Genomic DNA, 223,974 nt, shown 5'->3' on the forward strand with positions numbered 1-223,974 from the left:
AGACGTTGAAAATATCCTGCTCAGGCTCATACAGAATGCTGACTATGATATTGAAAGAGCAGAGCGTGGTATAATCTATATAGATGAGATTGACAAGATTGCAAGAAAGTCTGACAATCCTTCTATCACAAGAGATGTTTCAGGCGAAGGTGTTCAGCAGGCACTGCTCAAAATATTGGAAGGGACTATTGCTTCTGTACCACCACAGGGTGGGAGAAAACATCCACATCAGGAATTTATACAGATAGACACAACAAACATCCTGTTTATCTGTGGCGGTGCATTTGAGGGTATTGAGAAGATAATTGAAAAGAGAATTGGTGAAAAGACACTTGGTTTTAATGCAAAGATTGAAAGTAAAAAAGAAAAAAAGATTGGAGATATACTAAGACAGATAATGCCTCAGGACCTTTTAAAGTTTGGAATGATTCCAGAATTTATAGGACGCGTGCCTATAATAGTTACATTGGATGCATTGGATAAAGAGGCTTTAATAAAGATACTGACAGAGCCCAAAAATGCACTTGTAAAGCAGTATCAAAAACTTTTTGCAATGGATGGTGTAGAACTTGAGTTTGAAAAAGATGCTCTTGAGGCTATTGCTGACAAAGCAATTGAACGCAACACTGGTGCAAGAGGTCTTAGAGCTATCATGGAAGAGATTATGCTTGATGTGATGTTTGAGATTCCATCAAATGATAAGATAGAAAAGGTTATTATTACAAAAGCGGCTGTTTTAAAAGAAGATAAACCTATTGTAATAATAAATGAAAACAAGAAAGTTCAGAAAAAGCCGAGACTAAAACAACGTCTTCAGGAAAGAAGAGGAAATGTATCATAACATAAAAATCTGAAAATGTACAATCTGACAATTAGAACAGAAGGCTGGAGAAAACTACCAGCCTTCTTCTTTTTGAATTTTTTCATTTCAAAGAAGGGAATTTTGAGTTTGTATAGAATTAAGTTATTATATAACATTGTTGATAGAGACAATTTTAGTTTTGGACTTTTAAAAAGTCCGGTGATAAGTTTTGTTAAAAGTAAGAGAGTATCAGGAGAGTTTGGAAGAAAAGATTCTTTCACCATATGCGACTCTATCAAAAAATACAAAAGGAAGACAAAGACCTGAACAAAAATGCGATGTGAGAACGGAGTTCCAAAGAGATAGAGATAGAATAATACATTCCAAATCTTTCAGGAGGCTAAAACACAAAACCCAGGTATTTATATCTCCAGAAGGTGACCATTACAGAACAAGGCTTACACACGCTTTGGAGGTTGCACAGATTGCAAGGACAATTGCAAGAGCTCTGAGGCTCAACGAAGATTTAACAGAGGCAATAGCACTTGGTCATGATTTGGGTCACACACCCTTTGGCCATGCAGGTGAGGATATCTTAAACAAGATAACCACAACCGGCTTTTCACACAACGTCCAGAGCCTGCGAGTTGTTGATTTTCTGGAAGGAGAAGATGGACTTAACCTCACGTTTGAGGTCAGGGACGGGATTTTGAATCATGTGTGGGGGAGGATACCTGCCACTTTAGAGGGCAGAGTTGTCCAGTTTGCAGACAGGATTGCATACATCAACCATGACATTGACGATGCAATAAGAGCAGGTATATTGAAGGAAGATGACCTGCCAAAAGACTGTCTCAAAATCTTGGGATTTTCTAAGAGAGAGAGAATTAATACATTAATTAGGGATATAATAAAAAATAGTATGGACAAGCCAGAAATCTCCATGAGCGAAGATGTTTTTTACGCTATGCAAACTTTGCGAAGTTTCATGTTTGAGAATGTGTATATTGGTTCCGAGGCAAAAAAGGATGAAAGCAAAGCTAAATATATTATACAGGCTCTTTATGAGTATTTTATGTCAAACTGTGACGTTTTACCCGATGATGTGAAAAAAAATATCGACAGGTTTGGCAAGGAACAGGCAATAGTAGATTATATAGCTGGAATGACAGACAGATATGCTATGAGAAAATTTTATGAATTATTCTTACCATCACCATGGAACAAGCTTTGATTTTTATTAAAAATGCTAAAAGGTATTAAAAAAAATTTGTCGAAATAAAATTAAATTGGCTTAAAAAACGCGAAGGTGAACGTGATGTGCTGGAAAGAGTTGTAGAACAGGTCCTCAACAAGGTTGACATTGTTGATGTGGTCTCAATGTATGTCCCGCTTAAAAAAGTGGGAGTGAACTTCAGAGCGCTTTGTCCTTTTCATCAAGAGAGGACGCCCTCTTTTTATGTCTCACCGTCAAAGCAAATATTTCACTGTTTTGGCTGTGGAGTTGGGGGCAATGCTATCCATTTTGTTATGCGCATAGAGAATTTGACCTTTACAGAAGCGCTCAAAGTTTTAGCAGAGAAGGCTAAAATTGACGTAGACTTTTCTCAACCTCAGTCAGCAAAAGACAGAGCTTTGGCAAAACAAAAAGAAGAGCTTATTTCTCTTCACCATGACTGTTTTGAATATTTTCAAAGGCAATTGTATCTGAGGGAAAACATAGATGCTGCAAGGTATATTTTGAAAAGGGGTATAAGAAAAGAGACTGCAAAACAGTTCGGACTTGGCTTTTGTCCTGAGAATAACAACTTGTATGAGTTGCTTGCAAAAAAGTATTCCAAAGAGATTATTGATAAAAGTGGAATTTTTATTGAGAGAAATGGAAAGAATTATTGTAGATTCGAAGGAAGGCTGATTTTTCCTATATTCGATACAATGAATAGAGTAATTGGGTTTGGTGGTCGTATAATTGACGACTCCCGAGCACCTAAATACATGAATTCTCCAGATACTCTTATATTTTCAAAATCGAAGGTTTTATATGGTCTTAACATTGCCAAGTCAAGCAAGGAAAAAGACTTTGTGGTTGTGGAAGGGTATATGGATGTCATTTCTCTTCATCAGGAAGGTATAGACAATGTTGTAGGGGTTTTGGGTACAGCCCTGACACAGGATCACAGTTTCCTTCTGCGCAGGTACAAAAATGAGGTCGTTCTTTGCTTAGACAGTGACCAGGCAGGAAAAAATGCGACGTTTAGAAGTGGTGATATACTTTACCAAAATGGGCTTATGGTAAAGGTTATGGAGCTTGAAAATGCAAAAGACCCTGACGAGTATATAAAAAAGTTTGGGAAGGATGCGTTTTTACTAAAGAAACAAAATGCTATGTTCGTAATAGATTTTAAAATAAAGCAGATATCTTCTAATTATGATTTGTCAAAATCTGATCAGAAGATCAGGTTTGTGAGAGAATACTTTGAAAAGATTTTAATGCCAATTTCAAATGAGGTTGAAAGGCAGGAATATATAAAGAAGCTATCCCAGATCACACAAATTGATGAAGATGCAATATTAAAGGAATTTACCAAAAATGAAAATATAAAACTAAAACGCATAGAAAGTATTCAACATTTTAAGCAAGTTCAGCAAAAAAGTAATTTAACTGAAGAAGAGAGAATCAAAAAAAATGATATAGACCTTTTATCTATCTATGTGGAGTGGGCTAACAAGTCAGAAAGCATCAGAAATGCTGTTACCGAGGATGATTTTTGCACCGAAGATATAAAAATACTTTTCAGTTCAATAAAAAACTTAATTAATGAGGGGATGGAAGTGACCTATTCGATGCTTTTGACCTTTGTTGATGATGAAAAAGTATTGTCAGAACTCACAAGCTTTTCTTCGAAAGGATTTGAAACAGAAGAAGCTGCCAAGAGAGCGATAGAAGAGCTAAAAACAAACAATAATAGAATGTTGTGGTTAAGACGTGAGATGTTGGAGGCACAAAAGAGAGGAGATAATGAAAAGGTATTGAAGTTGCAAATGCTAATTAGAAAAATCAAAGACGGAAAGGAGGGAATTTGAGGGATGACAGAGCAGAACATGGAAAATAATGAGGTGAAAAACCTCAATGACCAAAATATAAATAAAGAGACTGGAAGCGAGCAGCAGCAAGAAGTTGAAAAACAATTGCTTGAATCACAGAAAAATGAAAATCAAGAAAAACAGCCTGCTAAAAAAAGCACAGAAAACAAATCGGAAGGCAAGAAGATGAGCGAAGAAAAAAAGACTCTTATAAGAGAAAAGGTCAGAGAACTTATATCTCTTGGTCAGAGCAAAGGGTTTTTGACATATTCAGAAATACAGGAGATTCTTGACAAGGTAGAACTTGATGCAAGCCAAGTTGAAAGTATCTATGATACCTTGGAGAGCATGGGAATTGATGTTGTAGACGACAGAGTATCAGAGGAGGAGCTATTAAAAGACGATTTGGAAAATCTGCCTGAAGGTATTGCTATAGATGACCCTGTCAGGATGTATTTGAAGGAAATTGGCAAGATTCCGCTTTTGACCCCTGAAGAGGAGATTGAACTTGCAAAGAGGATCGAGCAAGGCGATGAAGAGGCTAAAAAGAGGCTTGCTGAGGCAAATTTGAGGCTTGTTGTCAGCATTGCAAAAAGGTATGTGGGAAGAGGTATGCTCTTTTTGGACCTTATCCAGGAAGGTAATCTTGGTCTTTTGAAGGCTGTTGAAAAGTTTGACTACAGAAAAGGGTATAAATTTTCCACATATGCAACGTGGTGGATAAGGCAGGCAATAACAAGGGCAATTGCAGACCAGGCAAGAACTATAAGAATTCCTGTTCACATGGTTGAGACAATTAACAAATTAGTAAGAGTGTCTCGCCAGCTTTTACAAGAAAAGGGAAGAGAGCCAACACCTGAAGAGATTGCAAAAGAGATGAACATGCCAGTTGAAAAAGTGAGAGAGATTCTAAAGATTGCACAAGAGCCGGTGTCACTTGAGACTCCAATTGGTGAAGAGGAAGATAGCCACTTGGGCGACTTTATACCCGATGATGATGCTCTTGCGCCATCTGAAGCTGCTGCATATTCTATGTTAAAAGAGCAGCTATTAGAGGTTTTAGACTCACTTAACGAGCGTGAAAAGAAAGTCTTAAAACTCAGATTTGGCCTTGAAGACGGCAGGGCTCGCACCTTAGAAGAGGTTGGCAAAGAATTCAACGTCACAAGAGAGAGGATCCGCCAAATTGAGGCAAAAGCACTGAGAAAGTTAAGACATCCAAGCAGGAGTAAGAAGCTTAAGGATTTTTTGGAGTAAAAATGAAAGGGGATTACCAGGTAGGCAGATAGTCCCCTTTTTGTTATTTTAACTTGTAATTGGAATTTTAGAACAAATAAGAAAAAATACTAATTCAAAATTGGGAACTAAAAAACATAAAAAAAGTCTGTATATAATTAATAAGGGGCTGACTAAAAACAAAGTTTTAAAATTTTTATATCACAGCATATAGGGAAAGTTCATCAAACAAAAAACTAAATCTTATAATGAAAGGGGCTATCCAATTATTTTTTGGACAGCCCCTCATAATTTGTAAATATTTATTTGTACAATACTGCATCACCTACAAAAGGGTAAATCATACAATTATAATTAGCTGGATTTGCAAAAAATTCAATCTTTAATGTATTACAGCCAACTACATCTAAAGAGACATCTTTTCCTTTTTCACCTTTTGCAATTTCTATCTCATATCTTTTTTCTCCATCTAAATAGATAGTAAATTTGCCACTTGCTCCTACTTCAGAATCATCATCTAAACCCAAAGTCATTTTCAGTTTTTTGTAATCGCCGTTTAATATATACTGAACAAAAGTAAGTCGTCTATTATCATCTGACTGCCAATATGAATATTGGTAAGCATCCCACCAAATATTTTTACGATATGTTTTTCCAAGCAATGTGACCACATCTTGATTTATACCATAACGACCCTGATCGCCCCAAGAATTTCTAACAGATTTATAGGCACTCAACGGCAAATCAGTAAGGAATATACCCCCATTTGGACCCAAATCGGGACCTATAATTAATGCTTTTTGATTATCATTAATTTTCCAAGGAGCTATGTTTTTATTAAAGAAGCAATATAAAATTGAGTCAAGGTGGACAAACCTCATCCCTTTATAGTTTATAAATGGAACTTTGTATTTAAGTGTTACCCCATTTAGGATAATATCTCTTTGATACTCATAAACTGGGCTTGTTCCTGCCTTTTTGCTAAGTTCATTCACCTTTGCTTGAAGATCAGCATTTTCTTTTTTTAACTTGTCATATTGAGTTTTTAGAGAGTTGTAATCTTTCAAAAGTTTTTCGTACATAGTCTTATAATTTGTTGGAGATGACGCAACTGCAACAAAACAAAAAATGACAGCAAATAGGATTATAAATACTGAAATGTGCTTTTTCATTTCCTCAACCTCCCTGAAAGAGTTTTGTTTTTACTATTATATTACATTAATGAAAAACTTAATGTCAACCATATTTTGAAATAAATAAGCTCTTGCATTTATATACGTGAAAAATTATAATTAAATCAAGATAACACCTTAAAAATATATAATTTGTCGAATAATGTCGAATTGTGTCGAATAGTCTTTAAAAAACAATGATGGGAGGTAAAAGTATGCTTTATTGTCCCAAGTGTGGTGCTACAATTGAAAAGGGGCAGAAAGTATGTAGTCAGTGTGGAGAAAGCTTAGAGTCAAAGATTTTGAGTAATTTGCAAAGGACAAAGAGAGAGTTCTTCTTAGAAAAATACTTTGAGGGACAAACAGAAGAATTTAAAGTTCCAAGCATAAAATTTAAATTTGACAGAAAACTTTTGCCGTGGTTTTACGGAATTATAGGTTTCCTGGTGTTTTTAATATTGTTTATAGCGATTGGAAAGTCAATATATTCTCCCCAAAGGCTTGTGGATGAATTCAAGGAAGCTGTTAAAAATAAAGATACAAGAAAGCTTTCCAAAGTACTTGTTCATGAAACAGGTGAACAAATTTCACAAGACAATCTAAAAGCTTTCTTAGAATTGTGTCAGACAAAGCCTGAATACATAGACGGTGTTTTCAAAGCATTAGATGAAGCAATTCAATCAATTTCAAATTCATCCTCAAATGAAAAGAATAAATCTCTAACCGATACTTTATCTGATCTTTTCTCAACTCAAGATTATTCTAATGATTTTCTCTTAAAACTTACAGGCAAGGGCTTGATTTTCTTCACGAAATATAAGATTGCAGCAAAAAATTACTTTTTAAAGGTAAAGTGTGACACTAAGGATGCAAAAATATTCTTGAATGGTAAAAACATTGCTTCAGTTTCAGACCCATCTCAGGAAATTTCAATAGGTCCATTGATTGCTGGTATATACAAGATTAAAGCAGAATACAAAGGTCCGTATTGTACATTAGAGAAGATTGATGAAGAAAAAATTTACAGTACAGATTTTAGTAACTATAACCAATACACTGCTGAACTGTATCTTTATCCTCGCTACGTAGAGGTAAACTCAGATTTTGAGGATGCTGAGATAATTTTGAATGGTAAGCCAACCGGTGTTTTGGTAAAAGATGCGTCTGAATTTGGACCTGTAAGTGACGAAAGTGAGTTTAGTGCAAAAATAAAACTTCCATGGGGTGAAGTGAGAACAACTTCTGTAAAACTTGGCAGCTGGTCAAATAGCATTACAATTCCAAATACACTTTCAAACGATGATACTAATAATTCGACATTCGAAAAGGTTGCTTCTGTTATAAATGATTTTGAAAAGTCTTACAGAACTGCTATGATAGCTCAGGCTCCGAATAAGTTTTTGCATATTTCTGATGAATTAAAACAAATTTTTACCAGCAGAATTGAAGATTTAAAAGCTAATAACCAAAAGTTTACAGGTAAAGTAACAAAAACAGAGTTCAACTTGGGAACGTTAAAATTGTTTAAAAACGAAGATGGAAAAATTACATTAAAAATTACTGCAAAAATTTACTACAAAGATGCAATATATTCCCAAGACGAGACTCCACCACAAGATATTCCTGAAAAAGAAACTGCACAGGTTTACACGCTTGTATGGGATGAAAATGCAAAGAACTTTATTATTGTCGGAATAGAGGCTCCCTGGTTTTATGACTGGCCAGAAGATGGCAAGATTAAAGAATACAAATTAGATGAAGGGAGTGTGTGATTGAAATGATAAAATGTCCGTATTGTAATAGAGAACTTCAAGAAGGTGAGGTTTGTAGTTGTCAAACAAATCAAACGATGGTGAGTCAAACAAATGGCAATGAAGTTACAAGTGGTGAAGTATTGAATAATACTCAAAATGCTGCAAAAGTTAGTAAGGATGTTAAAAGCGAAAATATTGAGCAGACTGTGAATACCGCTGAAGAAAAGAAAAAGGAATCTACTAATACTTCAACCCTAAATGATGTAATTAACTCAGCAGTTCGATATTGTTATCTTACAATAAAATTTGCTTGGGCATTTTTAAAAAATCCCTTCGTTTTTATTTCAAGGGTAATACAGAACAATGACTATAAAGCAGGCATTTTGTTTGCTTTTCTTACTTTTATATTTGTTTCTATTCAAAATCTTGTTTTAGCGGGGAGAGGTATAAAGTTAGTTGAAGATTTTATTGGGATATCCGACCTTTTAAATTCGTATTCATTGTTTAAAACATTTCTTTATAATTTTATAGGTTTGTTTCTTTTATACCTTTTGTATTGCGGCATTGTTAAATTGACATTTGTGATATTAAAAGAAAATATTGATTTTAAGGCTGTATTAGGAGGAATAGGGGTAAGTTTAATTCCTCTTGGATGGGTAGCTATTGTGAATTTAATTTTGCAGTTTATAAGTGTTTGGTTAGTTGTATTATTATGCATATTTGGTTTTCTTATGAATGTTATATTAAATTTTTGGTCTGTTAAGGTTTTACTGAAAGATAAAGAAACTAAGGCACTTTATATTACAGTAGGAGCGTATATTGTGTGTATTATTTTATTAGCAGTGATTGTATTGGCGATGGGCAATGGGATAGCAAGTGCAAGTGGGGGAAATGTTATTAGTATAGGTTCCGATAATATTATTGGAACTTGGTCGGATGATAAAGATACCATCATATTTTATCCAAATGGTACATTTAAAGCCCACTACTATTGGATAGGTGGTGCGTGGGAGATAGAGGGGAATAAATTATATCTTACAGGCACATTGACTGGAAAAGAAGGATATTATTTCAGAATTGAGAGTAACAAATTAATATTAGAACCTATCCCAGGTTCTGGAAGGGCAGAATATGAATTTTATAGAGTTAGATAAATTTAAATTACTTTTTATCAAAATTTAGGAGGTATATTCCAATTATGAAAAAGATCAACACGTTTACAATTTGTATATTTATTTTTTTGTTATTGTCAATCAGTGGATGTTCGGTATTAAAAACAAAAAATGAAAGTGTTAGCAGGGTTAATACTTCGGTTAAGCAAAAAACTGATCAAGCTATTATGTATTCAAACAAAAATAAACCTACTAATAAACCCACGTGGGATGTTGTATTTGAAAGAATATATCAAAATACAGAAAAGTATGAAATAGATGTATTTATACCTAAAATCATTGGTAATGGATTGAAACAAGAAGTTTATGAGAAAATAAATTCTGTTCTTAAAAAATATGCTGAACAACAAATCGAAGATATAAAAAAGATATCTGCTGGGTCAGAAGGTGACTCAGGTTTGTATCCATATACCCTTTATATCAAATATGAATGGGACAAAAGTGTTGAACCTTATGTTTCTTTTTTATTCGAAGAATACTCATATACGGGTGGAGCACATGGTTTGACTCAAATCGAAGGTTTTACCTTTGATCTAAGAACAGGTAACAGTATAAAACTTGTAAACTATTTGAATAATGATCAACAAAAATTAATAAAGAATTATATAAACTTTGCAAGAGCTTTATGTAATGATTTAGATGATCCACCATATGGAGTGTTTAGTGCTCAGGACAATCAGAAAGCCTTTGATGAAGACTTGTTTGAAGATATGGTATTCAAAAATAATGGTCTTTTAATTTGTTTTGAACCATATAAGATTGCATCATATGCAAGAGGAGTAGTAAGATTTTGGTTTGATTTGAAGGAGCTAAAGAACAAGGAAGTAAATACAGAATTTGATTTAAGTAATTATGGCATAATAAAAAAGTTGTTAAGTATGAACTTAAGCGAAATAAGAAAAGAATTTGGTTTACCAGTAGAGATCTATTCTTATGAGGGAGGATTATTATATAAAACTAAAAGTGGGCTTTTATTTAGCTTTGATTTTAATTCGGTAGAAAGATTAGAAGATATGACTAAAGCATATGTTAATAGTTTTAGTGCTGGAGATAATATAAAACTTTTTGGCATTTCCTTGAAAGGTTCTCTCTCAGATTTAGATAAAAAATTAGAAAATATAAAAGAATTAAAAAAATTAGTGAAGGAATTGATGAAGAGTGGGGCAGCTATTTTGTATTATATGAACTCGGTGAAGCTATAGAATTATATATTGAATCCAAAACAAGTGATAAAAACTCAGATGTGAGTTATATATTGGTAAAGAAAAAAAGGTTTTAGAACTAGTTGAACAGAGTTTAATAGTAGGTTGTGTTTGATTGTTGGCATCAAACCAAAAACAATTTAGGGAGGCAAAATAAATGTGGGATAAAATAAAAAGTAAATGATATTACAAATCTAAAACACTCAAGTTTAATGTTAGAAGTGGATAATCGTTATGCAGAGAGGACATTATATGATACCAATACATAAAGAAGAATTATGAGTTATAATTACTTTTCTTTAAGCAAGCATGTAATAATATTGAATTGAAAACCCCGAAGTACCAGAAGAATCTTAGTCAAGCAACTGAGAATACAGATATTCAAATAGGCGACAAAATTCTTTTCAAAGATGATGGAATGAAAGTATATTTTACTTCTTTTGATAATATTGGCTCAATGATAGAAACTTCTGCTACTTTTTTATATTTTTGTATTAAATTTGATGAGTTAAATAAGCATGTGATTTAAAGAGTAAATATCCATTCTTCAAGAGAACTTGGAAAACTTTTGCAGTTAGCTCAAAGATATCAAATTTAACTTTGGACTCTGCGATGTAACTTGTATGTGGAAAGGTGCAGTTTATTATAATATTGGTGCTATAGAATGGACTTTTAACCCTGAAAGATGGAGTTCACGAAGATGCAAACTTTAAAATGTTTAATACTGTTGTTTTTAGAAGAGTTGCAACTGTTTTGAATGTTGAAATAATGAAGACAACACCTGATTAAGTCTATAAAATTTTCAAAAACGAATAATCTGGAGCAATAAATACAGTTACGAGTGATGGTAGTTACGTAGTTGTTGGCTACTCTCAGTCAGAAGATGGTGATATGCGCGGATTGAGCAAAGGTTTAGAAGATGTGATAGCTTGTAATGTATTTAATATCATTCAATAGCTTGTTGAATAAAAATTATTGCCAATAGAGTAATAAAAAGATAATAATTATTGATTCCATTCATAAGCAAAAGAAAATTTTTTGCCTTCTAATTTTCTGAGAAACTGTTCAAACAAAAAAGTAATTAGTATCCAATCGGTATGCCTTTTGTAACTTTTAAATCCTCTTAACCTAATATTCTCAAGGTTATACTCACCTTTCAACTTGCTAAAAAGTTTTTCTATTTTCATCCTGAGTTTATATAACTTCTTACCTTCTTCTGTACCTAAAAATTTTATATTCTCTGCCCTAAATCTATTTTTTACGTTTTCCTCATTTCTCATATTCCTTCTATTTACCCCTGCTACAAATTTTATTTCAAGTCTATTTGCAATATCAAACCATCTGTTACAGTCATATCCTGCATCCGCTAATAATATCTTCGAATTGTAATTCCATGCCCTGTACAAAAGTTCTTCTTGAGTAGAGTCATGTTTGTTTGCTGTAGTTAAAATCCAGAAAAGTGGAATCACTTCTTCTTTCCCTGTACACAAAAGATGTAATTTATATCCTTTGTAAAAACCTATAGTAACATGTATTCCTATCTTTGCTTCTTTGTCTTGCTTTGAACTTCTCAAAGGTGTTGAATCTACTATTGTTATGGATACATCTGGATTAATTTCTGCTATTAACACGTCTCGGATAGCTTGCAATAAATCCTCTTCTATTTTTGCTGCTAATTTTGCTATGTATGAATAATCTGGACTTTTTTCTAATCCTATGCTCTTTTTGAACTCTGTATCTTGATTTATTCTGTATTCTAATTCCCTAAAACTTGCTATTCCTCTTTTGACCTTGTAAACTAAACAAGCTATTATTTGAAACAAACTAAATTTCCTTGGTCTGCCTCTTTTACTGTTTTTCCTTCTTTGGACTGTAGTTTCTGCAATCTTTTTTATTATGCAAAGGAGCTTTAAAAATTTTTCATTTTGTGCTTTAATAATTTTAGACATTTCTTTATTCCCCCTTGTGTGTTGGTTTGGTCTTTACAAATTAAAATTATATCACAAGGGGGATTTTTTTACCCATTACTGTATCTGTCTAATATGGTTATCTCTTTTATTCAACAACCTAATCATTCAAGATATATATTTTAGTACGAAAAGTAAAAGTTATACAAACAGAGAGTAGGACTTTTTTTAAAAATGTGTAGAGCTTTACATCGCTTATCTTGAGCATTTCTACAAAATGCATATAGAACCAAAATACAATAGAGAGGAGGTTTGGAATGGTGTTAAGTTCAAAAAAGTTTAAGTTAAATTTTCTGATCATTACTTTGTTGAGCCTTATTAGTTTAAATGTTTTTTCTGAAGTTTTACATTTCCGAGATAGTACAGCTTTTGCAAGTACTCAAAATTATAAGAAATCTCAAAAATCAAAATTGGTAAGCATTTATGTCAAATATAAAAATGAGCTACTTTCTCAATTTGAACTATTTAATGATAATTGTAAAGTTTACTATTCTTCAAATAAATCAGTAAAATTATCAGTTGCACAAAATTCAAAAATGAATTGTTACATAGTCTCAAACGGACTTTTAATAAAAAAGAATTTAAATTTTACAAGTGCTTCTTCCATACCAGATAAAGTTTGTATCACTCCGAATTCTTCATTAGATAAAGTTGTAAATATACACATATATGATAATTCTAAACCGATTGCTTTTGCTCAGGTATTTATTATTAGCAAAGAAATTTTGAGAGAGATATATATAGGGAAAACAGATAAAAATGGTTATTTACCATTATTAATTACTAAAGGTGAGTATTATTTAAAAATAGGTTATGGTTCAAACGATTGGGATGTAATGGAATATGCATTCGCAAAAATTAAAGTGGATAATAACAAGAATGTAAAATTAGATGTAAGCAAATTTGGAAAAGTTAATTTTAATATGCTATATGCATTTGGTGGAGTGGGGCTAAATGACAAATTATATATCGGATTGAATAGTATGTGGTTAGATGATAAAATAATTTGTCCTATTGGTCGTCAAAGAAGTGTTAAATTTGATATAGGGAACCACGGAAAAGTTTGGATTTTTGCTGGTGATCCTTCGTATTCTGGTATGTATTGTTTAGCATACAAGCCTATAAAAGATTTAATTATTACAAAGCAAACAGAAACAGTGGATATTGACTTAAAAATAGATACTCAAAATATAAAAATTTTAAACACTTATAGATGGAATGAGGAAAAATCACAATGGGGAAGAACAACTTTTTCGAATGTATATGAGGGTGATAAGTTGCGATTAGAAATAGTAATTCCAACAAAATCCTATTACGTTTTAGCAATGACAGGAGTGAATTATTATGATAAAGAGTATGAAAAAAGGTACTTTAGCATTGCTTGCGTTTCTTCAATTATACCTTGTAAAAATTTAACTGCATATATAATTGACAAAAATGGGCAAAGATATAATATAAGTGCTACAATGTCAAATTTATTCAATAATCGGCAAAATACATTTACAGTGTTCTTGGAAGAAATTAAAGGAACTCTAAATTCAAAACTTTATATAGATTTCAATTTTTACCCATATGACTTTGATCGTTTACATCAAACACTTTTTATTCCAATAAATGTTTGTAAACATTAAAATGGATACAAATATAAAAAAGATAGATATTCTTAACTGTAAGAATATCTATCTTATTTTTTTCAATTCACCCACACTACACTTCCGACTGGTACATGATCGTAAATGTATTTAGCATCGTTCATAGGGACTCTGATGCAGCCGTGGCTATTTCTTTTTATTATGGAGTTATCGACGATTTTACCTTCCCGGTTTGTTATAACAGAATGTATCATATAATTACCAGAATACACCAATGCATACATTGCTCCTGCTCTATAGTGTTCATTATAAAATTTATAAACTTTGGCTTTGCTTTTGAAATAACCTCTCAATGTAGGGGTATATTCAGCTCCTGCAGAGCAATCAATTGTTTTGATAAGAAAATATTCATTATTTTCTTTTTTCAACAGATAAATTGATAATCTCCACAAGTCAACCCATATAAAATAATTTGATTTTTCATTTTTTAGTTGTGAATTTACAAATTTTTCAACTTCCTCTTTTGTTAGTGGGTTAAGAAAAACTTTTCTTTGCGGTAAAATGGTCAAATATCTTGAGGGTACCCATAATTCAGAATTTCTATATTTTACAAGATAGATACCATCTACTTCGCTTAATACTTCAATTATCTGATCTTTTGGGATGAGATCTTTGTACTGCAGTTTTGTTTTTGCATAGGTAATATAAGGTTTTATATAGTAAAACATATTCCCATTCTTGGGGAGGGTTTCAGCAAGATAATATTTTGTTCCTTCAACAATTATATAAATTCCAAATTCATCAATACCAAATAGATTTGATGTAAACTTCAATTTGCTTTGAGTTTTTAATGGAAGGCTTTTGAGCATTTTTAAAAATCTAAGGTTGTCAATTCTGAAAAATGTGTTGTCTACTTTAAATTCGTCAAAAGATAAGTTTTCGTTTTTTGATATTCTATTAATAATTTCGTTTACTTCTGTGCTTGAAAGTTTTTTATTTGGATAGATATAAAAACGTTGGTCATAAGGATTGATTTCAGGTATTAATAATCCCAAATCTAATAAACGGAGAATAGATTCTTGAAAGTCTACAGGGGTGAGATATATATCGGCGACAATGTATTTAAATCTTTCGTGATTAACAGGAAAGTCTCTTTTTAATGACATAATGTAATCTTCAACGTATTTGTTCCATCGAGGGTCTGTTTTTACATTTACATTGTATTCTTTTCCTAAGAATGAAGTTTTGAAATTCTGAATTTTAGCAACCTTAAGGATTTTGTCTTCTGAAAAATAACAGTAAACTTGCTCATTGACAGTATAAAGTTGGTTTAACACAATATTCTCAATATCCTGATATGTATTTTGGTATACACTTTGATACACTTTATTTAAAATTGTTGGAGGAAGATTATTTAATTTACCAACGATTGGAAATACTTTTTTTATGTAATCTACTGATAAAGTTTTTGGATTTTCCTTGAGCTCAACCTTGTGCTTTTGTGGATTTTTATTTATGAAATCTCTTACTAATTTCACATAATCATCTTGTGATCGTACTTTGGTATATGGATTCCATACAAGAACATATTTTTTATAACCATCTTTATATATTTTTTCTACTACCACGAAGTTATAATGCAAAAGTGCTATTTCGGTTGGAGTGTTTTTTGTTATAAATCCTTTTCCTGTTTGTTTGTAATATTCCCAACAGGATAATATGTTAGTTTGAACTGGTAATAATCTCTGTTTTAGAGACTCTGCATTTTGTATTGTGCTCCACAGAATATATGCAGCTTGAGCTTTCGTGATAACAGAGTTTTTTTTCAAGTTTGCAGGAAGAACTTTTAATAATTTTGCTTTGTTCCAGGAATCTTGTGAATGATTAATTATCTTGAGATCTACAAAAACCTTTTGAACAAATTCTTCTGCAGTCATATATTTTACTTTTGATACAGCACATAGTGAAATGGTTGAGTTAGATATTGTAAACAAACAGCAGAGCATGAGGACAATTAATTTTGAGTAAGTGTTTTTGCTAAAGTTTAATGGATTTTTTTTCATCGTCGGTGTTATGTACCCCTTTCTTTAAAGTCTTAGTAAATTATTCATAATATATAATATCTAACAGCATGGAAAATTACAATATAGTGCTAATATAAGGTTAATATAATAAGATTGGTTCCTATTTTTTAACCATGTAAACTTTTTGATTTTCTTGACTTTAAAAAGCAGATTATTTTAAAATTATTAAAGCTGCCTATTAAGATTTAAAAGGAGGCTTTTGAAATACAGAGATGCTAACCCAAAGAACTGACATCCGAAACGTTGCTATAATTGCCCATGTTGACCATGGAAAAACAACTTTAGTTGATGCAATGCTAAAACAAAGTGGAGTGTTTCGCGAAAATCAAGTGGTTGAAGAGAGAATATTAGATTCGAACCAGCTGGAAAGAGAAAAAGGAATTACCATAATGGCAAAGAATACTGCCATTATGTACAAAGGCATAAAGATAAATATAATAGACACACCGGGGCATGCAGATTTTGGAAGCGAAGTTGAAAGATCGCTTGTAATGGCTGATGGTGTACTTTTGATTGTGGATGCTTATGAAGGTCCAATGCCACAGACAAAGTTTGTTTTAAGGAAAGCTTTGCAGCTTAAACTCAAGCCAATTGTTGTTATAAATAAAATTGACAGGCCTTTTGCTCGGCCTTATGAGGTTTTGGACAAGGTCTTAGACCTGTTTATTGAGCTTGGAGCAGACGAAGACCAGCTTGATTTTCCATATGTATTTGCATCAGCAAAGGAAGGTATTGCCAAGTTTGATTTAGAAGATGAAAGTCACAATTTAGAGCCACTTTTTGAGATGATTATAAACAATATTCCAGCACCAACAGGTGAAATTGATGGGCCTTTCCAGATGATTGTAACTTCAATTGACTATGACAATTACATTGGTAGAATTGCTATTGGAAAGGTTGTAAGAGGAAAAGTAAAACTCAATCAGCAGGTTGCAGTTTGCACAAAACAAGATGGAGTTTTGCAAAAGACAAGGGTTACAAAGCTGTATAAGTTTGAAGATTTAAAAAGGGTAGAATGTAGCGAGGCAAAGCTTGGTGATATTGTTGCGATTGCTGGAATAGATGGTATTAACATTGGTCAGACTGTTGCAGACGCGGAGAATCCAGAGGCTTTGGAGTTTGTCAAGATTGATGAGCCAACAATCTCCATGATATTTTCAACAAACGACTCACCTTTTGCAGGAAAAGAAGGTGATTATGTAACATCGAGGCATCTGCGAGAGCGTCTTTTTAAGGAGCTTGAGAAAAATGTTGGACTTAAAGTTGAGGAGACAGACTCACCGGATGCATTTAAGGTCTCAGGAAGAGGAGAACTTCATTTGGCAATATTGATTGAAACCATGCGTAGAGAGGGTTATGAGTTTCAGGTTTCAAAACCGCAGGTTATAACAAAGATAATAGATGGTGAAGTTTATGAGCCATATGAATATTTGATAGTAGATGTACCAGAAGAATTTATGGGCACTGTCATGGAAAAATTGGGCCCGCGAAGGGCACAGCTTCAAAATATGACCATTTTAAATGACGGATTTATGCGTCTTGAATTTATTATTCCTGCCAGAGGACTTATAGGTTTTAGATCAGAGTTTTTGACAGATACAAAAGGCAATGGCGTTATGAATCATGTGTTTTATGATTACATGCCATATGCTGGTTATATTCCGGAGAGGAACAGAGGTGCTTTAATAGCTTTTGAAACTGGAGAGGCTGTAACATATGGTCTTTACAATGCCCAGGAGAGAGGAAGACTTTTTATAGGTCCTGGAACTGAAGTATATGAAGGTATGATTGTTGGTGAAAGCTCACGTCCAGAAGATATTGTTGTAAACGTTTGTAAGAAAAAACATCTTACAAACATGCGTTCGGCGACGGCAGATGAAGCTTTGCGTTTGATTCCACCAGTTCAGCTCTCCCTTGAAGAGTGTATAGAATTTTTAGCAGAGGATGAGCTTTTGGAAGTGACACCAAAGAATTTAAGGCTCAGGAAAAAGATTTTAAATCATGAGATGAGAAAGAAGGTAGAGGCAAGAGTGAAGAAAGAAGAAAAGGAGCCTGTTTATTGAAGGCTCTTTTTCTTTTTGAGTTTTAATTGTGGTATAATATGAACATAAAAGTAAAGAAAAGTTTGGGGTAATTGCTGTGAAAAGATTTTGGCAAAAGAGATTTATTAATGCTATATTACTCATCTTTGTTTTAACTTTTTCGCTTGTTTGTGTATATTTAAAACTTCAAAATGAGAAAGTGATTGAAACTGTTGTAGAAATTCCTCAAAATACATCCACAAAAGATGTTGCTATGATTTTGAAGAAAAATGGGATTATAAAAAACCCTTACTTTTTCATGTTTTATGTTAAACTCAATAACTATAAAATAGCAGCAGGAAAATACAAACTTTCGTCTGATATGACATATAAGCAGTTGTGCAAAACTCTTGAAAAAGGTTTTATTCCAAAGACTGCTGTTAGGGTTACTATTCCAGAAGGATATACAGTACGGCAGATTGCTAAAAAACTGCAAAGTCTTGGACTTATAGATGAAAATAAGTTTTTGGAAACTGTGAATAGTTATAACTTTAATTTTAAGTATAAATACACTTCAAAAGAGGTAAAGTACAAGCTTGAAGGATTTTTGTTCCCCGATACATATGAAGTATATCCCGGCACTTCTGAAAAGGATATTATAAAGATGATGCTAAATAGATTTTTAGAAGTGTATGAAAGTATAAAGGATAAAAAGACCACAGATTTAGATGATGTTCAGACAGTTATACTTGCTTCAATTGTTGAAAAAGAGGCAAAAAAAGACAGTGAAAGGGGAGTCATTGCTGGGGTTTTCTTAAACAGGCTAAAAAGAAATACAAAGCTAGAAAGCTGTGCGACAGTAGAATACTTATTGCCTGTTCACAAAGAGGTTCTTTCTTTGCAGGATGTGAGAATAGAATCTCCATATAATACATACCTGAAAAAAGGACTGCCACCTTCTGCTATCTGCAGTCCTGGTAAAAAAAGTCTTCTTGCAGCTTTAGCTCCTGCAAAAACAGATTATCTATTTTTTGTTGCTAAAAAAGATGGAAGTCATATATTTTCAAAGACATTTGAAGACCATTTGAAGGCTCAAAAACAAATAGAAGAAGGGAAAAAATAAAAAATGGATATATCGCAGGACATTTTAAACCAGTTTATAAGAAGTAAGCTTACAAATATGGACCCAAGACTTTCTAAGATTGAAAAGGAGGCTCAAAAGAGAAATATACCAATAGTTTCAAAAGAGGTATCGCGGCTTTTGACAATACTTTCAATGCTCAAAAAACCAAAGAGAATATTGGAGATTGGCACGGCTGTTGGCTTTTCAGCGTTGTCTATGCACATAGGTTTTCCCGAAGCAAAGATTGTTACAATAGAGATGGATTTTGATATGGTCATGGAAGCAAAAAAGAATATAAAAGAATTTGGTGCACAGGACAAGATAGTTGTAATTGGTGGGGAGGCAGAAGAAGTTTTAGAGGCAATTGAAGAAGAGTTTGACATGATATTTTTTGATGCTGCAAAGGCTCAGTACATTGATTATTTCAACCTTACCAGGGAGAAGATGGCTAAAAACTGCCTCCTTGTATGTGACAATGTACTTTTTAAAGGAATGGTTGTTGAAAGAAAGTATCTTAAAAGAAGAATGATAACAATTGCAAAAAGGATGAATAATTTCATAAAAATGATTGAAGATGACCCTGATTTTATAATGACACTTCTTCCTATCAGCGATGGTGTATTGATAGCGATAAAAAAATAGAAGAAAAGGTTGTGGAGGTTTTTGAGAAGATGATAAAAGTAAAAAAACCAGAGCTTGTTGCACCTGCAGGCGATTTGGAAAAGCTCAAAACTGCAATTTTGTACGGCGCAGACAGTGTATATATTGGTGGAAAAGAATTTGGGCTCAGAAAATATGCTGGCAATTTTGATTTTGATGAGATGAAAGAGGGCATTGATTTTGCACACAAATATGGTAAAAAGGTGTATCTTACAGCTAATATATTTGCAAGGAATGAAGATATTAGGAAAATAGATGAATTTTTTGACATTATAAAAGACTTTGAATTTGACGGAATAATTGTGTCCGACCCGGGGATATTCATGAAAGCCAAAAAGCTTGAGATACCAATTCATATAAGCACTCAGGCAAATACAACAAACTATGAGTCTGCTCGTTTTTGGCATCAGCTTGGTGCAAAAAGGATTGTGCTTGCAAGAGAACTCTCTTTAGATGAAATTAGAGAAATAAGAGAGAATATTCCAGAAAGTCTTGAGCTTGAAGCATTTGTTCATGGAGCGGTCTGTATTTCATATTCAGGCAGATGTTTTCTGAGCGCATATATGACATACAGAGACGCAAACAGGGGTGAGTGTGCTCATCCGTGCAGATATAAATATTATGTCATGGAAGAAAAAAGGCCAGGCCAGTATTTTGAGGTTTTTGAAGATGTTGATGGCACATATATTTTTAATTCAAAAGACCTTTGTATGGTAGAACATATTGACAAACTTGTTTTTGCGGGTATCGATGCTTTTAAAATTGAAGGCAGAATGAAAAGCAGCTTTTATGTTGCAACAGTTGTAAGTGTTTACAGAAAAGCAATTGATAAGTTTATAAAAGACCCTGAGCATTTTGAACCAGAACAAGAGTGGTTTGAAGAAATCGCAAAGTGTTCTCATAGAAGTTACACAACCAACTTTTATTTTGGAAAGCCAGGAGCAAATGATTACAGATTTGAGTCAAGCAAATATGTCAGAGAATATGAATTTGTAGGCATTGTCAAGGAGGTTTTGAATGACGGCTGGGCTGTGGTTGAACAAAGGAACAGGTTTTACAAGGGAGATACTGTTGAGGTTATGCTTCCAGATGGTACGTATTTTGTTCAGAAACTAAACAACATATATGACCTTGAAGGGACTCCCTTAGATGTTGTTCCTCATGCACAACAACTTACAAAAATAAAGTTTGACAGACCTGTTGCAGAGTTTGCAATGTTGAGGAAAAAGATTGAAAATTAAAAAATAATGGTGGACATGCAACAAAATGGGGGAATGAGCATAAACTATATGCTGACCTTAAAAAGTGTGGCGGGGTTATTGCCAATGTTTTACATCGAAAATCAAAGTTCATTCCCCCAACCGATGTCTTCTGAAGAGGAAGAAATGTATCTGAACAAGATGTGGGAAGGCTGCAAAGAAGCGCGAAATATTCTCGTTGAAAAAAATTTGCGACTTGTTGCACATATAGCAAAAAAATACACATTTTCATTCCCAAATTTAACAGATGATATCATTTCTGTTGGGACAATTGGCCTTATAAAAGCGATTGAGACTTATTCAAAGGACAAGAGCACAAAGCTTTCCACATATGCAGCAAAATGTATAGAGAACGAGATACTGATGTATCTTAGACAGAACAAAAAATTTTTGTCCCAGCTTTCCCTTGAGAATCCAATTGGCAGCGACAAGGACGGAAATGAAATAACGCTCATGGACGTTTTGCAAAACGACCAGGACGATATAGACGAGCAGGTTGATTTAAAAATCCAGATAAAAAATCTTTTGAAAAAGCTTGACAAAATTTTAAAAGGTCGCGAAAAGAAGATTATTGAACTCAGGTACGGGCTTAAAAATGGCATAGAAAGAACCCAGATGGAGGTTGCAAGCCTGCTTGGTATCTCCCGCTCATATGTCTCACGAATAGAGAAAAAGGCACTTAAAAAACTCTATGGGGAGCTTCAGAATTTAGGTGATGGCATATAAAATGGTCGGGATGACAGGACTCGAACCTGCGACCTCCTGGTCCCGAACCAGGCGCTCTAGCCAAACTGAGCCACATCCCGACCTTTTGCATTATATGTTTTTTAAAATGAAGTTTACAAACCTCTATTTATCATTATATAATAATTTTCAAAAAAATCAATCAAAAAAGGGGAATAAAATTGAGGCTTATAAGAAAAAGATTTTACCCGGAAGAAGAGATAGATATCTCATCTGACCAGATAATTTATCTTGATGATACAGTACTGGTCACCAAGTGGCTGCCAATCAAAAAAAGAGAGGATATCAAATGGGGAGCTTCTTGCATATACTTTGAAAAAGGGGTAAAAATTAGCAAGGTCTATGGACATGATGATAGACTGATTTATACCTATTGTGATATTATTAATACACGGAAAGATAAAGAAAAGATTGTCACAGAAGATCTGCTTGTTGATGTTGTGGTATATCCTGATGGTAGCTACAAGGTAATGGACATAGATGAACTTGTAGTACTTAGAAGAGAGAATAGAATTTCTGAAGAGATTGTTTTGGATGCACTTTACAAACTCAATTTTCTTTTAAATGACATTTATAATGGCTTTGGACTGGACAAGGTAGAAGAGTATCTTAAGAAGAAGGAGTGAAAGTACAGAATGATAATAATTGGTGAAAAAATAAATTCAACAGTAAAAAACGTTGCAGAGGCTATAAAAAATGAAGATTATAATTTCATAGTATCTCTTGCAGAAAAACAGGCAAAAGCCGGTGCTCATTATATAGATGTAAATGCTGGTGCCTTTATTGATCTTGAGGCAGAAATACTAAAAAAGATGGTTCAAAACATTCAAAGTAAAGTTGATACTCCACTTTCAATTGATAGTCCACGACCAGAGGTAATTTCTGAGGTTATGAAGGTCTACAGAGGACAAAGAGCAATTTTTAATTCTGTGATATATGAGCCAAAAATTTTAGATAAAGCTTTGCCCGTAATAAAAGAATATAACATGAAAGTTGTTGCTCTTTTGATGGAAGAAAGTGGTATCCCTGAAGAACCTCAAAACAGACTTGAGATAGCAAAACGACTTGTAGACAGGTTTGACAAAGAAGGAATTTTGATTGAGGATATATTTTTAGACCCTATGGTTCAGCCTGTCTCTGTAGATAAAAGATATGTTGATATTGCACTTGAGACAATCAGGCTTTTGAGAAATGAGTTTGAAAATGTAAATATTATATGTGGACTTTCAAATATATCCTTTGGCTTGCCAAAAAGAAGGTGGATAAACAGGGCATTTTTGCCTATTGCTATTTATTTTGGACTCAACAGTTGCATTGCGGACCCTCTTGATGATGTTTTAATGAAACTCATTTATGCTTCTGAGACTTTATCCGGGCAGGACGAGTTTTGTATGGAATATATAACAAAAGCAAGGGAAGGCTTTTTAGATTAAAAAAGCAAGTAAAAAGGTGAAAAGATGCTAAGGGTTTCGAGAGTGCTTGAGGGCAGCTTAGCTCATAAATGCGGTATCGTAAAAGGAGATATAATTTTGAGCATAAATGGTAATAAAATTAATGATCTTCTTGACTATATGTATTACTCCAAGGATGAAAGTATTGTAATAGAATATATAAGAGACAGCAATATCCAAAAAGTAGGGCTTATAAATAGAAAAGTAAAGCCTCTTGGGATAGAATTTGAATATGAGAATGTAAAAAGGTGCACAAACAAATGCATATTTTGTTTTATTGACCAGCTTCCAAAAGGAATGAGGGATACCTTATATGTCAAAGACGATGACACCGTTCTTTCGGTTTTAAGTGGTAACTATATCACCCTTACCAACCTGACTACAGAAGATTTTGAGAGAATAGTTAAGTTTCACTTGAGCCCTTTGAAAATCTCTGTGCACACAACAGACCCGCAGCTTCGAAAATTTATTCTTAAAAATCCCAAAGCTTCTTTGATTTTAAAGCAGCTTGAATATTTGTCAAGTCACAACATTGAATTTGATGTTCAAATAGTTTTGATGAAAAATATCAATGATAAAGATAATCTTGACAGGACCATATCAAGCCTTGCAAACTTCTATCCAAACCTTCGGTCGATTGCAGTTGTGCCTGTTGGACTTACCAAATATAGGGAGGGGCTTTTTGAGCTTGAGCCTTTTTCAAAAGAGGATGCAAAAGAGGTTCTTTTACAAATCTCAAAATGGCAAAAAGAGTTTGAAAGAAGATTTGGAACCAAACTTGTATTTGCTTCAGATGAGTTTTATGTAAAGGCAGAAGAGAAAATACCTGATTATAGATTTTATGAAGAGTTCAGACAAATTGAAAATGGGGTGGGTCTTCTTGCACTTTTTAAAAAACAGTTTTTAAATAGCTTAAAAAAACTAAAACCAAATGTTAAGTTAAAAAAAAGTGTAACTCTTGTAACATCTGTGGCAGCATATAAGTTTATGAAAGAACTAATTGAAACTTTTAACCAGAAATACCCAAATATAAAGGTTGATATTGTGGCTATTGTCAATAATTTTTTTGGTGAAAATGTCACTGTTGCAGGACTTTTAACAGGCCAGGATATTGTAAGCCAGCTAAAGTGTAAAGAAGTTGGAGATTATGTTTTGGTCCCTGCATGTGCTCTCAATCATGAAAATAGATTTTTAGATGATGTTCATATAGATGATGTTGCCAAAGAGATAAAAAAGCCTGTATATCCTGTGCAAAATCATGGCAGAAAACTTTTGTATTATCTTTTGAAAGGTGGTGAGAAGAATTGAAGCCAACAGTTGCAATAGTTGGAAGACCGAACGTAGGTAAGTCAACCCTTTTTAACAGGCTCATTGGCGAAAGACGGGCAATTGTGGATGATACACCTGGTATTACCCGTGACAGGATAATTGGTGAGGCAGAATGGAGAGGAATTACTTTTAATGTAATTGACACTGGAGGAATTGAACCATACTCTGAAGATATAATATTAAAACAAATGAGAAGACAAGCCCAGTTTGCAATTGACATGTCTGATGTTATTATTTTCATAGTTGATGGAAAGACTGGTCTTACTGATGCAGACAAAGAAGTTGCCAACATGCTCAGAACCTCAAAAAAACCAATTGTTCTTGCTGTGAATAAAATTGATAATATTTCACAGGAGCCTATGATATATGAATTTTATGAACTTGGGCTTTCTGACCCTATAGCTATGTCTGCAGAGCACGGAACAGGAGTAGGAGATGTTTTAGATGCAGTTGTTAATTATCTTGATAATGTGGGAATAAATGAAATAGAAGAAAATACAATAAAGGTGGCGATAATAGGTAAGCCAAATACAGGTAAGTCTTCTTTAGTAAATTATATTCTTGGCGAAGAAAGAGTTATTGTAAGTGATATTCCTGGGACAACCCGCGATGCAATAGACTCTACATTTGAATTTGAAGGCATACCAATAACTTTGATTGATACAGCTGGACTTAGACGAAAAAGTAAGATATATGACAACGTGGAAAGGTATAGCATGCTGAGAACTCTTCAGGCGATAGAAAGAAGTGATATTTGTATAATTTTACTTGATGGTACAGAAGGTGTATCTGAACAGGACGCAAAGGTTGCAGGATATGCTTATGAGGCTGGAAAAGGTTGTATTGTGGCAGTTAATAAATGGGATGCTGTTGAAAAGGATGAAAAAACTGCAGATGAGTACAAAAAGCAAATAGAGGAAAAACTCAGTTTTCTGAAATTTGCACCTGTACTTTTTATTTCGGCAAAGACAGGATTCAGAGTCAAAAAGCTACTTGAAACAGTGTTGTATGTATATGAGAATTACACACGAAGAATAACAACCGGTCAGCTAAACGATGTTTTGGCAGAAGCAACTACAATCTATCAGCCGCCGAGCGACAAAGGAAAACAACTTAAAATCTACTATATGACGCAGGTTGGTGAAAAACCGCCTAAAATAGCTATTTTTGTTAACAGCAAGGACTTATTTCATTTTTCATATCAGAGGTATATTGAAAATTATTTGAGGAAGACATTTGATTTTACTGGGGTTCCAATAATATTTCTTATTAGAGAGAAAGGAGACCAGAACAAATGAAGGCACTCCAGATTTTGATTATCCTTGCAGTGGGTTATTTGCTGGGAAGTGTTCTTCCGGCACTTATAATCAGCAAGATGATAAATGGTATTGATATTAGAAAGTATGGGAGCGGAAATCCTGGGACAACAAATGTTTTAAGAACTCTTGGAATTGGTCCTGCAATTTTGGTTTTTGCAATTGATGTTTTAAAAGGTGTGGTTGCGACCTTGTTTGCAAAGATAGTAATGCCAGATGACATAGTGCTTGGTGTTACTTTGGCTGGATTTGCAGTCATTTGGGGGCATACTTTCCCACTTTATTTCGGATTTAGGGGAGGAAAGGCAGCAGCAACTTCGATAGGGGTTGCACTTGTTGCAACGCCTATCATAACTATTGTTGTGATTGCTTTAGCACTTATTGTTCTTCTACTGAAAAGGTACATGTCTTTGACAGTGATTGTTGGAGCGATTTTATATTTCTTTGCAGTTTTAATATTTGCAAGAGAGTATTGGTTTTTAGCTTTAATTATTTTGGTGGTTATAATTGTAAGACATAGAGAGAATATTAAAAGACTTTTAAATGGCACAGAAAGAAAGGTAGGGGAAAGGGTTAAACTTCAATAAACAAAATGAATTTGTATAGTAAAATAGCTGCTTACTATTCAAAATTTTCATCATTGTTCTTTAATAGAAAAGACATTTTCAGGTTTATTGAAAAAAGTTTTTTAAGTTTTGAAATCAAAAAAGATTGCAAAATATTGGATATAGGGTGTGCGAATGCTAAACTGTTGTTTCTTTTAAAAAGGAGAGGTTTTGAAAAACTTTATGGGATTGATATTTCTTCAGAGATGATAGAGCTTGCTTTCAAGAAAGCTGTTTTAAAAGGTATAAAGCTTTACAATCTGAATTTTTTGAATTTTACGTCCAGAAAGAAGTTTGATGTTGCTCTGTGCACAATGGATGTTACAAATCACATTCCAAACGAGCAGATATTTGATTTTTTTAAAAATGTAACTACCATTTTGAAGAAGAACGGAATACTTATTTTTGATATAAATACCAAAGAATATTTACAAAAGCTTGGCAAGAGGAGATTTGTTGTCAAAAAAATAGAAGATACACTTTTGAGCTGGAAGTTTAGCTTGAATTCAAAATATCTGAAAATAAATTTTTCAGTAAAAGAGAAAAATGGTGAGGTAGCTTCAGAAGATATATACCAGTTTATATATGATGAGGAATTTATTGAAAATATACTAAAAGACTGTGGTTTTGAGATATTGAGGAAAGTGTATGATTATAGGCTGCCCTTTAAAACCAGATTTTTATCAAAAGTGTGCTATGTGTGTAAGAAGATTTGGTGAATAATGATATATCAAAAAAAGAATAATATTCTATGTAAATCATATTTTAAGAAGGTGGACTTGTAAAGATGCGAGGAAGAGTTAAATGGTTCAATCCCGAAAAAGGTTATGGGTTTATAAGTGCTGACAATGGCGAAGATGTATTTGTACACTTCTCTGCTATCAATATGGAGGGATACAAAACACTTGCAGAAGGACAGACAGTTGAGTTTGACATTGTTAAGACAGAAAGAGGAAATCAGGCTATGAATGTAAGGAAAGTAAAATGAGCTTCTGGCAGTTTTGCTGGAAGCTTTTTTGTTTTTGGATTAAAATAAACTTATAAACTTTTAAGTAAGTTGAATTTCGGAGGGAGAATTTATATGGCTGAAATCTTAAGAGCTCTATCAAAGGATAAGAATATAGCAATTTTTATCATGAACTCAACAGATATAGTAGAATATGCACGTAAGATACATAACCTTCCACCTATTCCTGCAGCAGCTTTAGGAAGGTTATTGACAGCAACATCTATGATGGGCATAATGCTAAAAGGTGAGAATCATTCTGTGTCAGTTCAAATATCATGTTCAGGTGTACTTAAAGGCTTGGTTGCCGTTTCCGACTCAAAAGGGAATGTAAAGGGATATGTAAAAAACAAAGATGTGCTCACAGAGATTGATGAAAGAGGAAAGTTAAATGTCAAAGGAGCAATTGGAGAAGGCACTCTCACAGTTATAAAAGATTTAGGATTAAAAGAGCCTTATATAGGTCAAATTGAACTTGTATCAGGTGAGATAGCAGAGGATATAACAAACTATTTTGCTCTGTCAGAACAAATTCCTTCAGCTGTTGCGCTTGGTGTTCTAATTGACATGGATGAAAGTATAAAATCAGCAGGAGGTTTTATTATTCAAGTTTTACCTAATACAGATGAAAAGGTTGTTTTAGAGCTGGAACAGAAGTTGAAAAATTTTTCAAACATCTCATCAGTACTTGAAAATAAGAGCATTGAAGAGATTGTAAAAGAACTTTTTGGCAGAATAGAGTATGAGGTTTTGGCAAGGTATCAACCAGTGTATAAATGTAATTGTTCTAAAGAAAAAGTAGAATCTATAATTCCACTTTTAAAAGACGAAGAAATTTCAGATGACAATATCGAAATTGTATGCAGTTTTTGCCAGAAAAAATACTATTTTTCCAAGGAAGAAGCTTTTAAAATTAAATATGGCGAATAATAAAGAGAAAAATCGAGATTTATTTAGCAATAGTGAGAAGAACCCGAATTTTAAGCTAAAATAGCTGAATATAATAAAAAATTGCCCTAAAAATACTATTGAAAAAACTACTCATCTTAAGTATAATAAAACATGTCGCCGCTGATTGAAGCGGCGGTTGAAAAAAACGGGCGGTTAGCTCAGCTGGGAGAGCACCTGCCTTACAAGCAGGGGGTCGCAGGTTCGAGCCCTGCACTGCCCACCATCTAAAAAGGCCCAGTAGCTCAGTCGGTTAGAGCGCCAGCCTGTCACGCTGGAGGTCGAGGGTTCGAGTCCCTTCTGGGTCGCCATCTAAAAATAAATGTGCCTCGGTAGCTCAGTTGGTAGAGCAGAGGACTGAAAATCCTCGTGTCGGTGGTTCGATTCCGCCCCGAGGCACCATCTTTCAAGATGAGCGGGAATAGCTCAGTTGGTAGAGCGCTACCTTGCCAAGGTAGATGTCGCGGGTTCGAGTCCCGTTTCCCGCTCCAAAATTTTATATAAGAAAAAAATATGGCGCCATAGCCAAGCGGTAAGGCAAGGGTCTGCAAAATCCTGATTCCCCGGTTCAAATCCGGGTGGCGCCTCCAATATATGTGAAAGTTATCGAACCTGCTCAAAAAATGAGCAGGTTTTTGTTTTTCTAAAGAAGGATTTTTGAGCTTTGCGTAGAATAAATATATATTGTACGCTTTTTAAAGGCTGTCAAATTGTTGACAAAAAATTTATTCTAAAGAGGAGGGATTGCAGTGGGAGCCTACATAGCATTAATCTATGGAGTTATTGTATTTGCAATTCTTGTAATCATTGGGCTTGTCAGATTTATCTTTTCTCAAGAAAAAGGCAATGAAAAAATGCAGGAAATTGCTGGTGCAATCAGAGAAGGTGCTATGGCATTTTTAAACAGGCAGTACAAAACTATTGGTATTCTTGCTTTAATTGTTGCTATTATAATCATCATTGCAAACTATTTTGGTAATCTGTCAAAAGGTTCGTCTCAGGCTGCTTCAATTGCTTTTCATATAGGATTTGCATTTATAACAGGTGCACTTTGCTCAGCAATCTCTGGTTATTTGGGAATGTATATTGCTGTGAATTCCAATGTAAGAGCTGCAGCAGGTGCAAGAAAAGGTTTAAATAGAGCTTTGCAGATAGCTCTTCGTGGTGGTGCTGTAACGGGATTAGCTGTAACAGCGCTATCACTTTTGGGTGTTGCAACATTGTTTTTACTCTATGGAGGTGCTTCTGGGAAAGAAAATCTTATAAAAGAGGCACCATCACTGATTGTTGGTTTTGGATTTGGAGCATCATTTGTGGCTCTCTTTGCTCAGCTTGGCGGTGGAATTTATACAAAAGCTGCTGATGTTGGTGCTGACCTTGTGGGCAAAGTAGAAGCGGGAATTCCTGAAGATGATCCAAGAAACCCGGCTGTTGTTGCTGACCTTGTTGGTGACAATGTTGGAGACTGTGCAGGTCGTGGTGCAGACCTTTTTGAGTCAACAGCAGCTGAGAATATAGGTGCTATGATATTAGGTGTTGCACTATATCCGGTGTTTGGTTGGAAAGGAATTTTATTTCCGCTTGTTGCACGTGCTATAGGTATTGTTTCATCTGTTATTGGTCTTTTCTTTGTCAACACAAAAGATGAAAGCAAAGACCCAATGAAGGCTTTGAACAAGGGCTACTTTGTAACAACAATCTTAAACTTGATAGTATTGGTTTTCATAGTAAAAGCAATGCTATCTGGTAAGCTTCCGAATGGACAAGAGGTTAACTGGTGGCTTTTGTATGGCTGTGCAGTTGCGGGAATTATCCTGAGCTATATTTTCGTATGGCTTACAGATTTTTATACATCATACCACTACAGACCTGTTCAAGAAATTGCTAAAGCATCAACAACCGGTCCTGCAACAAATATCATAACAGGTATGTCTGTTGGTATGGAATCGACAGCGTTACCGGTTATATTTATATCAATTGCAATTTATATTGCGTACAAGCTTGGTGAACATGCACTTCCTGGGTTTGCAAACGGAGGACTTTACGGAACAGCAATTGCAACAATGGGTATGCTTTCAACCTGTGCATACATTTTAGCAATGGACACATTTGGACCGATTACAGACAATGCCGGTGGTATCACTGAGATGTCCGGTGCACCTGAAGAGGTAAGAAATGTTACAGACAGGCTTGATGCTTGCGGCAATACTACAAAAGCCCTGACAAAAGGTTATGCAATTGGTTCTGCGGCGCTTGCAACTTTCTTACTTTTCTCTGCTTATCTTGATGAAGTCAAAAAGATACTGGGAAGACCACTTGAGTCTTGGTTCTCTGTTGATATTGGAAAACCTGAAGTATTCATCGGTGCATTTATCGGCGCGATGGTTGTTTACCTCTTCAGCTCAACAGCAATAAGGGCGGTTGGAAGAGCTGCACAGTATGTTATCTTGGAAGTAAGACGTCAATTTAAAGAGATACCTGGCATTATGGAAGGAAGAGCAAAGCCAGATTATGCTAAGTGTGTTGATATTGTTACAAAAGGTGCTTTGAAAGAAATGGTTGTTCCTGGAATGATAGTTGTTATTGCACCGATACTTGTTGGAATTCTTCTTGGAAAAGAAGCAGCAGCAGGATTTTTAATGATAGGTACAATTGCAGGTGTAATTTTGGCACTTTTCCTCAACAACGGCGGTGGTGCATGGGACAATGCTAAGAAGTTTATAGAGCTTGGCAACTACGGTGGTAAGAGGTCTGATGCACACAAGGCAGCAGTTGTTGGCGATACAGTTGGAGATCCTTGCAAAGACACAGCAGGTCCATCCTTGCATGTTCTTGTAAAGCTTATATCGACAATTACTCTTGTATTTGTATCACTCTTTAGATAATGTTAAGCAATAAAATAAAAGCAAAAGGGGAGAAGGGGAACTACAGCCCTTCTCCCTTTTTTGTTTTTGAGAATTAAAGATAGGGACTGAATTTAAGTTTGCTTATACAGAAAATAAATTAAAGTTGTTAAACAATTTTCAAAAATGGTATAATAAAATTAGGAAGTGAATAGGGGGGAGCACAGATGGGTCTGTTTGGATTAGGTGTACCAAAACAGATAAAAGAGCTTGGGCGCGACATCTGTGAACCGCTTGATGTTGAGTACATTGAAGGTCATCCTGATATCAAGTACCAGGGCAGGATGAAACTGCATGTTTGTCAGAATGGTTTTTATCTGATTGACCCATCTAAAAAGCATTTCGGAATTGTCAAGTGGACAGATTTTAAAGACGCTTATCCGAGCAAGACAGGTGACAGGAGAACAGTAATTGCGGCAAAGGACTATAAGATTTACTTACTTGGCATTGAAGAGAGGGTTTGCGAAGTTCTGACAAAGAGGATGGCAAGCTAACAGGAGGCAGAATACATTTTCACGAATCTTTATATGAAAAGAGGGGCTGCTAAAAATGTGCAGCCTCTTTTTTCTTGATAATGAGATTTTTTTACTATAAAATAGAGAAGAGTAGTAAAAAAAGAAAACTTCTATTAAAAGCTAAGGGAGATGATATGAAAGATGATTACAAGAAATGATGTTGAATATGTTGCAAACCTTGCAAGGCTTACTCTGACTGAAGAAGAAACTGAAAAGATGATAAAAGAGCTTGGGGCTATAATTGAGTTTGCAAATAAACTATCTGATCTTGACACCGAAGGTATTGAACCAACCGCACATGTTCTTAATCTTTTCAATGTGTTTAGAAGTGATGAGGTAAAACCTTCATATCCGCGGGAAAAGATTTTACAAAACGCACCTTCACACGATGATGTTTGTATCAAGGTACCAAAGATTGTAGAATAAACATTTATTTGTAAGGAGGCTAAACAAAAGATGCTTTACAAACTAACTGCTCATGAAGCAATTGAACTTATAAAGAAAAAAGAAGTAAAATGCCAAGAGGTTGTTGAAAGTGTCTTTGAGAGAATTAAGCAGGTGGAGGATAAGGTAAAGTCTTATATAACAATCACAGAAGAACAGGCTTTAGAAAATGCAAAAAAGATTGATGAGAAAATTGCGAAAGGTGAGCATGTTGGAGCTTTGTACGGGCTTCCAATCGCTCTTAAAGACAACCTGTGCACAGATGGAATTAGGACTACCTGTGCATCAAAAATTCTTTATAACTTTGTCCCACCTTACGATGCAACAGTTGTGAAAAAGCTGAAGGAAAATCATATGACGCTATTAGGCAAGCTCAATATGGACGAGTTTGCAATGGGGTCATCAACAGAAAACTCTGCTTTTCACACAACTAAAAATCCTTGGGATTTGGAAAGAGTTCCAGGTGGTTCAAGTGGTGGGTCTGCTGCTGCTGTTGCAGCAGATGAAGCATTCTTTACTCTTGGTTCTGATACAGGTGGTTCTATCAGACAGCCAGCTTCCCTTTGTGGAGTTGTTGGTATGAAGCCAACGTATGGAAGAGTTTCGCGATTTGGACTTGTTGCATTTGCATCTTCTCTTGACCAGATAGGACCTTTGACAAAAGATGTTGAGGATTGTGCTTTAGCTATGAATATCATATGTGGACATGACCCATATGATGCAACATCAGCACCAATTGATGTTCCTGACTTTACAAAGGCTCTTAAAAACGATGTAAAAGGGCTCAAGATAGGAGTTCCAAGGGAATATATGGAAAAAGGAGTAAACGATGAGGTAAAAAAAGCTGTTGAGAAAGCACTTGAACTTTTAAAATCTCTTGGTGCACAGTACGAAGAGTTTTCGATACCAATTGTGGAGTACGCTCTTCCAACTTACTATATCATTGCATCGTCTGAGGCAAGCTCAAACTTAGCAAGGTATGATGGAATCAAATATGGGTACAGAACACAGAACTATGACGACCTGATAGATTTGTACAAAAAAACAAGGTCTGAAGGATTTGGTGCAGAAGTAAAAAGAAGGATTATGCTTGGGACATATGCGCTTTCTGCTGGATACTATGATGCATACTACAAAAAAGGATTGCAGGTAAGGACGTTGATTAAGCGGGCATTTGATGAAGCTTTCAAAAAGTATGATGTTATTATCACACCAACGAGCCCAACAACTGCATTCAAAATTGGCGAAAAGGTATCAAATCCGCTTGAGATGTATATGTCAGATATATGTACAGTACCAGTTAACATAGCAGGGCTTCCGGCTATTTCGATACCATGTGGGTTTGATTCAAATAATCTACCCATCGGATTGCAAATTATTGGAAAAGCTTTTGATGAGGAAACAATACTAAGAGTTGCATATACCTATGAACAAAACAGCGGATATAGAAACTTAAAACCTCAGAATTTATAATACAGAACCCTATAAATTGAACAAAAGCATTATTTTAAACAAGAGGTGAAAAAAGAAGATGGAATATGAGGTTGTGATAGGTTTAGAGGTTCATGCCGAGCTTGCAACAAAATCAAAGATATTTTGCAGCTGTACAACAGAGTTTGGCGGTGAACCAAATACTCACTGCTGTCCTATTTGTACTGGTATGCCAGGGGTACTTCCTGTTTTGAACAAAAAGGCGGTTGAATATGTTATAATGGCGGGGCTTGCGACAAACTGCCAAATAGCAAGGTACAGCAAGCAGGATAGAAAAAATTATTTTTATCCGGACCTTCCAAAGGCTTACCAGATTTCACAGTATGACTTGCCGCTCTGTTACAATGGTTATATAGACATTGAGGTAAATGGGCAAAAAAAGAGAATAGGGATAAAGAGAATTCACATTGAGGAAGATGCCGGAAAGCTTCTTCATGACCAGTGGGAAGAAGGAAGTCTTGTTGACTTTAACAGATGTGGTGTGCCTTTGATTGAGATTGTTACAGAACCAGATTTACGTTCCAGCGAAGAGACACGAGTTTTTCTTGAAAAGCTAAAAGCAATTTTGCAATACACAGAGGTCTCTGACTGCAAGATGCAGGAAGGTTCGCTCAGAGTAGATGTTAACCTGTCTGTACGTCCAAAAGGTTCGAAAGAATTCGGTACAAGAACAGAAATGAAAAACTTAAACTCTTTCAGATCTGTTGTAAGAGCTATAGAATATGAAGCAAGAAGACAGATAGAGGTTTTAGAAAGCGGTGGTGTTGTTGTTCAGGAGACAAGGCGCTGGGATGATGCAAAAGGTATAAGTTTATCTATGAGGACAAAAGAAGAAGCACATGACTACAGGTATTTCCCAGAGCCTGACCTTCCACCTATAGTTGTAGACGATAGCTGGATTGAGGAGATTAGAAAGAGAATTCCTGAGCTTCCTGACCAGAAAAAGGAAAGGTATATAAGAGAGTATGGGTTACCAGAATATGATGCCGGCGTTCTGACTTCATCAAAGGCTATAGCAAGCTTTTTTGAAGAGTGCATAAAATATACGCAAAACATAAAGGCTGCAAGCAACTGGATGATGGGAGAGATTATGAGAATCTTAAATGATAAAGGGTTAGAACCTGAGGAAATTGACAATATAAAGATTAAACCAAATCAACTTGCAAGCCTTATTAACCTTGTTGATAACAAGACAATTTCCAACACTATTGCAAAGCAGGTATTTGAAGAGATGTTCGACACAGGCAAAGATCCTGAAGTTATTGTAAAAGAAAAAGGGCTTGTTCAGATAACAGACAGGAATGTAATTTTAGAGGCTGTAAAACAGGCGATAGCAAACAATCCAAAATCAGTAGAAGATTATAAAAATGGCAAAGACAAGGCGTTTGGATTTTTGGTGGGACAGGTTATGAAGATAACAAAAGGCAAAGCAAATCCACAGCTTGTAAATGAAATCTTAAAAGAAGAACTTGAGAAAATCTAAAACTAAAAAAGGGGCTTTCTTCTGATATCAAAAGAAAGCTCCCTCTTTTTTAAATTTTTTGAAAAGGTGAGAATGAAAGTGCAAACCAAAAAGTTTGGAATAGAGGAAGAAATCTTGGATAAGATTATCGAAATTTTTAAAAAATATAAGCAAGTTAAAAAAGCTTGTATCTTTGGTTCAAGAGCAAGAGGAGACTACAAAAGAGGTTCTGATGTAGATATATGTATTTGGCTTGAAGATGATGTTGAAAACCCAATTTACAAGATTGAGGATGAGTTAGAAGAAGTTGATACAATATTATTGTTTGATATTGTTGTGTTCAGTAGTATTACAAAAGAAAGTCTCAAAGACAGTATTATAAAAGAAGGAGTAGTTGTATATGAAAGAGAGAATAGTAGGGAAGCTTGAAAAAATAATATCTCTTGAGCTTTAAAGGTAGCAAATTTGTTGATGAGTTTGTAAAAAAAGGGTAAAATAAAATTGAGCAAATAAGTTTTTAACAAGTAGTCTTTTGAGGAGATGGTAATATGCAAAAGAAAGAAAAAAACCACAATTTTTATATGGCGTTTTGTGATGACAGGTTTAAGATAAACAGGATTTCAGTTACTTTTATAGACAGGTTGGAGAGAGAAAAAAATACTTTAAATGCTCTGTTTCCAATGGTCTTAATAAGAGGGAACAACAAGTACAAGGATATGAAAGAAATAAATAGATATTTGGACAATATGTATGGTGCGACGCTGAGTATTGATGTGGATAAAAAGGGTGACCTGCAAGCAATTTCATTTGCAATAAGCTTTTTAAACGATAGATTTGCAGGTGAGAACCTTTATACAAAAGCGCTACAGTTTTTGTATGATATCATATATGGTCCGATAAAATATGGTGGCGGCTTTGAAGAAGATGCTATTTTGCAAGAGAAGAACAATCTAAAACAGGAGATTGAAAGCAGGATAAACGACAAGGTCCAATATGCAATTGACAGGTGTATAGAGGTGATGTTTGAAGGGCAAAACTATGCTCTTTATGAAAAAGGAAATGTTGATGACTTGCAAACCATCACAAAAGAAAAGCTCTTTTCACAATACCAAGAGGTTGTTACCAAAAAGCCTATGTACGTGTTTGTCTATGGTGACTATGATGAAGAATGGGCAGTTTCAAAAGCATTAGAGGTTTTTGGAGAGGAAAAAAGAGAGAGTATACACAATGATTTTTCTATAAACATTCCGTTTGAAAACACAAGATATGTAACAGAAGAAATAGAAGTAAATCAAGGCAAAATTGCCCTTGGGATAAGAACAAATGTGGATGTGACATCTGAGGATTATTACAAACTTTTGATGCTCAACGGAATTTTAGGAGCATCTCCAAAATCAAAACTTTTTGAAAATGTTCGTGAAAAAGCTTCTTTGTGCTACTACGTATTTTCAAGGATTGACAGATTCAAATCTGTAATGATTATTAGCTCTGGAATTGAGATTGAAAACTATGAAAAGGCTTTAAATCTGATTTTGCAGCAGATAGAGGATATCAAAAATGGGAAGATTGATGATATCGAATATGAAAGTGCAATAAACTATTATAAAACAGCCCTGATGTCTATATATGACAGTCCAAGGGATCTTCTGAGTTTTTATTTAAATCAGGCATTAGTTGGACAAATAATAGAACCCAAGGAAGTCTTTGAAAACCTCAAAAATGTGGATATAGAGGATATAAAAAGGATAGCAAACAGGTTTGAGCTTGATACTGTATATTTTTTGAAAAACAGAGGTGTTGCTAAAGATGGAAAGGATTTATGATGATGCTCTCAATGAAGAGATTTATATAAATTCATATTCAAATGGACTAAAAGCTTTTGTAATAAAAAAGAAAAACTTTAGCAAGGCATTTGCAGGTTTTGCAACAAAATACGGTTCTGTTGATAGTAAATTTGTTCATCCAAAAACAAAAGAGGTTGTTGAGGTTCCAGATGGCATTGCACATTTTTTGGAACACAAATTGTTTGAGGAAGAAGAAGGAAATGTGTTTGACAGATTTGCAAAGTTTGGTGCAATGGCAAATGCATTTACATCGTTCAAGGAAACAGTCTACTATTTTATATCAACTCAAAACTTTTATGAAAATTTTGAGATTCTCTTAGATTTTGTGCAAAATCCGTATTTTACTGATCAGAATGTCGAAAAAGAAAAAGGGATAATTGGTCAGGAGATTAGGATGTACCAAGACAATCCAAACTGGAGGGTTTATTTTAATCTCTTGAATGCACTTTATGTAAACAATCCTGTGAAAATTGACATTGCAGGAACCTTAGAGAGTATTCAAAAAATTACAAAAGATGATTTATATTTGTGTTATAATACATTCTATCATCCAAGCAATATGATAATTGTTGTATGTGGTGATGTAGACCCACAAAAAGTTTTTGATACAATTGAGAGAATGCAAAAAACAAAAGAATATCAAAGTTTGATTGAAAGGATTTATCCTGATGAGCCGGAAAACGTTAATCAAAAAAAGATAGAGACAAGTCTTTCAGTAGCAATGCCAATTTTCTATATAGGATTTAAAGACAATCAAAATGACCTTCCGCCATATGAGATGATAATGAAGGATATCCAAACACAGATAGTGGCTGAGACGCTGTTTGGAAAATCCACAGATTTTTATGAAAAGCTCTATAAAGAAGGGCTTATCAACCAGAACTTTGGTTTTGAGTACAACTGTGAGCCTGAATATTCATTTTTTATGATTGGTGGGGAGAGCAAAGACCCTGAAGAGGTTTACAGAAGAATAATTGAGCACGTTGAGGATGTCAAGAAAAAAGGAATTGACAGGGAAGAGTTTGAGAGAGCAAAAAAGGTTGTGCTGGGAAGCCACTTGAGAAAGTTTGACAATCCTGAAAAACTCTCTGTTGAGTTTATATACAGCTATTTCAAAGGAGTCAATATTTTTGAATATGTTAAGAAAATCACTTCTGTGTCATTTGAAATGTGTGAAGAAAGGCTCAAAGAATTTTTTGATGAGAGCTTGAGCTGTATATCAATTGTATGGCCGGCAGATTGAAAAAAATAAAAGTGTGGAGTAAAAGAAAATGATAGATGATAGCATAGTCTTTCCAGGTCTTGGTTTAAGGTTTGACTTTAGTCCAGTTGCATTTAAGATTTTTGGACTTGAGGTTAGATGGTATGGGATTATAATTGCAATGGGTTTTTTATGTGGTTTTATTGCAAGCACATATTTTGCTAAAAAAGAAGATGTAAACCCAGAGATTTTGCTTGACGTTGCAATAATTGCACTACCTTTTGCTATAATCTTTGCAAGGGCTTATTATGTGATTTTTAATTTTAAAGAGTTCAAGGACAATATTCTAAGTATTTTTGCCATTCGTCAGGGTGGAATTGCAATATACGGGGCTTTAATAGGAGCACTTTTGAGTACGTACATTTATTGCAGGATAAAAAATATAAATTTTTTCAAGATATGTGATGTCGGTGTTCATGGTCTGATATTAGGGCAGGCAATAGGAAGATGGGGTAACTTTGCAAACAGGGAAGCATACGGCTACGAAACAGATCTTCCATGGCGTATGCAGATTTATAGTAGTGAGGCAGGAAAAAGAATAGAGGTTCATCCAACATTTTTGTATGAGTCTTTATGGGATTTTTTAATCTTCTTGCTTTTAATATTTCTCAGAAAATATAAAAAGAAAGAAGGGGATATGTTAGGGTTTTATTTTATATTTTATTCTATCGGAAGGTTTTTCATAGAGGGGTTGAGAACAGACAGTTTAATGATAGGAAATTTCAGAGTATCTCAGATTGTTGCAGCTTTGTGCATTGTCGCTGGAATAATAATTGTGTCAAGAAATAGAAGATTGTTTTTCGACAAAATATAGCAAAAAAACAGCACAATGTATTTTTAGAGTATTTTTGTTGACAAAATACGCATTTGGGTTTATAATTAAAATACAATCTTTGTAAGATGGTGGGAATATGATAACAGAAAAGATAATGAAACTGAGAGAAAAGCTGGATGAACTGATTAACAGCAATGCTGATTATGAGTCAATATATCATGTCAGTACAGAGCTGGACAAGCTTATTTTGGATTATTACAAAGAAAAGAACGAGGTTGTGATTAACAAGTTCATTAAAAAAGAAGGGAATGTATAAAAAACTTTATTTTGACATAAAAGAAGCTGATAGCGGGGGGCAAATTACAACGCTTAAGTTAGCTTTTAGAATACAGAAAAATAGGGCAGGTGAAAATCTGTCCTATTTTTTTTTCGTTTGTTGAAGGATTTTTCAACTTGGTATAGAATATTTTTATAAAGTGGTGCAAAGTGGAGTAAAGTGGTTTTAATGCTGATAGGAGAATACAAGCATGTGGTAGACAGTAAAGGTAGAATAATTCTCCCTTCTAAATTCAGAGAAGAGCTTGGTGAGAGATTTATACTTACAAAAGGTCTTGACAACTGTCTTTTTGGTTATTCTTTAAAAGAGTGGGCTGTGCTTGAGGAAAAGCTCAAGAAACTTCCACTTACAAGCAAAGAAGCACGAACATTTTTGAGATTTTTCTTTGCGGGGGCCTGTGAGTGCGAGGTTGACAAACAGGGAAGAATTCTCATTCCCCAGAACCTCAGAGAGTACGCAGGTATTAAAAAAGAGGTATTTATAATTGGTGTCATGACGAGAATAGAAATATGGAGCGAGGATAACTGGCTCAAAGAAATGACCAATGAGGACCTTTCGGTTGATAGAATAGCACAAAAAATGGAGGAGCTGGGTATATAAGTTTTAGAAGGAGTAGGGGAAAGTTTGATGTATGAACACATGCCGGTACTACTTGAAGAGTCGGTGTTTTTTCTTGTTACAAATCCGGATGGAATTTATGTTGATGCTACTTTTGGACTTGGTGGACACTCAAAAAGAATTCTTGAAAAGCTTTCTAATAAGGGTTTTCTTATTGCCATTGACAGGGATTTGGAAGCAATTGAGCTTGGCAAGAGAAAATTAGAAGTACACAAGAATGTAAAGATTGTGCATTCTTCCTTTTCAAAATTGGATGAGGTGCTGAAAGGTTTAGGAATTGAAAAGATAGACGGAATACTTTTCGACTTTGGAGTTTCCTCTTTGCAGCTTGACAAGCAAGAGAGAGGTTTTTCGTATAATCAAGAGGCGTTTTTGGATATGAGAATGGATACGACATCAAAACTTACAGCATATGATGTTGTTAATTTTTACTCAGAAAAAGATTTAGAAAGAATAATCAGAGAGTATGGCGAAGAAAGGTTTGCAAGGAGGATTGCAAAAGCTATTGTTGAAAGAAGGAGTAAAAAACCTATTGAAACCACAACAGAGCTGAGCAATTTAATTTCTTCTTTGGTGCCAAGGCCAAAGGACGGGTCACACCCTGCACAGAGAACTTTCCAGGCCATCCGAATAGAGGTAAACAGTGAGCTTGACGAGATAAAAATTGCGCTTGAAAAGAGTTTGAGATTTTTGAGATCTGGTGGAAGGATATGCGCAATTTCTTTTCACTCTCTTGAGGACAGAATAGTAAAAGAGTTTTTCAAATTTCACTCTCTTGAGTGTGTCTGTCCGAAAGACATTCCTATCTGCGTATGTGGCAAGAAAAAAGAGCTTAACATCATTACAAAAAAGCCAATAACCCCTTCTAAAGAAGAGATTGAGAAAAACAAAAGAAGTCACAGCGCAAAGCTGAGAGTTGCCGAAAAGGTTTGATTATAAAGGGGGTTTTTAAAATGCCAAGAACAGGTTCAGCAATTTACAATGAGGAGTACTGGGAAGGTTATCAGGCGGAAAGAGAAGAGATTGAACAGGAGATTGCCAGAAAAAATCAGATAAGAAAGCAAATCTTAAAACAAAAAAAGGTTGAAAAGGTGAGGTTTTTAAGGAATGTATTGTTTGTTTGTATATTTTGCAGTATGTCAATAATTATTATGTGCGGTTATGTAAATATTACAATTGAGAGAGCAAAACTTGCTCAGCTTCAGAATGAACTTAAATTGCAAACCGATATCAACAAACAGTTAAAGCTTGAGATAGATGGCAAGTTTACTCTCTCTGAGATAGAAAAGATTGCACAGCAGAAGTATTCAATGACTTATCCTGACTTTTCTCAGGTTGTTTATGTCACTGTTCCTTCAACTGAAGAAAAGAATCAAAAGGTCGCAAAAGAGGAAAAATCGAATTATAATAATAAAGTGTCTTTGATAATAAACTTTATTAAGAAAATCTTTTAATTTTTTTAAGACCCAAGAAGCTGGAGGAAAAAAGACTTGAAAGAAGCGTCTTTAAGGATAAAAAAGAGAATACTTTTTGTTATGGCTGTGTTTTTTTTAAGCTTTGTGTTGTTGGTGGGAAGACTTTTTTATCTTCAGCTAATTAAAGGCGAAGAGCTCAAAAAAAGAGCTTTTTCCCAGTGGACGCGGGAGAGGCTTGTTGCACCTAAAAGAGGAAGCATTGTAGACAGGAACGGCAAGATCTTGGCAATGTCAATTACAGCTGAGACAGTTGTTGCATCTTTGAATCAGATTAAAGACAAAGAATGGACAGCAAAAGTGCTGTCTGGTATTTTGCAGATGGACTATCAAAAGATTTTGAATAAGCTCAATACAAAAGGAGTTTCAGACATCTACATAGCACGCAATATTGACAAAGAGAAGGCAGATAAGATAAGAAAATATGCTCTGCCGGGGATTTACTTAACGGGCGGGACAAAAAGGGTGTATCCAAACGGCAATTTTCTGGCTCAGGTTCTTGGTTTTACAGGGATTGACGACCAAGGACTTTCTGGGCTTGAACTTTATTATGACAAGTATCTTCGCGGCAAGCCTGGCGCTATTTCAGCACAGACTGATGCAAGCGGCAGGGCTGCACCGTTTTCGGAAGAGTTTTTTAAAAAACCTGTTGATGGATATGACCTAATGCTTACAATTGATGAGACAATACAACATTTTGCTGAAAAGTATGCTCAGAAGGCTTTGTATGATAACAAAGCAAAAAGTGTAACCATAATTGTTGAAAAGGTTAAAACAGGCGAGATTCTGGCCATGACATCAAAACCAGATTTTGACCCAAATAAACCGTTTGAGCTTATATACAAAGATAGGTTTCCTGATTTTGATAAGCTTTCTCAAGCAGAGAAAAACAAGATAGTTCAGTCAATGTGGAGAAACAGAGCACTGACAGACACATATGAGCCTGGGTCAACATTTAAGATAGTCACCGCAGCTGCAGGACTTGAAGAAGGGGTTGTAAATGAGAATTCACAGTTTTATTGCAGAGGTTATGTAAAGGTAGCAAACGCAATAATAAAATGCTGGAGATATTATAACCCGCATGGCAGCGAGAATTTTGTTGAGGGTGTTCAAAATTCGTGTAACCCTGTGTTTATAGAGATAGGGCAGAGACTGGGGAAAGAAAAACTTTATAAATATATAAATCTTTTTGGATTTGGACAAAAGACAGGTATAGATCTTCCTGGTGAAGCAAAAGGAATTGTTCAACCAATTGGTAAGGTTGGACCTGTTGAGCTTGCAACAATTTCTTTTGGACAGGGGATTTCAGCAACTCCCATTCAGGTTATCAGCATGATAAATGCAGTTGCAAACGATGGGGTATGGGTCCAGCCTCATGTTGTAAAGACCATATATGATAAGGACAAAAAACTGATCAAGTCTTTTGACAGCCCGCAAAAAAGAAGAGTTTTGGACCAGGACGTTGCAAGAAGGTTAAGAAATATTCTTCAGTCTGTTGTAACGAACGGTACAGGTCATAATGCTTATCTTCTTGGCTATAGAGTTGCAGGTAAAACGGGAACGTCGCAAAAGTATGATAAAACATCTAAAAAGTATATAGCATCATTTGGAGGTTTTGCACCGGCCGACAATCCAGAGGTGTCAGTTCTTGTTATTATAGATGAACCTGACCCTTCACTTTATTATGGAGGGTTAATAGCTGCCCCAGTTGCAAGAGATTTATTAAATGATATACTAAGATATTTAGATATCCAGCCACAGTACACAGCTGAAGAACTAAAACAGATAGAGTTTTATAAAGAATATATAGTGCCAAGTACAATAGGAATGAACATTGAAGATGCGAAAAAGGAAATATACAATAACAAGTTCAATGCTAAGGTCATAGGCAGTGGCGACAAAGTAATTGACCAAGTTCCAAAGGCTGGGTTTATGTTGAAAGAAGGTTCAACAATAATATTGTTTACGCAAGAGATGTCGCAGACAACTGTAGCTGTTCCGAATGTAGTGGGCTTGAGTTCCCAGGATGCACAAAAGGTGCTTTCAAATAGTCTTCTCAACATAAAAGTGAAAGGAATAAAAGGAAAGATTATAAGACAAAATCCGCAGCCAGGTACAAAAGTTCCAATAGGTTCAATTGTTGAGGTTGAAATTGCTGACAAAGAAAATGCGGAATAGAAAGGGTGAAGACTTCTTGAAATTAAAAGATTTAATTGAGAACATTGATGTTTTGGAAACTAATGTTGGAGATTTTGATAAAGATATAACTGATATTGCGTACAATTCAAAGAATGCAAAAGAAGGTTCTGCTTTTGTATGTATAAAAGGCTTCAAGACAGATGGACATGAATATATCGATGAGGCAATCCAAAATGGTGCACGTTTGGTAGTTGTAGATGAGTTTTTTGACACGTCTAAAATTGAAGGGAAGATTGATTATATCAAGACTTCAAATACCAGAAAGGCACTTGCTGTAATGTCTGCAAACTTTTTTGCTCATCCATCAAAAGATTTTTTGCTTATTGGTGTGACAGGTACAAACGGCAAAACTTCAACAACATTTATGATAAAATCTATACTTGAAGCTAATGGACAGAAAGTTGGGTTGATTGGTACAATCAAAAATATGATAGGTAGTAAAGAAATTGAGGCTCAGCATACAACTCCTGAGTCTTATGACCTGCAAAAACTCTTTTGGCAGATGAAAAGTGAGGGTGTTGACAGTGTTGTAATGGAGGTTTCTTCGCACTCTCTTGAGCTTTTTAGAGTATATGCCTGTGATTTTGATGTTGGAGTTTTTACAAACCTGACTCAAGATCATTTAGATTTTCATGGAACAATGGAAAATTATTTTTCAGCAAAATTAAAACTTTTCGGTATGAGCAAGAAAAGAGTAGTAAATGCTGACGACAGTTGGGGAAAAAGGATTATTGAGATGTATCCTGACTGTATAACATATGCCAAGGACAGTGATGCTAACGTTTGCGCACAGAATATTAAACTTTTTGTTAACAAAAACCAGTTTGATCTGTACTATAATAACAAAAAAGAGAATATATTACTTAATATCCCAGGACTTTTTTCAATTTACAATAGCCTTGCTGCTGCGGCGTGTTGCATTCTGCTTGGCATTGAACTTGATACAATAAAAAAAGGACTTGAGGAATTAAAAGCTGTACCGGGCAGATTTGAGATAGTTGAGTCAAACCAAAAGTTTACTGTGGTGATTGACTATGCACACACCCCTGACGGTCTTTTAAATCTTATGAAAACAGTAAATGAAGTTGCAGATGGTAGAAAGGTACTGCTTTTTGGATGCGGGGGAGACAGAGACAGGACAAAAAGACCAATTATGGGCGAGATTGCTGGCAAGATGGCAGATTTTGTGATTGTTACATCTGACAATCCGCGAACAGAAGATCCACTCAAGATAATTGCTGATATCTTGGAAGGGATAAAAAAGACAAATGTTGAGTATGTGGTCATACCCGACAGGTATGAGGCTATTAAATATGCCATAAAGAATGCAAGAGAAAATGATTTTATTGTCCTTGCCGGTAAGGGACATGAGACTTACCAGATTTTAAAAGATAGAACAATACCGTTTGATGAGAGAGAGGTTGTGAAGAATATCTTAAAGGAGCTAAGAGAATGAATCTGTGGCTTTCTGAGATAGCAAAAGCTTTAAACGGAGAGCTTAAAAACTTTTCTGACGATATTCTTGTGAGCAGTTTTTCACTTAATAGTAAAAATATAAGTAAAAATACCCTATTTATTCCTTTAAAAGGAACCAGATTTGATGGGCATGATTTTGTTGAAGAGGCTCTGCAAAACGGTGCAATTTCGTTTATTTCTCATAAAGAAATTGAAAATGTAAGAGTACCTTATGTGAAGGTCAAAGATACACTTGCTGCACTGCAAGGCTTAGCATCTTATGTGAGAGATAAACTAAAAGGACTAACAGTAATTGGAGTTACTGGGAGTGTAGGCAAAACCTCCACAAAAGAGTATATATTCAATGTCTTGAGTTGTAAGTACAAAACTTTCAAAAACCAGGGCAATTTAAACAATCATATAGGGCTTCCATTTTCTATTTTGAACATGCCAGAAGATACACAGGTAGCTGTATTTGAAATGGGTATGAGCAATTTTGGTGAAATTTCCAAACTATCTCAAATTGCAAAACCCAATATAGGAGTTATCACAAATATAGGTGTTGCTCATATTGAGAATTTAAAGTCACGTTACAACATTTTTCTTGCAAAATCTGAGATTCAGGATGGAATGCCGGAAAGTGGGATATTGATTATAAACAACGACAATGACATCTTGAACCTTCACAAAAAAGAACTCAAAAGAAAGGTTGTCACCATTGGGATTGAAAACGAGAGCAATTTCAGGGCGCAAAACGTGCAAAGACATCAGAATGGATTTTCATTTGAAGTGGGTGGCTACACATATTTCATAAAAAGTTTTAATTTTCATGACATTTATAACTCTCTTTTTGCAATTGCGATAGGTACAATTTTAGGAATAGACCGGCAGCTTGTGAAAGAAGCCATCCGCCAAAAGGAGAGGCTAAAAAGAAGATTTGAAGTTATCAAAAAAGGAAGTATTACCATTGTAGATGATACTTACAACGCAAGCACACATTCGATGCTGTCTGCTATAGACAGTATATGTGAGTTTGACGGCAAAAAGATATTAGTGTTGGGCGACATGCTTGAACTTGGTGAGTTTTCTGAAGAGGAACACAGGAAAGTTGGCAGATACATATTGCAAAAGCCGATAGATGTTGTCATATGTACAGGGAAAGACGCGTTTTATATATTCGATGAAGCAAAAAAGAAAGAGGGTTCAAGAGCATATTTTGTTTCAAAAGATGAGTGTTTAGATGTTTTGAAAAGAGAAGTTACAACCAATTCCACAATTCTTTTTAAGGCTTCGCGGGGTATAAAATTGGATGAAATTGTAGATGAATTTCTCAAGGAGAGGTAAAAGATGCTTGACATTGACACAATACTTGCAATAATAATTTCATTTTTGATTGTTTTAATTATCATGCCTTTTGTGATTCCATTTTTAAAATACTTGAAATTTGGTCAGGTTGTGCGAGATGATGGTCCCAAAACACACCACAAGAAAAGCGGTACTCCCACAATGGGTGGGCTTGTTATAGGTTTGAGTATAATCATAACATCGCTCATATTCTACAAAAAGTATCCTGCCATTGGAGCACCGCTGATAGTAACAGTTGCGTTTGGTCTCATAGGTTTTATAGACGATTTCATAAAGGTAGTGTTAAGAAGATCTTTGGGGCTTCGCGCACGTGAAAAGCTGGTACTTCAATTTTTGATCAGCATAACGTTTTTGTATGTCATACAAAAACATTTAGGAAGTGACGTTTACCTGCCGGTTGTAAATAGGTACATTGATTTAAAATGGGCGTATGTTCCTGTGATGTCAGTTTTAATGGTTTTCACTGTTAATGCTGTAAACCTTACAGATGGACTTGACGGTTTAGCAAGCGGTGTGACAATGATAGTTTCTTTGTTTTTAGCTATTATCTCTATATTTTCAAGAAATCATGATATGGCAATATTTAGCGGTGCTATTGTGGGGAGCTGTATGGGTTTTTTGAGGTACAACGCGCATCCAGCTATTGTTTTTATGGGAGACACGGGGTCTCTGATGCTGGGTGGTTCGATATTTGCAATTGCTGTGATGTTAAAACAGCCTGTGCTTGTTTTGGTTGTAGGTGGTCTGTATATCATAGAGGCCCTCTCTGTGATACTTCAAGTTATATATTTTAAGCTCACAAAAAAGAGGATATTTAGGATGGCGCCTTTGCACCATCATTTTGAGCTTTTAGGTTGGGATGAAGCAAAGGTTGTTGTTGTGTTTTGGATATTTACAATTCTGTTTTGCTTGCTTGCCTTGGCAATGATACAGCTGAAAATTTAGGAGTTGGAGGTTTTAAAATTGGATTTAAAAGGGAAAAGTGTCTTGGTGGTAGGCCTTGGCAGAAGCGGATTGGCTTCTGCGAGTTTTTTGAAAAAACAGGGGGCTTTTGTCATAGGTTTTGATGAAAAAGCAGAAGACCAGTTCAAAAAAGAAGATAGAAATTGTGCAGAAGAATCATGTGATGAAATCTATTATTGTGAGATTCCCGATGAGGTGATAGACAAGATTCAGCTTGTTGTTGTAAGTCCTGGAGTGCCGCTTAGCAAAAGAATTGTTGTGCTTGCTCACAAAAAGGGTGTTGAGGTCATTGGTGAGATTGAGCTTGCGTACAGGTTCTGTAAAAGTAAAAATATTGTGGCCATCACCGGTACAAATGGCAAGACAACAACCACAACTCTTGTAGGAGAGATTTTAAAAAAGCAGCATGATGATGTAGTTGTATGTGGTAACATTGGTCTTCCATTTATTGATACTGTAGAAACATCAAGTGAAAATACTATTTTTGTGCTTGAGATATCGAGTTTTCAGCTTGAAACAATTAAGTACTTTAAACCAAAGGTTGGATGTATTCTCAATATCACTCCTGACCATCTAAACAGGCACGCAACAATGGAAAATTATGTAAAAGCAAAGATGAGAATCTTCGAAAATATTGACGAGGCAGGATATACAGTCCTCAACTATGACAATGGCATAACCCGTGACTTGATAGGATTGGCAAAAAGGAATGTAATAGTATTTTCAAAAAATAAGAATCATTTCAAAAATATGGTTTTTGTTGAAGAAAACAAAATCTATTTTACTTTTGGAGGTAAAACACAAGAGGTTATGAAAAAAGATGAGATATTTATTCCAGGAGAACACAATTTAGAAAATGCGCTTGCAGCTATTGCCTGCACTTTGCCGTTTGGGGTAGCAAAAGATACTATTAAGGATGTGTTGAAGACTTTCAAAGGGGTTGAACACAGGATAGAATTTGTGACAGAGATAAATGGTATAAAATTTTATAATGATTCAAAAGGAACAAACACTGATGCGGCTGAAAAGGCAATCAGTGCTTTTGAAAGCCCAATAATTTTAATTGCTGGAGGATATGACAAGGGAGAAAGTTTTGAAAGGTTTGCAGGTTTGATAGCTAAAAAGGTCAAGAAAGTATTTTTGCTCGGTCAGACAAAGCAAAAGATTGCCAACGAACTTGAGAAAATAGGGTATCAAAACTTTGAGTTGGTGTCCAGCTTGAAAGAGGCAGTAGAGAAGAGCTTTGAATATGCAAAGAGCGGTGATGTTGTACTTCTGTCACCTGCATGCGCAAGTTGGGATATGTTTGAAAATTATGAGCAGAGAGGAAAAATGTTTAAAGAATATGTAAATGAGCTTTTGACATAGGGATGTGAATATCAAGGATGGAAAAGAAGATGATTGACTATCCGCTTTTATATATCACTCTTTTACTTTCGCTCATTGGAGTTGTAATGATATTCAGTGCAAGTTATTACTATGCATATTATCACTTTCATGACAGTTATCATTTTTTAAAAAAACAAGTAATAGGTATTCTACTGGGTTTAATAGTTATGTATATAACAAGTCAAATTGATTACAGAGTGTGGAAAAAGTTTGCCATTATGCTTTATATAATAGCTGCAATATCGCTTGTAGCAGTCTTAATTCCAGGTATAGGCAAGCTTGTAAACAACGCACGCAGATGGATTGACATTGGTCCTGTTCAGTTTCAGCCATCAGAGCTTGCAAAGTATGCTCTTGTGATAACTCTTGCTACGTACTTTGACCGTGTTGACAAACCAAAATCGAGATTTAAAGTTTTTGTTATTTCAATGCTTTTAACAGGGCTGTTCTTTGTACTTATATACAAGGAACCAAACATGAGCACTTGCATACTGATACTTGGGATTTCAATGCTCATGCTCTTTGCGTGGGGACTCAATCTTAGCTATTTTGTAACAATGGGTGCTTTAGCTGTGCCGATTTTGTACTACCTGACAACAAAAGAACAGTATAGGGTGGAAAGAATTCAGGCGCTTTTTAACCCATGGGCAGATCCCACAGACAAAGGGTACCAGATAATTCAGTCGCTGTACGCTATTGGTTCTGGTGGACTTTTTGGTATGGGACTTGGTCAGAGTAGGCAAAAACTATTGTACATTCCGGAGCCCCACACAGATTTTATATTTTCAATCTTGTGTGAAGAACTCGGGTTTGTTGGAGCTATATTTGTGATAGTTCTGTTTGTCCTGTTTGTATGGAGAGGGATTGTTATTGCGCTAAATAGTCCTGATAGGTTTGGCACACTTTTAGCGTTTGGTGTCACAAGCATAATAGCGTTGCAGGCAATCTTGAACATTGCTGTTGTAACAGCTTCAGTGCCGGCAACAGGTGTGCCATTACCGTTTATAACATACGGGGGAACTTCAATAGTGTTTCATCTTTTTGGTGTAGGACTTTTGCTGAGCATTTCAAGAAGAATCAAGGTGATAAAATGACACACGAAAGTAAAACATTAATATTTAGCGGTGGCGGGACAGGTGGTCATATTTATCCTGCAATTTCAGTTGCCGATTTTTTGAAAAGATCTGATAAGTACTTTAACATAATCTTCGTTGGAACAAAAGAAGGACTGGAGGCAAAGATTGTACCCGGGGCTGGTTACAAGATAGAGTTTATAGAGGTAAAAGGTCTTAAAAGACAGCTGACGGTAAAAAATGTTGAGGTATTAATAAAGTTTTTAAAAGGGTTTAGGCAGGCTAAGAAGATATTAAAGCGATACAAACCAGCTGCCGTATTTGTAACAGGGGGTTATGTATCACTTCCTGTTGCGTTTGCTGCAAAAAGTCTTGGAATAAAGATTATTTTGCACGAACAGAATGCTTTTCCGGGTCTTGCTAACAGGATAATTTCAAGATTTTGTGACAAGGTTTTGATAAGTTTTGAAGAGAGCAGAAAATACTTCAAAAAAAGCAAAAATATTATTTTGACAGGGAATCCAATCAGGCTTGAGATTTTGAACTACAATCAAAGCCAGGCAAAACGTGAGATTGGAGTTGAAGGTAAGACCACTGTTTTGATAGTAGGTGGAAGCAGAGGTGCAGAAAACCTAAACAGGGCAGCGATAAGACTTGCAAAGTCTTTTGAAGGTAACAAGGATGTACATTTTATCCTTTCGACAGGTGAGAAGAAGTTTGATGATGCAAAGAATTATGCTAAGCAGTTGAATGCGCTGACAAACATAAGTCTGTATCCATATATTATGGAGATGCCAAAATATCTTGCTGCTGCTGACATTGTTGTCTCAAGAGGTGGTGCTATAGCTATTTCTGAGATAACTGCTCTTGGCAAGCCAAGCATTATTGTCCCATCACCGTATGTAGTTAACAATCATCAAGAATACAATGCAAGAGCACTTGAAAGGCAAGGTGCGTGTTTTGTTGTACTTGAAAATGAACTTGAGGAAGATAAGCTTAAAATTTTTTTGGAAAAACTTATATATGATAAAGAGTTGTATACTTCAATGCAGAAAAAAAGCAAAAATCTTGGAAGACCTGATGCAACTGAAAATATAGCGAAAATAATAAGAGAATATATCAAATAAGTTTTGTAACAGCTGCTGGCGCTAAAGAATAAAATAATATGCGACGGTTTGCTGAAAAGTTTGGAAGTAAAAATGCAAAAACTTATCGTATATGGTCCAGCAAAGCTCATGGGAGAAATTGAGGTTGAAGGTGCAAAAAATGCAGTACTTCCCATATTAACAGCTTCTATTTTAGCAGAAAACAAAGTAATTATCACAAATGTACCTGATATTGCTGATGTGAGACACACATTGGAGATTCTTAAGTATCTTGGATGCAAGGTTTTGTTTGAAAATAATACAGTGGTGGTAGATAGTAGCTCAATTAAAAGATTTACCATCCCGCCTGAGTATGCCAAGTTGATGCGCTCAAGTATACTTTTCATGGGAGCACTTTTGAGCAAGTTTAAAAAGGCAGAACTATCTAATCAGCCAGGGGGGTGTGAGATAGGGCAAAGACCGATAGATCTTCACATCTTGGCTTTTAGACAGCTTGGGATAGAAGTATTTGAACATGATAGCAAGATAATGTGCAAATGCAAAAAGGTTAAAAGTAATGGGATATTTTTGCCAATTCCGTCAGTTGGAGCAACAGAGAATATAATTCTTGCCTCCATATTTTGCGATGGTGAAGTAGTGATAAAAAATGCAGCAAAAGAACCTGAGATAGCTGATCTTTGTCATTTTTTGAACAAACTTGGTGCTAAAATTAAAGGTGCAGGTACTCACATAATTAAGATTGAAGGTGTGAAAAAATTAAAAAGTGAAGAAGTGATTCATAAAGTTATTCCTGATAGAATTGTGGCAGGAACTTACCTGTGCGCAGTTGCTGCATGTGGAGAAGAAGTGGTTTTGAGAGGTGTATTTCCAAGACATTTGGATTCGATTTTGCATATTCTCAAAAGTGCGGGGTGTAAAATTAAAGAATCAAAGAATGAGATTTGGATAAAGAAAGAAGGAAGGTTAAAAGGCGGTCAGCGGATAACTACACATTACTACCCTGGTTTTCCCACAGATCTTCAGGCTCCTGTTTGTAGTGCGTTTGTGGTTGCGGATGGGGTTACTATAATCAAGGAGACCATTTTTGAAAACAGGTTTAAACACATTCCAGAACTTATTAAAATGGGTGCTGACATACATGTTGAAAAGGATATTGCAGTAATAAATGGAGTTGAAAAATTGAGAGGTTGTCAGGTCTTTGCTCGCGACTTGAGAGGAGGAGCTGCACTTTTTTTGGCAGGGCTATGCGCAGAAGGAGTAACAGAGGTTTTGGAGGCAGAGTATATTGACAGGGGTTACGAAAAAATAGAGGAGAAATACTCTTGGCTGGGGGCAAAGATTTTAAGAGAAAAAGGTGAGTGAATATTTAAAAATGGGTAGATTAAGTATAAAGATTAGTGTATTATTAATGTTAGGGATCCTTCTTTCTCTTTTTATTTTTAACTTGGATTACTTTGACGTGAAGCATTTTAGTATACATAATTTGCAAAGAGTTAAAAAAAATGATATCATAAAAATAATACAGCAATATCAAACTCAGAATATACTGAGTATAAATACAAAAGAGATTAAGCAAAAACTTTTAGAAAATCCGGAAATAGAGGATGTTAAAATAAAAAGAAAGCTGCCTAACACCCTTGTGATTGATGTTTATGAAAAACAAACAGCGGGTCTTATAAGATACTTAAATTCATATATAGAAATAGACAAAAAAGGGTATGTAATAAGAATAGAAGGGGATTTACGAGAAAATTCGATTATATTTAATGGGCTAAAAGTAACTCAGGTAGCAGTTGGAAAAAGAATTATAACAACAGATGAGTTCTTACTACAAAAAGCAATTGAGGTTTCTCAAAGTCTAAAGAAGTTTAATGCGTTTCATACTTTTAAAGTCAAAGTCATAGAAATCTTATTAAAAAATGTAAACGACATTGAATTGAAGATGGACAAGCTAACTGTAAAGCTTGGAGATGGGTCAGAGATAGATTACAAATTGAAGCTTTTGAAAAGCGTGTACAATAAATTACCAAAAAACATAGAAGGTGTTATAACACTAAACTCAAATGGGATTGCCACGTTCAGTCCAAATACTGGGGAGGACAATTAAAAGAATATGAAGGTAAAGATTAAAAAACCGACGGGTGGACAGGTTGCCATTGCTATTTTGTTATTGGTTCTGGGGATTTTGATGTCCATGCAGATAAAAAGTGTTAGGCAGAGCAACGAACTTAAAAATTTGGAAAAGGCTAGAGCTATTGAGCTTGCAGAACAGATAAATCAGCTGAGGAAGGAAAATGTGAGCCTTCGTCAGCAAGTGTATGATTTGGAGACAAAACTTAAAGAGTATCAAGACTCAGCAGCAAGTATAAGCAAAACAACCGAGCTTTTGAAAGAAGAGCTTGACAAGGTCAAGATTTTAGCAGGGCTTACTGATGTAGAAGGACCTGGTATTATTGTTACCCTTGACGATAGCAAAATTCCTGCCCAGCCAAATGTTGATCCAAACAGTTTTTTGCTACATGATTCTGATATTTTGCAGGTAATAAATGAACTTAGGGCAGCAGGAGCTGAAGCCATAGCAATAAATGACCAGAGAGTGGTTTCAACCACAGAGATAAGATGTGCAGGACCAACTATAAGCATAAATAACACAAGGTATTCTGCCCCGTACATAATAAAGGCAATCGGTGACCCTAAGATTCTTAAAAATTCTCTTGAGATGCGGGGTGGTATCATAGACCTTTTAAAAGAATTTTCTATAGAGGTTAAGATTGAAGAAGCTTCAAAAATTGTCATTCCACGTTATACCGGAAGTTTGAAGTTCAATTACGCAAAGATAAAGAGTGAAGGAAGCTGATGAGAGTATGATAGTGCTTGTAATTGCTCTTTTGGTTGGAATATTAATAGGGCTTTTTATTCCAATAAGTATTCCTCAGGATTATTCATCCTATGTTGCAGTTGGTCTTCTTGCAGCACTTGATTCTATATTTGGAGCTCTAAAATCAAATTTGAAAGGTGATTTCAAGATTGACATATTCATTTCTGGATTTGTGGGTAATACATTAATAGCCATGCTTCTTGCTTATATGGGTGACATGCTTGGTATTCCGCTGTACCAAGCAGCAATTGTGGCTTTTGGTGTTAGAATTTTTCAAAATTTTGGAGAGATGCGCAGAGCAATTTTGCTAAAAAACAAGAGTTTTTCTAAGGAGGAGAAAAACCAATGATTAGTTTTGACACAGAAAAAATGACCATTGCACAATTGAAAGTTGTTGGTGTTGGTGGCGCAGGAAACAATGCGGTCAATAGGATGATTGACGTTGGTGTGTCGGGGGTAGAGTTCATAGCAGTGAACACTGACAAGCAGGCTCTTCAGCGTTCGAAAGCGCATTATAAGATTCAAATAGGTGAGAAGATTACAAAAGGACTTGGAGCGGGAGCAGACCCGGAGATTGGAAGAAAAGCAGCAGAAGAAAGTAAAGAGGATATAGCCCAGGTTTTAAAAGGAGCAGACATGGTATTTATCACAGCGGGAATGGGTGGTGGTACAGGTACGGGTGCCTCACCTGTTGTTGCTGAGATAGCAAAAGAGCTTGGAATACTAACTGTTGCTGTTGTTACAAGACCATTTAAAAGTGAAGGCGCAAAGCGAAGAATTAACGCAGAAAAAGGAATAGAAGAGTTGAAGAAGATTGTAGATACAATAATTATTGTGCCAAACGACAGGCTTTTTATGCTTTCGACAAATAAGAGTCTCAAAATTTCAGATGCATTCAGAATGGCTGATGATGTGCTAAGACAGGGTGTTCAGGGAATTTCTGATATTATCTTGAATGCGGGACTAATAAACGTGGACTTTGCAGATGTCAAGGCTATTATGATGAACAAGGGATATGCGCACATGGGAATAGGCAAGGCAAAAGGCGACGAAAAAGTACTTAAGGCTTTAGAACAGGCAATCAACAGTCCTCTTCTTGAGACGTCAATAAAAGGTGCGAAAGGTGTTCTTGTAAACTACACTGGAAATCCAGAAGAACTTCTGCTTGACGAAATTGAAAGAGCAAACGAGCTTATTTCTTCCGAAGCTGATGAGAATGTTAACTTTATAATGGGCATTGTGTTCAATGAAGAGATGAAGGATGAAGTTCAGGTCACTGTTATTGCAACAGGATTTGACACAACCAATGAAGAACAGTCATCTGTCCAGGCCAACAAAGCTTCGCTGCCAAAGGTCGGCAATCTGCAAAATCTGTTCCAGGACGATGATATATTTGAAATTCCAATATTTTTAAAAAACAAGAAATAAAAAATATACCCCCTTGCTAAAAAGGCAGGGGGCTTATATTTTCTTGAGTTTTAAAATCTTCATTTTAAATATCAAAAAGTAATTTCAATAAGTTCATTTGTTTTATCGAGAACAAAGGTTGTTGTCTTGTTGCTGAAGCTGATTTCATAATCTCCCATATATCCTGATACTTTTACACTACCTTGTTCATCGGTCATTAGATACTGCTGTTCAGTCCACCATTCACCTTTTATAAGCTTGTAAAGCTCGTAGTAGATGGGTTTTATTCTACCATCTTTGGTTATAAAACCAGCAGGTGCGTTGAGCCACTCTCCATCTACAAAATTCCACCATGTGATAGCCTCAACCTTTGGATGTGCAAAAAGTGTTTTGTAATGCAACATAGCCTCCATGGCCTGTCGCTCTTCACCTTCAGGTGTACTTGGCCATTCTTCAACTTTATAGTCATTTAAGTCTTCAATTTCTGGTGGCATAAGGTTGCCTGAGATAATAGTGGTTTCTGTAAAGTGAATAGGTAGGTTAAAACGAGAAAATCTTTCTAATATCTCCTGAGTTTTTTCAACTCCCCAATATCCTTGGTGCATATGAGATTGAATTCCTATTGCATCAATTCTAACTCCTGCTTCAAGAAGTCCTTCAATTAAAATTTCATATGCTACAGAGGTGTTAAAATCGTTTATGAGAAATATTCCACGTGGATTTGCTTCCCTTGCTACAGCAAAAACCTCTCTAACAAGACGTATTCGGCCAAGTTCCTTACATATTCTTGTAATACCATTGTCATACTTATTAAATATGGGCATAATCACAACTTCATTGATCACATCCCAAATATCAATCAAACCTGCATACTCGCTTACTTCTCGCCGAATTCGCTCGAGCTGAGCAGCTAATATCTTTTGATTGTTCATCTCAAGCAGCCACGGAGCTGTGAGAGTGTGCCAGCAAAGCGGGTGACCTTTTACTGTACATCCTTTGGATATAAGCCATTTAGCTGTATTTTTAAGTCTGAGAGTATCAGGTTTACCTTTAACTGGTTCAAATCTTGCCCAATAAAATGGCAGAGTAGCAAAGTTAAAAAGATCCAAAAACTTTTCGAAAATTATTTCGGATTTTTCTTTTTCTTTGCCTTGGAGTTCATTGTTGGCAAAAGGTACTACTGAAAATTCGGCACAGCCAAACAAGAATTTATGTTTTGTCTGTCTTACCACCACCTCTGTATTTTTCAAAGGCGTGCCATCTGACCTTTTAATTTTCAATGTGACTGTACTTTTGCGATGTTCATAATTATTCATGAGTATTTTCCTCCTTTATTTTTTATTGGCATTAAATTACAAAAAATAGTTTGCATTACAAACAATACAGGATTATTATTTCAGTTTTATAATTTTACCACTTTTAATTTCTACAGGTTTATTGTTAACGCTTATCCACACTGAAATAGCAGATGGGTTATAGACAAAATCGCCATTTACTGAAAATTGTAAACTTCGTAGTGCTTTGAGATATCTTACTATTTCGATGTTAGTCGCATACCAAATATCGTCTTTTCCCGCCATCAATTTGCAAAAATTTTCTATTAAATGCCAATTATTTTTTCTTTCAAATTCGAAACTATGTCCCCACACATACATTAACTTTAGTTTTCCTTTATATTCATAATCTAAAAATTTACGTCCAAGTTCCAATAAATTGTCATCATGATGACAAGTTGGAGCCCAGGTTAAAAAGTTTGACGGAATACGAAAATCATGGTGAGATTCTACAGTCCTTGCATATTCAATCCCGAGACTTGGCAAAATATTCACAATTTCTTCATTATATACTCCATAAGGATAAGACATACCTTTAACCGGGTAACCAACTAATGTCTCTAAATTTTTTCTGTCTTCTAAAATTTCTTCAACCACAGCCTCAATTGGAATACAATCCATGAAAGGATGGGTTTTAGTGTGAACAGCAACTTCATGGCCTTCATATAGCTTTGCAACTTCATCCGGTGAAATAAAAGGTTTTTTACCAAGATTTCCTGAATTCAAATGAAAAGTGCCTTTTATTCCATATTCATTAAAAATTTCAACAAGCCTTCTATCGAATATTTGTCCGTCATCATAACTCATAGTCAGTGCTTTTGTTTTGCCAAAAGGAAATAAATCAAACTTTATATCCATTTATTCTCACCCCTGAAATTTTTGCTATATTTCTTCTTCTGTTGTAAACGGAGAGGCTGGCAAGCCTTCTTTATTGTACAGATTTGCTCCTTCTGGATTGTCAGCCCATGCATATCGAACATAAGCAGGATTTGAGATACTTTCGTTCCATACTATAACTTTGTTATCTTCTATGACAGCTTTAGCCCAGGTAAATTTTTTGTCACTTCCAGCAATTGCAAAATGTTTAAGTTCGCCACCTCCTTTTGCAATAAGACCACTGCCAACTTCTGAAAATTCAATAATTACCTTATTACCTTCAATCTTTGCAGACTTATAAAGTGGACCAGAAGCAACAAGATTTTCTTCGCCATATGCAATTTTTCGGGCAAGTAGGGCAAGCCTTTCTCCCACATCTTTTTTGTTAGAGGGATGCAGGTCATTCCATTCTCCTAAGTCAATGGTAACAGCCATGCCTGTATTTGGAACGGCGAGTGTCTTTCGCTGCTGTTCTCTGAGTTCAGCCCACTTACTCTCTGATGGTTGGGACTTTGCCTCCATAAAGTTTGCCAATTGTACGTACAGGAAAGGGAAGTCACCCTGTCCCCACTTTTGCCTCCAATCGGATATTAACGCACAGAACTTCTTATGATATCCTTTAGGGTTATCAGTGTTTGATTCACCCTGATACCATATAACACCTTTAATACTAAATTTTAAAAGCGGTGCAATCATGCCATTGAACAATCCTGCAGGTTTGTACTCGAAGAAAGTCATAGATGGTAGAGGCTTTTCAGCTACTGCACCGACTCTGTATTTCCACTCGCCTTCTAGGCTGATTTGGTAATCTTCAGTGAAAAGTTTGTAAGGCTTGCCTTTGACAAACTCTCCGTTACCATCGTTACTTATAACTCTTATGGCTATTACATTTTCACCTGGTTTAAGTAGGTGCGCAGGGACCTCGTATTTTCTTGGAGGATAGCGATAAGAAGTTGAACCTACAAGAGTACCGTTAATATAAGTGTGATCACTGTCAACTATTGTACCCATATAAAGCTTTGCGGGTTTGCCGACCATAGAAGCAGGTACAGTTACTTTTTTCCTAAACCATACCACTCCTTTCAAAGAGTCTAACCCCATTTCTTTCCAAGAAGCTGGGAGTTTAACAGTTTGCCAGTCCGAGTCATCGTAGTTAGGATCAAACCATGCAGGCTCACCTTTTTTCATACCTTTATCCTCTTTGTTTAGTTTTTCATACCAGGCATTTATCTCGGCTTCTTCCTTTTTCTTTATGCTTTCTATATAGCCGTCAACCTTGAGCTGTTCAAGTATTTTCAAATTTTCAGGAAATTGTTGTAAGGCATCTTCGCTAAGCCATGCTTCTATCGGAGTTCCACCAACGCATGCTTTAATCAAGCCTATGGGCACATGGTACTTTTCAAATAATGCCTTGGCAAAAAAGTATCCCACAGCCGAAAACCGAAGAATGGTATCTTTAGTAACTGGTTCCCAGCTACCTTCTTCCAAATCTTCTTGTGGTCCTTTGAAGTCATACCTGTCAGGCACAGTGAACTGTCTTATGAAAGGATTGTCGCAATTAGCTATCTCCTCTTCATAAATATCTTTTACTCTTTCCATGGGCAAAACCATATTCGATTGACCAGAACAAACCCACACATCTCCTATTAGTATGTTGTTTATAGTGATGCTTTTTTGAAATGTTTCTATTACCATAAAATAAGGTCCGCCTGCTTGCAGCTCAGGTAAAGTCACTTCCCACTTGCCGTCAGTGTTGGCAACAGTACTGTATGACTTGCCCAAAAAGTGTACTGTAACTTTTTCTTCTGGTAAAGCCCAGCCCCATATTTTTATCTTTTGGTCTCTTTGCAGTACCATGCCATCACTTATCAACCGAGCCAATCTAAGTGCCATTAGCAATCCCCTCTTTGGTATATGTATTTTTTAAAAAACATCGAAGGTTTATTGAAAAGCTTATATACAAGAGTGAGGTTCAATAACTTGCGATAATTAATGATAAAGTACTATCGCAAGTAAGATCTTTTTAATAAGTAAAATTGTTTCTTATCATTAAAAGGAAATCGATTTCAAGCTTTATTAAAAACAACAAATACTTTGTAGCTGTTGTTACTCTTTATTTTAACATAACTTCTGAATTATATCTATCCGAAAATAATTGGAAATTAAAGTTAACAATCTTTTGTCATACACACGAAAATAGTTTAATCCTTGTATTCTCTCAAGTACTCTTTTAATGCTAAAAATTTTTTGCTTGGTATTGGTACAGAGTTTCAGTGGTTAAATAAAAAATGGTTTATTTTTTGCAAAAAATTGTTAGAAATTTGTTTTTGGTAAGGAGGACCAGTTGAAACTTTTTTGACATAATTTTTACCTTTGCAGGAATATAATTATTACTTAGAAATAACTCTTTTGAGGACAAATAGTGGCGAGAAGATGATTATTTACGCAGATGTATATATATTGGAAAATTTAGTTATAAATTATTTTATTCTTCTTGTGACATCATATTTACTCAAAACAAATGTTAATAGTTTTAAGATTTTGCTCATAAGTATGCTTGGGGCTTTTTATTCGCTGTTTCAATTTTATCAGCCTCTGCAATTTTTGTACTCTCCTGTTGGGAAAATAATTGTTTCAATTTTTCTTGTATATTTTACCTTTTTGCCAAAAAACTTTTTTGGCTTTATCAGACAACTTCTCAGCTTTTACCTTGTAACAATTATGTTTGGTGGAATGGGATTTTTCGTTTATTATATTTCAAGAAATAGTATTGAGTACTCTGTGCAGCTAAAACTAAAAAACGTGCTACTTGCACTTGGCATTTCGCTAATTGTGTTCAAGCTGTCGTATGAGCTTGTAATTAAAAAGGTCTACAAAGATTCACTCATAAGGTATATAAGATTCAAGATAAATCAGTCAGAATACAGCTGTGTGGGATATGTAGATACAGGCAATAACTTAAAAGAACCTTTCTCTGGCAAACCTGTTGTAATTGTTGAAAAAAAGCTTCTTGAGATGGGTGAAGACGCAAAAGATATCTGTTCAAAGGATCTTGAAAAGCTTCAGGAACTTTTGGGGAACAGAATTGTTTTGATACCTTACAATTCAATTGGGCAGGAACATGGAGTTTTGGTGGGAGTTATACCCGATGAGTTTTATGTGTCAGAGAACAAAAACACATGGATAAAAAAAGATGTGGCAATTGCCTTGTATGACAAAAAGATTTCAAACAGGTACTCAGCACTGCTCGGCCCTGATTTAATCTGATTTTTTTAAAGGAGGAGTGATTTTTATGAAACTTGAGTCTAAGATTCTGCAATATGTATTGAAAATCTTAGAAAAACTTGGTTTCAAACTTTCTCAAAACCAAATAATGGAAATTTTCTATATTGGTGGATGTGACACACTTCCGCCGCCACTTACGCCTGACGAAGAAGCCCAGATTTTATACAGGATTCATTACCAAGGAGAAGAAGGATTAAAAAAGCTGCTAATAGAAAGAAATTTGAGGCTGGTTGTCTACATTGCGAGAAGATTTGAAAATACAAAGGTTAACCTTGAAGACCTTGTTTCAATAGGCACAATAGGTTTGATTAAAGCAATAAATACATACAATCCAAATAAGAATATAAAACTTGCTACTTACGCATCTAAATGTATAGAAAATGAGATTTTGATGTTTTTAAGGCGAAATTCTAACAAAAAGCTTGAACTGTCGATAGACGAGCCACTAAATGTTGACTGGGACGGCAATGAGCTTTTGCTCTCTGATGTTCTGGGGACTGATACAGAGGAAATCTACAATAGAATTGAGAGTAATGTAGAAAAAGAAGCGCTTTTGCAGGCAATTCAAAAGCTTCCGTCAAGGGAGAAAAAGATTGTTGAACTAAGATTTGGATTTGGAGATGAGGGTGAGAAGACTCAAAAAGAGGTTGCAGATATGCTGGGAATATCCCAAAGCTATATCTCACGCTTAGAAAAAAGATTATTACAAGACTCAAAAAAGAGCTGGCAAAGATTATATAATATGAAAATCTATTTCAGAATAATTGCCTTCCCCAAGGTTAATAATAAACAATAGCTTGAAGTTTTAAAAAAAGGGGGAGGTAATTAAATTGAACAAGGTAGAAATTTGTGGTGTGAACACATCAACTCTCCCCGTTTTGAGCCATGAGGAAAAATTCGAGCTTTTAAAGAGGATGAAAGAAGGAGACAAAGAAGCGCGGAGAATTTTTATTGAGGGGAATTTGAGGCTTGTTTTGAGTGTTGTCCAAAAGTTTGCAAACAGGGGCGAGAACTTAGATGATTTGTTCCAGGTAGGTTGTATTGGTCTTATAAAAGCGATTGATAATTTTGATCTTTCACAAAATGTCAAGTTCTCCACATATGCAGTGCCGATGATAATCGGAGAGATAAGAAGGTATCTGAGAGATAACAACTCTATGAGAATTTCAAGATCGTTGAAAGATACAGCCTATAAAGCTTTGAAAATAAAGGAAAAGTATATAAATAAAAACCACAGAGAACCAACATTGGAAGAGATAGCAAAAGAACTCTCAATCACCAAAGAAGAGCTTGTTTTTGCGCTTGATTCCATTCAGGAGCCGATATCTTTGTATGAACCCGTATTTCAAGATAGCAGTGACACAATGTATGTTGTGGAAAAACTGTGCGACCAGAAATCATGCGAAAATGTTTGGCTTGAGGAGATATCGTTGAAGGATGCCCTCAGCAAACTGACAAAGCGTGAAAAAGAAATTCTGTATTTGCGTTATTATAAGGGAAAAACTCAGATGGAGGTAGCAAGAATTGTGGGAATTTCACAGGCACAGGTGTCAAGAATCGAAAAAAGTGCAATAGGACATATCAAGAAGTATATCTAAGATTTTGTTGTTGACAATTTATGCATTCAAAATTTATAATAATCTAAAATTAACAAAAGCCTTTTACCTTAAAAGGTAGGGTAAGGTAAAAGGCTTGTAAATTTTTTAAGGGGGCAATGGCTCAATGGCTTTTATTGAAATGACTATTCCAGACTATTTTGATATGATAGCTGCAAAGTATGCTGACAATCCTGCTGTCATTTATCATCATGAAAAGATTTACCTTACATATTCCCAGTTCAAAAAAATGGTGGACGATGCAGCAAAAGGCTTTATGGCAATTGGAATTCAAAAAGGAGAACATGTGGCTGTATGGGCAACAAATAGGCTTGAGTATCTCATTTCAATTTTTGCTTTAGCCAAGATTGGAGCAGTACTTGTTACTGTAAATACCAACTACAAGATATATGAGCTTGAGTATCTTCTTAGGCAATCTGACAGTTCCACTTTAATATTCACAGAAGGATTTAAAGATTCGAACTATCTTGAGATTGTGAAAAAACTCAATCCACAGCTTCAGGCGTGCAAAAAAGGAGAGCTTGAAAATCCGAATCTACCGTGTCTTAAAAGACTTGTTTTTGTCGGGCAAGGTTCCCATGATGGAATATATAACTGGCACGAGGTAATTGAACTTGGTAAAAATGTTTCTGATGAGGAGCTAATACACAGGCAAAAAAGCCTTGAGCCGGATGAGGTAATAAATATGCAGTACACTTCTGGTACCACCGGATTTCCCAAAGGTGTTATGCTTACACACAGAAACATTCTCAACAACGCAAACGCAATTGCAGATTGCATGCAACTTACATACAAGGACAAGCTGTGCATCCCTGTACCGTTTTTTCACTGTTTTGGACTTGTATTAGGTATAGGTGCATGTGTGACAAAAGGTGCCACCATGGTGCCGCTTGACCATTTTAGTCCTCTTAAAGTTATGGAGACAGTCCACTTTGAAAGATGCACTGGTTTGCATGGTGTACCTACAATGTTTATTGCAATCTTGCAGCACCCGGACTTTGATAAATTCGACTTTTCTTCTCTGAGAACTGGTATAATGGCAGGAGCACCTTGTCCTATTAAGGTGATGAGAGAAGTTGTCGAAAAGATGCACATGAAAGAGATTACAATAGCATATGGTCAAACAGAGGCATCACCTGTAATAACTCAGACAAGAGTTGATGACCCTCTTGAATTTAGGGTATCCACGGTTGGAAAACCACTTGAAGGTGTGGAGGTTAAAATTGTAGATATTCATACCAAAAAAGAGGTTCCAAACGGTGTTATTGGAGAGATATGCGCAAGAGGGTACAACATTATGAAAGGATATTACAAGATGCCGGAAGCAACAAAACAGGCTATTGACGAAGATGGCTGGCTTCACACAGGTGATTTAGGATACATTGACCAAAATGGATATTTAAGAATTACTGGCAGGCTCAAAGACATGATAATAAGAGGTGGAGAAAATATCTATCCGCGCGAAATAGAAGAATTTTTATATACACATCCGGCAGTAAAAGATGTTCAGGTTGTGGGTGTGCCGGATAAGGTTTATGGTGAGGAGATTGCTGCGTTTATAATCCTTAAGGATGGGTGTAAGGTAGCCGAAGAGGAAATAAAAGAGTTTGTAAAAGCAAATCTTGCACGGCACAAGACACCAAAATATGTTATATTTGTTGATGGTTTTCCTACAACTGCAAACGGTAAGGTCCAAAAATATAAACTGAGAGAGATGGCCATAGAAAAGTTTGGTCTTCACGATGCGGCAAATATCGAAACAGCATAGGTTTTTTGGCACAAGCAATATTGAATTTTTCTTCGATTGTATGTTAGAATTATTCTCAACATTAAAATTGCGAGGGGAGAAAATAGATGCAGCTAAGATGCAATCTTGAAATTTCGCCAAAAGGTAACCTTTGTTGGGAAGGGATTGATCTTCTTGAACTTATAGAGATGTATGGGACTCCTCTTTATGTTATGAATGAGACAATGATAAGAGAAAATATCAATAGATTCAAGTCTTCCCTGCAGAAATATTTTGGAGAAAATGGTCTTATAATTTATGCATCAAAAGCTTTTTGCACAAAGGCTATGTGTAGAATAGCAAAAGAAGAAGGAATAGGTCTTGATGTTGTATCAGGTGGGGAGCTGTACACTGCACTTTCTGTAAATTTTGAACCAGATAAGATATTTTTCCATGGGAACAACAAAGTATATGATGAGCTTGAAATGGCAGTTGACAAAGGGGTAAAGATTGTACTTGACAATTTTGATGAGCTTGACATGCTAAGCTTGATATGTAAAACAAAAAACAAAAAGGCGGATGTTTTGATCAGAATAAAACCTGGTATTGAAGCTCATACACATGAGTTTATAAGAACAGGGCAGATAGACTCAAAGTTTGGGGTTGCACTTGAAAATGGCGAGGCATTCTCTATGGTTCAAAAAGTGCTGCAAAAAGAAGAACTAAACTTGATTGGCCTTCACTGTCATATAGGTTCGCAGATTTTCGAAACAGCTCCGTTTAAGCTTGCTGCGAGGGTCATGCTTGAATTTATGTTGAAGCTTAAAAATGAACTTGGCTGCGAGATAGAGATATTAGATTTAGGTGGGGGATTTGGGATAAAGTACACTGCACATGATGAACCACCCAAGATTGAAAAGTTTATTGAAGCAATTGCTGAAGAGGTAGAAGAATTTTGCAGCTTAAGAGGGCTAAAAAAACCGTTTATTGTTTTGGAACCTGGACGATCAATTGTCGGTGAGGCTGGAATTACACTTTACACAATTGGCAGTATCAAAGAGATACCAAATGTCAGAAACTATGCATCTGTTGATGGGGGTATGACTGACAATCCACGCTATGCACTGTATCAGGCGAGATATGATGCATATGTTGTTGAAAACCCGCTGGGAGAACGAACAAAAGTTTATACAATTGCGGGAAGGTGTTGTGAGTCTGGTGATATACTCATAAAAGACATAAAGCTTCCTGAGCTGAAAACGGGACAGCATCTTGCTATTTTGGCAACAGGTGCATATAATTATTCTATGTCGAGCAATTACAATCGTTTCCCGCGCCCTGCAGTTGTGCTTTTGAAAAATGGTCAAGCAAAAGTAATTGTCAAGCGTGAGACATATGAAGACCTTGTCAGAAACGATGTGGAGATTTAACAAAATTATATTTGGAGAGAATGTATAATGAGTTTGCCAGATGTGATAACTATGCTTTTAAGAATTCCAGGGCTGCTTTTTGCAATCTCGGTACATGAGTCTGCTCATGGGCTTGTTGCATACATGCAAGGTGATGATCTGCCCAAGCGGCAGGGAAGGATAACTTTAAATCCCGTACCACACATAGATTTATTTGGTGCAATAGCGCTAATTCTTTTTAAGTTTGGGTGGGCAAAACCTGTAGTAACTGATCCAACAAAATACAAAAATCCAAAAGTAGGTATGGGGTTAACAGCCTTAGCAGGACCTGTTGCGAATATTTTTTCAGCAATTATCTTTGCAGTTGTGTTAAAATATATCTACAAATACAATTTAATTGCAAATAAATACCTTTATATTATGATTCAAGAAGCATATTTAATTAATCTTTATCTTGCTATATTCAACTTACTGCCAATACCGCCTTTAGATGGGTCAAAGGTTCTATTTATCTTTGCGCCGAACAAATATGTAGAGTTTTACTATAAATACGAAATTGTAGGACAGATAATATTAATTGCATGCATATTTTTTGCTCCTTTTCTGTTATCATTTTTCTTGGAGCCAACTGCTTTTGTTGTTTCTAATTTTATCAATTTTATTGTTAATCTTCTTCCTTAAAATAAAATATTAAACTTTTGAGGAGAATGAAAACAATGAGAAGAGTTTTGTCTGGTACACGACCAACGGGTATTTTGCATCTTGGCAACTACTTTGGTGCGATAGAGAGCTGGGTAAAACTTCAGGATGAATATGAGTGTTTCTTTTTTGTTGCAGACTGGCATGCACTGACAACAGGATATGAAGATACGTCAAATTTAAAAGAGTACACCAAACAGGTTGTGATAGACCTTTTGGCGAGTGGTCTTGATCCGAAAAAATGCACAATATTTGTGCAGTCGCATGTTCCACAGCATGTAGAGCTTCATCTTTTATTTTCAATGATAACACCGTTGTCTTGGCTTTATAGGTGTCCGACTTACAAAGATCAGATGAGAGAATTAAAAGAGAGGAACATTGCAACATACGGTTTTTTGGGGTATCCATGTCTTCAGGCAGCTGATATATTGATATACAAGGCTGAACTTGTGCCAGTTGGTGAGGACCAGCTTCCGCACTTGGAACTGACACGAGAGATTGCAAGAAGGTTTAATTTTTTGTATGGTCAGACTTTTCCAGAACCACAAGCAATTCTTAACACTGTTAAAGTGCTTGTTGGAACAGATGGTCGAAAGATGAGCAAAAGTTATGGAAATACAATCGCGCTTTCTGAAGACTTGGAAAGTGTCAGAAAAAAGGTAATGAACATGGTAACAGACCCTGCAAGGATTCGCAAGAACGACCCTGGGCATCCTGAGGTGTGCACAGTTTTTGCGTACCATCAGATATTTAGTCAGGAGATTGTAGCAGAAACAGAAGAAGACTGCAGGCAGGGTAGAATAGGGTGTGTTGAGTGTAAAAAGAGGCTATTTGAAAATATTTCAAGGTTTTTAGAGCCAATTCAGTCAAAAAGAAGAGAGCTTGAAAATGACCTTGACTATGTTTTGGGAGTTATAAGTGAAGGTGCAAGAAAAGCAAGAGAAATAGCATCAAGAACATTACAAGAAGCAAAGGACAGGGCAGGTCTGTTATGAACTTTGAGGTTAAACTTCCCAACTTTGAAGGACCTCTTGACCTGTTGCTTTACCTTATAAAAAAAGAAAAGATAAACATTTATGATATTCCTATATCCGAGATTACAAACCAATATTTGGCATACTTGAACCATTTAGACACAATCAATGTAGATTCTGTTTCTGAGTTCATGGTAATGGCTGCAACACTTTTAGAGATAAAATCAAGAATGCTTTTGCCCAAAACCCAGGAAGACCAAGACCCGCGCCAGGAACTTATGGAAAGACTGAGAGAATATCAGAGATACAAACAGATCGCCGTCTACTTAAAAGAGAATTATCCTTACAGGGAATGTTATAGAAAAACAAATCAAGATTATTTGCTTTTAAAGGAAAATAAAAAAGAGTTTGTAGCTCAGCTTGATATTAAAAAACTTTGCAGAGCATATTTAGCCATTAGCCAAAAAAATCAGGATTTGCCAAAAGAGAGCATTCAAAAGCTTCAGGAGATTACCAAAAAACAGCCAATATCTATTTTGAAAGTTGTGAAACAGGTTTTTGAATATATTAAACAAAAAGGAGTTTTATATTTTAGTAGCCTCATTAAAGGGATTTCAAAAGAAGAGATAATCTACAGATTCTTGGCAATTTTAGAACTGTGCAAGCTTGGTCATATTTTTGCTCATCAGCAAGAAGTATTTGATGACATAAAGATTTTGAAGAGGTAGTAAGACAGAGATGGAAAGAATAAAGATAAAATCAATCGTGGAAAGTATACTGTTTTTGGCTACTCAACCTTTGGATGTACAAAAGGTTGCAAAGATTTTAGAAGTAGATAGTCAACTGGTCAAAAGCTGTATTGAGGAACTAAAACAGGAATATTTACAACAGAACAGAGGGTTTCTGATAACCGAACAGGAAAATGGATATGTTTTGGTCACCAATCCAGAAAATTCAGGATATATAAGGGAGTACTTTGACTTGGAGCAAAAGTATATATCTCTTTCTCAGGCGGCGTATGAAGTGCTATCAATTGTGGCGTTGAAAGGTCCCATTACAAGGCAGGAGATAGAAAAAATAAGAGGGGTCAGTAGCGAGAATGTCATAAAAAGCCTTATAGAAAAGGGGCTCATCAGAGAAGCTGGAAGGCTGGACACAATTGGCAAGCCTGCTGTGTATGAGGTAACTTCACTTTTTTACACTTCTCTTGGTATTAAAGATATAGACGAACTCAAAGAGAAAATTTTAAAAATCCAAAAAGAGGATACATCAATTTGATGTATCCTCTTTTATTTTTGTGGCAATAATTTTAATAAAACCACAACACTTTCTGAGGGTCATTGATAAGAAAAATTGATAGTTTTCTTAAATTTCTTGCTTTTTACAATATTAGTTATTTATCTTTGCTTACCCAAAATATTTTTGATTGAGATAAAAGTTGAAAAAGCCTTTTTTGTTGGAGTAAAGTTTAACTTTTTAGGAATTTATGTGCATATATTTTACAAAAAAATTCCTATTTCTGGGTGTAAAAGAGTTGAACATTTTTCTACTGGAAAAGGAGCGAAAAAGAAAAAATCAAAACCTTTTTCTACCAAGATGGTATTTAAACTCATAAGAATGTTCCTTTTGTCTACTGTAATGAAAGTAGAGAAGATTCGTGCGCGCATTTACTGTGCAGATGCTTTTATTTTGAGTATTTTAAGTGCAAGCATATATTCAATTTGGGGAATATTAATGTCATGTGGACAGAATACTAAGCTTGATTATAAAGCGTTCTGTCAAGAGAACTTTTTGTCAAGTATTTTACAACTAAATATTTATGTAAAGATTTTTCCTGTAAAGCTTCTGACCAATTGGTTTAAGGTAATAAAAAAACAAAAGGGTGGTGTTAAACTTGGCTCATCCGATTGAAATGCTCATGCAGACAACGATGGAGAATTTAAAACAGATGATTGACGTTAACACAATAGTGGGTGATGCTGTTCAAAGCTCAGCAGGAGCTGTTATTATTCCAGTTTCTAAAGTTTCATTTGGGTTTGTGGCAGGTGGTGGTGACATAAAACAAGATAGTACCAAGCCCGGTAAAACCGACGAAAATTCTCCGCTTTTTGCAGGAGGTACTGGTGCTGGAATTTCTGTTATGCCGATTGCTTTTTTGGTTGTAACCCAAGATCAGATAAGACTTTTGAATGTTTCAGCAAACAGCAGTATTGAAAGGATAATTGATATCATTCCGAACATAATTGAAGATATTAAAGAGATTATTCAGAGAAGATGATAGCAAGTTTGCTTTGCTATCATCTTTTTTTATGTGAAAGAATAGAAATTAAATTGAAAATAATTTAGGAAGGTAATGAAAATGAGAAAAAAGAAAATAAACAAAAAGTGTTCAAGAGTTCTGATAATCAAAACAATATTAGTAGTCCTATTTCTGATTTTTATCCTTGCAATAAAGTATCAATATATTCGCATCAAAAATTTTCCGTTTGAGAAGGCTAAAATTTATTTTCAGCGTGATGAAAAAGTTTATTCAGAATTAACAAAATGGGCGAAAGATTTTTTACAGCCTTTATCTTTTTCAAAACCACCGAACAGAGACAGTTTGACAAAAAGTTTATCTTCTACCTCCTACATATATCCTGCAGATGGTCAAATTCAATCCTCTGATGATGGAGGAATTTTTATTATAGTTAAAAAGAAAACTAATATTCTCAGTCCCTGTGAAGGGAAGATAACAGAAGTTATAAAAAAGGGTGAAACTTTTGATATTATTATAAAACAAGATAGTTGTATAATTTATAGACTTGAAAATATCGATGTTTTAACCGTTCAAAAAGGAGAAGTTTTAAAAAAAGGACAGATAATAGGATATAAACTGCCGTTTGAGCTTGTAGGAAAAGATTATATATATTTTAAGAGAGAAGAAGTAATATAGTTTAGAAATATTTCACAAATGACATATCAAACTATTTTGTGTTATACTAAATTTGAACAAAAATAAATCAAACAAAAAGGTTAACATAAAGGGAAATAAAGGATGGATTAAGGTGGAGCTAAGATTTAAAATATTAATTATTACACTTCTGATAGCTTTCTTACCAACAACTGTCGTAGCTATATATGTGATGAATAATTTAATTCCTCAGTATGAAAAAATTACTTATGATTATTTTGTAAACAAACAACAACAAACATTAGAAAGGATAACCGAAAAGATTTTTGATGATATGGTAAATATAGTAAAAGAATATGCTATATGGAATGAGCTTTACAGGGCTGTTATGACGAAGGATGAAGAGACAATAAACTTTTACTGGACAAACTGGCTTTATCAAAAACCTTACAATTTTTCTCTGATAATTGGTTTTTCAAAAAAGGGAGAAATTATTTCTTTTCATTCTCCAGTTGGGGATATCAAAAGTTCTGACAGTACAAAAATATACAAGATATTCAAGAAAATAATAAATAATATCTATCCTTCTGATGATATAAATTTAATTCGTGTTGAAAGAGGTTTTATTACAATAAACGGTAAAGTTTTTGCATTTGTATGTTCACCTGTCTTAGATGACAAAAATTTAGCAAAGCCTGTTGCTGGAGCACTTTTTCTGGCAAAGGACATTGATGAGTTTGTATCTCTTATACAGCCTTACATGGTAGATAGAATATATTTTTTAAACCAAACAATGACATCAACTAATAATAGGCTTCTGAGCAACAAATTGCAATTGTTAGACACTGAAGGTAATAAAATAGGGGTACTTGTAATTGACTATAATGAGAAAACTCTTTTAAATGTAAAAGAACATTTTGAAAAACTTCTTATTATTACATTTTTGTTTCTTATGGTTTTGACTTTACTTATTGCATTTTTAAGCGGAGTATATCTTACAAAAAAGGTTGTTCAACTCGAAGATTATGCTATTTCGTTATTTTCTAATATAAACGGTGATACAGTTACCCCGAAACCGAACATAAAAAAAGAAGGCAGATTTGAGAATGTAGAGATTATTTTAGAATATTTTTCGAAAGAGATAAAAAGCAAAATTTCAATATTGAAACAGCAAGATGAGCTTTTGAAAGAACTGTTTGAGAAAGAAAAGAGGAACTTTGAAGGAGCAATAAAGCTTTTAATTTCTATTATTGAAATGAAAGACCCTTACACTAAAGGACATGCAGAAAGAGTTATGAAATACAGTAAAAGGATAGGTGAAAAACTATCTTCAAAGGGATATAAGATTGATTTATTTGACTTGGAAATTGCTGCATATCTTCACGATATTGGCAAGATTGTAATTCCAGAAAATATCTTAAATAAACCTGACAAACTCACACAAGAAGAGTATGCAATTGTCAAAAGGCATTCGCTGGATGGTTATAACATTCTTTCAAACATTGAATATTTTGATAATATAAAAGAAATTGTTTTGTATCATCACGAAAATGTAGATGGAAGTGGCTATCCACTGGGAATAAAGGGAGACAGAATTCCTATTGAGTCAAAGATAATCTCAGTGGCGGATGTATTTGATGCTCTTACAACAGATAGACCTTACCGTGGGGCTTTTTCGGAAGAAAAGGCTATAGAAATTATGAAAGAAGAGGTTGGCAAAAAGTTTGATCCAGAGGTTTTTGAGGCTTTTTTAGCTGTGATAAAAGAAGAAAAAATCACAAGTTCAGTAGAGATGAAGATAGATGGATAAGTACAAACTTAAAATGTTACTTGAGTCTGATGAAGGTCCAAAACTTGATTTTAAGCAGTCTCTATCACTTGAGACAGATGGTGAAAAAAAGGAACTTGTAAAAGATGTAATTGCTATTGCAAACTCAAGAGGTGGAAGAGGCTATATCATCTTTGGAGTGGAAGATAAAACAAAAAAAATTGTTGGAATCAAAGACACGAATATCTCTGAAGAAAAAATTCAACAGATAATTTCAAGTAGATGTGACCCGCCTGTATCAATTAAGTTTGAGATTGTAGAATACGATGGTAAGAAACTTGGTGTGCTCACAATATATAAAAGTAGTTTGAGACCTCATCAGATGGTCCAAAATGGTGTTTTTTATATCCGACGTGGTTCAACAACAGATGTTGCAAGAAGAGAAGAAGTAGCTTATATGTTTGAAGAAAGCGGTGCTGTTAATTTTGAGATGTCCATTGTAAGAAGTGCACGTTTGAATGACCTTGACCCGGAACTTGTAGAGATGTTTTTCAAAAGAAGTGGCATTTCATCTGAGTGGGATAATTTAATTCTGCTTGAAAGCTTCGGGATTGTCCAGAGAGACAGGGAAAATGGCAACCTTTATCCCACCTTAGCAGGCATTCTTGTGTTCGGAAAGTATCCAGAGAGATTTTTGCCTTCGGCGTATTTGAGTTTTGAATTTTTTAACCACACCCAGATTTTTTGTGGTAACATATATAGTATAATGAAAAAGACAATAAATTTTTTAACGGAGAAGTATCCGCAAAAAGATCTATGGGCTTTATTTGAAGCAATTGGAAATGCCCTTATTCACAGAGATTATTATGACTTGACAAGATGCCCAGCAGTCAAGATTAGTGAAAGATCTGTAGAAGTTGTAAATCCAGGCTGTCTTCTTGAGAGCAATATGATCTTCAGCATAGGTAGAGACATTATTCCAAGACGACGCAATCCATGGATTTACCAAAAAATGATTGTTTTAGATGAGTACAATCTATTTTTAAAAGGTGGCAAGGGAATATCAAAGATCAAAAGAATATATCCAAATGTTAAGATTATAAACATAAATTCACAAAACATCTTCAAGATTATATTACCATCAATAGATAAACTGTAAAAAAGAGGAGTAATGGAAAGAATGGTCAAGGGTAAGGTAATTAATCTCAATCCTACATCCTCAATGTATTTTAAAATTGGGATTAAACATTACGAAAAGGGAGAAATAGAACTTGCTATAAAAAGGCTTAGACAAGCTCTTGAACTTGACAGCAAGAACATTGAGATCAAATTTAACTTAGCTGGGCTTCTGGCCCAGGTTGGAGATTTTGAAAGTTCAAATAAGCTTTTGAGCGAGCTTACAAAAGATAGCCCAGAGTTTTATGATTCGTTGTTTGGACTTGGGTGTAATTTTTTTGAGATGGGCAAGTTCAAGGAAGCAAAAAATTTTTTAAAGAGATATGTGAAGCTTAGCAACAATATTGAGTTTAAAGAGGCAGCAGAGGATCTTCTTGACTTTATTGAGAGCCAAGAAGAGTTTGAAAAAGAACAAAAAGAAATTGAAAAATATTCAAAACTATTGGAAAGAGGTAATTTTCTTCTTGAAAGTGGAAGATATGAAGATGCAGTAAAATATTTCAAGATGATATTGGCGAAAGATGACAGTGTTCTTGCTGCGAGAAATAACCTTTCGCTTGCCTATTTTTATATGGGTGATGTTCAAAGAGCAATTGAAGAAGCTAAAAAGGTACTGCAGATTGATAAATACAATGTATATGCTAACTGTAATCTGACCTTTTTCTACAGTAGTATAGGCAAAGAAAAAGAAATGAAAAGACATCTGAAAGTGATATTAGACATAAAAACACACGACAGTAAAGATAAGATAAAGGTGCTGGACACTCTTATAAAATTAAATCAGCATAGCGAAATTGCCCAACGTGCAAATGAGCTTTTTGAGATTACAAGAGAGCCGTATTTTAAACATATTGAAGCGATAAGCCTTTACAACACGCGCAAGTATCTCAAAGCAAAAAAAATTTGGGAGTACTTAAAAAAGAACTTTGAGATGCCTGAGATAAGAATTGACTATTTTCTAAAGAAGGTCGATAATGTAATAAAGACATTTGAAAAAGACACTATAGACTATTTTGAAACAGGTTTTAAGTTTTTGGAAGGCATGGACGAAAAGGAGTTTAGAAGGCAGCTCCAAAATCATATTGACAATTATTTTTCTCAAACTGTCGAAGAAAACAGACAAAAAGTTATAGGAATTTTACAGCAGCACACAGAATTAAATCAGAAGGACCAAGAGACTATCTTTAATCTTCTAAAAAATCTTCCGCTTGAAAAGCCCAGATTAAATCTTCAGGCCATTGCTGCAATTGTTTGGTATGTGTTTAAAAGATATGTAAAGAAAGAGAAAATAAAACAAAAAGATGTAGCTAAGATTTTTGGAATTTCGCAGGCAGTTTTCTCTAAATGGTTTGGTGATTTCAAAGAGCTTTTACTAAACAAGGAAATATAAAATATTATTTTTTCACAAAAGGAGGCATTGCTGGTACAATGAACAAAATAGCTGTAACTCTTCCAGATGGGAAAGTGGTGGAGGCAGAAAAAGGAATATCTGCGCTGGAGTTTATAAAGACAATCTCCATGAAACTTTACAAAGAAGCAGTTGCGTGCAGAATAGATGGTGTTTTGAAGGATTTGTGGACCTGCCTTGACAAAGATTGCAGCTTTGAGGTTGTGACATTTTCAAGTGATGAGGGTAAAAAGGTTTACTGGCACACAACTTCACATATTTTGGCTCAGGCTGTCAAAAGGCTCTTTGGGGATAAAGTAAAACTTGGCATAGGACCTGCAATTGACAAAGGTTTTTATTACGACTTTGATGTTGAAGAGTCTATCACAATAGAGATTTTGGAAAAGATTGAGCAGGAGATGCAGAAGATAATAAAAGAAGACTTAAAGATTGAGAGATTTGAACTTTCAAGAGAAGAAGCAATAAAACTTATGCAACAAAGAGGAGAAAACTACAAGGTTGAACTTATAAATGATATTCCAGAGGGAGAAATTATATCTTTTTATAGGCAAGGTGAATTTGTTGACCTTTGCACAGGACCACATCTTCCTTCAACAGGGAGAGTAAAAGCATTCAAACTACTTTCTGTTGCAGGTGCATACTGGCGAGGAGATTCTAAAAATAAAATGCTTCAAAGAGTTTATGGAGTATCATACGAGAAAAAGTCGCAGCTTGATGAATACCTTACAATGCTTGAAGAAGCAAAGAAAAGAGATCATAGAAAGCTTGGAAGAGAGCTTGATTTATTTGACATATTTGACGAAGGGCCAGGATTTCCTTTCTTTTTGCCAAAAGGGATGATTATAAGAAACATATTAGAGGATTTTTGGAGAGAAGAACATAAAAGAAGAGGTTATCAGGAAATAAAGACTCCTATAATGTTAACAAAGGATCTTTGGATTCAGTCAGGGCATTGGGATCATTATAAAGAAAATATGTATTTTACCAAAATAGATGATCAGGAATTTGCAATAAAACCTATGAACTGTCCGGGTAGCATATTGGTGTATAAAAGAAAATCACATTCATATAGGGAACTTCCTCAACGTTTGTGTGAACTTGGGCTTGTTCACAGGCATGAGCTATCTGGTGTATTGCATGGTCTTATGAGAGTAAGATGTTTTACACAAGACGATGCTCATATATTCATGTTACCTTCACAAATAAAAGATGAAATAAAAGGTGTAATTGATCTTATTGATTATTTTTATAGTGTATTTGGTTTCAAATATCATGTTGAACTTTCAACAAGACCTGAAAATTCAATGGGAACAGATGAGCAATGGAACATGGCTGAAACTGCACTTAAGGAAGCGTTAGAGGAAGTAGGTATAAATTACAAAATAAATGAAGGTGATGGAGCTTTTTATGGACCCAAAATTGATTTTCATCTTGAAGATAGTTTGAAAAGAACATGGCAGTGTGCAACAATTCAGCTTGATTTCCAAATGCCAGAAAGGTTTGACTTATATTATATAGGTGAAGATGGTGCAAAACATAGGCCGGTAATGTTACACAGAGTTGTTTTTGGCAGTATAGAGAGATTTATTGCAATACTTACTGAGCACTTTGCTGGTGCATTTCCGGTATGGTTAGCACCAACTCAAATAAGAGTAATACCAGTATCTGATAATTTCAATGATTACGCAGCAAAAATATCCCAAACACTGAAGGAAAATGGATTCAGAGTTGAAGAAGATTACAGATCAGAAACTGTAGGATATAAAATAAGAGATGCTCAACTACAAAAGATACCATACATGGTGATTGTGGGCGAAAAAGAGCAAAAAGAGAATACTATAGCAGTAAGAGACAGAAAGAAAGGAGATTTGGGTTCATTTACCATTGATGAGTTTGTATCAATGGTGAAAGAGAAAGTAGAGAAAAAGGTTATAGAATAAAAATTTAAAAGGCTGCCAGGACATTATCAATGAGAATATAGGCTGTTTGTGGCAGCCTTTTTTAAATTCTTTTCATTATAACAAAATAAATTTCAAAAAGGGGCGAACTGATATGGAAGTTGTATGGGAAGAGCCATATGAATCTTTTTCAAGATTTATAAATAAAAATGGTTATAAATCTTTGTTGATTATATGTGATAAGAATACCTTTGATGTATGTGCAGTCAAGGTGAAAGAGACAGTTGAAAAAAGCAATAAGAAGTGTAAAATAGTATGCTTTGAAGCGGATGTAATAGCAGACGAATTTGCACTTGGAAAGGTATTGTTTGAGATAGAACAAGCAGATATATTTGTGGGAGTAGGAAGTGGAACAATTTCTGACATAACACGATATACAGCATACAAGTTCAAAGTACCGTTTGTTTTGTTTCCAACAGCACCTTCAATGGACGGATTTGCCTCTTCTGTTGCAGCACTTACCATAAATGGCCTGAAAACAACAGTCTTGGCATCATCGCCAGAGGCTATCTTTGTGGATATGAAGGTGATAGAAAATTCACCTGAAATTTTAAAGAAGGCAGGATTTGGAGACTTGATGGGCAAGATTACTGCTCTTCTTGACTGGCAACTTTCGTACATTATTTTTGATGAGACGATAGACTTGGAAGTTTTACAAATTGTGAAAGATACATATCTAAAAACTCTGAAATCAGTGGGCAAAAACCAATTTTATAAGAATTTATTGGAAGGTCTAATAACTTCTGGTATTATGATGGCAAGGGTTAACTCTTCGCGCCCTGCGTCGGGTTCTGAACACCATCTTTCTCATTTTTGGGAATATTACAAGATAAAAACTTATCATGGCATAAAAGTAGGTCTTGCAACCCTTTATGTACTGAGGTTTTATGAGCACTTTTTAAATCTTGACAAATTTAGAATTCTTGAAAGGAAAGAATATAGAGTAGATATAGAATCTTGGAAAGATATAATAAAGAGAGGATTTAAACCAACTTTTGAGAGTATAATAAAACAAAATATTGGAAGAGTAAGTAAGTTAAATGATAAAGAATTTAGAAGTAATGTGATAAACAGGCTTGTTGAAAAGAAAGAAGTTATAGATGAGTTGATAAAAGAAACAATTGGTGTATATCATGAGCTGATTGATGTTTACAAAAAACTTGAAATACCTATGAATTATTGGGAGATTGGTATAGATGAGAATCTTTTTAAGATATCATTTTTATGTGCACCGAATATAAGAGAAAGGTTTACTATACTGCATTTGTACGAATTTTTGGGTTTGACAGATGAGGTTGTATGTAACTTTTAGGAATGTCCTGTTTTAATACCAGTATTTTCGGGAATAAATATTAATGAAATAATTATTACATTTGGTGATGAGTTTATGTACAAGGTATTGGTTGTTGATGATTCAGCGTTTATGAGACAGCTCATAAAATCGTTTTTAGAGAGTACTGGAAAATTTGTTGTAACAGTTGCTCAAACTCCTCTCATTGCCCTTGACAAGGTTCGCAAGTTCAAGTTTGATGTGATAACAATCGACTATGAGATGCCATATATGAACGGTGTTGAACTGATAAAAAAAATAAAAGAAATAACAGATACAAAGATTTTGATGGTAAGTGCATACACCCGTCCGGGAGCTTACACTACATTTGAGGCATTGTCAGCAGGTGCTTTCGATTATATTTTAAAGCCATCTTCTGATGAGGAAATTGAAGAGTTCAAGTATGAACTAATAAAAAAACTTACTGCTGTGTGTGAGGAATTCAAAGTAGATGATGCTTCAAAGACTAAAGAGGATACAACTGCAATTGAAGGCAAGATTTTACTAGAAGAAAGTATTATTGAAAGGGCAAGATTAGCAAAGGTTATCGGGATAGGTATCTCCACAGGTGGTCCGCCTGTTTTAGAAAAGATGTTTAAGTCTTTAAAGAAAGATTTTCCAATTCCAATTCTTGTTGTTCAGCACATGCCGCCAAACTTTACAAAACCATTTGCAGACAGACTTGCTTCAATTACTTCAAAATGTATAAAAGAAGCTTCTGACAGAGAAGAAATAAAAAGTGGCTGCATTTATATTGCAAAAGGTGGATATCACTTAGCAGTTGAAGAGATAAATGGGAAACTTTGTACCAGAGTACTTGATCTTGAGAAAATAAAGAGTCACAAACCTTCGGCAGATATTCTTTTCAGTTCAATAGCAGAAGTCTGTGAAAAAGCTTCTATAGGAATTATAATGACAGGAATGGGATACGATGGTAGTGATGGGATTTTGGAGATGAGAAAAAAAGGAGCGCTCACAATTGCGCAGGATGAAAAAAGTTGTGTGGTGTTTGGGATGCCAAAAGCAGCCATTGAAAAAGGAGCAATAGAGCTTATTTTAAGTCCTGACCAAATTGTTGAGCTTTTGAATAGAGTATGAGGGTGTATAAAAATTTATAGGATTCAAAAAGATGACCACTGAAAAGCTTTTTAGTAAGTGGTCATCTTTATTTTTTAAAGCTGCCTAAAAAATTTTGTTTACTTAATTGACACCAAAAAAAGCTTATGTTATAATAACAAAATGCGTTAATATGGGTATTACTTCCTTTCAACTTGGACTATTCCAATAAAAGCTGAGATATCGTGAGGCTTTCAAGAATAGATTGTATTTTTAAGGAAATAATAATAAAGATAAGGAAATTTTTTAAGAGGTGATATAGTTGGCACTACCTCGTCCTGTGCAATATGGCAAAGTTCAAAGAATGAGTTATGGTAAGGTTAAAGAAGTTCTGGATTTGCCATATCTGTTGGAAATCCAGAAAAAGTCATTTCAATGGTTCTTGGATGAAGGGCTAAGAGAGGTCTTAAGAGAGATATCTCCGATTAAAGACTACAGTGAGACATTGCTTTTGGAGTTTGTAGACTATTATTTTGATGGACCACCTAAGTATTCAGAGCAGGAGTGCAAAGAAAGAGATGCGACATATGCAAGACCTCTAAAGGTAAAGGTTAGACTTATAAACAAAGAAACAGGTGAGATAAAAGAACAGGATATTTATATGGGCGAATTTCCAATTATGACCGAAACAGGAACATTTATTATCAACGGTGCGGAAAGAGTTATTGTAAGCCAGCTCATCCGTTCACCGGGATGTTACTTTGCATCTTCCATTGATAAACAGGGAAGAAAGATATTTTCAGGCACTCTCATTCCAAATAGAGGTGCATGGCTTGAATTTGAAACAGACACAAGTGAGCTTTTGTCTGTCAGGCTTGACAGGACAAGAAAAGTTTCGCTCACAACACTTTTAAAAGCGTTTGGGCTTTACAATCAACAGATGATATTTGAAAAGTTTGGTGAGGATGAGAGACTGAAAGCTTCGCTTGAGAAAGAAGCCAATAAAGGTGAGCTTGGCAATCCGGTTGAGAATGCACTTTTAGAGGTATATCGGAGACTCAGACCTGGTGAGCCGCCAAACGTTGAAAATGCTCGAAATCTTCTTTACAATATGTTTTTTGATCCAAGAAGGTATGATTTAGCAAAAGTAGGAAGATATAAATTCAATAAAAAATTATCGCTGTGGAAGAGGATTTTCAACAAAAGAGCTGCCCAGGACGTAGTTGACCCGAAGACTGGAGAGATATTGGTCAAAGAAGGAGAGGTAATTACAAGAGAAGTTGCACTGAACATTCAGGATGCTGGTATCAACGAGGTATGGGTATATGCAGATGAAGAGAGACTATTTAAGGTTGTGGGAAACAATACGGTAAAGCTTGACAAGTATGTAGATTTTGATGTATCTGACCTTAACATAAAAGAGCTTGTTTACTTGCCTGTTTTAAAAGAAATTCTTGACACAACAAGTGATGTTTCTGAGATTAAGAGGCTTATAAAAGAAAAAGAAAGAGAGCTTGTTCCTTACTGTCTTACAATAGATGATATATATGCAGCAACAAGTTATTTCTTAGGTCTCAAATATGGCATCGGAACAACTGATGATATTGACCATTTGGGCAACAGAAGGGTAAGAGCAGTAGGCGAGCTTTTGCAGAACCAGTTCAGAATTGGTCTCGCGCGAATGGAAAGGGTCATTCGCGAGAGGATGAACATACACGATATTGATACTGTAACTCCTCAGACGTTAATAAACATAAGACCAGTTACAGCAGCCATCAAAGAATTTTTTGGTTCAAGCCCTCTTTCACAGTTTATGGACCAGGTAAATCCACTGGCAGCACTTACAAACAAAAGAAGACTTTCAGCTTTGGGACCAGGTGGACTTTCCAGGGACAGAGCGGGTTTTGAGGTAAGAGACGTGCATCATTCTCATTACGGAAGGATGTGTCCTATCGAGACTCCAGAAGGTCCAAACATTGGTCTTATAACCTCTTTGGCAACTTATGCAAGGGTCAACGAGTACGGATTTTTAGAAACACCTTACAGAAAGGTTGACAAGAAAGAAGCAAGGGTTACAGACGAGATTGTATATCTTACAGCTGATGAGGAAGACACATACAAAATTGCTCAGGCAACTGAACCTGTTGACGAAGAGGGAAGGTTTATAAATCAAAGAGTCACTGTAAGATTTGGCGAGGAAATCATTGAGGTTGATAAATACGAGGTTGATCTTATAGATATATCACCAAAACAGATTGTATCGGTTTCAACATCGTTGATACCGTTCTTGGAAAACGACGATGCAAACAGAGCTCTTATGGGTTCGAACATGCAGCGTCAAGCAGTACCACTTTTGATGACAGAGTCTCCAATAATTGGAACAGGTGTTGAATACAGGGCTGCAGTTGACTCTGGTGTATGTATTCTTGCAGAGAAAGATGGTGTGGTTGAAAAAGTATCTGCTGATGAGATTGTTATAAGAAACAATGATGGAACAAAAGATGTATATAATCTTTTGAAGTTCAAAAGGACAAACCAGGGAACATGTTTTAACCAAAGACCAATTGTGAGAAAAGGACAAGAGGTTAAAGCTGGAGAGGTTATTGCAGACGGACCTTCCACAGACCATGGTGAACTTGCGCTTGGCAAAAACGTCCTTGTTGCTTTCATGCCATGGGAAGGGTACAACTACGAGGACGCTATCTTGATTTCAGAAAGGCTTGTAAAAGAGGATGTTTATACCTCTATTCACATAGAAGAATATGAGTGTGAGGCAAGAGATACAAAACTTGGACCTGAGGAGATAACAAGAGATATTCCAAATGTTGGCGAAGATGCAATAAAAGATTTGGATGAAAGAGGAATTATAAGAATTGGTGCAGAAGTAAAGAGCGGTGACATTCTTGTTGGTAAGGTTACTCCAAAGGGTGAGACAGAACTTACAGCTGAGGAAAGACTTTTGAGAGCTATCTTTGGTGAAAAGGCAAGAGAGACAAGAGATACATCTTTGAGGGTACCCCACGGTGAAGGTGGAATTGTTGTAGATGTAAAGGTATTTTCCCGCGATAAGGGAGATGAACTTCCACCGGGAGTAAATCAGCTTGTAAGAGTGTATGTTGCACAGAAGAGAAAAATATCAGTTGGTGACAAGATGGCAGGTCGCCATGGTAACAAAGGTGTTATTTCAAGGATTCTTCCTGTTGAGGATATGCCATTTTTACCTGATGGTACACCTGTTGACATAGTTCTAAATCCGCTTGGCGTGCCATCGCGTATGAACATTGGTCAGATTTTGGAGACTCACCTTGGGTATGCGGCAAAAGCGCTTGGATGGAAGGTTGCAACCCCTGTTTTTGACGGTGCAAAAGAGGAAGATATCGAAGAGGCATTAAAACTTGCAGGATTAAATCCTACAGGTAAGACAATCTTATATGATGGCAGAACTGGTGAACCATTTGACAATGAGGTAACTGTTGGTTACATGTACATGCTAAAGCTTGTGCACCTTGTTGACGATAAAATTCACGCACGTTCCACAGGACCGTATTCGCTGGTTACACAGCAGCCTCTTGGTGGTAAAGCTCAGTTCGGTGGTCAGCGATTTGGTGAGATGGAGGTTTGGGCGCTTGAAGCGTACGGTGCTGCATATACGCTGCAAGAACTGTTGACTGTAAAATCTGACGATGTAACAGGAAGGGTCAAGACATATGAAGCTATAGTAAAGGGAGAAAATATCCCAGAACCCGGAATTCCTGAGTCTTTCAAGGTGCTTGTGAAGGAGCTCCAGAGCCTGTGCTTGGATGTAAAGCTTTTGTCTGAGGACAACAAGGAGATTGAGCTCAAAGAGTCTGTTGATGATGACGAACAGCCGCAAGGGCTTGGAGCTTTTGAAATAGGCGGCGATGAAATAGAAGATGATAAAGACCTTCAAGAAGATAAGGAAAAGTTTTATGAGGATTTGATGAATGCAACACAAGAAGATGACCAGGGTGCTGATGATGATATAGATGAGTAAAACCTCAAAAAGGTGGGTGGAGAAAGATAATGGACTTATTCAATTTTGATGCTATTAAAATCAGTCTTGCTTCTCCTGAAAAGATAAGAGAATGGTCGCGCGGTGAGGTAAAAAAACCCGAGACTATAAACTATAGAACACTCAAGCCCGAAAAGGATGGGCTTTTCTGTGAAAAGATTTTTGGTCCAACAAAAGACTGGGAATGCCACTGCGGAAAGTATAAAAAGGTCAAATATAAAGGTGTTGTTTGTGATAAGTGCGGTGTTGAAGTGACAAAAGCAAAGGTAAGACGTGAGAGAATGGGGCACATTGAACTTGCTGCCCCCGTCTCTCATATTTGGTATTTCAAAGGTGTTCCAAGCAGGATGGGTTTAATTTTGGACATGACACCGCGAAATTTAGAAAAGGTTTTGTACTTTGCTGCATATGTAGTAATTGACCCGGGCGATGTACCAAATTTGGAGAAGAAACAGATTCTTTCTGAAAAAGAGTACAGGGAGCTAAAAGAGAAGTATGGCGACAGGTTCAAGGCAGGGATGGGCGCAGAGGCAATCAAGGAGCTTTTGAAAGAGATCGACCTTGACAAGCTATCGCAGGAGCTCAGGCAAGAACTTGAGACAGCAACAGGTCAGAAAAAATTAAAGATAATCAAGAGACTTGAGGTTGTTGAAGCTTTTAGAAAGTCTGGCAATCGTCCTGAATGGATGATACTTGATGTTATACCTGTCATCCCACCTGAACTCAGGCCCATGGTCCAACTTGACGGTGGAAGGTTTGCAACATCAGACTTGAATGACCTTTACAGAAGGGTAATAAACAGAAACAACAGACTTAAAAAACTCATGGACTTAGGTGCACCGGATATAATCATTAGAAACGAAAAGAGAATGCTTCAAGAAGCTGTTGATGCTCTTATTGACAATGGAAGGCGTGGAAGACCGGTAACAGGTCCTGGCAACAGACCGCTAAAATCACTTTCTGATATGCTCAAAGGTAAGCAGGGAAGGTTCAGACAGAACCTTTTGGGGAAGAGAGTTGACTATTCAGGGCGTTCTGTTATAGTTGTAGGACCTGAGCTTAAGATTTACCAGTGTGGTCTTCCAAAAGAAATGGCTTTAGAGCTTTTCAAACCATTTGTCATGAAAAAGCTTGTTGAGAAAGGGATTTGCAACAACATAAAAAATGCCAAAAAAGCTGTTGAAAGACAGAGAAGTGAAGTATGGGATATATTGGAAGAAGTAATAAAAGACCATCCAGTACTGCTAAACAGAGCACCCACTTTGCACAGGCTTGGTATTCAGGCGTTCGAACCGGTACTTGTTGAGGGGAGGGCTATAAGGCTTCATCCACTTGTTTGTACAGCGTACAATGCTGACTTTGACGGGGACCAGATGGCAGTGCATGTGCCACTTTCTGCCGAAGCTCAGGCTGAAGCAAGATTTTTGATGCTTTCTGCAAATAACCTATTAAAACCAGCAGATGGCAAACCTGTTGTTGTTCCTACACAGGATATGGTTTTGGGAATTTATTACCTCACTCTTGAAAAGAAGGGTGACAAGGGTGAGGGTATGATGTTCTCATCAGAAGAAGAAGCACTTTTGGCATATGAACACAAAGTTGTTGGTCTTCACGCAAGGATAAAGGTTAAAAGAACAGCAGAAGTAGATGGGGAAGTTATCTCTGGACTTGTTGAGACAACTGTGGGGAAGATTATACTAAATCAGGTAATTCCTCAGGACCTTGGTTTTGTTGATAGAACCAAGAAAGAAAATCTTTTGAAGTATGAAATTGACACACTTGTTGACAAAAAGATGCTTGGAAAGATCATTGACAGGTGCATAAAGGTATATGGCAATACGCGAACAGCAGAGATATTGGACGAGATAAAAGAACTTGGTTTTAGATTTTCAACAAGAGGTGCAATAACAATTTCTGTTTCTGACATGGTAATTCCAGAGATAAAACAGAAGCTCATCAGCGAGGCAGATAGCAGAGTTGCTCAGATAGAGAATCTGTACAGGCAAGGTTTGATATCAGATGAGGAAAGATATGAACAGGTAATCTCTATATGGAACCAGACAAAAGACAAGCTTACAGAAGAACTTATCCAAAACCTTGATGAATTCAATCCAATATTCATGATGGCAAACTCAGGTGCGAGAGGTTCCAAAAACCAGATATCACAGCTTGCTGGTATGCGAGGACTTATGGCAAATCCGTCCGGTAAGACAATAGAGATGCCGATTAAGTCAAACTTCAGAGAAGGACTCAATGTTATCGAGTTTTTCATATCAACACACGGTGCACGAAAAGGACTTGCGGACACAGCACTGCGAACAGCAGACTCAGGGTATTTGACAAGAAGGCTTGTTGACGTTGCACAGGATATAATTGTAAGGGAAGAGGACTGTGGGACAGACAAAGGTATATGGGTTGAAGAAATAAGAGATGGCACAGAGGTAATTGAAACACTTGAAGAGAGGATTATTGGAAGGTATGCAGCTTCTGATATTATAAACGAGAAGACAGGTGAGGTAATAGTAAAGAGAAATGAGCTTATTACAGAAGAGATAGCAAAAAAGATAGTAAATGCAGGAATCAACAGGGTATATGTAAGGTCAGTTTTAGAGTGCAAGACAAGGTACGGTGTTTGTACAAAATGTTATGGGCTTGACCTTGGCACAGGCCAGCCTGTGAATGTTGGTGAGGCAGTTGGTATAATTGCAGCACAGGCTATAGGTGAGCCGGGTACACAGCTTACAATGAGAACATTCCACACAGGTGGTATTGCTGGACAGGACATCACGCAAGGTCTTCCGAGGGTTGAGGAACTGTTCGAGGCAAGAAAACCAAAGGGTGTTGCTGTAATTTCTGAAATAGAAGGGTATGTTTCAATAAAAGAGGATAAAAAGAGGACAGTAACAGTCAGAAATAACAATGGTGAAGAGAGAATGTATGAGATACCGTACGGAGCAAGATTAAAGGTAAACGATGGGGATTATGTTCAGGCAGGGGATGAGCTGACAGAAGGTTCAATAAATCCGCACGACCTTTTGAAGATAAAAGGGCCAAGAGGTGTTCAGAGCTATCTTCTTGCAGAAGTTCAGAAAGTTTACAAGATGCAGGGTGTTGATATAAATGACAAGCACATAGAGATAATAATCAGACAGATGATGAAGAAGGTCAAGATAGAAGACCCGTGCGATACCGAACTTTTGCCTGGCGACATTGTAGAGATCCATAGGTTTGAAGAAGAGAACGACAAGGCAATTGCAGAAGGGAAACGTCCCGCACTTGGAAGGAGGGTACTTCTTGGCATAACGAAGGCAGCACTTTCGACTGAGTCGTTCTTGTCTGCTGCATCATTCCAGGAGACAACAAGGGTATTGACAGATGCAGCAATAAAAGGGAAAGTTGATCCATTAATTGGGCTCAAAGAAAATGTCATCATTGGTAAACTTATTCCTGCAGGAACTGGGATGGCAAAGTACAGAAACATTGTGATTGAAGAAAATCAGTAGTAGTATTGGTTGCGGGTATGCCTCAAAGAAAAGGGTATACCCGCTCCAAAATTAAAAATTTTTGAAGTTACAACAAAACAAAAGATGTGCTTTTAAACTTTCTTGACATAAAATAATTTGAGTGTTATTATATTTGAGTGTAATTTTACACCTTCCATGTAAAAAAGGGAGGAAGTGAATTTGTCATCATCAGACATTGAAGCTTTGAAAACTTCACCAAAGACAGTTGGTGCGCGCCAGACTGCCCAAGCTATCCAGAAAGGCAAGGCAAAGATTGTTTTTGTCGCAAAGGACAGCGATGAGTGGGTAGTGAGGGATATAATAGATATGTGCAAGCAAAAAGGGATAAAACTTGTGTTTGTGGATTCCAAAAAAGAACTTGGTAAGATTTGTGGTATAAGTGTGGCAGCATCGTCTGCCGCGATAATTGAATAAGATTTTTTTAAGGAGGTGCAAGAATGCCAACAATAAACCAGCTTGTTAGGTACGGCAGAGAGAAAAAGGTTGAAAAGTCAAAGGCACCAGCACTTCAAAAAGGTTTTAACTCTTTGAAGAAAAAGTATTACGATATTAGCTGTCCTCAGAGGAGAGGGGTTTGCACAGTTGTTAAAACTGTGACACCTAAAAAGCCAAACTCAGCTCTGAGAAAGGTTGCAAGGGTAAGACTTACAAACGGTATTGAGGTGACAGCGTACATCCCAGGTATTGGTCACAACTTGCAGGAACACTCAGTTGTTTTAGTAAGAGGCGGAAGAGTCAAGGACTTGCCAGGTGTTAGATACCATATTGTAAGAGGTACTTTGGACTGTGCTGGTGTTGCTAACAGAAGACAGGGCCGTTCCAAATACGGTGCAAAAAGGCCAAAACAACAAGCAGCAGGCGCTGCAAAGAAATAAAATTTGCAAAAAGTGTATGGGAAAGATCGGCATGAATATTTACAGTTTTGTAGAAGGAGGGAAATGGCTTGCCAAGAAAAGGGCCTGTTAAAAAAAGAGAGATATTGCCAGATCCGGTGTATAATGACAAAGTTGTTGCAAAGCTTATTAACAAAGTTATGTATGATGGTAAAAAATCAATTGCACAAAAGATTGTATATGGTGCATTTGATATTATAAGAGAAAAGACAGGCAAGGACCCGCTTGAGGTCCTGGAGGCAGCACTCAACAATGTTATGCCTGTATTAGAGGTTCGTCCAAGAAGAGTTGGTGGTGCGACATACCAGGTACCGATTGAGGTTGCGCCTGACAGAAGACTTTCTCTTGGAATTAGATGGCTTGTTGAGTATGCAAGAGAGAGAAAAGACAAAAGGACGATGAAAGAAAAACTTGCAGCAGAGATCATGGATGCAGCTAACAATACAGGTGGAGCAGTTAAGAAGAAAGAAGATACTCATAGAATGGCAGAAGCAAATAGAGCATTTGCACATTACAGATGGTAATACTATTTTGACAAGGAGGACAGAAGAAATTGCCCAGGCAGTTTCCACTTGAAAAAACAAGAAATATAGGAATTATGGCTCATATAGATGCGGGGAAAACAACAACAACAGAAAGAATTCTCTTTTACACAGGTAAGGTTCACAAATTGGGTGAAGTCCACGAAGGAACTGCTACAATGGACTGGATGGAGCAGGAACAGGAAAGAGGTATTACTATTACCTCTGCTGCTACAACTTGTGAATGGAAAGGTCACAGGATAAACATCATTGACACACCAGGACATGTGGACTTCACAGTTGAGGTAGAAAGGTCTCTGCGCGTGCTTGATGGTGCGATTGCTGTATTTTGTGCAAAAGGCGGCGTTGAGCCACAGTCAGAGACTGTTTGGAGACAGGCAGATAAATACCGTGTTCCAAGGATAGCTTATGTCAACAAGATGGACATAATGGGTGCAAACTTTTTCAACGTTATTGATATGATGAAGGAAAGACTGGGTGCAAACCCGGTTGCAATCCAAGTTCCAATTGGAAAAGAAGATACTTTCAAAGGTATTGTTGACCTTCTTACAATGAAGGCTATAATCTATGTTGACGACCTTGGAAAAGTCTCGCAAGAGACAGAGATTCCAGATGAAGTAAAAGGCATTGCTGAAGAGTACAGGATTAAACTTTTAGAAGCTGTTGCAGAAACTGACGAAGATATTATGATGAAATATTTAGAGGGTGAAGAGATTACAGTTGAAGAGCTCAAGGCTGCAATAAGAAAAGCTACAATCAACATGCAGATGACACCTGTGCTTTGCGGTTCATCTTATAGAAACAAAGGTGTTCAGCCACTTTTGGATGCTGTTGTTGATTATTTGCCATCACCAGTTGATATTGCTGCAGTGAAAGGATTTTCACCTGATACTGGTGAAGAGATTGAAAGAAAGACAAGTGAAGATGAACCATTCTGTGCACTTGCATTTAAAATTATGTCTGACCCATATGTTGGTAAACTGACATTCTTGAGAGTTTACTCAGGTGTTCTTCATGCAGGGTCGTATGTTTATAACTCTACAAAGAACAAGAAAGAAAGAGTAGGAAGACTTTTGCACATGCACGCAAACCACAGGGAAGACGTTGATGCAGTGTATGCAGGTGATATCTGTGCAGCAATAGGTCTTTCTAATACTACAACAGGTGATACCCTCTGCGATGAAAATCATCCGATTGTTTTGGAATCTATGGAATTTCCAGAACCTGTTATACAGGTTGCTATTGAGCCAAAGACCAAAGCTGACCAGGAGAAGATGGGTATTGCGCTGCAGAGACTTTCAGAGGAAGACCCGACGTTCAAAGTATCAACAAACCACGAGACAGGGCAAACTCTTATTGCAGGTATGGGAGAGCTTCACCTTGAGATTATTGTTGACAGAATGAAAAGAGAGTTCAAGGTAGAGGTCAATGTAGGTAAACCTCAGGTTGCTTACAAAGAGACAATCAAGAAATCTGTCAAGGTTGAAGGAAAGTATATCAGACAGTCTGGTGGTAGAGGTCAGTACGGTCACGTTTGGCTTGAGCTTGAGCCACTTGAAAGAGGCGCAGGGTATGAGTTTGTTAACAAGATTGTCGGTGGTGTGATTCCAAAAGAGTTCATACCATCTGTCGATGCAGGTGTCCAGGAAGCAATGCAGTCAGGTGTTTTGGCAGGATATCCTGTAGTGGACGTAAGAGTTACGCTGTTTGACGGTTCATACCACGAGGTTGACTCAAGCGACATGGCATTCAGAATTGCAGCAGCTCAAGCGTTCAGAGAAGGTATGAAAAAGGCAGACCCAGTACTCTTAGAGCCTATTATGAAGGTTGAGGTTGTTGTCCCTGAAGAGTACATGGGTGATGTAATGGGTGATATCAACTCCAGACGAGGAAGAATTGAGGGTATGGAACTGAGAGGTAACGCTCAGGTTATTCGTGCATATGTTCCGCTTGCTGAGATGTTTGGTTATGCAACAGACTTGAGGTCAAAGACACAGGGTCGAGGGACATACACCATGCAGTTTGACCACTATGAAGAAGTTCCAAAGAATATTGCTGACAAGATTCTTGAAATGAAGAATAAATAAGTGTTAAAATAATCTTAAACTGCGGTTGCAATTTTAAAAATTCACATATAAATAAAATATTATTGTGAGGGAGGATAAAATAAGGATGGCAAAGGCTAAATTTGAAAGAACAAAACCACACGTAAACATAGGTACAATTGGACACGTTGACCATGGAAAAACAACATTGACAGCTGCAATCACAAAAGTTTTGGCTCTCAAAGGTAAAGCTCAGTTTATGGCTTATGACCAGATTGACAAGGCTCCAGAGGAAAGAGAAAGAGGTATTACTATCAACACAGCACACGTTGAGTATGAGACAGACGCAAGACACTATGCACACGTTGACTGTCCAGGTCACGCTGACTACGTCAAGAACATGATAACAGGTGCTGCTCAGATGGACGGTGCAATCTTGGTTGTATCTGCAGCAGACGGTCCAATGCCACAGACAAGAGAACACATTTTGCTTGCACGACAGGTTAACGTTCCATACATCGTAGTATTCCTCAACAAGGTTGACATGGTAGACGATCCAGAATTGATTGAGCTGGTTGAAATGGAAGTAAGAGAGCTTCTTTCCAAGTATGGTTACCCAGGCGACGAAGTACCAATCATAAAAGGTTCAGCTTTGAAGGCTTTAGAGTCAACATCACAAGATCCAAATGCTCCAGAGTATCAGTGCATTTTAGAGCTCATGGATGCTGTTGACAAATACATCCCAACACCACAGAGAGACATTGACAAACCATTCTTGATGCCAATTGAAGACGTGTTCTCAATCACAGGTAGAGGTACTGTTGTAACAGGTAGAGTTGAAAGAGGAACACTCAAGACAGGCGAAGAGGTCGAAATAGTTGGTTTTGCTCCAGAGCCAAGAAAGACAGTTGTAACAGGTATTGAAATGTTCAGAAAGGTATTGGATGAGGCTGTTGCTGGTGACAATGTAGGGTGCCTTCTCAGAGGTATTCAGAAGAATGAGGTTGAAAGAGGTCAGGTTCTTGCAAAGCCAGGCACAATTAAACCTCATACAAAGTTCAAAGCACAGGTTTACGTCTTGACAAAAGAAGAAGGTGGAAGACATACACCATTCTTCAATGGTTACAGACCACAGTTCTATTTCAGAACAACAGACGTTACAGGAACAATCACACTACCAGAGGGTGTAGAGATGTGCATGCCTGGTGACAACGTTGAAATGACAGTTGAACTTATCTCTCCAATTGCTATTGAGTCAGGACTCAGATTTGCTATCCGCGAAGGCGGAAGAACAGTTGGTGCAGGTTCTGTTACAACAATAATTGAATAATCAAAAAAGCCCAAGCCTAAGGAAGAGAAGCTTTAAAGCTTTCTAAACTTAGGTTTGGGCTTTTTTTGGCTCAAAAGATTTTGTCCCAAGATAAGTTGCTTCAAGGAGGTGTTTTTAAAAAAACGTATGGCACGAATAAGAGAGTATTATCACAATATGATTCAAAAACTTAAATTCCATCAGACAGAAGAGTATATGATTGATGAGTTTGTCTACAACACACTGAAAGAATTCTCGGTAAATCTTAATAAGGAAATAGCAATTGTTTTGAATAGAAAAGGAAGGATTGAAGAGGTCATAATAGAAAAAAAGGAATTCGCTGAACTGGAAAACCAGGATTCTTTCCCTAAAAAGGCGGCATTAATCTTTACGAGATTATCTTCAGTATCACATCCGTCAATGCTTGACCTGTCCACTCTTATAATGAAAAAGTATGACTATGTTATGACAATTTCGCTCAAAACTGAGGAAGCTACCATAGCTTTTTGGGGTAGCCTGTTGAAAGAGGTTGAAACGGTTGGACCGCACAAGATAGAGTATTTTTACAATCTTGATATCTCATCCAAGATTTCAGAAGTGGATGAAAAACAGAGGGAAAGAGAAAAGATTCACGAGACTTTGACAGAAAAAGATGAAAGGGCTTTGCTTGTTGATGTGTGGCCAAAAAGTTCGTCTGAACTTGACAGGCACCTTTTAGAAGAGCTTGAGAGTTTGTGCAAGACAGCAGGGGTTAAAGTTGTTGACACGGTAGTGCAAGTAAGAAGAAGCATAGACCCTGCATACTTTATAGGAAGAGGTAAAGCAGAAGAGATACTTTCAATCTGCCAGCAGAAGGACATCGACGTTGTGATATTCAACAGAGAACTTTCGCCTGCTCAGATAAAAAACTTGGAAGAGCTGCTTTTGAGAAAAGTGATAGATAGAACTGATGTGATCCTTGACATATTTGCAAGGCGTGCAAAGACCAAAGAGGGAAAACTTCAGGTAGAACTTGCACAGCTTTTGACTCTGCTTCCGCGCCTGCGTGGGACTGGAGTGCTGCTTTCAAGGCTTGGTGGCGGAATTGGAACAAGAGGGCCTGGTGAGACCAAGCTTGAGATTGACAGAAGACATATCCAGCGCAGGATTGAAGAGATAAAAAAAGAGCTTGAAAAGGTGAAAAAAAATAGAGAAGTTCAGAGGAAGAGCAGAATAGAAAACCAGGTACCTGTTGTATCAATAATTGGTTACACGAATGCAGGAAAGTCTACTCTCATGAACAGAATTTCAAAGGCAGATGTTCTGGTAGAAGATAAACTATTTGCAACACTTGATACTACAACAAGAAGAGTGTACCACAAGGGCAGAGAATTTTTACTCACTGATACTGTAGGGTTTATAAGAAACTTGCCGCATCATCTTGTTGAGGCGTTTTCTTCAACATTAGAAGAGGTCAAGTATTCAAACCTTATTCTGAACGTTGTAGATATATCTGACCCGTATTATTATGACCACATAAAAGTATCTGAGGATTTGCTAAAGCAGCTTGGAGCAGAAAATATCCCTCTTATAAGGGTTTATAACAAGATAGATAAAGTGGACATTTCAAGTGTAGATGTATTTGACAATGTACCTTACGTATTTGTCTCTGCTCAAGATGGCAGAGGTATAGATACTTTGCTTGATATGATTGTTGAAAGAATTTAATTTATATAAAATTTGTTGAATAAGATGAATAAAGAGGGTATTATTAAAGTAAGGGGAAATTTTTATTAAAATAAAAGAAAGGGGTTGTCCGCATTGCTAATTCGTAATTGTGCTGGTGGAGTTGTGTTCTACCAGGGAAAAATCTTTATTATGAAGAACGAAAAGGGCGAATGGGTGTTTCCCAAAGGTGTTATCCGAAACGGCGAGATTGCACCAGAGGTTGCAGTAAGAAGGGTCAAGGAAGAAGTTGGAATTGACGCTTCAATTCTCTCCACAGCAGGTCAAACAAGTTATGAGTTCTTTTCTGTCACACGTCAAAGACCAGTTTGCAACAAGATTATATGGTATATCATGGAAGCAAAATCTCCTGAGTTTTTGAAAGAAAATAAGGAAGAGAACGTTTTTGATGCTGGGTATTTTGACATTGAAGAGGCTATTCAGAAGATTACTTACAGCCAAGACAAGGCTTTGGCATCTTGTGCATATGAACAATACAAACAACTTGTGAATATTTAAATCACAATTTATAATATATATGGTATAGGATTTTAAAGGGCTGTCATTAAATTTTACATAAAATGGCAGCCCTTTTTGATGTGAAAAGCTAATGGATGTGATTAATTGAGGCAAAGGGGATTTAAAATAAAAATGAGATTTAAAACTATTGCTCAAAATGTCCAGGTAGAATTTGTAGAAAGAAAATCAAGGTTTATTGCATCAGTTTTCAGGGTAGAAAATCAGCATGAGGTTAATACCTTTCTTGACAAGGTCAGAAAAGAGTTTTATGATGCAACACACAACGTGTATGCCTATACATATGGTATTGAATATCCTGTGCAAAAGTATTCTGATGATGGGGAGCCGCAAGGTACAGCCGGGCTTCCTGTCATGGAGGTAATAAGAAAGAGCAATGTTTCGAATGTATTGATTGTAGTAACTCGGTATTTTGGCGGGATTTTGCTGGGTGCATCAGGACTTGTCAGGGCATATACACAGGCAGCAAGCCTCGGACTTGAAAAAGCGGGTATTTTGGAGTATCATGAGTGTGAAGAGGTTGTGCTCAGCATAGAGTATTCTGATTTTGAGAAGATTAAATGGCTTACTTCAAAGTTTAATACAAAAATAGAAAAGATTGAGTATTCGCAAGTTGTAGATTTATCGCTGGCAATAAAAAAAGAAGAGGTGGATGACTTTATAAAAAACGTTTCAGATATTACATCCGGCAACTTCCTGGCTGACAAAAAAGGGATAGTTTTAAAAGCAATTTAGGGAAAAGGATGTGTTTGTGCTGTGAACAAGAAAGAAAATGTGTATAGATACCTTTTTACAAATCCACTTTATTTTATTCAGAATATTTCACTTCTTAACAATTTCATAGCAGGAATAGCAGTGTTTTTGATATATGTTACACTTTTTACAATCTACGTTTACCTTCAGATTAGAAAGGGATACGAAATAATGCCAGCAGAGGCAGGTCTTGTATTTTTTACAGACAGAATAAAATCTGATTTAGAGAATTTAAGGTTGGCAAGGCTTATTATTACACTTTTTTCAAACCAGATTTTTAAGCTTTTTATGCTGGTTGTTATAGTTTTTTTGACAGCTTCCATTGTTACAAGAAAAAGAGCAAGTGTTTCACAAGTGATAACTACACTGACAGTATCATACCTTCTTCCGTCATATACATTTTTGATAGGGACTATGTTTTGGTTTTTATCAATTGGCTATGCAGTTTTTAAAGTGTCAGAGATGTTTTTCTTGATATCTGTTTATGAAGCACTTTCAAAGGGGTTTGGTATACCAAGAACAAAGGCATTGACAATAGTATTTATGATTGTGCTTTTCTATTGTTTGCTTTATATATATTCACCTTCGGTATTTCTTACACCTTTTCTGATATAAAAGGATAAGGTAACTAATTAAAGAATATCCTGCTAGAAACAAGATAATAAAAAATTTCATTGAAGTTATTTTCAGATAAATGAGTATAGTAAATATAAGCAAGCACCCCACTGCAAGTTGAAAGATGAGAATGATTATTCTTTTTTCAAGAACAAATTCAAACTCAAGGTTTGCTATCTTTTCAAGCATTATAATACATGAAATAAGGGCAAATATATTTGAGATCCAAATATAAGGGATCTCATTTTTGAAAAGTAATATTGTTGGGATATAGACTATCAATCTTGTTACTGTTAGTACTGAATTTAAAATAAAATTAAAATTGACCTTATCGAGTGCATTAAGTAAACTTGAAAGTACCACAGAAAGATAATAAAATGTTATCGCAGGTGCTATGTGTTTAAGATACATTCCTGCTTGAGGGTTTTTGTACAACAAATTACAAATCTGTACAGGAAAAAGTAAGAATACACATGTTGTTGGCAATGAAATAGCAATGGTAAGCAAGAGAAAAGAGTTTATTCGAGAGTTGAGAGTTTTTATGTTAATCTTTGTTTCGGAGATGGTAGGAACTATTATTATGGATAACGAATTTACAATTACAAGTGGCAAAGTTGCTGCTGGGAAGCTCATGCCATTTATTATTCCATAAATAGAAATTGCTTCGTTTTTTGTATTACCGATATATTCAAGTAATTTTGGAATTATCATATTTTCAAGTGATTGAAAAATCATTCCAAGGACACTGGCTGTGGCAAGTGGTACAGATACTTTTAGTATATTAGATGAAATCTGCACAATCTCGGAAAGCTTAATCGGAAATTGAATATTTTGGTATTTGAGTTTATATGATATCAAAAGGAAACTCAGACTTGAAAGTTCCCCTATAAGAATTCCCAGGAAAGACAAAAATAGCTTTGTATCAAGCGAAGATGAGTTTATTACTATCAAGAAAATGGGGCATGTGACAGAAAGTCTGACAACATTTTCAAACACCTCTGCCAAGGCAGGTGGAGTAGGATTTTGAATACCATAAAAAAAGCCCTTCAAAATAGCTGATTGTGTGACAACCACAATGCATACAATAAGTGGATAGACAGTGTGTTTAAGATGTGGTGTGTCAAATACAATATCACAGAAAAAAGGATTTAAGATACAAAAAAAGATAGCAACTATAATACTCCAAAGAAGAAGTATTCTGCTCATCACAAAGACAACTTTTTCTTTCAAGTTGGTACAGTAGCAATTTTCAGCAATATATTTTGAGATAGCAGTTAAGATTCCACCGCTTGATATACTGTAAAACAAATAATAAAGTGTCATGCCAAATGTATAAAGTCCTATACCAATAGAACCTATTCTGCGTGATATGAACACTCTGTAAAAGAAGAAAAGACTGTATGTTAAGATGTTGCAAAGTGTAAGTATTACAATCTGACTTAAAATCTTTTTGTTCATCTTTCTTTTATTTATAATAATTCTTTGCTCATTATTAAATCTTATGTATGAAAATCATTTGACATTAGCTCTAAATCTAATTTATAATTCCATATTGAGCACAATAGCAGCTTAAAAGGTAGGGGGAAATAAACTATGTCTGGACATTCAAAATGGGCAAATATAAGACACAAAAAAGAAAAGACAGATGCTCAGAAAGGGAGACTTTTTACAAAACTTGGTAGAGAACTTATGGTTGTTGCGAAGATGTACGGACCTGATCCTGAGACAAATCCGAAGCTCAGAGACGTAATTGCAAAAGCAAAGGCAAACAACATGCCCATGGACAAGATAATGGGGTTTATAAAAAGGGCAGCTGGTGAGATTGACACAACAGGGTACGAAGACATTACGTACGAGGGCTATGGACCTGGCGGGGTTGCTGTTATTGTTGAGGCAATGACGAACAACAGAAACAGAACAGCCGGAGAGCTTAGACACATTTTTGACAAAAACGGTGGCAATCTTGGTCAAACAGGCTGTGTTTCATGGATGTTCAGTAGAAAAGGTGTCATAGTTATTGAAAAAGAAAGTTTTCCGGATGAGGACTTTGTGATGGAAAAGGCGTTAGAGTATGGTGCTGAGGATTTCTCCTCAGAGGACGATATATATGAGATTATTACATCACCTGAGGATTTTTCAAAGGTCAGAGAAGGTCTGGAAAAAGAAGGTTTTACATTTATAAGGGCTCAGATAGAGATGATTCCCCAGACAACTGTAAAGCTTTCAAGTGAGGATGCCCAGAAGATGAGAAGACTTATTGACATGCTTGAAGATAACGATGATGTAAAAGAGGTTTATCACAATTGGGAAGAAGATGAAGAATAAATTCTATGTATAGCAGTGGGTTTGGCAGGGAATAATAGTAAAAAAACTTTGAGTGCTTGTGGGGTCATGAAGAAAATGAAACTGTATTTTAAAACTGCCACGCTCACTGCTATTGTTGTTTTCTTGTTCATAGTTTCGTTTGCAGTAGGGTTTACTATAACATTAGAAAGATGGAAAGTGAAATCTGAAAAGGATATTAAGGGTAAAAATGTAACGCAGATTGCATATATAAATAAGGATATAGAGAGTAGAATAGCTGATAACACTTTGTTTGTTGTAAGGAAATATTTTAAAGGGTGCGGACATGTTATTGAAGAAAAGAAGATTGTACCAAAAGAGTATGTAGGGATGTCAAAACAGGACTTTAAAAATATGTTTGCCGGATGGGAAATAGACGCGTTCAGCTCTAAGTATGTGGTAATAAGCCGAGTATTTGAGGGTTTTTGTCCTAATCATTTCATAATTTCTATAAAAGACGGAAGAGTAGCTATATTTTATTCGCAACCTGTAGATGGTGATACTCTAAAGCTCATTACTCCAATTAGTATTGAAAACTTACCAGAACAAGAGGTAAATGATTTAAAAAAAGGAATTGTAGTCAACTCGTTTGAAGATGCAATAAAGATAATTGAGGATTTTGGAAGTTAAAAAATTTTATGTAACACAGTTTACCCATAATTCATATTATGTTAATGGAAAAAGACATAATATGAATTATGGGAGGTAAGAAATGATGCCAGAAGAAATGGATTTGAGGTATGAAGGGCATGAACATCACTGCCACGATATCTGTGAACACATGAAAAGGTATTTAGGAGAAACAGTTACAGTGTTCACAGAAAGCGGAGGAGAAAGCGGACAAGGATTTACAGGTGTTTTAGCACTTGTCACACCAAGGCTTATAAGGCTTATTGTAACAATAGGAACACCACCAGATGACCCATTCTGGTACAGAGGCTATGACTCAAGAGAAGAGTTTGGCGAACATCATCGAAGAGAAAGATGCTGCCCGCCACGCAGAAGATTTTGTGGACTTGGTTCAATAGTTGACATTCCTTGCAGAAAGATAGTTGCGTTTGTTCACAATGCTGTATGATATTTCTAATTAATAGAGGCTGTCCAAAAAGATTAATGGGCAGCTTCTTTTATTTTATACGTTATTAAGACAAAATGCATAAAGTTACCTGTCAATGATTTTCAAACATGATAAACTATTTAATTATCTTTTTGCCTTAGCTTCCATTTTATATTTTGCATATTAGACAAATTTAGTAGCAATTATATGAAAAAATTCATCAATATTATACCTTGTTTTTTTTTTTTTTTATTAAAATATAATCAAATCAAAATTAAGAAAATTAGGAGTGAGGGGTATGATTAATAAAATTATTACGAATTATAATCTAAATAAGAGTATTAGCAACAATTCTAAGGTCAGTAGTTCCAATCACAGTGTTTCTGCTTATTCGCTCTCAAAAGGTTGGATTGTGCCTAATAAACCTTCTGTGCAGTCAACTGATCCATACAAGGTTACACTCTCAACCACTTCTTCACAAAAAGCTTCTACTAATAATAAAACTCATAGTTCGAATACAGAAAATAGTGGAGGGATTTTGGGTATTTTTTCGAATATCAAAAAAGATATTAGTGACACAGCAAAAAATTATTCAGAACAAAGTTAACAATTTTGTAAAATCTACAGCTTCAAATTTGAATAACACAGTTAAAACAGTAGAGCGCAAAATTTCTTCAGTAGTAAAATCAACTGGAGAAAAATTAGAGTCTGTTACAAAGGATATTAAAGAAGGTTTGAAAAAAGCTGTAGATGTTACAACAACAAATAGTATTTCTGTTGAAGGGAATAAAACTATAAAAGAGAAAAAAATAACTTTGAATGTAGCAGGCAACAAAATGTATCTGAAATTTACATCTTCAGTAAGTGGAGAAGTAGGAGTTGAAAAATCTTCTCAGTACAAAGCAAATACAAAGAATGCTCCTGTTTCAGTTGAGCACAATAATTCTGGTAAATTGAATTTAGAATTGGAAAAGAAGAAAATAGGAAAAAGTTTTGAATCTGGCACAAGTATTAAAATTGGTAATAAAACTAAAATCGAAAATAAGATAACAGTTAGCAAAGAAAGCACTGAGATTACAGGTGGAGTAAAGTTTGTACTATTGAAGACACATAGCCAGGAAGTAAATGCAACAGTTGGCGGAACAGTAAAAAGCAATGGAAAAGCTGAAATAAATTTAGCTAAGGTAACTCATTCTTCTTCGGCAGAAAAGATGTCCTCGGAAAACAGCGTACAACTGAGCATTGATGAAAAATCATTCAATAATACAAAGACAACTCTGCAGGGAGTATGGCTTGCACTACCAAATGATACAAAGTTTGGGATAGGAGTTTCTGTTGGAGTTGTAAAAGGTGCTGTAAATACTGTAAAGAGTGTAGTTGATATAGTAACTCATCCAAAACAAGTTATTGAAGGAGCAAAAACATTAGTTAAACATCCTCAGGCAGCATTAAATTATGCAGAGCAGGCTGTTACGAATGCAAAGAATGAATTTATAAATGGTGATGCTTACAAAAAAGGAGAAATAGTAGGTAAAGCACTGTTTGAAGTAGGGGTTAGCGTAGCAGGCACCAAAGGATTGGATAAATTAGCAAAATCAGCAGAAGTATCTGGAAATTTAGGAAAGCTCAAAAAAGTATTTGATTTTACGACAAGAGTAGCAAAACCAGCTTTTGGTCATTAAAAGTCTTTGCACACAGAGCTTTATTTAAAGTTCTGTGTGCTTTATATTGAAGAAAATGACTGCTTTTTGATAGAATATATCCAGTAAAAAAGTTTGTAAAAAGAAGGGGAATGAGAGTTGAAAATGATAAGGCACAACAGAAAATGGATAATAATCGGAATAATAGGTTTAATACTGGTCTATTTGGTGTTGAAGTTTTTTTCAAACCCCACCTACATTATTGTAGGTGACAGGGTTTTGATGAACACTTTATCAATTGATGGTACACATGAGGCAATAACTGATATGGAAGATAAAGAGGAGTATGACGATGCTGCAGCTCTTGCTAAATGGATTGTTAAAAATGCTAAAACTTCTGACGATAAAATAAACGGTTATTTTAGACTTGCGGAAATAGCCTACCAAATTGACAATCCGATGATGGAGGAGTATTATGCAAATCTTGCTTTGAAAAGTATTGACAATAAAACCTCAGAAATAATGAAGAAGGTAGCATATTATACAAAAGCTGTTGCAATTGCACAGAGAAGTTGGAAGCTTGGAGAAATAGAAAGAATGAAAGAATCTATTGACTGGTTTGAAAAATCGCTAAAGATAAATGACCCAATTAATTTTAAAGACACTTGGCACTTTAACACTGAAGCATACTATGGTCTTGCACAAATATATTTGGAAGCATATGGAGATTACAGGAAAGCGCTTAAATACATAGAAAAGTTTTTAGAACTGGTAAAGGAGGATAAAGAAAATAGTTTTTTGGATAATTATATTGAACTTCTATCATATTCAGGGAATTGCTATTATGAGTTAGGTATGAAGGATAAATTAAGAGAGGTGTACAGCATCTGGAAAAAGAATTATCCGAAATACAAGGATTATTTTAAGAATTACAAATTTCAATTAAAAAAGTTAGAGTTTTTTAACAAACTAATTGATGGCAAATATAAAGAGGCAGAAGAAATTATGAAGAAGGAAGATCCAGATTATTTAGGGATTTACTATTATCGAAAGGTAGGAGATATTGAAAAGGGTAAGAAAGCGTTGATAGGTTTTGGGAAGAGTAATATACAGCTTTATCCATTTCCACTTTTTCAGAGGTGGGTAAAAGAGTTTAAGCTAAGTGAGAAAGAGAAGAAGGAACTTGAGGTTATGTGGAAGAGATGGGTTGAAGAGAACAGGAAAAGATGTTTGAACACAAATGTACTGAGAAGTGATAAAGAGATAGCAAAGAGGGGTTGGAGATAGATGAGATACCGGTTTGAATGCATGTTTGGGGATGCTGAGAAGGTTTTTTTAGAGATTTTTTCAGAGAAAAAAGGGAAGGAATATATTCCTATGACAAGAGATGGCGAAAGTTTTGTATGTGAGTTAGAATTATTACCATCAGATGCTTACAAGTATATTTTTGTGATTGATGACAACATAAGGCTAATTGATCCGACAGCTCCATTTGTTATTCCTACTGAAGATGGACAAATATTTTCCTGCATTGCGATAAATGCCAATGACGAAATCTTAACCTACGACTTTGAACCAAGCATATTTGTGAAAAACTTTGGTTTTTGTAGCAAAATGGTAGAAGATGGAGAAGTAGTGTATAAAAGAGCTTTTTCCAAGAAAGACAATAGAATATATGTAAGAATAGAGTATAGTGATGTTTTAGGATTTCATCAGAGTAGTATTTTGTGGTATAGACCTGATGGACAATTTTTTTCACAAAGTAGTGGTATTATATGGAGTGAAGAGAAAAAAGAAGATGGTATAATTGAATGGCATTATGTAGAATTAACTGATCAAATACCAACAGGTAAATGGAAAATTAGATTTTTTATTAATGGGCTCTATCTTTTGGAAGATTATTTTATAATAACCCCAACTACCTATGGAATCGAAGCAGGGATTTTAAAGACATCGTTGTAAAACTGAGAAGAGAAAATAGTATTTTTCACAATAGAATTTGAAAGAAAAATTAAAAATTGTTAGAGAAAGTGACGTTGGTGAAAAATTATTTACCAAAATAGTTTTTGCCATATTTTTTATATATGTTTAAGGTGATGATTAGAGAAGAAGGGGAGAGAGGTGTAATATAAATCCAAAAGTCTCTCCCCCTATTATTTACTCAATATAAAAATTCCATATTAAATAACATAATTAACAAGCTTTCCAATTCCTTCGATTTCAACTTCAACAATATCTCCTTTTTTCATGCTTCCAATTCCAGAAGGAGTTCCTGTTATTATCACATCAAAAGGTTTTAAGGTCATTATAGAGCTTACATAACTTACAAGCTCCTGCACGGTGAAGATGAAATTGCTTGTGTTAGAATTTTGAACAAGTTTGCCATTAAGATAGGTTTTGATTGGGCTGTTGTTTGGGTCAATTTCATCTGTTATAATAGGACCAAGTGGTAGAAAAGTGTCAAAAGATTTTGCTACAGTCCACTGACCATTTTTAGGCTGAAGATCCCTTGCTGTCACATCATTTGCGCATGTATAACCAAGTATGTACTCATCTGCCTCTTGGGGTTTGACATTGCGACACTCTTTTTTTATAACCACCGCAAGCTCTCCTTCATAGTCCACTTGGCTACTCATATGCTGCGGATAAATTATACTGTCGTTGTGGCCAATCACACATGTCGGGGGTTTTAGGAATAGCACAGGACTTTCTGGAAGTTCAAGTCCAAGTTCTTTCGCATGGTCTTTGTAGTTAAGACCTACACAGACAATCTTTGAAGGCTTGACAGGCGGCAAAATTTTTAAATCCTCTATTGAATAAGACTCTTTACCCACTTTCAATGGTTCGAGACTTTTTACAACTTTTACAATACTGTCTTCCACAAGTCCAAAAAATGTTTTATTTGCATAAAAAAATCTTCCGACTTTCATGTGTCTTTAGCACCTCTCAATAATGTAAAATATAACTTAGTTAAGATTATATAATATCGTGCCTAAAAACACAAATAATAAATTGCAAGTAGCCTCTTGTAAACTTTCATTTTGGATGATATAATAAGATTGTTAAATTTTAAACGAAATTTGGATTTTGGGTGATTAAGGAACTGATATTTTGGGTATTAATTAAAAATGGAAAAAGACATAATATGAATTATGGGAGGTAAGAAATGATGTCAGAAGAAATGGATTTGAGGTATGAAGGGCATGAACATCACTGCCACGATATCTGTGAACACATGAGAAGATATTTAGGAGAAACAGTTACGGTATTTACAGAAAGCGGAGGGGAAAGTGGTCAGGGATTTACTGGTGTTTTAGCATTAGTTACTCCAAGGTTTGTAAGGCTTATTGTAACAATAGGAACACCACCAGATGACCCATTCTGGTACAGAGGCTATGACTCAAGAGAAGAGTTTGGCGAACATCATCGAAGAGAAAGATGCTGCCCGCCACGCAGAAGATTTTGCGGACTTGGTTCAATAGTTGACATTCCTTGCAGAAAGATAGTTGCGTTTGTTCACAATGCTGTATGATATTTCTAATTAATAGAGGCTGTCCAAAAAGATTAATGGGCAGCTTCTTTTATTTTATACGTTATTAAGACAAAATGCATAAAGTTACCTATCAATAATTTTCAAACATGATAAACTATTTAATTATCTTTTTGCCTTAGCTTCCATTTTATATTTTGCATATTAGACAAATTTAGTAGCAATTATATGAAAAAATTCATCAATATTATACCTTGTTTTTTTTTTTTTTTTATTAAAATATAATCAAATCAAAATTAAGAAAATTAGGAGTGAGGGGTATGATTAATAAAATTATTACGAATTATAATCTAAATAAGAGTATTAGCAACAATTCTAAGGTCAGTAGTTCCAATCACAGTGTTTCTGCTTATTCGCTCTCAAAAGGTTGGATTGTGCCTAATAAACCTTCTGTGCAGTCAACTGATCCATACAAGGTTACACTCTCAACCACTTCTTCACAAAAAGCTTCTACTAATAATAAAACTCATAGTTCGAATACAGAAAATAGTGGAGGGATTTTGGGTATTTTTTCGAATATCAAAAAAGATATTAGTGACACATCAAAAAATATTCAGAACAAAGTTAACAATTTTGTAAAATCTACAGCTTCAAATTTGAATAACACAGTTAAAACAGTAGAGCGCAAAATTTCTTCAGTAGTAAAATCAACTGGAGAAAAATTAGAGTCTGTTACAAAGGATATTAAAGAAGGTTTGAAAAAAGCTGTAGATGTTACAACAACAAATAGTATTTCTGTTGAAGGGAATAAAACTATAAAAGAGAAAAAAATAACTTTGAATGTAGCAGGCAACAAATTATATTTGAAGTTTACATCTTCAGTGAGTGGCGAATTAGGAGTTGAAAAGTCATACCAGCATAAGGCAAATGCAAAGAGTGCTCCTGTTTCAGTTGAGCACAGCAATTTTGGTAAATTGAATTTGGAATTAGAGAAGAGAAAAATTAGCAAGAGTTTTGAGACTAGCACGAGTATGAAAGTTAATGATAAAACTGAAATTGTAAGTGATGTAACAGTTAACAAAAGGGGTGCTGAGATTGCAGGTGGAACAAAACTGGTGCTTTTGAAGACACATAATCAGGAAGTTAATGTAACAGTTGGGGGAGCAGTAAAGAACAATGGAAAAGCTGAAATAAATTTAGCTAAGGTAACTCATTCTTCTTCGGCAGAAAAGATGTCCTCGGAAAACAGCTTACAACTGAGCATTGATGAAAAATCATTCAATAATACAAAGACAACTCTGCAGGGAGTGTGGGTTGCATTACCAAATGATACAAAGTTTAAGATAGGAGTTTCTGTTGGAGTTGTAAAAGGTGCTGTAAATACTGTAAAGAGTGTAGTTGATATAGTAACTCATCCAAAACAAGTTATTGAAGGAGCAAAAACATTAGTTAAACATCCTCAGGCAGCATTAAATTATGCAGAGCAGGTTGTTGCGAATGCAAAGAATGAATTTATAAAAGGTGATGCTTACAAGAAAGGAGAGATGGTAGGTAAAGCACTGTTCGAAGTAGGGGTTAGCGTAGCAGGCACCAAAGGATTGGATAAATTAGCAAAATCGGCAGAACTATCTGGAAATTTAGAAAAGCTCAAAAAAGTATTTGATTTTACAACAAAAGTAGCAAAACCAGCTTTTGGTCATTAAAAGTCTTTGCACACAGAGCTTTATTTGAAGCTCTGTGTGCTTTATATTGAAGAAAATGACTGCTTTTTGATAGAATATATCCGGTAAAAAAGTTTGTAAAAAGAAGGGGAATGAGAGTTGAAAAGGATGAGAAAAAGCAGGAAGTGGCTGATAATTGGATTGATAGGTTTAATACTGGTTTATTTTGGTTTTAGATTTTTTTCAAACAGATATATCATTGTAGATGGCAAAGTTATAATGAACACTTTGTCAATTAATGATACACATGATGTGATAACAAGCATGCAAGATAGAGGAGAGTATAATAACGCTGCAGCTCTTGCTAAATGGATTGTTAAAAATGCTAAAACTTCTGATGAAAAAATAAACGGTTATTATCGACTTGTGGAGATAGCTCACCAGATTGATAATCCGATGATGGAGGAGTATTATGCAGACCTTGCTTTGAAAAGTATAGATAATAGAACATCGAGATTGATGAGAAAAATGGCATATTATGCAAAATCTATTGCTGTTGCTCAGAGAAGTTGGGAACTTGGAGAAATAGAAAGAATGAAAGAATCCGTCAGCTGGTTAGAAAAATCCTTAAAGATAAGTGACTCTACGAATCCAAGAGACACGTGGTACTTTAATACCATGGCATACTATAGTCTTGCAGAAACGTATTTGGAAGCATATGGGAATTACAAGAAAGCACTTGAATACATAGAAAAGTTCTTGGAACTTTATAAGGAAGATAATGAAAATAAATTTTTAAAAAGATATATTGAACTTCTATCATATTCAGGAGACTGTTATTATGAGTTAGGCATGAAGGATAAATTAAGAAATGTGTACAGCATCTGGAAAAAGAATTATCCAAAATACAAAGATTATTTTAAAAATTATAAGTTTCAATTAAAAATGTTAGAATTTCTAAACAAACTAATTGATGGCAAATATAAAGAGGCAGAAGAAATTATGAAGAAGGAAGATCCAGATTATTTAGGGATTTACTATTATCGAAAGGTAGGGGATATTGAAAAGGGTAAGAGAGCGTTGATAGGTTTTGGGAAGAGTAATATACAGCTTTATCCATTTCCACTTTTTCAGAGGTGGGTAAAAGAGTTTAAGCTAAGTGAGAAAGAGAAGAAGGAACTTGAGGTTATGTGGAAGAGATGGGTTGAAGAGAACAGGAAAAAATGTTTGACCACAAATGTGCTGAGAAGTGATAAAGAGATAGCAAAGAGGGGTTGGAGATAGATGAGATACCGGTTTGAATGCATGTTTGGGGATGCTGAGAAGGTTTTTTTAGAGATTTTTTCAGAGAAAAAAGGGAAGGAATATATTCCTATGACAAGAGATGGCGAAAGTTTTGTATGTGAGTTAGAATTATTACCATCAGATGCTTACAAGTATATTTTTGTGATTGATGACAACATAAGGCTAATTGATCCGACAGCTCCATTTGTTATTCCGACTGAAGATGGACAAATATTTTCCTGCATTGCGATAAATGCCAATGACGAAATCTTAACCTACGACTTTGAACCAAGCATATTTGTGAAAAACTTTGGTTTTTGTAGCGAAATGGTAGAAGATGGAGAAGTAGTGTATAAAAGAGCTTTTTCCAAGAAAGATAATAGAATATATGTAAGAATAGAGTATAGTGATGTTTTAGGATTTCATCAGAGTAGTATTTTGTGGTATAGACCTGATGGACAATTTTTTTCACAAAGTAGTGGTATTGTATGGAGTGAAGAGAAAAAAGAAGATGGTATAATTGAATGGCATTATGTAGAATTAACTGATCAAATACCAACAGGTAAATGGAAAATTAGATTTTTTATTAATGGGCTCTATCTTTTGGAAGATTATTTTATAATAACCCCAACTACCTATGGAATCGAAGCAGGGATTTTAAAGACATCGTTGTAAAACTGAGAAGAGAAAATAGTATTTTTCACAATAGAATTTGAAAGAAAAATTAAAAATTGTTAGAGAAAGTGACGTTGGTGAAAAATTATTTACCAAAATAGTTTTTGCCATATTTTTTATATATGTTTAAGGTGATGATTAGAGAAGAAGGGGAGAGAGGTGTAATATAAATCCAAAAGTCTCTCCCCCTATTATTTACTCAATATAAAAATTCCATATTAAATAACATAATTAACAAGCTTTCCAATTCCTTCGATTTCAACTTCAACAACATCTCCTTTTTTCATGCTTCCAATTCCAGAAGGAGTTCCTGTTATTATCACGTCAAAAGGTTTTAAGGTCATTATAGAGCTTACATAACTTACAAGCTCCTGCACAGTGAAGATGAAATTGCTTGTGTTAGAATTTTGAACAAGTTTGCCATTAAGATAGGTTTTAATTGGGCTGTTGTTTGGGTCAATTTCATCTGTTATAATAGGACCAAGTGGTAGAAAAGTGTCAAAAGATTTTGCTACAGTCCACTGACCATTTTTAGGCTGAAGATCCCTTGCTGTCACATCATTTGCGCATGTATAACCAAGTATGTACTCATCTGCCTCTTGAGGTTTTACATTGTGACACTCTTTTTTTATAACCACCGCAAGCTCTCCTTCATAGTCCACTTGGCTACTCATATGCTGCGGATAAATTATACTGTCGTTGTGGCCAATCACACATGTCGGGGGTTTTAGGAATAGCACAGGACTTTCTGGAAGTTCAAGTCCAAGTTCTTTCGCATGATCTTTGTAGTTAAGACCTACACAGACAATCTTTGAAGGCTTGACAGGCGGCAAAATTTTTAAATCCTCTATTGAATAAGACTCTTTACCCACTTTCAATGGTTCGAGACTTTTTACAACTTTTACAATACTGTCTTCCACAAGTCCAAAAAATGTTTTATTTGCATAAAAAAATCTTCCGACTTTCATGTGTCTTTAGCACCTCTCAATAATGTAAAATATAACTTAGTTAAGATTATATAATATCGTGCCTAAAAACACAAATAATAAATTGCAAGTAGCCTCTTGTAAACTTTCATTTTGGATGATATAATAAGATTGTTAAATTTTAAACGAAATTTGGATTTTGGGTGATTAAGGAACTGATATTTTGGGTATTAATTAAATTAGTATTTTTATTAGAGGATAATAATTTTAGAAAGTTTTAAAATATGATTTTACAGGTGGTGATTTAATTGCCAAAGGTTCTTCGAGCTGATAATATGAACAAATGTCTTGGATGCTTTACATGCATGCTCACATGTGCAGCAGTGAACCATAACAATCACAACCTTGCAAAAAGCTCAATAAAAGTTAAGACAAGAGGAGGACTTCAGAGTAAGTTTGCAGCAACAGTTTGTGTTGCGTGCAAAGAACCAGCGTGTGCAGAGGCTTGTCCCACAAATGCGCTTGTTAAAAGGCCCGGTGGCGGTGTTAAGCTAATTGAAGAAAAATGCATTGCATGCGAAAAATGTGTTAGCGCATGCATAGTTGGTTCAATTCACATGGACTATGATAGAAAAATCCCAATTGTTTGCAAACACTGTGGGGCATGTGTGAGAATGTGCCCACACAATTGTCTTTCAATGGAAGAGGTGAGTGAGTAAGATGATAGGCAAGGACTTTATAAGAGTGCTTTATATTGACCTTACAAACAAAAAAGCAGATATTCAAGAAAGGGAGGATCTTTACAAATACTTAGGCGGAGCAGGTGTTGCAGCAAAACTTTTAGAGGAAAATATGAAAAAAGGTGTTGACCCTTTGCATGAAAGCCAGCCTCTCATTATATCTATAGGACCTCTTTCAACTATCTTTCCTGTTGTGACAAAAGCTGTTGCTACTTTTGTCTCACCCCATACAGGAGAATACGGGGAAAGTCATGCAGGTGGCAGACTTGCAATGGCTATAAGAAATGCAGGGTATGATGCAATAGTTATAACAGGAAAAGCTCAAAAGCCCACATACCTTGTCATTACAGATAAGAATATTGAATTTAAAGATGCAAGAGCTATGTGGGGACTTGACATAGAGGAGACAGGAAGGGTTATAAGAGAAAGAGAGCCAGGTCCAGGGAAAAGAAGTATAATCAGAATTGGCAGGGCAGGCGAAAACCTTGTAACATACTCTTGTGTCAACGTTGATACTTACAGACATTTTGGAAGGCTTGGCATAGGAGCAGTCTTTGGAAGCAAAAACCTCAAAGCGATGATGATAATGGGCGAAGAGGATTTGCCTATTTCGAATTTAAAAGAGTACTTTAAGACTTATCAGGAGATATACAAAAAAGTTACACAGACAGATGCAATGGCGAAGTATCATGAGCTTGGGACACCTATGAACATCAAAGTGCTAAACAGCATAAGTTCTCTTCCAACTAAGAATTTACTTCAGTCTACATTTGAGCATGCGGACGATATCTCAGGTGAGACGTTTGCCGAAAAGAACCTGGTCAGAAAGGTTTCGTGTGTTGGCTGTCCCATTGGATGCATCCATATAGGGCAGTTCAGACGCGAGTTTGACAAGGGATATGAGTATGAGTCTATTGCTGTATCGTATGACCATGAACTTATATATGCTTTAGGTAGTCTTTTAGGAATAAAAACAACTGATGAGGTCCTTCAGATTATTGATGAGGTAGAACTTGCAGGACTTGATGCTATCTCAACAGGTGTTGTATTGGCATGGGCAACAGAAGCACTCAAAAAAGGTCTTATCTCAAGAGAAGACACTCTTGCTGACCTTGAGTTTGGCAACACCATGGAGTATGTAAAAGCAATTGACAATATTGCAGACAGGGTAAACGAGTTTTACTACACAATTGGCAAAGGTCTCAAAGAGGCTGTGAAAAAATATGGAGGAGAAGAGTTTGCACTTTTGTATGGTGGCAATGAGATGGCAGGATATCATACAGGCTATGCATTTGCGCTTGGTCAAACAGTTGGTGCAAGGCATTCTCACTTAGACAATGCAGGTTACTCTTATGACCAGAGCGCAAAAGAATTAAAAGATGAGGAAATAATAGATTATGTGATTAATGAAGAGAAGGAAAGAGCAGTGCTCACATCGCTGTGCATATGTCTATTTGCACGAAAGGTGTATGACAGGTCAACTATCTTGAAAGCATTAAATGCGGTTGGTATAAACTGGACTAATGATGACCTTACACGACTTGCAAATGACGTATTTTTTACTAAACTAAAAATCAAAAAGGAGCTTGGATATTCACTTGAAAATTATAAATTTCCGAAGAGAATATTTGAAACACCTACAATGTGGGGAAAGATGGATGAAGAGAGGTTAAATAGGCTTTTGAAGATGTATATCGAGAGGGTGGAAAAAGAATATGAAGATTGGAGTAGAGGTAAATAGTTTCTTTAGCAGGTATGGCAGCAGGATAGGCAAAATGGAAATTGAGATTGACCAGAACACAAATGTAGAAAAGCTTCTTGAGAACTTAAACATTCCAAAAGACAAGGTTGGATTTGTGGTTGTTAATCAAAAAAGGGTTGACTTTAGCTATGTGTTGTCGGAAAATGATAGTGTGTATATAACTCCATATGCAACTGGAGGATAATATATGGCTATACAAGGAAGATATATAAAAAACATAGGTGCTTTGAGTATAGATGCTCAAAAAAAACTTTTTTCAACAACAGTTGCGGTTGTTGGAGTAGGCGGAATAGGTGGTTTTTTAATTGAAGGTCTGGCACGACTTGGAGTAAAAAAAATTATAGCAGTTGATATGGACTCTTTTGATGAGACGAATTTAAATAGGCAGATAATTTCTAATGTAAGCAACCTTGGAAAATTCAAAGTATTTGAGGCTGAAAAAAGAGTAAAAGAAATAAATCCTGCAGTTTATTTTGAACCAATAAAGGAAAAGGCTTATTTAGAAAACCTTGATATATTTTTGATGGAAGCAAGTTATATCTTTGATGCAACTGACAATATAGAAATAAGAAAGAGTCTTTCAAAGTTTGCACAAAAGATGGACAAGGTTTTAATTCACGGAGGGTGTGCTGGCTGGTATGCCCAGATTGCCATCATTACAAAAGACACACATGGAATAGAAAAACTTTTGGGAGAGACAAATGTTGAGGGTGCTGAAAAAGACCTTGGCAACCCGATTTTTGCACCAATGCTGACAGCAGCCTTTGAACTTTCTGAGTTTTGTAAGCTGATATCAGATCAGGGTGAGAACTTAATTGGAAAGTGTATGATTATAAATCTTCTGACAAATGAATATAGAATTTTCGAATTTTAGAATCTTTCCGAGCCATAGCAGCCTAAAAAGAGAAGTTTATTCTCTTCATGGTGCTATGGCCGATAGGGTGCAGATTTGGGAAACCGCTGCGCCTCCCGCTTTGGAAAGGAAAGATTCTTCTAAAACTTGGTTTTAGAAGGATACTCTTTTGCTTCAAGTTTCAAAGCGGGAGAGTATCCTTTTTTATTTTTGAAAATACAAAAAGGCGGGAGACCAGAAAATGCAAAAAGAAAAGTATCTCAGAAATTTTGCAGTACTACTTACTTTTATTTTCGTTGCTACTTTAAGCTTTCTTTCATTTTCTTACTATAAAACTTTCAAGATAGCTACAACTACAAGTATATACGATAGTGGTTTTCTGGACTTTGTAATACCTGCATTCAAAAAGAAGAACAATATGAAATTGGCATTCATTTCAGTAGGAAGCGGTCAGGCAGTCAAGATTTTCAAAAATGGCGATGCTGATGGAATAATAATACATGAAAGGTCATTTTTAGATGAACTTGAAAAAACAAAGCTGATAAATGGTTATAGCGCATTTGTTTCGAACTATTTTATACTTGTTGGGCCAAAAGATAAAAAGGATTTATTTAAAAAGGTAAAAAGTGTCCAAGAAGCTTTTGCACTGATAAGAAAAAATAACTTTAAATTTGTGTCACGTGCAGACAATTCAGCAACTTATATTAGAGAACTTGAGATATGGAAGTTAGCAAAGGTCCAGCCAAATTTTGGAGGATATATAAAGTCAGGGCAGGGTATGGGAATGAGTCTAAATCTTGCAAATGAAAAGGGAGCTTTTATTCTCACCGATGAAGCAACATTTTACAAAATGAAAGATAAATTAGATAGTTTGGATGTAGTTTATCAAAATTCAAAGGAGCAAGTACTTACAAATATATATTACTTTGCTTACTCACCTAAAAAAGTACAGCTTTCCAAGTTTGCTGCATACTTGAAAAGCAAGGAATTTAAAAATCTTGTAAGTTCTTTTAACCAAAAATTCTTCAAAAAAGAAATATACAGAGTTGTAAAATGAGTGGTCAAGAGGTAACGAGATGTTGGCAAATGTAGTTCTTTCAACTTTGATTGTTTGTATTCCTTCGACATTCTTGGCGATTTTGATAGGTGTTCCTGCAGGATATTTTCTCAAAGTCAAAAGATTTAAATACAGAAAGATGCTAATTAGAATAGTTTATACTCTATCTGGGCTACCACCCGTGCTCGCAGGACTGCTGGTATATATACTTCTTTCCAGAAAAGGTCCTCTTGGTTTTTTGGACATACTTTTTACCAAATGGGCTATGATCATTACCCAGGTAATACTCATTGTTCCTATAGTCACACTGTATACCCTGTCTGGACTAAAAAATATAGATAGTGTTCTTGAAAACTTGGATTATTTGAATGTGAAGGGATGCAAAAGGCATACAGCCATTGTGAGGGAGTATTTAAAAGAGATAATATATGCTATTGTTTTAGGTCTTTCAAGAGCAATTTCTGAGGTTGGTGGAGTTTTGATTGTTGGGGGGAACATAGAAGGAAGCACACGGATTTTAACAACAGCCATAATTTTTGAAATTACCAAGGGTGAGTTTTCACACGCTCTTTTGCTGGGTGCGGTACTGCTTGCTATCTCATTTACTTTTAATACAATTTTGCAAATATTGCAGGGTGATGCTTTTGATTAAAGTGATAGATGTAAAAAAGAATTTTGGGCAGAGGATATTGTTTGAGTGTAAGAGTCTCACATTTGAAAAGAAAGGACTTTATATTATAAAAGGACCAAACGGTTGCGGGAAGACCACATTTTTGAAAATGCTATTTGGAAAGGACAAAGAATATTTAGGTATAATACACAATCTGTTCAATAAAAACATTATGCTTCCACAGCAGCCATATTTTTTTAAAGGGTCGGTTGAATATAATCTTGCACTTGCTCTTTCGCATGAGAATCTAAAGTCTGCCCAGGAGGTTTTAAAGATGTTTGGTGTTCCTCTTAAAACCAACATAAATCAGCTCTCAGCTGGGCAGAGACAGCTAATAAGTTTCTTAAGAGCGTTTTATATACCTTCTGATGTACTTTTTTTGGATGAGCCCGATTCCTTTCTCGACATAGATGTAAAAGAGTTTGTGTACAGACTTATAGAAGATGAAGCACAAAAAAGGTGTATAATAGTTGTAACGCACCATCAAAGTGCAGCTTTGAAGGGTAATATGATATATTTTGAAAATGGTCAGATTATTAAAGAAGGGGAGCTCTACAAATGAAGGTATTAAAAACATATTTTGAAGTTTTTGAGATACTTAAAGATGAGTTTTGTAATTTTAATCTTCAATCAGAAAAGGTATCTATCCAAGAAGCAGTTTTTAGAATCTGTGCTCAAGATATTATAGCAGATATAGATGTTCCTCACTTTGACAAGTCCACTGTTGATGGATATGCACTAAGATGTGAAGAGACGTTTGAAGCGAATGATGAAAACCCGGCCGTGTTTGAAATAGTAGGCGAGGTGAAAACGGGAGAGGTACCAAACTTTCAAATACAAAAAGGACAAGCTGCAAGGATATTCACAGGAGGGTATGTACCGCAAAATGTAAATAGCATTGTGATGCTTGAAAATACCATTGAAGAGGATGGAAAACTCTATGTTTTCAAGCCAGCAAAGCCTGGCGAAAATATACTCAAAAAAGGTGAGGACATAAAAAAAGGCAGTATCGTCATAAAGAAATATCAAAAGCTTGAGCCTGCTCAAATTGGCGTGTTGGGTGCAATAGGAAAAAGGGAAGTGGAAGTGTTTAAAAAAATAAGAGTGGGTATAATCTCGACCGGAGATGAAATAATATCGCAGGATGAAAAACTTGATGGTGCAAAGATTTATGATGTGAACTCATTCACTCTGTACACATCATGCTACAAGGAATATGCTCTGCCAAAAATGTACGGGATTGTAAAAGATAATTTTGAGGTTTTGAAAGATCTTCTTTCCACAGCTTTGCAGGAAAATGACATTGTTCTTATTTCAGGTGGAAGTTCTGTTGGCACATACGACAACACTTTAAAGGCTATTGAGAGCCTAAAAGATTCTAAGGTGCTTGTTGACGGTGTTTCAATAAAACCGGGCAAACCAACAATAATAGCAAAAGTTAACACAAAGGCAGTTTTTGGACTTCCTGGCCATCCTGTGTCTTGCCTTTTTATATTCAACTTTTTTGTAAAAAAACTTATGGACATCATATTACATCAGCAGGACACTACAAGAAAAGTTCTTGCTAAGATGAAAACCTCTATTTCGACTTCGTCCGGCAGAACTGAGTTTGTGTTTGTAAAGCTTCATTTTGGCGATGAGATTTTAGCTGAGCCTCTTTATGGAAAATCAGGTTCGATAAATCTTTTGAATAATGCAAGTGGATATATAAGGGTTGATGCAACAAAAACTGGTATCAGGCCGGGAGATATTGTTGAGGTGATATTGATATGAAAGATTATCATTTTTCAGCTGTGCTTCCACAGCATGCAAGAGTTTCTATCCAGGAAATTCTAAAGAAATATCTGGTATTAGAAGAAGAGGAGATTTCATTGTATGATGCAAAAAATAGATTTGTTGCAGAGGATTACAAGGCTATTCACACATCCCCACCTACAGATGTTGCTGCAATGGATGGATATGCCGTGATGGCTGAAGAGACATTCGACGCTTATGATACAAATCCAAAATACGTTGAAAGTTTCAAAACTGTCCAAACAGGCGAAAGTATAGATAATTTCAATGCGGTTATTCCTTTTGAAGATGTCCAGCTGGAAAACGGAAAAATAAAAATTTTTCAAAGCTACTATCCACGTCAAAACGTTCGCTCACAGGGCGAGGATATAAAAGAAGGTGAGATGATAATAAAGAAAGGTGAGTTTTTGACATTTTTTGACAAGGTATATCTAAAAGCTGGTGGGTGGCTTAATATCAAGGTTTACAAAATGCCAAAAGTTGCTTTTCTGCCAACTGGAGATGAGCTTGTGGATAGAATTGAAAAAGCTGAACAGCTTGTTGAGTTCAATTCGGTGATTTTCAGTGAGCTTCTGTATCAGTATGGTTTTGAAATTAGTGTTTTCAAACCAGTATCCAACGATTTAAATATTCTTAAAGAAACTTTGAAAAAACTTTTAGATGAGTTTGATATTGTGTTTGTAAATGCTGGGTCATCTAAAGGTGACAAGGATTTGACACATGATGTAATTCAAAGTCTTGGCAGAGTAGCTGTCCATGGTATAGCTATAAAACCTGGAAAGCCAACAGTCATAGGTGAGGTAAATGGGAAACTTGTAATGGGACTTCCTGGTTTTCCTGTTTCTATGTTTTTTGTTCTCAAAGAGATTTTTTTAAAGGCTTTCTTTGACGCATATTTGTTAAATCCGAAAGAAAAGAGTGTTATGGCTGTACTGGAAAGAAGAGTTGGGTCAGACGTTGGAGCTGAGGAGTATATAAGAGTACAGGTGGAAAACAAGGATGGCAAAAACCATGCAAGAGTTTTAAAAAGAGGAGCAAGCGTGATTTCAAGTTTGAAGCGGGCAGATGGATATATAGTTGTGCCAGTAAATGTGGATGTTGTGGAAGAGGGAAGTTTGGTTGAGGTTAAGATGATTTGAAAAAGGTGATGAAAATGTTTGATGGTTTTTCAAGAAAAATAGACTATTTAAGGTTTTCTGTAACTGATAGATGCAACTTTTTTTGCATGTATTGCCGAACAAAGGATTTGTGTTATGAAAGGGCAGACCAGCTTTCAAAAGGAGAAATATTTAGAATAATCTCTGCATTTAAAAAGCTTGGGATCCAAAAACTTCGAATTACTGGTGGAGAGCCCTTTTTGAGAGATGACATTTTTGAGATAATTGAGTTTGCACACAGTATTGGCATAGAAAATATAAATATAACAACAAATGGTTGGTTAGATACCGAAAAGATTAAAAAGGTTATTAAAAGTCCGCTCAAATCAGTAAATATTTCTCTTGATACATTAGATAAGAAAAAATACAGGTTTGTAACAGGAATTGATGGTTTAGATAAGGTTTTGACAGCGATAGATGAGTTGAGAGATCACAAGAGAGTGAAAATAAACACTGTGCTCATTCGCTCTGTTAACCTTGATGAGATAGAAGATTTGATTTCCTTTGCGAAAAAGAGGAATATTATTATTCGTTTTATTGAACTTATGCCTATTGGCATTGCCAACCAAATCTTCAAAGATGAATTTGTAAGCAAAGATGAGGTTATCAAAAGGTTCAAAGGAATAAAAGAATTAAGTACAAAAGAGGTTTCAGCTGCTAAATATTACTATGTTGAAGATTTTGACTACACAGTAGGATTTATAAGCTCTGTATCAGACCATTTTTGCAAAACGTGCAATAAAGTCAGAGTCTCATCAACTGGCGTGCTTTACAACTGTCTGTTTGATAAGGATGGTTTAAACTTGAGAGATTTTCTGGATGATGAAGAACTCCTGCTCAAAAAGATAGAAGATTTTGTCAAAAAGAAAAAGCTGATAAGAAGCCTAAAATCGGATATGCCGATGTTTAAGATAGGAGGGTAGTGTAAAGATGGAATTTACACATTTTGATAAAGATGGCCTTCCCAAGATGGTAGATGTGACGTCAAAAGAACCAAGTTTCAGGGTAGCAAAAGCAAGCGGTAAAATCTTTGTAGGAAAGGATGTTATTGAAGCAATTGAAAATAGGCTTTTACCAAAAGGGGATGTGTTTGCAACTGCTAAGGTTGCGGCGATAAATGCTGCCAAAAAGACATCCGAACTGATACCTCTTTGCCACAACATATTTTTGTCTTTTGTTGACGTTTCGTATAGGATAAACAGAGATGAAGGGTACATTGAAGCTATATCAGAAGTAAAAACTGAGGCAAAAACAGGTGCGGAGATGGAAGCAATCACAGCAGTGGTTATTTTTTTAGAGACGGTGTATGACATGTGCAAAGCGGTAAAAAAAGATATAGTAATTACTGATGTCAGGCTTATAGAAAAGTCTGGGGGGAAATCTGGACATTATATTTTTGAAAATGAAAATAAAACTGCAAAGGTTGTGTCAATCAACATCAGCAGACAAAAAGGAACGCCGAAAGAACCAGTAAGTGAAGCGGTTTTGATTGAAAACTATGGGATTGAAGGTGATGCACACGCTGGAACTTCTCATCGGCAGGTGAGTCTTCTTGATATATCCAGCATAAAGAAGATGGAACAGTATGGGCTCAAAGGCCTTTGTTTTGGCAAGTTTGCAGAGAACATTACAACAGAAAACTTGGACCTGCAGAAAATTTCGCTTGGAACAAAACTGAGAATAGGGAATAATGTCTTGCTTGAAATAAGCCAGATAGGAAAAAAGTGCCACGGTAGCGGCTGCGAAATTGCAAGATTGGTTGGAGTTTGTATTATGCCCAAAGAAGGTCTGTTTGCAAAAGTATTAAAAGGTGGTAAAATTAAAGAGGGAGATATTATTGAGATTTTAAATGAGTAAAAAGTCGGCTCCACTTCCACATTCTCTTTCATTTTCTAAAAGGATATTGAGGCCATGCTCTAAGATTGGTAAAACTGCTTCAAGGCATTCTTTTACTGCCTTTGGTGAACCTGGAAGATTTATTATTAAACTGTTTTTGTATATTCCTGACACTGCACGGGAAAGGTAGCTTTTCTTGTTTATCTTTCCCGTTTCATATCTTATAAGCTCTGAAATGCCTGGTGTTTGTTTTTCTACAATTTCAAGTGTTGCCTCGGGTGTCACATCTCTTGTATAAAATCCTGTTCCACCAGTTGTCAGTATCAGATTTGCTCCGCTTTTTTGTGCCTGAATTATGGCTTCTTTTATCATTTCCTTTTCATCTGGTACAATCTTGTAAAATACATTTATATAACCTTGTGATGACAGTATATTGATTATTACTTTTGCGCTCAAATCTTCTCTTTCTCCTCTTGAAGCTTTGTCCGAGCATGTGATTACTGCGAATGTAAAACCCATTTGTTTCATCTCCTTCCTGCAAGGCTTCTACTTAAATATTTTTTAGTTAGCATTTCAAAGTCAACAGGAATTTGTTATAATTATATAAGATATTTTCTTGTATTGAAAGAGGGAAAATTTAATGATTGAGCTTAAAGAAGTGCCACAGGAAAACCAAGAAAAGGTCAAAATTTTTTGTGATGTCAACAACATACCTTTTGATGGAGGCGCAATTTCACATATTGTGTTAGATGGCAGCAATGTATTAGGAATTTCTCAGCTCAAGGTTGAAAATGGTATAGCTGAGATATTAATCATTTTTGTGAAGAAAGAATTCAGAAACATGGGATTTGGAGATGGACTTTTAAAAATGCAGATTAATTACTGTTATAGGAATTCAATAAGCTTTATTAAGGTAAAAAAAGGTATAAATGATCGGTTTTTTAGAAGAGTTGGATTTGTGGAAGAAGGAGAATATCTTGTTTTAGATGTTCAGGCATTTTATACAAATCTTAAGTGTAAACAATAAAATTTATAGAAAGAGGGTAAGAGATGCAATTTGATTATGAGTGGTTTAAAAAAAAGATTTGGGAGTATATAGGAATAAATCTTTCATATTATAAGGAAAAACAGATGAAAAGAAGAATAGAGTCGCTCATGAAAAAAAACGGGTTTGCAACTTTTGCAGATTATTATACGGCTTTGACAAAGGATCAGAAACTTTTCAACGAATTTATAAATTATTTAACAATCAACGTCTCAGAGTTTTATAGAAACCCCCAACAGTGGGAAATACTCGAAAAAGAAATAATGCCGTATATATTAAAGAGAACAAAAAGACCCAGAATATGGTCTGCTGCCTGTTCTACAGGTGAAGAACCATATTCAATTGTAATGCTTTTGACTAAATTTTTCCCTTTGAGCGAAATAAAAATTTTAGCAACCGACATTGACGATGATGCTATAAGAAAAGCCAAAGAAGGAGTGTATATGAAAAAAAGTTTAGAAGGACTACCTCAAGAATTTGTAAGAAGGTTTTTTAAAGAAAATGGAGAATTATATTACATAAGTGATGAAATAAAAAGATGTGTTGAATTCAGACATCATGACCTTTTAAAAGACCAATATCCAAAGGATATGGATTTAATTGTATGCCGCAATGTTTTGATATATTTTACTGAAGAAGCAAAGGATATGGTCTATAAAAATTTTAATAAATCGCTGGTTATGAATGGTATTTTGTTTGTAGGTTCAACCGAACAGATAATTATGCCCCAGAAATATGGGCTAAAACCTATTAAGACCTTTTTCTATGAAAAGGTGATGAATATTTGAGTACTAAAAAAATTTCATATGCAGGTATGATGATAGCTACTTCAATTATCTTTTTGGTGTTTGCCTCAATCTTGCCACGGGCAAATAGCATATTTTATATTCTTTCGTCTGTATGTATTATGACAATAATTTGGTTATTTGGGATAAAAGAAGGGTTTTTTGTATATATTGCGTGTTCTTTATTAGGGATATTCTTGATTCCCAACAAACTTGTGTCGATGGTTTATATTTTCATTTTTGGTCTATATCCTATAATAAAGGCTTTATGTGAAAAGGGTTTTCCCATTTATGTAGAGTTTTTTTTAAAGCTTTTGTATTACAACCTTGCATTAATTATTTTATATTTTATGTTTAAACTAATAATAAAAGAAATTCCCCACTTTAAATTTGGGCTCATTCTGACACTTGTTTCATCAGAAGTAATATTTATACTCTATGACTATCTTCTTACGCTAATTTTGCAAAAGATCAAGAGCTTGAAAATTTTTGGAGGGGCCAACCATGACTGAACTTATCATAAAGGATGCGCTTTCATTTTTGGTATCGTTTGTTCTTTTAATCATCATCACTCCGTATGTGCAGAAAAAATCTATTGAACTTGGTTTTGTAGACAGACCAAACCCGCGAAAAATTCATTCAACACCTATCCCGGTGACAGGTGGTATAGCTCTCTTTTTAGCTTTTTTCATATCCCAATTTTTGATAAGAGGTTTTAGCAGGGAGTTCTTAGGATTTTTTATTGCTTCATGTTTGATTTTGGCAATAGGTCTTTTAGATGACTGGTATAAATCACAAGGGAAAGAACTGAGTGCCCTGCCAAAATTCATTGTTCAGATTTTAGCATGTTCAATAGTATTCTTTATGGGAATACAGATTGAAGGGATCACAAATCCCTTTACTCATAAATTCATAAGCTTTCCTGTTTGGTTCCAGTATATAGCAACAGTTATTTGGCTTTTTGGAGTAACAACTGTTATAAACTTTATTGATGGGATAGACGGACTTGCAGCTGGTATTACCACAATTTCCGGGACAACACTGTTTTTTGTTGCGCTAATGAACCTGAGCATAATATCAACCGCAAGGGTTTCAACATATATGGCAGCAGCTTTAGTGGGTGTGTCTTCTGCATTTTTAATATTCAACCGTCATCCCGCTAAAATCTTTATGGGCGACAGTGGTGCCACTTTTTTAGGATTTGTGCTTGGGACAATTGCTGTGGAAGGAACATTTAAAGTGGCAACGGTAGTTTCGTTGATAGTACCCATTTTGACGTTGGGTCTTCCTATTTTTGATAACCTTTTTGTCATATTCAAGAGAATCAAAGAAGGGAAACCTATTTATCAAGCTGACAGAAGCCAGGTCCATTTCAGACTTTTGGAAGCTGGCTTGAACCAAAAACAGACAGTTTTATTTTTATACCTTGTGAGCATTTGTTTTTCCTTGACATCGCTGATTATTATGCTTCTATCCAGAAGATAGGATATAAAAAAGATCTTTTTTGAGTTCTTTTTCTTGTTCTAAGCCACCCAAAGATTAAATATTCTTCTTAATATGAAAGATTAACATAACTTTTTGAGAGGGTGGTTTAGAATGAGAAAAAGAATTATTTTTTTTGCTGTGCTTTCTTTTTTAATTTTCTTAGCAGGCTGCAGCTGGGAAAGTCTATCATCCACCTCACAAGAGAATACTTATGCTAACAAGAGCACTCAAACAGACGATGGTATCAAATTTGAGGTTGTGGAAAGTGATGTTTATTTTTCTCAACAAACTGGACAAAGTGAGAATCTTGCAAGTATTAAAACTATTTTTTGCGATAAAAATCATAACTTGGTGTTGACAGAAGTTTTCTCAAACAAAACACTTGATGTTGCAAAAAGAGGGCTTGAACTTTCCATTTTTTCTCCTTCTCGACAACGCAATCTAAGAACTTTTGGGCTTTTTTGTATTTTTCCTGATAGTGTGAAGATAAATTTCTTGAAAATTGAAAAGAATATTGCAACCATCGACTTGAATAGTGAGTTTTACAAACAAAAGTATTTAGATTTTTACCTCAAGGCAATAACTTTTTACTTGACATCGTTTGAGAATATAGATAGAGTATACTTTTACAATGAAGGGAAAAGCTATACAAACAAAGCCTTTGAGCGAAAAAAAGCGGGGCAGGTTATAATTTTTGTTCCTCAGAAAGTTTTATCAGAGATCTTTCTTGTCCCTAAGTGGATAGATATTCCAGATAAATTCAAAAATATTCCCATGGCTTTTGCACAAAAAAGCCTAATAAATAGTCTTAGCTATAGATTTTCTAAGTTAAATGGGTTAAAATTGAATAATGTAAACTTAAAAGAAAAGACTTTGTATATAGACCTATCGAAAGAGCTTTTGAACCTGAAAGGGACTGCTCAGGTAGATGTTGTTATTTCTTCAATATGCTTTACTGCAAGGGAAATAGACAAAACTCTTAAGTATTTAAAGATCTCAATAGATGGGAAAGAACCTTATCTTGACCAGTATGATTTAAGAGAAAAAATAGATGTGGACCAGTTCAAATTTAATAGTTTAAAAATAAGACTGTAAAAGGAAGGGAGCAAAAAATAATGAGACAAGACCAGAGAGCTTACAATGAGCTAAGACCAATAAAAATAACACGAAACTTTATCAAATATGCAGAAGGTTCGTGCCTTATTGAAATGGGCAATACAAAGGTTATTGTGACAGCAACAATTGACGATAAGGTACCACCATTTAAAAAGGGAAGTGGGGAAGGATGGATAACAGCTGAATACTCCATGCTTCCGCGCGCAACCCAGCAGAGAAATGTAAGAGATATAAATAAACTGAGGCTCAGTGGAAGAAGTCACGAAATTCAAAGACTCATTGGCAGGGCACTCAGAGCAGGTATAAACTTTAAAGCGCTTGGTGAGAGGGTTATAATAATAGACTGTGATGTGATTCAGGCAGATGGCGGAACACGCACAGCGTCTATCACTGGCGGGTTTATTGCCATGTTTGATGCGTGCAAAAAACTTTACGATGAAAAGATAATTGAAAACTTTCCTATAACAGACTTTGTTGCGGCTGTATCTGTGGGAATTTGCGACGGTGTTGAGATGCTTGACCTTTGCTTTGAAGAAGATTCAAAAGCTGCAGTTGATATGAACCTTGTCATGAACGATAAAGGTGAGTTTATTGAGATACAAGGAACTGCTGAAGGAGCTCCTTTTTCATGGGAGCAATTCCAGAAACTTTTGGAGCTTGGCAAGCAGGGTATACAAAAGATAATAGAAGTACAAAAAGAAGTTTTGGGACAAGATTGCGAACTTGTTGGGAGTGTGCCAAAAGATGAGAAAACTTCTCATTGCGACCAAGAATGAGGGAAAAGCAAAGGAAATGAAGCAGCTCATTGGAAGTTATTTTGACGACGTGGTTACACTCAACGATTTTGACGGTAGTGTAAACATAATAGAAGATGGCAGAACATTTGAAGAGAATGCTTTGAAAAAGGCAAGGGTGATATATACCCTTTATAGGCAGCCGACACTTGCTGATGATTCTGGTCTTGAGGTAGATGCTTTAGATGGAAAACCGGGTGTGATGTCTGCAAGATATGCAGGCGAAAATGCTACAGACGAAGATAGGATAAAAAAACTTTTGGATGAACTAAAAGATGTGCCAGATGACAAAAGAGGTGCCCAGTTTGTATGTGTTCTTGTGTTTATTGATAAGCAGGGTAGAATATATCAGACAAAAGGGATTTGTCGGGGCAAGATTGCCTTTGAGCCAAGAGGTGAAAATGGTTTTGGTTATGACCCTGTGTTTGTACCTGATGGATTTGACAGGACATTTGCAGAGCTGGATAGCCAAATCAAGAACCAAATATCTCACAGAGCAAAGGCTTTTGAAAACCTAAAAAAGATTCTGGGTGAGATTTACAATGAAGATACTTGTGATTAGTGATACACATGGAATTATATATGATGCACAGAATATCATAAAAAAATACGAAAAGAACGTAGAGATGTGCATTCACCTTGGAGATTTAGTAAAAGATGCCATTTATCTTCAAAGTAGGTTTCCCAATCTCAAGTTTGAAATTGTAAGGGGGAACAATGACTTTACAAAGGATTTTCCGCCTGAGAAGATAATTGAGTTAGGTGGCAAAAAGATTCTAATTACCCATGGTCATATGTACTCAGTAAAGTCTACATATGACCTTATTGTAAATCATGCAAAAGCGTTTAGAGTGGATGCCTGTTTTTTTGGTCATACTCATCAGCAGGAAGAGTTTTATTCAGATGGTATCCTTTTTTTGAATCCTGGAAGTTTAGCTTTTTCAAGGGACGGTTCAAGGTCGTTTGCAATAGCAGAAGTTACTCCTTACGGGGTTGTAGCATATTTGGAAAAGGTGTGAAGGAAATTGATAATAGCCCAAGGTGAACTTGTGAATATCAGAGAGGTTAGATGGGGAGACTTAAAATATCTTCAAAAATGGGCAAATGACCCAGAAGTTGCATACTGGGCAAGGGCAGAGACAAATATTTCAAGTATTACAATAGGAGAGTTTAGAAGATGGTATTACAGGCGCTCCTCCTCTTCTGTTAAAAGATTTATCATAGAAACAAAGGAATCAAAAAAGCCGATTGGTTCTATTTCCTATAGAGATTATGATTCTATCAACAAAGTGGTAGTTCTTGGCATACATATTGGAGAAAAAAACTACTGGGGAAAAGGATTTGGCACCGATGCAATTAAAGCGTTTGTGAAATACCTTTTTGATACACTTGATATCAATAGGATAGAACTTGATACTTTCGATGAGAATGTAAGGGCAATTAAAGCATATCAAAAGTGCGGTTTTAAGATTGAGGGTGTTTTAAGAGAAGCAAGGCTTATTGAAGGAAAATTTCATGATGTAATTATTATGGGAATGACAAGAAAAGATTATTTAAAAATAGCAAACAAAACTTAAATGTGATATAATAAAAACAAACACAAAATAACCAAAACAAAATAAGGAGGACAAAAATGAAAAGTATAAATTGCATCGGTGCTGATTTTGGTGCGTCAAACGGAAGGATTTTTGTTGGCAGGTTTGACGGAACTGTTTTGGAGCTTTGTGAGGTTCACAGGTTCGAAAACAATCCTGTGCGGCTTGGTAAAAGTCTTTATTGGGATTTTCTTTACCTTTTTAACAATCTTAAGATTGGAATCTACAAAGCTAAAAAACAGTTTGGAACAATAGATAGCATAGGAGTTGACACATGGGGTGTTGACTATGGGTTGGTGGACAAGTATGGAAATCTTATTTCAAATCCCTATCATTATCGTGACCTGAGAACAAAATCGGCCATAGAAGAAGTAGGAAACATTATACCACTCAATCAGCTGTATAACACCACTGGTATTCAATTTATGAATTTCAACACCATTTTCCAGCTGTACATAGACTACAAGACAAGACCTGAGATAATGAAAAATGCTTCTTCGCTTTTGTTCATCCCAGATCTTTTTGCTTATTTTTTAACAGGAGAAAAGGTAAACGAATACACTATTGCTTCAACTTCTCAGCTTTTAGATGCCCACAAGAGAACATGGAGTTTTGAGATAATTGAAAAACTTGGGTTTGAAAAAGATTTATTTAATGATATAATTTATCCAGGAAACACTTTAGGAAAACTTTCAAAGGAGATTCAAGAAGAGCTTGAGATAGAAAACATACCTGTTATAGCAGTGGGTAGTCACGACACAGCTTCAGCTGTTGCGGCAGCGCCGTTTTCTGATGGAAAACAAACAGTTTATCTTAGCTGCGGTACATGGTCGTTGATGGGCGTTGAACTTGACAGTCCTTTAATAAACGAGAAAACATTTGAAAAAAACTTTACAAATGAAGGTGGGGTTGAGAACAAAATAAGGTTTTTGAAAAACATCACTGGGCTTTGGATTATTCAACAACTAAAAAGCGCGTGGAGCAAAAAGTTCGAAGAGGTAAGTTATAATCTCATAAGTGAACTTGCACAAAAATCTGACGTTGATTACGCAATCGATCCTGATAGTCAAGAGTTTTTAGCACCTGTGGATATCATTTCGGAGATAAAGAACTTCTGCAAAGCACACTTTGAAAAAGAACCACAGACACTTGGCGACATTGCAAAAGCAGCTTACAATGGAATTGTTAAGAAATACCAAAACACAGTTGAGGAGATAGAAAAGTTAACAGGGCTTAAGATTTCTGCAATAAATATGGTTGGCGGAGGCATTAGAGATAAGTATTTTTGCGAGCTTACAGCAAAGTTTACGAAAAGAGATGTTGTAGCAGGACCTGTTGAGGCAACAGTGCTTGGTAATATTCTCATGCAGCTCATAGCCTTAGGTGAGATTAAGAATTTGCAGGAAGGAAGAGAGCTTCTCAAAAAAAGTGTACAATTTGAATACTACAAAGGGAGGTAAGAAGAAAGGTGCTTGCGATTGAACGAAGACAAAAGATTATGGCAATGTTGAACGAAAACAAGAGTGTGCTTGTTCCGGAGCTTGCAAAACTTTTCAATGTTACAGAAGAGACAATAAGGCGTGACCTTGAAAAGCTTGAAAAAGAAGGCCTTTTGAAAAGGACATATGGCGGGGCAGTATTGGTTGAGAACTACAATGTTGATATTCCTTTTGAGTTTAGAAATGTCACAAATATTGAGGGTAAAAAGCAGATAGCACTGAGTTTGATAAAGTACATTGAAGATGGCGATACTCTTGTGATGGACTCGAGCACATCTGCGCTTCAGGTTGCAAAGCTTTTAAAAACAAAAAAGAAAATAACTGTCATTACAAACTCAGAGCAGATAATCAATGAGCTGAAAGTTTTTGAAGACACAATAAAGGTTATTTCAACTGGTGGAACGCTTAGAAACAAGTCTTTGTCACTTGTTGGACCAATAGCTGAGCAGACTTTGCGGTCTTTAAATGCAAACAAAGCAATAATATCATGTAAAGGTTTTGATATTGAAAAAGGATTTACAGAGTCAAACGAGCTTGAAGCTCAGGTCAAAAAGCTCATGATTGAAATAGCAGACAAGGTTTACATGATAGCTGACCACACAAAGATGAACAAGACAGCCTTGGTGAACATTGCAACACTTGACGATGTTGATTTTATCTTCACAGACAAGATCCTTCCGCCAAGTCAAGAAAATGCAATAAAGGAGAAAAATGTAGAGATTGTATATTGTTAAAAAAGGGGCCAACAGCCCCTTTTTTATATCTTTTTTGTTGACGAAAAAAGAATGTCGTAAAAGTTCGGGAAAGAGATTGATGCACAGTCTGCATCCAAAATGGTACTCTCGCCCTCGACTGCACACGCCATGATAGATGCAGCCATTGCTATTCTGTGGTCTTTATATGAATTTACAATTGCACTTTTAAGTTTTTCCTTTGAGCCTATTATCTCAAGTCCGTTTTCAAGTTCATGGCACTCAGCACCAAAACTTCTAAGCATCTGAGCTGTTGTTTTTATTCTATCGCTCTCTTTTACCCTTAGCTCTGAAGCATTATCGATTGTAGTTTTACCTTCGGCAAATGCTGCTGCAACTGCCAAAATAGGTATTTCGTCTATGATGCGGGGAATATCGTTTTTGTCAACTTTTACACCTTTTAAGTTGCTGCTTTTTGCGACTATTTTTCCCACAAACTCTCCATTTCTATTTTCTACATTTTCAATTCTAATCTCAGCACCCATCTGTTTTAGAACATCAATTATACCTGTTCTTGTTGGGTTTAAAATGCAGTTTTCAATTACCACAGAGCTATTATCACATATTAGTGCAAGAACAATAAAAAATGCTGCAGATGATATGTCAGAAGGAATTTTTATCTTTATGCTGGAAAGCTGACTTGGGAGTATCTCCACTATATATATCCCATTTTCTTCCCAGCTTTTTATATTTGCTCCTGCATGCTTTAACATCAGTTCTGTGTGGTCTCTTGATTTAGGACTTTCTTTTATGACGCTTTTGCCTTCTGCTTTTAAAGACGCAAAAATCAATGCAGATTTTACCTGGGCACTTGAAATGGGTAAGGTATATTCAATCGGTTTTAATTTTTTACTGCCTTTTACCTTAATAGGCAGGAAATCTTCTTTTTCTAAAAACTCAAACTTAGCCCCCATCTGAGAAAGAGGTACTGTGACTCTTTTCATTGGTCTTTTTTTAAGGGAGCTGTCACCTGTTAAAATAGATTCAAATTCCTGGGTGGACAAAATCCCAAGAAGAAGTCTTGTGGTTGTTCCTGAATTTTGACAGTCCAGTATCTGTTTTGGAGCAGAGAGATTAAAGTCATTTCCTTTGACAATTATTTTGTCATTTCGAATTTCTATGTCAGCGCCAAGATTTTTAAGACAGTTTATAGTTGCTAAACAATCATCAGAAAAGAGAAAATTTTCTATTTCTGTTACACCTTTTGCCAGACTTCCAATCATGATACTTCTATGTGATATTGACTTATCAGGAGGGACAATTACATTTGAGTTTATTTTTCTTCTTCCATCTATTTTAACATTCATTTTCCATCACTCACAATCTTATCCCTAATTAATTTTGCTTTTTCAAAATAGGAGTAAATTTCATTATAGTTTTGGTTTTGCAAACTTAGTTTGAAATTTTTCAGAAGTTCAATGTAAGCCTCAATAAGTTCAAGCAATGTGTTCTTGTTGGAGATTGATATATCTGCCCACATTTTTGGACTGGAGGAGGAGATACGGGTTATATCTTTAAACCCTCCTCCAGCAAATTTGCAATATATCTCACTGCTATTTAACATATTCACAAGTCCTGCAGACACAACATGAGGAAGGTGTGAAATAACACCTGTTATTTTGTCATGAAGTTCAAAGTCAATCTCCTCGACCTTGCATCCAATTGATTGTAATAGATTCTTAAGCTTTTCAATATCCTCTTTTCTATTGATCCCAGTTGGGGTTATGAAGTAGTATGCACCATTAAAGAGTGTATCAAATGAATATTCATAGCCTATCTTTTCAGTGCCTGCCATGGGATGTCCACCGATGAAATTGGTAATTTTATGTTCGATGGAATACTTGCAAATCTGAGTTTTTGTACTTCCAACATCTGTTATAATTCCATTTTTAATTTTTGATGATAATTTGCTAAGAATAGGTATGCTTTCTAATACAGGGACACATATAAAAGTAAAGGCATACTCATCTTCTGTTTCATCTAAATTTTCAATATTCTCTTTTACAATGCCTTCACAAATAGCCTTTTCAACTGCGCTTTTGTTTATATCATAAGCATGGATTTCATACCCGCATTTATTAAACGCTTTTGCGAGTGAACCACCAATAAGACCAAGGCCTGCTATGAGTATCCTTTCTCTCACCATTTCCTCTATACACTCTTTCCAATTGATTTTGCTATTAAAGATATATCTTTTACAAGTTTATCAAATTCCTCTGGTGTGATTGACTGAGGTCCATCAGATAGAGCTTTTTGCGGGTTTGGATGAACCTCAATCATAAGCCCATCAGCTCCAGCTGCAATTGCCGCTTTTGAAAGTGCTGGAACATACTTTGCTTTCCCTGCTGCATGGCTCGGGTCAACTATTATTGGAAGATGGCTTTTTTCTTTTACAACAGGGATTGCTGAAATGTCTAAAGTATTTCTTGTTGCTGTCTCAAATGTCCTTATTCCTCTTTCACACAAAATAACATTTGGATTTCCTTCGCTCAAGATGTATTCAGCAGCATTCAGCCACTCTTCAATTGTTGCTGCCAAACCTCTTTTGAGAAGAACTGGTTTGTCTTGTCTTCCTACATACTTTAACAAATTAAAATTTTGCATATTTCTTGCACCAATTTGGAAAATATCTACATAGTCATACGCTCTGTCAACAGCACTTTCGCTTATTACCTCTGTTATAACTAAAAGGTCGTACTTTTGTGCAGCTTCTTTTAAGATTTTCAATCCTTCTTCTTCAAGACCCTGGAAAGAATATGGAGATGTTCTTGGCTTATAAGCTCCGCCACGCAGGATTTTAGCACCACTTCTTTTAATCTTTTCTGCAACTTCAAACATCTGCTCATAACTTTCAATTGCACAAGGACCACCAATGAGCGTCAGTGAATCTCCGCCAATTTCTACATCTTTGATTTTTATAACTGTAGGTTCGGGTTTGAAGGTTCTGCTTGCGAGTTTGTAGCTCTCAAGGATTGGTATTATTCTGTCAACACCTGGTAAAAGCTCAACAGGGACATCAGATAGAATTCTCTCATCGCCAATAACACCAATCACAGTTCTTTCAACGCCCTGTGAAATGTGGGGTCTAAGACCCAGTGATGTGATGAGCTTTACAACCTCTTCAATATCTGACTCTTTACAGTCCTTTTTCATTACAATAATCATATTCATCGCCTCCATACTACCATTTTTTATTTTTCCACAGGTTTCATCCGTTCTACCGTTCTTCAAAGCGTTTTTGTTTATAGGACTTCTTTTAAGGCCATTATGAATCCCATATTATCACTCTCCAGTCCTGTTGTAACTCTTAGGTATGTTGGCATTCCAAATATATCGCCTGGTCTTACAATTATACCTTTTAAAAGAAGCTTTTTGAACACCTCAACAGCATCCTTCTTTACATCTACCATCACAAAATTTCCATATGATTTTATATAAGGAAGACCCATCTCTTCAAAGCTTTTATAAAAAAATTCGAGAGACTTTTTGTTTAGTTCTTTTGCCTTCTTCACATGCTCTTCATCCTCAAGAGCGAAAATAGCTGCAATCTGTGCCAAGTGATTTACATTAAAAGGTGGTCTTACTCTGTTTAATTTTTCAATTATATCCTCTGATGCTATCGCATACCCAACTCTTAAAGCAGCAAGACCATAGATCTTTGAAAATGTCTGAAGAACAATGAGGTTTTCAAATTCATTGAGCCACTCTAAAGCGTCTGGATATTCTGGGTCATCAATGTATTCTTTATAAGCCTGGTCAACAACAACTGCAATGTGTGAAGGTACTGACTTTATAAAGTCATATAACTCCTTTCTTTTAACAATTGTACCGGTTGGATTGTTTGGATTGCAAATCCATATTACCTTTGTTCTTTCATTTATATTGTTGTAGAAAGCTTGCAAATCATGGGTAAAATCTTTTAATGGAAGTTCAATTGGTACGCCGCCCATCACTTTTGTGACAGTTTCATATCGAGGAAAAGAAGGTTTTGCCATTATTGCATTGTCACCTGGATTTATGAATACAGCAGCAATGAATTGTGTGATTTCGTCAGAACCTGCTCCCAGAAGTATCTGCGATGATTTTACACCCAGTTTTTTTGAAAGCTTGAGTTTTAATTCTGTGCAATTTCCATCCGGGTAAATAGCAAGCTCATCTAAGTTTTGCATCAAAGCTTTTTTCACATTTTCTGATGGTCCCAAAGGATTTTCATTTGAAGCAAGTTTTATTACCTTTTCAAGGCCAAGTTCTCTTTTTACCTCTGAAATAGGTTTGCCAGGGATATAGGGAGAAATTGTATTAATTACTTCTCTGAACAAATTAGCACACCCCTAATTTACGATTTTCAATAATTTTATTATCAACTCTTAGGACTTGTCAAGAAAAAAGTAATGAGCAAAAAATAGAGTGGATTTAGTTTAGCAGAAATGTTTGTGAATTAATTATAAACTTTTAGATTTATCAGGATTAAAAAAAGTCAATTTTGTGGGGGAAAAATATAAAATTTTTCAGGGTTACACTTTTATAATTTATAGCTATAATTTATTTCAGATTCACAATTTTTATAGTCTTTTTGCTCGTGAAAATGTCAAAATATACAGTGAGGAGGGTTTGGTATGTCAAAAAAATTAAAATCATTTGCGTGGTTTATCTGTTTTGTGTTTATTTTTTCAAGTCTTGTTACATTGCCAGGTATAAAATCTGATTCTGTGAAAGCGGCTTCAAGCAATCAACCAGTAAAAACCCTGACTTTCTTCTATGGAGACTCTAATGCGGATACTCATCCAGATCTATTCAGCACACCTATTGGCAAAGAGCTTACAAAACTTACAGGTGTAAAGCTTAAAATTGAGTACTTAGCAGGGCAGGATGAGGCAACAAAGATTGGTCTTATGCTTGCATCCGGTGATCTGCCTGATTTGATTCATGGCCATCAAGAGCATGGGAAGTTGATTGAAGCAGGTGTTTTGGTACCCCTGGATGATTATATCCAAAAATATGGAAAATATTGCAAACAAATCTACAGCGCAAAGGATTTAAAAAGACTAAGACAGAAGGATGGAAAGATTTATTTCTTATCTCCATACAGAAATGAAATAACACCTGATATAAAACCTGATGGATTCTGGCTGCCGATTGATCTTCTTGAGAAAGCAAAGTGGCCAAAGGTAAGATATTGGGAGGATTATCAACAGCTAATTAGGGATTATGTAAAGAAAAATCCAACTATAGATGGAAAACCAACAATAGGATTTACATTTATAACAGAAAGCTGGAGATTCTTTACTTTAGAAAACCCACCTTCATATCTCATGGGATATCAAAATGATGGTGATGTTATTGTTGATCCGAAGACTTACACTGCAAAAGTTTATTCTACAATGCCTGAATCGAAAAGATATTATAAAGATTTGAATAAAATGTGGAAAGAAGGGCTTATTGACAAAGAAGTGTTCGTTCAAAACTATGACACATATCTTTCCAAGATTGCTCAGGGTAGAGTTGTAGGATTCTACGACCAGTGGTGGCAATTTGGATATGATGCAGAAGCTTCATTAAAGAATGCAAAGAAATACAATAGAATGCATGTGTCTTTCCCAGTTGTCTACAAAGGTGTGCAAAGAGCAAAATATCTTGTTATTCAGCCAATCGGTGCAAGAGATGGTATCAGTATAACAAAGAAATGTAAAGATCCTGTTACTGCATTTAAATTCCTTGATACTCTGTGTTCTTTAGAAGCTCAAAAACTCATGTACTGGGGAATAAAAGGTGTTGACTACAGTGTAGATAAAAATGGAAAGATGTATTTAACAGATAAGCAAAAAGCTCAAAGAGAAGATCCAGCTTATAGAAAGAAACAAGGACTTGGATACTGGTGGGTATTCCCACATGCAGCTTTAAAGTTGCAGGATGGAAACTACAGAGAACCTGGATTTGATCCAGAGTATGTATACAAGAACTTCTCACCTGCCGAAAAGAAGGTTCTTGATGCTTACAAAGCAAAATACTTTATGCAACCTCCATTTACAGACCCACCAGTTGAGACACCTTATGGTTTTGCTTGGGATATAAACATTCCTGCTGATAAAACACAAGTAACATTGGCGCAGCAGAAGATGAGCGAGGTAAGAAGAAAGTATCTACCACAGCTTGTAATGGCAAAGAGTGATGCTGATTTTGAAAGAATATGGAACGAGTTTGTCAAAGCGTTTGAAAAAACAAATTACAAAGTATATGAGCAGTTCAAGACAGAAATGATTCGATGGAGAGTAAAGAATTGGAACTAAATTTGGAGTAAATTGTGGTATATTTATAGGGAAGACCTCTTGTTTTAGAGGTTTTCCCTATAAATTTTTTAACCTAAAAAATAGTGCCACAAAGGGGGAGGGTTATTTTGGACTTATCTAAATTTGATGTAAAAAAATTCTGGGAAGAAAATGATTTTTGTCGGTTTAATTTTGACAAAAAAACAAGGATTCCTATACACTTTTGGCTTGACGACCATTTTTTGTTTGAGCTGGTTGGTTCTTTTTCAACAGTTGATTATTACTCTGACAAATCATACAGGCTTCAGATTCATAAAAAAGCTAATGATATTTTAGAAAGAGAGCTTGGCAGAAGATTTTATTCAGAAGAAGAACTTGACCCGCCAGAGCCAACAAGGTTTGAGGTTGTGATGGGTTCAAAGGTTGTGATATCAGAAGGTGGAACGCCTTGGCTTGAGGCGGCAATTGAAAGTTTAGATGAGGTGAAAAATTTTATAGAAAAGATGGAGAAGATTGACATAAAAAAGGTTATTACACCTGAACTTTTGAAGGCAAAAGAAGATTACGAAAAGGCGACAGGCAAGAAACTAAGATGGGGGCATATGACAAGAGGACCTGCTACAATTGCAACAAGTTTATTAGGGACAACAAATCTTTGTATGCTATTAATGGATGAACCAGACTTAATGGACGAATTTTTTGAGATATTAAAAGAAAAACTTGTAGAATATATAAAAACTTTGAGAAGTTATTGTGAAGTTGAATATAATGGAATTGCAATTAATGACGATAACTGCTTTTTGTTTTCGCCCAAGCTTTATGAAAGATACTGTGCACCTATTTTGGATAGTTTGTTTAAAAACTTCGCACCAAGAAAAGAAGATACGCGTTATCAACATTCAGATAGCAATATGCAGCACCTAATTCCTATTTTAAATGAACTTGGAGTGAACAGCGTTAATTTTGGGCCTGAAATTCACCCTGCCACTATAAGAAAGCTTATGCCCCATGCATTGATTTATGGACAGATGCCACCGTTTGTGTTGAGAAACGGGAGCGCAGAGAAGATTATTGAATATGTAAAAAGGGACATGCAAGTTTTAAAAGAGGATGGAAACTTTATTGAGACACCTGCAGGTTCAGTTGCTTCGGGTACTCCTCTTGAAAATATCAAAATATACATGTGGGCTGTTCAAGAATTTGGGAAAATATAGTTTTTTGACATATCAATTTTATGGGGGAAATATGTTAGATTTTAAGGGTTGTTTTTACCTAAATACTATGTAAAATGAACAGTAGAGGATGATAATTGTTCATCCTAAATAAAAGTTCAAGGAGAGGAGGCGTCAAAATTGAAATTTATAAGAAAAATCTCGATTGTAGTAGTACTTGTTTTCATTATCTCCGCAGTGCTGAGTGGTGTTGCACCTGTATTTTCCCAGAAGGTTGAAGGTGCATCAAAAAAGGTTGTAACATTTACAATGTTTAGTGCAGATGCAACAGTACAATATCACCCAGATATCTTTAGCACTGCTATTGGTCAGGAAATCACTAAAAAGACAGGTGTGCGACTTAAAATCGAACACTTTGTAGGAATGGACCAAGCGACAAAAATATCACTTATGCTTGCATCTGGGGATTTGCCAGACCTTGTTTATGGTAGTGGTGAACATAAACAGTTTATTCAAAACAAAGCATTAGTTCCTCTGGACAATTATATTGAAAAATACGGTCAGTGGACAAAGAAAGCTTATTCATCTGTTGATTTGAAAAAATTACGTCAAGCAGATGGACACATCTACTTCTTGAGCTACACAAGAGGAGAAGTTTCACCGAGTGCAAGTGGTGAAGGTTTATACGTAATGATTGATATGTTACAAAAGAACAATTGGCCAAGGTTGAAATACTGGGAAGATTTAGTGCCAATGTTAAGAGATTATGTCAAGAAATATCCAAAGTATAAAGGTATGCCTGTAATAGGTATGTCAGCAATAACAGAAGGTGCAAGATTTTATGTAATTCAGGATCCTGCAACAGGTCTTAATGGTTTAGTTGCAGACACTGTACAGGTTGATCCAAAAACATATAAAGCAAGTTATGATCCTGCAGGAATAGGAATGTATAAAGCATACAAAGCCTTAAATGCATTGTGGAATGAAGGTTTATTTGACAAAGAAGCTTTTGTGCAAACATATGACCAGTGGGCTGCAAAAGTAGCTCAGGGTAGAGTTGTAACAAGCTGGGGAAGGTCATGGCATTTTAACAATGCATTTAACACTTTGAGGAAGAACAATGAGGATGACAGGATTCTTGTTCCGTTTGGTATTGTCTTCAAGGGAGTTAAAAAATCTAGATACGTAATGCTCCAGTCTATAGGAACAAGAGACGGTGTAAGTATTACAAAGAAGTGTAAAGATCCTGCAAGAGCATTCCAGTTTTTAGATCAATTATTGAACCCTGAGGTTCAAAAGCTTATGTTCTGGGGTATAAAGGGAAGAGATTATCTTGTTGATAAGAAAGGTAAGATGTACAGAACTCAAGCTATGATTGAAAAAGCAAGAGATCCTGTTTATCAGAAACAGGAGGGGCTTGGATACTGGAATATCTGGCCAAGATGGCAGCTCAAGTTCCCAGATGGTAACTATGTAAAGCCTGAACTTGATCCAGATATTGCTTATATGCAATGGGCACCTGCACAGAAAAAAGTTCTTGAAGCTTATAAGGCAAAGACATTTGTTGAACCACCGTTTGCAGATGAACCCGAGTGTCCACCTTGGGGATATGCATGGGAGATTAACGTTCCACCAGAAAAGCAAAAAGAAATACAGGTTCCACTCAATATTGCAAATGATCTTGCGAGAAAGTATATACCAATGCTTATAATGGCTCCGAAAGGCAAATACGATGAGGTATGGAACAAGTACAAGGCAGAAGTTAGAGCAAAGATAAATACAAAGCCAATTGAAGAATTCTATACAGAGCAAATGAGACAGAGAATGGCAGATTGGTACGGAATTAAAGTTAAGTAATATGGTGCAAAAAATGGATAAGGGAAGAGGTAGAATAATTGCCTCTTCCCTTATATAAAATTTTTAATTGTTTAGCATTTGCTTTCTTGGCTACTTACAATATAGAGGCATAAAAGTTTTCATGAGGAGGTAATTGTTTTGGACGCTGTATATTACAATGGGTCGAAAAAAACTTTTTGGCAGAAAGTAAAAGAACAAAAAGAATTAGTTTTCATGATATTCCCATTTGTACTATATGTTATCCTGTTTCACTATATACCTCTTTGGTGGTGGGTCATTGCATTTAAAGAATACAGACCTTTCCAGGGTGTTTGGGGTTCAGAGTGGGTAGGTTTGCAACAGTTTAAAGATTTGTTTAGTGATTCTGGTTTTTGGCTTGCTATGAGAAATACAATTGTTATAAGCTTTTTAAAGCTTATAACATCCTTTGCGGCAGCTATCTTACTTGCGCTTATGTTAAACGAAGTAAAAAATATGTTTTTTAAAAGAACTATACAAACGATATCGTATCTTCCTCACTTTGTTTCTTGGGTTGTTGCAGCAAGCATAGTTATAAGTGTACTCGCACCAGAGTCAGGTATATTCAACCAGATATTAATGGCACTCAAGATAATAAAACAGCCAATTGTTTGGATGGGAGAGGGACATTACTTTTGGTGGATATTAGCTCTCTCGAACGTTTGGAAAGAAACGGGATGGAATGCTATAGTGTATTTGGCTGCTATGACAAGTATTGATCCAGAACTTTATGATGCTGCAAGTGTGGATGGGTGTGGAAGACTGCAGAAGATAAGATATGTAACACTGCCGGGGATTGCACCAACAATTAGTATGCTTCTTATTCTCAATGTTGGTTGGCTTTTGAATGCTGGTTTTGAACAGGTTCTTTTGCTCAGAAACCCGCTTGTTCAGGATTATTCACAGATTCTTGACACATACGTTCTTGACTATGGTATTACAATGTACAGATATTCATATGCTACAGCTGCTGGTATGTTTAAGAGCGTTGTAAGTATTTTGCTTGTGTTGTTTGCAAATAAGGTTGCTGCAAAATTAAATGCATCTACTGTGGTATAGTAAAGTTTTGGCAAGGTTTTCAACCATATAAACAGGAGGGAATGTTTGAGATGTTTAAGAAAAAAACAGCCGAGGATGTCATTGTTGACTTGGTTGTTTATGTAAGTTTGATTTTTGTTGGTATTGTAACTTTATATCCTTTTTTGAATGTTCTTGCTGTGTCCTTTAACGATGCTCTTGATACAGTTCGAGGAGGAATTTATATCTGGCCAAGAAAGTGGACTTTGAAGAATTACGAAATTATTGTTAGTAATCCACAGATTTATAATGCAGCGTTAATATCTGTTGCAAGAACAGTTCTTGGTACAGTTTTAGGTATAATTTGTACAATGTTTGTTGCTTATCCTCTTTCAAGAAAAGATTTTGTATTAAGACGACCATTTTCAGCGATAATGGTTTTAACTATGTATTTTGGCGCTGGATTAATTCCTACCTATTTGTTGTACAGGTCGTTGGGGCTTTTAAATACATTCTGGGTCTATATTGTACCTGCACTGTTAGGAATGTTTAATGTAGTTGTGGTTAGAAGCTATATAGAGTCACTTCCTTCCAGTTTGATTGAATCTGCAAAGATTGATGGAGCAAGTGAATTTAGAATTTTATGGCAAATAATTTTTCCACTTACATTGCCCGCAATTGCAACAATAGCACTTTTTATAGGTGTTGGACACTGGAATTCTTGGTTTGATGTTTATATCTTTAACTCACAAAGGCCTGACCTGAGTACTCTTCAGTATGAGCTTCAAAAAATTCTGGCCTCTGTGAGCATGCAGGTAGGGAGAAACCCTGACTATCAGATGGGGGCAATGGCTGATTCTCAACAGGTTACACCAAACTCAGTAAGAGCGAGTATGACAATTATTGCAACAGCACCAATTATTATGGTATATCCGTTCTTACAAAGATATTTTGTAAAGGGGCTTACTCTTGGAAGTGTTAAAGGTGAATAATTGAGGTTGCGAAGTGGGTGATTTTTGCCCACTTTGATTTATTTTTATGGGTAAATAAATACAGTTAATATTTTTGTGTATTATGATATAATTAAACTATAGGAGACATAAAACTTGTGGTGGAGAGAAGTGCTAAAAAAATTTTTTAAATTCTCAAAAGAAAGGTTGCTTGATAAATTAGATAGTCTTTCTGTTAGAAGAAAACTATTACTTGTATATACCCTCTGTGTTTTAATCCCCACAATAGTGAGCCATTTTATTTTTACCGTTTTCATCGTAAAGAATCTTCAGCAGCAAAAAATAAATCAGATAAAAAGTGCCTTTAATATCTTAAATACAAATGTGAAAAGGGTCATTGATGAGGCAATATTGTACTCAAATACATTATATACAGATGATTTACTCAATGATATGCTTGACATTGATTACCGCGGTATGGATGATTTTTACTCTAATTATGTTCAGTATCTGAGAAATAGAATATATCAGGGCAGAAATGTTTATTCCAATATTGCTCGTGTGACAATATATACAAATAATCCTACAATTTTGAATAGTGACGGTTACAAAAAATTACATATTGAGGAAGTTAACGAATGGTATAATAAACTAATAAATAATCCACAGGGGATAGTTGTAATACCAACCAGCGACAGTGGAGTAAATGGAGAAGAAGGATATGTGTCGTTAATTAGAAATCTCAATCAATATGAACAAAGGAGCACCGCCACAGGTAACAATAGTAAGTATACCAAAATAGCCAAAATTGACATTTATCTTTCAAGCTTTTTTAATTCTATAAATTTTGAGGTATTTGGTGGAGAGATTTACTTGCTGGACAACAGCAACAGAATAATTGCAGCGCATACATATAATAGTCTAATCTTTACCAAACCATTTATAAAGTTTGAAGAAGGCAAATTTATTCCAAAAGGTTCATATGTATTTGTTAATAATTTAGACATCAATCTTTTAAATGGTTGGAAACTGGTAGGCGTATTTTCTCGCTCGTATATGATGGGTGAAATATATAAAGCAGTGGAATTTATTTTATTTATTTCAATTTTAAGCTTATTATTTGCTACCTTATTAATAAGATTTATAACTTCTTCTATATCAAATAGATTGGAACTTTTAGAGCGACATATACGAAAAGTGAAAAAACAAAATTTTGAGATTTTAACGTGTAAAGAGGGCAATGATGAGATTGGAAGCCTAATAAGAGAGTTTAATAATATGACAATAAGACTCAAGGAACTAATAGAAAAAGAGATGCTTTCTGAAATCCAAAAGAAGACGCTTGAAGTAGAAAAAAAGCAGGCGGAGATAAATGCGCTTCAGAGCCAGATAAATCCACATTTTCTTTTCAACACACTGGATTCAATAAGAATGCGTTCTGTTTTAAAGAACGAGCTGGAGACTGCTGAAATAATAAAATATTTAACAAGAACCTTAAGAAGGCTAATTTATTGGGGAAATGATATAACCACAGTTCAGGAAGAAATAAATTTTGTAGAAGATTTTCTAAAGATCCAACAATACAGATTTGGCGAAAAGCTGGCATATGAAATTTTTGTAGAAGAAGATGCTAAAAACTGTTTAATTCCAAAGATGACCATTCAGCCACTTGTGGAAAATGCATGTATACATGGAATAGAGGAAAAAGAAGGTAATGGTAGGATAGTGATCCGAGTTAAGAAAGAGGGTATAAAATTAGTAATAGAGGTTGTTGACAACGGAGTAGGTATGAATGAAAAAAAGCTTGAAGAGCTTTATGCTAATATCAACAATCCGTTATATGATAAAAGTATTGGACTTAAAAATGTTTACAGAAGATTAATGCTTTATTATAACAACAATGCTGAGTTTTATATTGAAAGTTCTATCAAGAAAGGTACCAAGGTTATTATCAAACTTCCTTTAGAATTGCCAGCATTTGTTCATAAAATATGATGTGAGGGTGTGTAAATTATGTTTAAGATTCTTTTAGTTGAAGATGAGATATTCATGAGAAAGGGTATAATTAAACTTATTGATTGGGGAAGACTTGGATTTGAAATTGCATATGAAGCGGGAAATGGTCAGGAAGCTCTTGAGATCCTCAAGAGTGAGAAAGTAGATGTGATAATAACAGATATAAAGATGCCAGTAATGGATGGAATTGAGCTGATAAAAAGGGTCTCAGAGAAGTTTGAAAACAAGCCACCAATAATAATTATCAGCGGATACAATGAATTTGAATTTGCAAAGGCAGCTATAAAGTATGGTGTAAATGATTATCTATTAAAACCTATAGATGAGAATGAGCTTATTCAGACATTGGAGAAGATAAAGACAAGGATATTAAGCGAAAAGGAAGAGTATAAAAAGAAGGAATTATTTGAATATGTAAGAAGGAACTCAGCTTTTATAAAAGCTCTTGAGATACAAAATGATGATTTTCTTGGAAACAGTAGTGAAGACGGAGTGAAAAAATATTTTGGAATTTCAAAACAAGAAACTTTTCAATATGAAGATGATTTGACCATTTACGAAAAATTAATGGAAACGGAAAAGAGTGTAAATACTAAATATTCGAACAAAGGTGTAGAGATTAAATGTTATTTGGATAGTTACTTTAATTTGCTGTTTATAGTAAATGCTATTCAAAACTCTAAGAAAAATGGCTTGGTTAAACAGATTTTTAACGAGATAAGAAATCTGCTAAATTTGCAAACGATAATTGTTCAGGAGTGTATATCTTACCTGAAAATACATACATTATACAAACAGCTTTTAAGGAAATTTAACTTTGTCCAATTTTACGAAAAGAGTGGTATTATTGAGGCATCAGAAATAGGGGAATTTGAGCATTATCTTGAGGATAAAAAACTTTCAAAAGAGTTGATTAGACTAATCGAAGAAAAACGTTTTGAAGATATAAATGTTAAAATTTCGAAATTTTTTGATGAGTGTCAGACTAATAAAGTGTCGCCTGATGTGATTAAAGGTTATATTCTTTTAGCTGTGCTTGAGATAATAGATTATTTTGAAGCTTACCAGTTATTTGAGACTGATAGCATAAAGTTTATATTTAGAACCAATATGCAAAAAAGTAAATTCTTGGATAAAGTTATGGAAATTTTGGAGCAGATTATAAACTGCATTGACGAAAATTCTAAATTTAATGGTTCGAGTTTTATGAAGAAAATAGAGTTGTTTATAAAGGAAAATTACAACAAAGATATAACAATTAAAAGTATTGCTCAACAATTTTATATCAATCCTATATATTTGGGAAGAATGTTTAAAAAACATTTTAACATGCCATTTAACAAATATTTGCATTTAGTGCGCATTGAGAATGCAAAAAGGTTACTTCTTAAAACTGATATGAAGATTTATGAAATAGCTAAGGAAGTAGGTTATAGTGATCCTGACTATTTTGCATTAAAATTTGAGGAATATGTAGGCAAAAGTCCTTCAAAATTTAGAAATTCTGTTTCTGTCAACGAGGAGTAATGTAGTTTTTATTATTTAGAAATCGTTTTCTAAAACCTGCGGAAGGGTGTGGTTAATTATGATTTTATCAAGGAACAGTAACCCAAACTATTCTATGTGTTGGCTTTCTTATAAGCCTATAGGTAAGAAAGAATATGTACATGATGTTGAAAAATTTTTAGGACAAATAGTTTTATTGGAGAAAAATATTTATTTCGAAAATGCGGCGAATGAACTTAAAAAGGCTTTAAGTGTATTGTTTGAAACTGAACTAAGATTGAACAATGCTTTAAGTCTTTATGTTGACAGTGGAATTATTTTAGGTAAAGTGACAGATGAAAATCTTAGAGGTTTTATAAGCGATGTTGAAAAAGAAGCAGTAGGTGAGGAAGGGTTTATAATAAAAGTTGTAGATGAAAATAAGAAAAAATACATCATTGTTGCATCAAGAAGCGAAAAGGGAATAATATACGGAATATTCCATCTGATAAGCAAATTTAGGCTTAAAGCAAAATTGAAAGAACTCAATTGCATAGAGAATCCTAAAGCCTCATTACGAATTATTAACCATTGGGATAATATGGATGGAAGTATTGAAAGAGGATATGCAGGCAAGTCAATATTTTTTGCAAATGGCAGAATAAAACGCAATTATAAACGTATATGGGATTATGCAAGGCTTCTTGCCTCAATTGGGATAAACGGTGTCGTAATAAATAATGTGAATGTAAGAGATAAAGCCATATGGTTGATAACACCCAAATATCTAAATGATCTCTCAAAAATAGCAGAAATATTTCGTTTTTACGGTATAAAACTTTACCTTAGTATAAACTTTGCAAGTCCAATTTATATTGGAGGACTTAATACTGCAGATCCTCTTGACGAAAATGTTCAAAAATGGTGGAAGGATACAGTAAAGAATATCTACAGCTACATACCAGACTTTGGTGGATTTTTGGTGAAAGCCGACTCTGAGTTCAATCCAGGACCGTATGTATACGGTAGAACACATGCAGATGGGGCAAACATGTTGGCAGAGGCACTTCTACCTTATGGAGGAGTTGTCATCTGGCGTGCATTTGTTTACAACTGCCTGCAGGATTGGAGAGATACAAAGACAGACAGGGCAAAGGCTGCATATGACAATTTTAAACCACTTGACGGGAAATTTTCTGAAAATGTCATTTTACAGATAAAGTATGGTCCAATGGATTTTCAGGTAAGGGAACCTGTCTCACCTCTTTTTGGCGCTATGGAAAAGACAAACCAGATGATGGAGTTTCAAATAACACAAGAATACACAGGTCAGCAAATTCATCTTTGCTATTTGGGGACGCTGTGGAAAGAGATTTTAGAGTTTGACACATATTGCAAAGGAAAAGGTTCATATGTAAAGAGAATAGTGGATGGAAGTCTTTTTGGAATGAAATATGCAGGATTTGCAGGTGTATCAAATATAGGGGATAGCATCAACTGGACTGGACATGACCTTGCGCAGGCGAATCTGTGGACGTTTGGAAAACTTGCGTGGGACCCAGATGAAAAGATTGAAGATATAGCAAAAGAATGGATAATTTTAACATTTGGAGACGACAAAAAAGTGGTTGACAACATTTTATGGATGCTTCTTAATTCTCACGCGATCTATGAAAAGTATACAACGCCGCTTGGGCTTGGCTGGATGGTAAATCCAGGTCATCACTATGGTCCAAACCCAGAAGGGTATGAGTATTCAAAGTGGGGGACGTATCACCGGGCAGACACAAAAGCAATTGGGGTTGACAGAACTTCAAGAGGGACAGGTTATACATTGCAGTATAGTAAGATGTGGCAGGAAATATTCGATGATATAAATAAATGTCCTGAAGAACTTCTTCTATTTTTCCACAGAGTACCATATGATTTTAAGCTGAAAAATGGAAAGACACTAATACAGTTTATGTATGACTCTCACTTTGAAGGAGCTGAGATGGTAGATGAACTTATAGAAAAGTGGGAGGAACTGAGAGGAAAGATTGATGAGGAGATTTTCAACAGAGTATATGAGAGATTAAAGATGCAAAAAGAGCATGCAATAGAATGGAGAGATGTTATCAACACATATTTTTATAGAAAGACAGGAATACCTGATGAAAAGGGAAGAGTGATATATCCATAAGATAAAAAAATACTTTTTGAAAGAAAGCGAGGTTGAGAAATTGAGATGTTTGAGCTGAAGAAAAAAGATATATCGAAACAAGATTTATGGCAAAAAGCCAATATTGTATTGCCTCAATTTGACATTGAAAAAATAGAAAATGTTACTTACCAAAATCCTGTATGGGTGCATTTTGGAGCAGGCAACATCTTTAGAGGATACATTGCAGCAATAGCACAGGATTTAATTGAAAGAGGAGAACTTGACAGAGGAATAATCGCAGCAGAGCTTTATGACTATGAGATAATAGACAGGATATACAAACCTTATGACAATCTTTGTTTGGTTGTGACATCTGATGCAAAAGGAAATTTAGAAAAAAAAGTAGTCGCAAGCATTACAGAGGGGCTAAAGTGTGATAAAAGTTTTGAAGCAGACTGGCAAAGACTTTGTAGAATTTTTGAAAACTCATCTCTTAAGCTTGTGACATTTACAATAACAGAAAAAGGGTATAACCTATTTGACCTCAAAGGAGATTATCTGCCTGCAGTGAAAGAGGATATAAAAAATGGGCCGCAAAGTCCAAAAAGTTCGATGGGCAAGGTGGCAGCCTTGGCATATGTTCGATACAAAAGCGGAAGAAAACCAGTTGCGTATGTAAGTCTTGACAATTGTTCTAAAAATGGTGAAAAGTTACAAAGCTCGATAGTTCAAATAGCCAAAGAGTGGGCAAAAAAAGGACTTGTTGAAGAGGATTTTGTTGAATACTTGAACGATGATTCTTTGGTAAGTTTCCCATGGAGCATGATAGACAAGATTGTTCCAAGACCGTCAGAGAGAATAAAAGAGCTTTTAGAGAAAGATGGACTTGAAAATATGGATATCATTTGTACATCAAAAAATACGTACATTGCTCCATTTGTCAATACAGAGAAGGCTCAGTATCTTGTGATAGAAGATAGTTTTCCAAATGGTAGACCGCCACTGGAAAGAGCAGGAGTGTTTATGACAGATAGAAAGACAGTAGAGGATTCTGAGCGGATGAAGGTTCAGACATGTTTGAATCCTCTTCACACGGCTTTGGCTATATTTGGCTGTTTGCTTGGGTATAAGACAATTTATGAAGAAGTAAAAGATGAGCATTTAAAAAGGCTTATTGAGAAGATAGGATATGATGAGGGATTGAAGGTTGTTGTTGACCCCAAAATAATAAATCCGAGGGAGTATATAAGAGAAGTGATAGAAGAAAGATTACCAAACCCGTATATACCTGACACACCGCAGAGGATTGCAACAGACACATCACAGAAAATGCCAATTAGATTTGGAGAGACTATAAAAGCGTATACAGAAAACTCAGATTTAAATGTGAAAAGCCTCAAATATATTCCTCTTGTAATAGCAGGATGGTTGAGATATCTGATGTGCATTGACGATGAAGGAAGAGTTTTTGAGCCAAGTCCAGATCCACTTATAGATGAGCTTAAAAAACATCTTGAGGGCATAGAACTTGGCAAAAAGTACGAGGATTTGGAAGAAAGACTAAGACCAATTCTAACTAATGAGGTTATTTTCAGGGTCGACTTATTTAAAGTGGATTTGGCTCAGAGGGTAGTGGAATATTTCAAAGAGATGATACAGGGCACAGGAGCTGTGAGGAGAACATTGCAAAAGTATGTAAATTAAAAGATTTTCAAAAAGAAAGGGGTTTAAAAAATGGGTTTTAAAATGACGTTTAGGTGGTTTGGTCCAAAGGATGATAATATTCCTCTTGAGTATATTCGCCAAATTCCAGGTATATACGGTGTTGTAACAGCACTTTTTGATATTCCAGTTGGAGAGGTATGGCCAGAGAATAAGATTTTTGAGCTAAAAAAGATGGTAGAAGATGCAGGACTAAAGTTTGAGGTAATAGAGAGTGTAAATGTTCACGAGGATATAAAACTTGGTCTTCCAAGTCGAGATAGGTATATAGAAAACTATAAACAGACTATAAGGAACTTAGCAAAAGCAGGTGTAAAGGTAATATGCTATAACTTTATGCCTGTATTTGACTGGTTGAGGACAGACCTTGCAAAAAAGCTGCCTGATGGTTCTGAGGTTATGGAATACAATCATGAGATGCTCAAGAATATAACACCAGATGAACTTGTAAAAAGCATGGAAAAGGGTTCACAAGGATTTTCTCTTCCTGGTTGGGAGAGCTACAGATTAAAACAGCTCCAAAACCTGTTTGAGATGTACAAGGATGTTGATGAGAATAAACTTTTGCAAAATCTTATCTACTTTTTGGAAAATATAATTCCTGTATGTGAGCAAGTAGATGTTAAAATGGCAATACATCCTGACGATCCGCCTTGGCCACTTTTTGGTCTTCCAAGGGTTGTAACCAACAAAGAAAATATAGAAAAGTTTTTAAGAGCGGTTGACAGTCCCTACAATGGGTTGACTTTGTGCACAGGTTCTCTTGGAGCAAACAGGGAAAATAACATTCCGGAGCTTATAAGGTATTTTGGCAAGATGGGAAGAATACATTTTATGCATGTAAGGAATATAAAATTTACGGGTGAAAAGTCTTTTTACGAGACATCCCACCTGTCGACAGATGGCTCATTTGACATGTTTGAGATTATGAAGGCTATATACGACATAGGTTTTGACGGGTATTTGCGACCTGACCATGGAAGGATGATTTGGGGCGAAAAAGGAAGACCTGGTTATGGACTTTATGATAGAGCCCTTGGCATTGCGTATTTGAACGGACTGTGGGAAGCAATTGACAAGATGTCGAAAATGAAATGAAGTAGTAGTAGTTATGAACAATAAAAAAAAACGGTTGTCCCGAAAACCGCCTGCTGGGGCTGGGACACTTTGATATGGCGGACTATAAATACCCCAGCCATCTTGAGCCGCTATTCTTTTGCAGTGGCTTAAGGTGTTGTTAAGTTTCAAAAATGCAGAAAATAAATTTAGACAGGTCATGGGAATATCTTGAGCTTGGTTTTGCAAACGTGCTAAGCTTAACAAATTCAGAATATGAGTGGAAAAAGGTAGATCTGCCACATGATGCTGTAATTGAAAAGGAAAGAAGTGAGGCCAATCCCTCAGGTGCTGGTGAAGGGTATACTGCGGGATGCAGTTTGTATTACAAAAAGGAATTGTTCTTGAATGAGCAATGGCAAGGCAAAAACTTAATACTTGAGTTTGAAGGAATTATGGGTATAGCCGAGGTTTTTATAAATGGTAGATTAGTTGCAAAACATTTCAATGGATACACAAGTTTTCTAATTGATATAACAAAGCATGTCAAGTTTGATGATAAGAACATTATTATTGTGCGTGTGGAAAATACTCATAAGCCAAGCTCAAGGTGGTACGCAGGTTGTGGTATATACAGGCATGTGTGGCTACACATCGGTGGCAAGGTATATATAAAACCGTGGCATTTGCATGTTCAAACCAGAGAAATTGAAAACCAAACGGCAAAGTTAGAAGTAAAAGCTGTTATTCTCAACAGTGTGAATGAAGAAATTGAAGGAGTAATAAAGTTTGATGTATTTTCAAAAGAGGAAAAATTAGTGCTCAGCAGTGAAGAGAAGTTTTTGATTGGTGAAAATGAAGAAGAGGTAATTTCCAAAACCTTAGAACTAAAACCATTTAAATATTGGGATGTAGAAGATCCATATCTTTATAAAATTCAAGCAACTATTATTTGTTATGAGAGTGTAGAAGATAGTGCTTCTACATTGTTTGGTATTCGAACAATTTCAGTTGATCCAAAAGAAGGATTTAAATTAAATGGTAAACCATTAAAATTAAAAGGTGGCTGTATTCATCATGACAACGGACCACTTGGAAGTGTAAGTTTCGATAGAGCAGAAGAGAAAAAAGTAGAACTTTTAAAAGCTTCTGGATTCAATGCGTTAAGACTTGCACATAATCCATTTGCTCCAGCGTTTTTGGATGCTTGTGATAGATTGGGGATGCTTGTGATAGAAGAATTTTTTGATGTATGGCATGCTGGCAAGGTTAGCTTTGACTACCATCTATTTTTTGACAAGTACTGGGAAGAAGATTTGGAATCCACCATAATGAGGGACTATAATCACCCTTCGATAATAATGTGGTCAATAGGAAACGAGATTACATGGGGAGTTGGAGTTGATGTTGATGACCATAGCAGCTATTCCATCTACAGCTGGTGTGAGCGATTAGCTAAAAAAGTAAAGAGTTTGGATTCATCAAGGCTGGTAACAGCGGCGCTGTGCGCAATCCCGGATGATTATAAAAGGCTTTTTGCCATAATTGAAAAAGGTAACTATGTAATTAGAATGCTTAAACAAGAAGCTGATGTTATTGAAGATAAATGGGGCGAGTTCTCAGAAAAGTTCTCAAAGTTTTTAGATGTTGTTGGTTATAATTATAAAGTAGATAGATATAGATATGATAGATACAAATATCCTAACCGAATAATTTGTGGTACCGAAACTTATCCATATACTCTTTTCAAAAACTGGAAGGAAACAATGGAAAATTCAAATGTAATAGGTGATTTTGTATGGACGGCTATTGATTATTTGGGCGAAGCAGGTCTTGGTAGGGTAAGTATTGAAGTAGATGATCTTAAATCTTTCTGCGGGTCTTATCCATGGTTTTTAGCAAATTGTGGAGATATTGATATTTGTGGTGAAAAACGTCCTCAATCGTATTATAGAGATGTTGTTTGGGGAAATAGGAAAGATCCATATATTGTAATACTTCCTCCACAAGTGTATGGCAAAAAACTATACTTTAAACCCTGGGCATGGGAGCCTGTTGAAAGAAGCCACACTTTTCCTGGATGTGAAGGGATGCCAATAGAGATACATATTTATGCAAATGCAGATGAGGTTGAGTTGTTTGTAAATGGCAGAAGTTTGGGAAGAAAAGAAGCTGATGTTTCCACTGAGTTTAAAGCAGTTTATGACACGATTTATGAACCAGGAGTGATAGAAGCTGTAGCATACAAAGATGGTAAAGAGATTGGCAGAGACAAAATAGAGACAACAGATGAGCCCGCAGCCTTAAAACTGGTACCTGACAGAGAAGTTATATCCTCTTGTTATGGTGATTTGTGCTACATAAAGATAATAGCAGTTGATAAGAATGGGAGAGAGGTTGTTTTTGCGGATAACACAATAGTTGTAGAAGTTGAAGGTGTTGGCGAACTTGTTGCTTTGGGAACTGCTGATCCTTTATCGGGAGAACCATTTGTTAGCCGAAAGAGAAAACTTTATAAAGGACGAGCACTGGCAATAGTAAAGAGTATTGGCAAAAAAGGAGAATTTGAATTGAAAGCTTGGGCAGAAGGATTGGATGGTGCTCAAGTTTTTGTAAAATGCATCTAAGGAGATTTAATTATCAATTTCATCCAGTTTAGTTAAATTAATATTATGGGTACAATTGCTTTTCAACAAAAAGTATTGCTCAGTAATCAAGTTATGTGATAAAATTAAAAACGACAGAGTAGATAAGGATTACTGAAAGAACAAAATATCTGAATCAATGCCCACGAAGGGTTAAAGTAAAGAGCTTTTCGTGGGCTTTGATTTTTTTACAAATACTTTGAAAAAAGGAGGAAAAGTACAGATGCACATTCCTGATGGTTATTTGAGTCCGCAAACTTGTGTTACATTTTATGCTGCATCTACAGTAGCAGTTGGTTTTGCATTTGCAAAGTTTAAAAAATCAGTTGATGAAAAGACCTTTGTTCATCTTTCAGTTGCATCAGCGTTTACATTTATTGTTATGATGTTCAACTTTCCGGTAGTGGGAGGAAGTTCTGCTCATATTACTGGAATACCGCTTATAACTTATCTGTTCGGGCCATTTTCTTCAATCATAGCATCGGCAGTGGTGTTGATAATCCAAGCTCTTTTGTTCAGAGATGGAGGAATTTTAGCACTTGGAGCAAATGTGTTTAACATGGCTGTTGCTATTCCGCTGGTTACTATTTTTGTCGACAGCATTTTGAAAACGGCTAACCTCAAAAATGAAAAGGTGAGAATGTTTATAAGCACATACATTTCAATAAATATGGCTGCACTTTTGACAGCAGTTGAGCTTGGACTTCAACCAATTTTATTTACAAAAGCAGGAAAACCGTTATATTTTATGTACGACTTGAAAACAACCATTCCTGCTATGATGGTTCCACACCTTTTGATGGTTGGAGTGATTGAAGCGGTTTTGACAGTTTTGCTGTACTCACCTTTGAAAAATTTTGCTAAAATAAAAAAGTAATTTAAAGGGGTGGACTTATGTTATGAAAAAAGGCAATGATAATAGCTTTAAAACGATATTAATAATTCTGTTTGCCCTTGCTATTTTGACACCGCTTGGGCTTTTGACGCAGAACCCGGCATTTGGTGAATGGACTCAGGAAGAAATAAAGAAGATGCTGGGATTTGTGCCTGAAGGGTTAAAAAAGTATGCTGAGGTTTATAAATTTGACCTCTTTGATGGCTATTCAGTTAAGTTTATTTCCAACCAGTATATTGGCTATATTTTATCAGCACTAATTGGGATAGCAGTGATATTTGCAATATTTTTCTTATTAAAACATTTGATGACTGAAAGGAAGTAAGATAAATTGCTGCCAGATTTTTTGAGAGAAGGAGATAACGTTGAAGTCAAAGTTGCAAAAGAAGGATATGTGGAAAAGAGTCTTTCTGGTTACTTGAAAGTTTCTCAGTGGTTTTTCAAAAGAAACAAAAGTTTATTTACAAATATTGACGAATGGGCAAAACTTTTGTTTTTAATATGGTTTAGTTTAATGGTCAGTGTCTCTGATAGTATTTTGTTTTTGGCAGTTGCTTTTACTTTTGTATTGGTAGTTGCAGCAATATCAAAAGCTGATATCAAAGCATTGATTGTTTCGTCTTGGGCGTTTGTACCGCTTGTTACATTTATCATAAGCATTCCTTATATGCTTATTACAAAGAGTATTATGCCTGCTGTTTTGCAGGTTTTAAAGACAGGTATAATTATAATGACAGGTGAGGTTGTGATATATAACTCAAGAATTGACAGGCTTTTTAAGCCTTTTTCTTTTTTTGGGGGATTGAAAGAATTCATATGGCTTGTGGAACTCACGATAAGGAACATCTTTGTACTTTTGCACACAATTACAGATATTTTGTTCGCAAAGAAGATAAGGACGGTGGGTGTATCAAGGAATAGATTAGATTTTGTAAAATCTATGATAAGAGCCATTGCTCAAAAGACCATATATATTTCAGAGGTTACTTATCTCTCTATGAAAACGCGCGGCTTTTCATCGGGAAATGTTAAATTTATGTATAGATTCAAGGTTACCATCTCAGAACTTTTGTTGGTATTTTTATTAATTATTATGAGTGTTATGGAGAGGATTTTAAAATGAGTGCAGTGTTTACAGGGAAAAATATAACATACAGGGTAAACAACAAAACCATTCTTGATAGTGCAAACTTTGAGATAGAGAAAGGAAAGGCTTATGCTCTTGTAGGTTGCAACGGAAGTGGGAAAACTACACTAATGAAAATACTTTCTGGAATCATACTTGATTTTGAAGGAGAGCTTTATTTTTATGATAAAAAAGTTGATAAAACTTCTTTTGATGAACTTTTCAAAAACGGATTTTACAAAAAGGTAGGTTATATGTTTCAGGAGACAGAACTTCAGCTTTTTAATCTCACTGTGTTTGATGAGATTGCTTTTGGTCCAAGACAATTTATGAATGATGAAAGAAAAATTCAAGAAAGAGTTTTAGAGGTAGCCAAGTTTTTAAATATTGATAATTTACTTGAAAGTGATATACTAACTTTAAGCGGTGGGGAGAAAAAAAGAGTAGCACTTGCTTCAATACTTGCAAATAACCCAGAGGTTTTAATACTTGATGAGCCGACAAATGACCTTGACCCCAGGAGCATAAGGTTTTTTGCAACCATTTTAAAACAGCTCAAAGATGTTGGGAAAACTATAATTGTTTCTACACACCACTTTGACTTGCTTTTTCGCTTGGCTGACTACACAATTTTGCTTTCACCAGACCACAGAATACTGAAGATTGGTACCACAAAAGAAATTTTAGAAGATAAGAATCTTTTGATTGAAGCTGAGGTCATAGATGAGGAATTTGAGGTTTGAGATATTAAAAGTGGGTAAAAGAGATAAATAGCAAACCCATTAGGTAAAATGTGAAAAATTTCTAATGTGCTCGTAAATATAAGACAGAGGAGAGGAAAGTGATATGGATTGAGAATTTTCATAGGTTGAATTGATTGAGAAATAATTTAGTAATTGGTAAAATAGATAACAAAGAATAAAATGATTATAATGTAATATTTGTTGTGTCAATAAAATTTAATTGGAGGGGTTGATTTGGCTAGTGACAAAATAACCTTAAGACAGCTTGAAACCCATCTTTTCAGGGCAGCTGATATACTCAGAGGTAAGATGGATGCCTCTGAGTATAAAGAATATATATTCGGTATGCTTTTTCTAAAATATACATCAGATGTCTTTGAAGAAAAGAGACAGGAATTAAGAGATAGATTCCAAAATATGAGATTTTCCGAAGAACAAATACAGGAGCTTTTAGAAGATCCAGTTTCCTATAGCGATGCCTTTTTTGTTCCTGAAAAAGCAAGATGGGAAAATATTTTAAAGCTAAAAGAAGATGTTGGGAATCAGTTAAATAAAGCTCTGAGCGCTTTAGAGGAAGCAAATCCAGAGCTTGATGGAGTTTTAAAGCACATAGATTTTAACGCAGTAAAGGGAAAAACCCGACTCAAAGATCAGCAACTTATTGACCTTATTAACCATTTCAACAAGTATAAACTGACACCTTCAAACTTTGAATTTCCTGATCTGCTTGGTGCTGCTTATGAGTATTTGTTAAAGGAATTTGCTGATTCAGCTGGTAAAAAAGGAGGAGAATTTTACACACCATCACATGTCAAAAAATTAATGGTAAGATTAGTTAAGCCCCGTGAGGGTATGTCAATTTACGACCCAACTGTAGGCTCTGGTGGTTTCTTGATTGAGGCGTTCCACTATGTTGAGGAACAAGGACAAAACCCAAGAAACTTAGCACTTTATGGGCAAGAACTAAATGGATTGACATGGTCTATATGCAAAATGAATATGATTTTGCACGGCATCAATGATGCACACATTGAAAACGAAGATGTGCTAACAACCCCAATGTTTTCGGAAAATGGATACATAAAAAGGTTTGATAGAATATTAGCCAATCCACCTTTCTCAGAAAATTATAGCCGAGCAAATATGCAGTTTGAAGAAAGATTTAAATATGGCTTTACTCCTGAGAATGGGAAAAAGGCAGATCTTATGTTTTTACAGCACATGATTGCAAGCCTGAAAGATGACGGAGTAATGGCAACAGTTATGCCCCATGGAGTTTTGTTCAGAGGTGGACAGGAAAAGGTTATAAGGGAAGGGATTGTAAGAGATGATTTGATTGAAGCAATAATCGGACTGCCACCTAAGCTTTTCTATAACACTGGAATACCTGCTTGTATTATTGTGATTAATAAAAACAAACCAGAACATTTAAAAAATAAGATCTTGTTTATTAACGCTGATAGAGAGTATGGAGAAGGTAGAAATCAGAATTTCTTGAGACCAGAGGACATAGAAAAAATAGTTACAGTGTTCGATGAGAAGAAAGAGATACCTAAATACTCAAGTCTGGTTGATATAAAAGAGATAGAGGAGAATGATTTTAACCTAAATATCCGACGGTATGTGGATAATTCCCCGGACCCTGAAATCGAAGATGTTCGTGCCCATCTTTTTGGTGGCGTACCGAAGAGTGAAGTATTGCTGTATGAAAAACAGTTGAGGAAATTTAACTTGAGCTATGATATTTTGCTGGCAGAGAAGAGTGAAGATTATTTGGAGTTTAAAAAGGACATTACTGACAGAAATCAAATTAGGGAACTGATTGATAATTGTACTGAAGTAAAAATTACAATAGGAAAACACAAAGAAAAACTTTTGGAGTGGTGGCAGGTTGTAAGGACCCAAATTGAACAGTTTTACGGCAAAAACAATCTTTGGAAGTTTAGAAATGAAGCTTTAGAAAAATTGAAAGACAGCTTATTGCCAATTGGAACATTTGATGAGTTCAAAATAGCGGGCATATTTGCAAATTGGTGGGAAGAACTTGTTTATGATTTTAAAAGTATAGTTTCTGCTGATTGGAATAAGAATTTGGTTGAAAGAGAAAGAATTAAAGAAAAATATTTTAAAAAAGATATAGAAGAAATTGAAGATCTTGAAAGCAGGCTTGCCGAAATTGAAGCGGATTTAAGTGAGCTTTTAGAAGAGGTTGAAGACTGGGATGAAGAAGAGCAAGGGGATAAAACTGCAAGCAAGGTCAAAGAGTTTCTGAAGGACTTGGTTAAAAATTTAAAATCAAAAGACAGCGAGGCTGCAAGAAGAGAAGCGAGAAAATGGGAAGATTTGTTAGAAAATATTGTTCAAAAAGAAAAGGAAATTAAAAATGTAAAAAGTGAGATAGGCAGAAAGCAAAAGGAACTTGAAAATAAGATTGATGAAAAGATTGAGTCAATTACCAAAGAAGAAGCGAAGGAGCTATTAATCGAAAAGTTCTTCGAATTAATTAGCAATCAACTTGAAAAGTACTTAAATGCAGAGAAAAAAGAACTGATAAAGATTTTTGAAAAGCTTTGGGATAAATATCATGTGTCTCTTGAACATCTTTTAAAGGAACGAGAGCAGGAGGTCAGTAGGTTAAATAAATTTTTGGAGGAACTTGGATACTATGAGAGAGTCTAAACAAGTAGAATTTAAAGCACATTGGAACGACGAGCATCTTAAAACAATCTGTGCATTTGCTAATTCAGAAGGTGGAATAATATACATAGGTGTAGATGACAAAGGCAATCCTATTGGAATAACCAATATAGATAAACTCCTTGAAGACATACCAAATAAAATTTTAAGCAAACTTGGAGTTATTGCAGATGTTGATGTTGAAATGGTAAAAGGGCAGGAGGTAATAAAAATAAAAGTGGAAAAGGCAGAAGTGCCGATCTCATATGACGGTAAGTTTTACATTCGGACAGGTTCGACCATTCAGCAACTTAGCGGAAATGAACTTGTGAGATTTATGTTAAAAAAACAACGAATTTCGTGGGATTCATTACCTTCTGAGGCAGGCGTTGACGAAGTAGACATCAAAACAATAGAAAGGTTTAAAAGGATGGCAAAGAAGAGATTGCCCGAAATATCCGAAGAAGATTCCATCGAAAAGATTCTCAAAAACCTTGAACTTGTAAAAGAGGATAAACTTACAAATGCAGGATTGTTGCTTTTTGGTAAAAAACCTCAAAAGTATATCCACGGTGCAGGTGCCCGTGTTGGAAGATTTAAAACTCCAACCATTATACTTGATACCATTGATGTTAGTGGAAATCTTTTCAAACAGCTTGATGGATTAATGGAAGCTATTAAAAAACATTTGAATGTTCGATTTGAAATAAAAGGGATAGAAAGAGAAGATATATGGGATTATCCTCTTGAAGCTATAAGAGAGGCAGTAATAAATGCATTAATTCATAGGGATTATTTAAGCCTTGCGGACATTCAAATAAAGATTTATGATAATAAAATTTGGTTTTTCAATCCGGGTAAGCTTCCAGAAGAAATAACAATTGAGATGCTAAAACAAGATCATGGATCAATACCACGCAACAGGCATATTGCTAATGTATTTTTCCTCGCAGGATTGATTGAAAAATGGGGAAGCGGTACAAAAAGAATGGTTGAACTTTGCAGGGAAGCAGGACTGCCAGAACCTGAGTTTAAAGAAGAAGGCGGTTTTGTGGTCGAATTTTATAAAGACATATACACAGAAGAGTATTTAGCCAAGCTTGGGTTAAGTGAAAGGCAGATAAAGGCAGTTATGTATGTAAAGGAGAAAGGAAGAATCACGAATAAGGAATATCAAGAGCTCAACAAAGTTTCAAAAAAGACTGCAAGTAGAGATTTTGAAGAACTTGTTAAAAAAGATGTACTTAAAAAAGTAGGAATAACAGGAAAGGGAACTTACTATTCATTAAAAGATCTCTAAAGGAGTCAAATGGGTCACAATGGGGTCATAAAGGGGTCAGATGGAGGTAATGTGAAAGTGGCTAATAATGCAGAGTTTCCAAAAGAATGGACAATAGTGTCTCTTGAAAGAGATTGTGTTTTAATATCGGGTCTAAGGCCAAAAGGTGGTGCTTCAGATGAAGGAATACCAAGTTTAGGGGGAGAACATATAACTTTAGATGGTAGGATAAATTTTTCAGATGTAAATGCTAAATATATCCCTGAGAAATTTTTCAAAATTATGACAAAGGGAAAAGCAGAGGAAAATGACATACTTATAAATAAGGATGGTGCCAACACTGGAAAAGTTGCAATATTAAAAAAGAAATTTTATAAAGATATAGCTATTAATGAACATCTTTTTATTCTCAGGAGCAAAAAATTATTCGTTCAACAATATTTGTTTTACTGGCTTTTTTCACGTTTTGGTCAAAAACAAATAACAGATAGAATAACTGGATCTGCTCAACCCGGTTTGTCGTCAACTTTTATTAAAAATTTTTTAGTACCAAGGCCTCCTCTTTCCGAACAACGCAAAATCGCTGAAATACTTGAGACAATTGATAATGCAATTGAAAAAACTGATGCCATTATAGAAAAATACAAACGCATAAAACAGGGCTTGATGCAGGATTTACTCACCAAAGGCATAGATGAAAACTGGCAGATAAGAAATGAAAAAACTCACAAATTTAAGGATTCGCTGCTGGGGAGAATCCCGGAAGAGTGGAAAGTTGTAAAATTAAAAGATGTTGCGGATATCAGGTTAAGTAATGTAGATAAAAAAACTGATTTAAAGGGAAAAATTATACAACTATGTAATTATTTAGAAGTCTACCAAAATGATTATATAATCAAAGGAATGAATTTTATGCATGCTTCTGCAACTAATAACGAAATTAAGAAATTCAAAATTTCAAAAGGAGACGTTATTATAACAAAAGATTCAGAAGAATATAACGATATTGCAAAACCAGCTTATGTTAGAGATGAAATTGAAAATTTAATTTGTGGCTACCATTTAGCTCTAATTAAACCCCTAAACAATATTAATGGTTTGTTTTTATCGAAAGTCTTGAGTTTTAGAAATGTTAATATATATTTTCAACAAAGAGCTAATGGAATAACACGTTTTGGATTGACTAAAGAAACTATTACTGGTGCTATAATCCCCCTCCCCCTCATTCCCGAACAAGAGCGTATTGCCACAATTTTATCCCAAATAGATGAAGTCATAGAAAAAGAACAAGCCTATAAAGAAAAACTTGAAAGAATAAAAAAAGGCTTAATGGAGGATTTGCTAACAGGCAAAGTCAGGGTAAACCATCTTCTTATTGAGGAGGAAGGTAAAGATGATAACTAAATTGGATGAGGAACATTATGTTGAAAATCCATTCCTCTTTCACCTTCAAAGGCTTGGATGGAAGATTTACAGACAAAACAAAGATAACCCTGAAGATACAAAAGAAATAATATCGTTCACTTCTTCATTAGAACCTGAATATGGTAAAAGCCAAAAATTCAGAGAAAGTTTTAGAGAAGTAATCCTTGAGGGAGTTTTAAGGGAGTTTTTAAAGAGAATAAACCCATGGATAGAAGATGACCAAATAAGTGAAGTTGTTCGAAAAATTACAACACCACAGTCAAACTCTCTTTTAGAGGCAAATAAAGAAATCCACGACTTGCTTTTAGAGAACACCTCAGTTTCTGAAAATAGAAAAACAGGAGAAAAAAGCCCAACTGTTAAGTTTATTGATTTTAAAAATCCGGACAATAATTCATTCATTGCTATATCACAGTTTAAAGTGAATATAACGGGGACTGAAAAACATATTGTTCCCGATATAGTTCTTTTTGTAAATGGTTTGCCTCTTGTGGTGGTTGAATGCAAATCTCCAGCAATTGCTGACCCAATTTCTGAAGCAATTACTCAGCTTATGCGCTATTGTAACAGACGTGGCGCAAGTGAGGGAAATGAAAAGCTTTTCTGGTACAACCTATTTGTAGTAGCTACCTCTAACCAGGTTGCGAAGTATGGTACAATAACCTCAGACTACGAGCACTTTGTTGAGTGGAAAGACCCTTATCCTTTTTCACTGTCAGATGTAAATCCAGATGGAAATGTAACAAGCCAGCAGGTTTTGATTCATGGTATGCTTTCAAAAGAAAACATTCTTGATTTGCTTCACACATTTACCATCTTTAAAGAAGATCCAAAGAGCAAAATGATTAAGGTTGTTGCAAGATACCAGCAATTTAGAGCAGTAAAGAAGATGATAAAAAGATTAAAAGAAGGCAAAACACCAAACGAAAGAGGAGGAATTGTTTGGCATACTCAAGGTTCCGGTAAATCTTTGACAATGATGTTTATGGTTCGAGAGCTTTATCACAATCCTGAGTTTGGAAACTACAAAGTTGTTTTTGTCACAGATAGAAAGGACCTTGAAAAACAGTTAAATGAAACATCAAGAAGTGTTGGATTTACAGTTAAGTTAGCAAGAAGCATACAAGAGCTTAAAGAACTTTTAAAAACTGACACACCCGAACTTGTTATGGCTATGGTTTATAAATTTCAAGAGAAGGAATTAAAAGGAGAATTTCCTGTCCTCAATACATCACCTAATATTCTAATAATGATAGATGAAGCACACAGAACCCAATACAAGCTGCTGGGTGCAAATTTAAGAAAAGCTCTTCCAAATGCAACGAAAATAGCATTTACAGGTACACCTATAGAAAAGACAGAGATGACGTTTGGCGACTACATCGACAAGTACAGTATAAAGCAGGCGGTTGAAGATAGTGTGACTGTTGAGATTGTATATGAAGGAAGAGTACATAGCGCAGAGCTTTCAGACGAAGAGGCAGCAAATGCAAAGTTTGAAGATGTTTTCAAAGACGCTGATAAAGATACAAAAAGAATGATAATGGGAAGATTTACATGGAGAGCATATCTTGAAGCTGAAGAAGTTATCCGTGACAAAGCAAGAGATATGATAGAGCACTATATAACTCATATATTTCCAAATGGATTTAAAGCTCAAGTTGTTACGGTATCTCGTCTTGCTGCAATAAGATATAAAAAAGCACTTGAAGAGGCTCTCAAAGAAAAGATTTCTGAATTGGAAAAAGAAAATAATTCAAAAATAGATTTAGAAACATTGAAAAAGTTAGAGGTTGGTGTGGTTATTTCAGGAGCTCAGAATGATCCACCTGAGTATTATCCTTATACTGACCCAAATGTTCACGAAAGGATAATCAAAAGTTTTAAACTCCCATTTGACAAAGTAGATGAAAATGGTATCAATGGCAATGTTGGTATTTTAGTTGTTCAAAATATGCTAATAACTGGTTTTGATGCACCTGTAGAGCAGGTTATGTATCTTGATAATGTGATTAAAGGACATAACTTGCTGCAAGCTGTTGCAAGGGTGAATAGAGTATACAAAAATAAGTCTTGTGGTTTTGTTGTAGATTATGTAGGTGTTTTGAAACATTTAAGAGAAGCACTGGCTATTTACGCAGATGAAGATATTGAGGAAATTTCAGAGGTTGTAAAGAACAAAGCAAAGAGCATTGATGAGCTAAAGTATGTTCACAATCTTATTGAAGAGTTTTTCGAAAAATATGGCATCAATGACTGGCGCCAGAATGTAGATGAATGCATTGACATTCTTGTTGATGAGCAGGTCAGAAATGAATTTATAGCTCTTGTAAGATGGTTTAACCGTTGTATGGACGAGGTTCTTCCTGACCCTGCAGCACTAAAATACCTTACTGACTTGAAAATTCTTGCCTTTATAAAAGAATCTGCTCGAAACAGATACAGAGATAACAAGCTGAGTATAAAAGATGCAAGTAATAAGATAAGAGGAATTTTAGAAGAATATCTGATCTCTCGGGGAATAGATCCCAAAATACCACCTACTCCACTTTTTGAAGACAAATTTCTCGAAAAACTTCACAAAAAATCAAGCAAGGCAAAAGCTCAAGAACTTCAACATGCGATAATTGAGTATATTGATGAACATTGGGAAGAAGATCCAGAACTTTATGAGAGGTTTTCAGATAGACTAAAGAGGTTACTTCAAGAATACAAAGAAAATTGGGATGCTCAATGTATAGAATTAGAAAAATTAAGAGAAGAGTTGAAGAAGGGAAGAGAAGCAGAACAGACTTATGGGTTTGATCCTAAGAAAGAAATGCCATTTTTTGGGTTACTAAAAGATCAAATATTTGGGAAAAAGCTTGTAAGTGAACTTTCTGATAACGAAATAGATTTTCTTGTCAGCACAACAAGAGATTTGGTAGAATTAATAAGCAGAGAAGTTCAAGCAGTTGATTTTTGGGAAAGTGCAACAAAACAAAGAAAGTTGAAATCCTATATAATTTCGCACTTGCTTGAAAAAATATCACCTGCTATGTATGAAAACAACCATGATGGAGTTAAAACTGAAACTGCAGTATATATCTCTAATTCTTCCGGTCAAAATATATTCAACAAGAGAAATGAAATAGCTCAAAGACTTTTAGAACTTGCTTATCATCATTTTAGGAAGTGATATTATGCTAGATATTAAAATTGAAAAAATCATACGCTCAAATAGAAAAACTATAGCTTTGCAAATAACAGAAAATAACACACTCATAGTCAAAGCTCCGATCAATGTGGATGAAAAAACAATATGGGATATTGTTCAGAAACATAAAAAGTGGATCGAAAAGAGAAAGAAAGAGATAGAAGCAAGAGATCCCAAAGCCTTGCCAAAAGAATTTGTCAGCGGAGAAGGATTTTTATACCTTGGCAGATATTATAAACTGCACATAGTAGAAGACCAGGATGTTCCACTCAAATTTGAAAATGGGTTTTATCTGTCAAGAAGTGCTTTAAAAGATGCAAAAAATGTATTTATAGATTGGTACAAAAAAGCTGCCTATGAGAAGATTCTTGAGAGAGTAAACTGGTGGGCTCAAAAAAGAGGTTTTAAATACAACAAGGTAAATATAACAAATGCGCAGAGAAGATGGGGTTCTTGCTCTGCAAAAGGCAACTTAAACTTTTCCTGGCGGCTCATTATGGCACCGCTGCAGGTAATAGACTATGTTGTTGTTCATGAGCTTGTTCACTTAGAAGAGAAAAATCATGGGAAAAATTTTTGGACAAAGGTAAAACTGCTCATGCCTGATTATAAAAAACATGAGGATTGGCTGAAGAAAAATGGGTATTTGTTGAATTTATAGTATTTTTCGAATTGAATAAGAATTGGAGGGATTTTGAATATGGCAAAAGTTGGTTGGGGACATTTTTGTGATTATGCTTTTTTTGATCAGGAAAATAAAGTTTGCCTGATAGGAATTTTTAAATATATTTTAACTCAACATGTGCCTGTTCAACATACAAGATGTGCCTTTGTGTTTCAGGTGATAGGTGAACCCAATGAAAATGTAAAAATTGAATTAAAACTAATGCGACCTGACGGCAGAGAACCACTCTTAAATTTAAAACACCCTGGCTTTTTATTAAGTCCAACAGGTGAGGCAATACATATTATAGGTCTTGATAATTTACTATTACCAGATTATGGTCCCTATGAAATGGAAGTGTTTTTGAATGATAAATACGAAGATGGTTTTATTTTTGAGGTTCGTCGAACCTGACAGTAATTTTTGTTATTATTTCCTATTGGAAGAAAATTCAGAATTTCATATTTAATCAAAAATTTGTAGTTGATTTGGTAAGTATTAGATTTGAAATACAGAAGAGTTAATTTTCTGGTGCGCCCGAGAGGACTCGAACCTCCGGCACATGGTTTAGGAAACCATTGCTCTATCCTACTGAGCTACGGGCGCACAATAATTTTTGCAAACAATATAATACAACATTTTTAGGCCATTGTAAAGGGGCTTAAAGACAAAAATCAGGGTAGCTTGAGAAAAAGTACAAAAAATATTTACAACCTCTGAAAATACTGATAAGATTAAATGTATACAGTTTGTCAATTTTCGTTACCTAAAAATTACAAGCACAAAGGAGAGGCGAGTGTAATGCTTGATTTAAAATATATAAGGGCAAACCCGGAAAAGGTCCAGGAAGGGCTTTCTAAAAGAAACAAAGACATTTCAATTGCGCCTATTTTAGAGCTTGATGAAAAAAGAAGAAAGCTTTTGGCTGAGGTTGAAAGCCTGAAAGCTCTGCAGAATCAAAAATCTAAAGAGGTTCCAAAGCTTAAAAAGGAAGGTAAAGATGTAACAGGTCTTATGAATGAGCTAAAAGAGCTGTCTGATAAGATTAAAGAATTAGATAGCAAGGTTAAAGATGTTGAAGATGAGATAGAAAAGATTTTGCTCACCATTCCAAACATACCTCATGAGTCTGTGCCAGTTGGTAAAGACGATACAGAAAATGTTGAAGTAAGGCGCTGGGGTGAGGTAAGAGAACCTGATTTTATAATAAAGCCTCATTGGGAAATTGGTGTAAATCTTGGAATTTTAGATTTTGAAAGAGCTTCAAAAGTGTCAGGGAGCCGTTTTACTTTCTATAGAGGACTTGGTGCAAGACTTGAGAGAGCTTTGATTAACTTTATGCTTGACCTTCACATTGAAAAGCATGGCTATACTGAACTATTTCCGCCTTTTTTGGTTGCGAGAAAGTCTATGATAGGCACAGGACAGCTTCCCAAATTTGAAGAGGATGCATTTAAGACAACAGATGATTACTTTTTGATACCAACAGCAGAAGTTCCTGTTACAAACTACCACAGAGAAGAGATATTAAAAGAAGAAGATCTTCCGATAAAATATGTTGCGTATTCTGCATGTTTCAGGGCAGAGGCGGGTGCAGCCGGCAAAGACACAAGAGGGCTTATTCGTCAGCATCAATTTAACAAGGTTGAGCTTGTGAAGTTTGCGAAGCCAGAAGATTCTTATGATGAGCTTGAAAAACTCACAGCTGATGCAGAGGATGTTTTAAGGGAATTAGGACTTCCTTACAGGGTTGTACTTCTTTGCTCAGGTGATTTAGGATTTTCTTCTGCAAAGACATACGACATTGAAGTCTGGATGCCAAGCTATGGAAGATATGTTGAGATTTCTTCTTGTTCAAACTTTGAAAGCTATCAAGCACGAAGGGCAAATATCAGATTCAGAAGGAAGGATGGAAAACTTGACTATGTTCATACGCTAAACGGCTCAGGACTTGCTGTAGGAAGGACTTTGGCAGCAATACTTGAAAATTTCCAGCAAAAAGATGGAACAGTAGTTGTTCCAGAGGTTTTGAGAAGGTATATGGGTACAGATGTGATAAAATGAAAGTTATGAAAAAGGGTAAAGGTAGCAGCAAGATATCATTTAAAGATTGCTGCTACCTTTTTTGTGTATAAAATTATGAATTGTTTTTATGATATTATCTTTATATACAACACCCAATACAAACAAAATAAAAGCTAAAGCAGAAACTATAATTGCTATTGTATAGTTTTTTTCTTCAATGCTGCTTCCAATATATGATGAAAAAAATATTCCTGGTAGTCTTGCAATAGCAACAATCGCAAAAAATCTCAGCGGTTTTATTGGTGAAAGTCCAGCAATGTATGTGAGAATATCTTTTGGAAGTCCGGGTATCAAAAAGAGTAAAAATAGAGCTATTTCTCCTTTTGGAGAGTTGATAAGTAAATAAAATTTCTTAAGCTTTTCTTCTGAGACAATTTTCCTCACAAGACTATATCCTAAAAGCCTTGTTATATAAAATACACATACAGAGCCTATCATGATTCCAATTAGCGAGTAAACTGTGCCAAGAAGCGTACCATAAAGATAACCACCAGAGATTTGAACAGCTTCACCTGGAATAGCAGAAATAATAACTTGAAGAATTTGAATGAGGATAAAAACAAGCACACCAAGATGTCCAAAAGATAAAACCCAGTTTTTGAATTTCTGCGGATTTGAGACGATATTTACAATAAAATGAGAATATCTTATAGCTACTACTGTTGCCAGTAAAATAAATCCTGCAATTGCAACGATATTTAAGACAATTGAAAGATTTTTCCTGTTCACTTTTATCCTCCAATATCATACTTAAGGTTTTTTGTAATTTAGTTTTCATTATATTACTATAACCTATGGATGAGTTCTTTGCAATCCCCCAAACCAAATATATACAATTATGGTGTATTCAAAAATATGTTGATTTTTTAACATTCAAAATATATAATAAAAAGGTAAGTAACCTTTTATTGATGAGTTTATCTTTTCAAATAAAGTTTTCAAATGTTTTTTTAAGGGAGGTTTGAACATGGGCAAGATGATTGAGATAAGATGGCACGGCCGAGGTGGCCAGGGTGCAAAGACAGCTTCACTTCTTTTAGCTGAAGCTGCTTTCAACACAGGCAAATACGTTCAAGGTTTTCCTGAGTATGGTCCAGAGCGAATGGGTGCTCCTATCACAGCTTACAACAGGATAAGCGATGAGAAGATTACAATTCACAGTAATATTTATGAACCTGACTATGTAGTTGTTGTGGATGAAACATTAATCGGAAGTGTTGATGTAACAAAAGGGCTCAAAAAAGATGGTGCAATAATTGTCAACACTTCAAAGTCTCCTGAAGAAGTAAAGAAGATGCTTGGGGATTTTGATGGAAAGGTTTACACAATTGACGCAAGAAAGATTTCAATGGAGTGTTTAGGTAAGTATTTCCCGAACATCCCTGTTCTTGGAGCAGTTATAAAGGTAACAGGCATTATTCCTGAAGAAGAAGCTATAAAAGATATGGAAGGGTCGCTTCGTCACAAGTTTGCAACAAAACCAGATGTGATAGAGGGTAACCTCAAAGCGTTTGTTAGAGGAATGCAGGAGGTGCAAGGATAATGAGAAAGATGAAAATAACAGAAGATGTTACATGGAAGGAAATAACACCGGCAGGTGTAATCATTGACCCGGGTAATGCAGAGGACTTTAAAACAGGCGATTGGAGAACAATGAGACCTGTTTGGCATGAAGATAAGTGCAAGCAGTGTTTGTTCTGCTTCTATGTATGTCCAGATTCATCAATAAAGGTTGAAAATGGGAAGATGGTCGGAGTTGACTATGACCACTGTAAAGGTTGCGGGGTTTGTACAGAGGTTTGTCCATTTAAGGCTTTTGACTTTGTAGAGGAGAAGAAATAAGAATTTTGAGTTTTTATAAGGAGGGGAAACTAAAAATGGCTATTCGTGATAGACTTTCTGGTAATGAAGCGATAGCTTTTGCGATGAAACAGATAAACCCTGATGTTGTTGCAGCTTTTCCAATTACACCTTCAACTGAAGTTCCACAGTATTTTTCTCAGTTTGTTGCAAACGGGGAAGTAGATACAGAATTTGTTGCTGTTGAGTCTGAGCACAGCGCAATGAGCGCATGTATAGGTGCATCAGCAGCAGGTGCAAGGACTATGACAGCCACATCCTCACAAGGTCTTGCACTTATGTGGGAGATGCTTTATATTGCAGCGTCAATGAGACTTCCAATTGTTATGGCAGTTATAAACAGAGCTCTTTCTGGTCCTATTAATATTCACAACGACCATTCAGATTCAATGGGTGCAAGAGACAGTGGCTGGATTCAGATTTACTGCGAAAACAACCAGGAAGCTTACGACTCTTTGATTCAGGCAATAAGAATTGCTGAGCACAAGGATGTAAGACTTCCTGTGATGGTTTGCTATGACGGATTTATTACAAGCCATGCTGTTGAAAATATAGAGCTTTTAGAAGATGAGCTTGTAAAGAAGTTTGTAGGTGAATACAATCCAGAGTTTTATCTTTTGAACGAGCAAAACCCAATTTCAATGGGTCCATTAGACTTACCGCCTTACTACTTTGAACACAAAAGACAGCAAGCTGAAGCTATGAAAAATGCTAAAAAGGTTGTACTTGAGATTGCAGACGAGTTTGCTTCCTTGACAGGAAGAAAGTATGGTCTTTTCGAAAGCTACAAGCTTGACGATGCAGAGGTTGCAATAGTTGTAATGAACTCCACAGCAGGAACTGCAAAGGCTGTTGTTGATGAGTATAGAAGCAAAGGATACAAGGTAGGTCTTTTAAAACCAAGACTATTCAGACCATTCCCTGTTGATGAGATTGTAGCAGCTCTTAAGCATTTGAAGGCTGTTGCTATAATGGATAAGGTTGATGGATTTAACGCAGCGGGTGGTCCACTTTTCACTGAGATTACAAGTGCTCTTTATGGAAGAGCAGATGGTATAAAGGCTATCAACTATATATATGGTCTTGGTGGAAGAGACGTTAAAACAGATGATATTGCAAAGGTTTATGACAGACTTCTTGACATTGTCAAGACAGGCAATGTTGGAGAAGTTTACAACTACATTGGTGTGAGAGAATAAGGAGGTGTGCTTTTAAAATGGCATACAATATAAAAGAACTTGCTGCAAGACCAGAGAGATTTACAGGTGGGCACAGAATGTGTGCTGGGTGCGGTGCACCTGTTGCTGTAAGAGCAATACTGCGCGCACTGAAACCCGAAGATAGAGCTGTTGTAGGTGTTGCAACAGGATGTTTGGAGGTTTCAAGCTGTATCTATCCATACACAGCATGGAAAGATTCATTTATTCACAGTGCATTTGAAAACGCTGCTGCAACAGTTTCTGGTGCTGAAGCTGCATATAGAGTTTTGAAGAAAAAGGGAAAAGTACAGGGAGAGTTTAAGTTTATCGCGTTTGGTGGCGACGGTGGCACATACGATATTGGTCTTCAGTCTCTTTCTGGTGCAATGGAAAGAGGGCATAACATGGTATATGTTTGTTATGACAACGGTGCTTATATGAACACAGGTATCCAGAGGTCTTCTGCAACACCACTTTATGCTGATACAACAACATCCCCACAGGGCAAAAAACTTCCAGGTAAGATGCAGTGGAGAAAAGATTTAACAGAAGTCATGGTTGCACATGGCATACCATATGTTGCGCAAACAGCATTCATTACTCCAAACCTCAAAGATTTAATTGAAAAGGCTGAAAAGGCACTTTACACAGATGGACCAGCATTTTTGAATGTTTTGGCTCCATGTCCAAGAGGTTGGAGATATGAGACCTCAAAATTAATTGAAATTTCGAAGCTTGCAGTTGATACATGTTTCTGGCCACTTTATGAAGTTGTAAATGGTCAGTACAGGCTCACTTACAAGCCAAAAGAAAAGCTTCCTGTTGTTGAGTTTTTAAAGACTCAAGGAAGGTTCAGACATCTGTTCAAAAAAGGGAATGAACACTTGATTGAACAAATTCAGCAAGAAGTTGACAGAAGATGGGAAAAGCTTTTGGAACTTTGTGGTGAGAAATAAGTAGTATAATGTGTAATAATTTTAATTTCGCATATAACGCAAGACCATATAAAGTAATAATTAAGAAAGGGGCTATCCAATTATCTTTGGACAGCCCCTTTTTGATATGTTTGTCTTTTATACTTTCATAATCAATGTTAAAATATATAAAAAGCATTAATGAGGTGAAAAGGTGAAGGTTGCATATTTAGGACCGGTCGGTTCATATTCATATGAGGCTGCAAAAAGATATTTTGATAAAGACCAGGAACTTGTTGCGTGTGATACAATAGATGATGTATTTGAAGCTGTTGAAGAAAATGAGGTTGAATTTGGAGTTGTTCCTGTTGAAAACTCCATTGAAGGAAGTGTCTCAACAACTCTTGATTATCTTTTAAAATCCCAGGTTTATATAGAAAAAGAAATAATCTTGAAGGTAGAACATTATCTTTGCGCAAAAGAGGAGAAAAAACAGATTTTAACAATTGCCTCACATCCGCAGGCGTTTTCGCAGTGCCATGACTATTTGAGAAAGAATTTTAAGCAGGCAAAACTAATACAAGTTAGCAGTACATCATATGCTGCAAGGTTGTGTGCAGAAGGTGAGGTGGATGGTGCAATCTGTTCACCTTTTGCAGCAGAGCAAAATAACCTAAAAATTTTGGCTGGACCAATAAACCAAGACAACAATTATACCAGATTTTTTGTTATAACCAAGAGCCCTAACTTTAAAAAAGGAGATAAAAACAAGACATCAATAATCTTTTCAACCTATGATAAACCGGGAAGCCTTTACAAAATTTTGGCTATTTTTAATCTTTACGATTTGAATTTAACAAAGATAGAGTCACGACCGGCAAAGACTAATCTTGGTGAATATGTTTTTTTTGTTGATATAGAAGGGTTTGTGGATGAAGAGGATGTGAGCGATGCGCTAAAGGTGGTTCAACGAAAATCTACATTTTTTAAGCTTCTAGGTTCTTATTCTGTCATTTTACCAGATGAATGAATTGATAATAAATTTAGGATGGATGTGAAGAAAAGATGAACAAAAAACTTTTAAATGAAGGACTTATTTTGATTGCTTTTGGAGTCTATCAGGTTATTTTGTTTTTACTTCAGTTTAATCCCATTTTGGCTTTGGTAGGTTTTCCTCTTTATGTTGTAGCAGTAAAAGAGAATTTTGTAAAAAGGATAGCTATATCATATGCCATTTCTGCTCTGATTATCATGATTATAGGGAAATCTCCAATTAATTTACTTTTTCTGTTGATTACATTTATCTTGCCCATATGCGTATTTTTGCTTTTGCGCGTTTCAAGAACTATTGTTATGGATTTTTCAGTACTCACTGCAGGATTTTTGCTGTATCAGGTACTTTTTATAAAGGCAATAAAGATTCTTTATAAGATAGATATAATTGCTCAACTTCTTTCTATTTTAAAAGGCATGTTTGAGGATTATTTTAAAATTGTTGGTGATGATAAACTTTCAGAAAAGTTGGTTGAATTTTTGAAACTCTTGATGCCAGGGTTTGTAATTGTTGAGGCAATTACATTGGCACTTGTAGGATATTATTTTATCAAATTTGTAGCGAACAAAGTTAGAATTCAAAAGGAATTTTTACCCTTTTCAAAGCTGTTTATGCCTAAAGAAGTAACAGTTGGAGTTGTAGTATTCTTTATACTTTCTCTATTTTTGACAAATATCAATACTCTTTATATTGTTGTAAGTAACATGACAATAATTCTTTCGTGGCTTTTGTTTATTCAAGCACTTTCTTTGATATATGCAGTAATAGCCGAGAAGATTTCTTCGCCATTTATTGGAGGTTGGCTTTTTGCAGTTTTGCTTGTACTTAGTATGCAATTTTTAATTTTATTGGTATTTATAGGTTTTCTGGACCTTGTATTTGATTTTAAAAAACGAAAACCAAAGAGGGTGGAATTGTGAAAGACAAAAAATCTCATTTTAGGTTTGATTTTTCTGTTTCGCAGGCAGGATTTATACTTTATTTAATATTTGATTCAGTAATTTTATATTTTAACATCAAGATTGGCTTGATTTGTCTTTCCTTAATTGTTTTGTTTGCCCTCTACAATTTTAGACTCAATAGAAAAAAGAATAAACAACTTTTAGAATATATAGAAACTCTAACTCTTAACATAGATTCAGCATCGAAAGATACACTTTTGAAGTTTCCATTTCCAATTCTTATTTCAGAGTACAATGGAGATATAATATGGTACAATCATAAATTTCTGAATACAGTCAAGAACAAGAAATTGATAGGCAGAAATCTTAAAGATGAACTGCCTGAGCTTTATTCAGCTGTTTTAGAGGGAAAGAGTAGACTTGAGAAGTTTGAGTATGAAGATAATTTTTTTGATGTTTTAGTAACTATTGTTGAGGTAGAAGAAGGTAAAAACGATAAGAAATTTTTAAATCTATTTTACTTTGTCGATGTTACTGATTTTGTTCTTCTTCAAAAGAAATATGAAATGCAAAATATTGTTTTTGGTTATTTGACTATTGACAACTATGAAGATGTTCTAAATTCTGCTCCAGAGGTATCTAAATCTTCTATTATTTCTGAGATAGAAAAGCGTGTCACTGATTGGTTTTACAATCAAATAAGGTCAGATGTGTTTTTAATGAAGTATGAACGTGACAAATACCTTTTTATATGTAATAAAGAAACATTTTACAAGATGCAGGAAAGAAGATTTAATATTTTAGAGCAGATAAAGGAAGTGAATCTGTACAATAAGATAATTCCTACCATAAGCTGTGGTATAGGTATAAGGCAGGATTCTATATTCCAGGCACAAAAGGATGCAAAAACAGCTCTTGACATGGCACTGAGCCGTGGAGGTGACCAGTTTGTAATATTCTATGATGGCAAGTTTGAATTTTATGGTGGTAAAACAAAAGAACATGAAAAACGCTCAAAAGTACGTTCGCGTGTTATGGCACAAACAATAAAAGAAATTGTGAAACATTCTGACAAAATATTTATCATTGGTCATCAGTATTTTGACCTCGATTGTCTGGGTGCAGCTGTAGGTTTGAGCAAGTTATGTTTAAATTTAGGTAAGGAAGTATACATTGTAATTAATTCCTACAATCCTACGATCAGAAACTTTCTTCAGATGCTACTTGATGATCCTCAATACCAGAATATAATAATTGATCAGCAGAAAGCTTTAAAGATGAAGACAAAGACTTCTCTTTTATTTGTAGTAGATACTCAAAGAACAAGTTATGTCGATATGCCACAGATGATTTTGGAATTTGAAAAGATAATTGTAATTGACCATCATAGAAGACCTACCGACTGGATTGAACAGGCTCTTATTTGCTATTCAGAAACATATGCGTCGTCTGTATCTGAACTTGTTGCCGAACTTTTGAGCTATGAAGGAATAAAACTCAAAAAGCTTGAGGCAGAGATACTTTTAGCGGGTATAATGATTGATACAAAAGGATTTACAAAGAATGTTGGTGTGAGAACATTTGAGGTTGCAACATACTTAAGAGAAAATGATGCTTTGCCAGAAGCAATCAAAGAGTATCTTAAGGAGGATTTAGATAGTTATGTTTTAAAGAATCAGCTCATTTCAAACTTGCAAATACTGCATAATAATATCGCGCTTGTTATTGATTATTCACAAGCTTGTCGAGATAATGTTATAATAGCAAAGGTAGCAGATGAACTTTTGAACATAAAAGGAATTGATGCATCATTTGTTGTCTGCAAAATAGAAGATAGTGTTTTGATAAGTGGTCGTTCAAATGGCAAAATAAATGTTCAACTTATATTAGAAAAAATTGGTGGTGGAGGTCATTTAGAAACAGCAGGAGCAAGGCTTGAAAAAATAAGTATTGATGAAGCAAAAGGGGTTCTTGTAAAAGCAATAGAAGAATATATAAATGAAAGCAAAAATTCTTAGAAAAGGAGTTGATCTTAGTTATGAAGGTTGTGCTTCTTCAAGATGTAAAAGGGCTTGGCAAAAAAGATTCAATAGTTGAAGTGAACGATGGATATGCAAGAAACTATTTAATTCCACGAAAACTTGCAGTACCTGCAACAGAAGGGATAGAAAAGCATATAAAAGAAAAGAAAGAAGCTGAACAAAAAAAGAAAGAAAAAGAGCTTGAAGTTGCAAAGGATTTAGCAAGTAAGCTTGAAAAAAGTCAGATTATTATAAAAGCAAAAGCAGGTGAAAATGGCAAACTTTTTGGTTCTATAACAAATAAAGAAATTGCTGAAGAGATAAAAAAACAGCTTGGAATTAATATTGATAAAAAGAAGATAGAGCTCGATGATCCAATAAAGCTTATCGGCAGCTATGATGTTATTATTAGACTATATCAAGGAGTTGTGGCAAAGCTCAAAGTTCATGTGACAGCAAGTTAAGTGAGTATGAGGAAGTGAGGTAAAAATGGAGCCCGACATTGTTCAAAATCAAAGTGAGATGCCTGAAAGCCGCGAAGCAGAAGAAGCGGTTGTAGGGGCGATGCTTTTAAGCCGCGAAGTAATTTCTGATGTTACTGAGATTTTGACAGAAGAGGATTTTGCAACGCCCCAGCTAAAAGAGATTTTTGCTGCTATTATGGACCTTTTTGAAGAGGGCAAACCGGTAGATGTCATAACTGTAGCTGAGAGACTGAGAGAAAGAGGTACATTTGATGCAGTTGGAGGAAATGAGTATCTGACAAACCTTGTGATAAATACTCCGACAACTGCAAATGCTACATATTATGCAAAGATTGTTGAAGAAAAGTCACTACTTAGGAAACTCATAAACTCTTCAATGAAGATTATTGAAAAGTGTAAGAGTCAGACAGAAAGAGTTGAAGATATTGTTGATTTTGCTGAAAAGACAATCTTCAATGTGATTTCTCACAAAAATTCAAAAGATTTTTCTCATTTAAAAGAGATATTAATTGAAACATATAACAAGATAGAGGAACTGTATCTCAGAAAATCGCATATTATAGGTGTACCCACAGGATTTGCTGAGTTTGACAGAATGACAGCAGGTCTTCAGCCATCAGACCTGATACTTATTGCAGCAAGACCTGCAATGGGGAAGACAAGTTTTGCACTCAATATTGTTCAGCATGCAGCTTTGAGAGCTGGTGTGCCCGTAGCGGTATTTAGTCTTGAGATGTCAAAAGAACAGCTTGTAACCCGTATGATTTGCTCAGAAGCAATGATAGATAGCCACAAGCTTAGAACTGGAAACTTAGAGGATGAAGAGTGGAAAAAGTTTGCAAAAGCTTTAGCACTTTTGTCAAACGCTCCAATTTATATTGACGATACACCTGCCATAACTGTTGCAGAAATGAGGGCAAAATGTAGAAGACTCAAGCTCAAAGAAAAAGGCCTTGGGCTTGTGATGGTTGACTATTTGCAGCTTATGACCGCTCGTGGCAGGTTTGAGAGCAAGCAACAGGAAATTGCAGAGATTTCAAGGTCATTAAAAGCCTTGGCAAGAGAGCTAAATGTTCCTGTACTTGCGCTTTCGCAGCTATCCCGCGCACCTGAAACAAGAGCTGACCACAGACCTATTCTTTCCGACCTTCGAGAAAGTGGCGCAATTGAACAGGATGCAGACATTGTTGCTTTTTTGTACAGAGATGAGTATTACAATCCTGACACTGACAAAAAACACATTGCAGAGCTAATAATTGCAAAGCACAGAAATGGACCTACTGGCACAATTGAACTTCTTTTCTTGGACAAACATACCAAGTTCAAAGATTTGGAGAAGAATAGATAAGTAAAAATAATTATGATATTAAAAAAGGGTGTGATGTTATTGTCAATTATCAGAGATTATTCTTTGTGGGAGGAAGGAATCAAAAAAATTAACTGGGCAAAAAGATTTATGCCTATTTTGAATCAGATAAAAAAAGAATATGATACAAAAAAACCGCTCACAGGTTTGAACGTAGCAATTTCTGTTCATCTTGAGGCAAAGACAGCAAATCTTGCCCTGCTTTTAAAAGATTTGGGTGCCAATGTGTTTGTTACAGGTTCTAACCCTTTATCTACTCAGGATGATGTTGCCAGTGCTCTTGTTCATGAGGGCATTGAAGTATTTGCGATAAGAGGTGTGGAGACATCCGAATATTTTGTTCATCTTGAAAAGACTCTTGAAAATAATATAGACCTTATAATCGATGACGGAGGAGACCTGACATATCTTCTTCACACAAAAAGGCAAGATTTGGCAAGCAGAATAATTGGCGGCTGTGAAGAGACAACAACAGGTGTAATCAGGCTCAGAGCGCTTGAAAAAGAGGGCAAGCTCAAATTTCCTATGATTGCAGTCAACAATGCTTTTTGCAAGCATCTTTTCGACAATCGAATTGGAACTGGTCAGTCTACTTGGGATGGGATAATGAGAACTACAAATATAACAGTTGCAGGCAAGTATGTGGTTGTTGCAGGATATGGTTTTTGCGGCAAAGGAATTGCAAAAAGAGCTCAAGGTCTTGGTGCAAAAGTAATTGTTGTAGAGATTGACCCAATCAAAGCATTAGAAGCATATATGGATGGATTTGAGGTAATGAAGATACAAGATGCCGCAAAGATTGGAGATCTTTTTGTTACTGCAACAGGGTGCAAGGATGTAATAAGGTATGAACATATTTTGCAAATGAAAGATGGAGCAATCTTGTGCAATAGCGGGCATTTTAATGTTGAGATTGATATTGCTACGCTTGAGAAAAAGGCAGTCAAAAAGTACGAAGCAAGAAAGAATATCCAGGGATATGTTCTTGAAAATGGCAAAGAAGTTTTTGTAATAGCAGAGGGAAGACTTGTTAACCTTGCAGCAGCAGATGGACACCCAATTGAGATTATGGATATGTCGTTTGCAATTCAAGCACTGTCAAGCATATACGTTGTGCAAAACCATGAAAAATTAGAAAATAGAGTGTATAATGTTCCAGCGGAAATTGACAGATTTGTTGCCGAGGTTAAGCTAAGATCTCTTGGCATTGAAATAGACAAGCTCACACCTGAGCAGGAAAAATACCTTGAAAGCTGGGAAGTGTAAGTATATGGATATATTGATTAAAAATGCTACAATTATTACTTGTAATGCACAAAATGAGGTTTTAAAGGGTGATATTTTTATCAAAAGTGGCAAGATTGCAAGGATAGCAGAAAATATAGAGCTATCTATTTATGAGCAAGCTACTGTTAAAGTCATTGAAGGAAAAGATTTAATAGCCATGCCGGGACTTATAAATGCACATACACACTGTGGTCAGACAATTTTGCGGTCTTTTGCAGATGATATGCCTTTGTATGAGTGGTTATTTGAAAAGATTTTCCCGGCAGAAGAAAAGCTCACAAAAGAGATGATTTATTTTTCTTCTCTTCTTGGCATTGCAGAGATGCTGAAAAGCGGCACAACAATGTTTTTTGATATGTACTTTCATGAAGATATGACAGCAAAAGCTGTTCAACAAACAGGTATAAAGGCAGTTTTATCACGAGGACTTCAGACAGATGAAAAAGAAGATGTTAGACTTGATGAGACAAAAGAGCTGTTTTATAATTATTCAAGTGACAGAATAAAAGTATTTTTTGGACCACATTCAATATACACTTGTTCATATAATCTTTTAGAAAAAGTTGCACAGCTTGCACAAGAATTCAAAACAGGGGTAATGATACATCTTAGTGAATCAGAAAATGAGGTCAATGAGTGTTACGAAAAGTATAATATCTCACCTGTAAAAATTTGTAGTCAGGCAGGGCTTTTTGATACAATTTGTATAGCAGCACACTGTGTATATGTAGATGATGAAGATATAGAAATATTGTCTGAGAAAAATGTATCTTGTGTTTACAATCCGACAAGCAATCTCAAACTGGGCAATGGTTTTGCACCTGTGCACAACATGATAAAGTCTGGCGTAAACGTTGCTATTGGTACAGATTCAGCAGCAAGCAACAACAACTTGAATATGCTTGAAGAGATGCACATTGCCTCTTTGCTTGAAAAAGGAATATACAGATTACCTGATATTTTGAATGCCCAGCAGATTCTCAAAATGGCTACAACAAATGCAGCAATGGCAGCAGGAATTTACAACACAGGAATTTTGCAAGAAGGTTTTTGTGCTGATATCGCACTTTTAAAAACAAAAGATTTTAATATGCTTCCGTGTTATAATCCTGTTTCTAACATTGTTTACAGTAGCAATCCTTCAAATGTGTATGCTACAATAGTTGATGGTCAGATTCTTTATATGGATGGCAAACTTTTTACAATTGATGAAGAGGCGCTTGTAAGAGAGATAAAAAGCATAGAGAAGTTTTTGAAAAAGAGTGTTTAGAAATCTTTTTAAGCCATGAAAGGAAGGACAAAAATTGCAGTATAAAAAGGCAACAAAAATAGCATTACAACTTTTTATTGTAACAGTCTTTACAAAACTTATAGGATTCATAAGGGAAGTGGCGTTCGGTGCAAGATTTGGTACAAGTGTAAAGGCAGATGCTTTCCCGCTTGCACTGCAGCTTCCAAATATCCTTTTTGCTTCTGTTTTTGCTGCTTTTTCAACCTCATTTATACCATTTTACACAGATATACGCGAAAAAAAAGGTGAGGATGAGGGAATAAAATTTACAAATAGTGTAATAAATACACTGCTTCTTGCATCGTCAATTGTTGCAATTTTAGGTTTTATATTTTCTAAACAACTTATTTTGCTTCAGGTTCATCAGAGCAAGGAACTTCAGATTATGTATGCCTCAAAAATTTTAAAAATTACAATCTTTATGATAATATTTACAAGTTCAACAAACATACTTCAGGGTTTTTTACAGGCAAACGGGAACTTTACAAAACCGGTACTCTCAAGCATTCCTTTTAATTTCTCAATTTTTGTTGCGATATTTTTGTCGTACTTTGAACCGTTCAAGAAATTTGATATATATATAGTGGCAGGAGGATTTGTTGTTGGGTATTTTTGGAGTTTGGTTTACCAGCTTAATAATTCAAAAAAATATGGCTTTAAATTTTATCCTGTGCTTGGTTTTAAAGATGAAAACATAAAAAAGATGATAAAATTTTCTTTCCCGGTTTTTATAAGCAGCAGCATGGCACAGCTTTATACCTTTATAGATAGATATCTTTTGACAGGAACGTCAACCGGTGCTGTTGCGGCTGTTGCATATGCAGGGAAGCTGAACGATATGGTGGTTGGAGTTTTTTCATCATCAATTTCTGTTTTGGCTTTTTCTACTTTATCTAATCTTCAGGCAAAAGGAGATAAAGAAAATTTTAGAAAATTTTTTGTGTCTGCAGTAAATTCAATTATACTAATGATGATGCCATTTGCAATTGGTGGTATGATTATGGCAAAAGAAATAACAAGATTAATCTACCAGAGAGGAAATTTTACCACTGAATCTACCCTGCTTACAGCATCACCACTTATGTTTTACTGTTTGGGTTTTGTAGGGCTTGGTCTTAGAGATATATTAAACAGAACTTTGTATGTTTTGAAAGATTCAAAAACAGCCGTAAAAAACGGTGTTATTGCTATTATTTGTAATATAATACTTGATGTAATATTTATTCATAAGTTCAAGCATACCGGTGCTGCTATGGCTTTTGCGACGGCAAACTACATTGCGGCAGTTTTGCTGTTTATTTCTCTTAGGAAAAAACTTGGTTCAATTGGCTGGAAAAGGATTGCAGGTGTATTTGTAAAGGCGTTTGTTGCAAGCTTGATAATGGGTGTCTTTGTATATGTATTTAAACAAAGATTTATTTATTTAACAATGCCGTTAAAGCATTTTGCTTTTTTTACTACAGCAAATATTTTGCTTGGAATGGGAATATATGCAGGGATTATATATCTTTTAAAAGTTGAAGAAGTAGGTTTTATTGTGAAGATGGTAAGAGAAAAATTTGGGATTTAAAAAACTAAAGAAAGGAGAAGAAGGTATTAAGATGGATATCGAACATCAATTGAAGGTTTTTAAAAAAGGTGCTGCTGAGATTATTACAGAAGAAGAACTTATTGAAAAGCTAAAGCAGGATAGACCTTTAAACATAAAACTTGGGCTTGACCCAAACGTGCCAGACGTTCATCTTGGCCATGCTGTTGTTTTAAGGAAACTTAAACAGCTTCAAGACCTTGGACACAATATAATCTTGATAATTGGTGATTTTACTGCAATGATTGGTGATCCAACTGGAAAGTCTGAGACAAGAAAACAGCTTACAAAAGAAGAGGTCCAAAAAAATGCAGAACCTTTCAAACAGCAGGTTTTAAAGATTCTTGACCCGCAAAAGACCACAATAAGATATAACAGTGAATGGCTTGAACCCATGAACTTTTTGGATGTAATAAACCTTGCATCAAAATACACAGTTGCAAGGATGCTTGAAAGAGAGACATTTAGGCAGAGGATGGAAAAGAACCTTCCACTTTCTATCCATGAATTCTTCTATCCACTTATGCAAGGTTATGACTCTGTTGTGATTGAAGCTGATGTTGAGCTTGGCGCAACCGAGCAAAAGTTCAATATACTTATGGGAAGGACGCTGCAAAAGGAGTATGGATGCAAAACAATTCAAGTTGCGCTGTTGATGCCCATCTTGGTTGGAACAGACGGGGTCAACAAGATGAGCAAAAGCCTTGGCAATTACATTGGTATAAACGAACCGCCAAATGTAATGTATGGCAAAGTGATGTCTATTCCTGACGAGGTTATGATTTCATACTATGAGCTTACAACTGATGTCGAACCAGAAGAGATTGAGGAAATTAGGAGAAAGCTTGAAGAAGGAACGCTTCATCCAAGAGATGCAAAGATGAGACTTGCAAGAGAGATTGTAAAGCTCTATCATGGCGAAGAGGCAGCAAAAAAGGCTGAAGAGGAATTTATAAAAGTGTTCCAGAAAAAAGACATACCAGATAACATTCCAGAGGTTGAGCTTCAAAGCTCAAAGGTTTACTTGCCAAGGTTTATGGTAGAAAATAAGCTCTGCTCATCTACGAGTGAGGGAATGAGACTTATCAAAAGTGGTGCTGTAAAATTAAATGGCGAAAAGATAAATGATCTTGACATTGAATTTCAAAATGGGGATGTTTTGCAAGTTGGCAAATTGAAATTTGTAAAGATAAAGCTTTTGTGAAGGTAAAACCTTCACAAAAGTTTTTTTATTGATATTAATTTGACTCATAGTCAATAAATATGTTAAAATACCTTTGTAATTTTTTCAAAGAGGTGAGGTGTGTGAAACAAGTTTTAAGGCGACCTTGGATAAGTGTTATAATATGGGCAGTCTTGACAGCTATATTTTTAATTACAATGCCTGATATAAATAAAATAGTAAGACTCAAAGGTGAACCTAAAATTGGCAAAGCTTATCCATCTCAGGTTGCTACTATATTGGAAAAAGAGTTTCAAGGTGTACCAAAAGATAAAAAACTTTCAACAATAGCTATGGTCTTTTATAATAAAAATGGTTTAACAAAGGATGATATATCAGCAGCTAAAAAGATAATTGATGAACTTGACAAGAACAAAGAAAAATACAATATTCAAAGCATTTCAACTCATTTCAAGAACCCCGAGTTAAAAAGTTATTACGTCTCACCTAATAATAAGGTTATTCTTACAAGCATTCAGGCAGATAAAACAAAGAGAGAAATTATTGAAATAAGAGATGAGATGTATAGATTAATAAACTCGACTCAAAAACCAAAGAGTCTTGAAATATATCTTACAGGTGGAGATTTAATCACCCAGGATTTTGTGAAAGCCTCTGAAGATGGCGTCAAAAAGACAGATGTAATCACAATAGTGTTTATTATAGTTGTTTTAATTCTTGTGTTCAGATCTCCTGTCACTCCGATAGTTTCACTTTTGACAGTTGGAGTATCGTTTTTGATTTCCCTTAGTGTAGTTGGACACCTTGCAGATAAGTTCAACTTTCCTATAAATACTTTCACAAGAACATTTATAGTTGTATCTTTATTTGGTATTGGAACTGACTATAACCTTTTAATTATTTCAAGATTCAGAGAAGAACTTGCAAATGGGAAAGATGTCGATAAAGCAATAATGACAACATTTAAAACAGCAGGGAAGACAGTGATATTTAGCTGTCTTGCAGTTTTTACAGGATTTGCAGCTTTTGCAGTAGCATCTTTTAACTTTTTCAGGGCAATGTCAGCTATTGCTGTAAGTGTACTTATACTTTTGCTTGTGCTTTTGACACTGGTTCCAGCAGTGTTAAAGATTTTTGGTAAAAATCTTCTCTGGCCATTTAATAAAGAAATACAGCACACACATAGCAGGCTTTGGGAGGCTGCAGCAAGACTTTCCACTAGATATCCTTATGTAGTGTTGACAACAGTGATATTAATCTTAATACCTTTTCTCTTATCAGTAAGAAGTGACTTGTCCTTCAACACACTAAATGAGCTTTCTGAAAAGTACAAATCGGTAAAAGGATTTAACATAATTTCAAAGAACTTTAGCAGCGGAAAAACATTTCCTGTTACGATTTATTTAAAATCCAATAAAAACTTAGCAACTTCAGATGCACTATCTGATATTGAAAAAATAACTGAAATATTGAGCAAGCAAAAAGGTATAAAAGATGTATATTCAATTACAAGACCTCAAGGAGAGATTATAAAACAATTTACTTTGTCAGACCAAGCAGATACTGTTATTAAAGGCATTGATAGTTTGAGAGATGGTCTTTTGAAAGTAAACAATGCAATTGAGACTATAAACAAAAATTTGAATGTGTCAACAAAAGAGTTTGATGTTCAAAAACTTGTAAATGGTATTTCACAGCTTGAGAATGGCATATATGAATTAAAAATATCCCTGGATAAACTAAATTTTGGGTTTGAACAAGGATTAGAAGGTTCTAAGAAGATTTATGATGGTCTTAATCAGCTTTCGAATGGAAGCAGCAAGCTGTCTGAAGGATTTAAAAAGTTTTACTCTGAATACACAAAGTCAATAAACAAAATAAAAAGTGAATTACAGGGATTTGATATAAATCAAGTTGAGCTTTTATTGACAGGTATTAACACTGCTAATAATAATTTAAAAGTACTTTCAAATAAATATCCGGAAATTTCAAAGGATATAAATTATATTATGGCATCTGAAATCTTGTCGAAAATTGAAGCTGAAACAAGCAACCTTGCACCAAAGTTGAAAGAGTTTTCATCTGAATATGAGAAAATTTCAACACAAATAAATGAAGCTGATAAAGCTTTAAAGCTTATTTCAACATCCATTGATAGCATAGCCTCAGCTTCAAAACAACTTGCGGATGCTCAGGGTAAGGTTCTAAATGGTTACAATCAAATTGACAGAGGTCAAAAACAAATAATCTCAGGTGTCAATCTTATGTATTCAAAGCTTCAAGAATTTGATAATCAAAAAGAACAAATTCTAAAAAAGGTAAATGAACTTCAGACAGGGTTTACAAGTTTAAAGTCAGCTCTTTTCCAGATTTCTGATGCACTTAACAAAATGATAAATTCTATTGGTAGTATGAAGAGTTATTTTGAAGGTTACAAAAACACAGACATTTTTTACGTCCCTCCAGAAGCTTTGAAAAGCAGTGATTTCCAAAAGGCTTTGGATTCATATATGAGCAAAGATAGAAGAATAACAAAAATAATCTTGATTCTTGACACGAATCCGTATACAAACAAAGCAATTGATATTGTTGCTGAGGTGGAAAAGGTTTTAAATAATTCTTTAGAATTTGTAAACACAAAATTTGTATCGGTTGGAGTTGGTGGGATATCGTCTACAAACCACGATTTGAGAAGCATATATTTTAAAGATTTTAGAACTCTAAGGTTAATAATGATAATAAGTATTTTCATTTTAATGTTTCTTATTTCAAGGTCAATTTTCAATGCAGCAATAATGGTCATAATCGTTTTTACTGACTATTATCTTGCACTATCTATCACAGAGATGATTTTCAAAGGTATTTTCAAATACGAAGCACTCAACTGGGCAGTGCCATTTTTCACCTTTGTTGTGTTCTTAGCTTTGGGTATAGACTACAGTGTATTTTTGCTAATAAGATTTTATGAGTATAAAGACTTGGAAATAAACGAGGCACTCAGGCTTACCTCAGCAAACATTGGGCATGTTGTGACATCGGCAGTGATAATTTTAGCGGGCACATTTGCGGCAATGCTGCCATCTGGGATACTGACGCTTATGCAGGTTTCCATCTGCGTTGTGATAGGTCTTGTTTTGCTTGCATTTTTCCTTTTGCCGTTCTTGTTCAATGGTTTGATGAGGATAAAGAGAGATATAGTTTAAAAATGCTTTTAAAAAGCAATTTAGATAGCTGCCTCCAGAGAAGGGGGCAGCTTTTTGTTTGTGAAAAAACAAGAGAGAATTTAAGAAATTTAGAGATATTAAAAGAAAGAGGGAGCTGATAGCTAAAAATTGCATGAAATTAACTAAAAAAAACGAGTTTGACAGGATAAAAATTAATAAAGTAAAATTGAGGTGAAAATTCCAAGGAGAATATTAATAAATATAGCAATTTGCAAAGTTACAAAGCCATTAACCTCTTTTTATGGGTACTAAACGAGCATTCCTGTAATGAACGAAAATGAGCGAAAATGACGAGAAATGAGATTTGAAAAGATAAGGTACCTCCTGATAAAATATAGAATGTAAGTTGTACAACTTACGACAAAACACAACAAAGGAGGTACCTACCTTGAAGTATACACAAAATGAGAAGATATTACAAGTGACGGATAAAACTTTAGTTGTAGGAGTAGACATAGCAAAGGAGATACATATTGGCAGAGCATTTGATTTTAGAGGAGTGGAGCTTGGCAAGAGAATAGAGTTTGAGAATAGAAAAGAAGGTATGGAAAAATTTTTAGATTGGGCAAATAAGATAATGAAAGCCCATGGCAAAGAGAACGTAATAGTAGGGATAGAGCCTACAGGAGACTTGTCAAGAATTTTGTGTTTCCAATTTATAACGTAAATTGTAAAGTTGGGTTATGTTGTTAATGCATTTTCTAATGCTGGGAACTCCATTTTTCCATTTTGTACGGCGTAAGTTCTCTCGCTGTAAGTAAATATTAATTTCTAAGACACAGGCAGCTTAAAGTATCCACCTGAATTTACTTCTTGCCTTTTCAATCATGCTATTTACACATAAAGCGGTGTTTGTAGAAAAAGCTTTCTTAATTCCTCAGGGTATTTCATATGGGCAAGATAAAACTCTGCTTTTTCTGATATTGCAGCAATAAAATCGAGGATATTTTGAAAGGTATCCATAGAAAAGTTCTTTAAATTTCAGTACAGCTTCGTCAAAATCGGAGGAAGAAATTCTAAGTCTGTTCTTAACTCTTGTTAAAAGCGGAAAGCTTTATCTTTTGTCATATGTTTTCTGCTATTTTGTTGGAGGTGGACAAAAGCAAGCTAAAGGTCAGCAAGAGGGTAAGCAAGTTTGACAGCATCTATAATACCAGGAAAGTCATCACTTATGACAATTAAAACTTCTTTAAGACCTCTTGTAATTAAATCGTCAAAAACTTTCATCCAATCAGCCTTATTTTCTTTGCCGAAGAAAGGGCAGAATACCGAAAATGTCTTTTTTACCTTCTAGGTCGATACCGAGGACAACATAACAAGTAGCTTGTTTAACCTTAGAATTATCCTTAACTTCACTTTTGAATAACCATCGATGATAAGAGCAAAAGCACTTGTTGGTAGTTCTCTTTGTTTGAATAACTGAAGTTCATTTTTAAGGTCTTCTTTGATTTTTAGTATTTCATTTTCGGAATATGGAAGATTCAAAGCTTTCAAAGTTTGAACAAGGGAACGCTCAAGAATAACCATTGACAACTAAAGACATAAGAAGGTCAGTGTACGAACTATCAACTCTTTTGTAGCGGGAAGAAGAGGATAGAATGTCGAAAATTGGAAGTAGCGTGTGCGAGGGACAGAGATTTCAAGACTTGAGGCAGGTGTTGCAAGTTTTACTTCAATAAAAACCATTACCTTTGTCATTGTCATTTTTAGCAAGGTATACTGCTCTTTCCGATAACATAAAGCAATCGAGCAAGTTTTACTTTAAGTTGCTTTAGAGCTGGGCGGTTAGGAGCATCACAGGAAGCAATACATATTTAATACTTGCTTCTTTTGCCATGTTTTTAGCAGTCTCAATAATTTCGTTTTTATTCATTTTAAATAACCCCCTTTGATGATTATTTCAATACTAATTATACAGTGGACACAATTTTATTTTAACTCCCAAATGAATTTTTATAGGACGATTAAAAAATGAGAGCGGGTGGTCGGAGTACAATTTCCAGAAGGGCGAAGACCCTGCATACGAGCATAACCGACATCCACGCCATGGTAGATGGGACGAGGAAATTGAGGGCAAGGTAAGAAAGACCCTGAGAGACATGAGAGGGTAAACACCATGGTTATTGTGGATAAATACCCGCCGCAATATGGTATAATATCTAAATTAATGCAAAGTAGGTTGAATCTAATTTTCATATGGTAGAATAAAGCAATAATAGAAATAACAAGCATCAAATAAATTTTTATAACTACGAAATTCGAAGAAAACGAAAGATATTTTGAGAAAATCAAAGGTATATTGAGAGAGGTTTGAAAAGCTCACAAAGGATCAAGAAGCTCTTAAAGACTGGGCTGCCGACCAGGAAATTGAATTGAGGACATTAAAGCTTGTTCAGAATGGGTAAAATGAAAAAGGGCTTGCCGTCCGAAAAAGCATGTGTATTTTTGGCAAGCCCTGTATAATTTTATTCCTCTTTTTTCTTAAATTTTTCCAAATCTTCTTTTACAAACTTTATATTCAGCTTTGAAAAGTCAATCTTGTCTATTTTTATGCTTTTCACAAAATTCTCGAAGTCAGAAACTGTATAGCTATTATAATACAAAACAGGAATGGACAGGTCAATGGTGTAATAATATTGATTGTATTTTATCATATAGATAATTCTGTTCTGAAGATTAATAAAATTAAAGTCTCTATTTGGATTTCCCTTTGCAAGTTCTGAAAGCTTAAGAATATTATAGACATAAATAAACTTATAAATAGAAAGATTTTTGTCAGTATACTTCAAAAGGCTCATATTTACAGTTTTGCTCTTATATTCATTGCTTTCAACCCATGCTTGCATAGTGTTTTTTATTATCTTATCGGCAGGGTCTACGTTTATTCCACCATTTATTGTCAAAATTGAGTATGGAGTATTGTAAAGCATTACTGTTTCAATGTCCGAAATACCCTGTGCAGATGGGATTGAGGAACCTATTATTTGAGTAAAGTAATTATAATAGTAATATGGCATATTTGTTTTGTAATCCTTTGAAATCTTCATTTCAAATGGAGCTTTGTTAAGTTTTACAGTTTTTAATGTATTCTGGGGTTTCAAATCTCCTGACCAAAGAATGGAATCAAAGTATCTGCTCTTTGCTGGTAATACTCTAAATGAATTAATTATCCTCTCATATTTTTGCTTATCTTTGTTATATTTTTCTTCTGGAACATACAGTTTTATCACGTATTTATTATTATTTGAGTCAACATAAAGTCTTTTTTCAACAAATGTCTTGTTGAGGCTTTTTCTAATTCTGAGGTCATAAATTTTTGCTTTACTTGTTCCAATATTTAAACTTTTGGATGAGATGACTTTTAAAAGCTCTTTGTTGTAAAACTCAATACTTTTTATTTCCTGAGAAACCCATTTGTCAAAACTGATATTTGAGTTTGTAACAAAACTGACAGAAAGATATTCGTCATACTCTTGCTGGCTGTCTGGAGATGCCAAGGCCAACGTATCCTGCTGCTGTTTTTGGGTTGAGATTCCCATCTCCTCATCTGTGTAAAGAGGAGCAAATGATTGTGTGGAAGAATTGTACTCAAGATTATAAATGTCTGTAGATTTCCAGTAAGGTGGAAGGTCAATCTGCCATCCGTAACTTGTATTTTTGTGAACTCTCCACGATGTTACGTTGTCTGCTAAATCTTTTATGTTGGGATTGTTTCTGTCAAAGTTTGTTTCAAAAGAATCAGCAATCTTGTATAAAAGATTTTGGTGTTGTGAATAGAAATTTAAATCCATACTAATCGTAAGTCTGTAAATGTAATTGTATCTCTTATTTTTGCTCAAGTATATTCGTATGAGATTGAAAGTGCCAGAACTTTCTTCTTCGTCAACAAATACATAAAAAGAGTCAGTATATACACTTGTGGCTTCAATATATTCTTGATCTTGTTTGTCTTTTCCTTTTTTAAGCGAATATAACTTTGAACCAGAATAATAACCTGAAATTAAATCTTGAGCGTACAGCAAAATTTCATCTAAGGAGGTGTAACCTTCTTTGTTTAAAATTGCCTCAACATTTATGCTTGCCTTGTAGCTATTGCTTGACATTGAAAAATAGCTTCCTTTTGGATCTTTGTTTATATAGGCATCCTGTGGCATATAGATAGACCAGTTGTAAACACTGTTTCCAACCCTGTTCTTATTGATGTCATCTTTTGAAAAGACTGTGTAAAAGTCAATAATGCCACTGTCTTCTTGTGCAAGTGCAAAGACAGAAGAGGTCAGCACAAAAGCAACTATTGTAAAAATACAAATCACTATTTTTAACTTTCTTGACATGTTGCTGTGTTCCCCTTTCCATATATTTTTTTAACTATTTGCTTGTTGGCCACTCTTTCAAAATAACTTCTTTTTCAAGAATTTTGCCATTTCTTTTGATTTTTATCTTTACCTTGTCACCAGGAAGATATTTCATAAGAGTTTGATTGTATTCTGCAATTGAGTTGATAGGGTAGCTGTCAATTGTGACAAGTATATCATTTTCTTGAGCAAATCCTTTTAAAGGACTGTCAGCTTTTACATCTATAATTTTAAGACCGAGGTTAGACGGAAGCCCAACATAAGATAACCAACTGTCTTCAAACTCAAGACCTAAGTAACATCTTTTAATTCTACCAAACTTTTTATAATGGTCAAGGAAATAAAGTATATTTTCCGCAGGAATTGCAAAGTTAATTCCTTGCCAGTAATCAATACCAAGAGTGTTTATTCCTACAAGTTTCCCCTGCATATTAACAAGTGGGCCACCACTGTTGCCTGGATTGATACTTGCATCTGTTTGCAAAAATGTATAGACTTCATCAACAGGTCTGTTAAGCCCACTAATTATTCCTTTTGTGACACTATTTCGCCATCCTAAGAAAAGCGGTGTGCCTATTGCCAAAACTTCCTGACCCACATAAATATTTTTTGGGTTTTCAATTTCAATTGGGGTAAGATTGCTTCGGTTGACTTTCAAAATTGCAAGGTCAATTTCTTTGTCACTGTAAAGTACTGCTGCCTTATAAGCCTTGGCGTCGTAGAAGATAACATAAGGCTGTTTTAGGTCTTCAACTACATGATTGTTTGTTAAAATCAGCCCATTTTTGTCAATCACAACACCAGATCCGTGAGAAAGTCCAGCTGGGATTTTGCTGTAGTAAAAGTCGTCTGCTTTTATCTTTTTGCTGTCACCGATGATTGCTACAACAGACTTGTTTATCTTGTCAATGACTTCACTTATGGACAGGTCTTTTTTCTGAATTATCAGGCTATTTTGCGTTTTGGTGTAATTAAAGTTTAAAAAGTCTTTCAAAGAGTCAATATCAACATAGGTTTTTCCGTCAATCTCTTTTGGAGTCACAGTAATGCTTTGGGCAAATACAATGTTTGAAAGAATGAATATCACAATAAATCCGACCAGCCATACCTTTGCGCTTTTTTTCATTGCAGAACCTCCCATACCAAGAATTTGTCACCACATAATTATAACGTATTTTAGTCAAAAATGTTATTGTTAAAAAGAAAAATTTTTATTTGCAATTTTTGTACTTGAACTTTATTATTTTTTACATTATAATATACTCGTAAGAGTAATACACCCCCATGGTATAGGGGATAGACTACTAAGGAGGGAGAATAAAAAAGAATGAGAAAGGCAGTATTAGATAAGGATATGTGCGACAGGTCACCCTTTTGTCCTGCTTCACGTTCGTGCAAATTTGGTGCAATAAAAAGAAACGTAAGAGGATTTTTTGATGTTGAGATTGAAATTGACAAGGAAAAATGTACAGGATGCGGCGTATGTACAAAGTTTTGTCCGCAGGGAGCTATCAAGATTGTTGAAGAGTAGGTGACGCTGAAGTGCCTGAAAGTGAAAGGAAAGAAGAGGTTCTTTCAAGACTTAAAAATATCAAAGGGCACATTGAAGGAATTATCAAGATGGTGGAAGAAGAAAAAGAATGTGAAGAGATTATGCTTCAGATAATTGCTGTCAAAAAAGCTTTAGAAAAAGTAGGATATTTTATCATAGAAAGCCATGCTGAAAAGTGCTTATCAGATGTCGATAACAAGGCTCAGATTCAAAAGATTTTAAATATAATGATGAAATTTTTGAGTTGAAAAATAAAGTTGGTATCTATTTTTCTCCTGTTAAATGCTTAAAAGCTTTTGTGTTCAAAAATGTTATTATTTTAACAATCTGATTTTAAAAAATTTTTTTGCAGAAGTTTGTTAAATAAATCTCATGCAAATGGGGTAACAATATAAAAGGTAAAAATAAAAATTTATGGAGGTGCGATCAAGATGGCAGAATATTTTATTGATGCAAAGGGGCTTCAGTGTCCAGGACCTATTACCCAGCTTTTTAAACAAATGAAGGAAGCACAAAGTGGAGATATTATTACAATTGAGGTGACAGATTCAGCATTTAAAAGAGATGTTGAGAGCTGGTGCAAAAAGACAAAAAATGAGCTTTTGGAGCTCAAAGAAGAAAATGGCATAATTACAGCAAAAATTAAAAAGATTTAAAAATGTAGGTGGGGAAGAATGAGAGAAGACAAAAAGACAATTATTGTATTTTCAAATGATATGGACAAGGTTATGGCAGCATTTGTAATTGCAACTGGTGCTGCCGCAATGGGCGATGAGGTAACAATGTTTTTTACATTCTGGGGTTTGAATGTTTTGAGAGATGCAAAAAAGAAAGTACAGGGAAAATCATTCTTAGAAAAGATGTTCGGCGCTATGATGCCAAAAGGGGTTGAAAAACTCCCGCTTTCCAAGATGAACTTTTTAGGGATTGGTCCTAAGCTAATGAAATATATGATGAAAAAGAAAAATGTGATGATGTTACCTGAGATGATAAAACAGGCGCAAGAACTTGGTATAAAGATGGTTGCATGTTCAATGTCCATGGATGTTATGGGAATAAAAAAAGAAGAGTTAATTGATGGCGTTGAGATTGGCGGTGTTGCCACATATCTTGGTGAGGCAAGCGAAGCAGGTGTGAATCTATTTATCTAAGTCAAGGAAATCTGAGCTAATAGAGGCAGGAGAAAACCTGCCTTTTTATTTTTTTTGCTCTTTTGAAATAAAAACTGTGATATAATAATGGAACAATAAAAAGTTTTTTAGTGTCAGAAAGGAAAATCGCTATGATACTGCTTGTTGCAATAAACTCGAAGTATGTTCATACAAATTTAGCAGTAAGATACCTTTATCAGCTCTGCAAAGAAAACTATCCATGTGACTACATCGAGTTTAATATTAATCAGCCTTTGCAAGATGTACTTTATGAAATTTTGAGTAAAAAACCTGAATATGTTGCAATTTCAACATATATCTGGAACAGAAGCTATGTCGAAAAGCTTGTTGAAGGATTAAAAAAGGCGCAAAAAAGCATAAAAATAATTCTTGGCGGGCCAGAGGTATATTTTGATAGCCTTGAAGAGTGGAAGTTTGTAGATTTTATTATCAGAGGAGAGGGAGAGTATTCTTTTTTAGATTTGTGTGAACATATTGCAGCTGGCAGAGAATACATCCAAAAAGAATATCCTCCGTTTGATTTGAGTAAACTTCCTTTTGCGTACAAGGACGAGAATTTAGACCAAAGCAGAATCTATTATTATGAAAGCAGCAGAGGCTGTCCTTTTAGATGTTCATATTGTCTTTCTTCAATTGAAAAAGGTGTTCGATTTGCGCCTCTTGAAAAGGTCTTTGAAGAGCTTGACTATCTTTTTAAAAAGCAAGTGAGACTCATAAAGTTTGTTGACAGGACATTTAACGCAAATAAAGAAAGGGCTATAAAAATAATAGAGTTTTGCAAACAAAAGTCGCAGGCTACTCAAGTACACTTTGAAATAGACCCAACACTTTTAGACAATGACATTATCAGTGCAATAAATAATTCAAAAGATAACCTTTTCAGACTTGAAATAGGTCTTCAGAGTTTCAATCCACAAACTCTTGATGCAATAGATAGATTTTATGATATAGATAGAATTGACAAAAACTTGAAAAAGCTTATGGAAAACAAAAAGGCTATTGTTCATCTTGATTTAATAGCGGGCTTGCCATTTGAGGATTTTTTGAGTTTTAAAAAAAGCCTTGACAAGACTTTATTGTATTTTGCTGATGAGGTTCAGCTTGGATTTTTGAAGATGTTAAAAGGGACAAAGATAAGAAATGAAGCAACTAAATACAATTATGAATTTTTCAAAGACCCGCCGTATGAAGTTATCTCAAATAGCTTTATTAGCTTTGAAGAGATTTATAAGCTTAAAAAGATAGAAGATTTGATAGATAAAGTTTACAATAGACAGTATCTTTACTATACTTTAAGATACATCTTTCAAAAAGTCTCTCCCTCAGAATTTTTTGAAAAGCTCTCAAGCAAGGTGGATAGCAGTTTAAACACAAGAGAGTTTGTAAAAGAGCTTTACAGAGCCGTAAAAGATGATTTTGTTTTGGACAAGACTATATTGAAAAACTTGTTCAGATTCGACATTCTAAGAAGGTTTCCAGAAGAATTTTTGCCTGAAGAATTGGCAGTATCAAAAGAGGAGAAAGAAAGAATTAAACAAGCAATATATCAAGCTACAGAATACCAGGCTCTCGGAGAACCAAAAGAGATTATAAGAAGATCAAGAGCTTGCATATTTGAATTTGACATCGAAAGGTTTATAGAAGATAATAGTATTGAAAAAGGATATTTTTTATATATCTTTTTCGAAGAGAAAATAAAGAAGATAAAACTTCAGTAAAAAGGGGGAGAAAGATAATATGGAGTGCACACTTTCAAAAAACCTTTCAATATGTACATGTACTTATGAACCGTGTTCAAGGAAAGGAAGATGCTGCGAGTGCTTGCACTATCACAGGAAAAATGGACAGCTCCCTGCTTGTTATTTTTCTAAAGAGGCAGAAAGAACGTATGACCGTTCAATAGAGAATTTCATTCGCGACTATTCTTCAAGGAAATAAAAAGTGAAGTAGAAGTGGGCAGACAAAGGGTTTTTACTTTCATCTGCCCACTTTTATTTTTTATAAAGATGTGATGAGTAGAAAAACATCAAGTCCGATTACAACTGCTGCCACAATCGAAAGAATTATTTTATCTGCTAAGGAGTTTGCGAACTTGCCCATGACTTTTTTGGATGATGTCAGGTAAATTTGAAGAATGATTGTAATTGGCAGCTGTAAGCTCAAGAGCATCTGTGAGATTATCAGAGCTTTGAACGGATTTGAGATAAAAAGTATGATGATGGATGCTAGAACCAATGGAATGATGATTCCAATCTTGGTTGGCAGCTCTTCAATGTTATAAGGTCTTCTATAGAACCCTGCCATGATTGTGCCACCTGTAAACGCAGCTGTGATACTTGATGAAATACCAGAGAGCAATAGAGCAAATGCAAAGATTGTGGCTGAGAAGTTTCCCAAAATAGGCTTTAACATTTGCTGAGCCTGTGGAAGTGATTCAACAAGGATACCTTTTGTGTAAAATGTTGTGTGAGCTATTATAATCATGCTACTGTTAATTAAAAATCCAATAAACATTGAAAATAGTGTATCAACAAATTCAAATTTTAACTGATGTTTTATTATCTTTTCGTCTTGAGTATTCCACTGCCTGCTCTGAATTATTTCAGAGTGTAAAAACAAATTATGTGGCATAACAACCGCACCAAGTATTGAAAGAACCACAACCAAGGAACCAGAAGGTATGCTTGGAGTTACCCAGCCAAAGACAACATCTTTTACAGGAACCTTTACAAGGAAAAGCTCTATCAAAAAGGAAATACCTATCAGCGATACAAATGCAATTATCCACCTTTCCACCTTTTTATATGAGTTAGAAAACAAGAAGAATATGGTAAAAGGTAAAATGATTAAACACCCAAGCTTAATAGGGATTTTAAAAAGCATCTCAAGGGCAATTGCCCCACCCAAAATCTCTGCCATAGCAGTTGAAACTGTTGCCAGCATAGCAGATGAAAGTACAGCCATTGCAAGATACTTATTGAGGTAGATTGAAGTTGCTTCAGCCAAGCAAAGACCTGTTGCAATGCCAAGATGGGCTGCGTTATGCTGAAGCACTATCAAAATTATTGTTGACAGAAGTACAACCCACAAAAGCTTTAAACCAAAGCTACTGCCAGCAGCCACGTTTGATGCCCAGTTTCCAGGGTCGATAAATCCCACTGTGACAAGTAGACCTGGTCCTATGTATTTGAGTATTTCCATTGCGTTTTTCATTTTGTGCTGCCTTTCACACCTTTCTTCTGTAATTTTATGAAATACCTTCTAAAGTGGTGAATGACAAAATAATCTTATCTCTAACTCTAAAACTCTTATATTAAAATTAATACCCAAAAAAAGAGGATTGTGATATCATAGTTTGTGGGAAGCAGAAAAATATTTATAATATAAGAACATTGAATATTCGACATTAAAACATTGGAGGGTATGAAAATGAGCGAAAAATCTTACGGCCAAGAGCTTTGCGAAAAGCTATTCTACACTTCTAAAAATGCATGGGAAGTTTTAAAAGAAGAAGAAAAACCTTTTGTTTTTGACTTAGCAGAAAAGTATAAGCACTTTTTAAACTGTGCAAAAACAGAAAGAGAGGCTGTTGAATATTTTGTAGAAAGAGCTAAAGAAAAAGGTTATATAGAATTTAACAATAATATCCAAAAATTAAAGCCAGGGGATAAAGTATATTTTGTAAATAATAACAAAAGTATCTTACTTGCTCATATAGGCAAAAAGCCTTTAAGGGAAGGGTTTAATTTAATAGGTAGCCATATAGATTCTCCACGACTTGATTTAAAACCAAAGCCACTATATGAATCAAACGAACTTGCACTTTTGAAGACACACTACTATGGTGGCATTAAAAAATATCACTGGGTAAATGTGCCTCTTAGCATCCATGGTGTTGTTGTGAAAAGTGACGGTTCTAAAGTGAAGATTACAATTGGCGAAGACGAAAATGACCCTGTTTTTTATATAACAGATCTTCTTGTTCATTTATCTTCTGAACAGCTTCAGAAAAAAGCAAGCGAGGTAATTCCTGCCGAAAACTTGAACGTGCTAATAGGAAGTATGCCGTTTAATGATGAGAAGGTAAAAGAAAAAGTTAAGCTGAACATATTAAAAATTTTGAATGATGAGTATGGAATAACAGAAGAAGATTTTATTTCAGCTGACATTGAAATTGTGCCAGCTGCAAAGGCTCGCGATGTAGGACTTGACAGAAGCTTGATTGGCGCATATGGTCAAGATGACAGAGCATGCAGTTTTTTGGCAGCAGAAGGTATATTTTCAATAGATGAAATTCCAGAGAAAACTGCAATAGTCTATTTGGTTGACAAAGAGGAGATAGGAAGTGTAGGAATATCAAGCGCTGAGGCAAGCTTTTTTGATATATCAGTTGCAAAGCTTTTGAAGGCGTTGGGTGAATATGAAAGTAGCCTTGATTTAGCTGTTAGTTTTGAAAACTCAGCAGCAATTTCAGGCGATGTTGCAGCAGCACTTGACCCAACATATGAAGGTGCTTTTGATAAGTTAAATTCAACATTAATTGGTCATGGTGTTACTATTGAAAAGTATACTGGAGTTAGAGGCAAATACAGTGGTTCTGAAGCAACGGCAGAGTATGTGGGCAAAATCAGAAACTTTCTGAATTCAAATAACATCTGCTGGCAGACAGGTCTTTTAGGCAAGGTTGACCAAGGCGGTGGCGGCACAATTGCTATGTTTATCGCAAGAAAAATGATAAATGTAATAGACTCAGGAGTTCCAGTTTTGTCTATGCACTCAACATTTGAGATAACAAGCAAGGTTGATGTGTATATGACATATAAGTTTTACAGTGAATTTTTGAAAAGATTTGATTAAAAAGAAAGGGCTGTTGGCGGTTGCAGCTCCAACAGCCCTTTTTACTTCATTTTTTCTATAAGTTTTACAGCCTCATCTAAAAGTCTTTTGACTTCTTCTTTGGTAAACTGTTCTGTATAAACTCTCAAAACTGGTTCTGTGCCAGAGGCTCTGAACAGTATCCATGAGTCATCTTCAAAGATATATTTATAGCCGTCCAATGTTTGAATCTCTTTAATCTTTCTGCCTGCAAACTCTGTGTTTTGGGAAATCACCTTTAAAGTCTTTTCTTTGATTTCATTTGGCAGGTGCAAGTCAACTCTGTCATAAAAGTGGTAACCTATTTCTTTAAATAACTCATCAAGTATTTGACTAATAGGTTTTTGATAATAAGCCATAATCTCAAGAAGCAACAAACTGCACAAAATTCCATCTCTTTCAGGTATATGATTTTTGATTCCAATACCACCACTTTCTTCTCCGCCAATTAGAATATCTTCTTTCAAGAAAAGTTCGCAGATATACTTAAATCCAATAGGTGTTTCATATATTTTAAGTCCGTACTTGTTTGCCAAGATAGGAACCATATTGGTTGTTGAAAATGTTTTTACAACGCCACCCTTCAAACCTTTTACTTCAACTAAATGTCTCAGAAGCAGTGCATATATTCTGTGCGAGTCAATAAATTCGCCCTTTTCGTCAACAGCTCCAACTCTATCTGCATCACCGTCTGTTGCAAGGCCAATGTCAGCGTTGTTTTGAACAACAGCATCAATCAATTTTCCAAGGTTTTTATAAATAGGTTCTGGATTGACTCCTCCAAAGTATGGGTTTCGCTCATCTCTTATCTGAATATATTTGATGCCATATTTTTCTAATAAGGTTTTAACATATCCAACTCCTGCGCCGTGCATTGGGTCGATTATTGCAAATGGTTTGGATTTTGCTATGAGATTTAAGTCAACAAGTTTTTCAATATGTTCAAAATAATCTTTATCAGGATCTATATAAGAAAAGAGATTGTTGTTTTCTGGCTCAACAAATTTTACTTCATTTTTATATAAATGCTTTTCTATCTCGGCGATGATTGAAGGAAGAGCAGACCCACCATAATCACCTTTAAACTTTATACCGTTCCACTGAGGCGGATTGTGGCTTGCTGTAATCATTATAGCTCCTGCTAAATTCATGTTCTTGACAGTAAATGATACAACAGGTGTTGGTGTAGGCTTTTTCGTAAGATATGTTTTTATTCCATTTGCCACAAGAACCCCTGCACAAAGACGAGCATATTCTTCTGACATAAACCTTGTATCATAACCTACCAAAACAGGTCTTTTATCGTCAATTTCTTTAATATAATCGGCAATTGCCTGAGCAACAATCTTTACATTGTCAAATGTGTAGTCTTTGCTTATTATCGCTCTCCAGCCATCTGTGCCGAATTTTATCATATACTTTTCACCTCCTGCAGAGAAGTAATAATTGTGCTATAATAAATCTTGGAACCACTATATAGTATACAAGAGTTTCAGAATTTTTTCAAATATTTGAGAGTAATTGTCTAAATTTTTATAAAGAAAGGGAATTTAAAAATGCCTGTATACACTGTATATGTGGTCGATGACGAAAAGGATATATTAGAACTTGTGTCTGAATATTTAACCCAAAAAGGCTATGCAGTCAGGACATTTGAAAGCGGTGAGAGTTTTTTAGGAGAATTTGAAAAAAGTGAGCCTGATATAGTTATACTTGATATTATGCTCCCAGACATTGATGGTTATGAAATTTGTAAAAGAATAAGAAAAAATAGCGATGTACCAATTATAATGCTCTCTGCGAAGGGAGAAGAGCTTGACAAAGTTTTGGGGCTTGAACTTGGAAGTGATGATTACATATCAAAGCCGTTTTCTCTTTCAGAACTTGAAGCAAGAATAAAAAAAATTTTGCGACGGGTAAATAAAGGTCCAATAAAACAGGATAATGTCATAGAAACGTTTGGTATAAAGGTTGATTTTAATCAGCGAAATGTTTTTTATAATGACACACAGATAGAACTTTCACCAAAGGAGTTTGAAACATTTGCACTTCTTTTAAAAGAGTCGACTAAGGTTTTAAAGAGAAGTTATATATTAGAAAGAATATGGGGGAACCCTGCTCTTTATGACGAAAGGATGGTTGATGATGTTATCAAAAGACTCAGGAAAAAGATTTTGCAGTATAACCTGCCTGTTGAGATAAAGACAATGTGGGGTTTAGGATACAAGATTGAGGAGAAAAAAGATGAGTATAAAGATTAAAATTTATTTGTCGTACATGGGTTTAATCTTATTTATATTTGTAGTTTTTGTTGCCCTCTTTTATGCCTGGTTTGAAAAGTATTTGATTGACCAGATGAAAGAGGATAACCTTCGTTTTGCAAGGCTTATAGAATTTGTTGTTACAAACCAGAACAGAAACACTATTGATTTAAAACCATTTGAGTCTTATTTTGAAAGCTTAGAATCAAAAATTTTGCAGGATTATATAGTAATTGTGAGCAGTGATGGTGTAATAGAATATTCAAACAAAGAGTTAGATGTGGAGACAAGGCTAAAAATAATGAAAATTTTTGATGAGAACAAAGATGTCCAATATGGATTTGAGATGGGAAGCATTAAGGAAAAGCCTTGTTTGTTCACAATATATGGTGGAAAATCAAAAAGTGTTTTTGTAATTATTATTGCTGATCTTGCAAGAGTTTTGAATTTTAAGAAACGATTCTTCCTACTTATTTTACAGACAGCAGGACTCAGCTGTATATTTGCTGCTACTGTTGCTATCTTTATATCCCGAAAGATGATTGAAGGGCTTTTGCGACTAAAGGAGGCAATAAAGCAGGCTTCACAGTTGAGGTTTAACAAAAAAGTTGAGATAACTACAAATGATGAAATTGGCATGATTGCAACTGAATTTAACAGACTTATCGAAAAGATTGAGGAGTATAATCAGGCACAGATAAGGTTTTTACAAAACATCTCTCATGAACTCAAAACACCTCTCACCTCAGTGCGTGGATATGCAGAGATGCTAAAAGAAGGGATTTTAGATAAAAGTAAGATGGAATCAGCTGCGGATAAAATAATTTGGCATGTTGACAGATTGAAAAGTTTGATAAACCAGATTATTGACCTTACAAAGATTGAATCTGTTGAAAACTATTTTAGTTTTGAAAAAGGTGTGCTTGAAGAGGTCATCTTTGAAGCTATTTTAGAGAATGAAGGTTATTTGCTTTCTAAGGAAGTAACTATCGAATTTGCTCCGCAGACAAAGACGTATGTTATTTGCGACAAGCTCAGATTAAAGGAAGCTTTTTCAAATATTATCTCAAACTGCATAAGATATGCGGCAAATAAGGTTACAATTGAAATAAAATCTGAAAAAGATGAGTTTGAAGTGACAATTGAGGATGATGGGGAGGGATTTTTGCAAGAAGAGATTGATAAAATCTTTGAAAGATTCTATAAAGGTAAAAGGGGTGAAAGCGGGCTGGGACTTTCAATTGCAAAAGCTATATTTGACAAACATGGATTTTTAATAGAGGCTGAAAATAAAATATCAAAAGGCGCACGCTTTAAAATAAGAGGAAAAACTTATAAGGAGCAGTAAGAGATTTTAGCTTACTGCTCTTTTTAAAAGCAAAAATTCTTCTTCTAAAAATAAGCCATTTTTAACCATATCAGAAATAATTGTCAGTGCTGTAGATTGAGGAAGTCCTCTGCGGTAAGGTCTATCCTCTATTAAAGCCTGATAGACATCACATATGCCTACTATTCTGTCTAAAAGCGAGAGTTCATCTTTTCCGAGTTTTTCGGGATACCCACTTCTGTCTATTCTCTCGTGGTGATTTCCTGCCCAGTTAGCAATGTCGTCTTTGAAGGCAGGAATTTGAGAAAGAATCAGTTTTGTATAATACGGATGAGACTTTATAATATAAAACTCCTCTTTTGTTAGCTTTCCTTCTTTGTTGAGGATTTCATTTGGAACGACCATTTTGCCAATATCGTGAAGGTAACCAGCAATTTTAAGTTTGTTTGCCATTTCACTATTCAGCCCCATAATTTTAGCGATTGTATAAACTGTTTGTGAAAGCTGCTGGGAGTGAACATGGGTAAAAGGACTTTTGTTGTCGATAAGTAAAGATATTGCTTCAGAAAACTTGAGCATCTGCTCTATGTCAAAGTAAACCTCATCTTCAAGTGATAAGGCCATGATAATCTGTCTTAAATGAGGGTTATAAAGGTCCAGCCAGAATCTATCTTTTTGTGCAAGTTCTAAAAAAGCTTCAACAATGATGGGGTTAAAAAGTACACCTTTCTTTTTCAACACCCAATTTGTTATCTCATCAATCTGTTGATAGTACGGGTTTGAAAAATCTAAGGCAATGTCAATCTGGTCAGCAAAGTTTATAATCTGAGAAACAAATGGTGTGGTCGAGTGGTCATATCCAAATGCACCAGATCCGTTATAAAACTCGTGATGATATTTTACAAACTCCGCAATATCTTTATCCAAAGGGAGTTTTTGTAAAAATTCATAACCAAGTAGACAATGGTTTTTAGCAAGATCCGGATCAATATGGGATGTAATAAATTTTTTATCTGCAACTGTTATTCCTATGTCGTGAAAAAAAGCTGCATAGTATATCTTCTTTTTTTCAAGAGGTTTAAGCCCTAAAATATGTGAAAGCTGCAAAGAAATATATGTAACCTTTGGAGCATGTTCTCTTCTTCCTTGAGCTATATCGATGAGATGTGAAATAGCTGAAAGAAGATTTCCTACACTGATTTTCATAGAACAGTTCAGCCACCCTTTGACAGAAAATATCTTTGACATATTTGATTATACATCAACATTAAAAAAATCCCTACTAAATTTTTTTTAAAATTGCACATAGTTTTTTGTGAATATTTTTGAAGAGTTTTTTTCACAGGTACCAAAAACTTTTCTCGGCAATATAATGTATTAAAACAAAAAGTATTGAGAGTAGGAGGTAACAAGTTTAAAATGGATTGGACCAAATTTGCATATGACGCACCTTATCCTGAACCAAAAGTAGAAGAACCCAATAGACACTATGCAGAGATTCTGCTTGATGACTATGCAGGATACTCAAGTGAGTTTACCGCAATTGCTTTGTATTCGTATCAGCATTTTATAAGCGATGTAAAACACAGAGATTTTGCAGACCTCATAATTGGCATTGCCCAGGTTGAGATGAAACACTTGGACCTTCTGGGTACCACAATTTATCTGCTCGGTGCCTTGCCAAAGTACAGAGGTTCTTACACAACCTATGGCCAGTACTGGAATGGATACTTTGTAAACTACGATAAAGATTTAAAAGATATGATAAAGATTGATATCCAATCCGAGAAAGAGGCTATCAAGAATTACAAGAGACACATTGAAATGATAGATGACAGGTACATCAAAAAGCTATTGGAAAGAATAATTTTGGATGAGGAAAAACACATAAAATTGTTAAAAGATTATCTTGATAGAAAGTTTTGATTTGTGGGTATTAAATAAATAACAAAAGAAGTACAATATACTGAGGAGGGAATTTTAATATGCAAGAAAAATATGTGTGTGGTATTTGTGGTTATGAAATTGTAGATTTAAATTCCCCGTGTCCATACTGTGGTGCTGAACCAAACCATTTTGTAAAGGCTGATGAAGTTGATGTTGAGCTAATTAAAAAAATCTATCAAGAAGGCGGGGCAACTTATTAAAATTTCTCTTGCAAACCGCCTTTTTTTATTATAAAATTATAAAGTCGTTGTGTGGGTGAAAAATAATGTTCATATGCTGCGATGAGGCAAAAGGTTGCTGCAAGGTGCAAAGCCACTTTGCAGGGAATTTTTGCTGAGTATGTCTTGTCCTTTGAGACGGGCGACACGGGGAAGGTGTGAAAGAATATTTCATGCCCGGTGTTTTCATGCCCGAGAAGGAAAAACTCCGGGTATTTTTATATAAAGGTTGTGGACACACACGGCTAAGTTGCAAAGTTCCCCTGTCGCAAATAGTTTGAAAGATCTTAGAATCACATTATTTTAGAGGAGGGGAATGTATGTCAAAAGCACAGAGAATGCGAATTAAGCTGAAATCATTTGATTACAAGCTTTTAGAGCAGTCAGCAAAAAAGATAGTAGAGACAGCTAAAAACACAGGGGCAGAGGTATCAGGTCCAGTTCCGTTGCCGACAGACAGAGAGGTAATTACAATCATCAGAGCTCCACACAAGTACAAAGATTCACGTGAACAATTTGAGATCAAAACTCACAAAAGACTTATTGACATAATCAAACCCACACAAAAAACTGTAGATGCACTAATGCGTGTTGAACTTCCAGCAGGTGTGGACATCGAGATCAAGCTGAAGGAGGTGTAAATATAAATGACAAAAGGAATACTTGGCAAGAAAATAGGTATGACTCAGGTATTTGATGAAGAAGGAAGAGTAATACCTGTTACTGTGATTGAGGCAGGACCATGCGTGGTTGTTCAGAAAAAGACGGTTGAAAAAGATGGTTATTCTGCAATTCAAGTTGGTTTTGAGGATATAAAAGAAAGCAAGCTCAACAAGCCGCTAAGAGGTCACTTTGCAAAACATGGCGTAAAACCAAAGAGATATTTAAGAGAGCTGAGACTTAAAGATGCAGACAAGTATGAGGTTGGGCAGGAAATAAGAGTCGATATTTTCCAGCCGGGCGAAAGAGTAGATGTTACAGGTATTTCAAAGGCAAAAGGATTTCAGGGTGTTATTAAAAGACACGGTCAGCAAAGAGGTCCTATGAGCCATGGTTCCATGTACCACAGAAGAGTTGGTTCAATGGGTTCAAACACATTCCCTGCAAGAACATTCCCTGGCAAGAAAATGCCTGGTAGAATGGGTGGTGAAAGAGTTACAGTTTTAAACTTGCAGGTTGTAAAGGTTGACCCAGACAGAAATTTGCTTCTTGTTAAAGGAAGTGTTCCAGGTAACAAGAATTCGCTTTTAATCATCAGAGATTCTGTCAAAAGCAAATAAGCTTTAAGTTTTAGGAAGGAGGAAACAGAATGGCAAAGGTGCCGGTTTATAATATAGAAGGACAGCAGATTGGTGAGATTGAGCTTAATGACTCAATTTTCAACGTGCCAATAAATACTCATGTTTTGCACCAAGCTGTTGTTGCACACTTAGCAAACAGGCGTCAAGGAACATTTGCTGCAAAGACAAGAGCTGAGGTTCGTGGTGGTGGGAGAAAACCTTGGAGACAAAAAGGGACAGGTAGGGCAAGACAAGGATCTATCAGAGCTCCAACATGGAGAAAAGGTGGCGTTGTATTTGCTAAAAAGCCAAGAGATTTTTCAATAGACTTGCCAAAGAAGGTAAGAAGACTTGCTCTCAAGTGTGCGCTGTCATCAAAGGTGAAAGAGAACAATCTTATAGTGCTTGACAGGTGGGATATGAACCAGTACAAGACAAAAGAGGTTTTAAGAGTTTTGAAGAACTTGGGACTTGAAAATCAAAAAGCGCTAATTGTCATTCCTGAGAAGAATGAGTATTTGCAAAAGTCAACAAGAAATATCCCAGAGGTAAAAACTTTGCAGGTTGGCAACTTAAATGTATTTGACATACTCAAATATGACAAGTTTGTCATCCTCCAGGATGCTGTAAAGAAAGTTGAGGAGGTGTACGCATAATATGTTGCCAGAGGAAATAATCAAAAGACCTATAATTACAGAAAAGAGCATGAGCATGATTCCTCAGAAAAAATACACATTTGAGGTTGATAGAAGAGCTAACAAGATTGAGATAAAGAAAGCTGTTGAGCAGCTTTTTGGTGTTGAGGTTGAAAAAGTATGGACAATGAATGTAAAACCGAAGAGAAAAAGAATGGGAAGATTTGAAGGAAGGACAAAGGCGTGGAAAAAAGCAATTGTGAAGTTGACAGATAAGAGCAAAACAATAGAGTTTTTCGACAGCTTAATCTAACACCAATATAAATGCTGAGTTTAAGGAGGGAAACAAAGGTGGGTATAATAGTCTACAAGCCTACATCACCAGGACGAAGAAATGCATCGGTTCTAAACTATAAAGAGATTATTACCAAGACAGAACCTGAAAAATCATTGGTTTTTACAGAAAAGAAATGGGCAGGTAGAAACAACCAAGGTAGAATAACTGTTCGTCACAGAGGAGGCGGACATAAGAAGAAAATAAGAATTGTAGATTTCAAAAGAGACAAAGATGGAATTCCTGCAAAGGTTGAGGCAATTGAATATGATCCAAACAGAACAGCTTTTCTGGCGCTTTTGTGCTATGCTGATGGTGAAAGAAGATATATCATAGCTCCGGAAGGTTTGAAAGTTGGAGACACCGTTATGTCTGGTCCAGATGCAGATATTAAGGTTGGAAATGCATTGCCTCTGAAAAATATTCCTGTTGGTACAATGATACACAACATTGAACTTATGCCAGGAAAAGGAGCACAGCTTTGCCGTTCAGCAGGTAGTGTTGCTCAGCTCATGGCAAAGGAAGGCAAATATGCTCTGATAAAGCTTCCGTCTGGTGAGCTGAGGTATGTGAGCCAAGAGTGCAGGGCTACAATTGGTCAGGTTGGCAACTTAGACCATGAAAATGTCAGAATAGGAAAAGCAGGTCGTAAAAGATGGATGGGTATAAGACCTACAGTTAGAGGTTCGGCAATGAACCCGGTTGACCATCCACACGGTGGTGGTGAGGGTAAGGCACCAATTGGTCATCCAGGGCCACTTACGCCATGGGGTAAACCAACACTTGGTTACAAAACAAGAAAGAAGAACAAACCATCAGATAAGTTTATTGTCAAGAGAAGGAAATAAAATGCATAATCTTCTAATAATAAAGATTGCTTAAGGAGGGATTGAGTGTGGGAAGGTCTTTGAAGAAAGGTCCATACTGTGACCCAAAACTTTTAAAAAAGATCGAAAAGATGAACCAGAATAATGAAAAAAAGGTTATAAAGACATGGTCAAGAAGATCAACAATTTTACCGCAGATGGTTGGCCATACAATAGCTGTATATGATGGCAGAAAACATGTTCCTGTATATATCACAGAAGAGATGGTAGGACACAAACTTGGTGAGTTTGCTCCGACAAGAACATTCAAAGGTCATGGTCATCATACTGAGAGGTCAACAGCTTTGAAATAAAGTTTTCGCAAGCTCTTGTAAATTTAGTTTAATTGTGATTTAGAAGGGAGGAGAAGCTATTGGAAAAGGCAACAAATACAGAAGTAAAGAAGGCAACGGCAACATTGAGATATGCTATGATATCGCCAAGAAAGGTTAGAGTTGTAATTGATCTTATCAGAAATAAACCTGTAAATGAGGCTTTGAATATCTTAAAATTTTTACCTAAAAGGGCTGCAAGAATAGTAGAAAAGCTTGTAAAGAGCGCAATTGCAAATGCAGAGAATAATCACAATATGAACGTTGATAAGCTCTATATAGCAGAGATTTATGCAAATGGTGGTCCAATGCTAAAAAGGATTAGACCAAGAGCACAGGGAAGAGCGTTTTTGATAAGAAAAAGAACAAGCCATATCACAGTTGTTCTAAAAGAAAGAGAGTAACTTTTGATAAGGAGGGAAATAAATGGGTCAAAAGGTTCATCCAAAGGGGTTCAGGCTTGGAATTATAAGAGACTGGGATTCAAGATGGTTTGCAAATGATAAGGATTTTGATAAGTATGTCCTTGAAGATTATAAAATCAGACGTCACATAAAAGAAAAACTATACAATGCAGGTATTTCGAGGATTGAGATAGAAAGAGCAGCAAAGAGAGTAAAAGTTATCATCCATACAGCAAAACCAGGTATTGTTATTGGAAGAGCAGGTTCTGGAGTCGAAGCTCTCAGGAAAGAGCTTGAAAAACTGACAGGTGGGAAGACAATCTCGCTTGATATAAAAGAGATAAAAGTTCCAGAACTTGACGCTCAACTTGTTGCTGAGAACATTGCTGCTCAGCTTGAAAAGAGAGTTTCATTCAGAAAGGCTATGAAACAGGCAATGGCAAGGGCTTTAAGGAGCGGTGCTAAAGGTATCAAAACAATGGTATCAGGAAGACTTGGTGGGGCTGACATTGCAAGAACAGAATGGTATAAGGAAGGAAGAATTCCTCTTCAAACTCTCAGAGCAGATATCGACTACGGCTTTGCAGAAGCTCATACAACATATGGTAGAATTGGTGTTAAGACGTGGATTTATAAAGGAGATATTCTTCCACAGAAAGTAGCAGCTTCTGAAAAAGGAGGAGATAAGTAATGCTTATGCCAAAGCGTGTTAAGTGGAGAAAACAACAAAGAGGTAGAATGAAAGGAAAAGCTACAAGAGGTAACTTTGTTGCGTATGGTGATTTTGGTATTATGGCGCTTGAACCTGGTTGGATTACAAGCAACCAGATTGAGGCAGCCAGAGTTGCGATCGCAAGACATATAAAAAGAGGCGGAAAGGTATGGATTAAGATATTTCCTGATAAACCTGTTACAAAAAAACCAGCAGAAACTCGTATGGGTTCTGGTAAAGGTTCGCCTGAGTACTGGGTTGCAGTTGTAAAGCCTGGTAGAGTGATGTTTGAAGTTGGCGGTGTTGATGAAGAGGTTGCAAAAGAAGCTTTGAGATTAGCAATACACAAACTGCCTATTAAATGCAAAATTGTTTCAAGAGAAGAAGCTAAAGTGGGTGGTGAGGCAAATGAAGGCGTCTAAGATTAGAGAGATGACAACACAAGAGCTCCATAATGAGCTTAAGAAATTAAAGAGGGAACTGTTCAATTTGAGGTTCCAGCTTGCAACAAATCAACTTGAAAATCCTATGAGAATTCGTGAGGTAAAAAGAACAATTGCAAGAATAAAGACAATAATGAGAGAAAGAGAACTTGAACAAGAAAGAGCAAATAAAAATGCAAAATAATGCAGAACTAAGTGAGGAGGGAATATAAGTGGAGCAAAAAAGAGGTATGAGAAAAACGAGGGTTGGTGTTGTTGTAAGTGACAAAATGGACAAAACTGTAGTAGTTGCTGTAGAAACGCTTGTTCAGCATCCTCTTTATAAAAAGACTATGAAGAGAACAACAAAGTTCAAAGCTCATGATGAAAACAATGAATGCAGAGTTGGAGATAAGGTTTTGATTATGGAGACAAGACCACTTTCCAAAGAAAAGAGATGGAGAGTTGTTCAGATTTTAGAAAGAGCAAAATAACAAATAGTCGAAAACAGCTTAGCTTTTTAAAGGAGGGGAAATAAAAGATGATCCAACCACAGTCAAGGCTGAAGGTTGCTGACAACACAGGTGCTAAAGAAGTAATGTGTATAAGAGTTTTAGGAGGTTCGAATAGAAAGTTTGCAAATATAGGAGATGTAATAGTTTGTTCTGTTAAAGATGCAACACCAGGTGGCGTTGTAAAAAAAGGTGATGTTGTAAAAGCAGTTATTGTCAGAACACGCAAAGGCGTAAGAAGAGAGGACGGGACATATATAAGGTTTGATGACAATGCTGCAGTTTTGATAAGAGAAGATGGAACTCCAAGAGGAACACGTATTTTTGGACCTGTTGCAAGAGAACTTAGAGATAAGGATTTTATGAAGATAGTATCTCTTGCACCAGAAGTTCTATAAGCTATTTTGAGGAGGGAAGGTTATGCCGAACAAGGTTCATGTAAAAAAAGGTGATACTGTTGTAGTTATCTCTGGCAAATATAAAGGCAAACAAGGCAAAGTACTTACAGTATTGCCAAAAGACAAAAAAGTAGTAGTTGAAGGCGTCAATATAGTTAAAAAGCATGTAAGACCAAATCCGAAAATGCCACAGGGTGGTATAATAACACAAGAAGCACCAATTTGGGCGTGCAAGGTTATGCTTGTATGTCCAAAGTGTGGCAAACCAACGAGGATTGGTCACAGATTCATTCAAGAAGGTGAAGAAGAAAGAAAGGTCAGAACATGCAAAAAATGTGGTGAGATAATTGACTAATTGGCAAAGTGAAGGGAGGTAAATTGTTCATGGCACCAAGACTCAAAGAAAAGTATTTTCAGGAAGTTGTTCCTGCGATGATGCAAAAGTTCGGATACAAAAATGTTATGCAAGTGCCAAGACTTGCAAAGATTGTTGTAAACATTGGACTTGGAGAAGGTAAGGACAATCCTAAGGCTTTAGAAGCAGCAGTAAATGATTTGATGGCTATTACTGGTCAGAAGCCAGTAGTTACACGTGCTAAAAAATCTATAGCAAACTTCAAGCTAAGAAAAGGTATGCCCATTGGCTGCATGGTAACGTTAAGAGGCGATAGAATGTATGAGTTTTTAGATAAGATGATAAATCTTGCTCTTCCAAGAGTGAGAGACTTCAGGGGTGTATCAGATAAGTCTTTCGATGGTCGAGGGAATTATTCAATAGGATTTAAAGAACAGCTTGTTTTTCCTGAGATTGATTATGACAAGGTAGACAAGATAAGAGGACTTGAAGTTACTATTGTAACCTCAGCAAAAACTGACGAAGAAGCTAAAGAGCTTTTAAGACTTTTAGGGATGCCGTTTGCAAGCTAAGAAATGAAAGAGGAGGTATATGAATGGCAAGGAAAGCTCTTATTATAAAACAGCAAAGACCTCAAAAGTTTTCTACAAGGTATTATAATAGATGCAAAATATGTGGACGTCCAAGAGCGTATTTGAGAAAATTTGGTGTTTGCAGACTTTGTTTTAGAAAGCTTGCTCACAATGGAGAGATACCGGGTGTTAAGAAAGCGAGCTGGTAATTTTTTAATTCGGAAGGAGGTAATAAGATGTACGTTATAGACCCGATTGCAGATATGCTCACACGTATTAGAAATGCAAACAATGCTCGCCATGAAGTTGTAGATATTCCAGCATCCAAAATGAAGAAAGCAATAGCCCAGATTTTGTTAGAAGAAGGGTTTATAAAAGATTATGAGATAATTGATGATGGAAAAAATGGAATTATAAGAATTAGATTAAAATATGGTCCTAATAAAGAAAGAGCAATAACAGGACTCAAGAGGATATCAAAACCAGGAAGAAGGGTTTATGCTGGGAAAGATGAACTTCCAAGAGTACTTGGAGGACTTGGTATTGCTATTATTTCTACATCAAAGGGAATAATGACAGATAAAAAGGCAAGGAAAGAAGGAGTTGGCGGAGAGGTTCTCTGCTACGTGTGGTAACAACACTTTATATTTGTTGGAGGTGAAATGATGTCAAGAATAGGCAGAAAACCTATTGATATACCCAGTGGTGTTGATGTCAAGATAGACGGAAATGTCATTACTGTAAAAGGACCCAAAGGGACGCTTACAAAAGAAATACATCCTGAGATGATTGTTAAGATAGAAAACAACCAGATAATAGTGCAAAGACCTTCTGATGAGAGGTTCCACAAAGCACTGCATGGTCTTACACGAACACTTATTGCTAACATGGTAGAAGGTGTGACAAAGGGTTATGAAAAAGTACTGGAAGTTGTTGGAATAGGTTACAGAGCTCAAAAACAAGGCAAGAAACTTATACTCAATGTTGGATATTCACACCCTGTTGAAATTGAAGAGCCTGCTGGCATTACAGTTGAAGTTCCTGACCAGAACAGAATAATAGTCAAAGGAATTGACAAGCAACAGGTTGGCAACTTTGCTGCAAATATAAGAAAGGTAAGAGAACCAGATCCATATCTTGGCAAAGGCATCAAATATGCTGATGAAGTCTTGAGACTAAAAGAAGGAAAAGCCGGCAAAGGCGGTAAGAAATAGAGGGGAGTGATTTGGCTTGTATAAAAAGGTGAATAGAAATGAAAAGAGGCTTATAAGACACAAAAGAATTAGAAAAAAAGTTTTTGGTACAAGTGATAGACCTCGTCTTTGCGTTTACAAGAGTTTAAAATATATTTATGCTCAGATAATTGATGATGAAAAAGGTCACACACTTGTTGCTGCATCATCGCTTGAGCCTGAGATCAAGTCAAGACTGTCTTCAACAAAATCTATCGAGGCAGCAGAGTATGTAGGGAAAGTAATAGCTGAAAGGGCAAAAGAAAAGGGAATAACAAAGGTTGTATTTGATAGAGGCGGTTATCCATATCATGGAAGAGTAAAAGCGCTTGCGGAAGCTGCAAGGCAAGCCGGTCTTGAGTTTTAATTTTAAGGGAGGGATATAGCTTGGCGCAAAAGAGAATTGATCCAAAGGGATTAGATTTAAAAGAAAGAGTTGTAAACATTAACAGAGTTGCAAAGGTTGTAAAGGGAGGAAAGAGATTAAAGTTTTCTGCTATTGTGGTTGTTGGTGATGAGAATGGTCATGTTGGGGCAGGACATGGGAAAGCTGCGGAAATTCCAGATGCTATCAGAAAAGCTATTGAGGATGCAAAGAAGCATCTGATTGAGGTGCCAATAGTTGGAACCACAATTCCGCATGAAGCAATAGGTGATTTTGGAGCATCAAAGGTTTTGATAAAGCCTGCTCCAGAGGGTACTGGTGTTATTGCAGGTGGGCCGGTGAGAGCTGTGTGTGAGCTTGCTGGTATTAAAGATATAAGAACAAAGAGCCTTGGTTCTAACAACCCTGCAAATGTTGTTCATGCAACAATTGAGGCATTAAAACAGCTGAGACGTCCAGAAGATGTTGCAAGAATCAGAGGAAAGACATTAGAAGAGATACTCAAGTAAAAAGGAGGGTTTTTTGTTATGAAGCTTTACGAACTCAAACCTGCACCAGGTTCTAAGAAAAGCAGAAAAAGAGTGGGACGAGGCGAGAGTTCTGGTCACGGTAAGACCTCGACAAGAGGTCACAAAGGTCAATGGGCACGCTCTGGTGGTGGTGTTCGACCTGGTTTTGAAGGTGGGCAGATGCCACTTACCAGAAGAATTCCTAAGAGGGGCTTTAAAAACATTAATAAAAAGGTGTATACTGAAGTTAATGTAGAAAAGCTTGAGAGGTTTGACAATGACACTGTAATCACACCTGAGCTTCTTTTGAAGGAAAGGGTTATAAGCAAGATAGAAAAAGACGGCGTGAAGATACTGGGAAGAGGAGAGCTGACAAAGAGGCTGACAGTTAAAGTGCAGAAAGTTTCAGAAGGTGCAAGAAAGAAGATAGAAGCTGCTGGAGGAAAGGTAGAGGTGATTTAAAGTGTTTGAAACTATAAAGAATGCGTGGAGGCTGCCCGACCTTCGAAGAAAGATTCTATTTACACTTTTCATGATACTTGTTTTCAGACTGGGGGCGTTCATCCCAGTCCCCTATATTGATAGGGATGCTTTGGCAAAGGTTATAAATGACCTTACAATGCTTGGTTTTTTTGATGTTGTTGCAGGTGGAACATTTAAAAATATGAGTATATTTGCGATGAGCGTAACTCCATATATTAACTCCTCCATTATTATGCAGCTTTTAACAATTGCTATACCTGCTCTTGAAGAACTTGCAAAACAGGGAGAAGAGGGCAGAAAGAAGCTTGCTGAGTGGACACGATATGGAACTGCTATTTTGGCGTTTATCCAAGCAGTTGGTATCTATTTTGGACTTAAGAACGCAAGTGCACTCACCGGTGGTGTTCCAGTTATTACAGCTCAGGGTCAGGGATTTTTAGGTTTTATTACAATAACAATTGCTCTTACAGCTGGAACTGTATTTTTAATGTGGATTGGCGAACAGATAACAGAAAATGGTATAGGAAATGGTATTTCGCTTTTGATATTTGCAGGTATTATTTCAAGAATTCCAAACGGAGCAGTTTCTCTTTGGAACTATGTTGCAAAGCTCAATGAGTTTTCACTCACAAGTATTATTGGTGTGATTTTGTTTATAGTAATGGCACTTGCAATTATCATATTTATTATAGTTATTCAAGAAGGTGAAAGAAGAATACCTGTTCAATACGCAAAGAGGGTTGTTGGAAGAAGAGTTTATGGCGGACAGAGCACACACATTCCTATAAAGGTCAATATTGCAGGTGTTATTCCTATAATCTTCGCAATTTCGCTTGTGATGCTTCCAACAACAATTGCTCAATTTTTCCCAAATTCAGGCTTTTATAAATTTGTAAAAGCATACTTTTCATCAGGTTCGTTTTGGTATACATTCTTCTATGCATTGTTCATAATAGGGTTTACTTATTTTTACACAGCAATTGTATTTAATCCTGTTGAGATTGCCAACAATTTGAAAAACAATGGAGGATTCATTCCAGGTATCAGACCTGGCAAACCAACTGTAGATTTCATAACAAGAGTGCTTTCAAAAGTTACCTTTGCTGGTGCACTGTTCTTGGCATTTATTGCTATTTTGCCAACATTGGTTGGACTTATGTTCAAACATCAGCTTAACATTTATTTTGGTGGAACAAGCTTGCTGATTGTTGTGGGTGTTGCGCTTGAGACGATAAGGCAGATGGAAGCTCAGATGCTGTTGCGTCACTACAAAGGCTTCTTGAGCTAAAAAGAGTGGATTATTGTAGTATGGAGGTATAGAAAAGATGAGGCTTATACTTTTAGGTGCACCGGGTGCTGGAAAGGGCACTCAGGCAGAATATTTGAGCAAAAGATTCTCGATACCTCATATCTCAACAGGTGACATTTTGAGGGAAAATGTAAAAAATGAGACTGAGCTTGGAAAAAAGGCAAAAGAGTATATGGACAAAGGTCTTTTGGTTCCAGATGAGATAGTGATTGAAATTGTCAAGGACAGGATTTCAAAAGAGGACTGCAAAAATGGATTTTTGTTAGATGGTTTTCCACGCACTATTGCCCAGGCAGAAGCACTTGATAAGGTACTTCAAGAACTTGGACAGAAGATTGACAAGGTTTTGGATATTGAAGTTCCAGACGAAAAGATTTTAGAAAGAATGTCTGGGCGAAGGATTTGTAAAAACTGTGGTGCGAGCTTCCATGTAATCTACAGGCCACCACAAAAAGAAGGTGTATGTGATGTATGTGGTGGAGAACTTTATCAAAGAGAAGATGATAAAGAAGAAACTGTCAAAAAGAGATTGGAAGTTTACCATGCACAAACACAGCCATTGATTGATTATTACAAAGCAAAAGGTTTGCTTGTTGTAGTTTACGGTCAGGAAGAAATAGCTGATACAACAAAAGAGGTCTTAAAAGCACTTGGCATACAATAAAGGAGAAAAGACCGAAAATGATTACTATAAAATCAGAAGCTGAGCTTGATAGTATGAGAGCAGCTGGCAGAATTGTTGCTATGGTTTTAAAAGAATTAGAAAAACTTATACGACCAGGTATCACCACAAAAGAGCTTGATGAATTCGCTGAAGAGTATATAATTAAAAATGGCGGGATACCATCATTTAAGGGATTGTATGGGTATCCTGCCTCCATATGTACCTCAGTCAACGACGAGGTAGTTCATGGAATTCCAGGTATGAGAAGGCTGGAAGATGGAGATATTATCAGTATAGACGTAGGAGTTTGTGTTGACGGACTTCATGCTGATGCTGCAAGAACCTTTGCTGTTGGAAAGATTTCTGAGACAGCAAGGTTTTTGATAAAAACTGCAGAAGAAAGCTTTTTTGAAGGTATTAAAAACGCGGTTGCTGGCAAGAGAGTTGGAGATATATCAAATAGTATACAAAGATACGTTGAAAGCCGTGGCTTCAGTGTTGTGAGGGATTTGGTGGGGCATGGAATAGGTAGAAAATTTCATGAGTCACCTCAGGTCCCTAACTTTGGCAAAGCTGGAGTTGGGATAAGGCTTATCAAGAACATGACCTTGGCAGTTGAGCCTATGGTAAATGAGGGAAGTTACAAGGTGTACACTGACAAGGACGGTTGGACTGTAAAGACGCTCGATGGTAAGCTCTCTGCTCATTATGAAAATACCATAATCGTAACTGAGGGCTTACCAGAGATAATTACGTTATGAGGTGTTAATAGAGATGGATCTTCAAATAGGGCAGATTGTTCTGTCCAAAATGGGAAGAGATAAAAATAGATTCTTCGTAATTTTTGATATAACCGACGATGGGTATGTTTACCTTGTTGACGGAAAACTGCGGAAGATCAAAAAACCCAAGAAGAAAAAGATAAAACACATAACACCCACAAAGTTTGTCTCAGAAGAGATAAAAGAGAAGATACTCAAGAAAAAGCTCACTGACGTAGAGGTTGCAAAAGTGATAGAGGAATTTGAGAATAGAAAAGAGTAGGGGGTTGATAAGCCTTGTCCAAGGAGGATGTAATTGAATTAGAAGGGACTGTGGTTGAGGCACTGCCTAATGCAATGTTTCAGGTTCAGCTTGACAATGGGCACAAAGTCCTTGCCCATGTGTCAGGAAAACTTAGAATGAATTTTATCAGGATACTTCCGGGTGATAGAGTGGTTGTTCAGCTATCACCGTATGATTTGACACGAGGTAGAATTGTTTGGAGATCAAAATAAACTCTCTTTAAAAAAGGAGGAATAAGGTAGAATGAAGGTCAGACCATCTGTGAAACCTATATGCGAAAAGTGCAAGATTATCAGAAGAAAGGGCAAGATAAGAATAATTTGCGAAAACCCAAAACATAAACAAAGACAAGGTTAATTTATTGGAGGTGAATTTTTAGGATGGCACGAATTGCAGGTGTAGATTTACCAAGAGAAAAGAGAGTTGAGATAGCTCTGACATATATATTCGGGATTGGTCTTTCAAGATCAAAACAGATTTTAAGGGATACTGGGGTTGATCCAAACAAAAGAGTAAAAGACCTCACTGACGATGAGGTAGCTAAAATCAGAGACTATATAGATAAAAATTTCAAGGTTGAGGGTGAACTTAGGGCTGAAATTGCAAGAAACATAAAGAGGTTAATTGATATAAGATGTTATAGAGGTTTGAGACACTTAAGAGGTCTTCCTGTTCGTGGTCAGAGGACAAGAACAAATGCAAGAACAAGAAAAGGTCCAAGAAAAACTGTTGGTGTTATGAGAAAGAAATCATAAGAAGGAGGAGTAAGCTGATATGGCAAGACCAGCAAGAAGAACTGTAAGACGTTCAGAAAGAAAGAATGTTGAAAAAGGTATTGCACACATCCATTCAACATTCAATAATACAATTGTTACTATTACTGATCCATCTGGCAATGCTATTGCATGGGCAAGTGCAGGAACATGTGGTTTTTCAGGAACCAAAAAAGGTACACCGTTTGCTGCTCAGCTTGCAGCAGAAAAGGCAGCAAAGATGGCAATGGACCACGGTATGAGAACTGTTGAAGTGTATGTAAAAGGGCCAGGTGCAGGAAGAGAAGCTGCAATTAGAGCACTTCAGGCAGCAGGGCTTGAGGTAACGCTCATAAAAGATGTTACTCCAATTCCGCACAACGGTTGCAGACCGCCAAAAAGAAGAAGAGTATAAAATTTTAGAGGAGGTGCTTTGTCTTGTCAAAATACATTGGACCAGACTGCAGACTCTGCAGAAGAGAAGGAATGAAATTATTCTTAAAAGGTGATAGATGTTATACCGAAAAGTGTGCGTTTGCAAGAAGACCATACCCACCAGGTCAGCATGGTCAGGAGAGAAAGAAACTTTCTGAATATGGTATGCAGCTGAGAGAAAAACAGAAAGTAAAAAGAATTTATGGCGTTTTAGAGACCCAGTTCAGAAGATATTTTGAAATGGCTGAAAAGATGAAAGGTATCGCTGGTGAAAATCTTTTGTCATTACTTGAAAGAAGACTTGACAATGTTGTCTACAGACTTGGATTTGCTTCCTCACGTGGCGAGGCAAGAGTTTTAGTATCTCATGCTCATTTTAAGGTAAATGGAAGAACTGTGAATATTCCATCTTATCTTGTAAAGGTTGGCGATGTGATAGAGGTTGACGAGAGAAGCAAATCTAAGACAAGATTTGTTGAGATAAAAGAGAAGTATGCAAAGAAACCTTCTCCAAAGTGGCTTGAAAAGGACGCTGAGAACCTTGTGGGAAAGGTAATAGCTCTTCCAACAAGAGAAGATATTGATATGCCAATTAGAGAACACCTGATAGTAGAGCTTTACTCTAAGTAATAAATGCCCTCGTAAAAAGGTCTGTGTGGTGTATTATTTTTAAGGAGGGTATATCAAGTTGATAGAATTTCAAAAACCAACAATAAGGTGTGAAGAGCTGAGCCCAGACAATAAATATGGGCGATATGTTATTGAGCCTCTGGAGAGAGGTTATGGTATAACGGTTGGGAATGCACTTAGAAGGACGCTTTTGTCGTCACTACCTGGTGCAGCAGTCACAGCAGTTAAGATTGATGGGGTTTTACATGAGTTTTCAACAATTCCAGGGGTTTTAGAAGATGTGCCAGAGATAATACTCAATTTAAAAGGCTTAGCTATCAAGATGTCATCCCCAGGGCCAAAGATAATGTATATTGAGGCTCAGGGTGAGTGCGAAGTAAAAGCAAAAGATATAAAGGCAGATGCTGATATAGAGATTTGCAATCCCGACCATCACATTGCTACACTTAATCAAGATGCCAGACTTTTTATGGAAATAACAGTTAATCAAGGAAAAGGTTATATTCCAGCCGAAAGGAACAAACAGCCAAACCAGCCAATAGGTGTTATTCCTGTTGATTCTATTTATACACCTGTTGTAAAGGTCAACTACAAGGTTGAGAATACAAGAGTTGGTCAGGTAACCGACTATGATAAGTTGACCATGGAGATATGGACAAACGGAACTATTCGTCCAGATGAGGCGCTAACCATTGCCGCAAAGATTTTAATAGAGCATTTTAACCTGTTTACTGATCTTTCTAATATTCCTACAAAGATTGAGACAGTTGTAAAACAAGAGCCGCCGAAGAGAAATAAACTTTTAGATATGACAATAGAAGAGCTTGAACTTTCAGTAAGGTCGTACAACTGTCTTAAAAGAGCGGGGATAAACACAGTTGAGGACCTTGTCAACAAGACTGAAGAAGAGATGATGAAAGTAAGGAACCTGGGCAAAAAGTCCTTAGAAGAGGTCATCCAAAAACTTCACAGTTTAGGACTTAGCCTCAAAAAGAGTGATAGCACGCCGAAGGAGGAGGAAGAAGAGAAATGAACAAATTAAGAAAACTCAAACGCGATATAGACCACAGACAGGCGCTTATGAGAAACTTGGCAACATCTTTGTTCAAGCATGGTAGAATAATGACAACAGAAGCAAAGGCAAAGGATTTGAGAAGAATAGCTGAAAAGCTTATAACCATAGCAAAAAAAGGGGATCTTGCATCATATAGAAGAGTTTTAGGGTATTTGTATGAAGAAGATGTTGCGTATGACCTGTTCCAGAAGATAGCTCCAAGATATCAAGGAAGAAATGGTGGTTATACAAGAATAATTAAGGTTGGTCCACGTAAAGGTGACGGTGCTATGATGGTCTATATAGAGCTTGTATAAGGTCAAAGAGGCATTTTCCTCTTTGGCCTTTTTGCTTTTTAAGTTCATATTTTAATCGGCGAACAATGTTTTGCTATTTACAAAATCAAAAGTGTGTGCTAATATTATTAATGCTTTTTGATTGTTGCAAAAACGCTGCGGGATGGTGTAATGGTAGCACAGGTGACTCTGGATCACCTTGTCTAGGTTCGAGTCCTAGTCCCGCAGCCAAAAAAGTGGCCCTATCGTCTAGAGGCCCAGGACACCGCCCTCTCACGGCGGAGACAGGGGTTCGAATCCCCTTAGGGCTACCAAAGACGAATACCACCGAGGCTGTGTAAAAGCAGCCTCTTTTTTGTTGTAAGGAAAATAAAAACAAGCTGTTTCTCATACGAAGATAGAGAGACAGCTTTTTTATATCCTTGACAAAGATACCTCAAGAATGTTATCATAATATAAAAGCCGAGTATACAAGTCGGAATTGGAGAGATATAAGATGTTCAGGTTATCTACAAAGGGAAGATATGGTGTCAGAGCAATGTTTGATTTAGCGCTTCACTATGATGAAGGGCTTGTATCTTTGAAGAGCATAGCAGAGCGTCAGGAGATTTCTGAGCATTATTTGGAGCAGCTCATTGCTGCCTTGAAAAAAGCAGGACTTGTCAAGAGTATAAGAGGTGCTCAGGGTGGCTATATGCTTTCAAGAGAGCCTTCAAAAATTACTATTGGTGAGATTTTAAGAGCTCTTGAGGGGTCACTTTCGCCTTCTGAATGTATAGATGATATAGAAAAGGTTGACTGTCCAAGAGCAGAGTTTTGTGTTACCAGAAAGGTTTGGGAAAAGGTCAAAGAAGCAATAGAAAACGTTGTGGACTCTGTCACACTCCAAAATTTGGTTGATGATTATAAAAAGATGACAGCAGATGAGTCATACATGTTTTATATTTAAAAAAAGGGGTATAATAGTTATAGAAACCCTACTAAAATGATAAAAATAATGGGAGATGATATATATGGAAGGGAAAATTATTTATTTTGACCATGCAGCGACAACCCCTCTTAAAAAGGAAGTATTAGATGAGATGATGCCGTATTTGACAGAGCAGTATGGCAATCCTTCAACAATTTACAAGCTTGGAAGAGAAGCAAAAAAAGCAGTTGAGCTTGCAAGAGAAAGGGTCGCAAAGGCCTTAAATGCAGATATTCAAGAAATTTACTTTACCTCCGGTGGAACAGAATCAGATAACTGGGCATTAAAAGGAGTTGCTTTTGCAAATAAAGATAAAGGCAAGCATATTATAACAACAACCATCGAACACCATGCAGTTTTACATCCTCTAAAATATCTTGAAGGTTTAGGATTTGAAGTGACATATGTTCCTGTTGAGCCAAATGGTATTGTTGACCCTCAGAAGATAAAAGAGGCAATAAGAAATGACACTATTTTGATTTCTGTCATGCTTGCAAATAACGAAATTGGGACAATCCAGCCTGTCAAAGAGATAGCAAAGATAGCAAAGGAAAAAGGAATAATCATTCATACAGATGCTGTTCAAGCAGTTGGGCAAATTCCTGTTGATGTAAAAGATTTGGGTGTCGACCTTTTATCACTTTCTGCTCATAAATTCTATGGTCCAAAAGGTGTTGGTGCACTTTATATCAGAAAAGGGACAAAGATTCATCCATTTTCGCATGGTGGTGCACAGGAGAGAAATAGGCGTGCTGGGACAGAGAATGTAGCAGGGATTGTTGGACTTGGAAAGGCTATAGAGCTTGCAACTCAGAACCTTTCTGAGTATGCTGCAAAGCTTCAGAAACTGAGAGATAAGCTCATTGACGGAGTGCTGAGCAAAATTGATTATGTTCGACTCAATGGTGACAGAAATCAGAGACTTCCTAACAATGCTAATTTCTCATTTGAGTTTATTGAAGGTGAAAGCCTGCTTTTGATGCTTGACATGAAAGGAATTGCAGCATCAAGCGGGTCTGCATGCACATCAGGGTCTTTGGACCCTTCACATGTGCTTCTGGCAATTGGACTTGAACATGAGGTTGCTCATGGATCTTTGAGAATAACACTTGGTGAAGATAACACCGAAGAAGACATAGACTATCTATTAGAAGTTTTGCCTGAAATTGTTTCAAGATTAAGAGAAATGAGTCCACTTTATGAAAGCGTGAAAAAAGGGGGCAATTGAAGATGTATAGCGAAAAGGTTTTGGACCATTTTATGAACCCGCGAAATGTTGGTGAGATTGAGAATGCAGATGGTGTTGCTCAGGTTGGCAACCCGAAGTGTGGAGATATAATGAAGGTGTATCTTAAAATAGAAAATGGTATAATAGTTGATGCAAAGTTTAAAACATTTGGCTGCGGTGCTGCTGTTGCAACAAGTTCAATGGCAACAGAGATGGTGAAAGGAAAGACAATAGAAGAAGCTCTGCAGATTACTAACAAAGCTGTTGCCGAAGCTTTAGACGGTCTTCCAGCAAACAAGCTCCACTGTTCGGTTTTAGCCGAAGAGGCAATTAAAGCCGCAATTGAAGACTATCTTAGCAAGCAAAAAAGCAAAAATACAAACTAAACTTACTTTAAAAGGGTGAGATTTTTTGAAGAAAAAAGTCCTGGTTGCTATGAGTGGAGGTGTAGATTCTTCTGTTGCAGCTGCAATATTAAAAGAAGAAGGATATGAAGTATATGGTGCAACGATGCAGATTTGGCAAACCGAAACTGAGGATGAATTAATTCGCGAAAAGAGCTGTTGTTCTCTTACTGCTGTTGACGATGCACGAAGGGTAGCTCATATTCTTGACATACCATATTATGTCTTTAATATGAAAGAAGATTTTAAAAAAGAGGTTATAAACTACTTTATCGACGAATATATAAAAGGCAGAACGCCAAATCCTTGCATTATGTGCAACAGGAAAATCAAGTTTGAGCTTTTTTTAAAAAGGGCAATGGTGCTTGGCATGGATTACATTGCAACAGGTCATTATGCAATAATTGAATATGACAATACTCTATGTAGGTATCTTCTAAAAAGGTCGAAAGCGAGAGAAAAGGACCAAACTTATGTGCTTTACAATATGACCCAGGAGATGCTTTCTAAAACAATTTTCCCACTTGGTAGATTTTCCAAAGATGAGGTTAGAAAGCTTGCAGAGAAATTTAAGCTTCCTGTTGCGAAAAAACCTGACTCACAGGAAATATGTTTTATTCCAGATAATGACTATGGGAGCTTTATTGAAAAAGAGACAGGAATAAATGATGAAGGGGTGTATGTTGACACAGAGGGAAATATACTTGGCAAGAGCAAAGCGTATTACAATTACACCATCGGTCAAAGAAAAGGACTTGGCATATCTACCGGGAAAAGGATGTATGTAGTTGATATAAAACCTGAGGAGAACAAAGTTGTTTTGGGAGAAGAAGACAAAGTATTTTCGGATGGTTTAATTGCTTCTGATTTGAACTTTATACTATTTGATAAATTGGAATCTGAGTTAGAAGTGACAGCAAAGATACGATATACTGCAAAAGAGACAAAGACAAAAGTTATACCTGTGCAGAATAATAAAGTCTTGGTTAAGTTTTATGAAAAGCAGCGTGCAATAACACCAGGGCAGTCTGTTGTGTTCTATAGCGGCGATATTGTTGTTGGTGGCGGAATAATAGAAAAAGCCCTCTGATGAGGGCTTATATTTTTACAAATATTGGTTCAAGATTTTCAAATTTTGTTAAATATTTAAAACCAATACTCTTTAGCATATCAACCGTATAGCTGAACATATATGCAATGTATTCTGTAGAGTGGGCATCTGATCCAAGCGTAATTATTTCTCCACCCAATTCATAAAATCGTTTTATAATTTTATATTCTGGATGTGGCATTCCAAGACCATATCTAAAACCAGAGGTATTAACTTCAATTCCTTTTCCTTTAAGAATAAGCAGTTTTAATATCTCATCTATCAAATCCCAATACTCTTCTTTATCTAAATCTTTGTTCTCATAATCTCCATATCGTTTGACAATGTCAAGATGACCATATACACAAAATTTGTCAAAGCTTTTGATGAGATTTAATGTTTCTTCAAAGTATCTTATATAAGCCTGCTGTTTTGCTTTTTCCTGATAGAAAACACCATCTGCCAAATCTTGAAAGTCTACAACATGGGTTGAGGCAATTACAAAGTCAAAGGAATAGCTGTTTAGAATCTCTAAACTTTTTTCTATAGAATGTGGTTGCAGTCCAACCTCGCTACCGAGTTTAATTTTTATCTTGTTGCTGTATTTTTCTTTGATAGAATAAAATTCATTCATGTAATCTTCATAGTTAATATCCCAAACAGGGTATGAAACTGACGGGTATAAAAGGTCCATGTGGTCTGTAAAAGCTATCTCGTCAAGGTTGAGTTCTATAGCTTTTTTTACAGCGTCTTCCATACTCATATTTGAGTCTGATGAAAAGTTAGAATGAATGTGGTAGTCAAACATAGCAAGTCATCCCCTTTAAAAAGAGTTTTTTGCATACAATCAAATTGTATGATATTTTATTGACAATAGCAATTGTTAAAAAGGGTGATTTTTATGATTCAGCTCAAAAACGAGCCGATGAAGGTAATTAGGATACTAAATCAGCATGGATTCAAAGCATATTTGGTTGGTGGATGTCTAAGAGATTATCTGCTGTCAAAAGAACCTCAGGATTTTGACATTGCAACAGATGCAAAACCTGAAGATGTAATTCATCTTTTTGAAAAGACCATTCCAACAGGTATAAAACATGGAACGGTAACAGTGATTATAAATGGAGTCAAGATAGAAGTAACAACTTTTAGAGTCGAAAAGGAATATGAAAACCACAGATGGCCAAAAGTAGAGTTTACAAACAGTCTTTTTGAAGACCTCAGAAGAAGGGATTTTACTATAAATGCCATGGCATATCATCCGGATGAAGGACTTATAGATTATTTCGGTGGAATTGAGGACTTGAAAAATAAAATTGTCAGGTGTGTTGGCAATCCACACGAAAGATTTTTTGAAGATGCACTGAGAATTTTGAGGTGTATAAGGTTTGCAACGCAGCTAAGTTTTGTCATAGATAATGAAACTTTTGAGGCACTAAAAAGCCTAAAAGATCTTTTGAAAAAAATCTCAAAGGAAAGAATAAATATAGAATTATCAAAGACTTTGGAAAGCAAAAATTCTTCTTACGGACTTGAACTTCTTTATGAAAGCAGTGTGGGCAGTGTTATAATTCCTGAATTTTTGCAAATATACCTTTATTTAAGCCAAGTAGAGTTTGATTTTATTCCTACAAAGTTCAAAGTTCCTGCCTTTTTTGCCTGCTTGAAAGATAATACATTAATTGAGAAACTAATGAGAGATTTGAAGTTTGATAGAAGAAACATCTCTTTAGCTATAAAATTATGTAATTATTTGAAAAGGCATTACAATACAGAGGAACTAATAAAGAGAATCTTTTTTGAGGAAGAGGAAAATGTCGAAGATATAATTTTTACCATGTCGATATTAAAAAATGATACCAAGATAACAGAAACATTCGATATTTTAAAAAAACAGAACAGGCTTATTAGGAAAAAAGATGTAAAGATTAACGGGAATGATTTGTTGAAATTGGGTTTAAAAGGCAAAGAAATAGGTAAAACCTTAAACCTGATATATGAATATATTTTAAAAAATCCTGAAAAAAATAATAAGGACGAGATATTAAACTATGTTAATTTTTATCTTCAAGAGGGTAAAAATTGATAAACAAAATTTTTGAGCGAGGAGATGAACAAATGTTACCTACCACGAACGAGCTCGGATATTACGAAATTCGACTTGAAAGTATTGGCGGACTTGGTGCAAATGTTGCGGGCAAGATTTTGGCTGAGGCAGGTGTTGTTGGAAGTGGACTGAATGCCTTAAATTTTGCAAGTTATGGCTCTGAAAAGAAGGGTTCACCAGTAAAGTCGTATATAAGATTTGCTCCAAAGGAAAAGCAGATAAGAATTAATTCGCCTGTTGTTCAGCCTCATTTGGTTGCTATATTTCACGAGAATATGGTAAATACAAATCCTGTCACACAAGGACTTGGAAAAGATGGAATAGTTATCCTGAATACAAGCAAGAGCGTGGATGAGGCTCGAGATTTTTTAAAACTTGCAAGTGGCACGGTGGCAACAGTGGATGCAATAAGGATTGCCCTTGAAGTTAAAACAAGGATTAACATGGTTATGCTTGGGGCAATTGTAAGAATGCTTGGATTTATCAGCTTAGATAGCGTGAAAGAGATTGTTAAACAAACTTTTGAGAAAAAATATCCACAGACAATTGCGTCCAACATGGCGGGTCTTGAAGCTGGATATAACCAGGTAGAATTTAAGTTTTTTGAATATGATGGTAAATACCAATACGTAGAGTACCAGGAAGAAAGAAGGCCTATGGGATATAAAAACGCTCCAATTGGAGGAACTATTGTAGAGTATGCAAACACAATAACAAAGAACAATATAACCAGCAGGATTGGGAAAATTCCTGTGTTTATAAAGGAGAAATGTATAAACTGCGGTCTTTGTGAGACTACATGCCCTGACTATGTGTTTGTTTGGGATAGGATAGTCGAAAATGGAAAGCCCAAAATGATAAATATAGGATTAGATTATCAGTATTGCAAAGGATGTTTAAGATGTGTTGATATTTGTCCTACAGGTGCACTTATTGAGGGAATTGAAAGGGAATATGACATGGAAAAGATCTCTGCAAAACATGATTTTGATATATACGAAAAGTGGTATAAGGATGGTGAGAAGAGATGATAAAACCACAAGAGACAATCTTTGAAAGCGGGAATGAAATGGCAGCTTTGGCTGCATCACAAATAAGTTATCATATTATGGGGTACTATCCGATAACACCTTCTACCCAGATTGCTGAAGAACTTGACCAGATGCGAGCAGATGGACTTCATGATATTTTATTGATTGCGGCAGACGGTGAACATGGTGCCGCAGGGATCTGTTACGGCGCTTCTTTGGGCGGTGGTAGAGTTTTTAATGCAACAAGTGCAAATGGGCTTATGTATGCTTTAGAGCAGCTTCCCGTCCAATCTGGAACAAGATTTCCAATGGTATTAAATCTTGTTACACGTTCAATTTCTGGACCTCTTGACATAAAAGGTGACCATAGCGATTTGATGTTCACATTAAATACCGGCTGGATAATACTTCTTGCCAAAGACCCACAAAGAGTTTACGATATGAATATAATGGCGGTAAAGATTGGTGAACATCCTGATGTAAATCTTCCTGTAATTGTTGCATATGACGGATTTTTTACAAGCCATCAAAAGAGGGTTGTGAGCTATTTTAAGAATAAAGAAGATGTTCAAGAGTTTGTTGGAAAGTTCCCGCCAAAGCGAACCGTTGCAATAGATCCTGACAACCCTGTTACAATTGGACCTTATATGAATGAACCCGACCTTATAAACAACAAATATCAACTCAGCAAGGCAATGGATAAAGCGTATGAAATAATTCCACAAGTATTCGAGGAATTTTATAAGATTAGCGGTAGAAAATATGAGCTGGTTGAAGGATATAGAATGGAAGATGCAGAAATAGCTATATTTGTCTTGAATTCCACTTATGATACCGTATGTGAAGCTGTTGACATTTTGAGACAGAAAGGTATAAAAGTTGGCGTTGCAACAACAAACGTGCTAAGACCATGGCCAAAAAAAGAAATCCAAGGGCTTTTGAAAAATGTAAAGCTTCTTGCAGTGTTAGACAGGCAAGAAAGCTACGGTGCAAAAGGTGGCAATATGACAATTGAAATCAAAGCAACACTTCAAGAGCTTGAAAAAGGTCCAAAAGTAATCAGCAGAATCTATGGACTTGGTGGCAAGGACTTTTTCCTTGAAGATGCTCTGACTCTCTTTGAAGATATGAACCTTGTGCTGGAAGGCAAAAAAGAAATACCAGATTTTGATTATATCGGAGCATATCCGGGAGATGAAAATTATGTTCCTAAAAGGTATATGAAACCTATAAAAGCAGAATGGACTAAGAACATTGCGCTAAACACACGTGATTTGACAGCAATGCCAAGACGAATTGTTCCTGGCCATGGCGCATGTCCTGGCTGTGGTATATTCCCTAACTTGAATCTTCTTTTGAAAGGGATTGAAGGTGATGTAGTGCTTCTTTTCCATACAGGTTGTGGCATGGTTGTAACTACAGCTTATCCTCAAACAGCTTTCAGGACAACTTATGTGCACAACCTTTTCCAAAATGGTGCAGCAACACTATCTGGACTTGTTGAGATGTACAACCAGAGAAAGAAGAGAGGAGAAATTCCTGACAGGGACCTGACATTTATCCTTGTGACAGGTGATGGTGGAAATGACATAGGGATGGGTCCTACAATTGGTGCTGCGCTGAGAAACCACAAGATGATTATATTTGAGTACGACAATGGGGGCTACATGAATACAGGGTACCAGCTTTCGTACACCACGCCTTACGGAGCATCTACATCAACTTCACATGTCGGGAAAGCTCAGTTTGGAAAATCGACTTTCCATAAAGACACTCCTCAGATAATGGCGGCTACAAATATTCCATACGTTGCCACGGTGGCAGAATCTGATCCTATTGATTTTGTCAAAAAAGCAAGAAAAGCTCAGAAAATCATGAGAGAAGAAGGGCTTGTATATATCAAGGCACTGTCAGCTTGCCCGCTTAACTGGGGTGATGAACCATCGAAAGAGAGAAGAGTTATTCAGGCGGCTGTTGATTGTTGTTTCTACCCGCTTTATGAGATTGACCATGGCAAAACCACTATAA

215 protein-coding genes, 9 tRNA genes, 2 pseudogenes and 1 riboswitch (2 of these 227 cut by a window edge) are annotated in these 223,974 nt (G+C 35.6%); of the genes and pseudogenes, 202 read left to right on the plus strand and 24 right to left on the minus strand.

Going from position 1 to position 223,974, the window contains the following annotated elements; translation table 11 throughout:
• From clpX to rpoD, 4 genes are all read left to right on the plus strand, one after another.
• Positions 1-841, plus strand: partial view of an ATP-dependent Clp protease ATP-binding subunit ClpX gene (gene clpX / locus COB47_RS03255; protein WP_013289980.1) — the 3' portion only. Its footprint begins 461 nt before the window's first position; the window shows 841 of its 1,302 coding nt (coding positions 462-1,302); its start codon lies off the left edge, out of view; its stop codon occupies positions 839-841.
• A 190-nt stretch (positions 842-1,031) separates the two neighbouring features.
• The gene (locus COB47_RS03260; RefSeq protein WP_013289981.1) at positions 1,032-2,036 is read left to right on the plus strand and encodes a deoxyguanosinetriphosphate triphosphohydrolase; all 1,005 of its coding nucleotides are present in this window, start codon (positions 1,032-1,034) and stop codon (positions 2,034-2,036) included.
• 86 nt (positions 2,037-2,122) lie between these two features.
• Positions 2,123-3,886: a DNA primase gene (gene dnaG / locus COB47_RS03265; RefSeq protein WP_013289982.1), complete on the plus strand. Its 1,764-nt coding sequence runs from the start codon at positions 2,123-2,125 to the stop codon at positions 3,884-3,886.
• Between the two features lie 186 nt (positions 3,887-4,072).
• On the plus strand, positions 4,073-5,143 hold the full coding sequence (gene rpoD / locus COB47_RS03270) for an RNA polymerase sigma factor RpoD (protein WP_041742691.1): 1,071 nt from the start codon (positions 4,073-4,075) through the stop codon (positions 5,141-5,143).
• Positions 5,144-5,424: 281 nt separating this feature from the next.
• Here the strand turns inward: rpoD and COB47_RS03275 are convergent, their stop codons facing one another.
• The gene (locus tag COB47_RS03275) at positions 5,425-6,294 is read right to left on the minus strand and encodes an NPCBM/NEW2 domain-containing protein (RefSeq protein ID WP_013289984.1); all 870 of its coding nucleotides are present in this window, start codon (positions 6,292-6,294) and stop codon (positions 5,425-5,427) included.
• A 215-nt stretch (positions 6,295-6,509) separates the two neighbouring features.
• Between COB47_RS03275 and COB47_RS03280 the strand changes: the two genes are divergently transcribed.
• The 4 genes from COB47_RS03280 to COB47_RS11795 all read left to right on the plus strand — a co-directional run bounded on the left by COB47_RS03280 (position 6,510) and on the right by COB47_RS11795 (position 10,951).
• The gene (locus COB47_RS03280) at positions 6,510-8,066 is read left to right on the plus strand and encodes a zinc ribbon domain-containing protein (protein ID WP_013289985.1); all 1,557 of its coding nucleotides are present in this window, start codon (positions 6,510-6,512) and stop codon (positions 8,064-8,066) included.
• Between the two features lie 5 nt (positions 8,067-8,071).
• The gene (locus COB47_RS03285; RefSeq protein ID WP_013289986.1) at positions 8,072-9,202 is read left to right on the plus strand and encodes a Yip1 family protein; all 1,131 of its coding nucleotides are present in this window, start codon (positions 8,072-8,074) and stop codon (positions 9,200-9,202) included.
• 44 nt (positions 9,203-9,246) lie between these two features.
• Positions 9,247-10,422, plus strand: coding sequence for a PdaC/SigV domain-containing protein (locus COB47_RS03290; protein WP_013289987.1), 1,176 nt, complete (start codon positions 9,247-9,249; stop codon positions 10,420-10,422).
• A 325-nt stretch (positions 10,423-10,747) separates the two neighbouring features.
• Positions 10,748-10,951: a hypothetical protein gene (locus COB47_RS11795; protein ID WP_049770046.1), complete on the plus strand. Its 204-nt coding sequence runs from the start codon at positions 10,748-10,750 to the stop codon at positions 10,949-10,951.
• A 475-nt stretch (positions 10,952-11,426) separates the two neighbouring features.
• Here the strand turns inward: COB47_RS11795 and COB47_RS03300 are convergent, their stop codons facing one another.
• Positions 11,427-12,371: an ISNCY family transposase gene (locus tag COB47_RS03300; protein WP_013289416.1), complete on the minus strand. Its 945-nt coding sequence runs from the start codon at positions 12,369-12,371 to the stop codon at positions 11,427-11,429.
• A 278-nt stretch (positions 12,372-12,649) separates the two neighbouring features.
• Between COB47_RS03300 and COB47_RS03305 the strand changes: the two genes are divergently transcribed.
• Entirely contained in the window at positions 12,650-14,020 is a 1,371-nt protein-coding gene (locus COB47_RS03305; protein WP_148217794.1) for a hypothetical protein, read from the plus strand.
• A 62-nt stretch (positions 14,021-14,082) separates the two neighbouring features.
• Here the strand turns inward: COB47_RS03305 and COB47_RS03310 are convergent, their stop codons facing one another.
• Positions 14,083-16,044, minus strand: coding sequence for a L,D-transpeptidase (locus COB47_RS03310; RefSeq protein ID WP_013289989.1), 1,962 nt, complete (start codon positions 16,042-16,044; stop codon positions 14,083-14,085).
• A gap of 233 nt (positions 16,045-16,277) precedes the next feature.
• Between COB47_RS03310 and typA the strand changes: the two genes are divergently transcribed.
• From typA to sigK, 5 genes are all read left to right on the plus strand, one after another.
• A complete protein-coding gene (gene typA / locus COB47_RS03315) occupies positions 16,278-18,128 on the plus strand; it encodes a translational GTPase TypA (RefSeq protein WP_013289990.1) in 1,851 nt (616 codons plus the stop codon).
• Positions 18,129-18,204: 76 nt separating this feature from the next.
• A complete protein-coding gene (gene mltG, locus COB47_RS03320) occupies positions 18,205-19,209 on the plus strand; it encodes an endolytic transglycosylase MltG (protein WP_013289991.1) in 1,005 nt (334 codons plus the stop codon).
• Positions 19,210-19,212: 3 nt separating this feature from the next.
• Positions 19,213-19,851 carry an O-methyltransferase gene (locus tag COB47_RS03325; RefSeq protein ID WP_013289992.1) on the plus strand — a complete coding sequence of 213 codons (639 nt, stop codon included), beginning with the start codon at positions 19,213-19,215 and terminating at the stop codon, positions 19,849-19,851.
• Positions 19,852-19,880: 29 nt separating this feature from the next.
• Positions 19,881-21,110: a peptidase U32 family protein gene (locus tag COB47_RS03330; RefSeq protein ID WP_013289993.1), complete on the plus strand. Its 1,230-nt coding sequence runs from the start codon at positions 19,881-19,883 to the stop codon at positions 21,108-21,110.
• An 84-nt stretch (positions 21,111-21,194) separates the two neighbouring features.
• Entirely contained in the window at positions 21,195-21,854 is a 660-nt protein-coding gene (gene sigK, locus COB47_RS03335) for an RNA polymerase sporulation sigma factor SigK (RefSeq protein WP_041742694.1), read from the plus strand.
• 2 nt (positions 21,855-21,856) lie between these two features.
• On the opposite strand, the gene COB47_RS03340 is transcribed toward sigK, so the two are convergent.
• Positions 21,857-21,934, minus strand: a tRNA-Pro gene (locus COB47_RS03340).
• A gap of 99 nt (positions 21,935-22,033) precedes the next feature.
• On the opposite strand from COB47_RS03340, the gene COB47_RS03345 reads away from it, so the two are divergent.
• The 38 genes from COB47_RS03345 (at position 22,034) to ftsZ (ending at position 55,505) form a co-directional block, all read left to right on the plus strand.
• Positions 22,034-22,498 carry a DUF402 domain-containing protein gene (locus COB47_RS03345; RefSeq protein ID WP_013289995.1) on the plus strand — a complete coding sequence of 155 codons (465 nt, stop codon included), beginning with the start codon at positions 22,034-22,036 and terminating at the stop codon, positions 22,496-22,498.
• Positions 22,499-22,507: 9 nt separating this feature from the next.
• Complete coding sequence (locus COB47_RS03350; protein WP_013289996.1) at positions 22,508-23,305, plus strand: dihydropteroate synthase; 798 nt, start codon at positions 22,508-22,510, stop codon at positions 23,303-23,305.
• 24 nt (positions 23,306-23,329) lie between these two features.
• Entirely contained in the window at positions 23,330-24,631 is a 1,302-nt protein-coding gene (locus tag COB47_RS03355) for a DUF512 domain-containing protein (protein WP_013289997.1), read from the plus strand.
• The gene (gene der, locus COB47_RS03360; protein ID WP_013289998.1) at positions 24,628-25,950 is read left to right on the plus strand and encodes a ribosome biogenesis GTPase Der; all 1,323 of its coding nucleotides are present in this window, start codon (positions 24,628-24,630) and stop codon (positions 25,948-25,950) included. The genes COB47_RS03355 and der overlap by 4 nt, the downstream gene beginning before the upstream one ends.
• On the plus strand, positions 25,947-26,555 hold the full coding sequence (gene plsY / locus COB47_RS03365) for a glycerol-3-phosphate 1-O-acyltransferase PlsY (protein ID WP_013289999.1): 609 nt from the start codon (positions 25,947-25,949) through the stop codon (positions 26,553-26,555). The genes der and plsY overlap by 4 nt, the downstream gene beginning before the upstream one ends.
• Before the next feature lie 5 nt (positions 26,556-26,560).
• A complete protein-coding gene (locus COB47_RS03370; protein ID WP_013290000.1) occupies positions 26,561-27,292 on the plus strand; it encodes a class I SAM-dependent methyltransferase in 732 nt (243 codons plus the stop codon).
• 68 nt (positions 27,293-27,360) lie between these two features.
• Entirely contained in the window at positions 27,361-27,561 is a 201-nt protein-coding gene (locus tag COB47_RS03375; RefSeq protein WP_013290001.1) for a cold-shock protein, read from the plus strand.
• 93 nt (positions 27,562-27,654) lie between these two features.
• Positions 27,655-28,509 carry an Hsp33 family molecular chaperone HslO gene (gene hslO, locus COB47_RS03380; RefSeq protein WP_013290002.1) on the plus strand — a complete coding sequence of 285 codons (855 nt, stop codon included), beginning with the start codon at positions 27,655-27,657 and terminating at the stop codon, positions 28,507-28,509.
• Positions 28,510-28,677: 168 nt separating this feature from the next.
• Positions 28,678-28,753 (plus strand) — tRNA-Val (locus tag COB47_RS03385).
• Positions 28,754-28,761: 8 nt separating this feature from the next.
• Positions 28,762-28,838: transfer RNA gene (locus tag COB47_RS03390), tRNA-Asp, on the plus strand.
• A 15-nt stretch (positions 28,839-28,853) separates the two neighbouring features.
• Positions 28,854-28,929, plus strand: a tRNA-Phe gene (locus tag COB47_RS03395).
• Positions 28,930-28,942: 13 nt separating this feature from the next.
• A tRNA-Gly gene (locus COB47_RS03400) sits at positions 28,943-29,018 on the plus strand.
• A gap of 24 nt (positions 29,019-29,042) precedes the next feature.
• Positions 29,043-29,117, plus strand: a tRNA-Cys gene (locus COB47_RS03405).
• Between the two features lie 159 nt (positions 29,118-29,276).
• Complete coding sequence (locus COB47_RS03410; RefSeq protein ID WP_013290003.1) at positions 29,277-31,412, plus strand: sodium-translocating pyrophosphatase; 2,136 nt, start codon at positions 29,277-29,279, stop codon at positions 31,410-31,412.
• Between the two features lie 185 nt (positions 31,413-31,597).
• A complete protein-coding gene (locus COB47_RS03415; protein ID WP_013290004.1) occupies positions 31,598-31,924 on the plus strand; it encodes a hypothetical protein in 327 nt (108 codons plus the stop codon).
• Positions 31,925-32,086: 162 nt separating this feature from the next.
• The gene (gene gatC / locus COB47_RS03420; protein WP_013290005.1) at positions 32,087-32,371 is read left to right on the plus strand and encodes an Asp-tRNA(Asn)/Glu-tRNA(Gln) amidotransferase subunit GatC; all 285 of its coding nucleotides are present in this window, start codon (positions 32,087-32,089) and stop codon (positions 32,369-32,371) included.
• 30 nt (positions 32,372-32,401) lie between these two features.
• Entirely contained in the window at positions 32,402-33,862 is a 1,461-nt protein-coding gene (gene gatA / locus COB47_RS03425) for an Asp-tRNA(Asn)/Glu-tRNA(Gln) amidotransferase subunit GatA (RefSeq protein WP_013290006.1), read from the plus strand.
• Between the two features lie 58 nt (positions 33,863-33,920).
• The gene (gene gatB / locus COB47_RS03430; RefSeq protein WP_013290007.1) at positions 33,921-35,363 is read left to right on the plus strand and encodes an Asp-tRNA(Asn)/Glu-tRNA(Gln) amidotransferase subunit GatB; all 1,443 of its coding nucleotides are present in this window, start codon (positions 33,921-33,923) and stop codon (positions 35,361-35,363) included.
• A 72-nt stretch (positions 35,364-35,435) separates the two neighbouring features.
• Entirely contained in the window at positions 35,436-35,771 is a 336-nt protein-coding gene (locus tag COB47_RS03435; RefSeq protein ID WP_013290008.1) for a nucleotidyltransferase domain-containing protein, read from the plus strand.
• A 119-nt stretch (positions 35,772-35,890) separates the two neighbouring features.
• The gene (gene yfmF, locus COB47_RS03440; protein WP_013290009.1) at positions 35,891-37,165 is read left to right on the plus strand and encodes an EF-P 5-aminopentanol modification-associated protein YfmF; all 1,275 of its coding nucleotides are present in this window, start codon (positions 35,891-35,893) and stop codon (positions 37,163-37,165) included.
• Complete coding sequence (yfmH, locus tag COB47_RS03445; RefSeq protein WP_013290010.1) at positions 37,149-38,429, plus strand: EF-P 5-aminopentanol modification-associated protein YfmH; 1,281 nt, start codon at positions 37,149-37,151, stop codon at positions 38,427-38,429. The genes yfmF and yfmH overlap by 17 nt, the downstream gene beginning before the upstream one ends.
• A 28-nt stretch (positions 38,430-38,457) precedes the next feature.
• The gene (gene lgt, locus COB47_RS03450) at positions 38,458-39,261 is read left to right on the plus strand and encodes a prolipoprotein diacylglyceryl transferase (protein WP_013290011.1); all 804 of its coding nucleotides are present in this window, start codon (positions 38,458-38,460) and stop codon (positions 39,259-39,261) included.
• Positions 39,262-39,358: 97 nt separating this feature from the next.
• Positions 39,359-39,538, plus strand: a complete 180-nt coding sequence (locus COB47_RS03455) for a Spo0E family sporulation regulatory protein-aspartic acid phosphatase (protein WP_013290012.1) — start codon at positions 39,359-39,361, stop codon at positions 39,536-39,538.
• A gap of 189 nt (positions 39,539-39,727) precedes the next feature.
• On the plus strand, positions 39,728-40,159 hold the full coding sequence (gene mraZ, locus COB47_RS03460) for a division/cell wall cluster transcriptional repressor MraZ (protein WP_013290013.1): 432 nt from the start codon (positions 39,728-39,730) through the stop codon (positions 40,157-40,159).
• A gap of 27 nt (positions 40,160-40,186) precedes the next feature.
• A complete protein-coding gene (gene rsmH / locus COB47_RS03465) occupies positions 40,187-41,110 on the plus strand; it encodes a 16S rRNA (cytosine(1402)-N(4))-methyltransferase RsmH (RefSeq protein ID WP_013290014.1) in 924 nt (307 codons plus the stop codon).
• Positions 41,111-41,130: 20 nt separating this feature from the next.
• The gene (locus COB47_RS03470) at positions 41,131-41,631 is read left to right on the plus strand and encodes a cell division protein FtsL (protein ID WP_013290015.1); all 501 of its coding nucleotides are present in this window, start codon (positions 41,131-41,133) and stop codon (positions 41,629-41,631) included.
• A gap of 36 nt (positions 41,632-41,667) precedes the next feature.
• Positions 41,668-43,827, plus strand: coding sequence for a stage V sporulation protein D (locus COB47_RS03475; protein ID WP_013290016.1), 2,160 nt, complete (start codon positions 41,668-41,670; stop codon positions 43,825-43,827).
• Positions 43,817-45,304: a UDP-N-acetylmuramoyl-L-alanyl-D-glutamate--2,6-diaminopimelate ligase gene (locus COB47_RS03480; RefSeq protein WP_083771549.1), complete on the plus strand. Its 1,488-nt coding sequence runs from the start codon at positions 43,817-43,819 to the stop codon at positions 45,302-45,304. Before COB47_RS03475 ends, COB47_RS03480 begins: the two co-directional genes overlap by 11 nt.
• The gene (locus COB47_RS03485; protein WP_013290018.1) at positions 45,301-46,647 is read left to right on the plus strand and encodes a UDP-N-acetylmuramoyl-tripeptide--D-alanyl-D-alanine ligase; all 1,347 of its coding nucleotides are present in this window, start codon (positions 45,301-45,303) and stop codon (positions 46,645-46,647) included. Before COB47_RS03480 ends, COB47_RS03485 begins: the two co-directional genes overlap by 4 nt.
• A 3-nt stretch (positions 46,648-46,650) precedes the next feature.
• Positions 46,651-47,613: a phospho-N-acetylmuramoyl-pentapeptide-transferase gene (gene mraY / locus COB47_RS03490; RefSeq protein WP_013290019.1), complete on the plus strand. Its 963-nt coding sequence runs from the start codon at positions 46,651-46,653 to the stop codon at positions 47,611-47,613.
• 18 nt (positions 47,614-47,631) lie between these two features.
• Positions 47,632-48,999, plus strand: a complete 1,368-nt coding sequence (gene murD, locus COB47_RS03495) for a UDP-N-acetylmuramoyl-L-alanine--D-glutamate ligase (protein ID WP_013290020.1) — start codon at positions 47,632-47,634, stop codon at positions 48,997-48,999.
• 29 nt (positions 49,000-49,028) lie between these two features.
• Positions 49,029-50,114 carry a putative lipid II flippase FtsW gene (gene ftsW / locus COB47_RS03500; RefSeq protein ID WP_013290021.1) on the plus strand — a complete coding sequence of 362 codons (1,086 nt, stop codon included), beginning with the start codon at positions 49,029-49,031 and terminating at the stop codon, positions 50,112-50,114.
• Complete coding sequence (gene murG / locus COB47_RS03505) at positions 50,111-51,220, plus strand: undecaprenyldiphospho-muramoylpentapeptide beta-N-acetylglucosaminyltransferase (protein ID WP_013290022.1); 1,110 nt, start codon at positions 50,111-50,113, stop codon at positions 51,218-51,220. Before ftsW ends, murG begins: the two co-directional genes overlap by 4 nt.
• Before the next feature lie 72 nt (positions 51,221-51,292).
• Entirely contained in the window at positions 51,293-52,561 is a 1,269-nt protein-coding gene (gene murA / locus COB47_RS03510; RefSeq protein WP_013290023.1) for a UDP-N-acetylglucosamine 1-carboxyvinyltransferase, read from the plus strand.
• A gap of 10 nt (positions 52,562-52,571) precedes the next feature.
• A complete protein-coding gene (locus COB47_RS03515; RefSeq protein ID WP_013290024.1) occupies positions 52,572-53,306 on the plus strand; it encodes a cell division protein FtsQ/DivIB in 735 nt (244 codons plus the stop codon).
• A gap of 6 nt (positions 53,307-53,312) precedes the next feature.
• On the plus strand, positions 53,313-54,056 hold the full coding sequence (locus tag COB47_RS03520) for a DUF881 domain-containing protein (RefSeq protein ID WP_013290025.1): 744 nt from the start codon (positions 53,313-53,315) through the stop codon (positions 54,054-54,056).
• 7 nt (positions 54,057-54,063) lie between these two features.
• On the plus strand, positions 54,064-54,426 hold the full coding sequence (locus COB47_RS03525) for a small basic family protein (protein WP_013290026.1): 363 nt from the start codon (positions 54,064-54,066) through the stop codon (positions 54,424-54,426).
• Positions 54,423-55,505, plus strand: a complete 1,083-nt coding sequence (ftsZ, locus tag COB47_RS03530) for a cell division protein FtsZ (protein WP_013290027.1) — start codon at positions 54,423-54,425, stop codon at positions 55,503-55,505. Before COB47_RS03525 ends, ftsZ begins: the two co-directional genes overlap by 4 nt.
• Before the next feature lie 71 nt (positions 55,506-55,576).
• On the opposite strand, the gene COB47_RS03535 is transcribed toward ftsZ, so the two are convergent.
• From COB47_RS03535 to COB47_RS03545, 3 genes are all read right to left on the minus strand, one after another.
• Complete coding sequence (locus tag COB47_RS03535) at positions 55,577-56,800, minus strand: endo-1,4-beta-xylanase (protein WP_013290028.1); 1,224 nt, start codon at positions 56,798-56,800, stop codon at positions 55,577-55,579.
• A 75-nt stretch (positions 56,801-56,875) separates the two neighbouring features.
• Entirely contained in the window at positions 56,876-57,676 is an 801-nt protein-coding gene (locus COB47_RS03540; protein ID WP_013290029.1) for a polysaccharide deacetylase family protein, read from the minus strand.
• Between the two features lie 24 nt (positions 57,677-57,700).
• Positions 57,701-59,587 (minus strand): sialate O-acetylesterase, encoded by a 1,887-nt coding sequence (locus COB47_RS03545; protein WP_013290030.1) that lies wholly within the window; start codon positions 59,585-59,587, stop codon positions 57,701-57,703.
• A 540-nt stretch (positions 59,588-60,127) separates the two neighbouring features.
• Here COB47_RS03545 and COB47_RS03550 point away from each other — a divergent pair.
• The 29 genes from COB47_RS03550 (at position 60,128) to COB47_RS03690 (ending at position 94,947) form a co-directional block, all read left to right on the plus strand.
• Complete coding sequence (locus tag COB47_RS03550; RefSeq protein ID WP_013290031.1) at positions 60,128-60,961, plus strand: sigma-E processing peptidase SpoIIGA; 834 nt, start codon at positions 60,128-60,130, stop codon at positions 60,959-60,961.
• A gap of 25 nt (positions 60,962-60,986) precedes the next feature.
• Complete coding sequence (gene sigE, locus COB47_RS03555) at positions 60,987-61,775, plus strand: RNA polymerase sporulation sigma factor SigE (RefSeq protein ID WP_013290032.1); 789 nt, start codon at positions 60,987-60,989, stop codon at positions 61,773-61,775.
• Between the two features lie 34 nt (positions 61,776-61,809).
• Positions 61,810-62,577 (plus strand): RNA polymerase sporulation sigma factor SigG, encoded by a 768-nt coding sequence (gene sigG, locus COB47_RS03560; RefSeq protein ID WP_013290033.1) that lies wholly within the window; start codon positions 61,810-61,812, stop codon positions 62,575-62,577.
• Positions 62,578-62,701: 124 nt separating this feature from the next.
• Entirely contained in the window at positions 62,702-64,363 is a 1,662-nt protein-coding gene (locus tag COB47_RS03565; RefSeq protein ID WP_013290034.1) for an AMP-binding protein, read from the plus strand.
• An 86-nt stretch (positions 64,364-64,449) separates the two neighbouring features.
• The gene (gene lysA / locus COB47_RS03570; protein ID WP_013290035.1) at positions 64,450-65,751 is read left to right on the plus strand and encodes a diaminopimelate decarboxylase; all 1,302 of its coding nucleotides are present in this window, start codon (positions 64,450-64,452) and stop codon (positions 65,749-65,751) included.
• Positions 65,752-65,778: 27 nt separating this feature from the next.
• Positions 65,779-66,411: a site-2 protease family protein gene (locus COB47_RS03575; protein ID WP_013290036.1), complete on the plus strand. Its 633-nt coding sequence runs from the start codon at positions 65,779-65,781 to the stop codon at positions 66,409-66,411.
• A 35-nt stretch (positions 66,412-66,446) separates the two neighbouring features.
• Positions 66,447-67,424 carry a tryptophan--tRNA ligase gene (trpS, locus tag COB47_RS03580; protein WP_013290037.1) on the plus strand — a complete coding sequence of 326 codons (978 nt, stop codon included), beginning with the start codon at positions 66,447-66,449 and terminating at the stop codon, positions 67,422-67,424.
• Positions 67,421-68,131 carry a segregation and condensation protein A gene (locus tag COB47_RS03585; protein ID WP_013290038.1) on the plus strand — a complete coding sequence of 237 codons (711 nt, stop codon included), beginning with the start codon at positions 67,421-67,423 and terminating at the stop codon, positions 68,129-68,131. The genes trpS and COB47_RS03585 overlap by 4 nt, the downstream gene beginning before the upstream one ends.
• A 10-nt stretch (positions 68,132-68,141) precedes the next feature.
• Positions 68,142-68,681 (plus strand): SMC-Scp complex subunit ScpB, encoded by a 540-nt coding sequence (gene scpB / locus COB47_RS03590; RefSeq protein ID WP_013290039.1) that lies wholly within the window; start codon positions 68,142-68,144, stop codon positions 68,679-68,681.
• Positions 68,682-68,756: 75 nt separating this feature from the next.
• Positions 68,757-69,314 (plus strand): hypothetical protein, encoded by a 558-nt coding sequence (locus COB47_RS03595; RefSeq protein ID WP_041742395.1) that lies wholly within the window; start codon positions 68,757-68,759, stop codon positions 69,312-69,314.
• A complete protein-coding gene (gene ytfJ, locus COB47_RS03600) occupies positions 69,298-69,681 on the plus strand; it encodes a GerW family sporulation protein (RefSeq protein WP_013290041.1) in 384 nt (127 codons plus the stop codon). Before COB47_RS03595 ends, ytfJ begins: the two co-directional genes overlap by 17 nt.
• An 81-nt stretch (positions 69,682-69,762) precedes the next feature.
• Complete coding sequence (locus COB47_RS03605) at positions 69,763-70,338, plus strand: M23 family metallopeptidase (protein WP_041742397.1); 576 nt, start codon at positions 69,763-69,765, stop codon at positions 70,336-70,338.
• 112 nt (positions 70,339-70,450) lie between these two features.
• Positions 70,451-72,106, plus strand: coding sequence for an HD domain-containing phosphohydrolase (locus COB47_RS03610; RefSeq protein WP_013290043.1), 1,656 nt, complete (start codon positions 70,451-70,453; stop codon positions 72,104-72,106).
• A complete protein-coding gene (locus COB47_RS03615) occupies positions 72,099-73,223 on the plus strand; it encodes an RNA-binding domain-containing protein (RefSeq protein WP_013290044.1) in 1,125 nt (374 codons plus the stop codon). The genes COB47_RS03610 and COB47_RS03615 overlap by 8 nt, the downstream gene beginning before the upstream one ends.
• 21 nt (positions 73,224-73,244) lie before the next feature.
• A complete protein-coding gene (locus COB47_RS03620) occupies positions 73,245-74,630 on the plus strand; it encodes a tetratricopeptide repeat protein (RefSeq protein WP_013290045.1) in 1,386 nt (461 codons plus the stop codon).
• 38 nt (positions 74,631-74,668) lie between these two features.
• Positions 74,669-76,588 carry a threonine--tRNA ligase gene (thrS, locus tag COB47_RS03625; protein WP_013290046.1) on the plus strand — a complete coding sequence of 640 codons (1,920 nt, stop codon included), beginning with the start codon at positions 74,669-74,671 and terminating at the stop codon, positions 76,586-76,588.
• A 112-nt stretch (positions 76,589-76,700) separates the two neighbouring features.
• Positions 76,701-77,918 carry an iron-containing alcohol dehydrogenase gene (locus tag COB47_RS03630; protein WP_013290047.1) on the plus strand — a complete coding sequence of 406 codons (1,218 nt, stop codon included), beginning with the start codon at positions 76,701-76,703 and terminating at the stop codon, positions 77,916-77,918.
• Between the two features lie 75 nt (positions 77,919-77,993).
• Positions 77,994-79,034 carry a chemotaxis-specific protein-glutamate methyltransferase CheB gene (gene cheB / locus COB47_RS03635; RefSeq protein ID WP_013290048.1) on the plus strand — a complete coding sequence of 347 codons (1,041 nt, stop codon included), beginning with the start codon at positions 77,994-77,996 and terminating at the stop codon, positions 79,032-79,034.
• Between the two features lie 322 nt (positions 79,035-79,356).
• A complete protein-coding gene (rpoB, locus tag COB47_RS03640; protein WP_049770062.1) occupies positions 79,357-83,007 on the plus strand; it encodes a DNA-directed RNA polymerase subunit beta in 3,651 nt (1,216 codons plus the stop codon).
• 26 nt (positions 83,008-83,033) lie between these two features.
• Entirely contained in the window at positions 83,034-86,528 is a 3,495-nt protein-coding gene (rpoC, locus tag COB47_RS03645; protein ID WP_167317448.1) for a DNA-directed RNA polymerase subunit beta', read from the plus strand.
• A gap of 180 nt (positions 86,529-86,708) precedes the next feature.
• On the plus strand, positions 86,709-86,963 hold the full coding sequence (locus COB47_RS03650) for a L7Ae/L30e/S12e/Gadd45 family ribosomal protein (RefSeq protein ID WP_013290051.1): 255 nt from the start codon (positions 86,709-86,711) through the stop codon (positions 86,961-86,963).
• Positions 86,964-86,986: 23 nt separating this feature from the next.
• Positions 86,987-87,424, plus strand: coding sequence for a 30S ribosomal protein S12 (gene rpsL / locus COB47_RS03655; RefSeq protein ID WP_013290052.1), 438 nt, complete (start codon positions 86,987-86,989; stop codon positions 87,422-87,424).
• Positions 87,425-87,492: 68 nt separating this feature from the next.
• Positions 87,493-87,966 (plus strand): 30S ribosomal protein S7, encoded by a 474-nt coding sequence (gene rpsG, locus COB47_RS03660; protein WP_013290053.1) that lies wholly within the window; start codon positions 87,493-87,495, stop codon positions 87,964-87,966.
• Positions 87,967-87,995: 29 nt separating this feature from the next.
• Entirely contained in the window at positions 87,996-90,071 is a 2,076-nt protein-coding gene (gene fusA / locus COB47_RS03665) for an elongation factor G (RefSeq protein ID WP_013290054.1), read from the plus strand.
• 85 nt (positions 90,072-90,156) lie between these two features.
• Complete coding sequence (gene tuf, locus COB47_RS03670) at positions 90,157-91,359, plus strand: elongation factor Tu (RefSeq protein WP_013290055.1); 1,203 nt, start codon at positions 90,157-90,159, stop codon at positions 91,357-91,359.
• 156 nt (positions 91,360-91,515) lie between these two features.
• A complete protein-coding gene (gene hflX / locus COB47_RS03675; RefSeq protein ID WP_013290056.1) occupies positions 91,516-93,045 on the plus strand; it encodes a GTPase HflX in 1,530 nt (509 codons plus the stop codon).
• Positions 93,046-93,138: 93 nt separating this feature from the next.
• On the plus strand, positions 93,139-93,561 hold the full coding sequence (locus tag COB47_RS03680) for an NUDIX hydrolase (RefSeq protein ID WP_013290057.1): 423 nt from the start codon (positions 93,139-93,141) through the stop codon (positions 93,559-93,561).
• A gap of 132 nt (positions 93,562-93,693) precedes the next feature.
• Positions 93,694-94,314: a YigZ family protein gene (locus tag COB47_RS03685; protein WP_013290058.1), complete on the plus strand. Its 621-nt coding sequence runs from the start codon at positions 93,694-93,696 to the stop codon at positions 94,312-94,314.
• Positions 94,315-94,335: 21 nt separating this feature from the next.
• The gene (locus tag COB47_RS03690; protein ID WP_013290059.1) at positions 94,336-94,947 is read left to right on the plus strand and encodes a hypothetical protein; all 612 of its coding nucleotides are present in this window, start codon (positions 94,336-94,338) and stop codon (positions 94,945-94,947) included.
• Here the strand turns inward: COB47_RS03690 and COB47_RS03695 are convergent.
• Complete coding sequence (locus tag COB47_RS03695) at positions 94,912-96,405, minus strand: oligosaccharide flippase family protein (protein WP_013290060.1); 1,494 nt, start codon at positions 96,403-96,405, stop codon at positions 94,912-94,914. The genes COB47_RS03690 and COB47_RS03695 overlap by 36 nt on opposite strands.
• A gap of 135 nt (positions 96,406-96,540) precedes the next feature.
• Between COB47_RS03695 and COB47_RS03700 the strand changes: the two genes are divergently transcribed.
• From COB47_RS03700 to COB47_RS03725, 7 genes are all read left to right on the plus strand, one after another.
• Complete coding sequence (locus COB47_RS03700; RefSeq protein ID WP_013290061.1) at positions 96,541-97,272, plus strand: YebC/PmpR family DNA-binding transcriptional regulator; 732 nt, start codon at positions 96,541-96,543, stop codon at positions 97,270-97,272.
• Positions 97,273-97,347: 75 nt separating this feature from the next.
• On the plus strand, positions 97,348-97,920 hold the full coding sequence (locus COB47_RS03705; protein ID WP_041742399.1) for a BofC C-terminal domain-containing protein: 573 nt from the start codon (positions 97,348-97,350) through the stop codon (positions 97,918-97,920).
• A gap of 85 nt (positions 97,921-98,005) precedes the next feature.
• Positions 98,006-98,368 carry a hypothetical protein gene (locus COB47_RS03710; protein ID WP_041742401.1) on the plus strand — a complete coding sequence of 121 codons (363 nt, stop codon included), beginning with the start codon at positions 98,006-98,008 and terminating at the stop codon, positions 98,366-98,368.
• 277 nt (positions 98,369-98,645) lie between these two features.
• Complete coding sequence (locus COB47_RS12540) at positions 98,646-98,954, plus strand: hypothetical protein (RefSeq protein WP_237698999.1); 309 nt, start codon at positions 98,646-98,648, stop codon at positions 98,952-98,954.
• Positions 98,920-100,029, plus strand: coding sequence for a hypothetical protein (locus COB47_RS03715; protein WP_237699000.1), 1,110 nt, complete (start codon positions 98,920-98,922; stop codon positions 100,027-100,029). The genes COB47_RS12540 and COB47_RS03715 overlap by 35 nt, the downstream gene beginning before the upstream one ends.
• A 123-nt stretch (positions 100,030-100,152) precedes the next feature.
• On the plus strand, positions 100,153-101,274 hold the full coding sequence (locus COB47_RS03720) for a tetratricopeptide repeat protein (protein ID WP_237699023.1): 1,122 nt from the start codon (positions 100,153-100,155) through the stop codon (positions 101,272-101,274).
• Positions 101,275-101,949: a hypothetical protein gene (locus COB47_RS03725; protein ID WP_013290065.1), complete on the plus strand. Its 675-nt coding sequence runs from the start codon at positions 101,275-101,277 to the stop codon at positions 101,947-101,949.
• 218 nt (positions 101,950-102,167) lie between these two features.
• Here the strand turns inward: COB47_RS03725 and COB47_RS03730 are convergent, their stop codons facing one another.
• On the minus strand, positions 102,168-102,917 hold the full coding sequence (locus COB47_RS03730) for a fumarylacetoacetate hydrolase family protein (protein WP_013290066.1): 750 nt from the start codon (positions 102,915-102,917) through the stop codon (positions 102,168-102,170).
• Positions 102,918-103,156: 239 nt separating this feature from the next.
• Between COB47_RS03730 and COB47_RS03735 the strand changes: the two genes are divergently transcribed.
• The 4 genes from COB47_RS03735 to COB47_RS03750 all read left to right on the plus strand — a co-directional run bounded on the left by COB47_RS03735 (position 103,157) and on the right by COB47_RS03750 (position 107,097).
• Complete coding sequence (locus tag COB47_RS03735; RefSeq protein WP_041742403.1) at positions 103,157-103,519, plus strand: hypothetical protein; 363 nt, start codon at positions 103,157-103,159, stop codon at positions 103,517-103,519.
• A gap of 278 nt (positions 103,520-103,797) precedes the next feature.
• Positions 103,798-105,180: a hypothetical protein gene (locus COB47_RS03740; RefSeq protein ID WP_013290068.1), complete on the plus strand. Its 1,383-nt coding sequence runs from the start codon at positions 103,798-103,800 to the stop codon at positions 105,178-105,180.
• Between the two features lie 126 nt (positions 105,181-105,306).
• Entirely contained in the window at positions 105,307-106,422 is a 1,116-nt protein-coding gene (locus COB47_RS03745; RefSeq protein WP_041742699.1) for a tetratricopeptide repeat protein, read from the plus strand.
• Positions 106,423-107,097 (plus strand): hypothetical protein, encoded by a 675-nt coding sequence (locus COB47_RS03750; protein ID WP_013290070.1) that lies wholly within the window; start codon positions 106,423-106,425, stop codon positions 107,095-107,097. It begins immediately after the preceding gene.
• Between the two features lie 218 nt (positions 107,098-107,315).
• Here the strand turns inward: COB47_RS03750 and COB47_RS03755 are convergent, their stop codons facing one another.
• Positions 107,316-108,065, minus strand: coding sequence for a fumarylacetoacetate hydrolase family protein (locus COB47_RS03755; protein ID WP_013290071.1), 750 nt, complete (start codon positions 108,063-108,065; stop codon positions 107,316-107,318).
• Between the two features lie 266 nt (positions 108,066-108,331).
• Here COB47_RS03755 and COB47_RS03760 point away from each other — a divergent pair, with 266 nt between their 5' ends.
• The 11 genes from COB47_RS03760 to COB47_RS03810 all read left to right on the plus strand — a co-directional run bounded on the left by COB47_RS03760 (position 108,332) and on the right by COB47_RS03810 (position 117,913).
• Positions 108,332-108,742 carry a 4Fe-4S binding protein gene (locus COB47_RS03760; protein WP_013290072.1) on the plus strand — a complete coding sequence of 137 codons (411 nt, stop codon included), beginning with the start codon at positions 108,332-108,334 and terminating at the stop codon, positions 108,740-108,742.
• Between the two features lies 1 nt (position 108,743).
• Positions 108,744-110,504 carry an aldehyde ferredoxin oxidoreductase family protein gene (locus COB47_RS03765; RefSeq protein ID WP_013290073.1) on the plus strand — a complete coding sequence of 587 codons (1,761 nt, stop codon included), beginning with the start codon at positions 108,744-108,746 and terminating at the stop codon, positions 110,502-110,504.
• Entirely contained in the window at positions 110,479-110,709 is a 231-nt protein-coding gene (locus COB47_RS03770; protein ID WP_013290074.1) for a MoaD/ThiS family protein, read from the plus strand. Before COB47_RS03765 ends, COB47_RS03770 begins: the two co-directional genes overlap by 26 nt.
• Positions 110,710-110,712: 3 nt before the next feature.
• A complete protein-coding gene (locus COB47_RS03775; protein WP_013290075.1) occupies positions 110,713-111,399 on the plus strand; it encodes a HesA/MoeB/ThiF family protein in 687 nt (228 codons plus the stop codon).
• Positions 111,393-111,526: riboswitch (molybdenum cofactor riboswitch) on the plus strand. It overlaps the preceding gene by 7 nt.
• Before the next feature lie 93 nt (positions 111,527-111,619).
• Entirely contained in the window at positions 111,620-112,435 is an 816-nt protein-coding gene (locus COB47_RS03780) for a substrate-binding domain-containing protein (RefSeq protein ID WP_013290076.1), read from the plus strand.
• Between the two features lie 19 nt (positions 112,436-112,454).
• The gene (locus tag COB47_RS03785; protein ID WP_013290077.1) at positions 112,455-113,087 is read left to right on the plus strand and encodes an ABC transporter permease; all 633 of its coding nucleotides are present in this window, start codon (positions 112,455-112,457) and stop codon (positions 113,085-113,087) included.
• Complete coding sequence (locus COB47_RS03790) at positions 113,080-113,667, plus strand: ATP-binding cassette domain-containing protein (RefSeq protein ID WP_013290078.1); 588 nt, start codon at positions 113,080-113,082, stop codon at positions 113,665-113,667. Before COB47_RS03785 ends, COB47_RS03790 begins: the two co-directional genes overlap by 8 nt.
• A complete protein-coding gene (locus COB47_RS03795; RefSeq protein ID WP_013290079.1) occupies positions 113,664-114,878 on the plus strand; it encodes a molybdopterin molybdotransferase MoeA in 1,215 nt (404 codons plus the stop codon). Before COB47_RS03790 ends, COB47_RS03795 begins: the two co-directional genes overlap by 4 nt.
• Positions 114,875-116,038, plus strand: a complete 1,164-nt coding sequence (locus COB47_RS03800; protein WP_013290080.1) for a molybdopterin molybdotransferase MoeA — start codon at positions 114,875-114,877, stop codon at positions 116,036-116,038. The genes COB47_RS03795 and COB47_RS03800 overlap by 4 nt, the downstream gene beginning before the upstream one ends.
• Before the next feature lie 5 nt (positions 116,039-116,043).
• A complete protein-coding gene (gene moaA, locus COB47_RS03805) occupies positions 116,044-116,979 on the plus strand; it encodes a GTP 3',8-cyclase MoaA (protein WP_237699024.1) in 936 nt (311 codons plus the stop codon).
• Between the two features lie 7 nt (positions 116,980-116,986).
• Positions 116,987-117,913, plus strand: coding sequence for a cyclic pyranopterin monophosphate synthase MoaC/MOSC-domain-containing protein (locus tag COB47_RS03810; protein ID WP_013290082.1), 927 nt, complete (start codon positions 116,987-116,989; stop codon positions 117,911-117,913).
• On the opposite strand, the gene COB47_RS03815 is transcribed toward COB47_RS03810, so the two are convergent.
• Positions 117,902-118,411 (minus strand): MogA/MoaB family molybdenum cofactor biosynthesis protein, encoded by a 510-nt coding sequence (locus tag COB47_RS03815; protein ID WP_013290083.1) that lies wholly within the window; start codon positions 118,409-118,411, stop codon positions 117,902-117,904. The two genes, COB47_RS03810 and COB47_RS03815, sit on opposite strands and share 12 nt — an antisense overlap.
• A 121-nt stretch (positions 118,412-118,532) precedes the next feature.
• Here COB47_RS03815 and COB47_RS03820 point away from each other — a divergent pair, with 121 nt between their 5' ends.
• The 11 genes from COB47_RS03820 (at position 118,533) to COB47_RS03870 (ending at position 126,945) form a co-directional block, all read left to right on the plus strand.
• Positions 118,533-118,919 (plus strand): GNAT family N-acetyltransferase, encoded by a 387-nt coding sequence (locus COB47_RS03820; protein WP_013290084.1) that lies wholly within the window; start codon positions 118,533-118,535, stop codon positions 118,917-118,919.
• Positions 118,920-118,942: 23 nt separating this feature from the next.
• On the plus strand, positions 118,943-119,725 hold the full coding sequence (locus COB47_RS03825; RefSeq protein ID WP_013290085.1) for a CheR family methyltransferase: 783 nt from the start codon (positions 118,943-118,945) through the stop codon (positions 119,723-119,725).
• Entirely contained in the window at positions 119,722-120,234 is a 513-nt protein-coding gene (locus COB47_RS03830) for a hypothetical protein (protein WP_013290086.1), read from the plus strand. The genes COB47_RS03825 and COB47_RS03830 overlap by 4 nt, the downstream gene beginning before the upstream one ends.
• Complete coding sequence (locus COB47_RS03835) at positions 120,227-121,207, plus strand: MraY family glycosyltransferase (protein ID WP_013290087.1); 981 nt, start codon at positions 120,227-120,229, stop codon at positions 121,205-121,207. Before COB47_RS03830 ends, COB47_RS03835 begins: the two co-directional genes overlap by 8 nt.
• A 111-nt stretch (positions 121,208-121,318) precedes the next feature.
• Complete coding sequence (locus COB47_RS03840) at positions 121,319-122,302, plus strand: GerMN domain-containing protein (RefSeq protein WP_013290088.1); 984 nt, start codon at positions 121,319-121,321, stop codon at positions 122,300-122,302.
• Positions 122,303-122,322: 20 nt separating this feature from the next.
• Positions 122,323-123,099 carry a ribonuclease PH gene (gene rph / locus COB47_RS03845; RefSeq protein WP_013290089.1) on the plus strand — a complete coding sequence of 259 codons (777 nt, stop codon included), beginning with the start codon at positions 122,323-122,325 and terminating at the stop codon, positions 123,097-123,099.
• A complete protein-coding gene (locus COB47_RS03850) occupies positions 123,068-123,679 on the plus strand; it encodes an XTP/dITP diphosphatase (RefSeq protein WP_013290090.1) in 612 nt (203 codons plus the stop codon). Before rph ends, COB47_RS03850 begins: the two co-directional genes overlap by 32 nt.
• A complete protein-coding gene (locus COB47_RS03855; protein ID WP_013290091.1) occupies positions 123,660-124,136 on the plus strand; it encodes a metallophosphoesterase in 477 nt (158 codons plus the stop codon). Before COB47_RS03850 ends, COB47_RS03855 begins: the two co-directional genes overlap by 20 nt.
• A gap of 6 nt (positions 124,137-124,142) precedes the next feature.
• Entirely contained in the window at positions 124,143-124,694 is a 552-nt protein-coding gene (locus COB47_RS03860; RefSeq protein WP_013290092.1) for a GNAT family N-acetyltransferase, read from the plus strand.
• A 56-nt stretch (positions 124,695-124,750) separates the two neighbouring features.
• On the plus strand, positions 124,751-126,172 hold the full coding sequence (locus tag COB47_RS03865; RefSeq protein WP_013290093.1) for a rhamnulokinase: 1,422 nt from the start codon (positions 124,751-124,753) through the stop codon (positions 126,170-126,172).
• Positions 126,173-126,180: 8 nt separating this feature from the next.
• Positions 126,181-126,945: a DeoR/GlpR family DNA-binding transcription regulator gene (locus COB47_RS03870; RefSeq protein WP_013290094.1), complete on the plus strand. Its 765-nt coding sequence runs from the start codon at positions 126,181-126,183 to the stop codon at positions 126,943-126,945.
• Between the two features lie 23 nt (positions 126,946-126,968).
• On the opposite strand, the gene aroA is transcribed toward COB47_RS03870, so the two are convergent.
• The 4 genes from aroA to hisC all read right to left on the minus strand — a co-directional run bounded on the left by aroA (position 126,969) and on the right by hisC (position 131,282).
• Positions 126,969-128,270 (minus strand): 3-phosphoshikimate 1-carboxyvinyltransferase, encoded by a 1,302-nt coding sequence (gene aroA / locus COB47_RS03875; protein ID WP_013290095.1) that lies wholly within the window; start codon positions 128,268-128,270, stop codon positions 126,969-126,971.
• On the minus strand, positions 128,267-129,109 hold the full coding sequence (locus tag COB47_RS03880) for a prephenate dehydrogenase (RefSeq protein ID WP_013290096.1): 843 nt from the start codon (positions 129,107-129,109) through the stop codon (positions 128,267-128,269). The genes aroA and COB47_RS03880 overlap by 4 nt, the downstream gene beginning before the upstream one ends.
• A gap of 5 nt (positions 129,110-129,114) precedes the next feature.
• Complete coding sequence (aroF, locus tag COB47_RS03885) at positions 129,115-130,128, minus strand: 3-deoxy-7-phosphoheptulonate synthase (RefSeq protein WP_013290097.1); 1,014 nt, start codon at positions 130,126-130,128, stop codon at positions 129,115-129,117.
• Between the two features lie 77 nt (positions 130,129-130,205).
• Positions 130,206-131,282 carry a histidinol-phosphate transaminase gene (hisC, locus tag COB47_RS03890; protein WP_013290098.1) on the minus strand — a complete coding sequence of 359 codons (1,077 nt, stop codon included), beginning with the start codon at positions 131,280-131,282 and terminating at the stop codon, positions 130,206-130,208.
• A 297-nt stretch (positions 131,283-131,579) separates the two neighbouring features.
• On the opposite strand from hisC, the gene COB47_RS03895 reads away from it, so the two are divergent.
• From COB47_RS03895 to COB47_RS03995, 21 genes are all read left to right on the plus strand, one after another.
• Positions 131,580-133,250 carry an ABC transporter substrate-binding protein gene (locus tag COB47_RS03895; protein WP_013290099.1) on the plus strand — a complete coding sequence of 557 codons (1,671 nt, stop codon included), beginning with the start codon at positions 131,580-131,582 and terminating at the stop codon, positions 133,248-133,250.
• 107 nt (positions 133,251-133,357) lie between these two features.
• Positions 133,358-134,443: a uroporphyrinogen decarboxylase family protein gene (locus COB47_RS03900; RefSeq protein ID WP_013290100.1), complete on the plus strand. Its 1,086-nt coding sequence runs from the start codon at positions 133,358-133,360 to the stop codon at positions 134,441-134,443.
• Between the two features lie 138 nt (positions 134,444-134,581).
• Complete coding sequence (locus tag COB47_RS03905; protein WP_013290101.1) at positions 134,582-136,258, plus strand: ABC transporter substrate-binding protein; 1,677 nt, start codon at positions 134,582-134,584, stop codon at positions 136,256-136,258.
• A 138-nt stretch (positions 136,259-136,396) separates the two neighbouring features.
• Positions 136,397-137,335, plus strand: a complete 939-nt coding sequence (locus tag COB47_RS03910) for an ABC transporter permease (RefSeq protein WP_013290102.1) — start codon at positions 136,397-136,399, stop codon at positions 137,333-137,335.
• Positions 137,336-137,385: 50 nt separating this feature from the next.
• On the plus strand, positions 137,386-138,285 hold the full coding sequence (locus tag COB47_RS03915; RefSeq protein WP_013290103.1) for a carbohydrate ABC transporter permease: 900 nt from the start codon (positions 137,386-137,388) through the stop codon (positions 138,283-138,285).
• Between the two features lie 114 nt (positions 138,286-138,399).
• A complete protein-coding gene (locus COB47_RS03920; RefSeq protein ID WP_013290104.1) occupies positions 138,400-140,238 on the plus strand; it encodes a sensor histidine kinase in 1,839 nt (612 codons plus the stop codon).
• An 18-nt stretch (positions 140,239-140,256) separates the two neighbouring features.
• Complete coding sequence (locus COB47_RS03925; RefSeq protein WP_013290105.1) at positions 140,257-141,786, plus strand: response regulator transcription factor; 1,530 nt, start codon at positions 140,257-140,259, stop codon at positions 141,784-141,786.
• A gap of 58 nt (positions 141,787-141,844) precedes the next feature.
• Positions 141,845-143,926 (plus strand): alpha-glucuronidase family glycosyl hydrolase, encoded by a 2,082-nt coding sequence (locus COB47_RS03930; RefSeq protein WP_013290106.1) that lies wholly within the window; start codon positions 141,845-141,847, stop codon positions 143,924-143,926.
• Between the two features lie 45 nt (positions 143,927-143,971).
• On the plus strand, positions 143,972-145,591 hold the full coding sequence (locus tag COB47_RS03935; protein WP_013290107.1) for a mannitol dehydrogenase family protein: 1,620 nt from the start codon (positions 143,972-143,974) through the stop codon (positions 145,589-145,591).
• A gap of 30 nt (positions 145,592-145,621) precedes the next feature.
• The gene (uxuA, locus tag COB47_RS03940; RefSeq protein WP_013290108.1) at positions 145,622-146,707 is read left to right on the plus strand and encodes a mannonate dehydratase; all 1,086 of its coding nucleotides are present in this window, start codon (positions 145,622-145,624) and stop codon (positions 146,705-146,707) included.
• A gap of 152 nt (positions 146,708-146,859) precedes the next feature.
• The gene (locus tag COB47_RS03945) at positions 146,860-149,292 is read left to right on the plus strand and encodes a glycoside hydrolase family 2 TIM barrel-domain containing protein (protein WP_013290109.1); all 2,433 of its coding nucleotides are present in this window, start codon (positions 146,860-146,862) and stop codon (positions 149,290-149,292) included.
• A gap of 241 nt (positions 149,293-149,533) precedes the next feature.
• Entirely contained in the window at positions 149,534-150,187 is a 654-nt protein-coding gene (locus COB47_RS03950) for an energy-coupling factor ABC transporter permease (protein ID WP_013290110.1), read from the plus strand.
• Between the two features lie 22 nt (positions 150,188-150,209).
• Entirely contained in the window at positions 150,210-150,530 is a 321-nt protein-coding gene (locus COB47_RS03955; RefSeq protein WP_013290111.1) for a PDGLE domain-containing protein, read from the plus strand.
• 6 nt (positions 150,531-150,536) lie between these two features.
• On the plus strand, positions 150,537-151,328 hold the full coding sequence (locus COB47_RS03960; protein WP_013290112.1) for an energy-coupling factor transporter transmembrane component T family protein: 792 nt from the start codon (positions 150,537-150,539) through the stop codon (positions 151,326-151,328).
• Positions 151,325-152,074 (plus strand): energy-coupling factor ABC transporter ATP-binding protein, encoded by a 750-nt coding sequence (locus COB47_RS03965; RefSeq protein ID WP_013290113.1) that lies wholly within the window; start codon positions 151,325-151,327, stop codon positions 152,072-152,074. The genes COB47_RS03960 and COB47_RS03965 overlap by 4 nt, the downstream gene beginning before the upstream one ends.
• A 234-nt stretch (positions 152,075-152,308) precedes the next feature.
• Complete coding sequence (locus COB47_RS03970; protein WP_013290114.1) at positions 152,309-154,753, plus strand: type I restriction-modification system subunit M; 2,445 nt, start codon at positions 152,309-152,311, stop codon at positions 154,751-154,753.
• Entirely contained in the window at positions 154,740-156,050 is a 1,311-nt protein-coding gene (locus COB47_RS03975) for an AlbA family DNA-binding domain-containing protein (protein ID WP_013290115.1), read from the plus strand. Before COB47_RS03970 ends, COB47_RS03975 begins: the two co-directional genes overlap by 14 nt.
• A gap of 9 nt (positions 156,051-156,059) precedes the next feature.
• Positions 156,060-157,433 (plus strand): restriction endonuclease subunit S, encoded by a 1,374-nt coding sequence (locus COB47_RS03980; RefSeq protein ID WP_013290116.1) that lies wholly within the window; start codon positions 156,060-156,062, stop codon positions 157,431-157,433.
• Complete coding sequence (locus tag COB47_RS03985) at positions 157,423-160,632, plus strand: type I restriction endonuclease subunit R (RefSeq protein WP_013290117.1); 3,210 nt, start codon at positions 157,423-157,425, stop codon at positions 160,630-160,632. Before COB47_RS03980 ends, COB47_RS03985 begins: the two co-directional genes overlap by 11 nt.
• A 4-nt stretch (positions 160,633-160,636) precedes the next feature.
• The gene (locus tag COB47_RS03990) at positions 160,637-161,311 is read left to right on the plus strand and encodes a M48 family metallopeptidase (RefSeq protein WP_013290118.1); all 675 of its coding nucleotides are present in this window, start codon (positions 160,637-160,639) and stop codon (positions 161,309-161,311) included.
• Between the two features lie 39 nt (positions 161,312-161,350).
• The gene (locus tag COB47_RS03995; RefSeq protein WP_013290119.1) at positions 161,351-161,728 is read left to right on the plus strand and encodes a DUF6941 family protein; all 378 of its coding nucleotides are present in this window, start codon (positions 161,351-161,353) and stop codon (positions 161,726-161,728) included.
• A gap of 115 nt (positions 161,729-161,843) precedes the next feature.
• On the opposite strand, the gene COB47_RS04000 is transcribed toward COB47_RS03995, so the two are convergent.
• Positions 161,844-161,920 (minus strand) — tRNA-Arg (locus tag COB47_RS04000).
• Between the two features lie 195 nt (positions 161,921-162,115).
• Here COB47_RS04000 and serS point away from each other — a divergent pair.
• Entirely contained in the window at positions 162,116-163,378 is a 1,263-nt protein-coding gene (gene serS, locus COB47_RS04005) for a serine--tRNA ligase (RefSeq protein WP_013290120.1), read from the plus strand.
• A 39-nt stretch (positions 163,379-163,417) separates the two neighbouring features.
• Here the strand turns inward: serS and COB47_RS04010 are convergent, their stop codons facing one another.
• Complete coding sequence (locus tag COB47_RS04010) at positions 163,418-164,128, minus strand: TVP38/TMEM64 family protein (RefSeq protein WP_013290121.1); 711 nt, start codon at positions 164,126-164,128, stop codon at positions 163,418-163,420.
• Between the two features lie 238 nt (positions 164,129-164,366).
• On the opposite strand from COB47_RS04010, the gene COB47_RS04015 reads away from it, so the two are divergent.
• The 15 genes and pseudogenes from COB47_RS04015 to COB47_RS04085 form a co-directional block, all read left to right on the plus strand.
• Positions 164,367-164,942, plus strand: a complete 576-nt coding sequence (locus COB47_RS04015; RefSeq protein WP_013290122.1) for a 2-oxoacid:acceptor oxidoreductase family protein — start codon at positions 164,367-164,369, stop codon at positions 164,940-164,942.
• The gene (locus COB47_RS04020; protein WP_013290123.1) at positions 164,942-165,241 is read left to right on the plus strand and encodes a 4Fe-4S binding protein; all 300 of its coding nucleotides are present in this window, start codon (positions 164,942-164,944) and stop codon (positions 165,239-165,241) included. Before COB47_RS04015 ends, COB47_RS04020 begins: the two co-directional genes overlap by 1 nt.
• A 35-nt stretch (positions 165,242-165,276) precedes the next feature.
• Complete coding sequence (porA, locus tag COB47_RS04025; protein ID WP_013290124.1) at positions 165,277-166,458, plus strand: 2-ketoisovalerate ferredoxin oxidoreductase subunit alpha; 1,182 nt, start codon at positions 165,277-165,279, stop codon at positions 166,456-166,458.
• 17 nt (positions 166,459-166,475) lie between these two features.
• Positions 166,476-167,414: a thiamine pyrophosphate-dependent enzyme gene (locus COB47_RS04030; protein ID WP_013290125.1), complete on the plus strand. Its 939-nt coding sequence runs from the start codon at positions 166,476-166,478 to the stop codon at positions 167,412-167,414.
• A gap of 172 nt (positions 167,415-167,586) precedes the next feature.
• Entirely contained in the window at positions 167,587-168,402 is an 816-nt protein-coding gene (gene pheA / locus COB47_RS04035; RefSeq protein WP_013290126.1) for a prephenate dehydratase, read from the plus strand.
• Between the two features lie 35 nt (positions 168,403-168,437).
• Entirely contained in the window at positions 168,438-169,346 is a 909-nt protein-coding gene (locus COB47_RS04040; RefSeq protein ID WP_013290127.1) for a DUF2232 domain-containing protein, read from the plus strand.
• Positions 169,343-171,346, plus strand: a complete 2,004-nt coding sequence (locus COB47_RS04045) for a DHH family phosphoesterase (protein WP_013290128.1) — start codon at positions 169,343-169,345, stop codon at positions 171,344-171,346. The genes COB47_RS04040 and COB47_RS04045 overlap by 4 nt, the downstream gene beginning before the upstream one ends.
• Before the next feature lie 20 nt (positions 171,347-171,366).
• The gene (rplI, locus tag COB47_RS04050; RefSeq protein ID WP_013290129.1) at positions 171,367-171,813 is read left to right on the plus strand and encodes a 50S ribosomal protein L9; all 447 of its coding nucleotides are present in this window, start codon (positions 171,367-171,369) and stop codon (positions 171,811-171,813) included.
• A 25-nt stretch (positions 171,814-171,838) separates the two neighbouring features.
• On the plus strand, positions 171,839-173,182 hold the full coding sequence (dnaB, locus tag COB47_RS04055) for a replicative DNA helicase (protein ID WP_013290130.1): 1,344 nt from the start codon (positions 171,839-171,841) through the stop codon (positions 173,180-173,182).
• Between the two features lie 33 nt (positions 173,183-173,215).
• A complete protein-coding gene (locus COB47_RS04060) occupies positions 173,216-174,466 on the plus strand; it encodes an adenosylhomocysteinase (protein ID WP_013290131.1) in 1,251 nt (416 codons plus the stop codon).
• A 4-nt stretch (positions 174,467-174,470) separates the two neighbouring features.
• Complete coding sequence (locus COB47_RS04065; RefSeq protein ID WP_013290132.1) at positions 174,471-175,757, plus strand: amidohydrolase; 1,287 nt, start codon at positions 174,471-174,473, stop codon at positions 175,755-175,757.
• 34 nt (positions 175,758-175,791) lie between these two features.
• Positions 175,792-177,348, plus strand: a complete 1,557-nt coding sequence (gene murJ / locus COB47_RS04070; protein WP_013290133.1) for a murein biosynthesis integral membrane protein MurJ — start codon at positions 175,792-175,794, stop codon at positions 177,346-177,348.
• A gap of 31 nt (positions 177,349-177,379) precedes the next feature.
• Positions 177,380-178,570, plus strand: a complete 1,191-nt coding sequence (gene tyrS / locus COB47_RS04075) for a tyrosine--tRNA ligase (RefSeq protein WP_013290134.1) — start codon at positions 177,380-177,382, stop codon at positions 178,568-178,570.
• Between the two features lie 101 nt (positions 178,571-178,671).
• Entirely contained in the window at positions 178,672-181,752 is a 3,081-nt protein-coding gene (locus COB47_RS04080; protein WP_013290135.1) for an MMPL family transporter, read from the plus strand.
• 409 nt (positions 181,753-182,161) lie between these two features.
• Positions 182,162-182,428, plus strand: a pseudogene (locus tag COB47_RS04085) (IS110 family transposase); the annotation flags it as partial.
• Here the strand turns inward: COB47_RS04085 and COB47_RS04090 are convergent.
• The 3 genes and pseudogenes from COB47_RS04090 to COB47_RS04100 all read right to left on the minus strand — a co-directional run bounded on the left by COB47_RS04090 (position 182,408) and on the right by COB47_RS04100 (position 187,254).
• A pseudogene (locus tag COB47_RS04090) lies at positions 182,408-183,646 on the minus strand (IS256 family transposase). The pseudogenes COB47_RS04085 and COB47_RS04090 sit on opposite strands and share 21 nt — an antisense overlap.
• A 592-nt stretch (positions 183,647-184,238) precedes the next feature.
• Positions 184,239-186,107, minus strand: coding sequence for a hypothetical protein (locus COB47_RS04095; protein ID WP_013290136.1), 1,869 nt, complete (start codon positions 186,105-186,107; stop codon positions 184,239-184,241).
• A gap of 34 nt (positions 186,108-186,141) precedes the next feature.
• Complete coding sequence (locus COB47_RS04100) at positions 186,142-187,254, minus strand: S1C family serine protease (RefSeq protein ID WP_013290137.1); 1,113 nt, start codon at positions 187,252-187,254, stop codon at positions 186,142-186,144.
• A 201-nt stretch (positions 187,255-187,455) separates the two neighbouring features.
• Between COB47_RS04100 and COB47_RS04105 the strand changes: the two genes are divergently transcribed.
• The 6 genes from COB47_RS04105 (at position 187,456) to COB47_RS04130 (ending at position 190,790) form a co-directional block, all read left to right on the plus strand.
• Positions 187,456-187,659, plus strand: a complete 204-nt coding sequence (locus tag COB47_RS04105) for a 4Fe-4S binding protein (protein ID WP_013290138.1) — start codon at positions 187,456-187,458, stop codon at positions 187,657-187,659.
• A gap of 11 nt (positions 187,660-187,670) precedes the next feature.
• Positions 187,671-187,928: a metal-sensitive transcriptional regulator gene (locus tag COB47_RS04110; protein WP_013290139.1), complete on the plus strand. Its 258-nt coding sequence runs from the start codon at positions 187,671-187,673 to the stop codon at positions 187,926-187,928.
• Between the two features lie 183 nt (positions 187,929-188,111).
• Positions 188,112-188,336: a sulfurtransferase TusA family protein gene (locus COB47_RS04115; RefSeq protein WP_041742411.1), complete on the plus strand. Its 225-nt coding sequence runs from the start codon at positions 188,112-188,114 to the stop codon at positions 188,334-188,336.
• Between the two features lie 18 nt (positions 188,337-188,354).
• Entirely contained in the window at positions 188,355-188,831 is a 477-nt protein-coding gene (locus COB47_RS04120) for a DsrE/DsrF/DrsH-like family protein (protein ID WP_041727164.1), read from the plus strand.
• A 131-nt stretch (positions 188,832-188,962) separates the two neighbouring features.
• Positions 188,963-190,570 carry a B12-binding domain-containing radical SAM protein gene (locus COB47_RS04125; protein ID WP_013290140.1) on the plus strand — a complete coding sequence of 536 codons (1,608 nt, stop codon included), beginning with the start codon at positions 188,963-188,965 and terminating at the stop codon, positions 190,568-190,570.
• Positions 190,571-190,589: 19 nt separating this feature from the next.
• The gene (locus tag COB47_RS04130; protein WP_013290141.1) at positions 190,590-190,790 is read left to right on the plus strand and encodes a DUF6485 family protein; all 201 of its coding nucleotides are present in this window, start codon (positions 190,590-190,592) and stop codon (positions 190,788-190,790) included.
• Between the two features lie 60 nt (positions 190,791-190,850).
• Here COB47_RS04130 and COB47_RS04135 read toward each other — a convergent pair whose 3' ends face one another.
• Complete coding sequence (locus COB47_RS04135; RefSeq protein WP_013290142.1) at positions 190,851-192,065, minus strand: Nramp family divalent metal transporter; 1,215 nt, start codon at positions 192,063-192,065, stop codon at positions 190,851-190,853.
• Between the two features lie 216 nt (positions 192,066-192,281).
• Here COB47_RS04135 and COB47_RS04140 point away from each other — a divergent pair, with 216 nt between their 5' ends.
• Positions 192,282-193,709, plus strand: coding sequence for an aminopeptidase (locus COB47_RS04140; protein ID WP_013290143.1), 1,428 nt, complete (start codon positions 192,282-192,284; stop codon positions 193,707-193,709).
• Positions 193,710-193,750: 41 nt separating this feature from the next.
• Here the strand turns inward: COB47_RS04140 and COB47_RS04145 are convergent, their stop codons facing one another.
• Entirely contained in the window at positions 193,751-195,142 is a 1,392-nt protein-coding gene (locus COB47_RS04145; protein ID WP_013290144.1) for a phosphoglucomutase/phosphomannomutase family protein, read from the minus strand.
• 141 nt (positions 195,143-195,283) lie between these two features.
• On the opposite strand from COB47_RS04145, the gene COB47_RS04150 reads away from it, so the two are divergent.
• Both COB47_RS04150 and COB47_RS04155 read left to right on the plus strand, forming a co-directional pair.
• The gene (locus tag COB47_RS04150) at positions 195,284-195,988 is read left to right on the plus strand and encodes a response regulator transcription factor (protein WP_013290145.1); all 705 of its coding nucleotides are present in this window, start codon (positions 195,284-195,286) and stop codon (positions 195,986-195,988) included.
• On the plus strand, positions 195,972-197,336 hold the full coding sequence (locus tag COB47_RS04155; RefSeq protein WP_013290146.1) for a sensor histidine kinase: 1,365 nt from the start codon (positions 195,972-195,974) through the stop codon (positions 197,334-197,336). Before COB47_RS04150 ends, COB47_RS04155 begins: the two co-directional genes overlap by 17 nt.
• A gap of 6 nt (positions 197,337-197,342) precedes the next feature.
• On the opposite strand, the gene COB47_RS04160 is transcribed toward COB47_RS04155, so the two are convergent.
• On the minus strand, positions 197,343-198,521 hold the full coding sequence (locus COB47_RS04160) for an HD-GYP domain-containing protein (RefSeq protein WP_013290147.1): 1,179 nt from the start codon (positions 198,519-198,521) through the stop codon (positions 197,343-197,345).
• 213 nt (positions 198,522-198,734) lie between these two features.
• On the opposite strand from COB47_RS04160, the gene COB47_RS04165 reads away from it, so the two are divergent.
• The 39 genes from COB47_RS04165 to mnmA all read left to right on the plus strand — a co-directional run bounded on the left by COB47_RS04165 (position 198,735) and on the right by mnmA (position 218,808).
• On the plus strand, positions 198,735-199,241 hold the full coding sequence (locus COB47_RS04165) for a ferritin-like domain-containing protein (protein WP_013290148.1): 507 nt from the start codon (positions 198,735-198,737) through the stop codon (positions 199,239-199,241).
• Between the two features lie 59 nt (positions 199,242-199,300).
• Positions 199,301-199,462: a hypothetical protein gene (locus COB47_RS12275; protein ID WP_011917794.1), complete on the plus strand. Its 162-nt coding sequence runs from the start codon at positions 199,301-199,303 to the stop codon at positions 199,460-199,462.
• Positions 199,463-199,800: 338 nt separating this feature from the next.
• A complete protein-coding gene (rpsJ, locus tag COB47_RS04170; RefSeq protein ID WP_013290149.1) occupies positions 199,801-200,121 on the plus strand; it encodes a 30S ribosomal protein S10 in 321 nt (106 codons plus the stop codon).
• Between the two features lie 6 nt (positions 200,122-200,127).
• Positions 200,128-200,760, plus strand: coding sequence for a 50S ribosomal protein L3 (rplC, locus tag COB47_RS04175; protein WP_013290150.1), 633 nt, complete (start codon positions 200,128-200,130; stop codon positions 200,758-200,760).
• 29 nt (positions 200,761-200,789) lie between these two features.
• Entirely contained in the window at positions 200,790-201,416 is a 627-nt protein-coding gene (gene rplD / locus COB47_RS04180; RefSeq protein WP_013290151.1) for a 50S ribosomal protein L4, read from the plus strand.
• 1 nt (position 201,417) lies between these two features.
• Complete coding sequence (gene rplW / locus COB47_RS04185) at positions 201,418-201,708, plus strand: 50S ribosomal protein L23 (RefSeq protein WP_013290152.1); 291 nt, start codon at positions 201,418-201,420, stop codon at positions 201,706-201,708.
• Between the two features lie 38 nt (positions 201,709-201,746).
• On the plus strand, positions 201,747-202,577 hold the full coding sequence (gene rplB, locus COB47_RS04190) for a 50S ribosomal protein L2 (protein ID WP_013290153.1): 831 nt from the start codon (positions 201,747-201,749) through the stop codon (positions 202,575-202,577).
• Between the two features lie 47 nt (positions 202,578-202,624).
• Positions 202,625-202,909, plus strand: coding sequence for a 30S ribosomal protein S19 (rpsS, locus tag COB47_RS04195; RefSeq protein ID WP_013290154.1), 285 nt, complete (start codon positions 202,625-202,627; stop codon positions 202,907-202,909).
• Between the two features lie 59 nt (positions 202,910-202,968).
• Positions 202,969-203,331, plus strand: a complete 363-nt coding sequence (gene rplV / locus COB47_RS04200) for a 50S ribosomal protein L22 (RefSeq protein ID WP_013290155.1) — start codon at positions 202,969-202,971, stop codon at positions 203,329-203,331.
• Positions 203,332-203,353: 22 nt separating this feature from the next.
• A complete protein-coding gene (rpsC, locus tag COB47_RS04205) occupies positions 203,354-204,022 on the plus strand; it encodes a 30S ribosomal protein S3 (protein ID WP_013290156.1) in 669 nt (222 codons plus the stop codon).
• Positions 204,022-204,465: a 50S ribosomal protein L16 gene (rplP, locus tag COB47_RS04210; protein WP_013290157.1), complete on the plus strand. Its 444-nt coding sequence runs from the start codon at positions 204,022-204,024 to the stop codon at positions 204,463-204,465. The genes rpsC and rplP overlap by 1 nt, the downstream gene beginning before the upstream one ends.
• Positions 204,452-204,670 (plus strand): 50S ribosomal protein L29, encoded by a 219-nt coding sequence (gene rpmC, locus COB47_RS04215; protein ID WP_013290158.1) that lies wholly within the window; start codon positions 204,452-204,454, stop codon positions 204,668-204,670. The genes rplP and rpmC overlap by 14 nt, the downstream gene beginning before the upstream one ends.
• Positions 204,671-204,698: 28 nt before the next feature.
• A complete protein-coding gene (gene rpsQ / locus COB47_RS04220) occupies positions 204,699-204,959 on the plus strand; it encodes a 30S ribosomal protein S17 (protein ID WP_013290159.1) in 261 nt (86 codons plus the stop codon).
• Positions 204,960-205,006: 47 nt separating this feature from the next.
• The gene (rplN, locus tag COB47_RS04225) at positions 205,007-205,375 is read left to right on the plus strand and encodes a 50S ribosomal protein L14 (protein WP_013290160.1); all 369 of its coding nucleotides are present in this window, start codon (positions 205,007-205,009) and stop codon (positions 205,373-205,375) included.
• A 22-nt stretch (positions 205,376-205,397) separates the two neighbouring features.
• The gene (gene rplX, locus COB47_RS04230; RefSeq protein WP_013290161.1) at positions 205,398-205,730 is read left to right on the plus strand and encodes a 50S ribosomal protein L24; all 333 of its coding nucleotides are present in this window, start codon (positions 205,398-205,400) and stop codon (positions 205,728-205,730) included.
• Positions 205,731-205,759: 29 nt separating this feature from the next.
• Entirely contained in the window at positions 205,760-206,302 is a 543-nt protein-coding gene (gene rplE / locus COB47_RS04235; RefSeq protein WP_013290162.1) for a 50S ribosomal protein L5, read from the plus strand.
• Between the two features lie 23 nt (positions 206,303-206,325).
• Entirely contained in the window at positions 206,326-206,511 is a 186-nt protein-coding gene (locus tag COB47_RS04240) for a type Z 30S ribosomal protein S14 (protein ID WP_011917778.1), read from the plus strand.
• Positions 206,512-206,538: 27 nt separating this feature from the next.
• On the plus strand, positions 206,539-206,937 hold the full coding sequence (gene rpsH / locus COB47_RS04245) for a 30S ribosomal protein S8 (RefSeq protein ID WP_013290163.1): 399 nt from the start codon (positions 206,539-206,541) through the stop codon (positions 206,935-206,937).
• 30 nt (positions 206,938-206,967) lie between these two features.
• Positions 206,968-207,516: a 50S ribosomal protein L6 gene (gene rplF / locus COB47_RS04250; protein ID WP_013290164.1), complete on the plus strand. Its 549-nt coding sequence runs from the start codon at positions 206,968-206,970 to the stop codon at positions 207,514-207,516.
• A 16-nt stretch (positions 207,517-207,532) separates the two neighbouring features.
• A complete protein-coding gene (gene rplR / locus COB47_RS04255) occupies positions 207,533-207,901 on the plus strand; it encodes a 50S ribosomal protein L18 (protein ID WP_013290165.1) in 369 nt (122 codons plus the stop codon).
• Positions 207,902-207,921: 20 nt separating this feature from the next.
• Positions 207,922-208,428: a 30S ribosomal protein S5 gene (rpsE, locus tag COB47_RS04260; RefSeq protein WP_013290166.1), complete on the plus strand. Its 507-nt coding sequence runs from the start codon at positions 207,922-207,924 to the stop codon at positions 208,426-208,428.
• A gap of 18 nt (positions 208,429-208,446) precedes the next feature.
• Positions 208,447-208,890 (plus strand): 50S ribosomal protein L15, encoded by a 444-nt coding sequence (gene rplO, locus COB47_RS04265; RefSeq protein WP_013290167.1) that lies wholly within the window; start codon positions 208,447-208,449, stop codon positions 208,888-208,890.
• 1 nt (position 208,891) lies between these two features.
• The gene (gene secY, locus COB47_RS04270; RefSeq protein ID WP_013290168.1) at positions 208,892-210,199 is read left to right on the plus strand and encodes a preprotein translocase subunit SecY; all 1,308 of its coding nucleotides are present in this window, start codon (positions 208,892-208,894) and stop codon (positions 210,197-210,199) included.
• Positions 210,200-210,236: 37 nt separating this feature from the next.
• The gene (locus COB47_RS04275; protein ID WP_013290169.1) at positions 210,237-210,884 is read left to right on the plus strand and encodes an adenylate kinase; all 648 of its coding nucleotides are present in this window, start codon (positions 210,237-210,239) and stop codon (positions 210,882-210,884) included.
• A 17-nt stretch (positions 210,885-210,901) separates the two neighbouring features.
• Complete coding sequence (gene map, locus COB47_RS04280) at positions 210,902-211,645, plus strand: type I methionyl aminopeptidase (RefSeq protein WP_013290170.1); 744 nt, start codon at positions 210,902-210,904, stop codon at positions 211,643-211,645.
• 13 nt (positions 211,646-211,658) lie between these two features.
• A complete protein-coding gene (locus COB47_RS04285) occupies positions 211,659-211,928 on the plus strand; it encodes a KOW domain-containing RNA-binding protein (RefSeq protein WP_013290171.1) in 270 nt (89 codons plus the stop codon).
• A 14-nt stretch (positions 211,929-211,942) separates the two neighbouring features.
• Positions 211,943-212,161 carry a translation initiation factor IF-1 gene (infA, locus tag COB47_RS04290; protein ID WP_013290172.1) on the plus strand — a complete coding sequence of 73 codons (219 nt, stop codon included), beginning with the start codon at positions 211,943-211,945 and terminating at the stop codon, positions 212,159-212,161.
• A gap of 31 nt (positions 212,162-212,192) precedes the next feature.
• Positions 212,193-212,306, plus strand: a complete 114-nt coding sequence (gene rpmJ, locus COB47_RS04295) for a 50S ribosomal protein L36 (RefSeq protein WP_013290173.1) — start codon at positions 212,193-212,195, stop codon at positions 212,304-212,306.
• 23 nt (positions 212,307-212,329) lie between these two features.
• On the plus strand, positions 212,330-212,704 hold the full coding sequence (gene rpsM / locus COB47_RS04300; RefSeq protein ID WP_013290174.1) for a 30S ribosomal protein S13: 375 nt from the start codon (positions 212,330-212,332) through the stop codon (positions 212,702-212,704).
• 19 nt (positions 212,705-212,723) lie between these two features.
• Positions 212,724-213,116: a 30S ribosomal protein S11 gene (gene rpsK / locus COB47_RS04305; RefSeq protein WP_011917765.1), complete on the plus strand. Its 393-nt coding sequence runs from the start codon at positions 212,724-212,726 to the stop codon at positions 213,114-213,116.
• A 23-nt stretch (positions 213,117-213,139) separates the two neighbouring features.
• Entirely contained in the window at positions 213,140-213,766 is a 627-nt protein-coding gene (rpsD, locus tag COB47_RS04310) for a 30S ribosomal protein S4 (RefSeq protein ID WP_013290175.1), read from the plus strand.
• A gap of 58 nt (positions 213,767-213,824) precedes the next feature.
• Complete coding sequence (locus COB47_RS04315) at positions 213,825-214,799, plus strand: DNA-directed RNA polymerase subunit alpha (RefSeq protein ID WP_013290176.1); 975 nt, start codon at positions 213,825-213,827, stop codon at positions 214,797-214,799.
• On the plus strand, positions 214,796-215,137 hold the full coding sequence (gene rplQ / locus COB47_RS04320; RefSeq protein WP_013290177.1) for a 50S ribosomal protein L17: 342 nt from the start codon (positions 214,796-214,798) through the stop codon (positions 215,135-215,137). The genes COB47_RS04315 and rplQ overlap by 4 nt, the downstream gene beginning before the upstream one ends.
• Positions 215,138-215,273: 136 nt before the next feature.
• Positions 215,274-215,347, plus strand: a tRNA-Gln gene (locus COB47_RS04325).
• Between the two features lie 7 nt (positions 215,348-215,354).
• Positions 215,355-215,430 (plus strand) — tRNA-Glu (locus COB47_RS04330).
• A gap of 182 nt (positions 215,431-215,612) precedes the next feature.
• Positions 215,613-216,065: an RrF2 family transcriptional regulator gene (locus tag COB47_RS04335; RefSeq protein ID WP_013290178.1), complete on the plus strand. Its 453-nt coding sequence runs from the start codon at positions 215,613-215,615 to the stop codon at positions 216,063-216,065.
• Positions 216,066-216,129: 64 nt separating this feature from the next.
• Positions 216,130-217,314, plus strand: coding sequence for a cysteine desulfurase NifS (nifS, locus tag COB47_RS04340; protein WP_013290179.1), 1,185 nt, complete (start codon positions 216,130-216,132; stop codon positions 217,312-217,314).
• Positions 217,315-217,316: 2 nt separating this feature from the next.
• Positions 217,317-217,700 carry a Fe-S cluster assembly scaffold protein NifU gene (nifU, locus tag COB47_RS04345; protein ID WP_013290180.1) on the plus strand — a complete coding sequence of 128 codons (384 nt, stop codon included), beginning with the start codon at positions 217,317-217,319 and terminating at the stop codon, positions 217,698-217,700.
• Positions 217,701-217,725: 25 nt separating this feature from the next.
• Complete coding sequence (gene mnmA, locus COB47_RS04350) at positions 217,726-218,808, plus strand: tRNA 2-thiouridine(34) synthase MnmA (RefSeq protein ID WP_013290181.1); 1,083 nt, start codon at positions 217,726-217,728, stop codon at positions 218,806-218,808.
• 7 nt (positions 218,809-218,815) lie between these two features.
• Here mnmA and COB47_RS04355 read toward each other — a convergent pair whose 3' ends face one another.
• Entirely contained in the window at positions 218,816-219,616 is an 801-nt protein-coding gene (locus tag COB47_RS04355; protein ID WP_013290182.1) for a histidinol-phosphatase HisJ family protein, read from the minus strand.
• Between the two features lie 93 nt (positions 219,617-219,709).
• Between COB47_RS04355 and COB47_RS04360 the strand changes: the two genes are divergently transcribed.
• The 3 genes in view from COB47_RS04360 to COB47_RS04370 are tightly spaced (at most 32 nt apart) and all read left to right on the plus strand, a layout consistent with a single transcriptional unit that may run on beyond the window.
• Positions 219,710-220,894, plus strand: a complete 1,185-nt coding sequence (locus COB47_RS04360; RefSeq protein ID WP_013290183.1) for a CCA tRNA nucleotidyltransferase — start codon at positions 219,710-219,712, stop codon at positions 220,892-220,894.
• 32 nt (positions 220,895-220,926) lie between these two features.
• Positions 220,927-221,946, plus strand: coding sequence for a 2-oxoacid:acceptor oxidoreductase family protein (locus tag COB47_RS04365; protein ID WP_013290184.1), 1,020 nt, complete (start codon positions 220,927-220,929; stop codon positions 221,944-221,946).
• A protein-coding gene (locus COB47_RS04370; protein ID WP_013290185.1) for a thiamine pyrophosphate-dependent enzyme crosses the window boundary here: on the plus strand, positions 221,943-223,974 show its 5' portion. The gene runs 176 nt beyond the window's last position; only the first 2,032 of its 2,208 coding nucleotides appear in the window; its start codon is at positions 221,943-221,945; its stop codon lies beyond the right edge, outside the window. The genes COB47_RS04365 and COB47_RS04370 overlap by 4 nt, the downstream gene beginning before the upstream one ends.

It is taken from the genome of Caldicellulosiruptor obsidiansis OB47 (assembly GCF_000145215.1).
Lineage (GTDB): Bacteria > Bacillota > Thermoanaerobacteria > Caldicellulosiruptorales > Caldicellulosiruptoraceae > Caldicellulosiruptor > Caldicellulosiruptor obsidiansis.

Coding starts and splice junctions, on each gene's coding strand:
- rpoD (WP_041742691.1), top strand. CDS start 4,073: ATGAGCGAAGAAAAAAAGACTCTTATAAGAGAAAAGGTCAGAGAACTT.
- COB47_RS03275 (WP_013289984.1), bottom strand. CDS start 6,294: ATGAAAAAGCACATTTCAGTATTTATAATCCTATTTGCTGTCATTTTT.
- COB47_RS03280 (WP_013289985.1), top strand. CDS start 6,510: ATGCTTTATTGTCCCAAGTGTGGTGCTACAATTGAAAAGGGGCAGAAA.
- COB47_RS03285 (WP_013289986.1), top strand. CDS start 8,072: ATGATAAAATGTCCGTATTGTAATAGAGAACTTCAAGAAGGTGAGGTT.
- COB47_RS03290 (WP_013289987.1), top strand. CDS start 9,247: ATGAAAAAGATCAACACGTTTACAATTTGTATATTTATTTTTTTGTTA.
- COB47_RS03300 (WP_013289416.1), bottom strand. CDS start 12,371: ATGTCTAAAATTATTAAAGCACAAAATGAAAAATTTTTAAAGCTCCTT.
- COB47_RS03310 (WP_013289989.1), bottom strand. CDS start 16,044: ATGAAAAAAAATCCATTAAACTTTAGCAAAAACACTTACTCAAAATTA.
- typA (WP_013289990.1), top strand. CDS start 16,278: ATGCTAACCCAAAGAACTGACATCCGAAACGTTGCTATAATTGCCCAT.
- COB47_RS03325 (WP_013289992.1), top strand. CDS start 19,213: ATGGATATATCGCAGGACATTTTAAACCAGTTTATAAGAAGTAAGCTT.
- COB47_RS03330 (WP_013289993.1), top strand. CDS start 19,881: ATGATAAAAGTAAAAAAACCAGAGCTTGTTGCACCTGCAGGCGATTTG.
- sigK (WP_041742694.1), top strand. CDS start 21,195: ATGTTTTACATCGAAAATCAAAGTTCATTCCCCCAACCGATGTCTTCT.
- COB47_RS03350 (WP_013289996.1), top strand. CDS start 22,508: ATGATAATAATTGGTGAAAAAATAAATTCAACAGTAAAAAACGTTGCA.
- COB47_RS03355 (WP_013289997.1), top strand. CDS start 23,330: ATGCTAAGGGTTTCGAGAGTGCTTGAGGGCAGCTTAGCTCATAAATGC.
- plsY (WP_013289999.1), top strand. CDS start 25,947: ATGAAGGCACTCCAGATTTTGATTATCCTTGCAGTGGGTTATTTGCTG.
- COB47_RS03370 (WP_013290000.1), top strand. CDS start 26,561: ATGAATTTGTATAGTAAAATAGCTGCTTACTATTCAAAATTTTCATCA.
- COB47_RS03375 (WP_013290001.1), top strand. CDS start 27,361: ATGCGAGGAAGAGTTAAATGGTTCAATCCCGAAAAAGGTTATGGGTTT.
- hslO (WP_013290002.1), top strand. CDS start 27,655: ATGGCTGAAATCTTAAGAGCTCTATCAAAGGATAAGAATATAGCAATT.
- COB47_RS03415 (WP_013290004.1), top strand. CDS start 31,598: ATGGGTCTGTTTGGATTAGGTGTACCAAAACAGATAAAAGAGCTTGGG.
- gatC (WP_013290005.1), top strand. CDS start 32,087: ATGATTACAAGAAATGATGTTGAATATGTTGCAAACCTTGCAAGGCTT.
- gatA (WP_013290006.1), top strand. CDS start 32,402: ATGCTTTACAAACTAACTGCTCATGAAGCAATTGAACTTATAAAGAAA.
- gatB (WP_013290007.1), top strand. CDS start 33,921: ATGGAATATGAGGTTGTGATAGGTTTAGAGGTTCATGCCGAGCTTGCA.
- COB47_RS03435 (WP_013290008.1), top strand. CDS start 35,436: ATGAAAGTGCAAACCAAAAAGTTTGGAATAGAGGAAGAAATCTTGGAT.
- yfmF (WP_013290009.1), top strand. CDS start 35,891: ATGCAAAAGAAAGAAAAAAACCACAATTTTTATATGGCGTTTTGTGAT.
- yfmH (WP_013290010.1), top strand. CDS start 37,149: ATGGAAAGGATTTATGATGATGCTCTCAATGAAGAGATTTATATAAAT.
- lgt (WP_013290011.1), top strand. CDS start 38,458: ATGATAGATGATAGCATAGTCTTTCCAGGTCTTGGTTTAAGGTTTGAC.
- COB47_RS03455 (WP_013290012.1), top strand. CDS start 39,359: ATGATAACAGAAAAGATAATGAAACTGAGAGAAAAGCTGGATGAACTG.
- mraZ (WP_013290013.1), top strand. CDS start 39,728: ATGCTGATAGGAGAATACAAGCATGTGGTAGACAGTAAAGGTAGAATA.
- rsmH (WP_013290014.1), top strand. CDS start 40,187: ATGTATGAACACATGCCGGTACTACTTGAAGAGTCGGTGTTTTTTCTT.
- COB47_RS03470 (WP_013290015.1), top strand. CDS start 41,131: ATGCCAAGAACAGGTTCAGCAATTTACAATGAGGAGTACTGGGAAGGT.
- COB47_RS03480 (WP_083771549.1), top strand. CDS start 43,817: ATGCGGAATAGAAAGGGTGAAGACTTCTTGAAATTAAAAGATTTAATT.
- COB47_RS03485 (WP_013290018.1), top strand. CDS start 45,301: ATGAATCTGTGGCTTTCTGAGATAGCAAAAGCTTTAAACGGAGAGCTT.
- mraY (WP_013290019.1), top strand. CDS start 46,651: ATGCTTGACATTGACACAATACTTGCAATAATAATTTCATTTTTGATT.
- ftsW (WP_013290021.1), top strand. CDS start 49,029: ATGATTGACTATCCGCTTTTATATATCACTCTTTTACTTTCGCTCATT.
- murG (WP_013290022.1), top strand. CDS start 50,111: ATGACACACGAAAGTAAAACATTAATATTTAGCGGTGGCGGGACAGGT.
- murA (WP_013290023.1), top strand. CDS start 51,293: ATGCAAAAACTTATCGTATATGGTCCAGCAAAGCTCATGGGAGAAATT.
- COB47_RS03515 (WP_013290024.1), top strand. CDS start 52,572: ATGGGTAGATTAAGTATAAAGATTAGTGTATTATTAATGTTAGGGATC.
- COB47_RS03520 (WP_013290025.1), top strand. CDS start 53,313: ATGAAGGTAAAGATTAAAAAACCGACGGGTGGACAGGTTGCCATTGCT.
- COB47_RS03525 (WP_013290026.1), top strand. CDS start 54,064: ATGATAGTGCTTGTAATTGCTCTTTTGGTTGGAATATTAATAGGGCTT.
- ftsZ (WP_013290027.1), top strand. CDS start 54,423: ATGATTAGTTTTGACACAGAAAAAATGACCATTGCACAATTGAAAGTT.
- COB47_RS03535 (WP_013290028.1), bottom strand. CDS start 56,800: ATGAATAATTATGAACATCGCAAAAGTACAGTCACATTGAAAATTAAA.
- COB47_RS03540 (WP_013290029.1), bottom strand. CDS start 57,676: ATGGATATAAAGTTTGATTTATTTCCTTTTGGCAAAACAAAAGCACTG.
- COB47_RS03545 (WP_013290030.1), bottom strand. CDS start 59,587: ATGGCACTTAGATTGGCTCGGTTGATAAGTGATGGCATGGTACTGCAA.
- COB47_RS03550 (WP_013290031.1), top strand. CDS start 60,128: ATGATTATTTACGCAGATGTATATATATTGGAAAATTTAGTTATAAAT.
- sigE (WP_013290032.1), top strand. CDS start 60,987: ATGAAACTTGAGTCTAAGATTCTGCAATATGTATTGAAAATCTTAGAA.
- COB47_RS03565 (WP_013290034.1), top strand. CDS start 62,702: ATGGCTTTTATTGAAATGACTATTCCAGACTATTTTGATATGATAGCT.
- lysA (WP_013290035.1), top strand. CDS start 64,450: ATGCAGCTAAGATGCAATCTTGAAATTTCGCCAAAAGGTAACCTTTGT.
- COB47_RS03575 (WP_013290036.1), top strand. CDS start 65,779: ATGAGTTTGCCAGATGTGATAACTATGCTTTTAAGAATTCCAGGGCTG.
- trpS (WP_013290037.1), top strand. CDS start 66,447: ATGAGAAGAGTTTTGTCTGGTACACGACCAACGGGTATTTTGCATCTT.
- COB47_RS03585 (WP_013290038.1), top strand. CDS start 67,421: ATGAACTTTGAGGTTAAACTTCCCAACTTTGAAGGACCTCTTGACCTG.
- scpB (WP_013290039.1), top strand. CDS start 68,142: ATGGAAAGAATAAAGATAAAATCAATCGTGGAAAGTATACTGTTTTTG.
- COB47_RS03605 (WP_041742397.1), top strand. CDS start 69,763: ATGAGAAAAAAGAAAATAAACAAAAAGTGTTCAAGAGTTCTGATAATC.
- COB47_RS03615 (WP_013290044.1), top strand. CDS start 72,099: ATGGATAAGTACAAACTTAAAATGTTACTTGAGTCTGATGAAGGTCCA.
- COB47_RS03620 (WP_013290045.1), top strand. CDS start 73,245: ATGGTCAAGGGTAAGGTAATTAATCTCAATCCTACATCCTCAATGTAT.
- thrS (WP_013290046.1), top strand. CDS start 74,669: ATGAACAAAATAGCTGTAACTCTTCCAGATGGGAAAGTGGTGGAGGCA.
- COB47_RS03630 (WP_013290047.1), top strand. CDS start 76,701: ATGGAAGTTGTATGGGAAGAGCCATATGAATCTTTTTCAAGATTTATA.
- cheB (WP_013290048.1), top strand. CDS start 77,994: ATGTACAAGGTATTGGTTGTTGATGATTCAGCGTTTATGAGACAGCTC.
- rpoB (WP_049770062.1), top strand. CDS start 79,357: ATGAGTTATGGTAAGGTTAAAGAAGTTCTGGATTTGCCATATCTGTTG.
- rpsL (WP_013290052.1), top strand. CDS start 86,987: ATGCCAACAATAAACCAGCTTGTTAGGTACGGCAGAGAGAAAAAGGTT.
- tuf (WP_013290055.1), top strand. CDS start 90,157: ATGGCAAAGGCTAAATTTGAAAGAACAAAACCACACGTAAACATAGGT.
- hflX (WP_013290056.1), top strand. CDS start 91,516: ATGATTCAAAAACTTAAATTCCATCAGACAGAAGAGTATATGATTGAT.
- COB47_RS03685 (WP_013290058.1), top strand. CDS start 93,694: ATGAGATTTAAAACTATTGCTCAAAATGTCCAGGTAGAATTTGTAGAA.
- COB47_RS03695 (WP_013290060.1), bottom strand. CDS start 96,405: ATGAACAAAAAGATTTTAAGTCAGATTGTAATACTTACACTTTGCAAC.
- COB47_RS03700 (WP_013290061.1), top strand. CDS start 96,541: ATGTCTGGACATTCAAAATGGGCAAATATAAGACACAAAAAAGAAAAG.
- COB47_RS03705 (WP_041742399.1), top strand. CDS start 97,348: ATGAAACTGTATTTTAAAACTGCCACGCTCACTGCTATTGTTGTTTTC.
- COB47_RS03710 (WP_041742401.1), top strand. CDS start 98,006: ATGCCAGAAGAAATGGATTTGAGGTATGAAGGGCATGAACATCACTGC.
- COB47_RS12540 (WP_237698999.1), top strand. CDS start 98,646: ATGATTAATAAAATTATTACGAATTATAATCTAAATAAGAGTATTAGC.
- COB47_RS03720 (WP_237699023.1), top strand. CDS start 100,153: ATGATAAGGCACAACAGAAAATGGATAATAATCGGAATAATAGGTTTA.
- COB47_RS03725 (WP_013290065.1), top strand. CDS start 101,275: ATGAGATACCGGTTTGAATGCATGTTTGGGGATGCTGAGAAGGTTTTT.
- COB47_RS03730 (WP_013290066.1), bottom strand. CDS start 102,917: ATGAAAGTCGGAAGATTTTTTTATGCAAATAAAACATTTTTTGGACTT.
- COB47_RS03735 (WP_041742403.1), top strand. CDS start 103,157: ATGTCAGAAGAAATGGATTTGAGGTATGAAGGGCATGAACATCACTGC.
- COB47_RS03740 (WP_013290068.1), top strand. CDS start 103,798: ATGATTAATAAAATTATTACGAATTATAATCTAAATAAGAGTATTAGC.
- COB47_RS03745 (WP_041742699.1), top strand. CDS start 105,307: ATGAGAAAAAGCAGGAAGTGGCTGATAATTGGATTGATAGGTTTAATA.
- COB47_RS03750 (WP_013290070.1), top strand. CDS start 106,423: ATGAGATACCGGTTTGAATGCATGTTTGGGGATGCTGAGAAGGTTTTT.
- COB47_RS03755 (WP_013290071.1), bottom strand. CDS start 108,065: ATGAAAGTCGGAAGATTTTTTTATGCAAATAAAACATTTTTTGGACTT.
- COB47_RS03765 (WP_013290073.1), top strand. CDS start 108,744: ATGATAGGCAAGGACTTTATAAGAGTGCTTTATATTGACCTTACAAAC.
- COB47_RS03770 (WP_013290074.1), top strand. CDS start 110,479: ATGAAGATTGGAGTAGAGGTAAATAGTTTCTTTAGCAGGTATGGCAGC.
- COB47_RS03775 (WP_013290075.1), top strand. CDS start 110,713: ATGGCTATACAAGGAAGATATATAAAAAACATAGGTGCTTTGAGTATA.
- COB47_RS03780 (WP_013290076.1), top strand. CDS start 111,620: ATGCAAAAAGAAAAGTATCTCAGAAATTTTGCAGTACTACTTACTTTT.
- COB47_RS03785 (WP_013290077.1), top strand. CDS start 112,455: ATGTTGGCAAATGTAGTTCTTTCAACTTTGATTGTTTGTATTCCTTCG.
- COB47_RS03795 (WP_013290079.1), top strand. CDS start 113,664: ATGAAGGTATTAAAAACATATTTTGAAGTTTTTGAGATACTTAAAGAT.
- COB47_RS03800 (WP_013290080.1), top strand. CDS start 114,875: ATGAAAGATTATCATTTTTCAGCTGTGCTTCCACAGCATGCAAGAGTT.
- COB47_RS03810 (WP_013290082.1), top strand. CDS start 116,987: ATGGAATTTACACATTTTGATAAAGATGGCCTTCCCAAGATGGTAGAT.
- COB47_RS03815 (WP_013290083.1), bottom strand. CDS start 118,411: ATGGGTTTTACATTCGCAGTAATCACATGCTCGGACAAAGCTTCAAGA.
- COB47_RS03820 (WP_013290084.1), top strand. CDS start 118,533: ATGATTGAGCTTAAAGAAGTGCCACAGGAAAACCAAGAAAAGGTCAAA.
- COB47_RS03825 (WP_013290085.1), top strand. CDS start 118,943: ATGCAATTTGATTATGAGTGGTTTAAAAAAAAGATTTGGGAGTATATA.
- COB47_RS03835 (WP_013290087.1), top strand. CDS start 120,227: ATGACTGAACTTATCATAAAGGATGCGCTTTCATTTTTGGTATCGTTT.
- COB47_RS03840 (WP_013290088.1), top strand. CDS start 121,319: ATGAGAAAAAGAATTATTTTTTTTGCTGTGCTTTCTTTTTTAATTTTC.
- rph (WP_013290089.1), top strand. CDS start 122,323: ATGAGACAAGACCAGAGAGCTTACAATGAGCTAAGACCAATAAAAATA.
- COB47_RS03850 (WP_013290090.1), top strand. CDS start 123,068: ATGAGAAAACTTCTCATTGCGACCAAGAATGAGGGAAAAGCAAAGGAA.
- COB47_RS03855 (WP_013290091.1), top strand. CDS start 123,660: ATGAAGATACTTGTGATTAGTGATACACATGGAATTATATATGATGCA.
- COB47_RS03865 (WP_013290093.1), top strand. CDS start 124,751: ATGAAAAGTATAAATTGCATCGGTGCTGATTTTGGTGCGTCAAACGGA.
- aroA (WP_013290095.1), bottom strand. CDS start 128,270: ATGAATGTTAAAATAGATGGAAGAAGAAAAATAAACTCAAATGTAATT.
- COB47_RS03880 (WP_013290096.1), bottom strand. CDS start 129,109: ATGGTGAGAGAAAGGATACTCATAGCAGGCCTTGGTCTTATTGGTGGT.
- aroF (WP_013290097.1), bottom strand. CDS start 130,128: ATGATTATTGTAATGAAAAAGGACTGTAAAGAGTCAGATATTGAAGAG.
- COB47_RS03895 (WP_013290099.1), top strand. CDS start 131,580: ATGTCAAAAAAATTAAAATCATTTGCGTGGTTTATCTGTTTTGTGTTT.
- COB47_RS03915 (WP_013290103.1), top strand. CDS start 137,386: ATGTTTAAGAAAAAAACAGCCGAGGATGTCATTGTTGACTTGGTTGTT.
- COB47_RS03925 (WP_013290105.1), top strand. CDS start 140,257: ATGTTTAAGATTCTTTTAGTTGAAGATGAGATATTCATGAGAAAGGGT.
- COB47_RS03930 (WP_013290106.1), top strand. CDS start 141,845: ATGATTTTATCAAGGAACAGTAACCCAAACTATTCTATGTGTTGGCTT.
- COB47_RS03935 (WP_013290107.1), top strand. CDS start 143,972: ATGTTTGAGCTGAAGAAAAAAGATATATCGAAACAAGATTTATGGCAA.
- uxuA (WP_013290108.1), top strand. CDS start 145,622: ATGGGTTTTAAAATGACGTTTAGGTGGTTTGGTCCAAAGGATGATAAT.
- COB47_RS03945 (WP_013290109.1), top strand. CDS start 146,860: ATGCAGAAAATAAATTTAGACAGGTCATGGGAATATCTTGAGCTTGGT.
- COB47_RS03950 (WP_013290110.1), top strand. CDS start 149,534: ATGCACATTCCTGATGGTTATTTGAGTCCGCAAACTTGTGTTACATTT.
- COB47_RS03955 (WP_013290111.1), top strand. CDS start 150,210: ATGAAAAAAGGCAATGATAATAGCTTTAAAACGATATTAATAATTCTG.
- COB47_RS03965 (WP_013290113.1), top strand. CDS start 151,325: ATGAGTGCAGTGTTTACAGGGAAAAATATAACATACAGGGTAAACAAC.
- COB47_RS03975 (WP_013290115.1), top strand. CDS start 154,740: ATGAGAGAGTCTAAACAAGTAGAATTTAAAGCACATTGGAACGACGAG.
- COB47_RS03980 (WP_013290116.1), top strand. CDS start 156,060: ATGGGTCACAATGGGGTCATAAAGGGGTCAGATGGAGGTAATGTGAAA.
- COB47_RS03985 (WP_013290117.1), top strand. CDS start 157,423: ATGATAACTAAATTGGATGAGGAACATTATGTTGAAAATCCATTCCTC.
- COB47_RS03990 (WP_013290118.1), top strand. CDS start 160,637: ATGCTAGATATTAAAATTGAAAAAATCATACGCTCAAATAGAAAAACT.
- COB47_RS03995 (WP_013290119.1), top strand. CDS start 161,351: ATGGCAAAAGTTGGTTGGGGACATTTTTGTGATTATGCTTTTTTTGAT.
- serS (WP_013290120.1), top strand. CDS start 162,116: ATGCTTGATTTAAAATATATAAGGGCAAACCCGGAAAAGGTCCAGGAA.
- COB47_RS04015 (WP_013290122.1), top strand. CDS start 164,367: ATGGGCAAGATGATTGAGATAAGATGGCACGGCCGAGGTGGCCAGGGT.
- COB47_RS04020 (WP_013290123.1), top strand. CDS start 164,942: ATGAGAAAGATGAAAATAACAGAAGATGTTACATGGAAGGAAATAACA.
- porA (WP_013290124.1), top strand. CDS start 165,277: ATGGCTATTCGTGATAGACTTTCTGGTAATGAAGCGATAGCTTTTGCG.
- COB47_RS04030 (WP_013290125.1), top strand. CDS start 166,476: ATGGCATACAATATAAAAGAACTTGCTGCAAGACCAGAGAGATTTACA.
- COB47_RS04040 (WP_013290127.1), top strand. CDS start 168,438: ATGAACAAAAAACTTTTAAATGAAGGACTTATTTTGATTGCTTTTGGA.
- rplI (WP_013290129.1), top strand. CDS start 171,367: ATGAAGGTTGTGCTTCTTCAAGATGTAAAAGGGCTTGGCAAAAAAGAT.
- dnaB (WP_013290130.1), top strand. CDS start 171,839: ATGGAGCCCGACATTGTTCAAAATCAAAGTGAGATGCCTGAAAGCCGC.
- COB47_RS04060 (WP_013290131.1), top strand. CDS start 173,216: ATGTTATTGTCAATTATCAGAGATTATTCTTTGTGGGAGGAAGGAATC.
- COB47_RS04065 (WP_013290132.1), top strand. CDS start 174,471: ATGGATATATTGATTAAAAATGCTACAATTATTACTTGTAATGCACAA.
- tyrS (WP_013290134.1), top strand. CDS start 177,380: ATGGATATCGAACATCAATTGAAGGTTTTTAAAAAAGGTGCTGCTGAG.
- COB47_RS04095 (WP_013290136.1), bottom strand. CDS start 186,107: ATGTCAAGAAAGTTAAAAATAGTGATTTGTATTTTTACAATAGTTGCT.
- COB47_RS04100 (WP_013290137.1), bottom strand. CDS start 187,254: ATGAAAAAAAGCGCAAAGGTATGGCTGGTCGGATTTATTGTGATATTC.
- COB47_RS04105 (WP_013290138.1), top strand. CDS start 187,456: ATGAGAAAGGCAGTATTAGATAAGGATATGTGCGACAGGTCACCCTTT.
- COB47_RS04115 (WP_041742411.1), top strand. CDS start 188,112: ATGGCAGAATATTTTATTGATGCAAAGGGGCTTCAGTGTCCAGGACCT.
- COB47_RS04120 (WP_041727164.1), top strand. CDS start 188,355: ATGAGAGAAGACAAAAAGACAATTATTGTATTTTCAAATGATATGGAC.
- COB47_RS04125 (WP_013290140.1), top strand. CDS start 188,963: ATGATACTGCTTGTTGCAATAAACTCGAAGTATGTTCATACAAATTTA.
- COB47_RS04130 (WP_013290141.1), top strand. CDS start 190,590: ATGGAGTGCACACTTTCAAAAAACCTTTCAATATGTACATGTACTTAT.
- COB47_RS04135 (WP_013290142.1), bottom strand. CDS start 192,065: ATGAAAAACGCAATGGAAATACTCAAATACATAGGACCAGGTCTACTT.
- COB47_RS04140 (WP_013290143.1), top strand. CDS start 192,282: ATGAGCGAAAAATCTTACGGCCAAGAGCTTTGCGAAAAGCTATTCTAC.
- COB47_RS04145 (WP_013290144.1), bottom strand. CDS start 195,142: ATGATAAAATTCGGCACAGATGGCTGGAGAGCGATAATAAGCAAAGAC.
- COB47_RS04150 (WP_013290145.1), top strand. CDS start 195,284: ATGCCTGTATACACTGTATATGTGGTCGATGACGAAAAGGATATATTA.
- COB47_RS04155 (WP_013290146.1), top strand. CDS start 195,972: ATGAGTATAAAGATTAAAATTTATTTGTCGTACATGGGTTTAATCTTA.
- COB47_RS04160 (WP_013290147.1), bottom strand. CDS start 198,521: ATGAAAATCAGTGTAGGAAATCTTCTTTCAGCTATTTCACATCTCATC.
- COB47_RS04165 (WP_013290148.1), top strand. CDS start 198,735: ATGGATTGGACCAAATTTGCATATGACGCACCTTATCCTGAACCAAAA.
- COB47_RS12275 (WP_011917794.1), top strand. CDS start 199,301: ATGCAAGAAAAATATGTGTGTGGTATTTGTGGTTATGAAATTGTAGAT.
- rpsJ (WP_013290149.1), top strand. CDS start 199,801: ATGTCAAAAGCACAGAGAATGCGAATTAAGCTGAAATCATTTGATTAC.
- rplC (WP_013290150.1), top strand. CDS start 200,128: ATGACAAAAGGAATACTTGGCAAGAAAATAGGTATGACTCAGGTATTT.
- rplD (WP_013290151.1), top strand. CDS start 200,790: ATGGCAAAGGTGCCGGTTTATAATATAGAAGGACAGCAGATTGGTGAG.
- rplW (WP_013290152.1), top strand. CDS start 201,418: ATGTTGCCAGAGGAAATAATCAAAAGACCTATAATTACAGAAAAGAGC.
- rpsC (WP_013290156.1), top strand. CDS start 203,354: ATGGGTCAAAAGGTTCATCCAAAGGGGTTCAGGCTTGGAATTATAAGA.
- rplP (WP_013290157.1), top strand. CDS start 204,022: ATGCTTATGCCAAAGCGTGTTAAGTGGAGAAAACAACAAAGAGGTAGA.
- rpmC (WP_013290158.1), top strand. CDS start 204,452: ATGAAGGCGTCTAAGATTAGAGAGATGACAACACAAGAGCTCCATAAT.
- rplN (WP_013290160.1), top strand. CDS start 205,007: ATGATCCAACCACAGTCAAGGCTGAAGGTTGCTGACAACACAGGTGCT.
- rplX (WP_013290161.1), top strand. CDS start 205,398: ATGCCGAACAAGGTTCATGTAAAAAAAGGTGATACTGTTGTAGTTATC.
- rplE (WP_013290162.1), top strand. CDS start 205,760: ATGGCACCAAGACTCAAAGAAAAGTATTTTCAGGAAGTTGTTCCTGCG.
- COB47_RS04240 (WP_011917778.1), top strand. CDS start 206,326: ATGGCAAGGAAAGCTCTTATTATAAAACAGCAAAGACCTCAAAAGTTT.
- rpsH (WP_013290163.1), top strand. CDS start 206,539: ATGTACGTTATAGACCCGATTGCAGATATGCTCACACGTATTAGAAAT.
- rplF (WP_013290164.1), top strand. CDS start 206,968: ATGTCAAGAATAGGCAGAAAACCTATTGATATACCCAGTGGTGTTGAT.
- rplO (WP_013290167.1), top strand. CDS start 208,447: ATGAAGCTTTACGAACTCAAACCTGCACCAGGTTCTAAGAAAAGCAGA.
- COB47_RS04275 (WP_013290169.1), top strand. CDS start 210,237: ATGAGGCTTATACTTTTAGGTGCACCGGGTGCTGGAAAGGGCACTCAG.
- map (WP_013290170.1), top strand. CDS start 210,902: ATGATTACTATAAAATCAGAAGCTGAGCTTGATAGTATGAGAGCAGCT.
- COB47_RS04285 (WP_013290171.1), top strand. CDS start 211,659: ATGGATCTTCAAATAGGGCAGATTGTTCTGTCCAAAATGGGAAGAGAT.
- rpmJ (WP_013290173.1), top strand. CDS start 212,193: ATGAAGGTCAGACCATCTGTGAAACCTATATGCGAAAAGTGCAAGATT.
- rpsM (WP_013290174.1), top strand. CDS start 212,330: ATGGCACGAATTGCAGGTGTAGATTTACCAAGAGAAAAGAGAGTTGAG.
- rpsK (WP_011917765.1), top strand. CDS start 212,724: ATGGCAAGACCAGCAAGAAGAACTGTAAGACGTTCAGAAAGAAAGAAT.
- rplQ (WP_013290177.1), top strand. CDS start 214,796: ATGAACAAATTAAGAAAACTCAAACGCGATATAGACCACAGACAGGCG.
- COB47_RS04335 (WP_013290178.1), top strand. CDS start 215,613: ATGTTCAGGTTATCTACAAAGGGAAGATATGGTGTCAGAGCAATGTTT.
- nifS (WP_013290179.1), top strand. CDS start 216,130: ATGGAAGGGAAAATTATTTATTTTGACCATGCAGCGACAACCCCTCTT.
- nifU (WP_013290180.1), top strand. CDS start 217,317: ATGTATAGCGAAAAGGTTTTGGACCATTTTATGAACCCGCGAAATGTT.
- COB47_RS04355 (WP_013290182.1), bottom strand. CDS start 219,616: ATGTTTGACTACCACATTCATTCTAACTTTTCATCAGACTCAAATATG.
- COB47_RS04360 (WP_013290183.1), top strand. CDS start 219,710: ATGATTCAGCTCAAAAACGAGCCGATGAAGGTAATTAGGATACTAAAT.
- COB47_RS04365 (WP_013290184.1), top strand. CDS start 220,927: ATGTTACCTACCACGAACGAGCTCGGATATTACGAAATTCGACTTGAA.